The 230,686-nt window shown below is 45.4% G+C and carries 188 protein-coding genes, 1 tRNA gene and 3 pseudogenes (2 of these 192 running past the window's edge); 52 read left to right on the top strand and 140 right to left on the bottom strand.

Translation table 11 applies throughout. The features are described 5' to 3' along the window. The 7 genes from ACFP56_RS14070 to ACFP56_RS14040 all read right to left on the bottom strand — a co-directional run. Positions 1–132 carry the start of a hypothetical protein gene (locus tag ACFP56_RS14070; RefSeq protein ID WP_379235540.1) on the bottom strand. It extends 1,350 nt beyond the left edge of the window, so the window shows 132 of its 1,482 coding nt (coding positions 1–132); the start codon lies at positions 130–132; the stop codon falls past the left edge of the window. 10 nt (positions 133–142) lie between these two features. Continuing rightward, positions 143–1,000, bottom strand: a complete 858-nt coding sequence (locus ACFP56_RS14065) for a carbohydrate ABC transporter permease (RefSeq protein ID WP_379235538.1) — start codon at positions 998–1,000, stop codon at positions 143–145. Between the two features lies 1 nt (position 1,001). Next, positions 1,002–1,967, bottom strand: a complete 966-nt coding sequence (locus ACFP56_RS14060; RefSeq protein ID WP_379235536.1) for a carbohydrate ABC transporter permease — start codon at positions 1,965–1,967, stop codon at positions 1,002–1,004. Beyond that, positions 1,964–4,942 carry an extracellular solute-binding protein gene (locus tag ACFP56_RS14055; protein ID WP_379235533.1) on the bottom strand — a complete coding sequence of 993 codons (2,979 nt, stop codon included), beginning with the start codon at positions 4,940–4,942 and terminating at the stop codon, positions 1,964–1,966. Before ACFP56_RS14055 ends, ACFP56_RS14060 begins: the two co-directional genes overlap by 4 nt. An 88-nt stretch (positions 4,943–5,030) precedes the next feature. Continuing rightward, positions 5,031–6,419, bottom strand: a complete 1,389-nt coding sequence (locus tag ACFP56_RS14050) for an ABC transporter substrate-binding protein (RefSeq protein WP_379235531.1) — start codon at positions 6,417–6,419, stop codon at positions 5,031–5,033. A gap of 314 nt (positions 6,420–6,733) precedes the next feature. Further along, complete coding sequence (locus ACFP56_RS14045; RefSeq protein ID WP_379235529.1) at positions 6,734–8,908, bottom strand: family 43 glycosylhydrolase; 2,175 nt, start codon at positions 8,906–8,908, stop codon at positions 6,734–6,736. Next, positions 8,905–12,648 carry an alpha-L-arabinofuranosidase C-terminal domain-containing protein gene (locus ACFP56_RS14040; protein WP_379235527.1) on the bottom strand — a complete coding sequence of 1,248 codons (3,744 nt, stop codon included), beginning with the start codon at positions 12,646–12,648 and terminating at the stop codon, positions 8,905–8,907. The genes ACFP56_RS14045 and ACFP56_RS14040 overlap by 4 nt, the downstream gene beginning before the upstream one ends. Before the next feature lie 253 nt (positions 12,649–12,901). Here ACFP56_RS14040 and ACFP56_RS14035 point away from each other — a divergent pair, with 253 nt between their 5' ends. Further along, the gene (locus ACFP56_RS14035; RefSeq protein ID WP_379235525.1) at positions 12,902–13,894 is read left to right on the top strand and encodes a glycoside hydrolase family 43 protein; all 993 of its coding nucleotides are present in this window, start codon (positions 12,902–12,904) and stop codon (positions 13,892–13,894) included. 158 nt (positions 13,895–14,052) lie between these two features. Here the strand turns inward: ACFP56_RS14035 and ACFP56_RS14030 are convergent, their stop codons facing one another. From ACFP56_RS14030 to ACFP56_RS14000, 7 genes are all read right to left on the bottom strand, one after another. Further along, positions 14,053–15,018 (bottom strand): ArsR/SmtB family transcription factor, encoded by a 966-nt coding sequence (locus tag ACFP56_RS14030; protein ID WP_379235523.1) that lies wholly within the window; start codon positions 15,016–15,018, stop codon positions 14,053–14,055. Positions 15,019–15,107: 89 nt separating this feature from the next. After that, complete coding sequence (locus tag ACFP56_RS14025) at positions 15,108–15,521, bottom strand: DUF6157 family protein (protein ID WP_379235521.1); 414 nt, start codon at positions 15,519–15,521, stop codon at positions 15,108–15,110. 107 nt (positions 15,522–15,628) lie between these two features. Continuing rightward, positions 15,629–16,153, bottom strand: coding sequence for an SRPBCC family protein (locus tag ACFP56_RS14020; RefSeq protein WP_379235519.1), 525 nt, complete (start codon positions 16,151–16,153; stop codon positions 15,629–15,631). A gap of 72 nt (positions 16,154–16,225) precedes the next feature. After that, a complete protein-coding gene (locus ACFP56_RS14015; protein ID WP_379235517.1) occupies positions 16,226–18,319 on the bottom strand; it encodes a glycoside hydrolase family 36 protein in 2,094 nt (697 codons plus the stop codon). Positions 18,320–18,433: 114 nt separating this feature from the next. Further along, positions 18,434–19,741: an ABC transporter substrate-binding protein gene (locus ACFP56_RS14010; RefSeq protein WP_379235515.1), complete on the bottom strand. Its 1,308-nt coding sequence runs from the start codon at positions 19,739–19,741 to the stop codon at positions 18,434–18,436. Between the two features lie 124 nt (positions 19,742–19,865). Continuing rightward, positions 19,866–21,524, bottom strand: coding sequence for a response regulator transcription factor (locus tag ACFP56_RS14005; RefSeq protein WP_379235513.1), 1,659 nt, complete (start codon positions 21,522–21,524; stop codon positions 19,866–19,868). After that, complete coding sequence (locus tag ACFP56_RS14000) at positions 21,511–23,328, bottom strand: sensor histidine kinase (RefSeq protein ID WP_379235511.1); 1,818 nt, start codon at positions 23,326–23,328, stop codon at positions 21,511–21,513. Before ACFP56_RS14000 ends, ACFP56_RS14005 begins: the two co-directional genes overlap by 14 nt. 144 nt (positions 23,329–23,472) lie before the next feature. On the opposite strand from ACFP56_RS14000, the gene ACFP56_RS13995 reads away from it, so the two are divergent. The 3 genes from ACFP56_RS13995 to ACFP56_RS13985 all read left to right on the top strand — a co-directional run bounded on the left by ACFP56_RS13995 (position 23,473) and on the right by ACFP56_RS13985 (position 26,566). Continuing rightward, the gene (locus ACFP56_RS13995) at positions 23,473–24,363 is read left to right on the top strand and encodes a carbohydrate ABC transporter permease (RefSeq protein ID WP_379235509.1); all 891 of its coding nucleotides are present in this window, start codon (positions 23,473–23,475) and stop codon (positions 24,361–24,363) included. After that, positions 24,363–25,196: a carbohydrate ABC transporter permease gene (locus ACFP56_RS13990; protein WP_379235506.1), complete on the top strand. Its 834-nt coding sequence runs from the start codon at positions 24,363–24,365 to the stop codon at positions 25,194–25,196. Before ACFP56_RS13995 ends, ACFP56_RS13990 begins: the two co-directional genes overlap by 1 nt. A 224-nt stretch (positions 25,197–25,420) precedes the next feature. Then, the gene (locus ACFP56_RS13985) at positions 25,421–26,566 is read left to right on the top strand and encodes a cation diffusion facilitator family transporter (protein WP_379235504.1); all 1,146 of its coding nucleotides are present in this window, start codon (positions 25,421–25,423) and stop codon (positions 26,564–26,566) included. Between the two features lie 100 nt (positions 26,567–26,666). On the opposite strand, the gene pulA is transcribed toward ACFP56_RS13985, so the two are convergent. The 6 genes from pulA to ACFP56_RS13955 form a co-directional block, all read right to left on the bottom strand. After that, positions 26,667–34,355 carry a type I pullulanase gene (gene pulA, locus ACFP56_RS13980; RefSeq protein ID WP_379235502.1) on the bottom strand — a complete coding sequence of 2,563 codons (7,689 nt, stop codon included), beginning with the start codon at positions 34,353–34,355 and terminating at the stop codon, positions 26,667–26,669. Positions 34,356–34,678: 323 nt separating this feature from the next. Next, positions 34,679–35,542 (bottom strand): alpha/beta fold hydrolase, encoded by an 864-nt coding sequence (locus ACFP56_RS13975; protein WP_379235500.1) that lies wholly within the window; start codon positions 35,540–35,542, stop codon positions 34,679–34,681. Positions 35,543–35,612: 70 nt separating this feature from the next. After that, positions 35,613–37,049, bottom strand: coding sequence for an amidase (locus ACFP56_RS13970; protein WP_379235498.1), 1,437 nt, complete (start codon positions 37,047–37,049; stop codon positions 35,613–35,615). Between the two features lie 256 nt (positions 37,050–37,305). After that, entirely contained in the window at positions 37,306–38,226 is a 921-nt protein-coding gene (locus ACFP56_RS13965) for a transglutaminase family protein (protein WP_379235496.1), read from the bottom strand. After that, a complete protein-coding gene (locus tag ACFP56_RS13960; RefSeq protein ID WP_379235494.1) occupies positions 38,223–39,197 on the bottom strand; it encodes an alpha-E domain-containing protein in 975 nt (324 codons plus the stop codon). Before ACFP56_RS13960 ends, ACFP56_RS13965 begins: the two co-directional genes overlap by 4 nt. 58 nt (positions 39,198–39,255) lie before the next feature. Continuing rightward, positions 39,256–40,722 carry a circularly permuted type 2 ATP-grasp protein gene (locus ACFP56_RS13955; protein ID WP_379235492.1) on the bottom strand — a complete coding sequence of 489 codons (1,467 nt, stop codon included), beginning with the start codon at positions 40,720–40,722 and terminating at the stop codon, positions 39,256–39,258. A 323-nt stretch (positions 40,723–41,045) separates the two neighbouring features. Between ACFP56_RS13955 and ACFP56_RS13950 the strand changes: the two genes are divergently transcribed. After that, a complete protein-coding gene (locus tag ACFP56_RS13950; RefSeq protein WP_379235490.1) occupies positions 41,046–41,573 on the top strand; it encodes a superoxide dismutase family protein in 528 nt (175 codons plus the stop codon). 170 nt (positions 41,574–41,743) lie between these two features. Here ACFP56_RS13950 and ACFP56_RS13945 read toward each other — a convergent pair whose 3' ends face one another. Together ACFP56_RS13945 and ACFP56_RS13940 are read right to left on the bottom strand one after the other, a co-directional pair. Then, complete coding sequence (locus tag ACFP56_RS13945) at positions 41,744–42,958, bottom strand: MFS transporter (RefSeq protein WP_379235488.1); 1,215 nt, start codon at positions 42,956–42,958, stop codon at positions 41,744–41,746. Positions 42,959–43,119: 161 nt separating this feature from the next. Further along, a complete protein-coding gene (locus ACFP56_RS13940) occupies positions 43,120–44,031 on the bottom strand; it encodes a serine hydrolase domain-containing protein (protein ID WP_379235486.1) in 912 nt (303 codons plus the stop codon). Positions 44,032–44,143: 112 nt separating this feature from the next. Between ACFP56_RS13940 and ACFP56_RS13935 the strand changes: the two genes are divergently transcribed. The 9 genes from ACFP56_RS13935 to ACFP56_RS13895 all read left to right on the top strand — a co-directional run bounded on the left by ACFP56_RS13935 (position 44,144) and on the right by ACFP56_RS13895 (position 57,240). Next, positions 44,144–45,919, top strand: a complete 1,776-nt coding sequence (locus ACFP56_RS13935) for a sensor histidine kinase (RefSeq protein ID WP_379235484.1) — start codon at positions 44,144–44,146, stop codon at positions 45,917–45,919. Then, positions 45,916–47,478 (top strand): response regulator transcription factor, encoded by a 1,563-nt coding sequence (locus ACFP56_RS13930; RefSeq protein WP_379235482.1) that lies wholly within the window; start codon positions 45,916–45,918, stop codon positions 47,476–47,478. Before ACFP56_RS13935 ends, ACFP56_RS13930 begins: the two co-directional genes overlap by 4 nt. A 176-nt stretch (positions 47,479–47,654) precedes the next feature. Then, entirely contained in the window at positions 47,655–48,914 is a 1,260-nt protein-coding gene (locus ACFP56_RS13925; RefSeq protein ID WP_379235480.1) for a sugar ABC transporter substrate-binding protein, read from the top strand. A 95-nt stretch (positions 48,915–49,009) separates the two neighbouring features. Next, positions 49,010–49,885 carry a carbohydrate ABC transporter permease gene (locus tag ACFP56_RS13920; RefSeq protein WP_379235477.1) on the top strand — a complete coding sequence of 292 codons (876 nt, stop codon included), beginning with the start codon at positions 49,010–49,012 and terminating at the stop codon, positions 49,883–49,885. Further along, positions 49,885–50,718: a carbohydrate ABC transporter permease gene (locus ACFP56_RS13915; RefSeq protein WP_379235475.1), complete on the top strand. Its 834-nt coding sequence runs from the start codon at positions 49,885–49,887 to the stop codon at positions 50,716–50,718. Before ACFP56_RS13920 ends, ACFP56_RS13915 begins: the two co-directional genes overlap by 1 nt. Before the next feature lie 30 nt (positions 50,719–50,748). After that, positions 50,749–52,851 (top strand): amylo-alpha-1,6-glucosidase, encoded by a 2,103-nt coding sequence (locus ACFP56_RS13910; RefSeq protein WP_379235473.1) that lies wholly within the window; start codon positions 50,749–50,751, stop codon positions 52,849–52,851. A 20-nt stretch (positions 52,852–52,871) separates the two neighbouring features. Continuing rightward, positions 52,872–55,145, top strand: coding sequence for a glycoside hydrolase family 65 protein (locus tag ACFP56_RS13905; protein WP_379235471.1), 2,274 nt, complete (start codon positions 52,872–52,874; stop codon positions 55,143–55,145). 49 nt (positions 55,146–55,194) lie between these two features. Further along, positions 55,195–55,872 carry a beta-phosphoglucomutase gene (gene pgmB, locus ACFP56_RS13900; protein WP_379235469.1) on the top strand — a complete coding sequence of 226 codons (678 nt, stop codon included), beginning with the start codon at positions 55,195–55,197 and terminating at the stop codon, positions 55,870–55,872. 186 nt (positions 55,873–56,058) lie between these two features. Then, complete coding sequence (locus ACFP56_RS13895) at positions 56,059–57,240, top strand: VanZ family protein (protein WP_379235466.1); 1,182 nt, start codon at positions 56,059–56,061, stop codon at positions 57,238–57,240. A gap of 114 nt (positions 57,241–57,354) precedes the next feature. Here ACFP56_RS13895 and nagA read toward each other — a convergent pair whose 3' ends face one another. The 4 genes from nagA to ACFP56_RS13875 are packed head-to-tail and all read right to left on the bottom strand — an operon-like array spanning position 57,355 to position 61,080. After that, positions 57,355–58,527, bottom strand: a complete 1,173-nt coding sequence (gene nagA / locus ACFP56_RS13890; RefSeq protein WP_379235464.1) for an N-acetylglucosamine-6-phosphate deacetylase — start codon at positions 58,525–58,527, stop codon at positions 57,355–57,357. Then, the gene (gene nagB / locus ACFP56_RS13885; protein WP_379235462.1) at positions 58,524–59,252 is read right to left on the bottom strand and encodes a glucosamine-6-phosphate deaminase; all 729 of its coding nucleotides are present in this window, start codon (positions 59,250–59,252) and stop codon (positions 58,524–58,526) included. Before nagB ends, nagA begins: the two co-directional genes overlap by 4 nt. Next, on the bottom strand, positions 59,249–60,112 hold the full coding sequence (locus tag ACFP56_RS13880) for a MurR/RpiR family transcriptional regulator (RefSeq protein ID WP_379235460.1): 864 nt from the start codon (positions 60,110–60,112) through the stop codon (positions 59,249–59,251). Before ACFP56_RS13880 ends, nagB begins: the two co-directional genes overlap by 4 nt. A 29-nt stretch (positions 60,113–60,141) precedes the next feature. Next, a complete protein-coding gene (locus ACFP56_RS13875; protein ID WP_379235458.1) occupies positions 60,142–61,080 on the bottom strand; it encodes an ROK family protein in 939 nt (312 codons plus the stop codon). Positions 61,081–61,372: 292 nt separating this feature from the next. Here ACFP56_RS13875 and ACFP56_RS13870 point away from each other — a divergent pair, with 292 nt between their 5' ends. Next, the gene (locus tag ACFP56_RS13870) at positions 61,373–62,746 is read left to right on the top strand and encodes an MATE family efflux transporter (RefSeq protein ID WP_379235456.1); all 1,374 of its coding nucleotides are present in this window, start codon (positions 61,373–61,375) and stop codon (positions 62,744–62,746) included. Positions 62,747–62,802: 56 nt separating this feature from the next. Here ACFP56_RS13870 and ACFP56_RS13865 read toward each other — a convergent pair whose 3' ends face one another. From ACFP56_RS13865 to ACFP56_RS13780, 18 genes are all read right to left on the bottom strand, one after another. After that, positions 62,803–64,500 carry a hypothetical protein gene (locus ACFP56_RS13865; protein ID WP_379235454.1) on the bottom strand — a complete coding sequence of 566 codons (1,698 nt, stop codon included), beginning with the start codon at positions 64,498–64,500 and terminating at the stop codon, positions 62,803–62,805. Between the two features lie 259 nt (positions 64,501–64,759). Beyond that, positions 64,760–66,370: a beta-N-acetylhexosaminidase gene (gene nagZ, locus ACFP56_RS13860; protein ID WP_379235452.1), complete on the bottom strand. Its 1,611-nt coding sequence runs from the start codon at positions 66,368–66,370 to the stop codon at positions 64,760–64,762. After that, positions 66,363–67,928 carry a response regulator gene (locus tag ACFP56_RS13855; RefSeq protein WP_379235450.1) on the bottom strand — a complete coding sequence of 522 codons (1,566 nt, stop codon included), beginning with the start codon at positions 67,926–67,928 and terminating at the stop codon, positions 66,363–66,365. The genes nagZ and ACFP56_RS13855 overlap by 8 nt, the downstream gene beginning before the upstream one ends. Beyond that, positions 67,903–69,720, bottom strand: a complete 1,818-nt coding sequence (locus tag ACFP56_RS13850) for a cache domain-containing sensor histidine kinase (protein WP_379235448.1) — start codon at positions 69,718–69,720, stop codon at positions 67,903–67,905. The genes ACFP56_RS13855 and ACFP56_RS13850 overlap by 26 nt, the downstream gene beginning before the upstream one ends. Positions 69,721–69,741: 21 nt before the next feature. Further along, positions 69,742–70,569 carry a carbohydrate ABC transporter permease gene (locus ACFP56_RS13845; protein ID WP_379235446.1) on the bottom strand — a complete coding sequence of 276 codons (828 nt, stop codon included), beginning with the start codon at positions 70,567–70,569 and terminating at the stop codon, positions 69,742–69,744. 7 nt (positions 70,570–70,576) lie between these two features. Next, a complete protein-coding gene (locus tag ACFP56_RS13840) occupies positions 70,577–71,449 on the bottom strand; it encodes a carbohydrate ABC transporter permease (RefSeq protein WP_379235444.1) in 873 nt (290 codons plus the stop codon). Positions 71,450–71,527: 78 nt separating this feature from the next. Beyond that, a complete protein-coding gene (locus ACFP56_RS13835) occupies positions 71,528–72,913 on the bottom strand; it encodes an ABC transporter substrate-binding protein (RefSeq protein ID WP_379235442.1) in 1,386 nt (461 codons plus the stop codon). Positions 72,914–73,135: 222 nt separating this feature from the next. Beyond that, positions 73,136–74,041: a nicotianamine synthase family protein gene (locus ACFP56_RS13830; protein WP_379235439.1), complete on the bottom strand. Its 906-nt coding sequence runs from the start codon at positions 74,039–74,041 to the stop codon at positions 73,136–73,138. 193 nt (positions 74,042–74,234) lie between these two features. Further along, positions 74,235–76,634, bottom strand: coding sequence for an S-layer homology domain-containing protein (locus tag ACFP56_RS13825; protein ID WP_379235437.1), 2,400 nt, complete (start codon positions 76,632–76,634; stop codon positions 74,235–74,237). 173 nt (positions 76,635–76,807) lie between these two features. After that, entirely contained in the window at positions 76,808–82,612 is a 5,805-nt protein-coding gene (locus tag ACFP56_RS13820) for an S-layer homology domain-containing protein (RefSeq protein WP_379235435.1), read from the bottom strand. Between the two features lie 260 nt (positions 82,613–82,872). Beyond that, complete coding sequence (locus tag ACFP56_RS13815) at positions 82,873–83,190, bottom strand: hypothetical protein (RefSeq protein ID WP_379235433.1); 318 nt, start codon at positions 83,188–83,190, stop codon at positions 82,873–82,875. A gap of 25 nt (positions 83,191–83,215) precedes the next feature. Beyond that, positions 83,216–84,406 (bottom strand): MFS transporter, encoded by a 1,191-nt coding sequence (locus tag ACFP56_RS13810; protein WP_379235432.1) that lies wholly within the window; start codon positions 84,404–84,406, stop codon positions 83,216–83,218. Positions 84,407–84,453: 47 nt separating this feature from the next. Further along, positions 84,454–85,476 carry an ABC transporter ATP-binding protein gene (locus tag ACFP56_RS13805; protein WP_379235430.1) on the bottom strand — a complete coding sequence of 341 codons (1,023 nt, stop codon included), beginning with the start codon at positions 85,474–85,476 and terminating at the stop codon, positions 84,454–84,456. 29 nt (positions 85,477–85,505) lie between these two features. Beyond that, positions 85,506–86,471 (bottom strand): ABC transporter ATP-binding protein, encoded by a 966-nt coding sequence (locus ACFP56_RS13800; protein ID WP_379235907.1) that lies wholly within the window; start codon positions 86,469–86,471, stop codon positions 85,506–85,508. Positions 86,472–86,537: 66 nt separating this feature from the next. Then, entirely contained in the window at positions 86,538–87,284 is a 747-nt protein-coding gene (locus ACFP56_RS13795; protein ID WP_379235428.1) for a cysteine hydrolase family protein, read from the bottom strand. Between the two features lie 15 nt (positions 87,285–87,299). Next, on the bottom strand, positions 87,300–88,202 hold the full coding sequence (locus ACFP56_RS13790; RefSeq protein ID WP_379235426.1) for an ABC transporter permease: 903 nt from the start codon (positions 88,200–88,202) through the stop codon (positions 87,300–87,302). An 18-nt stretch (positions 88,203–88,220) separates the two neighbouring features. Continuing rightward, positions 88,221–89,165, bottom strand: a complete 945-nt coding sequence (locus ACFP56_RS13785; protein WP_379235424.1) for an ABC transporter permease — start codon at positions 89,163–89,165, stop codon at positions 88,221–88,223. A gap of 18 nt (positions 89,166–89,183) precedes the next feature. Next, positions 89,184–90,740, bottom strand: coding sequence for an ABC transporter substrate-binding protein (locus tag ACFP56_RS13780; protein WP_379235422.1), 1,557 nt, complete (start codon positions 90,738–90,740; stop codon positions 89,184–89,186). Positions 90,741–91,111: 371 nt separating this feature from the next. Between ACFP56_RS13780 and ACFP56_RS13775 the strand changes: the two genes are divergently transcribed. Then, the gene (locus ACFP56_RS13775) at positions 91,112–91,717 is read left to right on the top strand and encodes an ANTAR domain-containing response regulator (RefSeq protein ID WP_379235420.1); all 606 of its coding nucleotides are present in this window, start codon (positions 91,112–91,114) and stop codon (positions 91,715–91,717) included. Between the two features lie 132 nt (positions 91,718–91,849). Here ACFP56_RS13775 and ACFP56_RS13770 read toward each other — a convergent pair whose 3' ends face one another. After that, complete coding sequence (locus tag ACFP56_RS13770) at positions 91,850–92,158, bottom strand: hypothetical protein (RefSeq protein WP_379235418.1); 309 nt, start codon at positions 92,156–92,158, stop codon at positions 91,850–91,852. A 294-nt stretch (positions 92,159–92,452) separates the two neighbouring features. Between ACFP56_RS13770 and ACFP56_RS13765 the strand changes: the two genes are divergently transcribed. Beyond that, positions 92,453–93,316 carry an SDR family oxidoreductase gene (locus tag ACFP56_RS13765; protein ID WP_379235416.1) on the top strand — a complete coding sequence of 288 codons (864 nt, stop codon included), beginning with the start codon at positions 92,453–92,455 and terminating at the stop codon, positions 93,314–93,316. 111 nt (positions 93,317–93,427) lie between these two features. On the opposite strand, the gene ACFP56_RS13760 is transcribed toward ACFP56_RS13765, so the two are convergent. The 4 genes from ACFP56_RS13760 to ACFP56_RS13745 form a co-directional block, all read right to left on the bottom strand. Then, a complete protein-coding gene (locus ACFP56_RS13760) occupies positions 93,428–95,209 on the bottom strand; it encodes an acyl-CoA dehydrogenase family protein (RefSeq protein WP_379235414.1) in 1,782 nt (593 codons plus the stop codon). A 75-nt stretch (positions 95,210–95,284) separates the two neighbouring features. Continuing rightward, entirely contained in the window at positions 95,285–96,466 is a 1,182-nt protein-coding gene (locus tag ACFP56_RS13755; RefSeq protein WP_379235412.1) for an acetyl-CoA C-acyltransferase, read from the bottom strand. 20 nt (positions 96,467–96,486) lie between these two features. Next, on the bottom strand, positions 96,487–98,892 hold the full coding sequence (locus tag ACFP56_RS13750; protein WP_379235410.1) for a 3-hydroxyacyl-CoA dehydrogenase/enoyl-CoA hydratase family protein: 2,406 nt from the start codon (positions 98,890–98,892) through the stop codon (positions 96,487–96,489). Positions 98,893–98,923: 31 nt separating this feature from the next. Continuing rightward, positions 98,924–101,074, bottom strand: a complete 2,151-nt coding sequence (locus ACFP56_RS13745; protein WP_379235408.1) for a heterodisulfide reductase-related iron-sulfur binding cluster — start codon at positions 101,072–101,074, stop codon at positions 98,924–98,926. Between the two features lie 196 nt (positions 101,075–101,270). Between ACFP56_RS13745 and ACFP56_RS13740 the strand changes: the two genes are divergently transcribed. Genes ACFP56_RS13740 through ACFP56_RS13730 form a run of 3 tightly spaced genes read left to right on the top strand, consistent with a single transcriptional unit; the run spans position 101,271 to position 103,630 of the window. Further along, positions 101,271–101,852 (top strand): TetR/AcrR family transcriptional regulator, encoded by a 582-nt coding sequence (locus ACFP56_RS13740; protein WP_379235406.1) that lies wholly within the window; start codon positions 101,271–101,273, stop codon positions 101,850–101,852. A gap of 24 nt (positions 101,853–101,876) precedes the next feature. Further along, a complete protein-coding gene (locus ACFP56_RS13735; protein WP_379235404.1) occupies positions 101,877–102,653 on the top strand; it encodes an electron transfer flavoprotein subunit beta/FixA family protein in 777 nt (258 codons plus the stop codon). Next, positions 102,653–103,630 (top strand): electron transfer flavoprotein subunit alpha/FixB family protein, encoded by a 978-nt coding sequence (locus tag ACFP56_RS13730; RefSeq protein WP_379235402.1) that lies wholly within the window; start codon positions 102,653–102,655, stop codon positions 103,628–103,630. The genes ACFP56_RS13735 and ACFP56_RS13730 overlap by 1 nt, the downstream gene beginning before the upstream one ends. Before the next feature lie 262 nt (positions 103,631–103,892). Here ACFP56_RS13730 and ACFP56_RS13725 read toward each other — a convergent pair whose 3' ends face one another. The 16 genes and pseudogenes from ACFP56_RS13725 to ACFP56_RS13650 form a co-directional block, all read right to left on the bottom strand. Further along, positions 103,893–105,371, bottom strand: coding sequence for an aldehyde dehydrogenase family protein (locus ACFP56_RS13725; RefSeq protein ID WP_379235400.1), 1,479 nt, complete (start codon positions 105,369–105,371; stop codon positions 103,893–103,895). Positions 105,372–105,678: 307 nt separating this feature from the next. Beyond that, positions 105,679–106,653: a hypothetical protein gene (locus ACFP56_RS13720; protein WP_379235398.1), complete on the bottom strand. Its 975-nt coding sequence runs from the start codon at positions 106,651–106,653 to the stop codon at positions 105,679–105,681. Further along, positions 106,643–107,221 (bottom strand): sigma-70 family RNA polymerase sigma factor, encoded by a 579-nt coding sequence (locus ACFP56_RS13715; RefSeq protein ID WP_379235396.1) that lies wholly within the window; start codon positions 107,219–107,221, stop codon positions 106,643–106,645. Before ACFP56_RS13715 ends, ACFP56_RS13720 begins: the two co-directional genes overlap by 11 nt. Before the next feature lie 624 nt (positions 107,222–107,845). After that, positions 107,846–108,883, bottom strand: a complete 1,038-nt coding sequence (locus ACFP56_RS13710; RefSeq protein WP_379235394.1) for a Gfo/Idh/MocA family protein — start codon at positions 108,881–108,883, stop codon at positions 107,846–107,848. A 30-nt stretch (positions 108,884–108,913) separates the two neighbouring features. Continuing rightward, positions 108,914–109,750: a TIM barrel protein gene (locus ACFP56_RS13705; RefSeq protein ID WP_379235392.1), complete on the bottom strand. Its 837-nt coding sequence runs from the start codon at positions 109,748–109,750 to the stop codon at positions 108,914–108,916. A 13-nt stretch (positions 109,751–109,763) separates the two neighbouring features. Then, entirely contained in the window at positions 109,764–110,594 is an 831-nt protein-coding gene (locus tag ACFP56_RS13700; protein ID WP_379235390.1) for a carbohydrate ABC transporter permease, read from the bottom strand. Next, on the bottom strand, positions 110,591–111,475 hold the full coding sequence (locus ACFP56_RS13695; RefSeq protein WP_379235388.1) for a carbohydrate ABC transporter permease: 885 nt from the start codon (positions 111,473–111,475) through the stop codon (positions 110,591–110,593). Before ACFP56_RS13695 ends, ACFP56_RS13700 begins: the two co-directional genes overlap by 4 nt. Before the next feature lie 63 nt (positions 111,476–111,538). Continuing rightward, positions 111,539–112,951: an ABC transporter substrate-binding protein gene (locus ACFP56_RS13690; protein WP_379235386.1), complete on the bottom strand. Its 1,413-nt coding sequence runs from the start codon at positions 112,949–112,951 to the stop codon at positions 111,539–111,541. 24 nt (positions 112,952–112,975) lie between these two features. Beyond that, positions 112,976–114,013 (bottom strand): zinc-dependent alcohol dehydrogenase family protein, encoded by a 1,038-nt coding sequence (locus tag ACFP56_RS13685; protein ID WP_379235384.1) that lies wholly within the window; start codon positions 114,011–114,013, stop codon positions 112,976–112,978. Between the two features lie 15 nt (positions 114,014–114,028). Continuing rightward, positions 114,029–114,856 (bottom strand): TIM barrel protein, encoded by an 828-nt coding sequence (locus ACFP56_RS13680; RefSeq protein WP_379235382.1) that lies wholly within the window; start codon positions 114,854–114,856, stop codon positions 114,029–114,031. 137 nt (positions 114,857–114,993) lie between these two features. Next, complete coding sequence (locus ACFP56_RS13675) at positions 114,994–116,673, bottom strand: sensor histidine kinase (protein WP_379235380.1); 1,680 nt, start codon at positions 116,671–116,673, stop codon at positions 114,994–114,996. Then, positions 116,670–118,220, bottom strand: a complete 1,551-nt coding sequence (locus tag ACFP56_RS13670) for a response regulator (RefSeq protein WP_379235378.1) — start codon at positions 118,218–118,220, stop codon at positions 116,670–116,672. The genes ACFP56_RS13675 and ACFP56_RS13670 overlap by 4 nt, the downstream gene beginning before the upstream one ends. Before the next feature lie 282 nt (positions 118,221–118,502). After that, entirely contained in the window at positions 118,503–120,131 is a 1,629-nt protein-coding gene (gene groL / locus ACFP56_RS13665) for a chaperonin GroEL (protein ID WP_379235376.1), read from the bottom strand. Positions 120,132–120,203: 72 nt separating this feature from the next. After that, the gene (gene groES, locus ACFP56_RS13660) at positions 120,204–120,485 is read right to left on the bottom strand and encodes a co-chaperone GroES (RefSeq protein WP_379235374.1); all 282 of its coding nucleotides are present in this window, start codon (positions 120,483–120,485) and stop codon (positions 120,204–120,206) included. 122 nt (positions 120,486–120,607) lie between these two features. Then, a complete protein-coding gene (locus ACFP56_RS13655) occupies positions 120,608–120,793 on the bottom strand; it encodes a hypothetical protein (protein WP_379235372.1) in 186 nt (61 codons plus the stop codon). 4 nt (positions 120,794–120,797) lie between these two features. Then, positions 120,798–120,887 (bottom strand): annotated as a pseudogene (locus ACFP56_RS13650) (heme ABC transporter substrate-binding protein IsdE); the annotation flags it as partial. Between ACFP56_RS13650 and ACFP56_RS13645 the strand changes: the two are divergent. Next, positions 120,849–121,454 carry an ABC transporter substrate-binding protein gene (locus ACFP56_RS13645; RefSeq protein WP_379235905.1) on the top strand — a complete coding sequence of 202 codons (606 nt, stop codon included), beginning with the start codon at positions 120,849–120,851 and terminating at the stop codon, positions 121,452–121,454. The pseudogene ACFP56_RS13650 and the gene ACFP56_RS13645 overlap by 39 nt on opposite strands. A gap of 131 nt (positions 121,455–121,585) precedes the next feature. On the opposite strand, the pseudogene ACFP56_RS13640 reads toward ACFP56_RS13645, so the two are convergent. The 9 genes and pseudogenes from ACFP56_RS13640 to ACFP56_RS13600 all read right to left on the bottom strand — a co-directional run. Continuing rightward, a pseudogene (locus tag ACFP56_RS13640) lies at positions 121,586–121,825 on the bottom strand (glutathione-dependent formaldehyde dehydrogenase); the annotation flags it as partial. A 216-nt stretch (positions 121,826–122,041) separates the two neighbouring features. Then, the gene (locus ACFP56_RS13635; RefSeq protein WP_379235370.1) at positions 122,042–123,055 is read right to left on the bottom strand and encodes a hypothetical protein; all 1,014 of its coding nucleotides are present in this window, start codon (positions 123,053–123,055) and stop codon (positions 122,042–122,044) included. Next, on the bottom strand, positions 123,052–123,399 hold the full coding sequence (locus tag ACFP56_RS13630; RefSeq protein WP_379235368.1) for a PadR family transcriptional regulator: 348 nt from the start codon (positions 123,397–123,399) through the stop codon (positions 123,052–123,054). The genes ACFP56_RS13635 and ACFP56_RS13630 overlap by 4 nt, the downstream gene beginning before the upstream one ends. 223 nt (positions 123,400–123,622) lie before the next feature. Beyond that, the gene (tatC, locus tag ACFP56_RS13625; protein WP_379235365.1) at positions 123,623–124,438 is read right to left on the bottom strand and encodes a twin-arginine translocase subunit TatC; all 816 of its coding nucleotides are present in this window, start codon (positions 124,436–124,438) and stop codon (positions 123,623–123,625) included. A gap of 68 nt (positions 124,439–124,506) precedes the next feature. After that, positions 124,507–124,737 (bottom strand): twin-arginine translocase TatA/TatE family subunit, encoded by a 231-nt coding sequence (gene tatA / locus ACFP56_RS13620; RefSeq protein WP_379235363.1) that lies wholly within the window; start codon positions 124,735–124,737, stop codon positions 124,507–124,509. Between the two features lie 29 nt (positions 124,738–124,766). Continuing rightward, the gene (locus ACFP56_RS13615) at positions 124,767–125,843 is read right to left on the bottom strand and encodes a molybdopterin-binding protein (protein ID WP_379235361.1); all 1,077 of its coding nucleotides are present in this window, start codon (positions 125,841–125,843) and stop codon (positions 124,767–124,769) included. Between the two features lie 15 nt (positions 125,844–125,858). After that, the gene (locus tag ACFP56_RS13610) at positions 125,859–126,347 is read right to left on the bottom strand and encodes a MogA/MoaB family molybdenum cofactor biosynthesis protein (RefSeq protein ID WP_379235359.1); all 489 of its coding nucleotides are present in this window, start codon (positions 126,345–126,347) and stop codon (positions 125,859–125,861) included. Between the two features lie 28 nt (positions 126,348–126,375). Next, positions 126,376–126,849: a cyclic pyranopterin monophosphate synthase MoaC gene (gene moaC / locus ACFP56_RS13605; protein ID WP_379235357.1), complete on the bottom strand. Its 474-nt coding sequence runs from the start codon at positions 126,847–126,849 to the stop codon at positions 126,376–126,378. Between the two features lie 15 nt (positions 126,850–126,864). Beyond that, positions 126,865–127,452 carry a 5-formyltetrahydrofolate cyclo-ligase gene (locus ACFP56_RS13600; protein WP_379235355.1) on the bottom strand — a complete coding sequence of 196 codons (588 nt, stop codon included), beginning with the start codon at positions 127,450–127,452 and terminating at the stop codon, positions 126,865–126,867. 141 nt (positions 127,453–127,593) lie between these two features. On the opposite strand from ACFP56_RS13600, the gene ACFP56_RS13595 reads away from it, so the two are divergent. After that, positions 127,594–129,534 (top strand): ABC-F family ATP-binding cassette domain-containing protein, encoded by a 1,941-nt coding sequence (locus ACFP56_RS13595; protein ID WP_379235353.1) that lies wholly within the window; start codon positions 127,594–127,596, stop codon positions 129,532–129,534. A 177-nt stretch (positions 129,535–129,711) separates the two neighbouring features. Here the strand turns inward: ACFP56_RS13595 and ACFP56_RS13590 are convergent, their stop codons facing one another. The 11 genes from ACFP56_RS13590 to yyaC form a co-directional block, all read right to left on the bottom strand. Continuing rightward, positions 129,712–130,383 (bottom strand): response regulator, encoded by a 672-nt coding sequence (locus ACFP56_RS13590; protein WP_379235351.1) that lies wholly within the window; start codon positions 130,381–130,383, stop codon positions 129,712–129,714. Between the two features lie 727 nt (positions 130,384–131,110). After that, positions 131,111–132,133 (bottom strand): tRNA (adenosine(37)-N6)-threonylcarbamoyltransferase complex transferase subunit TsaD, encoded by a 1,023-nt coding sequence (gene tsaD / locus ACFP56_RS13585; RefSeq protein ID WP_379235349.1) that lies wholly within the window; start codon positions 132,131–132,133, stop codon positions 131,111–131,113. A 1-nt stretch (position 132,134) separates the two neighbouring features. Next, on the bottom strand, positions 132,135–132,620 hold the full coding sequence (gene rimI / locus ACFP56_RS13580) for a ribosomal protein S18-alanine N-acetyltransferase (RefSeq protein ID WP_379235347.1): 486 nt from the start codon (positions 132,618–132,620) through the stop codon (positions 132,135–132,137). Next, the gene (tsaB, locus tag ACFP56_RS13575) at positions 132,617–133,405 is read right to left on the bottom strand and encodes a tRNA (adenosine(37)-N6)-threonylcarbamoyltransferase complex dimerization subunit type 1 TsaB (protein ID WP_379235344.1); all 789 of its coding nucleotides are present in this window, start codon (positions 133,403–133,405) and stop codon (positions 132,617–132,619) included. Before tsaB ends, rimI begins: the two co-directional genes overlap by 4 nt. Then, entirely contained in the window at positions 133,402–133,884 is a 483-nt protein-coding gene (tsaE, locus tag ACFP56_RS13570) for a tRNA (adenosine(37)-N6)-threonylcarbamoyltransferase complex ATPase subunit type 1 TsaE (protein ID WP_379235342.1), read from the bottom strand. Before tsaE ends, tsaB begins: the two co-directional genes overlap by 4 nt. Before the next feature lie 15 nt (positions 133,885–133,899). Continuing rightward, positions 133,900–134,961: a thiamine-phosphate kinase gene (thiL, locus tag ACFP56_RS13565; protein WP_379235340.1), complete on the bottom strand. Its 1,062-nt coding sequence runs from the start codon at positions 134,959–134,961 to the stop codon at positions 133,900–133,902. Positions 134,962–135,131: 170 nt separating this feature from the next. Then, a complete protein-coding gene (locus ACFP56_RS13560) occupies positions 135,132–136,214 on the bottom strand; it encodes an HD-GYP domain-containing protein (RefSeq protein ID WP_379235338.1) in 1,083 nt (360 codons plus the stop codon). Between the two features lie 74 nt (positions 136,215–136,288). Further along, positions 136,289–137,983, bottom strand: coding sequence for a histidine kinase N-terminal 7TM domain-containing diguanylate cyclase (locus tag ACFP56_RS13555; RefSeq protein WP_379235336.1), 1,695 nt, complete (start codon positions 137,981–137,983; stop codon positions 136,289–136,291). Positions 137,984–138,075: 92 nt separating this feature from the next. Next, the gene (locus ACFP56_RS13550; RefSeq protein ID WP_379235903.1) at positions 138,076–139,248 is read right to left on the bottom strand and encodes a class I SAM-dependent methyltransferase; all 1,173 of its coding nucleotides are present in this window, start codon (positions 139,246–139,248) and stop codon (positions 138,076–138,078) included. A 39-nt stretch (positions 139,249–139,287) separates the two neighbouring features. Continuing rightward, positions 139,288–140,118, bottom strand: coding sequence for an alpha/beta fold hydrolase (locus ACFP56_RS13545; protein ID WP_379235333.1), 831 nt, complete (start codon positions 140,116–140,118; stop codon positions 139,288–139,290). Continuing rightward, the gene (gene yyaC, locus ACFP56_RS13540; protein WP_379235331.1) at positions 140,115–140,669 is read right to left on the bottom strand and encodes a spore protease YyaC; all 555 of its coding nucleotides are present in this window, start codon (positions 140,667–140,669) and stop codon (positions 140,115–140,117) included. Before yyaC ends, ACFP56_RS13545 begins: the two co-directional genes overlap by 4 nt. 154 nt (positions 140,670–140,823) lie before the next feature. Between yyaC and ACFP56_RS13535 the strand changes: the two genes are divergently transcribed. Continuing rightward, a complete protein-coding gene (locus ACFP56_RS13535) occupies positions 140,824–141,048 on the top strand; it encodes a DUF1128 domain-containing protein (RefSeq protein WP_379235329.1) in 225 nt (74 codons plus the stop codon). Positions 141,049–141,101: 53 nt separating this feature from the next. Here the strand turns inward: ACFP56_RS13535 and ACFP56_RS13530 are convergent, their stop codons facing one another. From ACFP56_RS13530 to ACFP56_RS13515, 4 genes are all read right to left on the bottom strand, one after another. Beyond that, entirely contained in the window at positions 141,102–141,533 is a 432-nt protein-coding gene (locus tag ACFP56_RS13530) for a hypothetical protein (RefSeq protein WP_379235327.1), read from the bottom strand. A gap of 152 nt (positions 141,534–141,685) precedes the next feature. After that, entirely contained in the window at positions 141,686–143,251 is a 1,566-nt protein-coding gene (locus ACFP56_RS13525) for a UDP-glucose--hexose-1-phosphate uridylyltransferase (RefSeq protein ID WP_379235325.1), read from the bottom strand. 28 nt (positions 143,252–143,279) lie between these two features. Then, positions 143,280–144,266, bottom strand: a complete 987-nt coding sequence (gene galE, locus ACFP56_RS13520; RefSeq protein ID WP_379235323.1) for a UDP-glucose 4-epimerase GalE — start codon at positions 144,264–144,266, stop codon at positions 143,280–143,282. 233 nt (positions 144,267–144,499) lie between these two features. Further along, on the bottom strand, positions 144,500–145,672 hold the full coding sequence (locus tag ACFP56_RS13515) for a galactokinase (RefSeq protein WP_379235321.1): 1,173 nt from the start codon (positions 145,670–145,672) through the stop codon (positions 144,500–144,502). Between the two features lie 158 nt (positions 145,673–145,830). Here ACFP56_RS13515 and ACFP56_RS13510 point away from each other — a divergent pair, with 158 nt between their 5' ends. Beyond that, complete coding sequence (locus ACFP56_RS13510; protein ID WP_379235319.1) at positions 145,831–146,742, top strand: AraC family ligand binding domain-containing protein; 912 nt, start codon at positions 145,831–145,833, stop codon at positions 146,740–146,742. Positions 146,743–146,780: 38 nt separating this feature from the next. Then, a complete protein-coding gene (locus tag ACFP56_RS13505; protein ID WP_379235317.1) occupies positions 146,781–148,004 on the top strand; it encodes an NAD(P)/FAD-dependent oxidoreductase in 1,224 nt (407 codons plus the stop codon). Positions 148,005–148,064: 60 nt separating this feature from the next. Here the strand turns inward: ACFP56_RS13505 and ACFP56_RS13500 are convergent, their stop codons facing one another. Beyond that, entirely contained in the window at positions 148,065–148,592 is a 528-nt protein-coding gene (locus tag ACFP56_RS13500; RefSeq protein WP_379235315.1) for a hypothetical protein, read from the bottom strand. Between the two features lie 192 nt (positions 148,593–148,784). Between ACFP56_RS13500 and ACFP56_RS13495 the strand changes: the two genes are divergently transcribed. Continuing rightward, positions 148,785–149,978, top strand: coding sequence for a magnesium transporter CorA family protein (locus tag ACFP56_RS13495; RefSeq protein ID WP_379235313.1), 1,194 nt, complete (start codon positions 148,785–148,787; stop codon positions 149,976–149,978). Positions 149,979–150,068: 90 nt separating this feature from the next. Here the strand turns inward: ACFP56_RS13495 and ACFP56_RS13490 are convergent, their stop codons facing one another. After that, the gene (locus ACFP56_RS13490) at positions 150,069–151,040 is read right to left on the bottom strand and encodes a Gfo/Idh/MocA family protein (RefSeq protein WP_379235311.1); all 972 of its coding nucleotides are present in this window, start codon (positions 151,038–151,040) and stop codon (positions 150,069–150,071) included. 178 nt (positions 151,041–151,218) lie between these two features. On the opposite strand from ACFP56_RS13490, the gene ACFP56_RS13485 reads away from it, so the two are divergent. Continuing rightward, the gene (locus tag ACFP56_RS13485; RefSeq protein WP_379235309.1) at positions 151,219–152,034 is read left to right on the top strand and encodes a lipase family protein; all 816 of its coding nucleotides are present in this window, start codon (positions 151,219–151,221) and stop codon (positions 152,032–152,034) included. Here ACFP56_RS13485 and trhA read toward each other — a convergent pair. From trhA to ACFP56_RS13440, 9 genes are all read right to left on the bottom strand, one after another. Continuing rightward, a complete protein-coding gene (trhA, locus tag ACFP56_RS13480) occupies positions 152,031–152,678 on the bottom strand; it encodes a PAQR family membrane homeostasis protein TrhA (RefSeq protein WP_379235307.1) in 648 nt (215 codons plus the stop codon). The two genes, ACFP56_RS13485 and trhA, sit on opposite strands and share 4 nt — an antisense overlap. 17 nt (positions 152,679–152,695) lie before the next feature. After that, positions 152,696–153,421 (bottom strand): hypothetical protein, encoded by a 726-nt coding sequence (locus ACFP56_RS13475; RefSeq protein ID WP_379235305.1) that lies wholly within the window; start codon positions 153,419–153,421, stop codon positions 152,696–152,698. Positions 153,422–153,575: 154 nt separating this feature from the next. After that, positions 153,576–153,761 (bottom strand): hypothetical protein, encoded by a 186-nt coding sequence (locus ACFP56_RS13470; protein WP_379235303.1) that lies wholly within the window; start codon positions 153,759–153,761, stop codon positions 153,576–153,578. 85 nt (positions 153,762–153,846) lie between these two features. Further along, positions 153,847–154,191 carry a LapA family protein gene (locus ACFP56_RS13465; RefSeq protein WP_379235301.1) on the bottom strand — a complete coding sequence of 115 codons (345 nt, stop codon included), beginning with the start codon at positions 154,189–154,191 and terminating at the stop codon, positions 153,847–153,849. Between the two features lie 97 nt (positions 154,192–154,288). Then, the gene (locus ACFP56_RS13460; RefSeq protein ID WP_379235299.1) at positions 154,289–154,792 is read right to left on the bottom strand and encodes a VanZ family protein; all 504 of its coding nucleotides are present in this window, start codon (positions 154,790–154,792) and stop codon (positions 154,289–154,291) included. After that, positions 154,792–155,661: a M15 family metallopeptidase gene (locus ACFP56_RS13455; protein ID WP_379235297.1), complete on the bottom strand. Its 870-nt coding sequence runs from the start codon at positions 155,659–155,661 to the stop codon at positions 154,792–154,794. Before ACFP56_RS13455 ends, ACFP56_RS13460 begins: the two co-directional genes overlap by 1 nt. Before the next feature lie 87 nt (positions 155,662–155,748). Beyond that, the gene (locus tag ACFP56_RS13450) at positions 155,749–156,870 is read right to left on the bottom strand and encodes a sensor histidine kinase (protein WP_379235295.1); all 1,122 of its coding nucleotides are present in this window, start codon (positions 156,868–156,870) and stop codon (positions 155,749–155,751) included. Next, the gene (locus ACFP56_RS13445) at positions 156,863–157,546 is read right to left on the bottom strand and encodes a response regulator transcription factor (RefSeq protein WP_379235293.1); all 684 of its coding nucleotides are present in this window, start codon (positions 157,544–157,546) and stop codon (positions 156,863–156,865) included. Before ACFP56_RS13445 ends, ACFP56_RS13450 begins: the two co-directional genes overlap by 8 nt. 73 nt (positions 157,547–157,619) lie before the next feature. Next, positions 157,620–158,180, bottom strand: a complete 561-nt coding sequence (locus ACFP56_RS13440; RefSeq protein ID WP_379235291.1) for a hypothetical protein — start codon at positions 158,178–158,180, stop codon at positions 157,620–157,622. A 293-nt stretch (positions 158,181–158,473) separates the two neighbouring features. Between ACFP56_RS13440 and ACFP56_RS13435 the strand changes: the two genes are divergently transcribed. After that, on the top strand, positions 158,474–159,439 hold the full coding sequence (locus ACFP56_RS13435; RefSeq protein ID WP_379235289.1) for an acetylxylan esterase: 966 nt from the start codon (positions 158,474–158,476) through the stop codon (positions 159,437–159,439). A gap of 74 nt (positions 159,440–159,513) precedes the next feature. On the opposite strand, the gene ACFP56_RS13430 is transcribed toward ACFP56_RS13435, so the two are convergent. Then, entirely contained in the window at positions 159,514–161,025 is a 1,512-nt protein-coding gene (locus ACFP56_RS13430; protein ID WP_379235287.1) for an ABC transporter substrate-binding protein, read from the bottom strand. Positions 161,026–161,145: 120 nt separating this feature from the next. Further along, positions 161,146–163,011: an LTA synthase family protein gene (locus ACFP56_RS13425; protein WP_379235284.1), complete on the bottom strand. Its 1,866-nt coding sequence runs from the start codon at positions 163,009–163,011 to the stop codon at positions 161,146–161,148. Between the two features lie 181 nt (positions 163,012–163,192). Here ACFP56_RS13425 and ACFP56_RS13420 point away from each other — a divergent pair, with 181 nt between their 5' ends. Next, on the top strand, positions 163,193–163,882 hold the full coding sequence (locus tag ACFP56_RS13420) for a DUF4190 domain-containing protein (RefSeq protein ID WP_379235282.1): 690 nt from the start codon (positions 163,193–163,195) through the stop codon (positions 163,880–163,882). A gap of 18 nt (positions 163,883–163,900) precedes the next feature. Beyond that, a complete protein-coding gene (locus ACFP56_RS13415; protein WP_379235280.1) occupies positions 163,901–164,677 on the top strand; it encodes an exodeoxyribonuclease III in 777 nt (258 codons plus the stop codon). 78 nt (positions 164,678–164,755) lie between these two features. Here the strand turns inward: ACFP56_RS13415 and ACFP56_RS13410 are convergent, their stop codons facing one another. From ACFP56_RS13410 to ACFP56_RS13400, 3 genes are read right to left on the bottom strand one after another with little or no spacing between them, the layout of a single operon-like run. After that, a complete protein-coding gene (locus ACFP56_RS13410; RefSeq protein WP_379235278.1) occupies positions 164,756–165,115 on the bottom strand; it encodes a hypothetical protein in 360 nt (119 codons plus the stop codon). 21 nt (positions 165,116–165,136) lie between these two features. Next, complete coding sequence (locus ACFP56_RS13405; protein ID WP_379235276.1) at positions 165,137–167,044, bottom strand: ABC transporter ATP-binding protein; 1,908 nt, start codon at positions 167,042–167,044, stop codon at positions 165,137–165,139. Beyond that, a complete protein-coding gene (locus ACFP56_RS13400) occupies positions 167,041–168,780 on the bottom strand; it encodes an ABC transporter ATP-binding protein (RefSeq protein WP_379235273.1) in 1,740 nt (579 codons plus the stop codon). Before ACFP56_RS13400 ends, ACFP56_RS13405 begins: the two co-directional genes overlap by 4 nt. A 213-nt stretch (positions 168,781–168,993) precedes the next feature. Between ACFP56_RS13400 and ACFP56_RS13395 the strand changes: the two genes are divergently transcribed. The 3 genes from ACFP56_RS13395 to ACFP56_RS13385 all read left to right on the top strand — a co-directional run bounded on the left by ACFP56_RS13395 (position 168,994) and on the right by ACFP56_RS13385 (position 171,754). Beyond that, positions 168,994–170,451 (top strand): ABC transporter substrate-binding protein/permease, encoded by a 1,458-nt coding sequence (locus tag ACFP56_RS13395; RefSeq protein ID WP_379235271.1) that lies wholly within the window; start codon positions 168,994–168,996, stop codon positions 170,449–170,451. Then, a complete protein-coding gene (locus ACFP56_RS13390) occupies positions 170,444–171,166 on the top strand; it encodes an amino acid ABC transporter ATP-binding protein (RefSeq protein ID WP_379235269.1) in 723 nt (240 codons plus the stop codon). Before ACFP56_RS13395 ends, ACFP56_RS13390 begins: the two co-directional genes overlap by 8 nt. A 96-nt stretch (positions 171,167–171,262) precedes the next feature. After that, positions 171,263–171,754 (top strand): GNAT family N-acetyltransferase, encoded by a 492-nt coding sequence (locus ACFP56_RS13385; RefSeq protein ID WP_379235267.1) that lies wholly within the window; start codon positions 171,263–171,265, stop codon positions 171,752–171,754. Positions 171,755–171,873: 119 nt separating this feature from the next. On the opposite strand, the gene ACFP56_RS13380 is transcribed toward ACFP56_RS13385, so the two are convergent. The 3 genes from ACFP56_RS13380 to ACFP56_RS13370 all read right to left on the bottom strand — a co-directional run bounded on the left by ACFP56_RS13380 (position 171,874) and on the right by ACFP56_RS13370 (position 175,332). Further along, the gene (locus ACFP56_RS13380) at positions 171,874–173,106 is read right to left on the bottom strand and encodes an MFS transporter (protein WP_379235265.1); all 1,233 of its coding nucleotides are present in this window, start codon (positions 173,104–173,106) and stop codon (positions 171,874–171,876) included. Positions 173,107–173,251: 145 nt separating this feature from the next. Continuing rightward, positions 173,252–174,097 carry a polysaccharide deacetylase family protein gene (locus ACFP56_RS13375; RefSeq protein ID WP_379235263.1) on the bottom strand — a complete coding sequence of 282 codons (846 nt, stop codon included), beginning with the start codon at positions 174,095–174,097 and terminating at the stop codon, positions 173,252–173,254. A 38-nt stretch (positions 174,098–174,135) separates the two neighbouring features. Next, positions 174,136–175,332 (bottom strand): acyltransferase, encoded by a 1,197-nt coding sequence (locus tag ACFP56_RS13370; protein WP_379235261.1) that lies wholly within the window; start codon positions 175,330–175,332, stop codon positions 174,136–174,138. Between the two features lie 286 nt (positions 175,333–175,618). Between ACFP56_RS13370 and mgrA the strand changes: the two genes are divergently transcribed. Beyond that, positions 175,619–176,629, top strand: coding sequence for an L-glyceraldehyde 3-phosphate reductase (mgrA, locus tag ACFP56_RS13365; protein WP_379235259.1), 1,011 nt, complete (start codon positions 175,619–175,621; stop codon positions 176,627–176,629). A gap of 11 nt (positions 176,630–176,640) precedes the next feature. Beyond that, positions 176,641–177,468, top strand: coding sequence for an AraC family transcriptional regulator (locus ACFP56_RS13360; RefSeq protein WP_379235257.1), 828 nt, complete (start codon positions 176,641–176,643; stop codon positions 177,466–177,468). Positions 177,469–177,602: 134 nt separating this feature from the next. On the opposite strand, the gene ACFP56_RS13355 is transcribed toward ACFP56_RS13360, so the two are convergent. Both ACFP56_RS13355 and ACFP56_RS13350 read right to left on the bottom strand, forming a co-directional pair. Further along, complete coding sequence (locus ACFP56_RS13355; protein ID WP_379235255.1) at positions 177,603–178,766, bottom strand: serine hydrolase domain-containing protein; 1,164 nt, start codon at positions 178,764–178,766, stop codon at positions 177,603–177,605. Between the two features lie 165 nt (positions 178,767–178,931). Further along, a complete protein-coding gene (locus tag ACFP56_RS13350; RefSeq protein WP_379235253.1) occupies positions 178,932–180,686 on the bottom strand; it encodes an eCIS core domain-containing protein in 1,755 nt (584 codons plus the stop codon). Between the two features lie 207 nt (positions 180,687–180,893). Between ACFP56_RS13350 and ACFP56_RS13345 the strand changes: the two genes are divergently transcribed. Both ACFP56_RS13345 and ACFP56_RS13340 read left to right on the top strand, forming a co-directional pair. After that, positions 180,894–181,658: a YheC/YheD family protein gene (locus tag ACFP56_RS13345; protein ID WP_379235251.1), complete on the top strand. Its 765-nt coding sequence runs from the start codon at positions 180,894–180,896 to the stop codon at positions 181,656–181,658. Positions 181,659–181,861: 203 nt separating this feature from the next. Next, positions 181,862–185,851, top strand: coding sequence for a beta strand repeat-containing protein (locus ACFP56_RS13340; protein ID WP_379235249.1), 3,990 nt, complete (start codon positions 181,862–181,864; stop codon positions 185,849–185,851). Between the two features lie 228 nt (positions 185,852–186,079). On the opposite strand, the gene ACFP56_RS13335 is transcribed toward ACFP56_RS13340, so the two are convergent. The 9 genes from ACFP56_RS13335 to ACFP56_RS13295 form a co-directional block, all read right to left on the bottom strand. Next, positions 186,080–186,454: a sensory rhodopsin transducer gene (locus ACFP56_RS13335; RefSeq protein ID WP_379235247.1), complete on the bottom strand. Its 375-nt coding sequence runs from the start codon at positions 186,452–186,454 to the stop codon at positions 186,080–186,082. Between the two features lie 402 nt (positions 186,455–186,856). Next, positions 186,857–187,471 (bottom strand): nucleotidyltransferase domain-containing protein, encoded by a 615-nt coding sequence (locus ACFP56_RS13330; RefSeq protein WP_379235245.1) that lies wholly within the window; start codon positions 187,469–187,471, stop codon positions 186,857–186,859. 816 nt (positions 187,472–188,287) lie between these two features. Beyond that, positions 188,288–189,142: a sulfurtransferase gene (locus ACFP56_RS13325; RefSeq protein WP_379235901.1), complete on the bottom strand. Its 855-nt coding sequence runs from the start codon at positions 189,140–189,142 to the stop codon at positions 188,288–188,290. A 224-nt stretch (positions 189,143–189,366) separates the two neighbouring features. Next, on the bottom strand, positions 189,367–190,155 hold the full coding sequence (gene map / locus ACFP56_RS13320) for a type I methionyl aminopeptidase (protein ID WP_379235243.1): 789 nt from the start codon (positions 190,153–190,155) through the stop codon (positions 189,367–189,369). Positions 190,156–190,279: 124 nt separating this feature from the next. Then, entirely contained in the window at positions 190,280–190,468 is a 189-nt protein-coding gene (locus ACFP56_RS13315) for a hypothetical protein (protein WP_379235241.1), read from the bottom strand. A 257-nt stretch (positions 190,469–190,725) separates the two neighbouring features. Next, on the bottom strand, positions 190,726–190,866 hold the full coding sequence (locus tag ACFP56_RS13310; protein WP_379235239.1) for a hypothetical protein: 141 nt from the start codon (positions 190,864–190,866) through the stop codon (positions 190,726–190,728). A gap of 32 nt (positions 190,867–190,898) precedes the next feature. Then, positions 190,899–191,294: a PaaI family thioesterase gene (locus tag ACFP56_RS13305; protein WP_379235237.1), complete on the bottom strand. Its 396-nt coding sequence runs from the start codon at positions 191,292–191,294 to the stop codon at positions 190,899–190,901. Continuing rightward, a complete protein-coding gene (locus ACFP56_RS13300) occupies positions 191,287–193,056 on the bottom strand; it encodes a long-chain-fatty-acid--CoA ligase (RefSeq protein WP_379235235.1) in 1,770 nt (589 codons plus the stop codon). The genes ACFP56_RS13305 and ACFP56_RS13300 overlap by 8 nt, the downstream gene beginning before the upstream one ends. 185 nt (positions 193,057–193,241) lie before the next feature. Continuing rightward, on the bottom strand, positions 193,242–194,450 hold the full coding sequence (locus tag ACFP56_RS13295) for an acetyl-CoA C-acyltransferase (RefSeq protein WP_379235233.1): 1,209 nt from the start codon (positions 194,448–194,450) through the stop codon (positions 193,242–193,244). Between the two features lie 326 nt (positions 194,451–194,776). On the opposite strand from ACFP56_RS13295, the gene ACFP56_RS13290 reads away from it, so the two are divergent. The 3 genes from ACFP56_RS13290 to ACFP56_RS13280 all read left to right on the top strand — a co-directional run bounded on the left by ACFP56_RS13290 (position 194,777) and on the right by ACFP56_RS13280 (position 196,769). Next, a complete protein-coding gene (locus ACFP56_RS13290; RefSeq protein ID WP_379235231.1) occupies positions 194,777–195,604 on the top strand; it encodes an electron transfer flavoprotein subunit beta/FixA family protein in 828 nt (275 codons plus the stop codon). Between the two features lies 1 nt (position 195,605). Then, entirely contained in the window at positions 195,606–196,616 is a 1,011-nt protein-coding gene (locus tag ACFP56_RS13285) for an electron transfer flavoprotein subunit alpha/FixB family protein (protein ID WP_379235229.1), read from the top strand. 76 nt (positions 196,617–196,692) lie between these two features. Continuing rightward, positions 196,693–196,769: transfer RNA gene (locus ACFP56_RS13280), tRNA-Asp, on the top strand. A 230-nt stretch (positions 196,770–196,999) separates the two neighbouring features. Here ACFP56_RS13280 and ACFP56_RS13275 read toward each other — a convergent pair. The 6 genes from ACFP56_RS13275 to ACFP56_RS13250 all read right to left on the bottom strand — a co-directional run bounded on the left by ACFP56_RS13275 (position 197,000) and on the right by ACFP56_RS13250 (position 204,443). Continuing rightward, on the bottom strand, positions 197,000–199,087 hold the full coding sequence (locus ACFP56_RS13275; RefSeq protein WP_379235227.1) for a methyl-accepting chemotaxis protein: 2,088 nt from the start codon (positions 199,085–199,087) through the stop codon (positions 197,000–197,002). A gap of 149 nt (positions 199,088–199,236) precedes the next feature. Continuing rightward, positions 199,237–200,268: a LacI family DNA-binding transcriptional regulator gene (locus ACFP56_RS13270; RefSeq protein ID WP_379235225.1), complete on the bottom strand. Its 1,032-nt coding sequence runs from the start codon at positions 200,266–200,268 to the stop codon at positions 199,237–199,239. A gap of 85 nt (positions 200,269–200,353) precedes the next feature. Then, a complete protein-coding gene (locus tag ACFP56_RS13265) occupies positions 200,354–201,190 on the bottom strand; it encodes a carbohydrate ABC transporter permease (protein ID WP_379235223.1) in 837 nt (278 codons plus the stop codon). Next, positions 201,190–202,032 carry a carbohydrate ABC transporter permease gene (locus tag ACFP56_RS13260; protein WP_379235221.1) on the bottom strand — a complete coding sequence of 281 codons (843 nt, stop codon included), beginning with the start codon at positions 202,030–202,032 and terminating at the stop codon, positions 201,190–201,192. The genes ACFP56_RS13265 and ACFP56_RS13260 overlap by 1 nt, the downstream gene beginning before the upstream one ends. 98 nt (positions 202,033–202,130) lie before the next feature. Beyond that, positions 202,131–203,492 carry an ABC transporter substrate-binding protein gene (locus tag ACFP56_RS13255; RefSeq protein WP_379235219.1) on the bottom strand — a complete coding sequence of 454 codons (1,362 nt, stop codon included), beginning with the start codon at positions 203,490–203,492 and terminating at the stop codon, positions 202,131–202,133. 294 nt (positions 203,493–203,786) lie between these two features. Then, positions 203,787–204,443 (bottom strand): histidine kinase, encoded by a 657-nt coding sequence (locus ACFP56_RS13250; RefSeq protein WP_379235217.1) that lies wholly within the window; start codon positions 204,441–204,443, stop codon positions 203,787–203,789. Between the two features lie 108 nt (positions 204,444–204,551). Between ACFP56_RS13250 and ACFP56_RS13245 the strand changes: the two genes are divergently transcribed. The 7 genes from ACFP56_RS13245 to mnhG are packed head-to-tail and all read left to right on the top strand — an operon-like array spanning position 204,552 to position 210,371. Then, positions 204,552–206,951, top strand: a complete 2,400-nt coding sequence (locus tag ACFP56_RS13245; protein WP_379235215.1) for a Na+/H+ antiporter subunit A — start codon at positions 204,552–204,554, stop codon at positions 206,949–206,951. 3 nt (positions 206,952–206,954) lie between these two features. After that, a complete protein-coding gene (locus ACFP56_RS13240) occupies positions 206,955–207,386 on the top strand; it encodes a Na(+)/H(+) antiporter subunit B (RefSeq protein WP_379235213.1) in 432 nt (143 codons plus the stop codon). Continuing rightward, positions 207,386–207,724 (top strand): Na(+)/H(+) antiporter subunit C, encoded by a 339-nt coding sequence (locus ACFP56_RS13235; protein ID WP_379235211.1) that lies wholly within the window; start codon positions 207,386–207,388, stop codon positions 207,722–207,724. Before ACFP56_RS13240 ends, ACFP56_RS13235 begins: the two co-directional genes overlap by 1 nt. Beyond that, positions 207,717–209,204 carry a Na+/H+ antiporter subunit D gene (locus tag ACFP56_RS13230; RefSeq protein ID WP_379235209.1) on the top strand — a complete coding sequence of 496 codons (1,488 nt, stop codon included), beginning with the start codon at positions 207,717–207,719 and terminating at the stop codon, positions 209,202–209,204. The genes ACFP56_RS13235 and ACFP56_RS13230 overlap by 8 nt, the downstream gene beginning before the upstream one ends. A gap of 30 nt (positions 209,205–209,234) precedes the next feature. Further along, positions 209,235–209,711 carry a Na+/H+ antiporter subunit E gene (locus ACFP56_RS13225; RefSeq protein WP_379235207.1) on the top strand — a complete coding sequence of 159 codons (477 nt, stop codon included), beginning with the start codon at positions 209,235–209,237 and terminating at the stop codon, positions 209,709–209,711. Then, positions 209,711–209,995 carry a Na(+)/H(+) antiporter subunit F1 gene (locus ACFP56_RS13220; protein ID WP_379235205.1) on the top strand — a complete coding sequence of 95 codons (285 nt, stop codon included), beginning with the start codon at positions 209,711–209,713 and terminating at the stop codon, positions 209,993–209,995. Before ACFP56_RS13225 ends, ACFP56_RS13220 begins: the two co-directional genes overlap by 1 nt. Beyond that, positions 209,973–210,371 (top strand): monovalent cation/H(+) antiporter subunit G, encoded by a 399-nt coding sequence (gene mnhG, locus ACFP56_RS13215; RefSeq protein WP_379235203.1) that lies wholly within the window; start codon positions 209,973–209,975, stop codon positions 210,369–210,371. The genes ACFP56_RS13220 and mnhG overlap by 23 nt, the downstream gene beginning before the upstream one ends. Before the next feature lie 136 nt (positions 210,372–210,507). On the opposite strand, the gene ACFP56_RS13210 is transcribed toward mnhG, so the two are convergent. The 3 genes from ACFP56_RS13210 to ACFP56_RS13200 are packed head-to-tail and all read right to left on the bottom strand — an operon-like array spanning position 210,508 to position 212,059. Continuing rightward, positions 210,508–211,017: a DUF402 domain-containing protein gene (locus ACFP56_RS13210; RefSeq protein ID WP_379235200.1), complete on the bottom strand. Its 510-nt coding sequence runs from the start codon at positions 211,015–211,017 to the stop codon at positions 210,508–210,510. 22 nt (positions 211,018–211,039) lie between these two features. After that, positions 211,040–211,696 carry a bacillithiol biosynthesis deacetylase BshB2 gene (gene bshB2 / locus ACFP56_RS13205; RefSeq protein ID WP_379235198.1) on the bottom strand — a complete coding sequence of 219 codons (657 nt, stop codon included), beginning with the start codon at positions 211,694–211,696 and terminating at the stop codon, positions 211,040–211,042. Between the two features lie 12 nt (positions 211,697–211,708). Continuing rightward, positions 211,709–212,059, bottom strand: coding sequence for a YojF family protein (locus ACFP56_RS13200; RefSeq protein ID WP_379235196.1), 351 nt, complete (start codon positions 212,057–212,059; stop codon positions 211,709–211,711). Between the two features lie 195 nt (positions 212,060–212,254). Here ACFP56_RS13200 and ACFP56_RS13195 point away from each other — a divergent pair, with 195 nt between their 5' ends. After that, entirely contained in the window at positions 212,255–213,625 is a 1,371-nt protein-coding gene (locus ACFP56_RS13195; RefSeq protein ID WP_379235194.1) for an aldehyde dehydrogenase, read from the top strand. 321 nt (positions 213,626–213,946) lie between these two features. On the opposite strand, the gene ACFP56_RS13190 is transcribed toward ACFP56_RS13195, so the two are convergent. The 5 genes from ACFP56_RS13190 to ACFP56_RS13170 form a co-directional block, all read right to left on the bottom strand. Further along, a complete protein-coding gene (locus ACFP56_RS13190; RefSeq protein ID WP_379235192.1) occupies positions 213,947–214,159 on the bottom strand; it encodes a hypothetical protein in 213 nt (70 codons plus the stop codon). 9 nt (positions 214,160–214,168) lie between these two features. After that, the gene (locus tag ACFP56_RS13185; RefSeq protein WP_379235190.1) at positions 214,169–214,948 is read right to left on the bottom strand and encodes a hypothetical protein; all 780 of its coding nucleotides are present in this window, start codon (positions 214,946–214,948) and stop codon (positions 214,169–214,171) included. Continuing rightward, entirely contained in the window at positions 214,945–215,487 is a 543-nt protein-coding gene (locus ACFP56_RS13180; protein WP_379235188.1) for an RNA polymerase sigma factor, read from the bottom strand. The genes ACFP56_RS13185 and ACFP56_RS13180 overlap by 4 nt, the downstream gene beginning before the upstream one ends. Positions 215,488–215,662: 175 nt before the next feature. Next, entirely contained in the window at positions 215,663–216,460 is a 798-nt protein-coding gene (locus ACFP56_RS13175; protein WP_379235186.1) for a hypothetical protein, read from the bottom strand. Between the two features lie 236 nt (positions 216,461–216,696). Beyond that, positions 216,697–218,913 carry a methyl-accepting chemotaxis protein gene (locus ACFP56_RS13170; protein ID WP_379235184.1) on the bottom strand — a complete coding sequence of 739 codons (2,217 nt, stop codon included), beginning with the start codon at positions 218,911–218,913 and terminating at the stop codon, positions 216,697–216,699. 323 nt (positions 218,914–219,236) lie between these two features. Between ACFP56_RS13170 and ACFP56_RS13165 the strand changes: the two genes are divergently transcribed. Then, positions 219,237–220,637, top strand: coding sequence for an MATE family efflux transporter (locus ACFP56_RS13165; protein ID WP_379235181.1), 1,401 nt, complete (start codon positions 219,237–219,239; stop codon positions 220,635–220,637). An 88-nt stretch (positions 220,638–220,725) separates the two neighbouring features. Here the strand turns inward: ACFP56_RS13165 and ACFP56_RS13160 are convergent, their stop codons facing one another. Next, a complete protein-coding gene (locus ACFP56_RS13160; protein WP_379235179.1) occupies positions 220,726–222,201 on the bottom strand; it encodes a gluconokinase in 1,476 nt (491 codons plus the stop codon). Positions 222,202–222,337: 136 nt separating this feature from the next. Then, positions 222,338–222,868, bottom strand: coding sequence for a 7-cyano-7-deazaguanine synthase (locus tag ACFP56_RS13155; RefSeq protein WP_379235177.1), 531 nt, complete (start codon positions 222,866–222,868; stop codon positions 222,338–222,340). 295 nt (positions 222,869–223,163) lie between these two features. On the opposite strand from ACFP56_RS13155, the gene ACFP56_RS13150 reads away from it, so the two are divergent. After that, a complete protein-coding gene (locus ACFP56_RS13150; RefSeq protein ID WP_379235899.1) occupies positions 223,164–224,372 on the top strand; it encodes an MFS transporter in 1,209 nt (402 codons plus the stop codon). A gap of 296 nt (positions 224,373–224,668) precedes the next feature. On the opposite strand, the gene ACFP56_RS13145 is transcribed toward ACFP56_RS13150, so the two are convergent. Together ACFP56_RS13145 and ACFP56_RS13140 are read right to left on the bottom strand one after the other, a co-directional pair. Continuing rightward, entirely contained in the window at positions 224,669–225,037 is a 369-nt protein-coding gene (locus ACFP56_RS13145; RefSeq protein ID WP_379235175.1) for a hypothetical protein, read from the bottom strand. 103 nt (positions 225,038–225,140) lie between these two features. Next, positions 225,141–225,323 (bottom strand): hypothetical protein, encoded by a 183-nt coding sequence (locus ACFP56_RS13140; RefSeq protein ID WP_379235173.1) that lies wholly within the window; start codon positions 225,321–225,323, stop codon positions 225,141–225,143. Positions 225,324–226,182: 859 nt separating this feature from the next. Here ACFP56_RS13140 and ACFP56_RS13135 point away from each other — a divergent pair. Beyond that, positions 226,183–226,428, top strand: a complete 246-nt coding sequence (locus tag ACFP56_RS13135; RefSeq protein ID WP_379235171.1) for a MerR family DNA-binding protein — start codon at positions 226,183–226,185, stop codon at positions 226,426–226,428. Between the two features lie 237 nt (positions 226,429–226,665). On the opposite strand, the gene ACFP56_RS13130 is transcribed toward ACFP56_RS13135, so the two are convergent. Beyond that, positions 226,666–227,757 carry a serine hydrolase domain-containing protein gene (locus ACFP56_RS13130; protein ID WP_379235168.1) on the bottom strand — a complete coding sequence of 364 codons (1,092 nt, stop codon included), beginning with the start codon at positions 227,755–227,757 and terminating at the stop codon, positions 226,666–226,668. Positions 227,758–227,793: 36 nt separating this feature from the next. Further along, complete coding sequence (locus tag ACFP56_RS13125; protein WP_379235166.1) at positions 227,794–228,372, bottom strand: TetR/AcrR family transcriptional regulator; 579 nt, start codon at positions 228,370–228,372, stop codon at positions 227,794–227,796. Between the two features lie 155 nt (positions 228,373–228,527). Between ACFP56_RS13125 and ACFP56_RS13120 the strand changes: the two genes are divergently transcribed. Next, positions 228,528–229,604 carry a serine hydrolase domain-containing protein gene (locus ACFP56_RS13120; RefSeq protein WP_379235164.1) on the top strand — a complete coding sequence of 359 codons (1,077 nt, stop codon included), beginning with the start codon at positions 228,528–228,530 and terminating at the stop codon, positions 229,602–229,604. Positions 229,605–229,712: 108 nt separating this feature from the next. On the opposite strand, the pseudogene ACFP56_RS13115 reads toward ACFP56_RS13120, so the two are convergent. Continuing rightward, a pseudogene (locus ACFP56_RS13115) lies at positions 229,713–230,686 on the bottom strand (Na/Pi cotransporter family protein) (it continues 636 nt past the right edge of the window).

Below are 230,686 nucleotides of genomic sequence, written 5' to 3'. Positions count from 1 at the left end.
CGAGCGAATATCATTTCCTTGCGAGTTGATTGTATAGCTCTCATAGGGCGTTGCCGCATAAGCGGTGGAAGCCAGCAAGGACATCATAAACGTCATCAGCACGACGATTCGTACTTTTTTCAAAGTTTTCATAGCTGCCCTCCTATTCCTTCAAGCCTGAATGAGCCATCGTCTGAAGCACCATGCGCTGCGTACCGATAAACACAAGCAGGGTTGGAATAATCATGAGAAAACTCGCAGCCGCGAACGTTCCGACACGCGCGATAACACCAACTCCCCCTTGAATCGTCTGTATCGCGAGCGGCAATGACTTCATATTTTCACTCGTCGTATACACCATCGCTGGATATGGATCGTTCCACGCAGTAATAAAGCTGAACAACGCGAAAGTGGCAATAGCCGGCTTCAGCATCGGCATCACGATTGACCAGAAAATTTTCCACTCGCTTGCTCCATCAATACGTGATGCTTCGAGCAGGGCATCCGGAATTTGGCGCAGGAATTGAACCATTAGGAACATCCCGACTGGAGCAGCCAAATAAGGCAAAATCAAAGCAAAGTACGTATTCATCAAGCCGGATTTACTCATAATCAAGTACTGAGGAATTTGCAATACTAGCGGCGAGAACATCAACGATGCTACGATCAAGTCAAAAAAGAACTTTTTGAACACCATGTTGTGCTTCGCAAGCGGATAAGCTGCCAGTGCGGAAATAATGACACCGCCCCCTACAATTCCCGCTGTAACGATAATGCTATTGAATATAAAGCGGATGAATGGAACACTCGATGTCCCTGTTACAAGCAAAAGGTCACGAAAGTTGATCAGCGTTGGGTTCATAACGAAAAATCTGGGTGGGAACAGAAACAGCTCGCTGATTGGCTTGAGCGCTGTTGATGCAAGATACACAAGAGGCATCAGCATCAGCAATCCAAATACCGTAAGAAAGGTATACAGGACAATGCCGCCCCAGTCTATTCTTCTTATAAATGAGTGCAATCTAATCCCTCCCCAGCAGATTAAAGATTAGGCGGTTCAAGCCCATCATCAGCAAGAACAGCACAACCGCAATCGCTGATGCATAGCCCATCTCGAATCGAATGAATGCGTAGTCGAACAAATGAGTCAAAATCGTATGGCCGGCATACAATGGACTCGGCAAGCCGACAAGCTGCACGCTTATATCAAACACTTGAAGCGAGGCTACGACCTGCATAACTGCACCGAACAGCAGCTGCGGCTTAACCGACGGAACGGTAATGTACCATAGACGCTGCCAGCGACTGCGAATGCCGTCAATATCTCCAGCTTCATACAAGTCCTTCGGAACGTTTTGCAAGCCTGCAAGGAACGCAAGGAAACCAACCCCCATGCTCATCCATAACGAAACGATGACGATAACCGGTACAATTGAACGGATATCCTGAAGGAACAGAAACGGCTCATCAAGCAATCCGAGCTGGATCAGCCAGTGATTGAGCAGACCCTTTCGATCCCCAGCGAACAGATACAGCCATACAACCGACATCGCTGTACCGCTGGCAATCGACGGTGTATAAAAACAGAGCGTATAGAAGAATCGATATTTCATCGGAATCTGACTAATCAGCCAGGCAAGCAGGAACGCCATAATATAGCCAATCGGTCCTGTTATAATCGCAAATTTTAGTGTGATGCCAACTGCCTGCATGAAAATATCGTCTTCAATAAATAACAGCTTATAATTGGAAAATCCGATAAAACGCGGAGACTCCAAAATGTTGTAGTAGGTAAAGCTTAGTGACATCGAAATAATAATTGGCACGACGATAAATAAGGTAAAAAGCAGCAGGAAGGGCGCTACAAAAAGCAGCGACACCTTACTACGCTTTACATCCGCCCAAAACAACTGCATTTTTTGCTTAAAGCGGGACTCAGAACGGACCACCGCGATGTCTGCCTGCGTCTCTGATTTTTCAGCTATCATTCTGTCGTCCCTCCTCGTTCATCTACGTCAAGACCAAATTCCTCACGTTTTTTGGACAGCTCCTTGTTGATCTCCTTGACCCCATCCTCAACGGATTCACGAACAATTCGTCCATTCAATACAATCTCATTCCACATGTTTGCAATATAACGTGTCGTATAGTAACCGCCTAGTACAACCTCGCGCTCACGGAACCATTCCCATTGCTCAAGAATGGCATCAATGTCTTCAGCTTGCCAAGGAAGACGCTGCAGTGCCTCTACATTCGCCGTGTTCCAGCGTGCTTCAACGCCAAGCAATGCTTCCAGCTCAGAGCCAAAACGCTCTTGCGCATCAGCGCTGGTCCACCATTTCAAGAACTCCCATGATTCTTCTGGATGCTCTGTATCCTTGAAGATCATGCCTGTTTGCGCCAGACCGCCCGTAGAACGATTCACTCTGCCGTCCTCTTGTCTAATGCCTGGCATTGGCTTCATGCCCCACCATCCTGTAAGCTCAGGCGCTGCTGTTGACAGCAAAATATACGTGGAGTAATCCGCTACGCCAATTGGCATTTCACCAGAACGGAAGCGGTTATAGAAATCTGCCTGCTTCTCAATCTTGTAATTCGTAAACAATCCTGTCCACATCCGCATCGCTTCAATAGCCTCAGGCGAATCTAGCGCGGATCGGCTTCCATTTTCGGTATAAAATTCACCGCCATGCTGGAACAGGAACGGAGCAAATTCATTAATAGCCATCTTCGTATCATTAATCGCATGCGGATAGAAGAAATCCATACCATTCTGCTGAAGGATCGGAATGATTTCCATGACATCCTCCCACGTTTCAGGCATATCTTCCTCGCCATAGCCAAGCTCCGCCATAATATCCTTGCGATAGAACAGCATGTAGAAGTTCTGATTTTCCGGAAGCGCAAAGTTTCCGCCATCGTATCTGTACGGAATTAGTGCACCCGGACGGAAACGTTCAGCTACCTCTTCATAGTCCTCGAAGCTGCTCAGATCAATCAGCGCATTACGTACTGCAAAGTCAATCGGCACCTCGCCGTCCACACCAAGCGCCACGTCTGGAGCAAGTCCAGAGGTGTTGGCAAGCATCAGCACTTGCGACTGGTTGGCAGGGATAACGTTTACATTCACTTTAATACCTGTTTCCGGTGTGAAATCCTCATCGATCATTTGCTTAATGATATCTACCCAATCACGTCCGCGGGCGATCCATACATCAAGCACTTCTTCATCAGCGTCGTATACCGTACCTACACCGCCATAATTTTTTCTAAATGTAAGCAGCAGATCGTTGATGCTCGTTCCAATACGTACAAAGATTGGCGCTGCCGGTCTTGGCCATTCCTGATCTGGCGACTTGACAATAATATAGTCCATAAGCAAGCTTTGCTTACTTAATCCGTTGACCCATAAGCCAAGCGATGATTGCAGCTCTCTAAACTGATTCAAGCGTGCTGGAATCGAGCGCGTATCCTTCGACATATCGACGATAACGCCGCGCGCCTCATATAGCGTACTAATTTCAGAGCTTCCTTCATCAACGCCGAACAGTGTCAGCATTGTAACTGCATCTTGAATCTTCCAGGCCATGCTCTCAAGGCGCTCTACAATATTCGGTATGTTGCGATCCAGCTTCCAATCTGCATTCGGGTCTGGATTCGTACCGGTTACACGGATCACCTCACGAGTCAGCTCGGACATTTTTTGCGAGGTATCGGTTACAAGCTCCAGCACCTCACCGAGGTCGCCGACCTGCACTTCCATGCGTATCGTATTTTTCCCTTCATTTAAATAGAAGAGATAATCGTCCTCGTGCGACTGACTGAAATTGCTTACTTGCCACTCCTGCTTGTATGGGAATGGAACAGAATTCATTTCAACAAAGGGCAACTCGCCGTTAATATACACTTTGCGCTGCACCGGGAATCCGTTCAGGAACCATTGCCCAAAACGAACGCCTATATTGTATAAACCGCTTTCAGGAACCTCAATTTCCCATTCAGCCCATTGACCGCCCTCGCGCCAGCTTAATCCACCAAAGCTATTAAGCACGATTGCTTCGCTATTGAAAGGAACGGTATCTGGCTCGCGATCTTCTATTCTTTTTAATGTAGGGTCTGATCTAAGTGTCGCCAGCTCTGCCTGGAACGTTAGATAATGCCCTGAAGTGACCTTATAATTGTTCTGCTTATACTGCGCAGAAACTTCTTCATAGGTCGGAATCACCTGTGGAGCATATACATGAAGCTGTCCAATTGCTCCTGGTTCACGAATGGCATCGATACGAATCGTATGCGTGCCTTTGCTAAAATAAAAGCGGAAGCCCTGTGCTACCTTGGCCTCTGAATCAATAAAATCACGATATTGCCATCCGAAAACCTCTTGCCGCTTCGGATTATATTCATTGCCCTGATTGTCATACCATGGCTCACCATATTCCTGCCACATCCGTTGAAACTCTACTTGCTTTGCTTGATAGAAAGGATATTCCCCATTAATTTGAATGCTTCGAACTAATCCGGAACGCTTGCCTTCAAGCGCGTAATAGTCCATCCCAATCCTATAAAAACCGTCCTGCGGGATGTCTACTTCATATTCAACCCAGCTTTTTTCATCGCGCAAAGCAATAACATCGCCGAATTGACCATCAAGATTATGCTCTACCGTTGTTCCCGTTTCACTTATCGCACTGTAATTCAAGGAAGGGATCGTAATATGTACGTCCTTCACATCCTCAGCACCTTCATGAACAAAACCGTAATAATACTTATAATAAGACTCTTCTAATAGCGCGCTTGTATTCTCTCCATCTAATAATGACGATTCATCTAAATCATCATGGCGCGGCACTTCGGCCATTACGTTATGATCGAAGCTGCGATTGTTATACCACCATACCAGCAACGACGCCAGCACGATCAATATCAATATGGTTCCTGTGTATCTCTTCAAAAATCTGACCAAGCGGCTCCCCCCAATCGAATTTATTGGCTCATCTAACGGATAAATAATCCGAATCAAGTCGGGGCGACTTGATTCGGATTCATCATAATTACTTGCCCAGGTCAGCCTTAAGCTTCGCTAGATCCTCTGCCAGCATAGACTCGACATCTTCCTTCGCCAACTGAAGTGTTGTACGAGAGTCAACGTTGTTATCAAGCGCATCAAGAATACGAGGCACCCAAATTCCCCAAGCTGCTCCATCCAGCGGATTCAAGCGTTTTGTAGGAATTTCTGCTGCGATTTGCTCATAGAACTTGTAGTCCTCTTGACCACCAAGGAACTGATTCTGATTGCTTGCATACCAATCCTGTTGAGCGATATCCGTGTAACCTGGCTGAATGGAATATTTCGTCCAAATCTCCCATGCATTTTGTGAACGCATTGCCCATTGCAGGTATACCCATGCTGCTTCTTTATTAGGAGATTGAGAAGGAACAACGAAGCTTGAACCACCAATCGGGAAGTTAATATCGAACGGCAAGTTCGTTACACGCCATTTGCCAGCTTGCTCAGGGAAATTCGTCTCAAGATCGCGTGCTCCCCAAGAACCTAGTGCTATACCAATCAATTGACCAGATTGTACAAGCGGCTTGCCCTCATCTGTACCGTATGCTAGATGCGGAGCCCAGTTCATTTGATTACCGCGTTTTGTGTAGTCAAGAATTTGAACGAGTTTATCGTTTTCACGTACCCAGTTCAGGTTGTCATCGAAGTAACCGATCTCGTCACCAGCCCAGTGAATCGGACCGTCACGCCATTCCATAACTTGCTTTCCTTGAGCTGCAGCAGCTTGTGCTAGTTGCAAGAAGTTTTCTCCGTCCTTGATGAACTCACCAAGCTCTGCTGGGTCATCCGGGAATCCAAGCTCTTCCATAATATCTGCACGGTAGTACCATACACCTGGAGTAGAATCCCAAGGCATACCTAGCAGCTCACTACCGTCTGGGCTCATCCAACGCTCCCAGTTGTATGCAGGTACAAGATCCTTATATTTTCCTGCGTTGTAAGGCTCTTCAAGCAGGTTCTCCAGCACTCCGCCTGTTACGTAGCGCGTGAAGTTGCCAACCTCAACCTGTGCGATATCAGGTGCGCCAGTACCACTTGCCAATGCAGTTTGCAGGTTGTCATGCAGCTCCTCAAAAGGAACAAAGATTGGAGTTACTGTAATGTTCGGGTATTCCGCCATAAATGCAGCAGCTACTTCCTCGAAAACATTTTCGTTAAATACCCACATTGTTACTTCACCAGAAACATCCTTACCAAAATCCTCTTCGACAACTTCTCCACCAGCATCATTTTGTTCTACATCTGCAGGTGTATTCGTTCCTTCGTTGCCGCCGCTATTGCTCGTGCCTGAATTTCCACCAGAACAAGCTGAGAGTACAAGAAGCACTGCTAGTAATACGAAGATCATTTTACTGAATTTTGCAAGTTTCATGTCTTTACCTCCTAATTTGTGTTTGTTGGAGAAGCTCTGATGTATGACCCCTGTTGTATTTTTGTTAACATAAACATTAACGAATTGATCTTTTATCGCCTTCCAACAAGGCTTTTTCTCTTACGTCACCCAGCTTTTTCTAATGTTCATATGCAATCGCTTACACATGCATTAAAAAAAGAAAGTTGTAAGTTTTCTGCCTCTTAAGAAAGCGTAACCATCTATGAAGCGGATAATCGTTTATGTCTATGTTAATAGATTACTTATTTATTAATGATTCGTCAATACATAAACGATAATCTTTATACATTTTTTTATTCTTTTTGCGTAAGATACCACACCTGAGCGTCACGACCATCCACCGCTTCAAATGAGAGGTTCTCATACAGATTCGGATCAGCAGCAATTGCAGTAGGTGCTAGTCCTGAGCTGGCACTTACGATGCGGTAGCTGCCTTCAGCTGCATATTGAAGCAGCCAGCGCTGCTCACTTACTTTGCTTAGCTCCTCTTGCACCGCACGTTCGCCTCGCACCGTCATATAAAGCCCGCTAATTGCATTTTTCAAGTAATAGCTTCCGTCCACTTCACGTTCAAGCTGCCACTTCTGTGCAGGTGTATCTGTAATGTTATACTGTCTATAGCCTTCACCCGCCTCCTTCGAGCCATTGTTAGGCTGTAGCGCAATGCCGGTCTGACGATTAACAAAACGCAGCTCCACATGTTCAGGCGGTGCGGCAAGCACGCGCAAATAAGCAAGCTCAACTTCTCCGCTCTTTTCAAGCTGAAGCTTCGTTTCACCAGATAGCTTGAGCTGAACGGAGCTGTATGCCCATTCAGAGCTTGACTCCAACTGCAATGGAATGCTTTCCTCATTCACGACAATCGCCACACTGGCATCAGCTGCTGCAGCGCGATAAGCAGCAGCAACGGTGTAATAACCTTCTGGCATATTGAGCGCATGACTGACAAGCTGAAGGCTCGATTCTTCCGCAAGAGCTTCAAGCTGCGTCGTTCTGGTTAGTGCAAGACCAGGCTTAACGATAGCCTCGCCTGCAGCCAGATCTATATAGCTTAGCTCCACATAGTCAAGCTCAAGCAGCTTGTCTCCGTAACGAAGCTCCAGCTCATTCACTCCACCCTTAAGCTCAACCATTAGCGACGACTGGACGTGAGCAGCGTTCGATTCCACTTCAAATTCTACCTTTCTTCCGTTAATAGAGATCGGCTGCTTGGCTGCATTCCCGCCGTTGCTGTAAGATAGCGTTAGCGCATAGAGTCCTGTCTCTGGTGCACGTACTTCCGCCAGCTTCACCTTCTCAGAACGTTTGCCAAGCCTGATGCCCTTGCCACCAGAAAAATATTCGTCTTCGACGAGAGCTTCATTGCTCAAGCTTGATGCGTACCGCTCAAGCTCGAAGCGAGCCTCGCCGCTTGGTGTTGGCAGCGTAAAGCCTCTAGATACTGGCGAGCCAAGCTGCAGCTCTCCTGCTTCATCGAAGCTGTAGGGCTGCAGCCGAACATTTCGTGCTTTATCACAGCCATACCCTGTGCCTTGTCCATCTACAGCGTGATATACATGAATACGTTCGCTGCTATCCCGTGAAATGAGAAACGAACCATGACCAGGTCCATAAGCATTGGCATGCGGATTTGATACGAATATAGGCTCCTCAGATTTTTCCCATGATGCAGGGTTCATCAGATCACTGTCCGCACTTGCCGTCAGCAGACCCATATTATAATTGGCATCACAGAAGCTCGCTGAATAAGTCAGATAGATGCGATCATTATACGTAATCACCTCTGGCGCTTCGATCACATGAACAACTGCACGCTGCTCCCATTCATACTCAGGCTCGGTTAGCATGATGCGGCTTGTCGACAACGTCCACGGATTTTCCATTTGTGCCATATAAAGCGTGTTGCCCTTCGCCCCCGCACCCGACCACATCATATACCAGATGTCATCATGCTCGAACAACGATGCATCAATCTGGAACACTTCATAGCCCGTTCGGATTTGCCCTTTAAGCTCCCATTCTCCTTCGAGCGGGTTTGCTGAAGCATTCTCTAGCACATACATGCGATGATCGAACTCACGATCTGCGCGAGCTGCCGAGAAGTATATATACCATTTTCCATCAATATGATAGATTTCAGGCGCCCATATATTTTTGCTCATTATCCCTGATTCGTTCTTTTCCCATACTGTGACCGGCTCAGCATAAGCCAAGCCCGTCATAGTCTGGGATCGCCTTAATTCAAGACGATCATATTCGGGAACAGACGCCATCATATAGTAATAGCCATCTGTATGCTCATAGATCCAAGGGTCTGCCCGTTCCAAAACGATCGGATTCGTATAATACAGCGCATTGGGATCGCTGCTCTCATAGACATAGCGCTCAGTTGGTTTCACGCTAGTACAGCTCGTTATCAGTAGAATAGCGATAAGCATCGCCATTAAAGCAGTTTCCCTTCGTTTCATGCCTCAAGCTCCCACACAATGACCTGAACAGAGTGTGGAGGCAGCTCAAGCAACGCTTTTCCATTTACAGCCTGTTGCTTGCTTTGACGAGGTACGACCAGCTCCGCATTTTTCTTATTGACATTAGGTGTATGAAGCAACGCTTCGTCGCCCGTCAGCACCGTGCATTCAAACTGCTCTCTCACTTGAAGCTGTGCAGTATCAATTGCTACGGATTTGCGAATAGCATCCGCATTTACAAGCTTCATATACAGGCGCTTATCATCTCTCGTTATCGAATAGAACAGTTCCTCATGATACGCTTCAAGCTTATACGTGAAATCAAAGCGCAGCTCTTCATCATACAGTGCACGATGCTGGCAGCGCAGCTCGTCGCCGTATTCACCACCATAATTCACCTTGTAGCAATAGGTTGAATTCTCCTCCAAGCGTTCGTCATAAGCAGCACGCATATTGCCTGCCATCGTGCTCGCTGCAAAGTCGCCAAGCGTATAGGCCTCAACTCCTTGCTTGAACACTTTAATTCCTGTCGCTTTTCCGTTCTCTCCCGCTACGTATTCGATGACATCCTGCTTGGAGCTGTTGGCATGCTGCAGCCCGACACCGATGTACAGCCCATCATCGCCTGTTACATGATGTGCAACGACCTCGACCTGCACCTGACTCCATCTCGCATCCAGATACAACCCTTTGCGTTTGCCACCGCTTGACTGAAGAGTAACGCCAACGCCTTTCTGCCACATTGAACGATCACTGCCTTCCAGCCATTTCCACTGTTCATTCAGCTCTTCCGTGAAGTCCTGCTCGAACAACAGTTCACCGTTCTGAGTTCGCACAACAACAGACTTCAACACAACATGACCATTTGCCGTTGACAGGCTAATACCGCCTTCCGGCTTCAAGCGAATCTTTTCACCATTTCGATAAGTATAGTAATCACTCGCTACAGTTTGCGTGCCGAGATGGTTGGCGAACATCGCCTGAACATAATAGTTGGGCGTGAACCAAATATCGGTATCATCGAACCAGATGCAATCAGGCGTCCAGCGGTACGAGCCGTCCGTCAACACCTTATTGAACAATGGCGCATAAGCAGCGAGTCGTACAACATCGGCATTGTTTTCGAAGCCCGTCATAACCGCAGCTTCTGCAATGGCACCTGCCAGCGTGTTCTTGTCATTCGAGGCATATTCACCGACGAATACCTTTGAAGTCAGCTTTTCATCAAGCTTGCCCTGTTCATCGTAAGCACGGAAGTAATAATTGTAGCGATCAGCATTGCGAAGCAGGTAATCGTTAGAGCGATAATAATGCTCATCCACAATTGTATCCATATAGTTCGACTGCTCGCTGTACCATTGCACCGTCTCTTCGATTCGATTGCACCCGTCTGTAAACGCGATCGTTTCTGATCCCTTGTATTGTCCACGTAAAAACTTCCATCCTTGCTCATAGGCAATGTCATCCGCTTGTGCGCCAACCGTTGAGATAATTGTCAGCTCACGACCAGGATAATGCTCTTCCATATAACGTTCGATTGCAACCTTGAATACTTCAAAATTAGCAAAAAACTCTGTTCCCCAATTCTCATTGCCTACTCCGAGATAGCGAAGATCAAATGGCGCTGGATGTCCCATCGATGCGCGCAGTTTCGCCCATTCATTGCCAGCAATATCCTCACTAATTGCAAAATCTATTAAATCCGTAAAATTTTTAATATAGTAATCTCTTAGCGCACCGCCAGCAGGATTTGCATAATCGCTTCGAGCCTGGCACAGTACGCCGCATGCCATAACCGGAAGAGGCGTTGCATTGAGATCCTCAGCTAATTGGAAATATTCCATATAGCCTAGACCTAGTGTCATCATATAGCCCCATACATTAAAATTTTCCTTGCGCACTTCCACATCTCCAACCGATTGCTTCCAATCGTAAACATTTTCCCATACATGCGAGCCTTCCGAGATGCAGCCGCCAGGAAATCGTAAAAACGTTGGCTTCATGTTTTGCAGCGCTACGACCATATCACGACGCAAGCGATAGTTTCGATTACCGATATAATTGCGATGGGCACTAGGCGAGCCTTCCTCCTCTGTTGCTCCCCATACCTTGTTCGGGAACAAGGACACCATATCGATCGAGGCTTCCCCGGCAAATGTAATCGCCAGCTGCCCAAGAACTGTTTGCTTTGCTGCAAGCACAAGCGGGCTGCTTATTCCGTATTTGCGCCACTTGCCATCCGCTTCAAGCTCCAGCTTCAAAGACTCGCTAATTGCTTCCCCTTGCGGGTTCTGCAATTGAATGTGCAGAGCTGAAGAAGAAGTCGCCTTTGCCCAAATGGTAAAGGAATACGTCTCGCCTTCGATAAATGACATCGCACAATGATGGTTGCTGTCATTAAAGCCCTTATTAATTAATGTTGTACCAGCAGGAGCAGCAATATAGGTATTGTTAACCTCAGCGTCCTCCAGACCAAAATATTCATTCAGTCCACCTGTATCTTGTACCGTTATTGCATCTGTATCTCCATACCAGCCCTCAAGCGGATTGCGCTTGCGTCCTGTTGAATGCCCATGCTCTCCGCATACATGCGAAAAGCTGTCAAAGGTGAACGCCTCGAAGCTCCGGTTGCGAACTAGCTCTGCATAAATGCCGCCATCCGCTGCGTTATTAATATCCTCATAGAATAGTCCATACATAACTGGACTGACTGCAGCTGATTTCCCTTGCGGATTAAGCACGATTTCATAAGGAACGACTGATTTCGGAAGCACAGTCAGTTCATAGGAGATTGAGAAGCGCGCTTCTCCTCTGCTTAAGGCAGCAGTAAGCGTAATCGCATGCGGCTCAGTAATCACCTCGTTCACAACGCCTTGATGAGACAAAACCTCTGGGTGTGAGGACGACCAATTCAACGCGACAAGGCCATTGAGCAATGAATCGGAAAGCTCGAGCGATTCAGTAATAATTGCAGCTGGCAGTTTGATATCAGTTTGGCTAGCAATGGCAACAATCTGCTCGTCACATAATGTCTCACACATTAGCTCAACCACTTGCTGATCCGTCAAAGCAACCGCGTATATACGGAAATCAGAAATGGCTCCATTGAAATCACGATCAGCCGCGAACTGCGAGCGCCCTATGTAATTCGAGTGATAGCCGTTCCCCTCCAAGGTAGCCCACCACTGGCGATAAGCCAGATACGTGCCGCTTGAGGTTTGGCTGATCGATCCATCTACAATCAACTGTCCATTCAAATACAACCTAGGACCAGCCTTGCTTTCAGTCGCCCCTTTCGTACCGCTTACAACTAAAGCAACATGAAACCATTCTCCTACGGGAAGCTGCTTATTGTAATCAACAGCAAGATCAGAGCCGTTAAAGCATACCCCGCGCAAATTGCGTGTTAAAAACAGATAGGGTCCTTGCGGCCCTTCACCAAAGTCAAAAATTCGTTCCCAGACGCTCTGACCTGGCTCCAGGTAAATCCAGCTTGCTACCGTTAAGCCCGTATCGTCGTTTACTTTCGACAGCACGTTTGATGGAAGCTGCAAGTAGCTGCTGCCGTGCTCCCCTCCGCCAAATCGGATCGCAGTTCGTTCCTTCAGCAATACTGCTTTCGGCAGTTCCCCGCTGCCGAAAGCGGTTGCATGATGATTCGCACCCGACTGATCCCCTCCTGCCTGATCACTTGTCGTTGCAAGCTGTACCAATAAATGAGTCTGATTGTTAACTGTCATTGCAATCACCGCCATTAATTATTGTTAATAAATACATTAAACAATTAATCTTTATGCGAATCAGTTTAACCTACAGCTAACGGTTTTTCAATAGTCAAGCTAGCAATTGTCTATCTTTCAGCAATTATTGCTGATTTTTATATGATTTTAAATTAACCACTAGACAAAGTAGTTAGTTTATGTGATATTAATATTATTGTGAATACTTAATGTTTATATTAACTTTTGTTTTGAGGAGGTTTGATTATATCCAATGACAACAACTGAGTATGTAAACCCCATTGTTCCTCAACGAGCAGATCCTTGGATTTATAAACATACGGATGGCTACTATTACTTTACAGGATCTGTACCCGCTTACGATTGCATCGAGGTTAGACGAGCAAAAACGATAAACGGCCTGACAGATGCCGAGCCTGTTGTATGCTGGAGAAAATACGACTCTGGTCCAATGAGTGCAAATATTTGGGCTCCTGAAATTCACTATATTGATGGCAAATGGTACATTTACTTCGCTGCTGCTCGTACCGCCGAGACGAATGAAGGTCTATTCGATCATCGTATGTTCGTGCTCGAATGCGAAGCTAGCAATCCGCTCGACGGACCGTGGATTGAAAAAGGCCAGATGAAGACAAAATGGGAGTCCTTCTCGCTTGACGCTACATCCTTTGAGCACCGCGGTGTTCGGTATTATGTATGGGCGCAAAAAGACCCTGCCATTCGCGGCAATTCCAATCTCTACATTGCACCTATGCTTAACCCATGGACCATAGCAGTAGAGCAGCAAGTATGCATCTCCACTCCTGAATTTGAGTGGGAAAAGATCGGGTTCCTCGTAAATGAAGGAGCCGCTATCATTAAGCGTAACGGTAAAATCTTCATGACCTATTCGGCAAGCGCAACCGACTATAATTACTGCATGGGCTTGCTATGGGCAGATGAGAATAGCGACCTGCTTGATCCAGCATCGTGGCATAAATCCCCTGCTCCAGTATTTTCAACACATCAAGAGCTTTCCATTTTCGGACCAGGACATAACAGCTTCACCGTTGCGGAGGATGGCGTAACTGATTTGCTCGTATACCACGCCCGCAACTATAAAGAAATTGTCGGTGACCCGCTTTATGATCCGAATCGTCACGCATGCGTGCAGCCGATAAGCTGGACTCCTTCTGGCTTCCCTGACTTTGGAAAACCGCTGACTAGAGCAGCAGTTGGAGCGGCTGCTGAAGACGTAAAAGTATAAAAGACCGGTATTGGCCTAACAACGACCTGGATCACAGGAGTTGTTAGGCTTTTTTACTAGATTATGTAATATAAAAAAGCACGCGCATACGACTGATCGGAGACAATCTTGCTCCCTGTCATTCAGTCATTTGCTCGTGCTTAGTTGTCCTTGTGCAATTATTTCGATTTTGATTGATTTTGCAGATCTTGCATTTCTGTCTCACTCAGCTTGCGGTCATAGTACAGTTTAAATACGATATCCTGATTGTAGTTGCCGAAGCCGCTGCCGAATAGCGTAACGCCCCCGACGTTTTCAGCATCCTCATGTACGGATATTCTAAACTTCCACTGGGTGATCTCAAGATCAAGATCAGATAGCTTGACCTCAGAAATTTTCGTTCCGTCTATAAAGGTGCCTTCTTGGTTAATTTTAAGCACCTTTAGCAGGCCGTATTGGTTGATCTCATCCCACCACCAATCAGGTGTATAGCGTCCGCGCTGCTTGTCGCCACCGAAATCCCCTGGGCTCGTCCACATCCCCAGATCCACACCGTTCAGATTGAACGTAATGTCTGAAGGCCAGTTTTCATTAGCAAAAGGCGCCTCTGACGAAATTTCCATCGAGATCTCAAGCTCCACCGGAATTTCATTTTTGTTCAAGTAGTTAGCCAAGCGATATTCCACATAGCCTTGTCCAAACCATAAAATTTTTGCATTGACCCTCTCTGGCTCAAGAAACGCGCGTGGCTCGTCAAACATACCCAGCACCTTGACCGTTGTCGCAAGTCCACAGGTCGGCGTCACTTCAAAATCAGTATAGTGACCAACCGACACTTCTGTTACATGACAGTCACGGTATACGCTTTCAACTTTAGGTGGGAAAATAATTTCTATCGAGTCTGTCACAAGCGTGCATACCTTTTTTGCACCGCCCTTGCCGGGCTGCATGGACGACTTGATAATCCCTGCACGCTCAAGCTTTTTAACGTGCATCGTCATAATCGCACTGCTCAAATTCATTGCATCGGCAAGCTCTTTAATATTCATAGATTTTACAGCCAATAGGCGAATCATTTCGATTCGAACATTACTGGCTAGCGCCTCATAGACGGGTAAAGAATGTTGAGAGATATCTATTTTCATCGAATACCATCCTATTAATAATATACTCATTAACTATAATAACATAGTTAAGTATAACATATAAGTCAATACATTACCTGCTCGGACCATTAAGCGCGACTGGAACGCATTGCTCTCACATGCTTCAAGCTGCTATCGTTTTTAAGCGTTTGATACTCAGTAGAATCAATAGCGTACAATGCAATCTTTCCTTCTGCGTTATGATGAATTCCCCAACCATACCGCTTGCATAAGGACGAGGTACGAAGACATGGCTGGCCTTTGGAAAAAAACCTTTCCCTTTCCTCTGCTCTTAGCTCATCTGGTATGCTATTGCGAGTGGCGTACACCTCGAACAGCACATCCTCCTGCGTGTACGAATAAGGATGACCCGCAAGCATTTCGTATTGCATGAGCGGAACGGTTTTAGCTCCAGCCTTTGCTTTAGGAATTTGTGCCGAGGTAGCCGGACAATCCTCTGCAACCTCCACAAACATATTATAATGATTATGATCGATACGCATAATACGCGAACCTCCTTGCCTTGTATAGTTATACCTTTTTCGTTATACAAAAAACGCCTATCTTAGAACATGATCGTAAGTAGGCGTTCAGTGCTAGCATATGCTATTCATTCAGCTTTCTTTTTTAAATACTGATCAAGCTTCATCCATGTTTCCGTTATGCCCGTTATAAGTCCCATCTTCAGAACAGCATCCAGCTCTTCCTTCGAGGGATAACGCGCTTCGCTTTTCACACGAGTGAACTTGGCCTGATCCTCAAACTCAAGGATAACGAGAGATTCCGGCATTTCAGGATCAATGTCACCCTTTTCGTTGGAGAAGCAATCCCGGTATACAATGCGATTAGGCGTATCCAGCTCGTCATACAGCGCTTTGCCCCACGATTGCTGACCAACATATTCCTTACTTTGATCCGTACAAGTCATACAAAAATGCCAGAACCCGCCTGCCTTCGCATCAACCTCACAGTAGGTCAGCTCCCAGCCATTCGGGCCCCACCACTGCTTAAGCTGCTCGGCATCAATGAATGCTTGAAACACCTGCTCACGAGAAGCAGGAAATACCTGCTCCAAAAACAAGGATTGATCCTTTACCTTCGAACTAATTTTACCTAGCTTTGCTCTTGAAAACATAGCTCTATCTCTCCTCACTGACAAGAATTGCTATTCCCATCATAACGAATAGAGCGATAGAAAGGCAAATGTTTAATTGATTTCAATCAGACGAGCGACGCGACCCTGAGGCATTTTGATGGTAAGCTGCTGCAGCTCAGCGTTCCAGCTTAACTCGCTGCTGTTCTGCTTCGGATACGCGATTTCGAAGCGAGAATGATGCACATCCCTTCCCGTCAGCGGCAGCACGACCTGCTCACTGTCACCGCGCACACGCCATACAGCTATAAAGCTGCGATCCTTATGCTTTAACCCGACACTCACCCACTCAGATTGATCATCAGGCAGACCAAGCGGCCAGAAAGGTGTTGACTCCTTAATGTCCATACGAATCGTTTTATAATAATCAAGCGCTTCTTTAACAAGCGCAAGCCTTGGCTTGCTTAGCTCCGCCAAGTGTCCGCTTTGATGAACACGAAGCAGCAGTGCATTAATCATATTGAACACGACTTCTTCATCATCGCCTTCGCGCAGCGGATAAGACCACACAGCTGCCTGCTCTGGTGCAAGCACCGCTGGCGCTCCCGCTGCAATCGTCGCATAGTTGACATAGTCCTCTTGATCGCTTGTAGACTGAATGCTATAGCGACTGAGCATCGCGTAGTCCATGCGCATCCCGCCCGAGGAGCAATTCTCAATAACAAGCTCAGGATACTTGGCGAAAATGCTGTCCAGCCAGCTCAAATATGCCCGATTATGCTCCAGCAACCCAGCGCCTACGCTATCGGCATTCGTTTCCGTACCAATGCCTGCATTGATGTTGTAGTCCATTTTAATATAGCCGACGCCGTATTCCTCAACTAACCGCGCAATGACTTCATTAGCATGTGCAATGACCTTCGGACTGCGGAAGTCAAGCTGATAACGGCTGCGATCCTTCACTCGCTTGCCATGTCTCATGAAGAACCAGCTGTCATCGGCTTCAGCAAGCTTTGGACTATGAATGCCCATGACTTCAATTTCCAGCCATAAGCCAGGTATCATGCCTTTGGATCGAATGTAATCAAGCACAAATTTGATACCTTGAGGGAAGCGTTCGCTCGAAGGCAGCCATTGCCCAACGCCATCCCACCATTCACCAGGCGCATACCAGCCAGCATCTATACAGAAATACTCACAGCCAACCTCAGCAGCTGCATCAATAAGCGGCAGCAGCTTGTCCGTTGTAGGCGAGCCCCACAGACAGTTCATATAATCATTGAATATAATGCGCAGCAGCTCATTGTCCTCATTTTTACGACGAATTGCCCGGCGATAGTGCGTAAGCTCAGCGACGCTTTCCTCGAATCCACCGGACGCTACACCAAAGGACACGGGAACAGATGTAAAGCTTTCACCCGGCTCAAGCTCCTCCCACCAATGATTGTCATGCTCATTCGGACCGCCTGCAAGCAGCATAAGCTGATCCGCCTGATCAGTCAGCTCCCAGTGCCAGGAGCCATTATGCTCGATCTGCCAGTATAGCGCCTCATTGTTTTCCGTATCCTCTAATACAGCCATAGGTACGACCTCTGCACAAGACCATGAGCCCGTGTTGCTGTATGCAAGACGCTTGGAGCCTCGATCAGCAAGATGGTTCAAGCCAAGCTCCGGCAGTCTGTAGCTTTTCCATTGCAGCTCGCTTTGCCAGCCGCTGTGCGCAATGTACAGCTTCATCTTGTCGCTTCGATCAAGCTTGCCTTCCTTGCCAAATCCCGTAAAGGCAAACGATGATACATATTCAATCGCTACTGGAGCAGCTCCTGTATTGTTTACCGTTGTCCAGCTGCGAACCGTCTTCAATCCAGCTGTAAATTGATAATGCTGCTTAACTGTAATCGCTGTTTCTGCATCAACAAGTGTAAACTCCAGCTTTCTGCCCTGCTCATTTCTGACATCCTCATGCGCCTGATACGTTAAGCGCAAGCCTGGGAATGAAGCTCTGTGCGAGCGCCCATGATACTCCGCACGGTCCTCTCCCGATAGCTGAAGCTCCAGCATACGATAGCTTGATGCTGCTTTCGCTGAAATTGCATTTGCTTGAAGAGGAGAGGCGCCTATATGCAGAAGCGTCACATCTCCAGTCTCGGAAATTTTAAATACCATATGCAAGCCTTGCTCTTCAATAACAATCATTTGTGTATTCATCACTGTCATCCCTTCATCGCTAGCTTCATGTGCATGTATAAAGAAAACCGAACTATTACGAAATTCTGTAAAAGCATTTCGTATGATAGTTCGGTTTCTCATTAGTTGTGCGTCTTATTCAGCGGCTGCACCGAATTGAATCCATGCTTTCTGGATTTCATCGATTGCCTGATCCTTTGTTTTGCTATTGCCGATATAAGCCTGCATTAGCTCACCGAATTTTTGATGGAATGTATCAAGCGAGTAGTTGATAGACAACTCGCCGGATTTACCGGCCTTCAATAGCTCATCCATTTGCTTAGGCATATCCAAATCTGGAAGTGGTGCATCCTGAATTGGAGGAATAACCTTCGCTACTTCAGAGAACCAGTTTTTTCCGTAGTCAGATGTGTACAGCCAGTTGAAAAACTCAATAGTCTCATTCACAACAGCAGAGTCTTTGTTGATGCGAAGCGCTTGGTCTGCGCCTGTTGCGATCAAGGTTTGATCTGCATTATCACTTACTGGATAACCAGCAATTTGCAGGTTAATATCTGGCGTGATTTTTTTGATCGCTTCTTCGTCCCATGCGCCTTTACCCGTCATAAATGCTGCTGCACCAGTTGCAAAGTCACTTACTTGAGCATTGCTGTCGCGTTCAAGCGGCTTGTTCGTGCCATGCGCTATTGTTTTGTCAATAAAGTCAAAGAAGTTGTTGTACAGTACAGGGTGATCCTGGAATGTTGTTTCACCAGCAATAAATTGATTCACCATATCTTGTGGAGTAATGCCTGCATCTTCAGCAGCTGCATTCACGAAATGCTGGAAAATATGCTTCCACACCCACCACTCTTTATATGCATTGGCAAACGGTGTAATACCTGCTGCTTCCAGCTTCGCAATGGCATCATCCAGCTCAGCAGTTGTTTGCGGCATCTCCGAAATGCCTGCTTGCTCAAGCAGATCCATGTTGGCAACAAGGCTCATCAGATTTCCCTTTACAGGCAAACCAAGCACTCGGCCATCTGTAGAAGTCATGCTTGTACGAACAGATTCTGTCATCGCTGCTGCTAGCGGCTCATTCGTGAGATCTGCGCTATATTCAGCAAATGTATCAATATCGCCGCCAGCTGTTGTTTGGAAAACATCTGGTGTTTGACCAGAAGAAATTTTTGATTTTAGTACCGTATTATAGTCGGCTTGCATAATTTCAAGATTAATCGTTACATTTGGCTTAACCTTTTTATACTCTTCGATGTAAGCATGGAATGCTTCCGTATATTCAGGAGAAGCGGTAAACATGTTGATCGTTACCTTAGGCTCTCCTGCAGCTCCATTACCGGAATTTCCAGATGTGCTTCCACTATTGTCGCTTCCACATGCCGATAACAAGCCTACTGCAAGCACTAAGCTTACGGCTAGTGAGGAAATTTTCTTAAACATTTTGAATGCCCCCAATCATGAATGTTGTTTTCCGTTACACCCTTATTCTAAATAAAATACTTATCCCTAAAAATGTATATAAGTGAAGAAAAAAGGGTAAAAAAGTGTTCGATCTATTCAGATGTCACTTTTTTGTAGACTCTAGCGATTGGCGGTATTCTGACGGCGTCATGCTGAACATGTTGCGAAATGCCTTACTGAAATAATTTTTATCCTTATAACCGAGCATCTCTGAAATTTCCTGCACCTTTAGCTGCTCATCGGCAAGCAGCTCCTTTGCCTTCTCCATTCTTACATATTGGACATACTCATGAATGCCCTTGCCATATTGCTGCTTGAACAGCTTCATAAGATATTCACGGCTCAAATAATACTTTTCTGCAAACATCGTAACTTTAATCTCTTCATAATAGTAAAGATCAATATATTTTTTTATATCTTGTATTTTGAAGCTGGTGTTCTGCTGGTTTTCCTGATCAATCCGCTCCTTATACGCTTGCGCAATGCTTAGCAGCAAGCGCTCCATCTGCTCCATATTCGCATAATCGCTATTCAGCCCAAGCGCGTGCAGCGGGTCGTTCACTCCAATGGGTAGACTGGAGGATGGTACGCCAAACTCCATCGCCAAATCATTAAATATAAGAATAAGCTCATCGAGCAGCTTCTGAGATTCACCAAGCGAAAACTGATCTGCTGTATTCAGCTTCTGATAGATTTCCTGACAAAACGTTTGCAGCAATACGGTATTTCCGGTTTCGAGAGCCTGCTTCAACTGGTTTACACGACTGAGCACGGACTTATTGTCCTTTACCCGCTCTTGATGAGCTTCCTCGAACTTGATAACACTGCTGCGGCTGTGATCGCGCTTCAGATCAAAGCTCATCAACGCCTTCCTGGATTGATCGAAGCTTGCAGTAAGCTCGCGAATCGTTGCAACGGGCATTCCAATGCCGATGACGACATCAAGCTGAAACAATTCCTTAAGCGTTACGCTTAGTTTTTTCATCTGATGGTACAGCGTGTAAAGCATATCCTCGCGGTAGCTGCCCTCCATGGAGATGACCGTAATGATTTCCCGCTCCTGCTTCGGATTCGCAAGACTGAAGCTCTGAAAATAGGTTGAGGTTAGATCATGTATAATATTCGTTACTGCGAAATGCAGCAAGTCGATATCTTGCTTAAAGCGCTTTTTCGACAGCTCGTTTAGATTCAGCATAAATATTGAAGCGGCTGCACGCAATTGATTAGGACGATCCTCGCCAACCAGCTTGACCAAATCCTCACTGTAATAGCTGCGATAGCTGCGGTCAATAAGCGACAGATATAGCTTTTCCTTCAGCTTTGGAAGCGACATATTGAGGGTAATTGTTTGATGAATGCTTTCTTCCTCTTCCTTGCGCTTGGCGGCAATCATATCGACAGCTGTTTTCAGCACCTGATTCAGTTCCTGACGATTAATCGGCTTCAGCAAGTAATCTACGACGCGCGAGCGAATTGCTTGCTTTGTGTACTCAAAATCGTCATAGCCGCTTATGACGACAGTAAGCAGCTTCGGATAACGAAGCTCGATTTCCTGGAGCAGCTGCTTGCCGTTCATTTCAGGCATTTTCATATCGATCAGTGCAATATCAATCGGTTGCTGGGCAAGCAGCTCCAGCGCTTCCTTTCCGTTGCGCGCCTCATAAATATGCTGTACATGAAGCTCGTCCCATTGACCTAAAATTTTTATCGCCTCGCGAAGAGGCTCTTCATCATCAATAATGATCACATTAATCGAACTCATGATTGCCTCCTCTTGGTAGTATGATGGTCATCTCCGTACTTCGCTCATCACTTTTCATGTTCAGCTTCGCATCATTGCCGTACACCAGCTTCAGTCTGGCATTTAAATTAACTAGCCCAATACTCTCCTGCTTGTACAATGATTCCTCCCAATCCTGAGCCAACCAATACTCAATTTCCTTCAGCTTTTCCATTTCAATTGCTGGTCCGTCATTCATGATTGAAAATGCGACATGCTGCTCATACGCTGTGGCAGTAATTTCAATCGTTACAGGCTTGGACACATTTTCCACACCATGCTTGACTGCATTTTCAACTAGCGTCTGGATTGACAGCTTCGGCACTTTTACGATCTGCAGCTCGGGTGGTACATTTAGCTTAACGATTAAACGCTCGCCAAAACGAGCCTTTTGTATTGCTAGATAATGCCCAACATGCTTCAGTTCCTCTTCAGCAGTCACAATATCTTTGCCGCTTATGCAATATCGCAGTGACAGCGCTAATGCATCCACCATGTCGACAATATCAAATTGTCTTTGCTTGAGCGCTTTCGTTGATATCGCCTGCAGCGCATTGTACAGAAAATGAGGGTTAATCTCGGCTTCCAGCGCTTTCAATACTGCATTTTTCTCAGCAAGCTTTAGCTTATACCGCTCATTAATCAGCTCATTAGTACGGCTTACCATAGAATTAAAGCGATGAGAAATATACGCGAGCTCATCCGAACCGACAACCTCCAGTGTAGCATCGAAATCACCAGCGCCAAAGCGCTTCATTTGTGCGGAGAGACGAATAAGCGGCTTTGTAATACGATTCGCTAAAATTATGACCAGCATAATAGCAAGCACGAGCGATGCCAAGCCTATAAGCAAGCTGAACAGCAATGTCTGCTTGGCGCTTGCATTTATTTGCGAATATGGAATCTGCTTAATCAGCTTCCAGCCTTCCTTCTCTCCAACATCGAATATCACAAGGTATTGCCGGTCACCGACCGTATAGGAATATTGATTGCTGTCCATATGATCAAGCTCATCTATCACATGATTGTCAATAAGCTGCCTGTGAACGTCTGGATCACTGGCTACAAATACCTCATTTGTGGGGCTAAGCCAAAACAGCTGCTCCTCACCCGAAATCGGAATATCCTCCAATATATCGGAATAGATCGTGCGGTTGTAATAGAAGGAGATAACAGCCTGTGGCGCTCTGGTAGAAATTGATCTTAATACGCGATGATACGCGAAAAACCCTTCCTCCGACTTTTTACTGTAGCTATCCTCATAGGTGTTAAACGCAAGCGATTGGTAGGAACGGTTATACTGGCTCTGCAGCGCTTCCTTGTACCAAGGCTGCTCTAATATGCTGTTATCCTCATGGGTTGAGATCGTAATATCATTGCGCTGTCGCTTCACTTCATAATATTTCCCTGTTCTTACGAGGTACAAATAAATGCCTTCCAGATCTTCCTCGTTATAAAATATGCCTCGCAAATAATTCTCGATCAGCATTCTGGACGAATAGCTTTCCTCTTCATCGATAAAGGCATAGCTTAGCTCATCAAAATTGCTTTGCGGCAAGGAGCGTTTTTCCATTTCCTTCACATAGTCTTCCATATTCTGATTAACCAGCATGAGGTTGTTCGTTGTGCTGGAGATGCTATTTCCTATCGCTTCCCTGTAAAGCATCTGGTAGGAGATAAACGTCAAGCACCCTACTACCACAATAATAATTGCTGAAAATAACAGAATCAGCTTGTTTACTAATCGACCGGCAATCAATTCTCGCAATCGTTTGATGCTTTTCATCTGTGTCTACCTCCGACCTCTGCCTGTCATATCGTTCACTTTTTTACCCTTAACGGTTAATGAAAATCCATTTAGCGCCCTTTAGCGTTTCCCTATAATAGTAATATAACTTCAGACAATGTACTACAGGAAAGAAGGTGCTTTATGTTCAAGTTTTTTGGAAGAAAAGGAAACGACAAGCTTGAATTCGGATTGTTTACAATACCGGTTATACTTTGTATTGCTGTTGCTTTCTATATTCCGTTTTTTATGACGATACGATACTCCTTAATGGAATGGAACGGCATATCAAGCTCTCCTAAATTTGTAGGACTAGAAAATTATAAGCAGATTTTCATGGGCGATGCAAACTTCGCGAATGCGTCGTGGTTCACGCTCAAATACACCGTGCTGTATATCATTTTAGTAAATGTTATCGCCATTGGATTAGCGTTATTGCTGAATATGAAGCTAAAAACGACAACATGGCTTCGTGCAGCATTCTTTATTCCGTATATTTTAAGTCTTGTAATTGTCGGCTTTATCTGGAAATTTATTTTCATGCAGGGCTTTGAGTCACTTGGGAAAAGTACAGGATGGGGCATTTTTGAACTGAGCTGGCTCGGTGATCCGAATCTCGCATTTATCTCCATCTTATTTGTTTCGATATGGCAATCTGTAGGTTTCTACCTTGTTATTTATATTGCAGGTCTACAATCTGTACCGGATGACCTTAAGGAAGCTGCTGTAGTTGACGGCGCTGGACCTATACGACGCTTCTTCAACATCACGCTGCCGCTGCTGGCACCTTCGATTACGATTTCTGTATTTATGGCATTGACCAACTCGATTAAAGTATTCGATGTTATATTATCGCTAACTGCTGGCGGCCCTGGCGGAACAACCTATAGTGTGGCGTATGACATCTATCGTGATACGTTCCAGAACAATTTGTTCGGCTATGGTACCGCTAAAGCATTGGTCCTGTTCGTTGTGGTACTAATTATTACGGTTATTCAATTGGCATTGTTTAAGCGCAGGGAGGTTGAGGCATAATGAAAGCTCGCAAAAAACTAAGCAGAATGATACTAGAAATCGTTATGGTTCTCGCTTCATTACTGTTCTTATACCCGTTGTTCCTTGCGATTAACAACTCTTTCAAATCGTTCGGCGAGGTAATGCGTGATGTTATCGCACTTCCTCAGTCAATTACGTTCGAGAATTACAGCTATGTATGGAAATTTATCGATTATCCTAAGTTGTTTACGAACAACCTTGTCATTACAGTTCTTGGTCTAGCAGGTATTGTACTGGTATCATCAATTGCGGCTTATAAGCTGGCTCGAACCAAATCACGCATGAGCATTCTCATCTACATGCTATGTATTATGCCAATGTTGATACCGTTTCAATCGATTATGCTAAGCGTTGTTCAGCTGGCGAATGATCTGAATCTGTCTGAAAGCACAGTTGGACTGGGCCTGCTGTATTGGGGCTTCGGCGCACCACTTGCGGTATTCATTTACCACGGCTTTGTGAAGGGCATTCCAAAAGAAATTGACGAAAGTGCGACAATTGACGGTGCATCTGGCTTCCGACTGTACTTCTCGGTTATTTTCCCATTGCTAAAGTCTGTAACAACGACTATTATCATTATTGACGTAATGTGGATCTGGAACGACTTCCTGCTGCCATTGCTTTTGGTAAATGGTTCTCCGAGTACAAAAACATTAACTCTGGCGGCATATACCTTTGTCGGCCAATATACATCGGATTGGCAGTATGCAATGACTGCTATGGTGATGGCCGTATTACCGTCCATTATTGTGTTCATGTTCCTGCAAAAGTATATTGTAAAAGGTGTTGTTGCTGGCGCAGTAAAAGGCTGACTCTTCTCCCCCTTAAAGATAGATTTCATCCGTTAACAGCAACAGCATTGAAGCCCATAGGCATAGAGCCTGTGGGCTTTTTTCATTTTTAAATGGGCTGCGGGTACGGGTTGACATTATTTTCATCCTGTGATTAACTATATATGAGCATATATTCATATATTAATTAACCGTATATAACGAGGTTAGAAACGCCAACAATGAGGATACAGGGAGGAATTAATATGTCAGCTCCATTCAACAAGCATGAACAAAATAAGCAGCAAGCAGCAAGCAGCGACACCAAGCTGACTGCTGATCAACAGCATAGCTGCAACCACGACGATCAGCAGCACGATAATTCTCATACGCATTACCGTCACGATCATAATCATAGCGATAATGATCAGCAATCTAACGCTCATGCACACAGCCATCAAGGTCACAGTCACAGCCATAGCCATCAGCATGCTCACGGGCATGACCATCATCATGGCGGGCTGCTTCATCATCATGGACCAGCAGATGGCAATCGCACCGGACTCATTATCGCGCTATCGATTACAGTAAGCATTATGGTGCTGGAGTTTATTGGCGGGCTTATTACGAATAGTCTTGCGTTGCTGTCCGATAGCGGTCATATGCTAAGTGACAGCAGTTCACTCGTTTTTAGCTTGATTGCCTTCGGTTTAGCGGCAAAGGCTGCAACGCCAAAGCGTACGTTTGGCAATCATCGCTTCGAAATATTGGCTGCATTGCTCAATGCGGTAACACTATTCGTTGTAGCAGCCATCATTATTATAGAAGCGATTGAACGCTTTGCGGCTCCGCCAACTGTCGCGAGTGCTACGATGCTTTGGATTGCCAGCATTGGTCTTGCTGCAAATTTGCTATCTGCATACTTTTTAATGAAAAAAGGAGATGTAGAGCATAATCTCAATATGCGTTCGGCCTATCTGCACGTTGTAGGCGATGCGCTTGGCTCGATTGGCGCGATTGTGGCAGGCATTATTATGCTGAACTTTGAATGGTATTACGCTGATCCGATCATAAGTGTTGTTGTCGCGCTATTGATATTGCGCAGCGCATGGGGCGTCCTGAAGCAAAGCCTTCATATTTTAATGGAAGGCACACCGATGACCATTGACCAGCAAAGTGTGTATTCGAGTCTTGCGCAGCTGCCGCAAGTTGTCGATGTGCACGACCTGCACATCTGGACGATTACTTCCAATTTTGATTCACTGAGCTGTCATCTCGTTGTTGAGGAAGGAACTGATGAACAGCAGGTGCTTCGTCAAGCTATTCAATTAGTAAAAGAGCAATACGGCATTGCCCATTCCACGATACAGATTGAGACAAAAGCACTCGACCATGAGCCATGCACCATCTAGACTCGTAAAAGCAACCCTCATAAAATAGTCATACACAATACTAGAAAAGGTATCGCTCGGCAATAGGGCCAAGCGATACCTTTTTGTAGGCTGGATTTGATTATTTAATCAAGCCAAGCAACGCTTTCACGGCTTCTGCCCGCGTCAGCATCCCTTTTGGATCAAACAGCTGGTTGCCCTTGCCATGCAGCAAGCCAGCATGAACGGCTTTGTTGATTGCATCAAGCGCCCAGCCTGCGATATGCTCACTATCTGCAAAGCTGTGGCTGTCTGCTGCCAATGTTGCTCCATGCTTATATTCGATTGCACGAACGAGCAGTACGGCCATTTCCTCACGGGTTAAGCCTGATTGAGGCGCGAAGGAATGCTCATTAACACCGTTAACGAGCCCCGCCTTATAAGCGGCTGCTATGGATGGAGCATACCATTTCCCTGCGGCTACGTCAGCAAATGGTGCTGCTTCAGCAGCAGTCAACCCTAATGCACGAACGATTAAAGCAGTAAATTCCGCTCTTGTAATGGAGCCATTCGGATCGAAGGTTTGAATCGATTTGCCCTGCACAAGCTGCTTCGCCGCTGCCTGCTTAATGATGCTTGCTGCCCAGTGTGAGGATTCCACGTCGGCAAATTGCTTTTCAACATGAATCAAGCTGTACATTCCTGCTTTATCTATATTAGCAGCATAGAACCCGTCAACAAGTGCTGCTGTTACATAATGAAGCGATCCATCCTCAAGCACGCGATACACATTTGTGAGCAAGGATTTTTCGGAATCCGCTGCAAGGTGAAGCGTAATTCCCGTTAACTCTTCCAGACCGATCGGTGCAGCGGCTGCAGTCTGCTTGCCTGCTCCCGCTAGCTCAACAAGCGGAGATTGAAGGGTCGTCAGCATAAGCTGAGATGCTGCATGAGATCGAATCCGCTCCTTCACATTATTCTCAGCTTCTGACAGCTTTAATTCTACCTCAGTGAATTGCTTCGCCCATGCTCCAAGCTGTTCCACGGATATAGTGATCTGCCAGTTGCTTCCTAGCACTCGTACAGGGTGCTTGAGTTTGCCCGGCTCCAAAGTAATGGATTGGTTAGCAACGTCCGTTAGCGTCACCTCATAATATCCGCCTTGCAAATGCTCCCCGCCAATTTTAATGCCTTCTGTCGCTGGCGGCTCTGTTGGATTCGGTACAGGTGTTGGCGTTGTTGGTGGATTCGGCGTTGGTTTATCCTCACCGGCTGGATGCGCAATAATAAGCGTACCTCCGTCAGAACGAGCAGGAAGCTCCATGTCGATTTTCCCTGCTCCATTTACCGTCACCTTCTTACCGCTGTACAGCTCCGTTAACGTTGTACCTGCGGGCGCATCTACTTCTAGGCTGATTTTTTTTGCTTCATCGCTCGTATTAATCGCAACATAAACCCGGTCTTCCTGATACGCACGTTCAAATACGATATATTGATCACTGTCGCCGCCTGCAAGCTTGGTCCGTGATCCTTTTGCGAACACCTTCGAATAGGCCGCGCGTGCCGCAAGCAGCTTTTTATAATGCGTCAGCATGCCGCTGCGGGCTTCAAGCTCATCCCAAGGCATGTCATAGCGATTTTCACCAAGGTTGCCTGCATCGAAGTTAGCATTGCGTCCGGACATGGCAAGCTCCTCACCGTAATAGATGACAGGCTGCCCTTTTGCGGTAAGCTGCAGTGCAGCCGCAATTTTTTGCTTGCTTTCATCGCTTCCTGCATACGCCACAAGGAAGCCGTCCTCGTCATGACTGCTGAGAAATTGCCCGAATGTTTCCGCACTGTTCAGCTTTTCATTCCTTGCTTGCAGCGTTTGCTCGACCGCATCGATATTGCCGTTGATAAAGTCTCGCGCAATATATTTGAAATTGAAATCGAGCAGGGAGTCCATCATTCCTGAACCAAGATATCCTTGCTGGTCATCTACATAAGCGCCAAATACTTCGCCAATCAGCTTGAACTGTGGACTTGCCTTCGTTAATTCATTTTTGAACTGCATCCAGGTTGTAGAATCAACATGCTTCACAGTGTCAACGCGGAAATAATCAATCGTATCGCCGCGATCGGTACGAGCGCGCTCCAGCCAATCTACCTGCCACTTGATCACCTGCTCACGTACTGCAGCATCCTCCGTACGCAGATCCGGCAGCCCTGCCAATTCGCCAAGCACATCGCCTACACCAGCAGGATTGCGTATCAAACCCGCAAATACATCCTGCTCCTGCTCAGTTGGATAATTCGGTATATTCTGTCGGCCATCCTCAGCATTCATTCCATAGCCAACATGATTAAGCACTACATCGACCATTATTTTAATTCCGCGATCATGAGCCTTGTCGATCAGTTCCTTAAACGTATCAAGATCTCCAAGATGCTCATCCAGCTTAGTGAAATCCTTCGCCCAATACCCGTGATAGCCGTACTGATACTGCCACGGCTGGCCGTGCCCTACGTTCCAGTCGATATTGTCTACGATCGGGGTAATCCATATCGTATTAATGCCCAGCTCCTCTAAATAATCAAGACGATCAATAATCCCTTGAAAGTCACCACCATGATACGTTTGCTCATGCGTGACATCGTAGTTCTCCCCATTAGGATTGTTGTTGCTTGGGTCTCCATCCTGAAAGCGGTCTGTCAGCATAAAGTAGATACGAGCCTCATCCCAATCGAAATCATGCTTATTTTCTACATGACGCGCCTGCAGCGTTACCTCTGCCGATATGCGATGCACCACATTGTTCGTATCTACAATTGAAATCGGAATCGTTTTTAAGCCTGCCGTAACATTGTCAGTAGCCGAAATCGTAACTTCCATCAGCTCCTTGTCAATATCAACAACCGAACGACCGCCAAGCTCGGATAAATCAGCGTAGATGCGACTGATCAGCTCTATTGGCGTATCGGTTTGCACTGTCAAAATGCTGTGAGCATCATAGCTGAAGCTGGCTGGCGATACCGATACGGAAGCTTCAAGCTCAATGACCTTGTAGACGATTTTCGATATGCCGTCTACCGTATTTTTCGGATCATTCATTTCGCTTGCTACTCCATCCTTCGTCACAACGAACGTGTACGGATATTCGCCCTCTTCAAGATTTTCCAGTGTGTAGACATAGTACTCTCCCGCTGCGTCATACACCATAGGATAGCTTTCGCCATTAATATTGACACTTACGCTCGTTACGCGATGATGCTCATTATTGCGATACAGCTCACTATCGCGATAATAGAAGGTCACACTATTGCCTTCTATAACAGGTCCTGTAATGGAGGCTGTCTGGGTAAAGCTTGCTTGACCGCTTGTTAGTTTAACGACTACGTAGTCTTCATCCAATCGCACATTCACAAAACGATCCGCATCTGTATCCTTTTCCAGCCAATTGCCACGACGGACGATGAAGCCAATCTGCGTGACATTAGGAGCTACCTCAACACGGGCAATTGCCTTGCCGTCAACGACTGTAAATGGTATTGCATCATTTTGTACGCCTGTATTCCACACCCACAAATCCCAATCGGTATAATTTTGATCTGGCCTGCTATATTCAAACTGCACGTAACGCTTCACATACGGCTTAACCTCTATCGATATGCTTGAAGAAATGTCTCCGATTGACGCCGTAATGAACGCATGACCCGGCGATATGCCCGCTACCATCCCCGTACCGTCAACTAGCGCAACTGAAGGGTCACTTGATGTCCATTTCAGCACTTGCCCGCTCATCCATTGACCGAACTGATCCTTAACGTTGGCAGTCAACTTCGTCGAAAAGTCTGCATAAACGAAACTGTCGCCAGTAATGGCAAGTTCTGATGGCACAAGCTGGGCAACATGAAGTTGGGTAGTCGCAGACAGCTGGCCAGACTCTGCAGTAATCAGGGTTGTGCCGCTAGCAAGCGCCTTAATTCTACCAGCAGCAGATATTGTCGCTACGGATTCGTCTGATGAACGCCATGTGACAGGCTCCCCCGCCATAACCCTTCCCCGTTGATCCTTCACGATTGCTGTTGCAATAAGCTCCTTGCCAGGCTCAATCGCCTGCTTTGTCAGCTGCACCTCTATCGAACTCGGCTCAGCCTGATAGCTGGATGCTTCATCATACAGTACCATCATCGATATTGGCTCAACCGTTACACTGCCTTGCACCGTGCCTAATGAAGAGATGCCTGCCGATGCTTCGTCAACTACAATATGCCAGTCACCAGAAGCCGGCAGTGTGATGCTTCGTGCTTCATTCGTGCCGTTGTAGATCACGACAATGTTTTTCCACTCATCGTAATTGGCATGCTCGCCAAGCTTGAAGGCGATTACTCCATTGCTGCGTTCCAGCACCGTGAAGTGCGCATCGATATCTTCTTTGGTCGTCATTCGGAACGCTGGATGCGCCTTGCGCAGCTCGATTAAACCTTTGTAATACGCATTGACTTGGGAAAAGCTTGCTTTATTGCTCCAATTGATTCGATTGACCGAATCCGGGCTCCGATAGCTGTTATGATCCCCGTATTTGCTGCGCAGCATCTCATCGCCTGCGTGAATGAATGGAATGCCTTGTGCTGTAAGCACGATGCCGTTAGCCAGTAAGGAACGCTTAACCGTTTCATTATCTAATACATGATCAGGATCAACAAAACGATACGGGTCTGCAGCTGCAACCGCCTGATCCACGTTACCACCGCCAATCAGCTCGCCATCTTGGATGTGAAGCATGTTAAGCTCGTCGAACAAATTTTGTGTGCGGACAATTTTATCCCATAAATTCAGATTGTCATGTGCTGTCACATAGTTGATCGTTTCAGTTGGAGCATTCGTAAAGTCGGTCGTCGCTCCGATTAAACCGTTCAATATTCCGTCTATGCTATTGTCTATACTTCCTGTGGCAAACCCTTTCCCCGCACCATCACTATCCCCTTTAATGGCGGATCGGAAGTTGTCATTAAATACTGCAAAATTCAGGTCTCTCTGCGATCCCTTCAATGTCTGATCCGTGCCTGGCAGCGGTGTAGATCCCCCCATCCATGGCTCACCGTAGATAAGAATAGTTGGATCGACTTCTTGATGAAGCTCCTGCGTCAGCTCCTTCATCGTAGTCGTATCGATGATGCCCATTAGATCGAAGCGAAAGCCATCCACATGGTATTGCTCTGCCCAATAATTGACGGAATCTTTAATATACTTGCGAACCATCGGTCGTTCCGTTGCAATTTCGTTGCCCACGCCAGATCCATTGGAATACGTGCCATTGCTGTTCGTTCGATAGTAGTAGCCTGGAACAATTTTATTGAATGGCCCATCTTCAACGGAATACGTATGATTGTAGACAACATCCATTACGACCCGAATCCCTTTGCTGTGAAGCGCTTGCACCATTTGCTTGAATTCTGTAATTCTGGCAGCTGGATTGGTCGCATCTGAAGAATAGGATCCCTCTGGTACATTATAGTTTTGCGGATCATAACCCCAATTGAATTTCGGATTGGAAGAGGCTGGATCGTCCACCGTCAGCTCATTGATCGTTTGAAAATCATAAACAGGGAGCAGATGCAAATGAGTAATCCCCAGCTCCGCTAGATGATCAATTGCTAATGCATGACCAAACTCATCGACAAGTCCATCTTCAGTAAATGCTGCAAACTTTCCTTTGTTGGCAGCACTCACGCCAGAGTCGTCAGCAATGGAAAAGTCACGAATATGAAGCTCATAAATGATAGCATCTGTCGGATTCAAAAACGGAGGCTTCTGATCATTTTCCCAGCCTACAGGGTGCGTCTCCTGCAAATCAATAATTGCCGTTCGCTGTCCATTTGCCGCAACCGCTCTCGCATAAGGATCAACGACATAATGACTGGCTCCATCGGCAAATTGAACATGATACATATAATAGCTGCCCGCCAGGTCACCTTGAATATGGCCGGACCATACCCCGTTGCTGCTTCGGGTAAGCGGTGTTTCTTGACCCCCCGAGTGATCCTCAACCTTGCCTTGGTTGTTGTATTGACCTGCATCCTCGTAAATCACTACAGCAACTTCAGAAGCAGTTGGCGCCCATAATTTGAATGTGCTGCCTGATTCGTGATACGTTAAGCCAAGATCATTACCGCTATAATAAAATTGACGATCATCCAGTACATTGCGGAACACGAGCTTTGCACTGCTCATAGCCGAATGTCCCACGCGATAAGCCTTCGTAACATCAATCGCACCTTCATCTACTGTTAGTCGGTACGACCTGCTGCCTAACTTTTGTGCCGTTACGTCGATTGACGTGTTGCTTTCCTGCTCGATAATATTGAATGCATTCAGCTGCTCAGGCGTTAGCTCTTCTGTTGTCGTGACATGAATCGTCGTATAAGAATCCATAAATGCACTCTGCACTTTGGCAGACAGTTCTACGTCATCGGCACTGTAATATACCGATGGGTCGCCTTGCAGCAGCCATACCTCTACACTGCGCTGTCCTTCCGGCATCGATATCACACGCGTTTCCTCCTGTGTATCCCAATTGCCAGGACGAGTAATGACGTTAATGCTGCTTGCGTGGCTTGTAATGGTTGCTGTTGCAAAACCATCTGCATCATTACCTGTGAAGACGACTTCTCTTCCGTCATTCCATTCGTCCCAGGTCCAGATGTCCCACTGATTTTGTTGACCATCGAATCTATAATAGTGTATATGATAGCTGTTCAATGTGTTCGGGTCCTTCTCAGTTGTAAAGGTAATAACCTTGTTCTCAGCCAAATTCGCAATAGAACCAGCCGGTAATATTGCCGTATAGGTTGTATCGTAGCTTAATGGCTCTAGCAATTCGAGTACGACCGCATCTGCCTCCAGACTGGCATTGATCGGAATCGGCTGTTCATTGGCAGAGACGGTTGGAATGATGTCAGTATCTCCCCAAGCTACTTCACCTAAGAAGCTGAATGCAATACGATTAAGGGATACACTCACATTCTGAGCTTGATTGACAGGCGACGTTCCTGTTAGAACAAGCTCTGGTACTTCAAAAGTAATCGTATACGGAGCGGAATACTCGGACAGTGTATTCGGAGCAGCAGCTTCGTTCCATGAGTCTGCAATTACATTGCCAGCACTCTCTGGAATAACGTCAAATGCGCCATGCTCATTCGCTGTGTTGCCGCTGAGAACAGCAATCGCTTTAATGGTATCCCCCTCATTCAAGTTCAGCAGAGATAAGGGAATGCGTCCCTCGAAGCCTGTGCTGATTCGATTAGCAAACTGCGCACCATAGCTTTCTCCCCAGCTTGAAGCAATAGGCTGTGACAAATCCGTTGTCGCATATACCGCTGCGCCATTCAGCTCATCTGCATGTTTAATGCGGCTGACAACGTGAAAATTAGGTTTTTCAGCTGCGGAGCTAAAGTTAAATCCTGCACCCCACGGCGCGTTAGCATCAGCACCTGCATCAGCTCCGCCATTTATGGAAAGCGCCAGGTTCAGATACAACCCGTTTTCTCCCCAATTAGCGAGCGTTACACCATCCACCCAATAATATAAATACGTACAGTCATTGGACAGCTTTAAATTATCAATATGAAACTCGTTCCAGCCCTTTGTTGCCGATGTACCAACTGTAGGCACATTGCTCCAATAATCATCCTTAACCCCATCTACTGTAATATAGCTGCATGTCTGTAATTCAGGAGCATTAGCCGCAGTGGCCTGCTCACCAGAGATAAGAGATACAGGAAACAAAGAAAACAATAAGGCAAATACTAAAAGCAAGGAAATCCTTTTTCTCAGTTTTTCGATCATGTCTTGTCCCTCCGTTCGTCATTTTAAATAAAAACATTTGTGCAAACGGTTGCATAATGTTTTGACAAAAACTGCACATAAAGTGCAGTTTTAACGTCAATTTCATCATTTTCTTGGGAGACTTAACTATTGCAAATGAGGTTCGTGCAATCGTTTTCATTAGCTATAATAGTAGACCCTTCCATAAATGTCAATCGGAATTTGAACTGAAAACAAGAAAACAAGCATCCCCGCACAGCTGTGCAGAAATGCTTGTTCACCGTCATTTGCTAAGCTTTTTGATGCACCGCATACGATCAATCATGATGATCGACCACTAAATCTTAGTTATTCAGTAAAAAAGCAAGCGTTCGCTCATTAACAAGATCTGCCCGCTCAATTGTAAATGTATGATTGGCGCCTTGAACAAGGATGCATTGTATATTTGGCACATACTGCTTTGCATATTCGATCGCCTGCTGAGCGGGATAGATAACCTCAAGCTCACCAATCATAAGCAGCACTGGCACCTTTAGCGTCACCAGCTCCTCTGGTTCAATTCTCAAAGGATACAAGCGCAGCCTCGGTAGTGCATGATGGTAGCCAGCCAATATAAATTCGCGATAGCCCGGGGCGAACGGCAGCCCTTCCGCAGATAGTGAACGAAAGGCACGATCGACCCATTTCTCAGTTTGAAATAATAATCCTGGAAAAGAGTAATAGAAAAAACGCCAATGCAAACGATGAAAGGCAGCGGCGGGAGCAAAAAGAGCCAGCTTTTCAACCCTATCCTGATAAGCAAGTGAAAACCGCAAGGAAATATAGCCTCCAATCGAATGACCTGCCAGCAAGAAACGTTTCAAGCCTAGCTGGTCAACGGTTTCCTTCAGCCAATCAACGGCCTCCTCTTTTTGCAGTATGACTTCACTAGCCATACTTTTACCGATATCCCCTATAATATCGATAGCGTATACAGCATAATGCTCCGTCCACGCTTTTACATTTGGATACCACATGACCGAGCTCATCGTCATTCCGTGCAGCAGCACAAGAGGCGGCTTCGTGCGATCTCCAAATTGCAGCACATAGGTTTTGCCATAAGTCGTATGCAAATACTGCTCTTCATAGTCACATTGAAACAGCTTCAGGCTCTCATCATAGCAGTTATTATATTGCTCCCGATAGCCGCTCTCCAGAAATACATCCATGAGATTACCCCTTTATTGGTTTACCGGTGCAAATAAATCGACATCACGTTTCATTAGCGTCCCCATTTCCTCAGATTTGATGCGTTTGATCGTACATGTTGCATCGCTTGTAACGATAAATTTCTTCTTCGATCCATTCTCCCAGCTGAAACAACGCTTCCTCGTGACCATTAGCGGCTATAAGCTGTACCCCAATCGGCATTCCGGCTGAATCCTGTCCAATTGGAAGCGTCAAGGCAGGAAGCCCCCATACATTGGCATATGCAATATAAGGCATGTATTGCTTAAATGTTTTGCGAATCGAGAAAATTTCCCCATACTGTTTTCCGTGCTTTTGTGCTGGTTCATGATACACTGGCAAAATAAGCAGTCGTGCTGAGAAATACTCACTTAGCTCACGGTCACCCAGCTCAAGCTCTGCACGAATTTCCGATAAACGCTCTTCTGATGGCTTGAACATACCTGCTCCTAGCAACGCCCAAGACAAATAGGAGTGTATCTCTGATCGTCCTGTGAGCTTTTCTTTTATATATTCACTAAGCGGTTTTTTAGAACCATTGCTGCTTAGCAATCGCTGAATGTGCTTGGCGCCATCGATACTCATCAGCTCCTGCCAATACAGCGCAGACTCTTGAAAACGGGGAGGCAGCTCGCGACTTATTTTGAAGTCCGCTCCAATTCGATCTCGCAACGCATGAAGAAGTGCCTCTGTATCCGCTCCTAGCGGGATATCCGGCTGCTTTTCCGGGATCACTACTTCGTAGGCATCCAGATCAACAAAAGTACGCTTCCCGTTTGTCAAAATTTCATGAATTAGTCGAGCATCACGCACTGATTTGCCCATTGCGCCAATTCCTAGCATGCGGTGCTGCTCAGGTATGGAAACTTGCGGATAATTGCCCGTATCATCAACTTGAGCGTTACCAGATTTAAATCCTACAATCCCGTTATAATGACTTGGAAAACGAATCGAACCGCCAATATCAGCACCTAATCCTACAGCAGCGCCTCCTACCGCCATTAACGCTCCTTCTCCGCCGCTGGAGCCACCCGCTGAACGCGTTAGATCCCAAGGATTATTGGTACGGCCATGCAGCTTATTATTCGTCTCCTGACAGAAGCAAAGTGCTGGAGTATTGGTTTTGGCTACAATAATAGCCCCCTCCTGTCTGAGCAGCTTGACAACGGCAGCGTCCTCCTGTTCAATCAGCTCTGCTCTGTAAGCCAGCCCTGAGGTCGTCGGCATGCCTGCTACATGAAAGCAATCCTTTACACTAATAGGCACGCCATGCAGTCTGCCCTTCGTTTCTCCGTTTTGCTGCATCATATCAGCATGAATGGCCTCTTGTCTTGCTGCTTCATAGCGATCGACTGTTACACAATTAATCCGTCCATTCGCTCTTTTCAAATGCTCTATGTATGTCATGGTAGCCTGCAACGAAGTCATTTCTCCACTTTTAATAAGAGCCGCGACTTCCGTTGCATCCAAGTCCAATAGTTTTTCCAAGTTAAGCATCCTCCTCATACATGTTCTATTACTATACTACGTGTCCTTTCTATACCACATTCATGATTCCTGCCCTGTTTTCCTGCCAAGCTGCCCGAATCAGCAGCACCATATAAAAAAATAGCGCATAGGCCGCAGCCTATACGCTATTTTGAACATGTATGAGCAAGATTGCAAACTAGCACTAGCTATTAGCAATAAAACTGCTATGCGTTATCCTTGAGCAACGCTTACGCTTTCCCGGCAACGTTACCCCTTATGCCTCATTGCTCAGCTTCTGCACATCTACGGTCACAACTAATTCCTGCTCGCTCGTTCCGCGATATATCCCCTTTACAGGCACAATATCCGTATAATCTCGACCATGCCCCAGCTTCACATATCGATCATCGAACGACGTAGCATTGGTCGGATCGAAGGAGCACCAGCCAAGCTCCGGTACATAAGCCTCGACCCATGCATGAGAAGCCTGTTCAAAATCAGCTACTCCTCCTTGCAGATCGCCAACGAAATGATAACCGCTCACGTATCGCGCAGGTATTCCCTTCGCACGACAAACCGCAATCATCAAATGAGCAAAGTCCTGACAAACGCCTCGCTGCTTGGAAATTAGCTCATAAGCTTTCGTATTAACCGTTGTCGCCTCCGGATCGTAGGTGAAATGCGTACGAATATAATTGCACAAAGCATCCACCCATTCGTAAACCGATGATACAGGGATTGCAGTGCCGCTATTCGCGGTTTCCACTACACTAAGACTAGGAATGGCATCCTTCAGCTTATCAATCTCATCGGTCATTTCCGTATATGTCGTGGGCAGCAAAAACTCAATAAACCGATCAATCAACTCATCCGACGCAAGCATTTCCCATGCCTTGCTAGGCTTCTGACTAAGCAGCTTTTTCTTATCATCCATCGTAAAGGGCTCTGTTGTCACCACAATCATGGAGGTTTTTATCGTCAGCATCTGGTGGGGCTGATTCACTGAAAATGCATGCACGCGATTGCCAAAGCTGTCTTCATAAGCAAACAGCGACGCATTCGGCTCAATCGAAATACTATAGTTATAGCACGACTGCCGCTCATTCGTTACAGGACTGAGCCTGATTTCATTGACACTGTCTATCACTTCCTGGGCGTAGCGATACGTCGTAATATGGCTGATTTTCAACTTCATGCACTAACCACCCCGTCAAGAAAAAAGGTTTTGCCGAATTCCTCTCCAATCCATGAGCATGAATCAAGCAGGCGCTTCGTTAATTCATCCTTCGTTTCACATGTCAGCTCGGACACCTCGATGCAATCAAGCTCGGCAGTCAGCTTGCTTATTTGTCTAACGATTCGCTCATGAGCCAGCTTCAACTGCTTTTCAGAGAGATCAAACGATCGGATTCGCTCAACCAATTGGTGAAAAGCAAAGTGAACGGAGCGCGGGAAGATCGGATTCAATACGACAAACTCCAAAATTCGTTCTACCGATAGGGTATCGGCATATAGCCTGCGATAGGTTTGATATCCGCTTAGCGATTTTAATACCCCTTGCAAGTACGGATACGATTGGATGGAAGTCAGCTTGAGCGCAGGCTGCACCGTATGCAAAATGCGCAGCGTATTTTCCGCTCGCTCCAAATATCTTCCGCACTCCATGAAGCTCCATTCGTTATGCCTTGGCATGACCGAATGCGCGCTTCCATAAAACATATTGCACCAGGTTTTAATTTGCGAGAAAAATTTATGCGGTGAATCCATTAGCATCGCTTCGCCATTTTGATCCTTAAGCCATAAATAAAAGCTGTTAAGTACTTCCCATAGCTCTGTCGGTGCCAGCTCTCTCAATGTACGCAAATTGTTGCGTGCATGACTGACACAGGAAACGAGAGAATTCGGATTTTCACGGTCGAGTGTCACGTATAGAAGGACTGTATGTTCACTGTAGTCACCATATTCGTGCTCAAAGGATGCTTTGCTGCCGAGCGCATCAACAATGCGCTTCCACTTGTCACTATGCTGCTTGGCGTCGAAAGCATCGCTGTGATTAAATTCATCCTGCTGCAAATGGTAGTAAACATCGATTAGTCTTGCATGATTTTCAGCTCGCTCCATATATCTGCCAATCCAAAATAAAGCCTCTGCGGTACGATTCAGCATCTACATCCCTCCAACACTTCGTAATATTGCTGTACCTTCGTATAAATATTTTTGTGTATTATTCTTGCTGCTTTAACACCCATGTATCCTTAACTCCGCCCCCTTGAGATGAATTGACAACCAACGAGCCTTCTACCAGAGCGACTCGAGTCAGTCCACCAGGTATGACGTGCATCTCGCTGCCCTTCAACACAAATCCGCGCAAATCAATATGTCGTGGCGTCATTATACCGTTATGCATAATCGGCGCTGTCGAAAGCTTCATCGTTTTTTGCGCAATATAGCGAGAAGGATTTTCTCTAATCGCATTTGAAAAAGCAACCAGCTCCTGATCGGAGGCTGAAGGACCAATCAGCATGCCGTAGCCTCCAGATAAAGACGTCTCCTTGACTACTAGCTCCCGTAAATGCTCTAGCACGTACTCTCTATCTTCTTTTCGATGAAGCAAATACGTAGGAACATTGTTCAAAATCGGCTCCTCATGCAAATAATAACGAATCATATCTGGTACATACGCATAAATCGCTTTGTCATCTGCAACTCCCGTTCCGGGTGCATTGGCGATTGCTACATTTCCAGCACGGTAAGCGTTCATTAACCCTGGAACGCCAAGTAACGAATTAGGATTAAAGGCGAGCGGGTCCAAAAAATCATCGTCGACTCTTCGATAAATGACGTCTACTTGCTGCAGGCCATTCAGGCTGCGCATATAAATTTTATGGTCCTTGTAAAGCAAATCTCGGCCTTCTACAAGATAAATGCCCATTTGCTGCGCTAAAAAAGTATGCTCGAAATAAGCTGAATTATATGCACCAGGACTTAGAAGTGCGATAACAGGATCTTTTTTTCCGTTCGGCGCAATGCTTCGCAGGGAGCTTAAAAATGCATTCAAGCTACGTTCGATATCAACTACCGCATTGCTTAGATATAGATCATGAAACAGCTCTCTCATCAATGTTCTCCCCTTGAACAAATAAGAAAAGCCTGAAGGGGAGCGCAAATTGTCCTCTAACACATAAAAGTCCCCATGCTCATCGCGAATAAGATCTATGCCTGATGCCGTGACATATACCCCGCCCGGAACGTCCAAGGACACCATCTCTGGACGATAATACGTATTGGATACAATGAGCCTGCGAGGAATCAAGCCATCCTTGACAATATTCTGATTGTGATAAATATCATGAAGAAATGCGTTTAAAGCCTGCACCCTTTGACGTAAGCCGAGATCGACCTGTTCCCATTCGTTTGCGGCAATAGCTCTTGGAATGTAATCAAAAGGAATCGTCCGTTCAAGAGGCTCTGATTGATCAGATTGATAAAGTGTAAAGGTAATACCCTCCTCAATCATGCGCTGCTGCAAAGCCTGCTGTCGTGCTGCCTGATTTCCCGGACTCATTTTGGCAAATTGGGAATAAATCGATTGGTAATGAGGACGAATGCCGCCAATCTTATCAAACATCTCATCATAAAATGACTCGGAATCATATTGAAATGATTCCATCCGTTTTTTGGCCGTTGACATGTCGACTACCTCCTGAAAATTGAACCTGACCCTGTTGATAAAAGTCACATTTCCTAACATGATCATTTCTGTTTTTCTAAATTTTACTATTAAATGTTAGTTATAGTCAATGTTTTCTGAGTATATCTCGAACATTTTCTTCGATAGCTTGTTTAATGTTCGGTTTTTCAAATATACCACCTCCCTCCGAAGCACTGTTCGTGTCATATTATATAACACAAGCAACTTTGTAACTTGAACCATTACCATAAGAATATTTCATAGGCAACACGCGCAAGCTACGCATATCTCTATTAGCCAATTTACCAATTTAGGAGGACACGATGAAAAAGCTTATTTTAAGTAGCTGTATCGCACTGTTTTTGCTGGCACCTGTCAGCCAAGCAGCAGAAAGACCACTATCCATTCCAATCATCGATGCTAATGGCAGCACGATTGGACAAGCAACCTTTATTCAAGAAGGAAAAAACGTCAATATCCACGTTCAGGCGAAGCAGCTGCCACCAGGCGAGCACGCTATCCATATTCATGAAAAAGGGCTTTGTGAACCGCCGGAATTCACATCTGCTGGCGAGCACTTCAATCCAAAGCATAAGCAGCATGGCTTCAACAACCCTAAGGGCTTCCACAGCGGAGATCTTCCAAATATCGTCGTTTCTGAAGACGGCACCGTCGATGTTACGCTGCTTACGAATGAAGTTACCTTGAAAAAAGGCAAGAAAAACACGCTTCGCAGCAAGCAGGGAACTTCGCTTGTTATTCACGCTGCTCCAGACGACTATGTTACCAATCCTGCCGGCAATGCTGGCGCTCGCATCGCCTGCGGAGTCATTAGCTCACCTGCGAAGTAACCGTTAAGAGCGGTGCAGTTATTTAGAATTGCCAAATCATTGCGAATACAAACCTGTTTAAAGTAACTCGAAATGTTTTGTCGACAAAGGCAGCCTGCTTTGGCCAGTATGAACTTGACCGCTGAGGCTGCCTTTTTCTTATTATCCCCTTGCTATTATTTCAGATTATTTCAGGTATTAGTTGATTTTGCATATTTGCTTGAAGGAACGGTGGAGGAAGAAGGCTCTCGAACAAATAGAGAGCACATCAGACTAATGAGGAATAAGCATGCAAACGAATGATAAACAGAAAATCCAAGCCAGTTGCTATGAATAAGTTGAAGTGCTGCAATTGGTCCAAGCGATGCGCCGACAAATAAAATAAAAGTATACAGAGATGTTGCGAGCGCCCGCCTCTCCCTTCCCAGCTCACCGATTAATGCGATTAGCGATGGAACAATCAACGCAATGCCTGATACAAATACAATGCTAACAAGCGCATAGAGCAGCGGCTGCTTCATGATTCCTAACAGCAGCAAACCACCGACAGCTAATGTCAAACCGATACGCAAAATAATTGGTTTGCCATAGCGGTTACATAGCCTCCCCGCAAACGGGCACAGCAGCATTCCTGCAATACCTGCCGCTCGGATAGCCAGAATAGCTGATTCGTCTAATAAAAATGGAGCTTTGCTTAAATAAAACTCTAAGGCGCTGTACGCACCCACAAAGCAAAGCAGCACGGTAAACGTTATGAAGTAACAAAGCAGCAAGCTTTTACTCGCAAAGCTCGTATTACTTGTGCCATAGACGTTGTTGGGCATGCTCGCAAGCCCAGCTTTTGGAGCTTCAGGTAGAAATAAAATAAAGCTAATGACTAGCAGCATATACGCTATACCGAACACTAAAAACAAGGATTGCCAGCCTAACCAGTAGGTAAGAGCGCTGGATGCGACCTGACCAACGATGCCAGACATTAGTAACCCTGTGCTAATATAGCCGATAACAGATACTCTCCTTCCTTCCGGAAACATTTCTCCTGCATAGGTTAATGCGACCGGTGAAAACGTTGAGGCTGTGGCCCCTTGCAAGCAGCGAAGCAACAGAAGCTCGGTAAAAGATTGTGCCTTTACGGTCAACAATGTAGCTGCTGCCAGACCAAGCAACCCGGCAACCATTACTTTTTTCCGACCTAGTCGAGAGGACAGTGGTCCATATACTAAACAGCCACAGGCAAAAAAGAGTGAAAAAGCTGTCCCTGATAAAGCTGCTGTCGTCGTACTTACTTCAAACTCACTGCTAATAACTGTCACAATCGGAACTGTAAAGTATAGAGCCGACAATACCAGCAGTGCGCCGCTGCATAGATTGACTATCATCATCGTGTACGAGCGTTGCTGCTTCACATTCACCACTCCTTTCTATGCTGCCTGCTGACTTACGTTCATGTTAATGGCATCAATTGAAAGCTGATATAGCATTATATGTTAGCCGATGATAAGTTAGTATGTGCCAAAAAAAACAGAGCTGCAGGCTCGGTTCAACGGCCTACAGCTCTACTATTGTCTTATTGCAAATCAGGCAGAATCATTTCTCTGAATATATCAAGTCCGGATCTTGCCTTATGCTTCTGATCTCGCGTGCTTACGATGACGGCCCGAACGCTTGGCACGATTATAATAAACTGACCACCGTAACCGCGTGCATAATAATAGGATACTCCATTCCCCTCGTCACACCACCAATGCCAGCCGTAGCGACCTGACTCAGGTGCTTCTACCTGAATATATGGTGTTGTTGCCTGCTTGCAAATCTCTGATCGAATAAGCTGTTTTTCATTCCAATATCCTTGTTGTAAAAATAACTGGCCGAACTTAAGCATATCCATTGCCGTTAGCTCCATGCCATACCCTCCGGTATGTATGCCTTGGGGATCCGTCTTCCAGCGGTATTGCGATATGCCGAGCGGGCCAAACAGCTTTTCTTCTGCAATTTTATCAAGTTCTCTGCCGCTGGCTCGTACCACTAGTGCAGATAGCAGCTGAGATATGCCAGAATTATAGCTCCACTTCGTGCCTGGATCAGCAGCAAGCGGCTGAGCTAGCACATAGTCAAGCCAATGACGAGAACGCGTCATCCGCGGAAAGTTCTTGTTACCGCCAAATTCGTCCCATTGAAAGCCTGCCGTCAAGGTTAGCACATGTTCTACCGTTATGTTAAGCTTACGCTTGTCTTGACTGTCCTCAAGCTCAGGAAACCACTCCACAATGTTACGGTCAATGGACGGCAGCCAGCCTTCACTTAAACCGATGCAATATAAAGCAGAAACGATGCTTTTCGTGCAGGAGTTAATCGGCATAAGCGCCTCTGACGCATTAGCCTGAAGCTCATGATGAAGCACAACTTCGCCGTTCTGTTGCATAATGAAGCTGGATAACTTATTGCTGTTAAGCACATCCACTAATTTATATGTATCCACATCAGTCATCCTCACTGTTATTTGCATTCACTTTATCATGAACGTTTTATAGATGCAAAATTCATAGGCGCTGTGCTACAATGCTCCTAAAGTCATTATACAGGGGGTCAAAATGAAGCTTATTAAGGGAAGCATAATATCAAAAATCATCATTAGCTTAATCGTTGCGACCACGATCCCATTTATCGTATCGAACTATTTGTCCTACCAGATTACTGGAACTGCGATCAAAACCCAGCTAGTTGAACTGAATCAAAACTCAATGTCAATTACACTTTCAACCTTGCATTCCTATTTCCATGACCTGTCATTGCTGGGTCTTTCTTATTTCTCGGATGTGACGCTTGTACGTTTATTGTCCTCGACTGAGCCTCAAACCCCAGCAGAAAGCGTGTATATCGCACAAAGGCTTGAGCAAATTTATGGAAACCATGGTGAAATCGGCTCCGTTTCCTATAAAAGCGCTCTGACCAATAAGCAATTCAATATACGACAAAACTATAACTCTAAAGTTACGATTCCTGATTTTAACGGACAGGAGCTTTCGTATGCTCATGACGAATTGCAGCAGCCATTTCAAGTAACTTATTATAATAAGGAAAGGCGCTTGCGCGTCAATAAACCATTTATCGATATCGAGACCCGTGAAATTATTGGGTTGACGACCTTTGATGTGAAGCCGGCGCAAATTCGCAGCATGATCGCATCGTTGACAACTAGCGAGCATGGACCGATCTATTTATTTATCGGAGAAGATATGGAGCTGCTCTATACTACTGAAGAAACCAGCGAGAGTTATCCCGAGCTCCCATGGCAAAGCGAGCTTAATCAACGTCTTCAAGATTCAAGCAGCTTGAACAAAGGCGAGCTGCAAGCAACCGAAGGCAGTTATGTCTATTATCAAACTAACACCAATGGAACAACTCTCACACTCGTAAAGCTGATTCCCGAATCGCTTATTAATGCAGCGAGAACAAATGCGCTCAATAAAACCTTATTGATACAAATCGTTTCGTTAATCTTTGTTTCGGTATTGGCAGCCTTTATTTCCTATTACATGCTGCGAAGAGTAAAGCTCATGCTTCAGCATATTAAACGGCTGCAAATGGGTAATTTTCAATTGAAACGCAAGCCTAAACCTGCTACGCCAGATGAACTCGATCTGCTGGAACTCAGATTTCAAGAAATGGCCAGCGAGCTGGATGAGCTGTGGAACAAGCAGTACAGGCATCAGCTAGAGCTGTCTCAGGCTCGCCTTAAAATGCTGCAGGCGCAAATCAACCCTCACTTTTTCTACAATACGCTGCAATCAATCGGAACACTCGCCATTAAAGCGAATGCTCGTGAGGTAAGTGACCGTCTTGCTGAGTTTGGCGCTCTGTTTCGTTATACGATGGACATCGAAAGCGAGGCAGTGAACCTGTCCGATGAAATGGCGCATTTGGAGCATTATATTGTATTGCAGAAGGGCCGCTACAAGAATAAGCTTCAGGTTGATCTGAGATGCCCTGAAGAGGCGCTAACAATTCGAGTTCCGAAGATGATCCTGCAGCCCCTTGTAGAAAACAGTATTATACACGGTCTTGAAAGAGGTAATGGCACAATTCATATTACCGTAAACATTGTCGTAACCGATAAATTGCTGATTGAAGTGATAGATAATGGGAAAGGCTTTACCGATGACCAAATTAATCAGGTGAAAAAATCTGTAATCGAACAGCAGACGGTTGTTACGGAGAAAAAAGGAATCGGTTTGGCAAACGTGTTGAAACGTCTTGCGCTTTACTGCGGTAACGGCTTCGAATGGAGCATCACAAGTGCACCTTATGAACAAACAACGGTTGCGCTCATGCTTCCCATTGATCCAACCAGAGGAGAAAACGTATGAAACTGTTAATTGTCGATGATGAAGAGCATGTCCGTGAAGGCATAGAGCTTGCTATTGATTGGAGCAGCTACCAGATTGATCGCATTCTGATGGCTGAGCATGGATTGGAGGCGCTGGAGCTCGTGCGCGAGCATCATCCTGAAATCATTATCTGCGATATGAGCATGCATATTATGGACGGTCCGAAATTTTTGGAAAAACTGAGAGAAGAAGGCTGGACCTCTAAGGTTATTGTATTGAGTGGCTACCAGGAATTCAGTTACACCCGTGCTACATTGCTTGCCAATGGTGTTGATTACTTGCTTAAGCCCTTCAAAATTAACGATCTGGAAAAGGCAGTACAAAAAGCTCTTGCACAAGTTAAGACGGAGCAAGATGCGCGACTTAAGGAACTAAGCACCGCATTTAAACTAAATGAGGTGAATCAGCTTTACAACGAGCAGCGTTTTTCGAATCTTATTGAGGAGGAGAAGCTATCGCTTAAGGCCCTCTCCTCCTTTCTGTCGGAGCTTGGCCTCGATCCTAAAGCTTTGTACGCTGCCACCTTCCTGCCGCGCAACAGAGAGCATGTTATTAAGCAGTATTATGCTCGTGATGAGCAGTTATTTAATTTTGCAGCAAAAAATATCATTCAGGAGCTTGTCTCTCCTATTGGCCCCAGCTATGTTATTCATTATGAAGCCTTTATCATCTTATTAATGAATTCACGTATGCTGCCCGAAGACATTGAACAAGCAGTATTAAGCATACAAAAAGCTTGGCAGCGAATATTGCGCCTCTCCTCATTCGTCGGCTTCCAAAGGCAGCAAATTGATGCAAGCGGGTTAATTCAGGCCTTGTCCGAGGAAAGATCGATGATTTTAAGCTGCAATATTTTGAATGAATCGATATCCCGGAAACCAGCAAGCCATTCAAACGCTGTTCAGTTTTTTATCGATAAAGAATTTGTAATTCTTGAAGCGCTTCGTACAAAAAATAAAGACTACTTGTCTGAGCTTATTGCTGAGTTTACGGAGGATTTATCTAGCAAGCAGGTTGTGTCGCTGCGGGAAATGCAGCATTATACGGTTGAGATTAATTTGCTGCTAATGAGAATGTATACGCAGCTGAAGGATGAACGACTGCATGAGACGATGCCATTATGGCTAAGTCAGCTCGATGAATGGTCAATGAAATTAAGTCAAATTTTTTACGATATTATTGACAAAATTGATTACAACAAGGTCGTTCTCCAAACCTCGAATCCAATATTGGCTGTGCGCAACTTTATTAATGATCATATGAAGGAAGATATTACTTTAGCAAGCTTGGCTGACCGCTTCCATATTTCTCCTCAATACTTGGCTAAAAGGTTTAAAGAAGAGTACCAGACAACGGTTATGAATTATTTGACACAGCTTCGCATGGAAAAGGCTTGCTCGCTGCTAACGCACACTGATTTAAGCATCCAGCAAATTGCTGCTGAAAGTGGCTTTGAGGAATTGAATTATTTCAGCAAGGTGTTCCGAAAGCATGTTGGGCTTTCTCCATCCAGCTATCGAAAAAAAAATAAAGCGTAAGTTTCTCACATCCAGCATAAGTGCAGGAAATTCTCCTCACTTTTTGCATGGATGTGTTTTTTTGTAAACACAGATTCAAAAATTACTCATTTTGGCGAATATAACACCTGTAAGCGGCAAACTATAATTAAATATAATAAAAGTGTACTAAAAAGAACTGAACTGGGGGTATCACCATGAAGAAAAGAACAATTGCTGCTTTATTATTGTCCGCAATGCTAGTTGTACTATCAGCTTGTGGCAACAATACAAACGGCGGTACATCAACTGGCACGAACGATGGCGGCAATCAAGGCGGCGCAACTCAAGCAAAAATTACGTTGTTCCAAAGCAAGGTTGAAATTGCCGAATCGCTTGAAAATCTTGTTTCCAAGTACAAGGAAGAAACAGGAAATGAAGTTGAAGTATGGGGATCTGCAGGCGATTCCTACATTACACAGCTGCAAACGAAGCTTGCTGCTAATGAAGGTCCTACAATCTTCTCCGTTCAACCGGGTGCTGAAGCTGCGAAATTCGCTTCTTACTACTACGATATGAGCAATGAGGAATATGCTTCCTACATTTCTCCAAACATGGCGCTTGAAAGTGACGGCAAAATCGTCGGCGTTCCAACTGGCGTTGAAGGCTTCGGTCTTGTTTACAACAAAGAGCTGTATGATCCTTCTACTGCTACCGACACTAACTCCTTTATTGCTGCTCTTGAGAAATTCAAGAACGAAGGCGTTAACGGTCTAAGCTTGTCTCAAGAAGCGTACTTCTTGATTGGTCACATCATTAACACACCTTTCGCCCTTCAAGAAGATCCTGTTGCATTCATTGAGCAGCTGAACAAAGGCGAAGTGAAGCTTACTGATAATGCAGAATTCCAAGAGTTCGCTCAAGTGATGGATGCAATTCGCAATACGTCCATAAACCCAATGGAAGTTACGTATGATACACAAATGGGTGACCTTGCAACTGGAAAAACAGCTATCGTACACCAAGGTAACTGGAGCTACGGTATGCTTGCAGACTACGATGAAATCGAAATCGGCATGGCTCCACTTCCGATTGTAGGAAACGATAAACTTGCTGTAGATATTCCAGCAGGCTGGGTTATCAATAACACTGCTTCTGAAGAGCAAATTGCTGCAGCTAACGCATTTTTGAACTGGATGTATACAAGTGAGACTGGAAAAAACACGATTGTAAACGACTTCGGTTTCATCCCTGCCGTTAATACAATCGACCCGACTGGCCTAGATCCACTTTCTCAAGAAGTGTTTGAGGCTACACAATCAGGTAATACAATTCCTTGGGCATTGAACTACTTCCCTCAAGGTATTATTATTAACGATCTTGCACCGTTAACTTCTGAGTTTTTCCTTGACTCTTCAATGACACCTGAGCAATTCCTACAAAAAATTGAAGATGTATGGGCAAAAGCTGCTCGATAAGCTCGAACATTCAATATCGAAAGCCTAACTCTTTCTAAGGATGTTAGGCTTTCTCTATATCTTCTGTGAAGAATTCATAAGAAAGGGTGGTACCCATGTCGAATAAAAACAGCAAGCTATGGTATTGTCTCTTCACAATGCCATTATTTTTAATCTTTCTTGTCGTCGTCGTTATCCCTTTTCTAATTGGGATTTACTATTCCTTTATTAATTGGAACGGTATACCGAGCACTCCTAAAGTGTTTGTCGGATTCGACAACTATGCGATTTTGTTCCAAGATGAACGCTTTATGTCCTCAGCCTGGAATACAATCAAATTTACGATATTTGCGTTAATTAGCGTCAATCTGTTTGGTTTAATCTTCGCACTTATTGTAACAGCGGGCTTCAAAACAAGTAATATTGCTCGTACGCTGTTGTTTATGCCTAACCTGATAGGTGGTTTGATCCTAGGTTATATTTGGCGCTTTATTTTTACAGACGGATTTAAACAAATTGGTTCCATTACTGGAATAGACTCCATCTTCTTTAATTGGCTCATTAATCCAACTTATGCCTTAATTGCACTTGTCATTGTGTTTACGTGGCAGATGGCTGGATATACGATGGTTATTTATATTGCCGGCATACAAGGCATTTCCGATGAAGTGATGGAGGCAGCTAAAGTAGATGGAGCAAATCTGTGGCATCGCATGACGAAAATTGTGTTTCCATTGCTCATGCCGTCCTTTACGATCTGCTTGTTCTTAACGCTGTCTGGCGCATTCAAAATATATGACGTTAACCTGTCCCTAACGAACGGTGGACCGATGCATACGACTGAGCTATTCGCCATGAATATCTTTAATGAAATCTTTGGCTACGGCAACTATGGTCTAGGTCAGGCTAAAGCGATTATGTTCTTTGTGATCGTCGCACTCGTTACAATTACACAAGTTGTCATTACGAAACGAAGAGAGGTGCAAATGTAATGAGAGCTAAAAACTCCGTAGTCTCTGTGCTCATCGTTATACTTTCGTTCGTCTTTTTGTCTCCAATTTATATTATGTTGGTGAACTCATTCAAGACGCGTTCAGAGCTTTATGAAAACGTGCTTGCTCTTCCAGCGAGCTTTAGCTTTGAATATTATGTAGCTGCGATGAACAAGATGAACTTCCTTACTGTTTTTGGGAATTCCTTGTATGTAACAATCGCAACCGTTATTTTCGTAATTGTTCTTTCTTCCATGACAGCATGGATGCTCGTTCGTCGAGACAATGTTATGAGTAAAATTATTTTCTACTCTTTTGTAGCAACAATGCTTATCCCTTTCCAAACCTTAATGATGCCGTTAATGCAAGTTATGGACTGGATTCGTACGTATACACATCTGCCGATGCTGAATACGCATGAGGGTCTTATTTTTATGAACATTGGCTTCCATGCCGGAATTGCTGTCTTCCTATATCACGGCTTTATTAAATCAATCCCTATCGCACTTGAGGAAGCAGCAATTCTTGATGGGTGCAGCACATTTGGTGTGTTTTGGAGAATTGTATTCCCATTGCTGAAAAGCATTACGGTAACAGTGGCAATCCTTGATGTCATTGCTTCCTGGAATGACTACTTGCTTCCTTCGCTTGTGCTGTCTGATAAAGGCTTGCGTACGATTCAGCTATCTACCTTCTATTTCTTTGGAGAGTTCACGATCGTATGGAACCAGGCAATGGCGGGACTAACCTTAACGATTATTCCAGTCGTCATATTCTACGCTTTCGCACAAAAATACATCATCAAAGGTATCGCAGCTGGAGCGGTCAAGTAATCGACCCTTCCCTATGTAAAGGAGATTAGTATGAGCAATAAAGTCATTATGGAGCAACCATTGTTTTATGTCACAGACACTTATGGCAATGTTGATCCACAGCATGATGAAGGTCTTGGACTATACTTGCAGGATACACGTTTTTTAAGCAGCTACAAGCTGCTCATCAATGACGAGCAGCCTGAGCTGCTAGGTGACGGTTCATCAGCCAGCTATATGCTGCAAACGCTGCTAAAGCATGAAACAAAAGACACAGGCGCAATTGAAATTAAACGCAATAGCTTTTTATATGAGGGTGTGCTGCATGAGCAGCTCACCCTCACCAACTATTTTCTGTCGAAGCAAAACGTTAAGCTAACGCTGCAGTTTGACGCTGACTTTCAAGATATGTTTCTCGTTCGGCGCTATCGCACTGGTGAGGTTGGTGCAAGACTTGATACACTCTACAAGCCTAGCCACATGGTGCTTCAATATATGGGCAAGGACGATGTACTTCGCCAGTCCTACATACATTGGGACGGTAACCCGACGATCGATCAGGAGAAGCAGCAGCTTGAATATACGCTCTCTCTAGATGCTGGTGAATCCCGTATCATCCAGCTTGCCATTAGACCAAGCCTCGGCAACCCTGCCAGCGAGCATGAACATGAGCTGCTTGATTATAAGCAGGCACTAGAGCAGCTTACTGGCAGCTACGACAACTGGCTGACCGCTAATACGAAAATGACAAGCTCGAATGCATTGTTCAATGAGCTATATGATCGAAGCCTTCAGGATCTGCGCATGCTGCAGACGGATATTGGCTATGGACGCACGACAGTAGCCGGCTTGCCCTGGTTTGCAACGGTATTTGGCAGAGACAGCATAATCACATCGTTATTTATGCTGCCGCTCCACCCTGCTCATGCGCTTGGCACGCTGCGAACGTTAGCTGCCCATCAAGGAAAGGAATACAATCCTTGGCGTGATGAGGAGCCAGGCAAGATTATGCATGAAATACGCTTTGGCGAGCTGGTGCGCACGAAGCAATCACCGTTTTCGCCTTATTATGGTGGTGTCGATTCTACTCCACTGTTTCTCGTTCTGCTTGTTGAATATGTAAAATGGAGCGGTGATACCTCGATTATTGCCGAGCTTCAGCCTACTATTGATGCAGCGCTCGAATGGATAGATCGTCGCAGTCAAAGCAATGAAGCTGGCTTCTTGACCTATAAGCAGGAAGCAGAACAAGGCTTCCCTAATCAAGGCTGGAAGGATTCGGCCAATAGTATCGTTCATGAGCATGGCGAGCTGGCTAAAGCCCCTATTGCACTCATTGAAGTGCAGGGTTATATCAGCTATGCCAAGCAAGGCTTGTCTGAAATCTACGGCTCGCTGAATGATCACGCTCGCGGCAAGCAGCTTGAAGAACAGGCGACAGCACTGATGAAGCAAGTGAAGCGTTACTTCTGGCTCGAAAATGAGCAATTTTTCAGCATTGCACTAGATGGTGATCTAAAACCAGTTCAGTCTATAACATCCAATCCAGGACATTTGCTTATTGCAGCTATGCTCGAAGATGAGCTCTCAAGTACGATCGCCAAGCGTTTAATGGCTGATGATATGTTCAGCGGATACGGCATTCGTACAATGAGCAATCAATCGACTGGCTATTATCCGATGAGCTACCATAACGGCAGTGTTTGGCCCCATGACAATGGAATGATTTTGCTTGGCATGCTTCGCAGCGGAAATGCAGCTGAAGCAAGACAGCTTGTGTCAGGTCTGCTGAAAATTGCTGCAGAGGTGCCTGAGCAGCGCTTCCCCGAGCTCGTATGCGGCTACAGCAAGCAGGAATATAATCGTCTTGTTCCTTATCCTACTACTTGCTCGCCACAAGCTTGGTCTAGTGCAACAGCCTTCATTATGCTGCAAGCGATGCTCGGATTACGCGTGAATGGCCTGAAGAAGCAGATTCTCCTTTCACCGAATCTTCCGCCGGAAATCGACGAAGTCAATGTGGTCGGACTAAGCATCGGAGCTGGCATGCTTGATCTCTATCTATACCTCGACCAGGAAACACAGCAATCACATGCAACCATTCTAAACAATACAACTGGCTTTGATATACACATTCAGATTCTTTCATCATAAGCAGAATAGGAGCAATACGTATGACATGGTCAATTATTAATCAATCGCTTGAAGAAGCTGATTTGCTGAATCAGGAAAGCATCTATGCGCTTGGAAACGGCTATCTAGGCGTACGGGGCAACTTTGAAGAAGGCTATGCTGGCCGTAAAAGCATTCGCGGAACTTATCTTAACGCTTTTCATGATGTGATCAACATTCCTTACGGAGAGAAGCTATATGGCTTCCCTTCTACTCAGCAGAAGCTGGTTAATGTAATCGATGCGCAAGGAATCGATATCTATGTAGGTGCAGCACAGGAGCATTTTAATCTGTTTTCCGGCGAAGTTGTTTCTTATACACGAGAAATGAAGCTGAATGACGGCTATACAGAGCGTGTGATTCATTGGAAATCGCCATCTGGACAGGAGCTGAAGCTTCGCTTCCGCAGGCTTGTATCGTTTAAGACTCGCGAGCTGTTCGCAATCGATATTGCGATCGAGCCAATCTCTGTAAACGGTGAGATTACGATCGTATCAACGGTACAAGGCGACGTAGAAAATTATACGGCAGTTAATGATCCACGCGTTGCCTCAGGTCATGCTAAGCTGCTCACAACACAAGCACAAGGCTCGGAAAATGGTGTAGATTACGTTCAAAATGAAACGTTAACCTCCAAGCTATCCGTGAGCTGTGCTGCTGCCTACAGTCATAGCGGAGCTGCTAGCTCAGAGCATGTAACGGAAGGCAACAAGATCAACTATAAAGCAAGCTTCTCTAGCAATAGTCCGCTATCCTTTACAAAATGGAATGTTTACACGGACACGCTTCGTCACGGTGAGCAGTCGCTTCAGCAGGCGATTCACATAGCTGCTGATCTAGCTTCCAGCTCCTCTTTCGAGGCTCAGCTGAAGGAGCAAAAGCAGTATTTGGATGATTTCTGGTATCGCTCGGATATTGTCATCTCCAACGATGAAGCCTTGCAAGAGGGCATTCGCTTTAATATTTATCAGCTGCTGCAATCAGCAGGTCGTGATGAGTACAGTAATATCGCGGCTAAAGGATTGTCTGGTGAAGGCTATGAAGGACATTACTTCTGGGACACGGAGATTTATATGGCCCCTGTCTTCTTGCTCACACAGCCTGACATCGCTAAGCAGCTATTGATCTATCGCCATCACATTTTGCCGTTCGCAAGACAACGTGCGAAGGAAATGGGTCATGCAAAAGGCGCGCTTTATCCTTGGCGTACGATTTCTGGAACAGAATGCTCGTCCTTCTTCCCTTCTGGTACTGCGCAATATCATATTAGTGCAGACATTGCCTACAGCTATATTCAATACTTTATGGCTACCGAAGACGTTGACTTTTTGGCAGACTACGGATGCGAGGTTCTCGCTGAAACAGCAAGGCTATGGATCGAGGTCGGTCATGAGCATGAAGGCTCCTTCTATATTGATGAAGTAACTGGACCGGATGAATATACATGCTGCGTCAATAATAACTATTATACAAATGCTATGGCTAAGCATAATCTTGCTTGGGCTGCAAAAGCGATGCAGCTGCTGCAACAGGCCAGCCCTGAACGCTATGCCGCGCTTATACAACAGCTTGAGCTTACAGCGGACGAGATTACAGTATGGGCTAATGCTGCTGAACGCATGTATTTGCCTTATGATGAAGCGCTTGGCATTAATCCTCAGGACGATTCCTTCCTGCGCAAAAAGGTATGGGATTTTGAAAATACGCCTGAAGAAAACTACCCGCTTCTGCTGCATTACCATCCGCTAACGATTTATCGTTATCAGGTATGTAAGCAGGCTGATACAGTGCTTGCTCATTTCTTGCTGGAAGATCAGCAGTCTCTGGAAACGATCAAGCAATCCTTTGACTATTATGAGAAGATCACGACACATGACTCGTCGCTGTCTACGTGCATATTTAGCATTATGGCTTCAAAAATCGGCTATGATGAAAAAGCGTATCATTACTTCCAGGAAACAGCACGCTTAGATCTGGATAATACGCATGGCAATACGAAGGATGGTCTACACCTTGCCAATATGGGCGGAACGTGGATGGCTATTGTGTTTGGCTTTGCGGGTGTACGCATCAAGCCTGATACGCTGTCACTTGCGCCTAAGCTGCCAAGCGATTGGGACCACTATCAATTCAAGCTGCAATACAAGCAGCGCACGATTGAAGTAACCGTTGCTGCTTCAGGCATTACCTTGACACTACTTGCAGGCGAGGCGCTTACCGTTGAGCTATTCAACCAGCCTGTTGTGCTGCAGCCTAATCAATCGTTCAGCAGCTAGTGCTGATTTTAACATATCAAATATGTAAGAAAGTGAGTCGATCTCATTCATGAAACTGGAAGCTGTTATTTTCGATCTGGACGGCGTTATTACCGATACGGCGGAGCATCATTATCTTGCATGGAAAGCAATTGGAGATGAGCTTAATCTGCCTTTCACCCGCGAATTCAATGAAAATCTAAAGGGCGTTTCTCGTCTTGAATCACTGCGATTGCTGCTAAGCCTGTCGCCAGTAGAGTTAAAGTATACGGACGAGGAGCTTCACGCTCTTGCAGAACGTAAAAATGAGTTGTATAAAGAGCTGATCGCTTCCATCAAGCCTTCTGATGTACTGCCAGGCATTTTGCCGCTGCTTGAAGACTTGAAGGCAAGAGGCATTAAAACAGCGATCGCCTCTGCAAGCAAAAATGCGTTCGCAGTAATCGGCAACCTGCAGATGGAGCAGTACTTCGATATTATCGTCGATGCTGCAAAGATCAAAAACTCTAAGCCTGACCCGGAGGTTTTCCTATCCGCAGCGCAGCAGCTTGGCGTAAAACCACAGTCTTGCGTCGGTGTAGAGGATGCCGTTGCTGGTGTAGATGCTATTCTAGCTGCAAATATGACAGCGATAGCGATTGGCAATAAGGATCACTTCCCTCATGCGCATCATACGTATTCCTCTACTGAAGAGCTTAATGCGCAAGAGCTGATTGAGATTCACCAGCGTACAGCAGCGAGCGTCTAGCTAGCAGCAACAGCATATCACGTACCATTTTAACGAGCTGTCTTATTGTGTTTTTGCACAATAGGGCAGCTTGTTTGTCATTGGAATAAGCAGACGAATCCCTTACATTTTTGGAAGCTTTTGCGCTTTTGCAGCGTTGTTGTACTATAATGTGAAAGAATTCTTTTATTAGAAAGGAACGCTGATGTGCTCGATTATGTTCAACCGATAGGTGTTGCCCTGCTTATCTTCTTAGTTATTGCAGTGTTGAGCTTCATCCCTTGGCTTGTCTATATCTATCGCAAGCTCGGATACTTTCCTATTTCATCAACGCTTATCGTTTTTTCCTTTATCTTTTATTTTTTGGCAGCCTTTTTGCTGACAATGCTGCCGCTTCCAGATACGCGTAACAATTGTATTGCGCCAGGCGCGGGCAGATCAGCGTATTCGCTCGTTCCATTTCAATTTGTAAAGGACCTGATTCGTGAAACGAATGTCGTATGGAGCAGCCCGTCGACCTATATTAACTTGCTAAAAGACCGGGCTTTTTTTCAAGCGTTTTTCAATCTGCTGTTGTTAATGCCGCTTGGGGTATATCTGAGATATTTCTTCCAAACGCGCAAAGCATGGGGCAAGGCGCTGCTGCTTACGTTTATTGTTACACTCATCTATGAAGTCACTCAATTAACTGGCATATACGGCATTTATGATTGTGCGTACCGATTGTTTGATGTCGATGATCTAATGCTTAATACAGTTGGAGGGATCCTTGGCTTTTTCTTTGCGCCTATTCTGTTGGCGTTATTCCCTACGCGTACCAGCATTCAGGAAAAAGCGATGCAGTTATTGGAAAAAGACGAGGTTCGCAATATGCCCGTTTTGCTAGCCGCACTAACTGATGTGCTGTTGATTCAGGGCGCTTCCTATCTTGCTGCATCTCTGCTGAAGCTTATTGATATATGGAGCATGCTTATTATTCATACCATCATGCTGATATTGTTCCTTTTGGTCATTCCAGTGCTGTGGCATGGTCAGACGATAGGCAGCAAATTTATGCGATACCGCTATACGCATCCGCGGCTCGAAAGGAAGCTGACAAAACGAATGCTAGCCTTCTTCCTTGTCTATGCAATTCATTTTGCAGCTCAAATTCTAGCAAGCGCCCAGGCAGATATTGATGCATCGAACGATTTACTTGCGATCGTATTCAATCTGCTCGGCTGGTTCATCTCCTTTATGATCGTTGTCATTCTCGCGATCCATGTGCTGATTGTGCTATTCAGCAAGGAGAAACGAAGCTTTTTCTTCGACGCATACGCAGAGCTGCACACAACGCGTAAAAAGCCTGATCATGGGAAGGCAGAGGATGAACACAGCTTCACGCCGTAGCGGATCGAGCGCGCATCACAAAATCAGGGGATATGTACATGGCGTACATATCCCCTGATTCATTTATATAAGTTCAGTTATTTATAGTAGTATTGCAGGAATGTTGGATTAGGCTTACTTTTCTACCCGAACTGAGCCGCCGATCATAACCGCTTGAATAGCAAGCTCCTGATCAAGCAGCAGCAAATCAGCGCGCTTGCCGACTGCAATGCTGCCATAATGCTGCTCCAGTCCAATAACTTTTGCAGGATTGAGGCTGGCCATGCGGCTCGCTTCAACGATTGAAGCACCAAGTGTTTCAATCATATAGTGAAAGCCTCGTATCATTGTCAGCGTACTGCCTGCCAAGCTTCCTCCATCCTTCAACCGTGCAATATTATCCTTAACGACAACTGGCAGCTCACCTAGCATATACTCTCCGTCAGGCATACCTGCCGCAGACATGGCATCCGTCACAAGTACAATGCCCTCTGTACCTTTTGCCAGCAGCAATACTTTGATCGCTATAGGATTGACATGCTCGCCATCTGCAATAATTTCGGCCGTGATCTCAGGCATCGTTAATACTGCGCCTACTGTTCCGGGCTGACGGTGATGCAATCCAGTCATCGCATTAAACGTATGAACAGCATGAGACAAGCCGTGCTGTACTGCAGCTTGTACATCCTCATATCGCGCATCGGTATGACCACAAGCAGCGACAATGCCATGCTGCTTCAATGCAGCAATATAAGGCGCTGCTCCTTCGATCTCAGGCGCAAGTGTTTGCAGCTTAATAATGCCTGGATAGCTTTTTGTCCATGCATCCAGCCACGACAGCTGCGGCTGAATCATGTAGCTTTCATTCTGAGCGCCCTTCCATTTCGGATTGACGAAGGGACCTTCAAGATGCACCCCAACCAGCTGCGCATACGGCATCGGCTTGCGTTGATAATCTTGAACAGCATCCAGCACCGCATTCAAATGCTCAAACGCACCAGTCACCGTTGTTGCCAGCATCGCGGTCGTTCCGTTCTCCATATGAAACTTCGTAATCGTATCGAGCTGTTCCTGCTCGGCCGTCATGAAGTCCTCGCCTGCTCCGCCATGAACATGAATATCGATAAACCCCGGAACGAGGTATCCGCCCGCGCCGTCCAGCACGTTCACATCTGCAGGAAGCTCAGGCAGCTGTTGATCAGCTGCTCCAATTGCGGCAATTCGATCATTCTGCAAGACTACCCAGCCGTTCTCAACAAGCTGCTGCTCGAGAACAACCTGTACGTTGCGATATACCGTATACGTCATGGCAATAAGCTCCCTGCTGCCTGATCAACCAGAACCGTTAGCTGCGGATGGGTTTGCAGCAGCGATGCAGGAACATCTGTTGTAATTGGTCCAGTCAATGCCCGTTTTACAATTTCCGCTTTATCCTTACCTTTTACCACAAGCAGAAGCGTTTTGGCCTTCAGAATCGTACCGACGCCCATTGTGATCGCTTGACTTGGAACTTGCTCGCCTTCACTAAAGAAACGAGCATTCGCTTGTTTCGTTTCTTCAGCCAGCTCAACAACATGGGTACCGCTCGACAGCTCCTCTTCGGGTTCATTAAACCCGATATGTCCGTTATGACCTAGACCGAGCAACTGAATATCGATTCGACCTGCTGCCTGAATCAATTGATCATATCGGCTGCATTCTTCAACTAGGTCACTTGCCAGACCAGATGGAATATTGGTGCGTGATGCATCGACATCAACATGGTTGAATAGATTTTCGCGCATATAATAGCTATAGCTTTGATGATGATCTGGAGCCAGCCCAACATACTCATCGAGGTTGAACGTTGTCACCTTCTTAAAGCTGACAAGCCCCTCGTTGTAATCATGGACAAGCTGCTTGTAAATCCCGACTGGCGTACCTCCTGTCGCCAAGCCAAGTACAGCGGAAGGATTCGTCTGCACAATACCAGTAATAATACGAGCAGCCGCTTCATTCAGCTTTGCTTCAGAGTCAAATGTAATAATGTTCATCTTGATTCTCCTCCCTTTTGCTTCATAAACCGTTTTACAACTTGATAGGAACGCTCCAGCTTCGGAACATAGCTATCAAAATACTCACTTACCAAGCCAACAAATAATATATCTACCAAATGCAGCTGTGCCATCCGTGAAGCCATATCACCGCGACGCATGCCTGCTTCAGATGAAGAAATGAACAGGCTAATTTGAGCAATGCCAGCGAGTGTGTTGACTCCTTGCTTCGTCACGGAGATCGTGGTCGCTCCATGCTCAGCAGCACTGCTCAAGGCGCTAATCGTTTCCGGCGTCTCGCCAGAATATGAAAATCCGATTGCTACATCACCTGACGACAACGAAGCAGCTGATGTTTGCTGCATATGCGGATCAGAAAACACAGCAGCAGGTTTGCCGATACGAATCAGCTTCTGATAAAAGTCTTCTGCGACTACACCAGAGGTTGCTGTACCGTACAAGTCAATCCGCTTCGCATGATGCAAAGCGTCAATGGCTTCTCTCAGCTTGCCGTAATCAAGCAGCTTTGCCGTATCCGATACCGAGCGCATGTGATTCGCTGTAATCGCAGACACAATGTGGTCAAGCGACTGACCTGCAACAATGTCCTGATACGTGTTGCCTGCCGGCTCCTCCGCAAGCTCCATTGCAAGTCTCATCTTAAACTCACTGAAATTGTCTACCTGAAACAAGCGGCAAAATCTTGATATCGTTGCCGTACTGCTCCCTGACAGCTTGGCAAGCTCTGTAATCGTCATCTGAACCGCTTCTCGCGGCTGCTGCAAAATATAGCTGGCAAGCTTCGTTTCCTGCGGAGACAAGCCTGGCACACTATCCTTAATTGCCTGCAACAGACTCATAGCCAATCCCTCCTAACGCAAAGCAAAGATTACATGAAAAACTGTCCTGCTGCGCCTAGTACTCCAATTTCTTTTCCAAGTGCTGTTCTGCGGAACAATACCTCTTTATACATACCTGGCAAGCAGCGCTCTGCAACAACGTGCTGAACTTGCTCGTACAATCGATTTTCTGTACTCATCACACCTCCGCCGAAAATCAGCTGTGATGGATTAAACAAATGAATGAGCGACACGAGGCCGTTGCCCAAGTAAAAAGCAGCTTCATCAATAATGTCACAAGCCGATTGGTCGCCAGCATGTGCTGCATCAAGAACGGCCTTGCTGCTCCAAGCATCTCCATTATTAAGAGGTGCTAGACGTTCATTGGCGATTCGAGCGATAGCTGTTCCAGAGCAATATGTTTCGAGGCAGCCTACATTACCGCAGGAGCACGGCTTACCTTTCAGATCCATCGTAATATGACCAAACTCGCCTGCACTGTCCGAAGCTCCCTTTACAAGCTGGTCTCCGCTAATAATGCCAGCGCCTATACCTGTGCTCACCGTTATATAAATCAGGTCGCTTACCTGTTTTTCAGCTCCCCAGACATACTCCGCGACTGCCGCCAAATTCGCATCATTGCCAAGCATAACAGGCACGTTAAAGCGTTGTTCAAGCACTGTGCCAACATCTACATTTGTCCAGCCAAGATTGGATGCGTATAAAATAAGCTTGCGCTTTGAATCAATAACGCCGGCAGTAGCAATTCCAATCCCTTTTAGCGTAGATGGCTGCTGCATCTGTGCAATCAACTGAGCAACCGCCTCCTGCAAGCGTTGAAGCACATCTTCCACGCCTGTCTGCGGATTTGTCGGAAATTCAATCTTATCAGCAATTCGACCTTCTGCATCAATACATGCAACAAGTGTTTTCGTCCCGCCAATATCGATGCCAATCGCATATTGTTTTGTAAATGTTGAAGATACCACAGGCTGAAACCTCCTTAAGGTCTGAAAATTATTTTCATATTAAATATATCAATTAAGGTAATTATTTTCAAGCCTTACCTGCCTATCAAGGTCGATCTTTACACGTTTTTAACAAAATAAGGTTGAAATCGTGAGGGAAGCTATGATTAAAGGAGCTTGCAAGCTATTATCTCTCTCAAACCCCGCTAATCATTTGCATATGACAGATATAATCGAATGTCGCTCCAGCATACGCATGCTATAATGGATCAATTCTAAAAATAATAGATGACAGAATCGAGATGACAACCGTATGATTACAAAGATAAGCTCCCTGTTACAGCATCACTTTTCAGGGAATACGTTAAAATCCAAGCAAATCTTTTCTCTAATCATTCCGATTTTTATTGATTCCGCCTTCATCGTACTTATCAGCATTCTCAACACTGCGATGATCAGTTCCTCAGGTATAGCTGCAGTGAGCGCAGTCAGCGTAGTAGATTCGCTTAATATGTTTGTTGTCAGCATATTTATTGCGATTGCAACAGGGGGTACAGTCATCGTCGCGCAATATATTGGGAGCAGGAACAGAGAACAGGCCTCCCAGGCTGCGGCGCAGGCCATTTCATCGGTCACGGTCATTTCAATTGCACTCTGTATGCTTATCATCTTGTTCCATTCGCAGCTGCTTCATGGATTGTTCGGCAGTGCGGATGCCGACGTGCTTGAAAATGCGAAGCTGTTCTTAATCGGCAGCAGCATATCCTTTCCGTTCTTCGCAATCTATCAAGGGATCGTTGGTGTGCTGCGGGGCGTATCAGAGACAAAAGCATGCCTGATGCTGTCGGTTATATTGAATCTTACTTACTTTCTACTGAATCTATTGTTCCTAACGGTCATGGACCTTGGCGTGCTAGGGCTAGCTATCTCTTATATTGCAGCACGCATTGTTGGCGCTGCTGTAGCAATCTTTTACTTATTCAAAATGAGCCACGTTCTGCAAATCAATTGGCGCAATCTATTCAAGCCACAGCTGTCCTTACTGAAAAAAATTATGTTTATCGGACTGCCTTTTGCAGCAGAACAGCTATTTTTTAACGGAGGCAAGCTGTTAACCCAAACCTTTATCGTCCAGCTTGGCACACTTGCCATAACGGTCAATGCAATCAGCAGCTCATTATCAATGCTGTTCCAGATCGGTGGCAGCACGTTGAGTGTAGCGATTGTGACCGTTGTCGGGCAATGTATCGGGAGACGTGAAATCGAGGATGCTCGTAAATTTATCCGATCGTTCCTATGGCTTTCCAGCATATTTTTTATCATCATAACCGTAATACTACTAGCGATTTTCCCTGCTTTGGTCGGCCTGTACTCGCCACCTGATGAGATTGTGCCTGATATTTTACAGCTTATTCTTATTTTATCTATTGCCCAGCCAATCGTTTGGTCGTTCAGCTTTATTCTTCCTTCAGCACTTCGGGCAGCAGGTGATTCAAAATTCACCTCGATTGCTTCGCTGCTTACGATGTGGTTGTTCCGAGTCATTCTTGGCTATATACTGGGCATTACGCTGCAGTTGGGTGTACTCGGCGTATGGATCGCGATGATCGGGGAATGGGCAATTCGAGGCATTATTTTCTATATGCGCTATAGAGGAGACAAATGGTATCGTCATAAGCTCGTCTAAAAAAAAGCTGATGCTGCAAGGGGATTTGAAGCGCCCCCTTCAGCATCAGCTTTTTTTTATTCAATTGGAACGGTATAAAATGTTTTATCCTTATCATTATTAACAAACCATACCACGTCATTGTTGGCTACAACCGGCTGCATGTCCGCTAGCTTGAAATAGTCAAGCTGCTTGGTCTGACCGATTTTTTTACCGTTTGCATCAATATATACATACTTTAATGCACTGCTGCGACTTGACCCCTCACGGTCAAACTCCTGCCATAACAGCATGAATTTCTGATCATGAATTCGGACAAGGCGTGGAATAGAGGCTGTTTTATCTGTATTGATATAAGTGGCAATATGCTCATAATGAATCTTACCATTTGCAACATCATTTTTTGGTACAGCCGCTATTTTAATATCTCGATGCGCGTTAGATGCTCCTGAAATCGTAAAGCTGGTGTAATTATACGCTTTTGAGTGGTCAATTGTATTATAAGCGACAAGATAAGAAGAGGATGACTTTTCGAATCCCCCAATCGATACTCCCGTCATATTCGCTCCAATTTGACCAGGAATGTTTACAACATCACGCTCAACGTAGCTGTTGCCGTCTCCCTTGCTAATAACAAGCGATCTCGGATATGCATCACCATGATCCAGCAGTACGTGGCTGTCTCCATCAAACAGCACATACTGATCAAAGGAATGACTGACATGATTTTTTTGAAAACGCCCTAGATCATTCACAACCTGCATCTTTTCAGTATCAAATAGTACGGTAAGCTGAGATTGATGATTCAGTCCATCTTCTGTCATATAGCGTAAACGAGCGGTATGCAGCACGAGCAAATTACCCTGCTCTGCTAATCTGACCGAGCCTGCATCAAAAGGCTTGACCGTGTAAGCATCACGGACTGCCACACTACCAATTCGATTAAATTTCTTGTCGTATTTCACAAGTCGAATTACTTCCGCCTTATTGTCCTCAGTTTCGTTATTTTGTCCATATACGACATAATTGTACGTTTTGCCGCTGTAAAACGCCCCAAAACGCGGCAGCTCCAATGGCAGAACCGTAGAACCAATCAGCTTGTAGTCGCCGCTATAATGATGGATATATAGCTTGTCCTGCGCATCAACCGTCGTTACGGTTCCATCATCATTTGTATAAGTGTAGTGATGGACAGGGTCTGCCCAGCGTGTATAGCTGCTCGTCAAAGCATTGCTTCTTAACACTTGATTGCTCAATGTAGGATAGCTTTCTTCTACCCATTTTGAAGTCAAATAGATGACATCCTCTGCTTGATCGTACTGAATATTAAAGTCAGAAATACTAGCCAAATCTCTTAATTGAAAATATGTATAATTGTTTATCGTGTAGGCCTTCATATTATAAGGCTTGCCATCTACGATAATCGAAGCGGTAGTAGGCAAAGCATTCGTTACTGGCAGATAGTAAGCATTATTGTCAGAAGACTCCGTGTACGCTTCACCGCTTACAATCTCAATTGCATTCGCCTTACTGTTCCATTTTACATTAAATGCGCTTGGCGTATGTGCAAATGCCGCTGCTACATCTCGAAGCTTAAAGTAATTGGAGTACTGGATATTGTACCCTTGAAGCCAAACATGGCTGCGATCCAATTTTATCGTGCTTTTTGTACTAGTCGCTATTAGCTTGCTTCCATCGGCCGATGCTAGAGTAGCATAGCCAGGTAAAACCATTACTAGTAACGCTAGAAAGAGAACCAATATTCTTTTGATCATGTGTCTGCCTCCATCTCTCTTTTATTCTGCTTACTAAGTATAGCAAACTATGAAAAGAATTGAATATGCTAAAGCTAACCATTCACAATATGAAACTACTAATCTACTAATATACTAATCTACTAATCTACTACCGAAAACAAATGTAACACGTAACGAATAGACTTAATCTGCACATACGCGAAGAAGCGAACCATCACGGGGACGATTCGCTTCTTTGTTCAGCTATTATGTTTAATCATAAACAATAACCTACTGATTATAGTGTCAGTTGTACCGGGAGCTTTCCGCGAAACGGAATACTGCCAATCAACGCAAGCCCAAGTGCTCTTAGCATCATAGGACGATTTTCATAGGCGCATACGTACGTGTCATGACTGCGCAGCAAGGAAATGTCGTATGGGTTGCGCAAGGAAACAAACACCGTTATGATTTGCATCTGATCAGTGAGCTTCGACAGGAGCCGAACGAGCTCAGCCTGCCCGGCGGAGGCAGAAGCATTATACATACCGAAAACAACTTGCGAATATCTACCCTGCTGCAGCAGGGAACGAGCAGCATCCTGCTCATCATTAGTAGGCTCCGTTCCAATAACAAGCTCAGCGACATGTAGCCCGAGCTGCCTAAGCTGCTTGCCAAGCGTAAGCTGCTGCTCAATTACCTCATCCACTTGCGTCGAGCTGCGCACTTCAGGCCAAATGACTAAGGTTTGCACAGCTGGTGCTAACGGCAAATGCTGCGATTCATCTTGAACAAGCGTTACAGCCTGCTCCATCATGTGCTGACAATGTGCAACCGATTGAAGATCACCAATCAGTAAAAATCCATGTTGGGCTTGCGCCTGCTGCATATTAAGCTGCTGCCTGTTCTTCATCTTCAGAATACGGGCAACGGATTCATTTAGCCTCTCTTCGCTAATTTCCCCTTGCAGCACAGCCTGCTCCAGTGCATGATAAGCCTCCAATTGGCGGTCGAGACGATGGCTTACCAAAATTAAGTCAGCGCCTGCCTGGAATGCTTCAACTGCTCCCGCTCCAACACCGATCCCCATAGATATCGCGTTCATCTCCAAGCAATCCGTTACAATGACGCCCTCGAATCCGAGCTCATTGCGGAGAAGCTCAGTCAACACAGCGTGCGATATCGTTGCAGGCTTACCGTCAGGCTCCAGCGCAGGAAACTGCACATGCGCAGTCATGATAAGCTCTACTCCAGCTGCGATTGCGGCCTTGAAGGGTACAAGCTCGATGCGATGCAGTCGCTCTAGATCATGCAGTACAGCTGGAAGCTCCTCATGCGAATCTGCCGTCGTATCACCGTGGCCAGGAAAGTGCTTGGCACATGCCGCAACGCCCATCTCCTGATAGCCGCTCAGCATGGCTATGCCAAGCTCTGCAACTTTTTCAGGATGCTCGCCGAAGGAACGAATGCCGATTACCGGATTAAGCGGATTGTTGTTTACATCCAGCACAGGGGCAAAGTTGATCGTGATGCCTAGCTGTGCCAGCTCCATACCTGATATTCTTCCTGCATCATAGGCATATTGCGAGTTGCCAGCTGCTCCAAGCGTCATCTGTCCCGGCATGACGGTCACATCTCGATCAATCCGCGCAACCATTCCACCTTCCTGATCAATCGCAATCGACAAATGGATCGGATTGTACTGCGAGGATTGCTCCTGCAGCTCGCGCGACAATGCGGCAATCTGCTTGTTATCTGAAACATTACGCCGAAAATATATGACGTTGCCAAGATGATAGTCTCGGAATAATTGTTTCACATGTGATGGAACACTTAGTCCATCGAAGCCAAACATAACGACCTGGCCAAGCTTCTGTCTCAATGTCATTTGACTTAGCTCGCTATGCATGCTTTATCCCCTCATTTCCTAGCGCATATCGCTCGCGATATTCAGAAGGCAGCATTCCTTCGCGCTTTTGAAACACTTTATTAAAATATCTTCGCTCTGTATAGCCTACAGCTCTGGCAATATCAGATATGCTTTTTTTCGTCATTCTCAGCAGCGACTTGGCACGTTCAATGCGAGTTTGCGTAACAAAATCAATAAAGGTCATTCCGTAATGCTGCTTAAAAATTGTACTAAAATAGCTCACGCTAATATTCAAATAAAGTGCAACCTCCTCTGCCGCTATATCCTTCGACAAGTGCGATTCAATATAATCCTTCGCGACATGAATGGATACTTGCGGTCGCTTATTGACATGCTCAGAAAAAGCTGCCTCTACCATACAGGAGATAAGAACGATCAGCTCCTGCAGCTTACACGTGCCTTTTAACTGCTGCCAGATCTCTTCCTCCATCGTTAGGCTGATGGCGTCAAACCGCCGCAGCTCACGAAGCATATATACGATGACTGCATTTATCAGCTTTTCTACCTGCTGCAGCGATTGTGAGGAATGCTCGCGAAGCAGCTGATTAAGCTGATGAAGACTTTTTCTTGCAGCTGCTAGATCCAAATGCTTGATTGCCGCGATGCAATCGTCCGTGCATTGCCACACCTTCTGGTCATTGCTGCAATACTGCACATTATCCTCCTCACCCACAATGAGATAGCGCTGCTTGGCGAACGAAAGCTCTCTGCACAGCCTTGTCCAGACGTCATGAAGCTCTCCCAGATCTACTACACGCTCATAAGCCGCAATCGTCAGCCCTGTCTGTCCACTGTACGGCTCACTGAGCTTCTCCATCATTTGCTTAAGCTGCTCATTATCGACGTAGCCCAGACTGCCTATTAGCAGCACAGCCCAAAAACGATCTCCTACATGCATCATACAGGTGCGACCATCGAGATGCTGCCCCAACTCCTTCAACACAGGCGCAAATGCGTTCAGCAAATTTGCTGTTAGCGGTAACTGAGTACTTTCAAGTGCGAACAGTACTGCCTTCGTCTGCAGCTCAAACCCCTCGTGATGAACATGCTGCTTTCCTTCACGATGAAAGCCATGAATATAATCAAGCAGCACCTTTTCAAAAGCGATATCCTGCATTCGATGCAGCACTTCATTGCTTCTTCTGCTTTCTGCAAGCTTGCCTCGAATGTGCTGAGTCGCCTTAATGAACAGCTGCTCCAGCGCATCATAGTCGATCGGCTTCAATACATAATCCATTACGCGAAACCGAAGCACAGAGCGTGCATATTCGAACTCCTGATAGCCAGTAAGCATAATGACCTCTGCCTCTTCATCTACATCTCTTAACTCTTGCAGAAATGCGATTCCGTCCATAATAGGCATCCGAATATCACAAAAAATGAGATGAGGCTGATGAGCATGCACCATTTCCATTGCTTGAACACCGTTCTTCGCCATTCCAACAAGCTCGACCTGCTCTGCCTCCCATGGCAGCACCTGCTGCAAATTGCGCAATATATTGATCTCATCATCAACCAACAACGCCTTCAATCTCATGTTCGCCCCCACCCTTTCTTTTCGGTATCGTTACCTGAATGATGGTTCCATAGCCTGGTCGGCTGCATATCATTAATCCATATGGTGATCCATAGCGCAAACGCACTCGATCGGCTACATTTCGCACGCCAATGCTTCTGCGTTCTCCGTATTCCGGGGTATTGTCGTATCTGGCCAAAGGAGCCGTTCTATAAGTGAACTGCTCTACTTGAGACGGGGTCATGCCTATTCCGTTGTCCTCGACTCTAAAGTAAATGCGCTCCTCATCGCCTGTAATACTAATTCGAATCCTGCCTAGATACGATATGCCCTCGAATCCATGCTGAATGCAATTTTCAACAAGCGGCTGCAGCGAAAGCTTTAACGTCAGCTCATGACGCAGCCCCTCATCCAACGTAATTTCATAATCAAAAAGCTCCTCGAACCGAAAGGCTTGAATATCCAGGTAGCTTCGCACATGAGCGAGCTCCTGTTCAATTGTAATTTCCTCCTGCTGCTGAATGCTGATGCGCAGCAAATTGCCCAGTCTGGTCACCATCTGGCTCACCTTTTTGCCTTGATTCTGCATCGCGAGTACATTAATCGATTCTAACGTATTAAATAAAAAATGCGGCTTGATCTGAGCTTGAAGCGCCTGCATCTCTGCCAGCCGCTTCCGTTCATGCTGTTCCTTTAGCTCGGCTATCAGCTGCTCTAACCGATAAATTAGTCGATTGGTTCCTCGCGTGAGCAGACCAACTTCATCGTTGCCCCGAACCTCGACTCTTGCCTTCAAGTTGCCTAGTTCGACCTCGCGCATAACCTTGACGGAATCAATAATTGCCTTCGTAATGCGACGGGCAATATATACGATAAAGACACAGGCTAGCAGCATGCATAGACCGATTAAGGATGATACTGCTACTGCAATCCACATGATCTCTCCTGCAATGACACTCCATGGCGTTACGGCAATTAGCCGCCAACCTTCATAATGATCGAAAGAGATAACCGAAACAATTGAATCTACATCCTGAAAGCTTCCTCTCTTGCTGTAATTGCGATCATCCTCCTTAAGCCGAGGCATAAGCTCCGAAAGCATACGCTGCTCCAGCTGTCCATTGCTGTCATACATCACAAGTCCTTCTGCATTAACAATCATATATTTCGTATGCTCTTGCTTATAGCGGAAATAGCGAAAAATCGCTTCCAAATCAGAGTTGCGAATTTGAACGAGCAGGATCCCTTTGTTTTCTAGTGTATCGATATCTTTAACAACTCTAGCAAGCGTAAAAACCTGATCACTGCCTGTAAGCTCGGTATGCTCGTATGGACCAATCCATACGGGCAGCCCGTCTCGATTAATCACTTCTTGATAGATCGGTAATTTTGTAAACTCATCGAAGGTAAGTGGGGTAAAGCTCGCTTTGGAAAAAAGCTTATGCACATTTTGCTGCTCAAGCGTGTACATAAAGGCGTAGCTAACAGAGGGGTGATTGACGAGCAGTTCTCTAAAGTTGCGCTGAATAGCATTAAGCTCCAAGTAATTGACCTGGTCTAGTTCTGCACTCTGCAAATTGTTCAATGCCTCTTGAATCGCTCGACTTGCGATCGTGCTGTCCGTCACGTTGTTCATATCTTTAAATACTTGATCTACACTGAGCAGCAAAGCGCGCAGTGTAAGCTCAGTCGATTCGGCGTAGCCCGATGCAGTGCGATTAGAGATATATTCGTAGGAAATCGTCCCCAGCACGAGCAGGGGAGCGATAATTAACCCTACAAAAGCCATGATCAATTTTTTTTGCAGCGACATGCAGATTCACGTCCCCTTCAATTAACCCTTCACGCTTCCAGCTGTCACACCTTCAATAATTTTCTCCTGCAGCACAGCATACAGAATCAAAACGGGCGTCACACTGTATACAATCCCCGTACTAATAAGCGCATAATTGGTCTGGAACGCATCACGGAATCCAACCATGCCTGTAGGCAATGTTTTCAGCTCATCCTTGCTAATGAAGAAATTAGCTAACAGGTATTCATTCCATGAACCAAGAAAATTAACGATAAATACGGTTACGAGTGCTGGTAAGGTTAAGGGCAGTATGATGGTATAGAACAATCGGAATGCACCCAGGCCATCAACGATAGCCGCTTCTTCCAGCTCACTAGGTATGGATCTCATAAACGCTGCTATAAGCAATACGCTGATCGGCAAAGCTCCTGCGGTGTAAGGCAAAAACAATGCCCAATGCGTATTCAAGATACCCATATTCATAACGAGAATGTACTGTGCAATAAACAGCACATTGCCTGGAATCAGCATTCCGATTAGCACAAATTGATAAATGATTTTGTTGGCTCTTATAAATTTCATTCGTGTAAGCGCGTAGGCAGTAGCTGCTGAGAGCAACACCCCTGCCAGCGCCGAAGTCGTTGCCAAATATATACTATTAAAAAAGTATACATTAATTTTTGCCTTCACCCAAGCATCAATATAGTTCTGAAAATAAAAGCTGGTAGGCAGGCCAAAGGGACGCTCCGCAATTTCAATATTGCTTGCCTTCAAGGAAGAGAACAAGACAAACACAAATGGAAACAGGACCACCACGACGTAGACTAATAATATAATATGCGGCGATATTCTTTTTAACGTAAGCATGGCTGGCTCACTCCTTTATTTTTCCAAATGTGCCTTGATACAATGCTGTTAGCACTAAAGCAAATGCAAAAATGATTAAGGAAATCGACGTCCCTAGTCCGTAGTTCGGATTGACGCCCATTGCTTCATTAACTAGATAGGACGCCATAACTTCCGTTGCCCCAACCGGTCCGCCTTTCGTCATAACGAGTACAATATCTACGACTCGCATCGCTCCTGAAATCGACAGCATCACAACCACAGAAATAATGGGCTTAATCAACGGAATCGTCAAGTACCACGCGCGCTGAAAGCCGGATGCGCCATCAATCTCCGCTGCTTCATTCATTTCCTTTGGCAGTGCTAAAATTGCAGCAAGCACCAGCACAATATAGAAGCCCATCCACTGCCACGCATTGACAACAAGCACAGATGGCAGTGCCCATTTGGAGTCTGCTAGCCAAAACACAGGATCAATTCCAAAAACGGAAAGCACTTTATTCACGGGACCAATATTCGGATGCAATACAAAGCCCCACAATATCCCGATTACTGACGTTGAAAGAATGGACGGAACAAATACCGTTGTTTTATACAAGCGCTGCAGCCTGCGCACATTCGCAATCAAGATCGCGAAGAAGATAATAAGTGGAACCTGTACAAATATAGCGAACAAGATAAACAGCATATTGTTGCCGATCGCACGAATAAAATCAGAATCGCGAAATACAGCTGCGAAATTGTCAAACCCGATAAATTTGTAATTGGACAAACCATTCCAATCCGTAAAGGCATAAAAGGAGGAAGTAACCATCGGATAAATAAAAAATAAGGTGTACAGCACCAAGGTCGGCACAATCATAAGCAGGTAGACCCAAGGATTACGCAAGGTTTGCTTCATCTGACTTCCCTCATTTCCGCTTAAACATTAGGGGGAGGCTGCCAGCATCGGCTGCTCTCCCCCTTTTCAATCGCACAATTATTCCTGGTTTGCTTTATCTTGAACGGCCTGCAGAATATCGCCTACCGATTGCGGCGTTTCTCTGCCAGCGATCAGCTTCAGAATCACATCCTCAGACTCCTTGTAGACAGCGGACTGTACCGTGGAATCAAAGTGCGAGAATGCACCGCCAGATTCGCCCATAATCGTAATAACCTTCTTGACGATTTTGTCCTCTACCTGACTCGTCGCATCGTCCGACAGCTTAATAGAAGGCAGTACGCCATCCTCAAGAAGCCCTCTTAGCTGCATCTCGTCACTGTACATATTTTTTATAAAAGCTTTGACTGCAACAAGTTCCTGCTCATTCAGATCAGAAGAGAAGCCATATCCGTTGCTGTAGTTACCATTGACATAGGTTTGGTCGCCGATGCCACCCTCTACAGCTGGCATCGTGAAAAATCCAACCTTATTCGTCAAAGCACCTGCCTGCGTTTCGTCGCTAAACACGGACGATCTCCAGCTTCCATCAAACATCATGCCTGCCTTACCTGTAATAAACTCATTTAGCATATCTGCATATTCAAAGCCTAGCTCGCCTTTTGTGAAATAGCCTTTTTGTACCCATTCATCATATTTTTCGAAAGCTGCAACTACTTCAGGGGAATTCCACTTGGCATCACCGGAGGAGAAGCCTGCGATCGAATCAGGACCGGCATAGCGTCCAATCATTGTATTGACCAGCATTAACGGTACCCATGCTCCTTTCGAGCCCATTGCAAATGCTGTATATCCGTTGTCAGCAAGAGTTCGAGCTGCAGTTTCAAGCTCTGCCCAAGTTGTTGGCTCGGAAAGATTAAGCGAAGCGAACAACTCCTCATTGTAATAGAAGCCTTCAATATTACCGCCAATTGGCAAGCCGTATATTTTTCCATCCATTGTGAATTGATTCAGGTTCAAAAACTTATCGCTCATGCCAAGCTCATCCAAAATCGGAGCCAGATCAAGCAGGCGACCTGCTGCACCATACTTCAATGCATCACCCTCGCCACCAAACAAGTCGAATATCTTAGGAGGGTTGCCTGCAGCCATTTCGGCCGGAAGCTTCGTGAATCGATTGACACTATCCTCTACGCCTTCCAGTTCAAAGGTCAAGCCTGGGATTTCCGCTTCCGTCATCGCAACGACATCATCTAATATCGCTTTGCGGTATTTTTGCGCTTCGCCAATTTGAATATGTCGAAGTGAAACGGTAAACGGTTCTGCTGGTTCTGTCGGTTCCTCTTTGTTGTTTTCAGCAGTATTCGTCGGCGATGGTGTCGGCGTGCTGTTCGATCCTTGACCGCCGTTGTTTCCACTACATGCAGCGAGCAGCGTGCTCGATACAAGAACTAACATAATCACTGTCATGAATGCTCTTTTCATTACATAACCCCCTCTAAATAAATGGTATCGCGATCTTATGTTTGATTATAGCAACGAACAAAACATTACATAAGAACCATATTTTTTAGATTTAAGGGGTAATTTTATTTGATTTGTTACGTAAGCTAACACAAATTCATTTGACAGCGCTTTATAGATAACGTGGATATTACACTTGTTTATTTGCACCTAAGAAACCAATTTTCCCTAGCAAAATCCTGCTTAGTCAAGCCATTTGCTACGAGAAAAGGCTACCCGCTTCAGAAACAACGTTGAATTAATGACTAGCTGTTCATTAGGCAGCGTACGTGCAGCAACCCTCCATCCCTGTTTGATTAACTGCGATTCATCAATCGATTCGTACATGATCTGCTTGATCCCCTCGGCTGTACGAATCGCTACTAGCGGATCGGAAGCCGTGCGTTTGATCTGCTCAAGCACCTCCCCCTTGTTTCGCACAAGACTCGCAACAAATATTAGACTGCAGGAGCTATAGATATAATCTGCTCCATTCTCTTTCAAGATTGTGATGTGAGTGCTCAAGCCCATACTTTTGACTAAAGCGCATGACGCCTCATAAGCTGCGTCATCGATCTCGAGACAAATGACCTCTGCATTACCTTGTAGATGTAGAATTATAGCACTTAACGGCAGTGATCCACTGCCGACAAATACGATTGGAGTCTTTACAGCTCGTCCATCTTGTATATCAAGCTGATGCAGAATGGACAACTCTTTCCCTACTAACTCCATATATATGTTCCAGCTAGGCAGTTTTTTAACTTCATCTATGACAGACAGCTGTATCTGGCAGATACGGCGAGATGCTTCCAACTCTGCCAAACATTCGGCCTCTGACAGTTTATGCTGCAAGCTTCGTTGATTCATTCTAATATAGTTGTTGCTTAATATAGTCTGAATCTCTTCTTGAGAATAACGTGCTCGCAGTTGATCAGATAAGCGCCTAACTGTGTCCGCAACCAGCTGATTAGTAGGCGACAGATCTGACTGCTTCTGCAAAATCTCATTTGCTTCACGGATAAGGGCGATAAAATCTTCAATGAAATGCTTTCTTCTCTGATCATCTGTTTGTGTATAAATAACAGAATCAATAGAATCTACCTTCATGTACGCCATGCCTCCTCATTGGACATCTATTACCTGTTATATTCGAATCGTCACAGAGATAGACGTACATACATAAAAAGAGAGGGTTGTTCAGAAAGTCTGTGAAAACTGACAATCCGAACAACCCTCTTTTGTTTGTATCATCGTTTCGGAGCTATCCTCATACGCTGTAATTCAGCTGCTATACCTGCACTTACATGCGCAAAGGTGCTTCCTGCAGCTCAGAGCGAGCTTGCAGGTAACGGAAAAATGCTGTCGCAGCTTCTGCTCGCCGCACCTCTTTAGCTGGCTGGAATTTTCCGTCCTTCGTTGTGCTCATAATGTTCAAGCCTACGACAATTGCCGCCTGACCTTTATTGTTGATAGAAGCAGAATCGTTAAAGCTGTCTGCAAAAATATGATCGTAGCGAGCTAGCGAGTTATAGCCAAGCGCGCGAACGATCAGCTCCGCCATTTCCTCACGTGTAACTGTTCCCTCAGGGTTAAAGGAGCCATCTCCAAGGTCGATTAGATTTTGCTCCAGCGCCTGTTCCACGTAAGCAAAATATTCAGAGCTTGCACTTACATCATTAAAGGAAGACTGGAGAGCGCTGTCCGCCGTTGCTACAGCATAACCATAGTTGGAACCACCGTTTCTAGCGATGACAAGCATCTTGATCAGCTCACCACGCTTAATCGTTTCATTCGGTCTTACTTTTCCATCTACGACATCAAGCGCCTTGTACGCAACCATCAGCTCGAGCTGACGCTGCGCCCAGTGACCTTCAATATCCAGCACCTCGGGACGTTCAAGTGTCGTCACTTCTCCGGTTTCCATGCTTCTCCATTCACCTGTTACGGCATCAAGAAACACATGTTGATCAAGCGGCTTTGCTCTTAATCGATAGACCAGATTAACGGTTGACTTTACCTTAATATCTTCATTGCTGTCTATTTCTCCTGAAGCAAGCAAAACATTGTATTTTTCAATCGGAATTGGTTCCCCAATCCATGTATATTCACTTGAGACACGATAGGTGAGCTCTGCCTTGTAATAATCCATCCAGCGATCAAGAGCTGTTTCGATGGAAATTGCTTTTGGTGCTTGTGCTGGATAATCGAACGGTTGTATATTCGCTTCAAAACCAGTAATGTTGCCTGTTCTCGAATTGATCGAAACGTTAATATGGTCATACTCGATCAAGGCATTATGCAGCTTGTGAGCAAAGCGAATTTGATAGTTTGCGGTACGAGAGGCGTTGATGATCTCCTGTTGCTTCGGATCAGGCTTAATCAGATACAGCTCATGCGTTAACCACGGCAGCTGCTTCTTTACCGCTTCAATTGCTGTACTTGTTGCTTGGTCCACAGAGATCGTTTCCGACTTTTCTGAACCCTCTTCATTGTAATAATAAATATTAAAGCCCTGAACGGCCCCTGTTTGCGCATTGACGGTCGCCCATATCGAGCCTGCATCCTGTCCATCCTTTTTGATCGTCCAGCTGAAGTCCCACATAGCCCGTGCCTGCTCGGAATCAGTATCGTTGTATTCATGGTAGCTGGAATGGCCCAGCTCGATATTTTCAGGCAGCTTGAAGGCTGATTTGACATTTTCGATAGCCTGATTCTCATTTATCGCTTTGTTTACCGGCTTGAGTCCAAGCGGATTAGTCGTAAGGGGCTTATCCGCTACCTCTCCCAAGTAGCTGTAATGATTACGTGTATCGTCTATCTTGTTTCCAGTTGACGCATCAATCACATAGGACTGAAGCTCATAGGTAAGGATAGGCGTATTTTTGCCTTGACGATCTGTAAGCAGCTTGTATTTTAGCTCTGGTGTACCCGCGGCTCTCAGTTTTTCTATTGCATCCTCAGCGGATAAGTAGCTGTCTGGCTTCGGGAACTGAATCGTATCATCCCAAACAAATTCATACTCGACAACATGACCTTCACTGTTTACGACTACTGTAATGTAGTTTTCTAGGAAAGGCAGGTCATTCACATAGCGATCGAATTTAAATTGATGTCTAACCTCACCAGTTAATGCCGGAAGCAGCTGCTCGCCAAAGCTCTCGTTGAGCTTTACTTGTGAAGCATAGCTTACAGCTAATTCATCCACAACATTTGATGCGATGCGCTGCGCTTCCTCCCGCTCTACTTTTAATGGATAGCTTGGCTTAACATCACTTGGGTTATAGTAGCTGTAGCTAGTAAGCTGACCGCTCTCTGCATTGACAGTGGCATAAATGCTCCCCATATGCCTGCCATTAACTCGCTTGTTGAAGGTCAATCCCCAGCTATTACGCGTTCCATTCATTAAGCGGCTTGTCGATAAATTGGCGCTTTGCAATTGATAATCTTCTGGGATGTTAACAGCCTTTCTTGCAATTTGCTCTGCTTTTTCTTTGGAAATTGCAGCATTCGATGATGAGGCACTGGATTGAGGTTCTGCTGCTCCTGATGAGCCTGCTTTGACCGATGAGGAAGATGTTGCGTCCATAGAGCTTGTCACTCCTTCGCTTGCATTTGATGCAAATGCTGCTGCAGGAAACATTCCAGCAAGCATCGCTGCAGTCGTAACAATCGCTGCTATCTTTCCTACTCTTTTATTCACCATTTCAACCCCCAGTTTAATTTGCTAAATTATTCAACTATTAGACTAATTCACCAGAAAAAATGTTGCGTCATTATACCATATGCGAAAAAAATAACCCTTATCCTGATCCGCAACGTTCCGGGGATAAAGGCTATTTTTAAATCCATTTACACTTATGCTTATCGATTAAGCTACTCTATGACAGCCTGATACAGAAGCAGTAAAATTTTAGCGCTTTCTGCTCTTGTGCCATTGCTGCTTGGATCAAAGCTCACCGCTGTTTTGCCTGAGATGAATCCAGCCTCATAAGCCGCTGCCACACTATGCTGTGCCCATTGACTTACTTGATCCATATCTTCAAACGGTGTTTGTACAGCCGTTGCGCTCGTACCTGATGTTTGCTCATAAGCACGCATGAGCATAACTGCCATTTCCTCACGTGTGATCGACGCATTTGGATCAAAGCGGTCTGTTGTTTTGCCATTCACTAAACCTGCTTGAACGGCTGCTGCAACAGCCTCATAATACCAGCTGCTTGCTGCTACATCAGCAAACGTCGCCGTGCTTGATGCTTCCAGCCTCAATGTGCGAACAAGCATCGCAGTAAATTCTGCACGCGTTACTTCCTGATTGGGCTTAAACGCTGTGTCGCTTACGCCGTTCACGATCTGTTTTGCCGTAAGCTCCTCAATAAAAGCTTTTGCCCAGTGTGAGCCGGAGACATCCTCATAATCCTTTTCAAGGCTCGCGACTACATAGATTTCCCCGCTTATTATCGTTGCAATCAGCTTTCCGCTATCTACAACGCCGCCAGCATATGTCAGACTTCCGTCTGGCAGCACTTCATATAGACCTGTAGTATGCGCTTCAGCGTCCTGCGGAAGTGTAACTTGCAGCTCTGCCTCAAGCTGCACGTTGCCGCCAGTCACCTCAAATACTTCACTATGCAGACGAGCTTGCTCGGATGCTTGCGCATAATAACGCTCAACATCAGCCTTCCATTGATCAGAAGCAGGAGATGTCAATTGCAGCTTAATAGTAGCTAAATCATTGACAAGCTCATTCGAAAGCGATTGTAACGCACGCTCATCCAGTGTAAAAACAACAGAGGAGGTTTCCACAACAAGCTTCTTCACTTGCTTCAGCACCTCAGAAGACAGCTGAATTGCGTGAATAGCTTTATCTGTTTTAACTGTAACCTGATCGCTGCTAGCCTGCTCAATGAAAAGTGTGCCTTGCTCTACCTTGTATTCATCATCAGCAGGCTCAGGCTGAGGGACATTCGGTATTGGTGCTGGTGCAGAGCCGCCTGATGAGCTTTGAATGGTGATCGTCATCGTTTTTGTCAGCTCTGGTTGACCAGATACTGCCGCTTCAATTGTAATAACGCCCGCCTTTAATGCGGTCAGCTCACCTGCAGCTGTTAACGTTGCAAGTGGCTCTGTATGCTCGGAAATGATGCTCCATGCGACAAATGCTGTTGTTTCAACTGGTTCAAGCACAGCTTGCAGTTGAACCGTCTCATTTACTTTTATCGCAATAGGATTCTTGGTTAGATCAAGTGAGCTCGCTGGTACTTTTGTTAATTCAAAGGAATCCACCTCAGCACCTGCTGTTGTCTTCACTATAACCGCAATTTCTTCCTCTGTAATGCGCAGCGTCGTATAGATATGCGTATTGTCTGCAAATACAACCTCACGCCAGCTGCTTGTTTTCAAATTATCCAAGCCATAGAACTTCGGACCCGAAGAACCACCGATTACATACGTTGTTGCATGCTTCTGTTCATCGACCGGCTCTCCTGCCGCCAATTGCTTGGAACGAAGGTATATATGATCATGACCAGTAAGGACAAGATCTACTCCGTACTTGTCGAATAAAGGAACCCATTGCTGCTGTACCTCCGTATTTGCATAAGTGCTGCCGTAAGGACCCTGATGGAAGACCGCGACCTTCCACTTTTTATCCGTTTGCTGCAGATCCTGCTCCAGCCATGCTGATTGCTCTCTAATACCCGCACTGCCACTTTCAGTGTTAAGTACAACAATGTGAACATCGCCGTAATCGAAGGAATAGTTCACACCGCTTGAAAGCTCCAGGCCGCTTTTCGGCAAGTTGAAAAACGATAAATAGTCGCCTAGTCCATTGTTGCCTATAACCTCGTGGTTACCGATGATTGGAACAAGAGTCGAATTCATTAGCTCTGATTGTGCTGCATTGAACCACCAGTTCCATTGATTTAAGTTATTACCGTGGTCTACCATATCTCCTGCATGAATCAACAGATCATAGTTGATTTCCTCTGCCATCGCAGCATCAGCCGTTTCTCCCCACAGCGCAAAGTTCGCTTCTGATTCTGCCTGTGAGTCTCCAAAAAATGCGATATTCACTTCTGCTTGACCTTCAGCTGCAGTTGTAAAGCTTCCCATGTTGCTAACTTGACTTGCTCCGTCACCGACACGGTAGTTATAGGTTGTGCCAGGCTCCAACTCCTTCAATGCCACACGGTGAACACGGTAGGTCCCGTCTTTGTCTGTTGTATACATTACATTCGTACCAACTACACGTTGTACATTGGATGCATGAAATCCTACAAATTCCGATGCAATTGCCAGCTCGACAATTGTATCTGTTACGGATGGATTCGTATGCCACGTCATATTGCGTGTTGTCATGGCGTCGTCACCCATCGTTACATTCATGTTGTACGGTGCTTCTGTTCCTGTGTACTCCGCTACAACGAAGCTCATTAAAGCACTGTATTGCTTATCCTTGTTAGCCTGAATACTGTATGTGCCTGCCTCAGCTGTCAAGATCTCTGTTACTATCTCTCCGTCTGCATTCGTCACACCTGAAAGAGCTTCTCCGTTATAGACGATTTGCGCTCCTTCAACTGGCAAGCCTGTTTCACGCTCGGTAACTAGCAGAGTAGCAGGTTCACCCTTGAATGTTTCATAATGGTTCCAGGTTAGCTTATAGTCTGGATTAATCTTTACGTCATAGCTAGCTCCATAGTAATCATTAATCGCACCTTCCGTTGTGGCGACAGCCGCTTCAATAATTTCAATTGCACCATTAATGCTTGGATTGCTCATCAGCGTAGTCAACGTATATGGACCCATAATGGAGCTGTTCACATTATATTGAAGGCGTCCAATCGAGGCATTTCCTGCAAAACCTGAAAGGTCACTAAAGGTTACAGATACTACGCCACTGCTCGCATCATTACTCAGAGCAACTTGGTCCGCAGAGATGCCTTCACTTGGAATGAACTCGAAATTTTCAAGCACGGCAGTTCCATTCGCCAGCACAGGATACGTAAAGGAGAATGTGCCGCTTGCTGCTTTCTCAGCATGCTCAAGTCCTAGCTCAATTCCATGCACGGCACCCAGCCTCTGCTGCTCCTCGAAGTGATACGTAAAGTACGGGCTACCGAAGTTCACATTAAATGCCCATTCTTTAATAACCTGATTGCCGCTCATATCGCGTACAGCAACTTTTACCGTATGACGCCCCTCGCTTAATGGATTCGTTGGTGTATAGGAAATTTCGCCTCTAGGCGGATAAAATCCATAATTGCTTAGCTGCTCTCCATCCAAATAAAGACGAATCGTATCCGGATTGATTAACGTGCTTGCTGGATGAAGCTCCGGTTCATAGCCATCATCGTGTGCTACAATTTTGAACTCTGGCGTTCCCGTTGTTACAATTGCATTTTCCTCGGGATAATTGCTTGCGATTATCGGAGCATCTACATCCTCATTCAATGGGCCATATATCGCTCGAATATCATCAATATAAAGCGTTCCAGTTGTTTTGTTTGCATTAGAGGTTTCCATATACCGTACAGGCATATCGATTGACAAAGGAGTTGCTCGCCCTGCCGGTACAGCAGCCTCTACATATCGCCAGCCTTCCCAATCAACGCCTGGATTGGACTCCGTGAAATTAATCGGAACCGCTGCATTGGCTCCGTCACGCAGCTGAGCTCTCAACCAATGGCCTTCTGCATCGCCATATACCCACATTCCGATTTTTTCAGGATAGCCTGGGATTTCCAAGCGATCAGCGACTGACTTCACATTTAGATAAGCACCTGACGTTCCTTGTGTTCCTATAAAATCATAGGTTAGCTTAAGTGAAGAATTGCCGCTGCGAACAAAGTCCTGATTCGTTTCCAGTTCAATGCTCATTGAATTGTATGCAGCACCAGATGAAGGCAGGTAACGATCCAAATTGGTCTCAAAATCCTCAAGTATAACTGGAGGCAGACCAACATTCACTTTATAGGAAGTGCTGACATCTCCAAAGCTTACTCTAATCTCTCCCGTTGCTCCGGATTTATCAGTAGCCTTAAACATTCCGTTGCTGTCTATCGTTCCAATCTCGCCAATGACTTCCCACGTAAAGGCAGATGGATCAGCTTGAATGACTTGACCGTCTCTTAACGCTGTAACTGTGACCTGTACAGCTGCTTCACTTGTATAGGTTCGTTCTGCATCAGGCAGCTTTAATTCTGTTAATGTATCTACGATTTCAATAGTCGCTTGTCCTGCTGCTGAACCATTAACCGCATTAATCTCAACAAAGCCAGCTGCTTCACCAGCTGAAAATACGCCCTGTTCATTGATCGAGCCATAGGTCTCATCAACTGACCATAAGGTCGACTCGCTTAAAGCTGCCGGATGATCGTTCGCATCAAGACCTGCCGCGGTTAGCTGAATCGATGATCCTACCAACAGACGTGCTGAGCCTGGCGTAATGGCTACCTTTTCTGCAATACCCGTTTCGACGCCTGTATTGACAAGAAGCAGCCCGTTGCCAATGCTTCTCTCAATACCGTCTGAGCCAGAATTCATCATAACTGTCTCCTCGGAGCCAGGCAGCCTGGCGATAAGTGTGGACGATCCGCCTCCATCGAGATTTAGCGCATGTACGACGCCCATCTCAACAAGCAGCTGTGCCACTTGGCCAGTTTCCAAGCCGTCACTAAAACCAGGTTGACGTCCATCCACCTCGAAAAATACGATGCTGCCATCTGCTTTCGTTCCAAGTGCTGTCCTTGGATGGATGCCTGCTGGTGAGACATTCGTATATGCCACGCCATCTTTTACTAATGGTCCGTTGCCACCAACAGCTACAACGACGTCCGCCCAATCAGGATGAAGCTCAACATTTGCAGTTACGCGATCTCCTGCTGTCAATCCGGCAAGAATAGAAGCTTTGTCGCCAGATGCAGATAATACAACCTTGCCAGGAGATAGAACTGCGTTGCCTACATCGGTCTGTACCTCTTCTACTACGAGCTCAAGATTTTGACCATGCTTCAGCTCTCCGCTTTCAATCGTTAACACAACCTCAACACCATTGCGTGCGGCACCAGTAGAGGCTCCATAGTTGGATGTGAATAACACAAGCTGGTTCGGATCACGGAAACGATTAATGCTGGTAAGCGCAATCTGCTCATCATGAATCGTTATCGTTTCTTGCAGCTGTGGATTTCCATAAATAGACGTGCCATCAGCCTTCAGACCGAAAGCATATGTGCTGCGATCATTCGTTAAGATGATGCCATCATCAATAAAGATGCCGTTAGGCACACCTGTTGCATGACCGGATATCTCATAAAAATCTGCATTTATTCCTGCAATGACTCGATGATTCTCAGCATCTACGTATTCTGCCATTTTCGTTAGTGTGGACATGCCACTCACATAGCCGGATTTTGTGCCTGCTACCAGTTTCAAATTCGGATTGCTTGGATCGAATGCTACAGTATGTACCTTTTGTGTCGATTGATCCACATTCAAATCGTACCACGTATACGTGGCACCTTGACCTAAGCTGCTTGACTTCGTGTCCACTACTTTGCCGTAGCTCCATGTCGGAAGCTCCAGCATGGCTGCTCCCAGTTGAGTGACCGTGATCGGCAACATCAACGATAGAATCAACAACACTTTAAGCAACATCGATACGTGTTTCATCTTTTTGTTCAATGCCTCTCTCTCCTTTTGTTTGACAGGATAAGTCCAATCTACGTGTCATCTATTAACGCTATGTTAACTGTACATGTAGAAAGTATTGATATATACGAAAGCCTTTGTTTAGATATTCGTCCTATTTCTTACAAGTAAAATATTTATTGATAAAATAACTTTTGATATTCTCGATTATTTATACCATGATGTAGACAGCAACAAGTCCGCACACGTTCCTAACAATAGAACGCATGCGGACTTGTTATCGTACTAGATAATTAGAGCTTATCCAAAATATAATCGATTACATTATCATCCGTAATTGAACGATCCTCGCAAAGCATTTTACATTTTTTTCTCGTTAAAAATTGATATGCCAGCTTCTTATCCGAAATGATATATTTCATCGAATGATTATCAGATTCCGGCAAATACGTTTTCATTTGATAAGCCTTATATTCCGAGGCTGTAATAATCCGATTGGCATCACGAATAACAAGCTCAGACTTGACAAATCCAATCATAATCAGCAGCGAACTATCCTCGTTATATCCTTTCTCTGGAACAGAGCCATTCATATAATAGCATTTGACCACTCTCCATTCCTCCTTTTCACTTCAATTACGACGTCGCTTTGGAGTGCTTTTCAGCAGTTGTTACTTTTTTAGCTGTCTCAGATTGGTTTTCAGTCACAAAATGCGTTAGCACAACTGCTAATAACAACAAGATAGCCGTGCCGATAAAAATACCCTTCGTATTATAAAAAGCACCAATCATCCCGCCGATCATTGGCCCAATCATACTGCCAATTTGATTCGCCGTATTGTTAAGCCCGAACGCCCTGCCGCGAAATGAGCTTGGCGTGTTTTTTACTACCAATCCATTAATCGCAGGAATGACCGCACAAAAGAATGCTCCATATACAAAACGAACAATCGAAAATCCCCAGATATCATTAAAAAATACTTGAGCAAAATTCCCGATCGAGCCACCTAATAGCCCAATGACAAGAACCGTTCGAAAGCCAACGCGATCGGCCAGCCTACCCCAAGAGGTACTAAAAAGCACCCCTGTAATGCCGACTAGCGAAAACACAACCCCTGATATAAGCGCCGTACTATTCTCAGCACCACCCAACTCTGCAACATATAAACTGAGCACTGGCTCAATCGTCATAATCGAAAGCGATACAACACAGGATAATATCATCACGGACAGAAACGATTTATTGTGAATAGCAAATTTAAATGAGTCCAGAACCGAGCTCCTTGACCGAGAAAGTCCAAGCTTCTCTTCCCTCACCATAAAAATAACAGATAAGGTAGATAGCAGAATCATAATACCAGCAACTGCAAAGGCGGCTCGATTACCTGAAACCTGCGAAATCGCCCCTCCCAGCAACGGTCCCATAATACGACCTGAAGCGGTCGCTGTCGCAATAGAGGTTAACGCATAGCCGACATTTGCTTCTGGCGTATTCGTCCCAATCAACGCAGTAACAGCAGGAATATAGCCAGCGAGAAACCCATGCAGCAGACGCAGACCCAACAGCTGGTACGGGTTTGTCACAAAGGCCATAAGTGAAAACACAATAACAAGCACCAAGCCAGCACGTATAATCATCTTTTTCCGACCATACTTGTCTGCAAGTGACCCCAAATAAGGAGATGAAATAGCTGACGCCAAAAAAGTACAGCTAAACAGCAGCCCCGACCACAATTCTCGATGCTCATCCACCCCCAGATCGATCAGGAACAACGGCAAAAAAGGAATGACCATCGTTAGACTGGCAGAAGCTACAAATGTGCCCACCCATAGCACCCACAAATTCCTATGCCAGTCTTCGACCTGCCTAAATTTTAATAAAGGTGACATGCAACAAAGTGCTGCGAACGAATTTCACGCAGCTCCGGTCTTTCCTGCTTGCACTGTTCCATCGCTTTTGGACATCTGGTATGAAAAGCACAACCTGAAGGCGGATTAGCAGGATTAGGAACATCACCAGAAAGAATAATACGATTGCGCTTTACCTTTCTGCTTGCCTCTGGAGCCGCGGACAACAACGATTCCGAGTAAGGGTGCAAGGGTGTATGATACAGGCTAGATCTTGGAGCTACTTCAACCATCCGCCCCAAATACATCACTCCAACCTGATGACTGACATGCTTCACAACTGACAGGTTATGAGAGATAAACAAATAGGATAGGCCAAATTCCTCGCGCAGCTCATCAAGCAAATTGATAATCTGTGCTTGAATCGATACATCCAGTGCAGAAACAGCCTCATCCAGCACCATTAGCTTAGGATTCAAGCTAAGTGCTCTTGCAATCGCAATTCGCTGCCGCTGCCCGCCTGAAAACTCATGTGGGTACTTGAAGGCAGCATCACGCGGAAGGCCTACAACCTCAAGCAAATGATCGACACGGTCCTTCAAATCAGCCTGTGAAATTTTTGTATTGACCGCTAGTGGTTCACCGATAATACTTCCAATATTCATTCTCGGATTCAAGGAAGAGAAAGGGTCCTGGAACACCATTTGAAAATTTTGTCTCATTTGACGTAATCGTTCGCCTTTTATATTAGATATATTTTTCCCATCGAAGATAATAGCGCCCTCCGTCGGTTCATACAGTCGCATGATTACTCTGCCTGTTGTAGATTTTCCGCAGCCCGACTCTCCTACAAGACCAAATGTTTCACCTTTTTTAATCGAAAATGACACATCGTCAACTGCTTTGACCTCGCCAACTCTCTTCTTCAGCACGCCACCTGTAATCGGAAAGTACATCTTCACATTTCGCACTTCGAGCAAGTAGTCCTCCGAATGCGCATGATCCGTTTCAGCATGACCATCTATTAGACGTAAAATTTGCTCTGTCATCGTAAACCCACCTTTCACCTCTAGAAGAATCAGACCAAATCACACCGCACAAAATGTCCTGGCTTCAGTTCCCTCAGTTCCGGCATTTTCGACCGGCAATTTGCATGTACAAGTGAACAGCGGTCCGCGAAACGACAGCCTTGAGGGAAATTGGCTGCACTCGGCACTGTACCGGGAATAGCTGTAAGTTTGTCTTTCTCTTCTACCATCGAAGGAATAGAGGCCATTAGCGCCTGCGTATACGGATGAAGCGGCGAATCAAACACCTCATCCGCAGAGCCCGATTCTACAATCTGACCTGCATACATGACGACCATATTATCAGCCATCTCTGCTACTACACCTAAATCATGCGTAATCAATATAATCGATGTGCCCGTTTTATGCCGAAGCTCATGCATCAGTTCCAGCACCTGTGCCTGAATGGTTACATCCAATGCAGTCGTCGGCTCATCGGCAATTAGTAGCTTAGGCTCACAAACCATCATCATCGCAATCATTACCCTTTGCCGCATTCCTCCTGAAAGCTGATGCGGGTAAGAATTAACGATCACTTCAGGCTGCGGGATACCAACACTTCGCAGCTGATAGATCGCCTTTAAGGATGCTTCCTTCTTCGTGCACTTTTGATGTCGATACAGCACTTCCCGAATCTGTTCTCCGATCGTAAACAACGGATTCAAGGCCGTCATTGGCTCTTGAAAAATCATGGCGATTTTATTGCCTCGCATGGAGGAGAGCTGAGTTTCTGTCATCTTGACCAAATCCTCGCCTTCAAACAAAATTTCTCCCTCCACGATTTTTCCATAAGGCTCTGGGACAAGTCCCATTAACGACAGTGACGTCATGCTTTTGCCACTGCCTGACTCTCCAACAATGCACAGCACCTTGCCTGATCCAACTTCAAAATCGACGCCATCAACAGCCTTTACTTGACTGGTTGGGGTTTCAAAATACGTTTTCAAATTTTTCACTTTCAGTAAAGGTTCCATGATGATCCACCGCCTTCATTGGAATTTGCTGTTATAGCATAGGTCGCTGCCTTTAGCAGCAGCTTTCGTCTAAATATTCAACAGCGCTGCTTCCTTCAAGCTGACAGAAGTAGAAGTGAACGCCTTGGATCGCATATTGTACAGCGAGCCCTCCAGTACATATGGCGGAGACGTTGTCGCCGTACAATCCTGTAGCAATACGTTGTCATAGCCTAAAAAGGCGGCATCATGTATCGTATCCATCACACATTGATCCGTATTGACACCTGCATGGAACAACGTTTGTATGCCATTGGCCCGCAGCACTGCATCCAGAGTCGTTCCAGGAAAGCCGCTGATTCGATATTTATCCACCCACGGGTCCGTTTCTTCATATACCTCCATCAGCTCATCGATTAAAGCAGCTGACCACGATCCCTTGACAAGCGTTAAACCTAGATCATCCGGTAATGGCTGACCAATTCCCGGTCTTCCGCTGCGCTGCCATGCATATAGCAGGCTTGGCGGCACATTGTCGATCCCCGGCCGATGTCCCCAATTTACCCAAACCACCATGATCCCTAGTGCCCTGCAGCTTGCAACAGCCGACACAATAGCTGGCACTAGCTTTAGCGCTCCTTCTGGTCTGCCTAGCAGTGGAGAACAAAAATAGTTCTGCATATCTACAACCACAAATGCGGAGCGTTTCGGATCAAAGCTAAGCGTCTGTTTTTCTTCTCCCTCAAGCTCGATTGTCGCCGTTTGCTCTGCACCTCGGGATACATCAAAATGACCGTCCTCGACTATCCAATAGTTTGCTCGGTTTCCGAATCTCATAATTTTCCTCCAATATCAACTTGATTTCACTTTCGAATGCGGATCAAACTCATCGCGAATCCCTTCACCCAACAACGTAAAAGCTAATACCAGTAAAAAGATCGCTAGACCTGGCGCAAAGGATATCCACGGCGCCACCGTCAGAAAATTTGTGCCGCTTTGCAGCATTTCTCCCCAGCTCGGCTGTGGAGGAGGAGTCCCAAGACCAAGATAGGACAGGCTGGCAACCGTCATAATCGCCTGCCCCATATTCAGGTTGCATGCAACGGTAAGTGAAGTCGACGTGTTCGGCAAGATGTGGCGAAACAATATACGCCACGTCGAAACACCATGACTTTTAGCAGCCTGAACAAACTCACGATCCCGAATACTAAGCACCTGTCCCCTCGTAATCCGAATAAATTGCGGCGCCATAATGACTGCAACCGCGATCGATGCATTAAGAAAAGAGGGCCCCATAATAAAGGCAATGGCCATCGTAAGCACAAGACCCGGAAAAGCCAGCCATGTATCCACGACACGCATTAAAATTTCATCAAACTTCCCTCCGTAATAACCTGACAACAGGCCAAGCGGAACACCAATAGCGAATGCCATTGCTACAATAACAATTCCTGAAGCGAGCGATTCTCTCGCTCCCCAAACTACTCTGCTGAATACATCTCTCCCCAAATTATCCGTTCCGAACAAATGTGCCGCATTAGGCGAAACGAGCGCCGATGTATAATCCGTTTCATAGGGGGAGTACGGAACAAAGAATGGCATAATAACAGCAGTGATCAAAAATAACGTCACCAGAATCAAACCAGATAGAATCAGTTGATTTTTATAAATCTTCCTCCAAACCACTGCCGATCTGCTTCTGTTGTTCTTCGGCCTAATTTCCACCTCTGTGCTTGCTACGTTGGCTGATGTCACAGCGTCCATCCTCCCTTCCTATGAATATCTAATTCTTGGATCCAAAAAGGCATACACAATATCGACTAGCAAGTTGGTCAGTAGAATTGTAATCCCCATAAAAAGCACCGTTCCACTTACTACCGGGTAATCTCGCTGAACAATGGCATTCAGTACAAGCTGCCCCATTCCCGGTAAAGAAAAGATAGACTCTACAATTACAGCGCCACTTAGCAGACCGCCCATCTGCAAACCAACAATCGTGACAACTGGCAGAATTGCATTGCGCAGCGCATGACTCATAAGCACCGTCTTCTGCTTAAGTCCTTTCGCTTTTGCCACTTGAATGTAAACCTGACTTAAAACCTCAAGCATTTCCCCACGCAGCATTCGCGATTCCATCGCAGCCAGCGGCAAGGACAAACAGAATACCGGCATGATCAAATAGTACAGATTGCTTCCAACTCCCTCCGACAAAGGTACCCAGCCCAGAGCAGGAAACCATTGCACCGTCACCGAAAACACAAAAACCATAATCAGCGCAAGCCAAAACGTTGGAATCGCCGCTCCCGCAAGGGCCATGAATCGACCAAGATGATCGATCCATGAGTTTTGATACTTTGCAGACAAGATACCTATTGGAACAGATATAAATAACGAAACGATAATTGCAAGAAGCGATAGCTCTACCGTAACAGGCAGTCTGGTCACAATTAGATCAATAACAGCCTGACTTCCATATAAGGAGTTGCCAAAATCACCCTGCACGATGTCTCCCAAATATCGAAAATACTGAACATATAGCGGCTGATCTAATCCAAGCTTGGCTTCAAGCAGCAGCACCGCTTCCTCACTCGCTTCCTCGCCAAGTATGGAATGAGCGGGATTGCCCGGCACGATATGAATAAGCATGAAGGTAAATGTCACTAACAGGAATGAAACAGGGATAAACCACAGCAGCCTTCGTCCTATATAGCTCGACATCACAGCCTCCTCCTTCCGTTATTTGCTGATTGTCGTATTATGGAATCTCAATAGCTGATCAGGATAAACCTCAAAGCCTTCAACCTTATCGACCCACACATCAATAACTGGCTGATATCCGGTAAATACACTTGGAACATCCTCAAGAAGAATTTCCGATACTTCTTTATAAATCGAGGTACGCTCCTCTTCACTTTGCTTCTCGCGAGCAAGCTGCATTAATTCGTCAACTGTTGGATTGCTGTATTTTCCGTAGTTAAATGGAGCATCGGTTACAATAAAGGCATAGCTGTTTTGGTCCGGATCGATCATGCCGCTCCAGCCACCACCAACTGCATCCCAATCACCGCTGCTTCGTTTCTGAGTCAAAGCAGTCGAATCGAGCGGCTCGATCTCCATCGTTATCCCAACCTTAGCAAGCTGACTTTGATACAGCTGACTAATTTGCAGACTTTGCGGGTCATTCGCGCTTAGATACTTAAAGACAAAGCCATCAGGGTTACCTGCTTTAACCAATTCCTCCTTAGCCAGATCTAAATCAAAAGGAGAGGTGACGCCAGGATCATTAGCAAACCCGGCCGGCGAAAAGAAGCTGTAGCCAGGCACAAAAGTGTTAAAGTATATTAGTGCATTCAGCTCATCGCGATTGATCGCATAATTAACTGCTCGGCGATTGTACTCGTTATTAAACGGAGCGCGCTCCAGATTCATCGTAATGCGTTGGAAGCCGAAGGAGGTCTTTTGCTCCATAATCAAATTCTTTTGCTTCTCAACATTCGGAATATCCTGAAAAGGAATTGAATCTACCAAATCCACCTGTCCAGAAATAAGTGCATTCAGCTTCTGTGAAGGGTTGGTAATCGGAATAAATTCAATGGCATCAAGCTTAGGCTGATCCTCTACCCAGTAATCCGGATTTCTTTCAACAACAAGCTTTTCATTTTTGTTCCACGAGATGAATTTGAATGGCCCGGTTCCTACTGGATTCATCTCATATTGATCACCTAGCTCATTTTTCGCAGTCATAGATGAAATCAAGCCAGTACGTCCTGTTATCGTCGCAATAAATGGCGTGAACGGTGTTTTCAACTGAACAATCAGCGTATAGGGGTCAGGACTAATCAACTCTTCAACTAACACCAGATCTGTACTTCTTGGTGACGCATTCGCTGGATCCATGATCCACTCCCAGTTATCAATAACAGCCTGAGCATTAAAATCTGTTCCATCATGGAACTTCACTCCTTCGCGAAGCGTAAACGTGTACGTTTTTCCGTCACCGCTTATCTCCCATTCCGTTGCAAGTCCAGGAATAAATTGTCCGTCTGGTGTAAGCTTTACCAGCGGATCATAAATATTGTTATACAGCTCTTCATCGATCAGCCTTGTTGAGCGGGCGGGATCCAATGTTCCAAAATCAGAAATAACGCCAACCTTCAACAACCCCCCTGCAACAGCCTCCGAACCATCCGCATTAGAGGAATCATTGGTCTCATTTGTCTTTGTAGATGAATTCCCACATGCTGCGGTAAACAACATTACAATAGCTAACAGGATCACGAATTTCTTTGTCATAGCGCTCACTACTCCTCTTAGTAATAGTTTCTCCATTCTCCACATGCCGCCAAAGAGCAAATCTGCTGAACCCCCTCCTATCGAATAACACAACTAGCACGTATGCCAAAAAGGGGCCGCACCTTTTGCTCGAATATTCGAACAGAAAATGCGGCCCCTTTGCCACCTCCACGTTTGGCTTCATCGGCAAACTGGAGATTGTATTAGTTTGTGTGATGAATCATAACATAAAGAATTAAATGTGTAAATAATTATCTGAATTATTGTAATTTTCAATGAAATAGTGTTATATAATATAACATAAAGGTCATCGATTTAAATTATTATCAGTGTTTAATGTAATAAAATATAACGCAAGGTGGTGCCTGATTATGAAGACTCTTCTCGTCCTATACACAGAACCTTTTTCACCAACCATTCAAGAATTAGTAAAGCACCTGGAAACGACAGAAGCAAGCGTTCATCCTGCCCCTTTTAATCCTCAATGGTTAGAAACAGGCGTATTAGAGTCCGAACATCTTGCTTCTAAGGAATTTGAGGGGATCGTTCTATGCTGTCCTGAGCATCAGCTTCAGTACATGATGGAGGGGCTGTCATCAAGTTTTGCTTTCCCAATTTGGTGGTGGTCTAAGGAAGCACGGTTTGACTTGAATTTATGCTACAAGCCAACAGGGATTTTGACAAGTAGTATGAGTCCCGCTGAGTTGAAATGGTCACTAGCGCTTGGCGCAGCAAATTTTCGTAAAATACTCCGCTCCAAGGAGCAAATTAAAAAGCTTGAGGATAAGCTTGAAGGGCGCAAGCTTATTGATCGTGCTAAAGGGATTTTAGCTGAAACATTAGGGATGAAAGAGGAGGAAGCATTTCGTTATCTAAGAAGCTTATCTATGAAGGAAAGAAAATCCATGGCTGCCATTTGTACGGTTATTATTAACACCTATGGGCCATTGCTCGATTCATCCAGGCATATTGAGTGAAGCAGCACCGATCCAGATTCATTAAGAAAAGCCCCTGCTAGTGCTCTGCCCCTAAAAATAGGGTGCACAGCTCCATCGCATTAGGGCTTTTCTACATCTTTCAGTCCTGTTTGACCTTAATTGAATATTCAGCTATCCTTCGACAAATTGAGCTTCAAGCGCTTGTGCCAGCTCAGTCATTTTCTCATAAATGATCTCATGTGAAACAGCAACATAGAGATCACCGTCATAGTAGCGAAATGGCACTTCTGCTCCGCCAACCTGCCACATGAAAAAATCGCCTTTTATCGTCATGACCGTTTCGGCATTTCGTACTTTATATTCTTCCTGGTAAACAAAATCAGGCTGCTGCTCGAATAGAGCCTTGCACTCTTCGAGAGTAAGCTGAAGCTCAGGCTGCTCCCCGGCCGGATTGCGCGTAATTCGATATCTAGTGTTCATCGTTACCTCCGTTGTACATCGTGTCCTGCTGCAGCTTGTTCGTCTAATGCGCAGGGCTACTTCTCCTATTATCCAGCTATTTCTCCCATTATTCAAGCCCTCGGAACCTTATCCTATTCACTAAGCAATTCCCCATTCTACCCCTGCGTTCGTGCCCTATCATAACCTCTCTTCTAAAGCCGACTAGTAATCCTCTGCCTTTTTCATCTCGATTAATTTTTCTCGTGAATTTCAGACTACTTAGCCTACTATACTAGTAACAAACAAAAAATTTTCCATATGGGAGGCGAGCTGATGCATCCATTCTCAGCTGATTTGCTGCAGAATAAAGTTGTGCTTATTACAGGCGGTGCAACTGGCTTGGGCCGCGCAATGGGAGAGTTCTTCCTATCGCTAGGCGCTAAGCTTGCTATTGCCAGCAGGCGTGAAGATGTGCTAAGGCAGGCCGCTCAGGAGATGAGCACCGAATCAAGACAGGTGTTCTACAAAGGCTGTGATGTACGTGATCCAGCCCAGATCCAGAGCATGGTTGATGCTGTGATGACGCACTTTGGACGGATTGATGTTGTCGTCAACAATGCTGCGGGAAATTTCATCAGTCCTACAGAGCGACTATCTCCTCGTGCTATAGATGCCGTGCTCGATATCGTGCTGCACGGCACGTTTTATACGACACTCGAAATCGGGAAGCGCTGGATTGAGCAAGGTCAAGGCGGGGTTATGCTGAACATCGTTACCAATTATGCCTCATCCGGGGCAGGCTCTGCCTTTGTCGTTCCATCAGCTGCAGCTAAGGCTGGCGTGCTGGCATTAACTCGCTCTCTTGCTGTCGAATGGGCGCGATACGGCATTCGTCAGGTCGCAATCGCGCCAGGCCCTTTTCCAACGGAAGGAGCCTCGTCCCGCCTATCTCCGATACCCGAGCTGGAAGAGAGAATGGTAAAGCGTGTCCCGCTTGGACGTGTCGGAAACCCAAGTGAGCTAGCCCACTTGGCTGCGTATGTCATCTCGGATTATGCCTCCTACATCAATGGCGAGGTCATTACGATCGATGGCGGCGAATGGCTACAGGGTGCAGGAGAGTTCAATGAGCTGCTGGATGTAACCGACGAGCAGTGGGATACGCTCGCTCAGCTTACTCGAAAAGGCAAGTCATAACCTAGTCGAGCCGCTTAACGCACATGTTCCATCCTCATGGTAGAAGCATACATTCGCAATAAAAAACAGCTCCTTATCTCATGAACGCTTCAGAGATAAGGAGCTGCTTGTTTAGATCACATATTTTTCTGCCGCAATAACGCTGGCTGCAATTTTGCGCTTTAATCCAATACGATCGACAGCTGTTTTGCGCGTCAGCTTTTTCAGTATCGAAAGCTGCGTGCGTAGCACATCCCCTGCCGCCATATGTGCTAGCACCTCTTTTGCCCACTGATCAATCTTCTCAAATTCATCATGCACAAATATGACTGTCGCTTGAATCGCAAGCTCATTTTTCGCCTCGCCAAGCTTTGCGATCCGTTTTTTCGTACGCAGCAGCGCGCTTTCCATCGCGAATACAGAAATCATCATATCAGCCAAATGACTTAGCACTTCCTGCTCCTCCTCGAGCTTAAGCTGATAGTTCTGTACAGCCTGTGCTCCACACATCAGAAAGATTTTTTTCGCCATCGCAATGAGGTGAGTTTCCTGCTCAAGAACGTGATCGAACTGCACAGGCGGGATCGGGTTCATCAGCTCCTCCTGCAGCGCCTGCGCACGCTCCAGCAGCGGCAGCTCCCCCTTCAAGCCTCGCTTGATCAGCGTGCCTGGGATAAGCAAACGATTGATTTCATTCGTCCCTTCGAAAATGCGATTGATCCTCGCATCGCGGTAGTTGCGCTCAACGCGATATTCTTGAATAAAGCCGTAGCCGCCGTGAATTTGCACCCCTTCGTCGACAACCTCATCCAGCACCTCTGAGCCAAACACTTTATTGATGGAGCATTCCAGCTGATATTCTGCAATTGCTTTGGCAGATAAGTAGCCTACCTTCTCGCTATCATAATCGACCTCCGCAAGCCCGACGTCGAATAGCCCTGCCGTGCGATAAACCATGCTCTCCAGCGCGTAGGTTTTAATCGTCATGTCAGCCAGCTTCTGACCAATTAGCGGGAAGGACGATATCGCCCGCCCAAACTGTGTACGTTCGTTGGCATACTTTGCCGCCAGCTCAATTGTATCCTTGGCACCGCCCAAGCAGCCTGCCGCCAGCTTGAAGCGACCGATATTCAATATGTTGAAGGCAATGAGATGACCCTTGCCAACCTCCCATAGCAAATGATCAACAGGAACCTTCACATCCTCCAAAATAAGCGGGCAGGTGGAGGAGCCTTTAATCCCCATTTTTTTCTCCTCTGGACCGATGCTGACTCCCTCCATCGTACGCTCCACGATAAAGGTGCTCATCTCTTTTCCGTCCACCTTCGCATAGACGATAAACAGATCCGCAAAGCCGGCATTCGTAATAAATTGCTTCGTGCCATTCAGCACATAATGGGTGCCATCCTCAGAAAGAATCGCTGTTGTTTTCGCTCCCAAGGCATCTGAGCCAGAGGATGGCTCCGTCAAGCAATAGGCTGCTATCTTCTCACCCGTTGCCAGGGCTGGAAGGTATTTTTGCTTTTGCTCCTCGGTCCCGAAGTATACGATCGGCAGCGTGCCGATCCCGACATGCGCACCGACAGATAACGCAAATGCCGAAGCCTTCGTGAATCGCTCGCTAATCAGCGTCGAGCTGAGCTTATCAAGCCCTAGCCCGCCATATGCTTCTGGCACCTCAGCACCAAGCAGTCCAAGCTCGCCAGCCTGACGAATCAGATCGACAGTCAGCTCGTAATTTAGCTTCTCGATCTCCTCATCACGCGGCAGCACTGCTCCCTGCAAAAATTGCTCCGTCGTCTCGGCGATCATGCGATGCTCCTCTGTAAAGTCCTCGGGTGTGACGACTTGATTGAAGTCGGTTTCGTCAAGAATAAAACTGCCGCCTGCAATTTTCTTCGAACCTGTACTCATGCTCATCTCTCCTTGTTCATAGATTCCAAGCTTCCTAGTTGAGTGCTCATCATGATCATGGTGCAAATAGCGAACTTATGCATGCACCTCAAATACACCTGCTGCTCCCATTCCTCCACCGATACACATCGACACGACACCATAGCCGCCTCCCTGACGCTTCAATTCACTGATTAAGCTGGTCGTCAGCTTCGTGCCCGTACAGCCAAGCGGATGACCTAGGGCAATCGCGCCGCCATTGACGTTGACCTTCTCCTCATCAAGCTCCAGCTCGCGAATAATGTGCACGCACTGTGAGGCAAAGGCTTCATTAATCTCGAATAATTGCACCTGATCCTGTGTAATCTCAGCCATTTGCAGCGCCTTAGGGATCGCTTTAACTGGTCCTACTCCCATAATTTCAGGCTCTACGCCAGACAAGGCAAACGATCTGAAGGTGGCAAGCGGCTTTAAGCCAAGCGCATCTGCTTTTTCGCGGCTCATCACGACAACCGCTGCGGCTCCATCACTCATTTGCGAGGCATTGCCCGCCGTTACGCTGCCTCCCAGCTTGAACGAGGGCTTCAGCTTCGCTAAGCCTTCTACTGTTGTATCAGGTCGAACTCCTTCATCCGTGTCGAAAACAAAGCGCTTCTTGCGCACTCTTTCCTTCTCATTCAGCTCAATAAGCTCCGCCTCGAATGGTACGATCTCCTCCTTAAACTTTCCTTCTGATATCGCTCTAGCCGCTCGTTCATGAGAACGTGCAGCGAATCGGTCCTGATCCTCACGACTTATGCCGAAGCGAGCAGCTACCTCTTCTGCCGTATGCCCCATGCCGATGTACACCTCGGGCATTTGCTCAACGATTTTAGGATTCGGGGACACCTTGAAGCCCGTCATTGGCACATGACTCATGCTCTCCACTCCGCCAGCAATGATGACGTCTGCATGACCAAGAATAATCCGTTCTGCTGCAAATGCGATCGACTGCAGCCCAGAGGAGCAAAAGCGATTGATCGTAAGCGCAGGAACCGTCACTGGAAATCCTGCGTACAAGCTCATAATGCGGGCAAAATTAAGCCCTTGCTCTCCCTCTGGCATCGCACAGCCTATGATGATATCTTCAACATCCTCCTTCTGCAGACCTAGCGCGCGCTCAATTACCGCCTCGAGTACAACCTTCCCCAAATCATCGGCTCTCGTCTGAACAAGACTGCCCTTTTTGGCTTTGCCAACAGCTGTTCTCGCCATTGATACGATTACTGCCTCTCTCATTTAGTATCACTCCCCTCGTTCTAATTGCGCAGCGCTTTGCCCTTGGTCAGCATGTGCTGCATTCTCGCTTGCGTCTTCGGCTCGCCACATAGACTCAAGAAGGCCTCCCGCTCCAGATCAAGCAAGTATTGCTCAGACACCAGCGTACCTGCGGGCACATCTCCCCCTGCCAGCACATGAGCGAGCTTGTTGGCGATTAACAGATCATGCTCGCTTATATAGCCGCCTTGATGCATCCCGATGGCGCCAAGCTGCATTACAGCTTTGCCTTCAGATCCGACGACTTTTATTTTCGATTCCACTGCTGGTTCATAACCAGCCTTCACCATGCCGAGTACCGATTGCTTCGCTTCGTGCAGCAGATGATCCTGATTCAGGATCACCTTATCGTGAGCCTGCAGGTAACCGAGCCGCTTCGCGTCATGTCCGCTCGTTGAAACGGTAGCTGTGCCGATCATGCGGAATATCTCATTTAACACAGGCTGCAGCTCAACATCGGGGTACTTGGAATACTGCTGGCTGGTGCGCAGGGCAAATTCCTTACAGCCGCCACCTGCTGGAATCAAGCCGACTCCTACCTCGACCAAGCCATAATACGTTTCGGCAGCGGCGATCACCTGATCGGCTGGCATGCATGCCTCAACTCCGCCGCCAAGCGTCATCCGATGCGGTGCAGCAACGACTGGTTTTTCGAGTCGCTTCAGCTTCAGCATCGTCTGCTGAAACAGCTGAATGATGTCATTCACCTCATCCCATTCCTCATCCTGCGCCTCCATTAGCAAAAGCATAAGGTTGGCGCCTACACAAAAGTTGCGTCCTTGATTGGCAATGACCAAGCCCTCATAATTGCTGCGAACCTCCTCAACGCTCTGATGGATCATCGTCAAAATATCTGCTCCGATGGCATTGTTGGGGGAGTGGAATTCCAGACAAGCAACCCCATCTCCCAAATCAATTAGACTTGCGCCCGCATTGCTGCGAATAACCCTATTTCTCTCCTTCAGCTGTCTTAATGAGATAACCTCTGGCCCGTAATCAACCTCCTCATAGCCGTTCATGCTGCTGGAGCGAACATAAATGTTGCCCGCTTCTAATTTATAGAATGAGCTATTGCCTGCCGCTATCCACTCCTTCACCCAGCCTGGAACAGCAAGCCCCTCCTGCTCCATCCTGGCAACGGAGCGCTCGAGACCAATCGCATCCCACGTCTCGAAAGGACCAAGCTCCCAGCTAAAGCCCCACTTCATCGCATCATCGATCTCCTGAATCGAATCGGCAATCTCGCCAAGCTTATCTGCAGCGTAAAGGAGCACATGCTTTAGCACATTCCATGCAAAGTCGGAATACCGGTCGCCTGCTCCGAGCAGCGCCTTCGTCTTGGCACGTGCACCTTTTGCCAGCTTTGCTGCCTCAAGCGATGCCGATGCTGCTTTTTTCTGAGGAATATAGTCAAAAGTGGCTAGATCGAGCTGAAGGATCTCACTGCCTTTTTCGGTCTTTCGCTTTTGATAGAAGCCTTGCCCCGTTTTTTCACCAAGCCAGCCTTTTTCCACCATCGTTTGCAGCAGTGCTGGCGTCTCGAATACGCTGCGCTCCTGCTCGCTTGCAGCCTGCTCATACACATTAGCAGCAACATGTACGAAGGTGTCCAAGCCTACAAGATCAAGCGTGCGGAAGGTCGCTGATTTCGGTCTGCCCATAGCGGGCCCCGTAATTGCATCAACCTCAGAAACCGTTAAGCCCGAGGCAGTCATTTCCCTTAACGTCACGAGCAGACCGTACGTGCCGATGCGATTCGCAATAAAATTCGGCGTATCCTTCGCAAGCACGACTCCTTTGCCAAGCACCTTCTCACCGATTTCCTTCATCTGTGCAACGATGGCAGGGTCTGTCTTCTCTCCCGGAATTATTTCAAGCAGTTTCATATAGCGAGGAGGGTTGAAGAAGTGCGTGCCGAGAAAATGCGTGCGGAACGCCTCGCTGCAGCCCGCTGACATCTCATTGATCGAGATGCCTGACGTATTGGAGCTGACAATAATGCCCGGCTTCCAGACCTGCTCGATTTTCGCAAGCAGCTGCTGCTTGACGGCAAGATTTTCAACGACCACTTCAATAACCCAATCGGCTTCTCCAATCAACGAGAGATGATCCTCAATATTGCCCGGTGTTATTCTCGCGGCAAAGGCAGGATCATATAAAGGCGCAGGCTTCGTTTTCCCCAGCTTCCCAATCGCAGCAGCAGCAAGACGATTGCGGACTGCCGTATCCTCGAGCGTAAGCCCCTTCCGTTCCTCATCAGCGGTCAGCTGCTGTGGAACGACATCAAGCAGTAAGCAGGATATCCCCGCATTAGCAAGCTGTGCAGCAATTCCAGACCCCATAATTCCTGAACCAATGACAACGGCCTTACGAATCGTTTTTGTCATGCTATTTCCCCTCCGATCTCTTATTTCACGGCTACTCTATCGCTGTCTTGCTTCCAAAAACAGACTGCTCCAGCAGCTCTGCAATATCTCTTGCCTTAACGTCCTGCTCGACCTCCTTAAGCTTCGTTCCATCCTCAATCATCGTCAGGCAATACGGACATGCACTGCTAATCACCGTAGGCTTTGCTTCCAGCAGCTGCTCTGTGCGAGCCACATTAATACGCTTGCCAGCTGTTTCCTCCATCCACATCATGCCACCTCCTGCCCCGCAGCACATCCCATTTTCCCTCGTGCGCTCAGGCTCAACAAGCTCAATGCCTGGAATCGCTCGCAGCACATTGCGCGGCTGATCATATACCTCGTTGTAGCGACCAAGATAACAGGAATCATGATACGTAATTCGTTCCTTCACCTCATATTGCGGAAACAGCCTTCGTTCCTGGAGCAGCTGCTCAAGCAATTGCGAGTGGTGAACTACCTCAATGCCGCTCATGCCAAAGTCAGGGTACTCATTTTTCAGCGTATTGAACGTATGCGGGCAAGCCGTTACAATTTTACGCACGCCGTATTTCTCGAACGTTGCAATGTTCTCCATGCATAGCTGCTGGAACAGCATTTCATTGCCCATTCTGCGCGGGGTATCGCCGGAGTTTTTCTCCTCATTCCCTAAGATCGCGAAGCTTACGCCAGCAGCATCTAGCAATCTCGCAAATGATCTCGATATTTTGCGGCTGCGAAGATCGTAGGAGCCCATGGAGCCGACAAAGAACAGATAGTCGAACTGATGATTTTCCTTCACCGTAGGTACGGTAAAGCCTTCGATATCTCCCGTCCATTTGTCACGATCATTACGGCTTATACCCCATGGATTGCCTTGACGTTCGATGTTCTGCATCGCGCGTTGACCCTCATGCGGCATACTGCCCTGCATCAGTACAAGATGACGTCGCAGGTCGATAATTTTATCAACATGCTCATTGCCGACCGGGCACTGATCCTCACAGTTTCGGCATGTTGTGCATGCCCATATCTCCTCTTCGCTCATCACATCTCCGATCAGCTCCAGCTCGGTTACGGGCTTATCAGACTTTTGCCACGTCTCCTTTTGCCAAGCAATCGTCTTATGAATGCTTGTCGTTGCCTCTTCTGTCCATTGCCAATCAGACTCGCGCTCCTCGGCGAGCGCATGAATACCGCTTGTTTGGAATAAGTACGCTGGCACATAAGGAGATTTGCTTGTAATCGCTGCGCCTTTATCGGTTAGATGATCGCGCAGCTTCGTAATGAGATGCATCGGAGACAATGCCTTCCCTGTGCCTGAGGCAGGGCATACATTCGTGCAGCGCCCGCATTCGACGCAAGCATAAAAATCAAACATTTGCTTTTTCGTAAATTGCTCAATCGCGCCAACGCCAAAGCTTTCTGCTTCTTCATCTTCGAGGTCAAGCTTAGTCAGCTTGCCAACAGGTTCTTTTTTGCGAAAGTAGATATTAATTGGTGCGCTAATGAGGTGAAAGTGCTTGGATTGTGGGACGTATACCAGGAAAGCGAGCAATATGAGCAAATGCGCCCACCAGCTAACGTAGAACAACACAGCTGCTGCCGTTTCAGAGAGGAAAGAACATACGAATGCGATCATAGATGAGATCGGTGCAAGCCAAGAGAATTCATGGCTCAGCCATACACGTTCAAAGCTTAACGTAAGGATGACTGACAGCATCAATGCATAAATAAAGAAGATAACAATGCTCGGCTTCCAGCCTCTTTTCAATCTGGGAAGCTTCTCGATGTAACGCCGGTAGGTGGCATACCCCATCGCCAGCAAAATCAGAACAACGGTTATTTCCTGCAGCAGGCCAAACCATTCATAGGCGGGCAAGGGCAAATGACCTCCCTTGCTGAAGCCCTTCCAGATCAGATCAACAGCGCCAAACTGCAAAATAATGAACCCATAGAAAATAACGATATGCATCACACCGCTTTTCCTATCCTTCATCAATTTCGTCTGACCGAAAACCTCACTGACAAATTCCTGCCATCGCCCCTTACTTAATGCCTTGAAATCAGAAGGCGCGCCAAGTGAAACATACAGATAGCGGTGATAGACAGCCTTGTAAAACAAATATAAGCCGTAGCCGACTGCCGTCAGAAAACAAACTAAATTCACAATCTGCCACATCATTCTTCATCAGCCCTTCCTATAAATTATTGCATCGCATGCAGATAGCCTGAATACTAGTTAGTAAGCGATTTCAATGCGCTTGTATATAAAAGGTTATGGCTAACAATTGACAATATGAGTGGTTTACCCTAAGATTATGAAAAAAACTGAATGAGTATTCATTCACTATCTGAAATTGTGCAGCCGAGGTGACATGATGACCAGTAGAAAATTAGAGAAATATGATTCGATCTTGAATGCAGCGCTCAAGGTAATTGCGGAAAACGGCTTTCATGGCGCTCAGGTTTCAAAAATCGCAAAGGAGGCTGGTGTAGCAGACGGAACGATTTATTTGTATTTCAAAAACAAGGAAGATATCCTCATTTCACTGTTTCAACAGCGTCTTGGCGCACTCGTTGATCAATTCCACGCAAGCATTCAAGATACACACAGCGCAGCAGATGCCCTTCGAACCGTATGCCATATTCATTACAGCGAGCTTGAGCGCAACATTCATCTCGCATACGTCACACAAATTGAGCTTAGACAAAGCAATATTGAGCTTCGCAAAGCAATTGGCGCATCCGTTAAACCATATATTAAGCTAATCGAACATATTCTAGAGAGAGGCGTGCAGTCGGGCGAGTTTCGCAGCAATCTGGATGTGAAGCTAACCCGCTCTCTTATATTCGGAGCGATGGATGAGGTGGTTACCTCCTGGCTTATTTCCGGACAAAAATACTCATTATCCGCGCAGGTTGACGGTACGCTGGACTTCTTCTTAAAAGGCTTGAACTAATATGCGTTGAAAGGGGCTGTAAGTATGAACATCGTTGTACTGCTTAAGCAAACCTTTGACACCGAAGAGAAGATCGTAATCGTTGACGGTTCTATTGACGATAGCGGCGCGAAATATGTGATCAATCCATACGATGAATATGCCGTAGAGGAGGCGCTGCTGCAGCGCGATCAGCACGGCGGCACCGTCGTCGTAATAGGCGTCGGGCCTGAGCGAACGAGCGAAGCGCTGCGCACCGCGCTTGCGATGGGAGCTGACGAGGCGGTGCTCATAGCAGATGAGCGTACCCAACAGGACGAAGCGAGCATTTCGCATATTTTGGCTGCCTATCTCCGCTCCCAGCCAGTCGATCTCATACTTGGCGGCAATTTCTCAGTCGATACAGGCGGAGGCCAAGTCGCTATCCGTCTTGCGAAGCTGCTTGATCTGCCCCATGTCGGCTCCATTACGAAGCTGGAATGCAGAGGCAACGATGCAGTCGTGCAACGAGATGCTGAGGGCGACACCGAAACCATTCACATCACACTTCCTGCACTATTCACTGCTCAACAAGGACTAAATGAACCTCGCTACCCTTCCCTTCCTGGCATTATGAAAGCGAAGAAAAAGCCATTCAAGCAGATAACGCTAGATGATCTGCAGCTAAGCAATGACGAGCTTCGTTCACTCTCCGCTCGTACTGAAACGATCTCTCTTTCCCTACCAGCTCAGCGCTCAGCAGGTAAAGTATTGGCTGGTGATTTACCTGCGCAAGTGAAAGAGCTTTCCTCAATTATTCAAACTGCAAGGGGGAATGGTTGATGAGTTATCTGGTCATAGCTGAAACGCGAGAAGGAATGCTTCGCCAAGTATCGCTGGAGTCCGTTCAAGCAGCTACCCTTATTGCTGGATCATCTGAGTCTATCTCCATCTGTGCAGCCGTCATTGGCTCCGATATTCAAGCAGCTGCGCAAGAGCTGTCTGCATTCGTTACGGGCAGCGTCTATGCCATCGAGCAAGAAGAGCTTGAGGCTTATAACGCCGAAGCCTATGCTCATGCGTTGCAAGGGCTGATTGCAGAAATTCAACCAGAATTTATTGTGCTTGGACATACAGCAATTGGTCGCGATCTTGCACCGCTGCTGGCGGCCAGCCTCGATGCAGGACAGCTGTCAGACGTCATTAGCATCCAGCGACAAGATGATGAGGTTCTGTTCACTCGTCCACTTTATGCAGGAAAGGCATTCGAGCAAAAACGCTTTGTCGGCAGCGGCCCGCATGTCGTTACGATTCGCCCGAATAATATTGCCGCAGCAAGTGAGGCTGATGTGTCTGGCAGTGTGATCGCCTATAATCCTCCTGCTGCACAGCTGCGTACGATTGTTCAGGAGGTCGTGCGCAAGGCTTCAGGCAAAGTGGATCTAGCGGAAGCGAAGGTCGTTGTATCAGGCGGGCGCGGCGTAAAAAGCGCGGAAGGCTTTAAGCCGCTGGAGGAGCTGGCAGAGGTGCTGAGCGGTGCTGTAGGGGCATCCCGGGGAGCTTGCGACGCCGGCTATTGCGATTACGCGCTGCAAATCGGTCAAACCGGCAAGGTCGTTACGCCCGAGCTGTATATTGCGTGCGGCATAAGCGGCGCTATTCAGCATTTGGCGGGAATGAGTCAGTCACGTATCATTATAGCAATCAACAAGGACCCTGAAGCACCGATCTTTAAGGTTGCCGATTATGGTATTGTTGGAGATCTGTTCGAGGTTGTCCCACTTCTTACTCAGGAGCTGAAGGCAGCGAGAAAAAGCTAATTAGCTCGGTTAGCATCGATCAGCTTGCTGAGCTGAGTCTTAAATTCTTGCGGTTCATCCACACGTATCACAACGTTAGATATGGATGCAATTAACAAACGCTGAATCTCTTGTTGAGCTTGATTTCAAATTGTGGCGTGTCGACTCTTAAATAAGCCAAGAGGCATCGGGATATTATGATCACCGATGCCTCTTGGCTTATTTTTGCTAGTGGGAGAGCTTGCGACATGCTTTCAATGCCTACTTATGGCCTTCTATACGATTATTCAGGGATATAAGGCAGCTCCAGCGTTTTAGGAATATTGATGACATGGGTCTCAACGTAAGACTTCAAGCCTTCTTCCCCGTACTCTCTTCCGACGCCGGACTGCTTCACACCTCCAAATGGGAAACGAACATCGAGACCTTGAACAGCTGCGGTATTAATCATCGTCGTACCTGCTTCGATCCGACGGGCAACCTTGATCGCATGCTCCTCTTCTCCCCACACAGAGCTCGTTAGCCCGAATATACTTTCATTATGCAGCTGGATCACCTGCTCTTCATCATCGAACGGCAAAATTGGCACTGTTGGGCCAAATTGCTCCTCCACAACAATCGGATCATGAGGATCAGCACCAAGCACTAATGTCGGCTGCAGGAAATAACCATTATCCATTAACTCAGGACTAATTATAGTACCAAGCGGAATCACTTTAGCTCCCTTGCTTTTTGCATCCTCGACAAGACTTTTTACATACTTGACCTGATTTTTATTGTTAACCGGACCTACGGTCACATCCGGGTGGAATGGATCGCCTACTCGTATCCACTTGTTGGCAGCCTCGATATACTTTTCTACAAATGCGTCGTAGATTGAACGATGCACATACACACGTTTCGCAATCATGCAAATTTGCCCGGCTGTCAAGAAGTTCGAGATAACCATCCTTCTCAACGCTCGCTCATCATTAACATCAAAATCTTCAAGCACGATTGCTGCATCATTTCCGCCCAGCTCCAGCGTCATCTTTTTAATCGTCTCCGAAGCAGCCTTCATAATGCTTTTCGCGGTCTGCGTGCCTCCAGTAAAGGCAATTTTCGCGATCTTAGGATGAGACGTCAGCTCGATTCCTACCTCTGCTTCACCGTGGACAAGATTAAGCACGCCTGGCGGAAATTCATTCGCAATGTTTTCAATGACATGACTGACAGCAAGCGGAGCGAAAGGACTTGGCTTCACCACCATCGTATTTCCAGTTAATAGCGCAGGCGCAATCTTGATGGTCGACAGTGAGATCGGATAGTTCCAAGGTGTAATCGCAGAAACAACTCCGATTGGGTCATACGTAATAATTGTTCTGCCGTTGTCATGCTCCTTCACTTGAGGGGTTACGACGTTTTTCACATGATTGCAGGCAAATTCCATCCACATGATCGAAATCGCGATTTCGCCTTGTGAATCATATAGCGCCTTTCCATGCTCTCTCGATAAGAGCTCAGCTATTTCTGGTGTTGCGTCCTTCAGCTTTTGAATCGCTCGCTGCATGCGGGCAATGCGATCATCGACGTCGCTCCAAGCCCAGCTTTTAAATGCATCATATGCTGCATCAATCGCACGAACCGTATCTTCCTTCGTATTTAGCGGCGCATAGCCGACAATTTCATCTGGGTGAGTTGGATTTTCACGAGGCGCATTTTTATCCGTTTTTACTTTTTTCCCGTTGATGATGGCATGCACGGTTATTGGTTCATTTCCCATTACTATTCCTCCATAGAGTTGCTGGTTTTTTTTAGTATGTGTTGGACTAGGGGGAATATACCGCTCAAAAGGATAAAACTCTAGGGATGGAAGTGCTTGTGTGGGCAAGAGAAAACCTTCATAAACACGTGCTTTTTATAATCCATAACAAAAATCATGTGCTATTAGCTATTAAGCACACCTATCTCGCTACAAAAATGACCGCTTCTCACTAAGCTTTTGAGAAACGGTCATACCTAACTTAATTAATGAATTTCTATCTGGCTCAGCCTTCGTTTGCCTTATTGAGCCAATCTCGGAGCTTTTTCTAAGGCAGACTTCTTACAGCCTCAATTAGTGTTTCCTTCGTCATATCCAAAGAATCAGATTCAAGTGAGTAGATCGTAGTCTTGCCGTCCTTGTCTGCCATCCACATTACACTTTGCAATACGCCATTGTCAGCTAATAAAGACTGTTTATTTTTGGTGTAGTGCACCTTTTTGCCGTTAACATTATATTCCTCGTATTCCGTATCAGGTGAAGTATATGCATCAATTTTTACAACGGAATCATCGTATACCTGCCAAGAATAATTAATCGCCGATCCACTTACATTACGATAGACCGAAGTATACATCGATATACCAGATGGCATAGCTGTATATTCTGCTTTTCTCCAAATGGTTTCATTCTCATTCTTAGATTTCTTCTCGGCTTCCATTTCTTCGACGATTTTCTCTTGATCGTAATCAATATACGGATAGAATGGATTGTTTAGCGTACCCGCTTCGAATTGGTATGCCCCAGCAAGCATTGACTGTGGTAATTGTTCTGTAATTCCGCGTTCCTCCAAGATCGATTCCCATTGAGCGTTATCGTAGATGTAATGGGGACTAGCTACTCCAAATACAGGCATGTCTTTAATAATTCCTGGTAAGTAAACAAGAGCTGCTTCTCCAGGTTCCAGCTGCGCTTTTACCTCTCTAAGAGAAGCTCTTGTATTTTCAAGTTTATCCAAATCTAAATGAAAAGCATCACCGGAAAAAAATTGATACGAAAGTGAGCTCGTAGAATCTGAAAACAAAAATTTACTCCCATATGCAAAGCCACATAAAACCGCTACGATCAACGCAATAACTGCTATTTTAGGCAAACCTGCTTTTTTCTTCATATGATCATTTCTCCCTTTTCCCGACACCGCCTGCTCATAGTCAGCCAGTATCTGAGCATCCAGCGAAGGAGGGCATTGCAAGGAAGATTCATTATGCTTGAATGCTTTGCTTAATTGCTGCTCAATAGACATAATCCTTCTTCTCCTTTCCGCCGTGAATTTCTTCAAACTGACGTCGTAATTGCTTCAGGGCGTGGTGATGTCTTGATTTAACTGTGCCTAGCGGAATATCTAACAAAGTCGAGATTTCTTCTAGCGAACAATCCTGATAGTATCTGAGAACGATGACTTCCCTTGCTTTAAGTGGAAGCTTTCTCAAAATCGGTAAAAGCTCTATCTGATCCCCTACTGCTGACAGCTTGGCTTCGGCCTTTCTATCAAATGAATGATCGGCTAATAGCTTTACCTTCTCGACAATCCGATAGAGCCTCCAGTTTCTTCGTTTCCAATTCCTCACTTGCCTAACAATCAAACCATTAAACCATGCAAAAAAAGGCTGCTCCGGCCGGTACTTGTCCGCACTTCTCAGCAATTCAATGTAAACCTCACTCATAATGTCTCCTACATCTTCCTTGCTGGAAGAGAGATAGTAGATCAATCTATAGGCATGATCTCTTGTCTCTTCATATACCGTCCGAAAAGCCTCCTCATCCCCTTTGCTCATCCGGATAAGCAAAGAGCTCCAATCCATGTTTTTCATAAGGCCGGCCTCCATTCAGGTGTTACATAAACTATTGGCTCGATTGCGTTAAAAGGTTCAATCTTGAGTAAACTTTTTTATGAGGATGAACGTTTAACGTCGCACCTTGGGTATCAAATCGTATGTGACTTAGAATTATCTCTATTTCATAGAAAAAGCGGAGCCATGATTGCTCCGCCTTTACAACTTATATAGCAATCTACTTGAGTTATCTCTTCTTTTTCATGCTAGATATTTCGATATTACTAAGGTCGATTCCTGCCGAATAGATATCGATGCATGTGTAGTGTTCAGTCGTCGCATAAAAACGGAGCCCTATGGGTGCTATTTTTTAATCCTTTATACTTTAATGAATCTCATTTATAGCATGTACAGTAACTTGACGGTTTTACCCACATCATAAATGTAATAGACGGCATTGTCGAATGATAAATCAATCATTTTGTAGAATTGGTATAAGTGTCTAAAGGAACACGCGTTATCCGCATTCGGCAAAAATCATCATTTCTTAAATAGCAAAAAAGCCGGGCGGAAATCGGCATGAACGCCTGATTCCCACTCGGCTTTATAGCAAGCTCGTTATTGCCGCCGCAATAACGTTATGATTTCCATATGCTGAAACGGCTAATGGCTGACCTTGCGAATTTGACCGGACTTAGCCGCTTCTACGCCTGCCAGGATCACTTCAAGCGCGCGAAGACCTTCCAGTCCATTAATTTCATGCCCTTCGCCCGAGAGAATGCCTTCTACAAAATGATCGATGACGCCAGAATTGGTTTGACCGCCCTCGCTATTTGTTTGTATTTTACCGATTTCAATATGCTCCTTCACCCCGTCTGCATATTCAACGACGATGCCGTATACCGGGTCTGCTCCAATCTTCATCGTGCCTCTCTCGCAATAAAGAATCGTACTGTTCACTTCATTCGGATAATAGGTCCAGCTGGCCGTTAATGTGCCGATTGAGCCGCCGCTCGTCTTCAATAGGAAAATCGCGTTATCGTCGATCGGAATTTCCTTATGCAGCGTTCCCACCAACGCGGATACCTCAGCGATCGGATCGTCGATCAGCCAAGCGATTAAGTCCGCTTTGTGCACGCCCAAATCGCCCATCGCACCTACGAATGCTTGATCCTTATTAAAAAACCAGCTTTTCGCGCCGTCTACGCTCCAATTCTCAGGTCCGCTATGGCCGAATGTCGTCGCGAAGGTCAGCACTTTGCCTAATTTGCCAAGCTTCAGCATTTCCTTGGCCTTCTGATGGACAGGCATCAGCCTCTGGTTATGGCCAACCATAAGATAAACGCCGTTCTCTTCGGCTGCCTTCACCATTTCCCTTGCTTCCTCAATCGTTGTCGCCATTGGCTTCTCGCATAGCACATGCTTTCCCGCTTTCATCGCTTGAATGGATACGGCAGCGTGAAATTGATTGGGCGTACAAACCGATACCGCGTCAATCTCATCGAACGCCAGCAGCTGCTCCGTACTCGTTATCGCGTATTGGGCACCGAACTGCTCCTTCACTTGATTAGCGCGCTCCTCGCTAAAGTCGCATACGGCGACGATCTCCACGTCATGTCTGGCCAAATATTCCGGGAGATGCCGACGCTGCGCGATCGCGCCGCAGCCGATTACTCCCACTCTAAGCTTATTAGTTGTCATCCTGCATTCACCTTTCCTGCCCGATCCGGTTTATATCGAGCTCACAATTTTTTTCATGTGCTCGATGGATTGTCTCGTGTATTCATCATATACGGAGCCAGCCTCACTGCGGTCGCTCCTTGCCACCAAATAAGGATTAGCGACCGGAGGCAAAAATTCCATCGTAAGCGGTCCCTTATAGTCCAGTTCGATCAACGTGCGGACAACCTTCTCAAAATCGGTCATCCCGAAGCCGGCAGCCTCCCTCGTATTGTCCGCAATATGGACATGCGCAAGGTACGGGGCGATATGGCGGATTGCAGCGCTGTGATCCCTTTCCTCGATATTCATATGGAACAGGTCAGCCATAATTTTCACGCTTGGCAAATCGACTTGCTCCACGAGTTTTTTGGCATCGTTCAGCTTATTGACCAGATAGGTTTCGAACCGGTTCAAAGCCTCAATTGCCAAATTAATATGATGGCTTTGCGCATATGCTCCCGCTTCCCTCAAGCTCTGAACCACATTGCTCCATTCCTGCTCAATTGTCGTATCCGGCTTGCTCTTGCCGACCGGAGAAGGTACAACGATCAGTGTAGCGGCCCCTACATTCACCGCTAAATCTACGCAGTCCTTGACATATTGCACCGCATTCTGTCTGATTGCTTCATCCGAGCTGGAAAGGTCACGTTCCGGCGTATAAATGCCACATATTGACGTGCATTCCAGCTCATATTGCTCAAGCAGCCAGTTGACAGTCTCCGAGTCGATTTGCTTCGGCTCGCCCGCCAGCTCAACGCCGTCGTATCCGTATTTCTTTAATCGCTGCAGGCTTACTTCCATCGGCTCATTGCCAAAAATCCATTGCGTCGCGCTGTATTTAAACATCCTCATCCTCCTCTTAGCCTTTAACAGCGCCCATCGTCAAACCGCTGACCATTTTACGCTGCAGAATTAACGTGATAATCGCGATCGGTACGATAATTAAGGTGCCGGCCGCAGCAATTTGCCCCCAGAGCACGCTTACCGGAGTCGCATATTCATTTAAGCCTACCGGAGCTGTCCGTACGCTTGGACCCGATAAAATATTGGCGAACAAAAACTCATTCCATGCAAAAATAAAAGATAACAAGCCCGCCGAAATCAAGCCTGGTCCGATGATCGGGAAAATGACTCTGAAAAATGCTGTGAACCTGTTACAGCCGTCCACTAACGCAGACTCCTCGATTTCTCCAGGCACGTCTTTAAAAAATCCGTACAGTAGCCAGGTCGTAAGCGGTATATTCATAAACGTATACATCAATATCAATCCTGTATACGAATCAAGCAGACCGATTTTCGAAAACAAAAGATAAATCGGCAGGATCGTAACGATAGGCGGTATAATCCGCAGCGTTAAAATCCAGGTGAGCACATCCTTTGCTCCCTTGAGCTTATATCTTGCAAACGGATACGCGATGCCGCTTCCAAAAATAACCGCAAATACGGTAGAAATCCCTGCAACGATTAAACTGTTCCATAGATATTGCAGAAAGTCCCGTTCCACCAAGACCGCTTTATAGTTGTCTAAAGTTGCCGGAAACGTCCATTTCGGAATCGTCGTAAACGCATCCGTCTGATTTTTCAGCGAAGTGAGGAACATCCACAAAATCGGGAAAAGAAACAGAAGCATCGCGATAATCACGACAATATATTGCCAGGTCAGCGAAGACTTCCTTTTGGAGCCGCTCATGATCTTCCCCCCATATCGAATAAATCTATCTTTCTGAGCACGAACATAAGAATACTTACGACAAGAATGAGCATGACGACGCTAATCGCAGCGCCATAGCCGAATTCCAAAAATTTAAAGCCTTTATCGTACACGATCCAGCTCAGCGTGGACGTCACATTGATCGGTCCGCCCTTCGTCATCATGTAGATCGTATCGTAAATCCGAAAAGCGTCGATCGTCCGAAGCAGCAAGGCGATAATGATAATTTTGGAAAGCTGCGGTATCGTAACGTATCGGAAGGATTGCCATGCCGAGGCTCCGTCAATGCTCGCCGCTTCATACGGCTCATCCGGTATTCCCTTCAAGCCCGCTAATAAAATAATCATCATGAACGGCGTCCATTGCCACACGTCGGTTAAAATAAGCGCCGGCAGTGCCAGCTGCGGATCCGACAGCCAGGCTGTTCTCGAGAAGCCCAGCAATTCCACGAAGTAATTGAAGACGCCATACTGCTCGTTCATCATAAAACGGAACATCAATCCAACAACTGTTGGCGCCATTGCGATCGGAATCAAAATAATCGATTGAAAAATGCGCTGGCCCCATTTTAACTGATTCAGAATCACGGCCAGAGCGAGACCGATCACAAATTCCAGGCCCACCGTGCTAATAACGAATATCCCCGTAACCTTGACTGCATTCCAAAAATTATGATCCTTAGCAAGCTGCGCATAATTATCCAAGCCTACAAAAGGCTTAACCGCTTGAATTGGACTATATTCCTGAAAGCTGATCGTGAGCAAGAAAATAAAAGGATAAATCGCAAACAGCAGTAAAAGGAGCATGCCTGGCGCCATGACAAGATAAGGGCCGCTTCGCTGTAGTTTCAGGTTTCTCATGTCCAACTCTCCCTATGAAAAATGAAGGGGGAAGAAGCTCCCCCTTTCTATCTCTAAACAATCTTATTTCAGCATTTCATTGACAGCAGTATCCGCCATCTTCAGAGCTTCTTCAACCGTATAGCGGCCTAGCTGAGCTGCACTCAAATATTCTGATACCGTGCTTTCCCACTTCTCTTCCTGCGGGAAGAATGGACGTGCTTTTGTCGTTTTCATCGCTTCCTGGAGCGCTTCATAACGGCGGAATTTATTGATATCCGTGCCTTCGATCTTCAGCTCCGACAATGCAGGGTCCGAATAGGATTCCGTGCGAACCGGGTCGCCTCCGCCTAATTCAGCCTGACGGACATCGTTTTCCTTGCTTTCCAGCCATGCCATAAATTTAAAGGCTTCATCCTGCTTCTTCGACGACTTCGGAATGACAATGGACCAGCCAGCCAAGTGAGGGATGGACTCCTTCATAACCGGCGTCTGCACAAAGTCCCACTCGCCTACCGTTTGCGAAGTCTCAGGCTGATCCACCTCAAATGCGGACCAAGACCAGTGAATCGCCATCGCAAGCTTCCCTTGTGCTGCATCGGATGCCACCTCAGCAAAGGTGTAGTCATTGATGCCTGCAGGAGAGAATTTCATCAAATCGATCCAGGTTTGCGTTGCTTCAATAGCTTCAGGCGTCGACAGCGATGAAGTCATGTTATCCCAGTCGATAACATCCGCGCCGTTGGAGTAAAGGAACGTTAGCCAAGTATGCACATTGCCAAAGCCCTTGGAGCCTTGCGCTGCCCAACCGGAGAGAGTCTGGCCATCATACTCCTTGCCATGAAAAAACTCGGCAGCATCGTTGAATTGCGCCATCGTTTGCGGCGGAATCAGATCATAGCCATAGGCTGCTTTAAATTCCGCTTTGATTTGCTCATCGTTGAACAAATCAGCACGATACCATAGCAGATGCGGATGAATCGTTTGCGGTAAGCCATAAAGCGTGCCGCCTTCGCCGAAGGAGCCATTCTGACCATTCCACTGCGTTAAAGCGAGCGCTCTTGGTAAATAGGCAGAAGTATCTACGTTATATTTTTTTACGAGATCATCCAGCGGAACAAGGCTGTTCGAGGACGCAAATTCAGGAATCCAGTTGTAGTCGACGTTAAACAAATCATAGTCCGCTTGGCCCGCGATCGATAAAGCCAGCTTCTGATAAATGACATCGCGGCCGACAAGCTCGATATTTACCTTCACGCCGGTTTCCTTCTCATACTCTTTCGCTAATTCTTGTGTGGCCTGCCCCCAGGTTGCGCCAAGGAATACGCCATTCAAGGTAACCTGTTCGCCGGCTGGCTTTTCGTCCGCGGCCGGCGTATTGCTCTCGCCCGTATTTCCTCCATTGCCATTGCTACTTGAATTGGAGCTGCAGGCGCTAATTAGAAATACGAGACAGAGCAAGAGCAATAACGATGCTTTTGTCAGTTTTTTGTTCATTGAGATATTCCTCCTATTTGTTGTTTATCGCGTGGTTGTATCCACCATAATCTTGATCGTATCTTTATTGTTCATTGCTTCTTTGATCCCATCTACGACCTGGCTGAGCGGAACCGTCTTCGAAATAATCGCATTCGGTTGAAAGCGCTTGCTAGAAATTAAGTTAATCGCCTTTACCCAAGTGTCATACGTGCCTGCGTAAGAGCCCACGATCGTAAGCTCCTTACTGTAGATTTCGAACGGCTTAATCTCCATCACCGCATGCGCTGGCGCCGCGCCGTATGTGACGAGCGTGCCGCCCCGGCGAACCATTTGGAACGCCTGCTGATAGGTAGGAACCGCGCCGACTGCTTCAATGACAAAGTCCGCGCCCCGCTGCTCGGTTAAATCGTAAACCGCTTGCACGGGATCGGTCTCTGAAGCGTCAACGACATGATCGATGCCCAGCTCACGCGCTTTGCCGATCCGGGCCTGATTCATTTCGCTAATGATGACCTTGCTGGCGCCGTTCATTTTCGCCAGCTGTGCGTGAACTAATCCCATCGGACCGGCGCCGATGATCGCTACCGTGCTGCCAATCGTAATATTCGCGCGGTCCTGACCGCGTATGACGCAAGCCAAAGGCTCGATGTAAGCCGCTTCCTCCCATGACATATCGCTCGGAAGCTTGTATACGTTCGCTTCGGGAACCTTGATATATTCCGCGAAGGCGCCGTCAATATGAACGCCGATTTGCTCGATTTCCTTGCAGAACAGCTTCTGTCCCATTCGGCAGAAGAAGCATTTGCCGCAGCTGATGTTAATGTCGGCCGTTACCCGGTCGCCTGCGCTTACCGTTCTGACGGCTGCGCCTGTCCGCACGACCTCTCCTGAAAACTCATGCCCTTGAATAAGCGGCAGCGGAACGGGAAAATGTCCTCTGTAAATATGCGGGTCCGTGCCGCAAATCCCGCAGCGCTTCACGGCAATGAGTATTTCATCGTCTGCAATAACCGGAACGTCTACCTCTTCAATCCTTGTATCTTCCGCTCCGTACGTGATGGCGGCAAGCATCTTATCCATAGCCCGAGAGCCTCCTTATGATTGGTTAAATAATTTTTTCAAAAATGCGATTGATTCCTTCGTGTACAAGTCGTAAAATTCCTCGAATTTCGCTCCGCTGAATGGATCGGCGAGCGGCGGAAGAATTTCCAGCGATACGTAGCCTGCATAGTTCATTTCCTTCAACGCTTTAGCAATCGGTTCGAAGTTGATATGACCTCTTCCCGGCGCTGCGCGGTTGCTGTCGGCAAAGTGAACGTAATACAATTTATCTCCTACTGAGCGGAAGGCCTCGGCGATATCGGTCTCTTCGATATTCATGTGATACGTATCGCCCATACAGCCTACATTTTGCAGATTGACGGCCTTTACAAGTGCGAGCGATTGCTCCAGGCGATTGATCAGATAGGTTTCATAACGGTTCCATGCCTCGACGCATAGACGGATGCCATGCTCTTCGGCATACAATCCAGCTTCTCTAATCCCTTCCGCAGCCCAGCCCAGCTCTGTCTCTCTATCGGTCTCAGCGTGAATTTTCATATTTGCGGTAGGAGTTACGGAAATACCCTTAGCCCCTAAGGTAACTGCAAAATCAACGCACTTCTTCAAATAGCTTACCGCATTTTTCCGAATGTCCGGATTGCTGGATACCAGATCTCTCTCCGGCGTGTAGATCGCGCAAATCGACGATGCTTCCAGCTTATATTTGTCCAGTAACCGGCGGATATGATTCGCATCCATCATTTCCGGCTCGCCTACAAACTCCGCGGCATCATAGCCAAAGCCTGCAATTCTTTTAATGCCCTGTTCAATGTCTTCATCGACATAAACCAACGTGTTGTATGCAAATTTTATGTTTGTCACTGCGATCCCCTCTTTCTTATTGTACTGCTTTCATGATACCGGGACTGCTGCATGGATTGAACATGGCGAATTTAGTGTTTCCCCCTGTTTTTTTAGTGTTGCAAAAAAAAAACCCCTATTCGGGGGTGAAGCGCCGCCTATTTGATCGGATGACGGATAATGAGGCGAAAGCCCGCGCTCCGGCTGGCATCGATCTGAATGCCGTACTCCTGGCCGAAATGAAGCTGTAGCCGCTTATGGACATTTCGTAATCCGATTCCGCCCTCCGAGCTGCTAGGCTGTCGTTTGTTAAGGTTTAAGGTGTACGATTCCGGTAGCCCCGGACCATTATCCTCAATAACAAACACCAAATCCCCGTCCTGCTGCTTCGCGGTCATTCGAATTTTGCCTGTGCCTTCCGGCAGCCGGTTGATTCCATGCTTAACGGCGTTCTCCATAATTGGCTGCAAAATAAGCTTGATCATTTTCAGTTTCGTAATGGTAGGGTCGATTTGGAAAAAGACCTGAAAGGACCGGTTGCTCCGCAGAAGCTCGATATCCAAATACGTCCTTGCATGGTCGATCTCGCGCTCTGCAGTGGTCCATTCTTCTCCGCTGTTCAAACTGAATCGGAGCAAATTGGCAAGCTTCGTCACCATCGCCGCGATGTGCTGCTCGCCTGCGGACTCTGCTTTCCACTTAATCGAATCCAGCGTATTATAGAAAAAATGCGGGTTTATTTGGTGATTTAACGTTTGAAGCTCAAGCTGGCGTTTTTCCGCTTCCATCCCCTTGGTCGTCTCGAGCAGATCCAACATTCCGGTAATCATTTGATTGTAGCCTCTGACAAGCTGTCCGATCTCATCCTTTTGGGCCGGATTATAGTCAAAATGAGTCAGTATGCCAGTCCTTACTTTGACCATATGCAAGACCAGCTGCTTAATCGGCATCGTAAATTTGCGGACGATTATTACGAGTAACAGGGTAATCGCGAATAAGCTGCCCAGTACAATCCAAAACGTAAAATTTCTAATTTGATCCAGATGGCCTGTCAGCTCCCGCTGCGGAATCGTTGCGTATAATGTCCAGCCCTCCTCCTGCAAAACCGTCCCTGCGCTTACCCAGCCCTTGCCTGGCGTAAAGGCTTTCCCGTATTGCTTTGGCGAAGGATGCGAGACAATTAAATTCATGTCATCGACCATCGTAAGCGTATAATTTCGAAAGGAAGAGGGAAAAGCCAGCTCTTCGCGCAGCAAGCTGTCAGGAATCTGAATCACAATGACGCCCAGCGCTTCGTAATAGTAGGAGGAACGAACGGCCCTTACATAAAGAAAATTCGATTTATTCGCGGTATCGTCCCAATCATGAAACCAAACGCCCTTGCCCTGCTGCTCAGCGGCACGCTCGAAGTGGCGGAACTCCAGCTTGTTGAAGTTAATCAGCTTCGCATAATTGGGATAGGAGGTGATATCCATCGGCAGCACATACGTTTCATAAGAACCCTTTAGCTGCGTGACGACGCCCGTGAGACGTTTAATAAAATCCACCTCATCCTTATAGGAGGCAGGAGGCTCTTTTCTGAGCAGCTTTTGCAATTCCAGCGAAGAGATCATTTTCTCAGACTCTCTTTCCACATTTAGAAAGAAATTATTGATTTGCTTGGCGTTCAACTGCAAATTATCCTCGAGAAACTGTGAGGAAACCGATTCAAGCTGATCCTTGGACATGTTGTAGGACAGATATCCAAGCAGCGCAACGGGAATGAAAACCGATAGGGACATTAACACGAACATTTTTTTAAACAGCGTATTTGAGTTTGAAAATAATCGTTGTCTCATTTTCCGTACCTGAATTCTTTAGGCGTTTGTCCGACCCGTTTTTTGAAGACGCTGCCGAAATGCTGCAGATCGTGATAACCGACCGATTCGGCGATTTCATAAATCTTCAGGCTCGTTTCTCTAAGCAGCTTCTTCGCCTGCTCCATTCTCTTGCCGGTCAAATAGTCCAAGTACGTTTGTCCCGTTTCTTTTTTGAACAATTGACTTAACCAGACCGGATGCAGATTCAATTCGTCCGCAATAATTTGCAAGGATAAATCCTCCATATATTGCTTGGAAATAATTTGAATGGCGCGTTCAATAACGGCGTTCACGTTAGATGATGCAATTTCCGCGCTTAGCTTCATCAAGTATCCGTTTATTATTTTCTCGTATTCTTCAAGCGTCCGGCATTCATCCAGGCTTTCCCATACGCTCATCGGAATCTCTTCAAAGTCCTTGGATACAGCTTCGCGTATACAGATGATAATGTCCGTCAAATAGTTGAGTATTTCCCTTACAATATTCTGCCGGTTGGCATTCGTCTCCGAAGAGATCGTTTGCCGGACAAACCGGTGAACTCTAAGCTTAATTAATTCCTCCTCCTTCTCGATGATGATCGAGGCCATTTCCGCCGGTGAAGAAGGATCTCCCGTATCATTCATTCTTGATTCATAGAAGACGTTGGACTCCGCGGACAGAGAGTGGATTCGAAATGCCGTCAGCGCTTCTTCATAGGCGGCGTGGATGTTTTCGAATTTATGCATTCTGGAGCTGGCTCCCAGGGAAATATCTGTTTTGTGGAGCTGCTTCACTTGGTTAATAATGCTTGTCGTAAGCTCCCCGACCATCTCAATTCCCGTTAACAGAATCCAGCGGTTTTTCGGGTCCTTGAACAGGATAGACGGCGTTTGATCCTTGATAAGCTCCTGAACAATATTCCCGATCGCAAAGGTTTGGAGCGCAAATCCGCTTCCATTCGGCTTCCCGTCCGGGTATCCCTTCGTATCCATTACAAACAAGGAATACGATTGGTTGGCCAGCCATTCCAGCTCCCACAGCTGCAGCCGTTGGTACACATGCTCCTCAAGCGGCGTCGGCTTTAAACAAAAATCGACCAGATAATTGTCGCGCATCAGCCGATTGCCGATTTCTGCATAGGCCTGCTGCTGCTTCATCTGCTCAATCAGCGCTTTCTGCTGGTCGATCAGAATAATCGTTTTTTGAACTTTTTCGATGAAATCGGCCGTACTGTACGGCTTCAGCAAATAATCCATCGCTCCGATCTGCAGACTTCTTCTCGCATAATCAAAGTCGTTGTATCCGCTTACAACAATAACCTTCGGCGAATAATACTCCTTCATACATTGCTCTACTAAATCAAGTCCCGTCATGCCAGGCAGCATAATATCGGTTACGATCAGATCAGGCCGCTGCTCCTCAATAATTTCCAAAGCCCTCTCTGCCGTATTGGAAATATATATTGTAATGTCCATAGCTATAGACTCAACCGCATTTTTCATACCGTTCAACGAATCCGGTTCATCTTCAATCAGAATCAGCTTCAACGCAACTCCTCCTTCAGCACGAAATCCGTACAGCAACAAAGTACCATGAAACCGGTTTTAATACAAGGGTGCCGTAGAGGCTTCAAGAACAAGAAAGAGGCTTCGCAAAAGTTTGGTGAACTCATGCGAAACCTCTAATTTTTGCACTCCTATGTGACCAAAATGTGACCACGGGGTGCTATGTGCTTGATTACCGTATGGAGCGTATTCTGCTCCATCAGCGATGAAATCTACCGCTTAAGCGCGGTCGCTCACCATCGAATTACTTCGATAATGATTTCATTACATCATGCCGCCCATGCCGCCCATGTCAGGCATGCCAGCGCCAGCAGCACCTTTTGGTTCTGGCTTGTCAGCAACTACAGCTTCAGTAGTCAAGAACATAGCTGCAACAGATGCAGCGTTTTGAAGAGCAGAACGTGTTACTTTCGCAGGGTCAACGATACCCGCTTCGAACATGTTTACCCATTCGCCGGTAGCAGCGTTGTAGCCGATGCCTACTTTTTCGTTTTTCAAGCGCTCTACGATGACAGAGCCTTCTTGACCAGCGTTTGCAGCGATTGTACGAACTGGCTCTTCAAGCGCACGAAGCACGATGTTAACGCCAGTTTTTTCGTCGCCAACTGCATTTACAGCTGCAACAGCGTGATATACGTTCACTAGTGCAGTACCACCACCAGATACGATACCTTCTTCAACCGCAGCGCGAGTAGAGTTCAATGCATCTTCAATGCGAAGCTTGCGCTCTTTAAGCTCAGTTTCTGTAGCAGCACCAACTTTGATTACAGCTACGCCGCCAGAAAGCTTAGCAAGACGCTCTTGAAGCTTCTCTTTATCGAATTCGGAAGTTGTTTCTTCCAATTGTGTTCTGATTTGGTTAACACGTGCTTGGATATCATCAGAGTTTCCAGCACCGTCAACGATAATGGTGTTTTCTTTCGTAATGCGAACTTGACGAGCAGAACCTAGAGCATCTACATCAGTAGATTTCAAGTCTAGACCAAGCTCTTCTGTGATCACTTGACCGCCAGTTAGAGCTGCAATATCTTGAAGCATCGCTTTGCGGCGATCACCGAAGCCAGGAGCTTTAACCGCTACGCAAGTGAATGTTCCACGAAGCTTGTTCACAACTAGAGTCGCTTGTGCTTCGCCTTCAACATCCTCAGCAATGATTAGAAGCTGTTTACCGGATTGAACAACCTTCTCAAGCACTGGAAGGATTTCTTGGATGTTCGTAATTTTCTTGTCCGTGATCAAGATATATGGATTGTCAAGGACAGCTTCCATTTTATCTGTATCTGTTACCATGTATGGAGAGATATAACCGCGGTCGAATTGCATACCTTCAACCACTTCAAGCTCGGTTACGAAGCCTTTAGATTCTTCAACCGTAATAACGCCGTCGTTACCTACTTTTTCCATAGCTTCAGCAATTAGTTGACCTACTTCTTCGTCAGCAGAAGAAATAGCACCAACTTGAGCGATATCCTGAGAAGATTCAACCTTTTTAGAGATATTGCTTAGCTCGGTAATAGCAGCTTTAACTGCTTTGTCGATCCCTTTGCGGATAACCATTGGGTTTGCACCAGCAGTTACGTTTTTCAAGCCTTCGCGAATCATCGCTTGAGCTAGAACAGTAGCTGTTGTTGTACCGTCACCAGCGATGTCGTTCGTTTTTGTCGCAACTTCTTTAACAAGCTGAGCACCCATATTTTCGAATGCATCCTCAAGCTCGATTTCTTTTGCGATAGAAACGCCGTCATTCGTGATTAGCGGGCTTCCGAACTTTTTCTCTAGAACGACGTTGCGTCCTTTTGGTCCAAGTGTAACTTTAACAGCATCAGCAAGTGTGTCTACACCGCGCAGCATAGAGCGGCGAGCGTCTTCACTAAATTTAATCTCTTTAGCCATTATAAAATTCCCTCCAATTTAAGTATATTCTTACGTCATGTACACGTACATGTATATGTGAGAACGGCGATCCTATTCAAAGATCGCGTGGATGTCGCTTTCCTTCATGATCAAATACTCTTTACCATCGTATTTGATTTCTGTACCAGCATACTTAGAGAACAGAACGCGGTCGCCTGGCTTCACTTCCAAAGCAACTCGAGCGCCGTCTTTGAATACTCCGCTACCTACAGCTACAACTTTTCCCTCTTGTGGTTTTTCTTTTGCTGTTTCTGGCAGCACGATACCACTAGCTGTTGTCACTTCTTGTGCGATTGGTTCGACCAATACACGTTCACCTAAAGGTTTAATCATTGATAAAAGCCTCCTTATATGAATGGTTCTCTGATTGTTAGCACTCGATAGTGCTTAGTGCTAACAATTCATATTTTACCCATTTTACATATCGATTTCAAGTATTTGACCAAAAAAAATGCCTATGCTTTTGCAGCAATAGGCACAATATACATTCCAGTTTCTTCATCTTTTCGAATTACAGCTTTGACGTCGTAAACCTCGCTCATCAGTTCACTCGTCATGACGATTTCTGGCGCACCCTCAGCTATAATATAACCATCTTTTACTACTTTAATCTCATCGCTATAGCGAATCTCTTGATTCACATTCCGGCATGCCGTGTGCAGCACGTAAAATAATATCAGGGTTGCCTTGATGCAAATACTCTGTATTCGATGCCACAAATTCGACAGTCGAATCCGTTACGGTCTGGAGAGCATTGGCGCGAAGGTTGTGCTGACTAGTGGGAACTCAGTAGAGGATATTAAGCGGCAAATCTCCATATTTGGAGAGCTGCTGCAGCAGCAACAAAAAGCTGAAGTGCTTACTGGCGAAATTGATGCCAAAATTGCTGAGTTGGCTGATCTGAGCAAGCAAGATATGCCTGCGCTAATTGTATATGGTGCGCCAGGCACCTTTATGGCAGCACTGCCCAATTCACTCGCAGGCGATCTGTTGACGCTTGCAGGCGGCAACAATATTGCAGCCAGCTATCCACAGCTGGCGAGCTATCCGCAATATGCATCTCTTGATATGGAACGTATTGTGGAATCAAATCCCGAAGCTATTTTTATAATGACGCACGCCGATCCTAATGATGTTCGCGATAGCTTCATCGGTGAGATGGAATCAAGTAAAGCATGGAACAACATCGCGGCGGTTAAAAATGGTCGCATTGAAGTGCTTCCAGCAGAACTGTTTGGCTCAAATCCTGGTACACGATTGACGGAATCGCTTGACTATATGTATAACGCACTGCACCAGTAATTGAAAATAGGACCGTCTGTAGCGTGCTTCCTGATTGCATGCCCGCTGTGGACTATGAACTGCACATTTGAACAAAAAACAAAGGAACACAGGCAGCAATCTACACTTCTGAACCGAAGTATGAGAATAGCTGCCTGAGTCGCAATATGGATTGCTCCCATGGTGCCCCCCTGCAGCTTCAGCGCGGTTTCGACCTTTTCAAGAACCGTTTTCTTGCCATCCATGCCAACACAATCAATGACAACATCTGCTCCACCCTTTGTAATTTCTTTATTATAGCTGTCGATATTCTCTTCTAATTCGAAATGTTACGTCTCCACCTTGTTCGTTCTTTTCACATGCTCCAGGCGATAATCGATATAGTCATTTGCTTTTGAATCTTAGATCTTCAACCTCTTTTACTTGAATATCCTTGACGCCTTGATACGTAATTGCCTTCATGCAATCTCCATTCGATAGCCTAACCATCAACATAATGTTCTCAAGCGTAGTATGCGCGTATCTCCAGCATTTTATGGGAAACAAAAATAGACCGAAGTAAGCACAGTGCTTTCTTGGTCTATTGGATTCATATTTAGTTAAAATGATTAATGATTGCGTCTTGTTGATTTTATTATTGCATCTGCACTATCCCAAATTGTAATCAGGATACTAGCAACAGTCACTACCATTACAATCGAAGTCCATATGCCCTGGAGCTCTGCGTGAGTTATTGAAAAAATCTGTGCTGCGTCCATCATATTCAGAGTATCAAACAGTACTTCATCATGAAGCATAAATACCAGCAGTAAACAATTAAGCACATTTAATATCGTATGTGCAACCGCCAGCCGCAAGCTCCAGTTCTGAGCAATAAACTTCCATACGAATAGTGCCAGCTGCAGCAGCGCCATCAACAATATCATCGGCATATATGCATGCAGGCGAGCTATTTCAATAATTGGGTAGGACGTATAGCCCGTTCCATCATTCAACATATGAATTGCAATCAGATCTGGACGGAAATAAAGAATAAGCGTGAATCCGATCGTTAACACAATCGATATAATGCTTGAGCTGCGCGGGATTTTTTTATTTGATTCAGGAGGAACAGGCGGCAAATCTTGAATGCTCCACGATTCCTTTTTTTCCGGTAGACTTAAAAAATCTGACCCAAACCAGCCGCGTTCAATAGCAAAAAATATGAGCGTAACCCAGAACGCTGCCTGAAGCAGACCATGAAAAACCGAGATCACGATATCCAGTGCTAATGCCGCATAGTCAGTCAGTACGTATCCATCATTCGGACTGTCCACGATCCATCCTAACCATGTAATTGCGAACATCATGGTAGCAGTAATGCCTATTACCAGCTTCAATACCGATACGTATTGTTCATATAGCACAGGACCAATCAAATAACGCTGCTTCGACTGATAGTCTTCGGCAATTTTCCATGGATTCCCCAGCTGCTTTAATACACGATACACATCTTCTTCCGTAAAATCCTCTGGCAGCATATCCTCAATATTAGCCCGCAATTCGCTGCCTACATCGTCTTTCATGGATTCGGGTAGCTGTTTGGTTACAGCATAAATATAGCGATCAATGACATCCATCACGCATCATCCTCCATCAAAATCACTTCTAATTGCTTGGAAAGCGTTAGCCACTCTGTTTTTAGCTCCTGATATACCTGCTTGCCTTGATCGCTCAGTATATAAAATTTGCGTGGACGCCTCTCTGAGGTGTCCCATTCACTTTTCAGCAAATTTTGCTTTTCCAAGCGTCGAAGTAACGGATACAATGTTCCTGCCTCGATCGGAGTATTCTTTTGCTCCAGTCTCTGTACAAGCGAGTAACCGTATTCTGGTTGATGCAGCTGGCTTAATACAAGCAATACAAGCGTACCTCTCTTAAGCTCAACAGCAAGTGATTGAATAAGCTCCTCGTTAGTAGATACCATGAGATCATCTCCTTAATTTGACAATACTGTATGACATACACTATTGTCAATAATACAATAATATAGTTTTCTACATCGTTAGTTCACCACTGACCTCGAATTTCAATGAAACTATTTAGAATTTTTTCCCAAACAAAAACGACCCTCAGTATGCCATTCCTTATGAAGCAATGCTGCTCATAAGGAAATCGTCATACCAGGGTCATTATCGTAATCATCCATCTCACTGTTTCCCATCAAACTCTTCATTCCACTTGGCGTCAGATTCCAGCTGCTTTTTATACACCTTGCCGGACATCCAGACGCTAATCTCGTACAGGACAATAAGTGGAATAATGACGATGATGTCAGAAATAAAGTCTGGTGGTGTAATGAGAACTCCTACCACAGACATAGTAAAATAAGCTAGCTTGCGCATCTTTTTCAAACGAATTGGGTTCAAAATTCGTATTGCCGTCAAAAACATGATGAGCAGCGGCAATTCAAAGAGCAATGTAATCGGAATAATAATGCTGAACAAAAAATCAAAGTATTGCACGACGCCAAATGTTTCCTCAAGCCCCAAATTTCTTGAGACCATACGTGTAAAGCCAAAGGCTAGTGGAAACACGACAAAATAAGCAAAAGATAAACCGAGCAATGCCATCCCAAGTGCAAAGGGCACATACTTTACGCTTGAACGCTGCTCATGGGGATGCAGAGCTGGTTTGACGAATAGCCACAGCTGAAACACGATAAATGGAATCGTGACGACCATGGCGAGTACCAATGCAATTTGCATATAAATGCCGATTCCGTCCCAAAACGAAAAAGTATGCAAAACTAGCATGCCGTTAGCCGGTGGCTGGTTAAGTAAAAACTGATAGGTCGGTTTGGCAATCACCATGCCTCCAACTAAAGTCAGCAAAAGCACAATTAAAATGTAGATTACTCGTCTGCGAAGCTCAGTCAAATGCTCAACGAGGGACATCAGCCCTTCCTTTGAGGCAAGCTTGCCAGTAACGGAGCCGAGACGCTTCGCTTGACTTTCCAAGCTCATATGCAGGACACTCCTCTTTTCTCAACTAAACATCTGTCATATTCTCAACAAGAAAAAAGCGGGCCAGCTTAGTCTGGTAACCGCTTGTTTTTAGAATCCGCTGAATCCATAACCTCGATTGGAGCAGCCTCTTCCTTTTTCTTATCGTTTGAATCCATCATCTCATTGGCTCCAGCCTTAAACTCCTTCAGAGTGCGACCAACAGCTCGTCCAAGTTCAGGCAGCTTGTTGGGACCAAACAGCAGCAATGCGATAAGTACCAATAATATAATGCCACCTACACCAATTCCGCTAAACATACCATCTTCCTCCTCGTTTCTCTAGTCATCTAGCAGCCAAGTAAACCGCCATAACCTAATGCTACAATATCCTCTTTGTCGATTCGCTCTCCTAGCAGCAATCTAGGCAGCAGCACATCAAACGACGTATAAGGATCATGCATTACACAGCCGGGCAGCCCTACAATCGGTACACCTTCTATATATCCTACTAAAAGCATTGAGCCTGGCAGCATCGGCGTGCCGTAGCTGACAATCTCTGCCCCAGAGGCAGCGATTGCGCCTGGTGTACGATCATCAGGATCAACAGACATGCCTCCCGTAACCGCGATCATATCATAGCCGCATGCAACAAGCTCACGAATCTCTCGAACGATAATATCTCGATCATCTGGGGCAAATCGCTGTTCTGCAACGATAGAGCCTAACGCTTCCAACTTTGCCTTCACGGCAGGACCAAATTTATCCTTAATTCTGCCATTATACACTTCACTGCCCGTAGTAAGCAAGCCTATCTGACGTTGAGGAAGCGCAACAACAGAAATAGGAGCTGCCCCATGAGCAGCTCGATATTGCTTTGCAATTTGTTCCACGAGCTCCACCTTCTGCTTGTTCACAACGAGTGGAATTGCACGTGTGGCAGCAAGCTGACCGTTAACCATTACAGCTTGGTTGTTGCGAATCGTAGCAAGAGCAATCTCGCCAATGCGATTCACTTCATCCACAATCTCCTTAGCAATTTTGGCAATCCCGACTACAGAAGATTTCACACTTACCTTGCCTTCGTGCGGTTCGCTTAGTACCAGCTGATCGTCCATCAAGGCTTGTGCCATTCGACGAGCTGCTTCATCCTCATGCAGATCATGCTCACCCAGCTCCATCACATATATATGCTCTTTTCCGATATCAAGCAGCTTTGGAATATCTTCCTCTGTAATGAGGTGCCCCTTTTTGAATAAACGCCCCTTAAATTGCCCTGGAATGATTTGAGTCAAGTCATGAGCAAGCCTCAAGCCTATCGCGCTATAGACAGAGACTTCCTGCAGCGAGGTGGATTGCGCTTTGGAGTTATACTCAGCAGCTTCATTCTCATTTCTTATTTGTTGCTTTAGCTGTTGCTCATTCATCGTTGTCAAACTCCTTTAATGCTCTAATTCTATTCCTGACAATATGGTTAAGGCATGAGGCAGTTGATCGATAATTGCTAGTAGGCTTTCCGATACTCCTTTTGGGCTTCCAGGCAAATTAATAATTAGCGTATTGCCGCGAATGCCGCATACTCCTCGAGATAGCATCGCGCGTCTCGTTTTACTTAAAGCGCCAATTCGCATCGCTTCTGCAATCCCAGGTACCTGTCGGTCAATTACCTTTAGTGTCGCTTCAGGGGTCACATCTCGAGCAGACAAACCAGTCCCGCCAGTTGTAATGACTAAATTCGCTTCATAATACTCCGTCATTTCTATTAAAGCAGCCATAATCTCATCCTGCTCATCAGGCACAACACGATAATCTACGATCAGTCCGCCCAGTTCATCCTCAACCAGTTCACGAACAACTTGCGCACTGATGTCTTCACGTTCCCCGCGTGCTCCTTTATCACTAGCAGTTAGTATCGCTACTTTCCATTGCATCCCCATATCCTCCGTTCACGCTATCTATTTATTGTTCACGACGATAATCTCCATGTACCCCACCTGTTTTCTCCATTAAGGCAGTAGGGCCAATCACCATATCCTTTTGCAATGCCTTGCACATATCATATATTGTTAAAGCGGCAGCCGAAACAGCAGTTAACGCTTCCATCTCGACACCGGTTTTGCCTGTTGTTTTAACAGTAGCTTCAATATAAAGCTCGTCCACTCCATTGTCAGAGAATGATATATCTACTCCGGTCAAGCTAAGCGGATGACACATGGGAATAAGATCAGATGTACGCTTGGCAGCCATAATTCCAGCTACCTGCGCAACGGCAAGCACATCGCCTTTGCGAATTGTCCCAGCTTTAATTTGCAGCAGCGTTTCCTGATGCATTTTTACCATTGATGCAGCGGTTGCTTGACGCTTCGTGACGTCTTTCTCCGATATGTCGACCATTTTAGCTCTGCCTTGTTCATTAAAATGTGTAAATTCCACAAGCTCTACATCCTTTCATTCTATAGAAAACGTCCCAATTCCTTTATTTGAAACGACAAAATTCAAAACAATATCATATGAGTCAACAGGAATGTCGTCAACAAACTGCTGCTCATGAGCCATACCGATCCAAACAGTCTGATCTTTCAACCGTTCATATAAGCGATCATAGTAGCCTCCGCCATATCCAAGCCGCTGTCCTTTATTGTTAAAAGCGAGCCCTGGCACAAGGACAGCCTCAGGAATATCATCACTAGGCTGCAGTTGCTGGTCATCCGGCTCCATAATTCCATAAGCTCCACTACGAAGCTGATCTTTATTGTATAATGGATAAAGAATCATTGCACGTGTCGCTACGTCGCAACGCGGGACAAGCACCTTAACCTGATGCTGCCAGCACCAATGAATAAGCGGCCAAGTATCAACTTCACTGCGAAATGGAACATAGACAAGTACAGAACGAATGCGATTCATATGTATCAGCTCTGCTGCATGCTTGCACGCCTCTTCAGACTGTTGCAGGCGCAGCTGCTCTAACAGACTGTTGCGTATCGCTGAAAGCTGCTGTCTGAGCTGCTTTTTTTGTAACGCAATATCATTCACTTGACTTCCACCCTCGTTCATAGGAATTGATATTAGTGTACCATTGTTTCACAAGTTTCGCCAATCCGTTACGTGCTTATGATACACTATATAGTAGTAGATATAGAATACGTACCACTACATTTTGATGGAGGTTCATGAATGCTTCTTCAAGTATCCAATCTGACTAAAAGCTATGGAGTCGATCCGATTCTTTCAAATATTAACCTGCAAATTTTAGAGCGTGACAAAATAGGCTTGGTAGGTGTGAACGGTGCGGGAAAATCGACACTGCTAAAAATTATTGCCGGCGAAATCAGCTATGATAGCGGCGATATACATAAAGCAAAGGAAGCAAAACTCGGTTATTTGGCGCAAAACAGCGGATTGCAATCAGACCGCACCATCATCGATGAAATGCTGCTGGTGTTTTCCGATCTGCTTGCAGTTGAACAGGAATTGCGCGAGCTTGAGATGAAAATTGCCGATCCTAAGCTTCACGATGATGAAAAACGCTATCAGGAGGTGCTAGATCGCTACGCCAACCGCTCGGACTGGTATAAAAACAACGGAGGCTTCGAAATCAACACTAAAATTAATAGCGTGCTGCACGGGATGGGTTTCGGCGAGTTCGATCATCACACTCCCATCTCTTCATTAAGCGGTGGACAAAAGACACGTCTTGCGCTTGCCAAGATATTGCTGCAGTCGCCAGACCTGCTTATGCTTGATGAGCCTACAAACCATCTGGATATTGACACGCTAACGTGGCTTGAAGGCTATCTGCGTTCTTATCCCGGCGCTATTCTTGTCGTATCGCATGACCGCTATTTTTTAGATGCGATGACAACAACTATTGTTGAAATTGAACGACACCAAGCTAAAAAATATACCGGGAACTACAGCCGCTATTTGGAATTAAAAGCTGCTGAATATGAAATAGCAATGAAGCATTTCGAAAAGCAGCAGGATGAAATTGCGCGAATGGAGCAATTTATTCAAAAAAACCTAGTACGTGCCTCTACGACAAAGCGTGCACAAAGCCGTCGAAAAGCGCTTGAAAAAATGGATCGAATCGATCGACCTATGGGAGATCTGAAGCGTGCAAGCTTCTCCTTCGAGGTTGAGCGAATGAGCGGCAAGGAAGTACTAAAGGTGAATCATCTGTCTATTCAATTTCCGAACAGCACTGCTCCATTATTCACTGACGTCCAGCTACAGCTGCAACGAGGTGAAATGGTCGCACTTGTAGGGCCTAACGGAATTGGCAAATCGACGATGCTAAAAGCAATTGTAGGGCAGCTTCAACCAACAACAGGCAACATTGAATTTGGCTCGCATGTTAAGCTCGGCTACTACGATCAGGAGCATAATGTGCTTAACCCAAGCAATACCGTACTGGAAGAGGTTTGGAGCACCTACCCGCATATGGAGGAAGTTAGAATTCGGACAGTACTCGGCAACTTTCTGTTCAGCGGAGAAGATGTATTGAAACGTATTTCCTCATTGAGCGGTGGTGAAAAAGCTCGCGTTTCCTTGTCCAAGCTCATGCTTGCGAAAGCAAATCTGCTTATTTTGGACGAGCCGACGAACCATCTGGATTTGTTCAGCAAGGAAGTGCTTGAATCTGCTTTAATGGACTATGAAGGAACGGTACTATTCATTTCCCATGACCGATACTTCCTTAACAAAATGGCAGAGCGTATTGTCGAACTAACTCCACAAGGCGCTAACTATTTCCTGGGAAATTATGACGATATGCTGGAGAAAAAGCTCGAATTGGAAGAAGCTCGTCAGGAAGCAGCCCTAGCTGCAGCAAACACTAAGAAAAATCAGCAACAGGAAGCGACAATCGATACTGCTCAATCGTATGAAGTCGAAAAACAACAAAAACGTGCCGAACGCAATAAACAGCGCAAGCTTGAAGCATTGGAAGCAGACATCGCTTCGCTTGAGCAGCGTGTTGCAGAATGGGAAGAGAAGCTAACTGACCCTGAAATTTTCAACGATTATGTTCGTATTCAAGAAATTCAAGCTGAAATAACCTCATTAAAACAACAGCTCGATTCCTGCTATGCGCAATGGGAAGAGCTTATGGGCTAGCTTGCAGCCCTAAACGATCCGACCCTCAATCATATAAACGCACAACCGTTAGCGGCTTGCAGCATCTATATGATTGAGGGTCGACTTTTTTCAAACCATCCTGACTATTTCCTGTGTGCATACTGAGTTGAATCCACATATCCCCAAACGCTTGGCTTATTCATTAGTAACCATTCATCAAACACTTTGCTTCTGCTCCATGTCATCATGTACAAGCTGATGCATGATCGCGAATCTCATAAGCTGCATGCGCGACCTTACATTAACCTTGTTGTACAACTTTGTAATATGATATTCCACAGCTCGCTGGCTGCGATTATGCAGTTGAGCCAGCTCTTTGTTGGAATATCCGTTCACAATTCCTTGAAGCAGCTGAATATCCTCTTCGTCAAATTTCAACTCATGATGAAGCTCAGAATCACGCACCGATGAAAGAAATCCCGGCAGTCTAAGCTTATTAATTAATGTAGACGGAAGAAAAGAATAACCTCGCATTAAATAAGTAATCGCTGTTTCAAGCTCCTCAACACTGCACTCTTTATTAAGAATCGCATTCACTCCTGCCTCCATCATTGCATTATAGTGATGGTCAAGCTCATATCCAGAGTACATCATGATTTTCAGATCAGGCTGCATAACTTTCAGCTTCCTAGCAAGGGAGATTCCATCCATTACTGGCATCATATAATCACACAAAACAATATCGTAGCGCTGCCCTTGAAAGCTTTCAATGGCTTGTTTGCCACTCATGACATATGCCACATGACAATTAAAGCTTCGCTCTAAAATGGCTTTGGTGCCGTAGCCAACGGTTGGATGGTCATCTACAACCAAAATACTTTTAATCAACGTATATCACTCCTTTCACGAGTTAATATAGCTGCACTAAGAGCAGGTTAAGTGTAATTGTTGTTTTAAGAAGTAGGGGCAAATTGCTTATGTCAGTGTGAGGCACTAGCATCTGGTGCTAATGAAGGAAACGTTGCACGCAAACAAGAGGAAAAAGGTTGCTTTCCTTACAAAACTGCTACAAGATATTCATCATACATCTTAACGAACATCATGGATTAGAAAAATAATAAAGAAAAGATGGAAAATCGAGGACTCAGAGGAACTTACAGGAATAGTGCTATTATACTATTAACATTTCATTACATAAATAGTTTATATCCTCAAAAGTTTTTACGGAATTTTTATCTTACGAAATCATTTTAACAATAGTCAAGTTATCAACAGCATTATCAACATCCGTGTATAAATTGTTAGTCAATTCAGTCTTTATTTGTGCAATCGTGACGCCTTGAATGCAGCTTTATTTTAGAAGCTTTGCTTTTATGTAAGTTATTCACATACTTTATCCACACTATCCACAATAATCACAGGATAACCTTGAAAATTTTATCCCCTGATGTTTTCATAATCTTAATCGAAAAAAGCTAGAGCTATAAGGCTTTTTCTATGTTATCAACAGCTGGTTGTTATTATGTGTATAACTCTATTCACACTACCAAAAGAACAAAAAACTGCTTGATTCTCTCACCATGAGGTGACGAGATCAAGCAGTTAATCAGATTAACTATACAACAGACCATTCCTCTAATGAGAGCCCTGGGTCAGCCTTCATATCGAGTCCAGAAAATTGTGCAAGCCGATACTTGATGGATGCAGCTGCACCAATCATCGCAGCATTGTCGGTACACAGCTTGGGAGAAGGAACAATAAGCTCTAGCTGAGCTCGATCACATGCGGTCGCAAGCTCAGCTCTTAGTCCGCGATTAGCTGCGACACCTCCACACAGGATCAGCTGCTTTACATGATATTGCTTAGCTGCACGCAGCGCCTTTGTAACCAACACATCAATAACGGATTGCTGAAAGCCTTTGGCTAGAGCAGCCTCATTTAGTTCTATACCTTTCATGCGGTGCTGATTAATGGCAGCAAGCACCGCTGATTTCAAGCCGCTAAAGCTAAAATCATAGCTGTCTTGCTCAAGCCAGGCTCGCGGCAGTACAAGCTCTTCCTCCGCCTCATGCGCCAGTCGATCAATGTGAGGACCACCAGGATAAGGCAGCTTCAATGCCCTCGCTACCTTGTCATATGCTTCTCCAACCGCATCATCCCTTGTCCGTCCAACAATGTGAAACACGCCTTCCTGCGGCAGCAGAACCAGCTCCGTGTGACCTCCAGAAACGACCAAAGCCAGTGATGGGAATGCCATTTCATGCTCCAATCTGCTTGCATAAATATGTCCTGCAATATGATGCGTTGCGATCAAAGGGATATTCAGAGCAAGCGCAAGACTTTTTGCAGCAACATTGCCCACAAGCAGCGCGCCAACAAGCCCCGGCCCCTCCGTAACAGCTATTGCAGATAAATCCTTCGCTTCATAGCCTGACTCCTTAATAGCTGTCTCGATAATTCGAGTTATCGTTTCAACGTGCTTGCGTGAAGCAATCTCTGGCACAACACCACCAAAACGCTCATGCACATCAATCTGGCTGGACACAATGTTCGAGCATGTTTCCTTGCCGCCGCGTATCACTGCTGCACTTGTCTCATCACAGCTAGTCTCTATCGCCAATATTAATTCTTCATTCATGTTATGCTCCTCCGTTCTCCGCTTGAGGCAGCTCCGCCCACATAATTAATGCATCCTCGTTATTATCAGAATAATAGCCAGGACGTATGCCAGCATTCTCGAAGCCATAGCTCCGATAAAGCCGCTGGGCTATCACATTGCTTTTTCGAACCTCAAGCGTCATGCGGACTGCACCTAAAAACACTGCCGTTCTTTGCAGCTCATACATTAAAAGCTTGCCAAGCCCTTGGCTGCGATATTGGGCAACAATCGCGATATTCGTAATATGTGCTTCATCGACAATGATCCACATGCCCCCGTACCCAATCACTTGACCTCGATATTCCATCGCCATATATTGCGCAAATAAATTATTCGTCAGCTCATTCGTAAAGGCTTCTTTTGTCCAAGGGGTCGTAAAGGAATCCTGCTCGATCATTAAAATCTGCGGAAGATCATCAAGCGTCATCTTCCGAAAAATAATCTCTTCTGCTGCGACTGCCATCATCGCTTCCCCTCTTCCTGCTCCTTAGCGTTTTGCTTCACTTCTGCCTCGGTCAGTTGTGCATAGTTTGGTACCAGCTCATGAGGGTCAGCAGCAATAACGCGCTCATTTAGCCATTGACCGCGGCCCAGCATTGCAAAAGCCTGTCCATTCATCTGATGCTGCTTTGCGAGCACCTTAAGCCCTACAGCCTCTGCAGAAGACTGAAAAGCGGAGATGCTTGCTTCATGCTGTCCAACATCTCCAAAAAATGCAACAATTTCAATCCCAGCATCCTTCAGCTCCTGCAGCTTCAGCTCCCAATACTGGCACCAAGTATTCATCATCACAATATGATCCTGATCCAGTCTGCTGCAGGTATCCGTCTGCATATGAACGGCAAACGCCGCTGTGTATACCTGCCCTCTTCTAGCATCCATTAGCGGAATTACAATAGCATTTGGTAGCGTACCCTCTTCCGCCAACACGCCGCTAAAAGCCAAGCCAGCAAGACTTGAAACACCAATTAATTGCTTCTCTGCCGTCCACGCCAGCGTCTTGGCAGCAGTCACCGCTATCCGCACACCAGTATAAGAACCTGGTCCTATGCCGGTCACGATGCCTTCCAGCTCCTGTAGCTTAACCCCACTAGCTGCAAGCATCGCTTCGATATTTGTCATAATATGAATGGAATGATTGCGTTCGGCCTCTGTCTGCACCGATGCAAGCAATTGATCATTGCGCATCAGCGCGCCCGCCATCGTGGCTGTAGAGGTATCAATCGCCATTACTGTTGATTGCTTATTCATCTTGATAGACTCCATTCCTGTAATGATTGCAGCAAGTGCTCATATTTTTCTCCATAAGCCTGCAGCTGCACCTGTCGCTGCTGCTCATCAATGGTCTGTATCTCAATCGCCAAATACTGCTCCGGAAGCAGCTCCTCGATTAACGAGGCCCATTCAACTACTGTGACGCCTTGACCGTAGAAATACTCATCCAGACCAAGCTCGTCCGCTTCCTCTATTGATAATCGGTAGACATCCATATGATAAAAGGGCAGCGTTTGCCCTTCATATTCCTTTATAATCGTAAAGGTTGGGCTGCTCACGATCTCCTTAACGCCTAATGAAGCAGCAAGCGCTTTGCTAAATGTTGTTTTCCCTGCTCCTAAATCGCCATCCAGCGCCATAACCATACCTGCCCATGCCTGTTTGCCCAGCCATGCAGCAAGCTGCTCGGTTTCGGACAGAGAAGCTGCTTGCAGCACCAATTTCTTGTTGTGCATCCGTTTCACCACTATCTATGTAAAATGATTGTAGCCTTTTCGTTCAATTCGTTTCCGCTGTGTTTTCGGCGATTGCCCGTGTTGCGACTGCCATGATGACCCTTCAAGCCACACTTCACCTGTTCCTGCTTCGACGTAGCCGATTTCATAGAGCTGCATCCCAAGCTGCTGAAAGCTTCGCTTAAGCTCCTTATAATGCTGCGAGGCGATCGTTCCGATCAGAATATAGTCTTCTCCGCCATATAGCATCCAGTCCAAAGCGGAGCAATGACTGAGCGCCGCATACCGCGACAAGCTGTCACTAATCGGAAGCTTCGTTTCCTCAATAATAACGTCCACCTTTGAAGCTAGCGCGATTTCTCCTGCCTCGCTTGCAAGCCCATCGCTAACATCATTCAACGAATGACATACGCCTGATTCTCGCAGCAGCCTCGCTTGCGCTAAATGAGGCTTGGGTAGCTGATGAGCCCGCTTCAGTTGAGCGCTTAGCTCAGGAGATATTTCCTGCTCCAGTTCCGGATGCATCAGCAAATGCAGACCTGCCGCTGATTTGCCAGCCACACCTGTTATGACAAGCATATCGCGGAATTTGGCACCACTGCGTAATATGGCCGTTCCTGCCTCAACCTGCCCAACAACAGTAATCGTGACAACAAGATTATGTGGCGACGAAGTCGTATCTCCACCGACAATCGCTACTCCAAATGTATTGGCACACTCGTAGATACCATCATATAGCTGCTTGGCTTGCTGTGCTGACACATGTCCAGGAACGCTTATTGCAATTAAGGCATGCAAAGGGACACCGCCCATCGCTGCAATGTCAGACAGGTTGCTCGCTAAAGCTTTGTATCCAATCTGTGCATACGTCATCGTTGTACTCGTAAAATGAATATCCTCTACCATCGTATCGACCGTATATAGCAGTTCAAAGTCTTTGCTACTGCCATCTTCAGAAACAGCGCCAGCTACAATTGCCGCATCGTCACCGATTGCGACTTTTACTGCATTTCGTTTTAGTAACTTTTCATCCTGTTGATTGCTTGTCCAGTAGCTAATGCGTGAAAATTCATCCATGCTTGATGACTCCTTCACTAGTTCATTAGAGCTTCCACTTTATTGTACCTTAATGCCTGGATCTTTCAAAGTAGTTGTCCTGCAAAAAGGACGTGCCAGAAAGTCGGTGATGACCGACTTCTGTTCACGTCCTTAGCGATAGTAGAATCTCTGCACTCGTACTGTGTATGCTACAGTTCTTTTACAATGGTAATATGAAGCTCGTCCTTAAGATCAAATTGATAAGGCGTTTTCGGAATAGATCCATCCGCTTCTTTCACAACGCGGACAATGGGTCGATGCAAGGCAAGCTCGCTATTGCCGACAACGACAACCGTTTGCCCTGTGTTTAATAGCAGCATTGTCGCGACAGGATAGATCGAAATATGACTGCAAAACAACTTAATTAATTCGTGATCAAAATACGTCCCTCCAGCGGCGAACAAAAATTCAATCGCCTCACTTGTGCGATAACGCTTGCGGTAAGGTCGTGGCGAGATCAAAGCATCATACATATCAGCAAGCCCTACAATCTGAGCATAGAGATGAATATCATTGCCCTTAAGCCCTCTGGGATATCCCGAACCATCAAACCGTTCGTGATGCTGCAGCGCACAATGTGCGGAAACAAATGATATGTCATGATATTTGCGTAAAATATCAAAACCTTCACGCGGATGAGTTTCAAGCAGCTTACGGTCTTCCACTGACAGTTTGTCGGGCTGCTTCAAAATTCGCTCAGGCATTTTGGTCATGCCGATGTCAAACAGCATGGCGCCAACGCCCAGCTCTTCCAATTGCATGCGATTAAGTCCTTTGGCCAGGCCAATAATTCCTGACAGCACTGCGACATTAACGGTATGCTGAAACAGATAGGAGTCAACAGAATGAATGCTTGATAAGTTCACGAGAATATTAGAACGGTTAGATAAATCAGCCATAATGCTGCCAAAAATATCGCGAAAGTTTTTTCCGATATTTGGCGCAATCACTTTTCCCTTGCTCAAATCATTGCTCTTAAATGCATTCATCGTTTGAAAAATCTCGTTTACTGCCGCATTACGAGTCGCATCCGAGATTGACTCCTCTGGCTCAATCCCTTCTGTTAAAGGGTCCTCAATAAAAATATAATCGATCCCCATATTATTCAGTCGATGAATATATCGATCCGTAAGCGCCATGCCTGCACCTAGCAACACATTGCCGTTTTCCTGAAAAATCGTTTTCGCAATAATATCGCCGGGACTTACGAGATCAATATGCATTTTTTTCATTAATGTGTACCTGCTTTCCTTGTGCGGCCCAGTACCAGCTAAAGGCCGCTGGACGCTTTTGAACCAACGACCTTTTAGCTAATAGCAGAGCTACGATTAACAATTAGATTTCTACCCTTGTACTTCGCTTCATACAATGCAGTATCAGCCAAGTTCATAACCTCTTGTAAAAACACCTTGGGATCATTGACTTTAAATTGAGTATAATCATCGATTGTTACAATCCCTACACTGATTGTGACGGAAATATGATCGCTGACCTCTTCAATCCAAATTCGATGATTTTCAATTTCATTTTTAATTTCCTCGGCCTTCTGATGCGCTTCAATTGCAGAAAGCGTTGGTACATAGATAATAAATTCCTCGCCGCCGTAGCGCGCTAGTCGGTCTTGACTGTCGAGTAAGCTGTTCACTTTGCGTGCGGTATGTACGAGAACCGTGTCCCCATTCAAATGCCCATATGCATCATTGATAAGTTTGAAATAATCCAAATCAAAAATGATAATAGTGAACGGGAGACTTTCTTCTATATTTTTAGCCAGCTCAACCTCTAAAAATTGCATAAGGTATCTACGATTATAACATTCTGTTAGAGGATCTGTAATTGCAATCTTTTCCAGCTTCTTATTAGCCTCATACAATTCTTCCTGAGTTTTAATCAATTCCCTATTGCGTTGCTGCAACAGCAAATTTTGCCGCTTTAAGCTATCTGCAAGTCGATTGACCTCTGTTAAATCCTGAAGTGTATACATGTATCCCATGAGCTTCGTATATTTATCCAATATTGGGAAGGATTGAACAAGCAAATACCTTTGCTGGGGTTTAGTTGTAAGCCATTGAAACTCCAGCTTCATTAGCGGATCCTGTTCGCGAAGCTCAAGCTTGCGATTAATGCTATCCCAATCGTTATCAGGCAGCTGCTCCTTCACTTTTTCAAGCTCAAAGCGATCACCAATCGAGAATGAAAAGATCTCATCGACAAATCGGTTCATCTCCACGATATGCCCATCACGATCCAGCACCATAATACCTACGGACAGCGTGTTCATCACATCACGATGAGCAATACTGATCATATCCAATACATTGATTCGATTCACATTGATAGACATATAAAGGGCCGAAAGCAGCATGCCGACTGATAAAATTGGGAAGTACGTGTTCAATAATTGCAAAAAGATAATGTTAACAATTAAGTCAGCACAACCGAATAATAAAATAATACCGATCCCAATAAGAGCAAACCGACACACATAACGAGCCATGCTGTCTTGCTTGGACTGGAAGAAATGACGCATCAGCAGCAATATTGATGCGGTAACATACAACATCAGTATTGCAATGACAGCACCAAAATAATCTCCGTAAACAAAGGTTTTCCCTGAAAGAGGATCACTGTTTAAGGTTAGGAAAAGACCGTTTGGATTCCAGAGAATAAATAAATTGGCGGCTAAATTTGGGAGAAGCACAATTTTGAAGGATGTGCGTTTGAGAAAGGAATTTCGATTGATAATATAAAGTGAAAATATTAAAGAACCGATACCTAATGTGGAAAGAGCTACATAGGAAAGCTTGATAAACAAAAACCGATATTCACTCAGTGCTGTTGTGCCTGCTGCAAACTGAAGCAGTGCCCAGAACATGAATGCAAGATGCAGCAACAAATATACACGGTTTAATATGGATATCGTTTTCGTAAAGATTAAAAAGATTAACGTGCATAGCAGGACCAAGAATATACTGAAATCAACGATCATTGATAATCCCATGTTACCCACCCATTCATGTATCTATCACACTTAAATATATCAAATTCACTTGAAAACTACAATTGTAATAATGATAGAACATGTTCCCTTATTCAGTTCTTTAACAACTTATCTCCAAGCATCTTCTCAAGGGAATGCTCTACACCGAGCAACGATTTGAACGCATCGTACTGCTCCCATTTTTTAGCGTTAAACGTTAACTCCTTCGGTCTTACTGCACGAATCATCAAATTTTTAGGCGTATGCTCGGGATCAATAAACTCCAGCATTTGTACCTTGTAGCCAATCGTTTCGAGCAGTTGTCCTCGCATGCCATCTGTTGCAAGCGCCGAGAATCGTTCCTTTAGCAAGCCTTGACTAAGCAACGGTGACAGCAATTCGCTTTTCACTTGCGGGAACAGTTCATGCTGACAGCAAGGCACTGACATAATAACAGAGGCTCCCCAGTGTACAGCTTTACTAATTGCTGCATCCGTTGCCGTATCACATGCATGGAGTGTAACGACCATATCCACTTGAGACAGCTCATTAAATTCAGCTATATCCCCCACTAAAAATTTTAGCTGCTTATACTCAAGCTTCTGCGCAAGCTCATTGCACAAAAGAATAACATCCTTTTTTAGATCCAATCCAATAATCTCTATGTCGCGTTGTTTTTCTACCATAAGATAGTGGTATAGAGCGAAGGTCAAATAGGATTTTCCACAGCCAAAATCAATAATTTTCAATGTACGATTCACTGGCAAATGATCTACGACATCCTCGACCATTTCAAGAAAACGATTGATTTGCCTGAACTTATCTTGTTTTTTAGCATGAACTCGCCCTTCCGCTGTCATAATGCCCAGCTCAACAAGAAATGCAATTGGCTTGCCCTCCTCAAGTACTCTACGCTTTTGGCGATTATGCGAGCTGACAACAGGTGCAGCTTCGCCTTCTACAGCCTGGCGTTTAACTGTTAGCTGCCCTTTTTTACTTGTTAAAATTTGCAGCTGCCAGTTTTTTTGCTTGATTTGAGTTTGCTTGTACTGTCCTGTCATTAGTTCAATTAGCTTTTCTACAGTCTTTGAAGCATCGACATTTTCATGCAGTACTTTATTAGCATAATATGATTCAAATTGATAGTATAGCCCTTGCTTTAGCTGTACCGGTCGAACTATTATTTTTTTTGCAGTTTGCTCATTTTTATCCTTGGGCGAGCTTAAAATAGCTTGATAGAAGGTTGTCTCTTCGATCCATTCAGAAAGCTCCTGCTTTAGTCTCATATCTTGGTTGGTTGGTGTTGTCAACTTCGAGCCTCTCCTTTAATGAACCGTTCCTATAAATTTCATCAGCACATCTGCAAGCTGCTGCGGTGTTTCCAGCATTCCCATATGTCCTGCATCCTCAATCACTTCACAGCGTGTAGCTGCTTGTCTTCCTGCAAATGTCTGATCCGTATTCACTACTGCATCCTTAGCCCCCGATACTAACAATACTGGAAGCCTCGATTGTTCAATTGTAACTGTACGATCCGGACGCTCCTTCATTCCTCTAGCATAGCCGATAACAGCATTGGCTGATGTTTCATTACCAATTTCAACTGCTGCCTCGATCAACGCTTTACGCTCTGGATGATCAGCAGCAACCAGCTTAGGAACTAGATTGCTGACGAATGCAGCTACTCCTTTCTCCTTAACCGTATTGATCGCCGCATCTCGATTGTCTCGGGCCTGCTCGGAGTCAGGCAGCGCTGTTGAATGCAGCAAACCAAATGCTTGCAAGAACGCCGGCTTGCGCTGTGCAACAGCAAGCGTAAGATAGCCGCCCATTGAATGACCAAACAACTGTGCCTGCATAATTCCTAGCCCTTCCAGCCATTCTTCAATCATAGCAGCATGTGTATCGAGGCTGTATATCTCGTCCTCACTTAGCTCTGATTGTCCATGTCCAATTAGATCGAGCGCAATTACACGACAAGACCCTTCAAGCAGTGGTGCAAGCTCCTTGAAATATGCTGAGCTGCCGCAATATCCGTGCAGCAGCACAACAATGGGCTGCTGATTCTGTCCAGCAGCCGCATGCTTAGAATCGTAATAAGCCAATGCTAGACCATTTTTCAATGTATAGCGTGCATTGCTAATGGATTGCGTCATATTTCCTCCTCTTTTAAGCCCCATATTCGTGCAATTTGTGCCGCAAGCACATGAACCAGCTCCAATACGATATATAAGGAAGTATTTTGAATTTTCCAGTAGGCTTTCGGTCCAGATTCATTTACAACAGCGGCAATACTGTGATCACCTACTGCGGGCAATCTTCTTCCTGTTGCGGCCCCTGGAAGCAATGGACCATGAGTCAAAAGATATTGCCCAACCTGCTTCTCCCTTCCAAGACATGCATCGATTGCAACGATAACCTTGGACTGCTGCTGCAGCGCCTTGACTTCTGCCTCAACGCGATAGGCATCGCATGGAAAAGCCAATGTGCCAATCACATGCGGAAAACCCAGCCTTTGAAGACTGCTGCCCATTAATGGTCCAAATGAATCACCCGTTGATTGATCAGTTCCTATACAAATAAAGACAATGTCCTCTTGATTCGGACATTGTTCGTAAATGACTCGTAAAAATTGACACAGCTCCCTAACGTTCTGCTCGCTTGTCACTGAATTGCGAGCCATGCGAAGCTTGGCAGATTCCATCATATTTTTTCGATATCCCTTCTAATTCATACATACATCGAATATAACAGATCTATTGTATCTAATTTTACATATCAGTTCAATTTGTAGTTCATGTACATGGTTTCGTGGTACAATGACCAATATAGGAACATAAGGAACAATAAGGAGCGATTGGATGTCAAACTTGGAGCAAGCAACCGTAGACAACATGGTATACATGATCGAAGCAATTAAATCAAAGCTGAAAATGGCTTCTGCTGCCGCAATGCAAGCATCAAGCTTTAATTTGGAAAACTATGAGGATATTAAAGATATTTATGAGGTTGTAGCCTCTAAAGACAATTTCAGTATTAGTGAAGTAGAGGCATTGGTATCAGAGCTTGGCAAACTAAGAAATTAATACAAAGACTGTGGCTGCAAGTTATACTTGAGCTACAGTCTTATACTTTATCCTTATTCCGTTGCGTTATCGCTTTCATTTACAATAATCGATAGTCTTACATGTACGTTCTTCTCTTCGCCCTTCAGGAAATACGCAATTCTTTCTAGTTTCTCAGCGAGCTCTGCACCAGTAATGGATGTGTTAAGCTGAAAATTAAAATGATCGCCAAGAGCTGCTGAAGTGTCATTGTATGTTCTCCACACTCCGTCCGCACCTAGGCGCTGTGACTCAGGCTGTGGATAGAACTTATCCGACTTATTTACTACTCTTTCATAAATCCTTAACTTTTTAAGTAGCATATAGTACTGCGCTGAATGTTTAAAGTTCCACGCTTCACGTATGTCCTTCAATGTATAAGTCATTTTCCAACGTTTTAGTCTCTCAACCTGTTCATCGGAATCCAGCTTTAAGAACTCATCTAGGGGCATCATTTTTTCAATCAACTTAATCCCTCCAACTCTTCGCATGTTTACGTAGAACGAGTATGACATAATTAAATAAAAAATACCACATTTCGGATTTTATTACAACAAAAAATTCCCATTTGATAGAAACAAATGGGAATTTTTTGGGTATTTATTTATCATTTTTTTTATTATACGTGAAATTGTAATGCTTCAATAAAGCGTCTAAAGGCATATTGTCCTATATCATTACGTTTATATACGCCTGCATCATGCAGTACCTCTAGAAACTTCGCGCCTGTTTGTGCCTGGACAAGTGATAGAGCCTCAGCTTCAGTCATGCCTGTACCAAACTGAGCAGCAAGCTCAGCAATCCAGTCAGCATGCTTATTAAGTGCGTGGTCTGTCGCCTTTGTTGCCTCAAGCTCAGTACCACTGCTTAGTATCGTTGCGATTGCAGCCAGCTCTTCCTTCAAGCGTCCTGGCAATACAGCAAGCCCCATAACTTCAATAAGCCCGATATTTTCCTTTTTAATATGATGCAAATGCTGATGTGGATGGAAAATACCATCTGGATGCTCCTCGCTTGTACGGTTATTGCGAAGAACAAGGTCAAGCTCGAATTCACCAGAAGACAGCTTGCGTGCAATCGGCGTAATGGTATTATGCGGGATTCGCTGGCCATCTTGCTCGGTATAAGCAAATATATCTGCCTCGGGATCACTGTAGCCTCTCCACGCATCAAGAATAACTGCAGCTAGCGCATGAATGTCTTCCTTGGAAATGCTTTGCAGACGAATAACACTCATCGGCCACTTCACAATACCCAGCTTAATATTCGGATAAGCCTCCGAACGGAAATTAGCTTCGATCGGAGCCGTTTCCATCGGGAATACATGCTTACCTGCCTGGAAATGATCGTGCGATAGAATAGAGCCGCCAACGATTGGCAAATCTGCATTAGAGCCGATAAAGTAGTGCGGATATTGCTCTACGAAATCAAGCAGCCTAGCCATAGACTGAGGCGTTACTGCCATCGGTTCATGTAAGCCCTTGAAAACAATGCTGTGCTCATTATAGTAAACATACGGTGAATACTGCAAATGCCATTCCTCGCCTTGCAGCATTAATGGAATCGTACGATGATTTTGGCGAGCAGGATGGTTGACACGCCCCGCATAGTTCACATTTTCCGCGCAAAGCAAGCATTTTGGATATTTTGCTGGAGGCAGCGTCTTCAGCAATGCGATTTCCTTAGGGTCTTTTTCAGGCTTCGAAAGGTTGACCGTAATTTGCAAATCTCCATATGGCGTCTGATGCAGCCAGTTTGGATTTTTTGCAATTCGATCCATGCGAATATAGTTGCTGTCGATGCTAAGCTTATAAAACATGTCTGTAGCGGCTTCAATCCCCTTTTCCTCGGCAAGCTTATTGAATGTTGCAATCAGCTCCGAGGGACGAGCGACAAACACGCCCATAATTTTCGCATCGAGCAAATCACGATAGGTTAATGTGTTCTCAGCCATTAATCCGATGCTGTAGCCATAATCGAGCAGTTGCTCCAGCGGCTCGATTGGTGCTGAGAGCTGCTCCGCATGGATCTCTCTATCATATGGTTCATCGAACTTAAACAAATCAAGCAGCGCATTCGTAGCGTAGTGCTTATCAGCAGCGTCAATTAATCCTTGCTGCTGTGCAAACTGAACGAGTCGAGCGATCTGCAATTGCGCTTGCTCTGCTGACGCTTGTGCTGTCATGGTATATTCCCCTTCCTCTTTCACGTCATTACTTGCTGTAGCCATTAGGATGGTTTAGATGCCAGCTCCAAGCACTTGCAATAATGTCCTTCAAATTGCTGCGGGCCGGATTCCAGCCAAGCTCTTGACGTGCGCGACTGGAAGAGGCGATCAACACTGCCGGGTCACCCGCACGACGTTTCTCCATCACAACTGGAATTTCTCGGCCTGTAACTTCACGTGCAATATCGATAACTTGTTTAACCGAGAAACCATTGCTGCTTCCCAGATTGTAGATTGCGCTATCCTTGCCCGCACGAAGTGCGTCAAGCGCAAGCGTATGTGCATCAGCCAAATCACTGACGTGAATATAGTCGCGGATGCAAGTGCCGTCCTCTGTATCGTAATCGTCGCCAAATACGGAAATATGTGGTCGCTTGCCAAGCGCAGCTTCAAGCACAATTGGAATCAAATGCGTCTCAGGATCATGCGCCTCGCCAATTTTCCCACTAGCATGCGCACCAGCAGCGTTAAAGTAACGCAGAGAAATATATTTTACGCCGTGAGCCACATCAAACCATTTCATCATTTTCTCCATGGCAAGCTTTGTCTCGCCATAAGCATTCGTAGGCTGCGTACGATCATATTCATCAATCGGAACACTTTCAGGCTCGCCGTAGGTTGCTGCAGTTGAAGAAAACACGATTTTTTTCACGCCGTACTGATTCATTTTTTCTAGCAGACAAAGCGTGCCATACACATTATTGTGATAGTACTTGCCTGGGTCCTTCATGCTTTCTCCAACTAATGAATTAGCTGCGAAGTGTATAACCGCATCAATATCATTTTCGCTGAACAGCTTGTCAAGCGTCTCTCCATCACGCAGATCACCGACATAAAGCTTGCCGCCAAGCAGAGCATCTTTATGCCCCTGCTGCAAATTATCAAGTACAACAATCTCATCGCCGCGTTCATGCAACGCAGCCACCGTGTGAGAACCAATATAACCCGCTCCGCCAGTCACTAAAACCGCCATCTTATTCTCCTCCAAACTTTTCGTAAACATCTATGAATTTACTTCCTCGTAGAAAAGTTACTTCGGAAGCCTTCGCTTAAACTTTTCGTAAACATCTATGAATTTGCTTCCTTGTAGAAAAGTTACTTCGGAAGCCTTCGCTTAAACTTTTCGTAAACATCTATGAATTTACTTCCTGGTAGAAAAGTTACTTCGGAAGCCTTCGCTTAAACTTTTCGTAAACCACGACAGAACTAAGCCAACTGCTCTACACCGTTGCCGATTGAGCATACATAGAAATCAGCATTTAGACCTGTTTTCTCATTGTATTCCTTGCCAACCTGCTCCTTGAATTGCTCGACCGAATCCTCATGTACAAGAGATACCGTACAGCCGCCAAAGCCTGCCCCAGTCATGCGCGCACCTAGCACGCCTGGCACTTTGCGTGCTGCGTCTACCATCGCATCAAGCTCATCCCCTGTCACCTCATACAGATCACGGAGAGAATCATGCGAGCCATTCATTAATTGCCCGAATGCTTGCAGATCATTTGCCTTCAAAGCATCCATTGACTTCAATACACGATCGATTTCCTCGACAACATGCTGCGCACGCTTTGATACAACCTCGTCCTTAATCAAATGCTTGGATGCATTGAATTGCTCTAGAGAAAGCTGACCTAGCAGTGTTAGCTCAGGATGAGCAGCTTTCAAGTCCTGCACAGCCTGCTCGCATTGCGCACGGCGCTCATTGTATGCTGAGTCAACCAAGCCACGACGCTTATTGGTATTGCCGATCACCAGCTTGTAGCTGCCTGAGTTAAACGGAACTAAGTCGTACTCCAGCGTATCGCACATAAGCAAAATCGCATGATCCTTTTTACCGTTGGCAACTGCAAATTGATCCATAATACCGCATTTGACACCATTAAACTCATTCTCTGATTTTTGTGACATAAGTGCAATCTTCACCGTATCAACCGGTTGATTTTCAAGTGTAAGCAAAGCAAAAGCCGTTACAACTTCAATAGAAGCTGAAGAAGACAAGCCTGAACCGTTAGGAATTTCTCCATGATACAGCAGGTCGTAACCTGAGCTGAATGTAATGCCTTGCTGATGCATTTCATTTACAATCCCTTTCGGATAATTCATCCAATCATCAGCTTCATCATAGACAATCTTTTCAACACTAAGTACATTAGTTTTCGGAAAATTCGTTGTTGCAAGTCCCAGACCTTTATCATCACGTTTGCGTATAAGCAGCGTTGTTCCAAATGTTAGAGCAGCAGGAAACACATAGCCACCGTTGTAGTCGGTATGCTCTCCAATCAAATTAACACGTCCAGGTGCATGAAACACATGAATGGTACGCTCGGACTCACCAAAGCGCTCTACAAATTTCTTGTTTAATTCCTGAATATTTGCCATGATTCGTTCCATCCTTTATCAAATGATATTTTGATCTTGGTTCTAGTATAGTCTTTATTTTACACAAGCTAAATGGTGGCAAGTGAAATCAATATGGAGTAATGTGACTTTCGCTTCATATGCGTATACGTTACAATGAGCATAAGGAGGGATCAGATATGTTTAAACCTTCATTTCATCAACCTGATGACAGCAGGTCTAATGATCAGGCTTCACATAAGCATGAAAGCTACCGTGTCTCTTCCAACCCCAGCATGGAAGTGAATCACTCACTGCATGTCTTATTCGCAGGCGAAAGTCAGACTCAGCCGAATCATCGACTTGGTCCCAAGGTGTATAGCTTTTACTTAATGCATATCGTACTGGATGGTTATGGAAGCTACGTCACCGAACAGCAGCGCTACGAGCTTAAAGCTGGAGATACCTTTCTCATTCGACCAAACCAGCTGATTTCTTACGAGTCAGACTCACAGCATCCCTGGCGTTATCGCTGGGTCGCATTTACTGGCGAGCAGGCAGAACAGCTCGCAGCAATAGCTGGCTTTATACCTTCCTACGAAGTAGTATCTTTAGATGACTACCATAAAACAGCGGAATACTATCAGCAAATATTAGAAGCTTTTCGAGAAGGTCATGCCACCTCCACCATTCAAGCTTCAGGCCTATTGCAGCTCATTATGTCAGATTACGGAAAAAAGCAGCACCTTGAAGCACAGCTGCTTCCAAGCTCACACCGAGCTGAGCAGCAGCTTCACAAACAAATGGTTCATTACCTTACATCTCAATACACCCATCCCGTTAGCATTGAGCATATGGCGGAAGCGTTTGGCTACAACCGGGCCTACCTGTCTCGACTGTTCAAGCAGAAGGTTGGAATGCCGCCGAGCACCTTTTTATTGAATTTGCGCTTGGACCATGCACGCCATATGCTGCGCGAACGTCCAGAGCTAACGATTGAACAAGTTGCAGCCTCAGTAGGCATCCAGGATGCGCTTTATTTTTCCAAGCAGTTTCGCAAGGCGTACCAGCAATCTCCGACAGCCTACCGCAAACGAGTATTAAAGGAATAGCGTTTATGGGCATACTGTGCCTAGAGGTGAAACGATCTATGAAAGAGCTTCATACGGAAGCTGCCTACTGGTGCACATTTGACACAGGTATAACACAATGGCCTCAGCTAACGTCATCCTGCTCTACCAAAGCGCTTGTTGTTGGAGGCGGTATGTCGGGGCTGCTGACCGCTTATATGCTGCATGAACGCAATATTGATTTTATATTAGTAGAAGCAAAAGAAATTTCCGAAGGAAGCTCGCTAGCGAGCACAGGCCTGCTGCAATACTGCAGCGATATGATGCTCCATGAGCTGCGAAAGCATATCGGCAAGCAAAAAGCTGACTTGTTTTATGTAAGCTGCTTCAATGCTGTCAATCAGATCGGAAATATAGCTAAGCGGATAGAAGCAGAAACAGGCGACGTTCAGCTTCATACGCGAAGCAGCCTGCAGCTTTGTTCAGAGCCAATCGATGCGCTAAAGCTGGAAAAAGAATATGAGGCATTATCGAGTCTTCAGCTGCCTTGTGAACTGTGGGATCAGCAGCGGATCGCCCGCCACTTCCCATTTTCCAAACGCTCGGCTCTGATTACACACCAGGATGCGGAAATTAATCCTCATCTGTTTGTTATTCGTCTGGCCCAATTTTTAAGTAAGTATAATCAAGCAATATTCGAACGCTCCAAGATGACAGGCTTTGACAAGCTTGCTGATGGGAGCTATCAAGTAACGATCAATAACGAGCATCGCATCCATGCAGAATACATCATTCATGCAGTTGGTTATCACTATGAGCAGCTTCAACAGCCCCAGCTTAACTTTTTTATTAATCGTTCGTATGTACTTGTGACTGATCCGATTGATGATCTGAGCTTTTGGCATGAGCGAATGCTAATCTGGGAAACCGCACGTCCATATTTATATATGAGAACTACGAAGGATTCACGTATCGTTATTGGCGGGCTCGATGAGAGATCCTCCATACTAAATGAGAAGGACGCCTTACAAAAAAGTAAACAGCTGCTTTTGGAGCTGAATAAGCTTTTTCCAGCTACAGAAACAGGTATAGCCTATTATTGGAACGCTTACTTCCATGAGCCTAAGGATGGTTTACCGTACGTCGGTTCTGATCAGGATGATCCCAAGCGTATATATCTATTAGGATACGGAGGAAACGGGATGGTATACAGTATGCTTGGAGCTAATCTAATTGCCCAAATAATAAGCGGAGCGATGGAACAGCCTGAGCTTGCGTCTATTTTATCTGTAACCCGAACATAAAAAATTTGCCCTCACCCTTACTCCATTATTAGCAGGAATAAAGATGAGGGCTGCTCTTGTTTATTCACGGTTGTTCAACACTTCAACTGCACCTGTAAAAGCAGCATGCTGAGAAGAATCTGATAACCCCATTGATAAATTTTCAAAAATCCCCTCATCATACTGGTCTTCAGTAATACATACAACACATTGACCTGCTTGAAGCGCAATCATGCAGCGCTGAGCAAGCTCCTCGCTAAGCCCATATTCCAATAATGAAGGAACAGCATGCTCTTGCTCAAAGTCCTCTTGAACGATGCCTGGAATGCCTCCAATCGGAACCTGCACTGGTGTGGTCTGCGGAGTAAAAAAAGGAACGATAAAGCCCTGATCAGCAGACGCGTTCCAATCATTCTCCTCGTGATTGGCGCTCGTGATTTCACTTAACAAGTCGATATGAATCGCTGTCTCCGCATTAAGCAAGCGACTATGCTCAACGTTGGATACAAGTACACGTAGCTGACTGGCTGGAACTCCAGAGCCTTCTAATCTGCGCAAGCCCTCAGCGGCGGCATGCTCACTTTCAAATAATAATACCTTCGTGATCATAGCTACCCTCCAATTTACAATCTTATGCTCAGTGTTGTTATGCCCAATTAGCTTAGTTACCAATCATGCTGTCGAATTTTTATAGATAAGTTCTAATAATGTATTATTTAAGCGATATGGTTGTGCCTGCATTTCGGTTGCGATATGATGGTATGTAGATGTTTTACGTGATTAAAGGAGGTTGCAGAGCTGTTGATCCATCGAAATCTTCGTTATATGGCGGGCTGGGAATGGCATGTTCTGCAGCTTAAGCATTTATCCGTGGCCTCTCAACGACGCCAGCATGCCCGTTCCAAATCGATCACGACTTCCCTGAGCACGTCAGATGGACGTTATAGCAATGAAAAGCGAGAGCTTATACAAAGCTATCCAGAAGCTGCAATCTGGATTAATGACAGCTATGAACGCTTTGCCAATCAAATTTTGATCCAGAAGATTGAAGGGTTCGGCCCTGTTGTCCAAGGGACGATCATGGTACAGCTGTCTGATGATGAAAAGGATCTTGTCCCTTTTCATTTCTGGCTGTCATCTACGAAGCTGATTACGATGCAGCGTGATGCACGCATCCCGCTTCGATTGCAGCATATAGACTCGCTCGAGCAGTATGAGCGCTGCCACAACGCACCAGAAGCATTTTTTCTCATGCTAGGCACGCTGCTAGAAAGCCTGCATGTCGGGCTTGATCAATTCGAGAAACGTCTTGGACAATTAGAGCAGGATATGAAGGAACGTAATCGCAAGGATCTGATCGATATGATTATTGATAGGCGATATGAGCTGCTACACTACAGTCACTTATACTTACCGATTCGTGAACTGGAGGGCTTGGCCAAGGAGGCATTTCTTGAACAATTAATTGCCAGCGAAGGCTATCAGCGTATCCAGTATCGTTTGCAACGCATTGATAATCTGCTGAAGCATTATGCGATTGAAATTGACACATTAATTTCTGTAGACGATGCATTATCCAACTTTAGGGGCAACGAAATCATTCGTACACTAACGATTTTTACAGCAGTTTGTTTGCCTGCAACGATAATCGGTGCGATTTGGGGAACAAACTTTATCAATTTGCCCTTTAAAAACGAGCCGCAAGGATTCTTCTACATGCTCGCAGTAATTGTGATGATTACCGGGTTCATCTATTTCATGCTATGGAGGAAAGGCTGGACCGGTGATATATTGCTAACAAGAAAGAAGCGGCAATCAATAAAAGAAACGAAATTGAATGATATTATATTCGATAAGCAGCAGCTTGAAACGGAGCAAGAGGAACTGCCTTCACGAAAGCATAGGAATAAGACAAAAAAGCAGCGTAAGGAAAAGCCGAAGTCAGTTTTACAGTTGAGTGATGACCCGCTTCCTTCGCGAAGCAAGCGAAAATAAAGAAATTAAATAAGTAATTATGACAAAGCAAGGCCCTTCATTCATCATGAAGGGCCTTTGCTTTGCACAGCTATGTAGTGTTCATGGCTGCTAAGCCAGTTTAATTACATTCCCGCTCGCCGCTGAAGCATTAGCTGCCATCGTGACACGATGTGTTTGGCATGCATCCTCATAGCTGGAACGAATCTGAGAAGCATCACCAGTTCCAACAGCATGCAGAAAAGCCTTCATCTGCTTCTCATAAGGATTGCTGCGGTTTTTATATTCAATAATCTTATCGGCTGTATGATCCTTCACACCGCCATGTGTAATCTCAAGTTTTCCTTCATTCGTATAAATATGTAAGCCACACTGCTCACCTGCCGGAATAATACAAGTATTGCTAATCGTAGCAACGCTTCCGTTAGTCAGCTTCAACGTTACAGTACCTGCATCTGCGACATTCGCATTTGCATCCTGCGTGCTTAAAATGCCCTCATGATAAGCTGCATATACTTCTGTCACTTCACCAACCGTATAGCGAAGCAAATCGACAATATGTGTCGTTTGTTCCACAAATTGACCGCCGGAGCGCTCCTGTCTGCGCCACCAGGTTCCGCCTGGCGCGCCCCCCATCCAGTAGCCTAATGAAAGTGCAAGCTGTCGATTAGCGAGCAGCTCCTTTGCCCTTTCTGTTCCATCCATATAGCGGAAATGATAGCCGACCGACGTAATAAGTCCTTTTTCTTGGATTCTGGACAGCAGCTGATGGGGCAATTGCTCTTCGCTTGATAATGGCTTTTCGATGAAAAATGGAATGCCTCGTTCAATACATAGCTCCTCGAACATGCCATGCGCAAATGGCGGGGTGCATATGTACACAGCATCCAGCATATGCGCATCGAGCATCGCAGTTGCATCGCCGTATCCTTTCGCATGTGGCAGCTTGGCTGCAAAGGAATCCGCCTTTTGCTTTGAGCTTCCCGTAATCGCGACAATGTCCACATCATCCTGCTGCGTGAGTAGTCTTGCATGCATATCCGAAAACCAACCGGTACCGATTAAGCCAATATTCAACGTCATGCTATCCCCTCCTAAATGCTTCAACACACCTGCATCAAGCTGCAAGTTCTTTCATTATAACGAAAAAATGGAAGCGCTGTCCATTCTTATCGCTGTAATTCTTTCTATTCCGCAGTTACCCATTTCATAGTCTCTACATATACTGTCATACTTACCACAGATGATCGGAGGGTTCAACATGTCTCAAAAGCGTATTGTTTATGAGCCTAACTATGAAAGTGCATTATTTCTTGCTGCACTATGCAATCAAACGTATGTTCAGTTTGCCAATAAAGAGACCGGAGCCTTTATTAAGCCTGATCACTATGATTTAATTGGGTCCATCATGACAACAGAGTTCGGCATAGACAATGACCGCTACGGATTCGTACTGTCTTCCGAGCAGCACTCTATCATTGCGTTTCGTGGCAGCAGCACGTCTATAGACTGGGTGCATGATTTCATTGCGCAGCAAACTGAATATCTTCCGAAAAAAAATGCCGGCTATACCCATAAAGGGTTTACCGACATTTATTACATGCTTCGCCAGCAGGTTATGGAGCTGTTGAGCGAGGTAGATCCATCTCATACGTTGTATATTACCGGTCACAGCCTGGGAGGTGCGCTAGCGACACTTGCTGCTCTCGATATCGCGACGAATACGCCATTTCATGGTCCTATTGTCTATACGTTTGGAGCGCCGCGTGTTGGCGATCCAGCCTTTGTCAGAGCGTATAACTATACGGTGCCCGTACACTGGCGTTTTCAGAATAAGTACGATATTGTGCCGCATTTGCCTACTCTCGTCTATCATTCACCACAAACAGATGAAACGTACTTCTATCTCCACGTGAAAGGCGAGGTTCAGCGTAATTTTCGGCAGGGCTCCATTTCCACGAATCACATTATGAGCAGCTATTTTCATGATTTAGCCGAAGATATGCCAGATATCGCACAAGCGATTTGTTCAAGTCCTCTTGGCTTTTGTCCAGTTGCGTTGGAGCTTGAGCTTTAAGCAACAGGCAGGACGTACAGAATAATGGAGAAGAAATGGATTACTGAGCCTGCAAGCACAAACAAATGCCATACCGCATGATGATAAGGGAAGCTTCTCCACATATAAAAGATTGTTCCGACTGTATACAACACGCCACCGATCACAAGCAGCTTTAAGCCTTGCGGGTCAAAATTCGTTGTTAACGGCTTCCACGCAAATACGATGCACCAGCCCATTAAAATGTACAGGATCGTGGATGTAAACAAAAAGCGGTTGGCAAACATCGACTTAAAGATGATACCAAAAACTGTTAACCCCCATACAATCCCAAATAGCACCCAGCCTAAAGCACCTTGTATAATATGAAACAAAATTGGCGTATAGGTTCCTGCTATAAAAATGTAAATACATGAATGGTCAATCGATTCAAACACACGCTTTGCCTTCCCTTCAGGAAAGCTATGAACAAGTGTTGAAGCTGTATAAAGCAGCACCATTGAGCTGCCATATATCGTAAAGCTAACGACATGAAGCGCAGTCCCTTTAATCGCAGCAAATACAATGAGCAGCACAAGTGCCGCTATACTTAGCAAAACGCCTATCCCATGTGTAATGGCATTAGCGATTTCTTCACCCTTCGAATAGGTGTGTGTATTAGCCACTACGTCACTCCTTACTATTAACGAACTACGTTAAGTGTAGCGGATTCAAGCCATTCATTCAAGCAGCTGTCAATTCGGAGTAACGTTTTGTCCAGGTTGCATGTACTTAGCTCATCTGTAAATGGAGACATATGTCTAAAATAATCAGCATGTCCTCCAATCGTATTTACGCCAATAATGCGACCAGGCGCATACTTTTTAGAATCCCATTGCGGAATCGGCAATTGATCCTGTCGAACGGTCCATCCTCCCCAGCTGCCGAGCTTAGTTATCGGATCTTTGAATTTCCCATTTTCATCAATCGAATGGATATAGCTAACTTTTTCCCGTAATGGCGGTATAATGCGTGTTTTCGGTGAGCCAATTTGGATAACCTTTATATCGATCGGCAATTTTTCCTCGTAAATTTTACGTGCGATCTGATAAGCCGCTACGCCACCCCCGCTATGTCCAATCATTAACAGCTTTTGTACGCTAGCGTGAGGCTCAATTCTGTTCCATACCTTTCGACCACCAATTCCCGCATTGTACGCATATGAGGATAAATCAGCCCTCACCTCCATTAATTGCAACAATAAATTCCTTTCCATCTCTCCGTATGGAAATAGCAGCTCAATGTCTGGTGTAACGCCTTTCTCTTGAAGCTTTTGCTGCAAGCGCTGCTGCAATGCATGAAATGCGCTCGGACTTGTCTTTACACCAGCTAGCAAAAATACTTTTAACGATGATTGACTAGCTTGCATCTGTCTTCCTCCGAATGAATTGGTATTTAGCATATTTACATTATGCTGGGAACAATATAAATTCATGCAGCGAAATAATTTCCTTCATTTGCAATCCATACAAAAAAACGCCCTTAAAAAAGAGCGTTTTGTGGTTGCAAGCGTGGCGTGATTACTATACGCCCATTTTCTTGCGTTGATTATTAACTTTTTTTGTGTTTTGACTGACGAGCTTTTTCGTTCCAGTAGACTGCTGCTGTTTTCCAGATAGCCCTTGCTGCTGCTGCTTGCGTGCAGCGAGCAATTGCTTCGCACGTTCAGCCTGACTTAGTGGCTTTTCTTGATTTGATTCTTGCGACATTCTATACACCTACCTTTTAGGCAACTATACTCTTATTGTACTACATTGTTTTCATAAAAATAAAGCGTACTTAAAGGTTAACTTTTTACTTATTACTCCCTTGTTCATTCTCATTCAAAGAAGGCTCATCCAACTTCCATTCTTCCTGCCCCTCCTGCTCTGGCGTTGCTTGCAGGCTGTGATTCACAACGTCATGCAGCTGCTTTTCCAGCTGCTTAAGCTTTCGTTGAAGCATGAATACCCGTATCATACCAAGGGACCCTACCGCAAGTCCTCCAAACAACGTGGAGATCATTATGACCAGTATAAGCGGTGTGCTTGTTGAACCAAATAAATAATTAACCTGTACAGCGTCAACATTTATAACTGCAAATACGGCTATAATTAACGCAAACAATAATCCGAGAATGAGCATCCATTGGCTTTTCATCTTGATCCCTCCTGCTACTAGATTCTCATACTACAAGCAGTTAGTAAAGCCTTCCAGTATTAAATATAGTGTAAGCATCATCAAGAGGAATCATACGTTATATACTCTCTTCTGCAGTCACTGCTTTAGCTGGCCCCCTAAGCCTGAAAACGATGAGGGCAAGGAGCCCTCCGACTGCTCCGCCTGAAGTATTGAGAAGTAGATCATCAATATCAAATGATCCCATAAGCAGAAACAGCTGCAGGCTTTCTAGAGACAAGCTGATTATAAACGAGACGAAAACCGCATTGGTAAACGGGTGCTTTGCATACAAGATCGCGGCTATAAGGCCAGTCGGTATAAATATTGCAATATTGCCATACAGATTTAACCACTGAATAGGGGCGAGATTTCTCGAAAAGCTTTCCTTAATCGTTGCAAACGGCGTAAAGTTAGCTGTAAGCCATCTTCCTTCCAGCATCGACGGGCGCTCCATAACCAGCTGTATCTGCTGCACGATGCTATTCAGTTGCGGGATCGATATTTTAAATAAAATGATCACTAACAGCATGTACACATTTAACGCGAATACAGCATAAAGCAAAACTCTTCTCAGCCCCATTATGATTCCTCCGTCCATGAGGTAACAATGATTCCCCCTCTGTTATCGCCAGAGATGTCATATTGACTGTGTTGATCCAGACTTATTGATATAAGAGGCTGATAGCTGTAATACGACACTTTATAGCTTATGCCCATTAGCTTAACGGAAAGCTCCTGCCGCTCTGCCAAATACTCTATATATTCCTCTAATACAAGATCACGGTCCTTCATTATCATGCTATGCGGTAACCCTACGTATCGAAAATGCCACGGCTCGTAGGCAATTTTCGTAATATGACGCTTATGCTCAGGATAACGCAAAATAAATCCGTACTGAGGGCCATATTCCTGCAGCCATTTGCCTTCGGGAGCTGTTTCCATTTTGGACGTTAACGAGCTAATATCAAGAGCTAGCCCGCTGTTATGCTCACTGAAACCAGCAGGCAGTGCATAATCGCTTCCTGTCTGCTCGTAGAGCTGCTTTTGCTGCTCTAGACTGCGAAAGCCACTGGTCAGCAAGAAATTCTGCAGATGATCATCTTGAGCGGCTTTCACCATCATATCGTATGCATCCAATACGTGCTGGGAAAGAGTTAGCTCTTCCCCCTCCAGGGCATATCCAGCCTTTAGCGCATATTCTCGGTCAATCATGACCAGATCATCCGCAATTCCAGCGTCATGCAGCTGATAATCCCCATTAATGAGCAGCAGCTTTCCCTTATATACCTGCTCAGGATCGATTTCAATCGTAACAATAGATTCTTCGTCGGCATACCTCTCCTCGGAATGATAACGATCTAACTCCCTTTGAGGCTGATCCTTTTGCAGCTGCTGCCCTACTATTACAATAAAGACTAACATCGTCAACATAAAAAACCACTTTTTCACTGCAAACTCTCCTTTGAACAATATACCGTTATCGTAAAGGAAGGTTTTAAATAAAAAAGTGGGATAAATCTTAAATTTTTCTTAAAGTTACCTGATGACTGGAAATTTGATTGTAAAGCGCGTTGCCGTGACATCACTATGCACTACAATTGTACCACCGTGCTGCTCAATAATATTTTTCGCTATATACAAGCCGAGGCCCGTACTGCCTTCCTTGTGCATGCGAGATTGGTCACCGCGGTAGAACAAGTCGAAGATATGCCCCATCTCTTCCTCTTCAATCATGCTGCCATAATTGGTTACGACCACTTCAACTGCGTCTGCGGTGCGTTCTGCTTGTACATCTACATACAAGCCATCACTTCCATAACGAGCTGCATTGCTAAGTAAATTTTCAAATACACGAGCAAGCAGCTCTCCGTCTCCATTGATCATAAGCTTTTCATCCAGCTGCATTCTTCCCTCTACACCATACGCTTCAAATACAGGAAGCATTTCCTCCATGAGCTGAGCAAGCAATTCTGCAGCGTCTATTTCCTTTAGTTGTACAGTAAGATGACCATAGTTCATGCGTGTAATTTCAAACAGCTGCTCGATCAAGCTTTCCAGCCGCTTGGACTTGGCATAGGCGATCGATGTAAAATGCTTGCTGCGTTCAGCATCTAGCGTTTCATGCTGCAAAATATAGCCCAAATATCCAATAATAGAGGTCAGTGGCGTCCTAAGATCATGAGCCAAATTCATAACAAGCTGATCCTTGCTTTGCTCAGCAACATCTCCCCTGCGTGTAGCCTCCTGCAGCTTTTCCGCTGCACGGTTAATATCATCTGCAATTTGCTGAAGCTCATCATTAGTTGAAAGCTCTACCCGCTTCGTAAAGTCTCCGCTTGCCAAGTGGTGAATGCCTTGGGATATGTTATCAAAATATTTCACATAGGGCTTCGTAATCATATAAAAGATGACAATTGAAAGCGGAATAAACAAGAGCAAAAACACATTAAGATCGCCGATTTTCGATATCCAATGTCGCCATCCTGCAAGTGGATCTCCTAAGTAAACATTGCTTCGGTAATAATATCTCAGCGCTAAATAAATCAGATAGGTAATCGCACCAGATATAAGCATGCTGATGACAAATGCGCCAAGCATTTTTGTTCGAAAGCTTCCTGTTACATGCAGCGCTCCTACATCGCCAGTCCGATTAGCCATTAAAGCTGTACCCCACTCCCCATACTGTTTTTATCCATTTATTTTTATCGTCTCCAAGCTTTTTGCGAAGCGTACGAATATGTACCATAACGGTATTGGCTGACTCCATATACGTCTCTCCCCAAACCTGAACAAAAATATTTTCTGTGCTGAATACTTTTCTTGGATGCTGAGCAAGCAGCAGCAAGATGTCAAACTCCTTAGGCGTAAGCTCTACTTCTCGGTCATAAAGCTGTACACTTCTCGTATCCATATCAATCCGCAAGCCATTACGATCCAGCACAGCCCCTTCAGCAGGCTCTGAACGTGCTAACAGACGATAGCGTCGCAGTTGTGCGTTAACACGCGCTACAAGCTCCATTGGATTGAACGGCTTTGTCATGTAATCATCTGCTCCAATGACCAGTCCCGTAATTTTATCCATATCAGTCGTTTTGGCACTCAAAAATATAATCGGCATTGAATGATGCTCTCTTAATTTTTTCGTCACCTCTAACCCATCCAGCTCGGGCATCATAATATCCATAATAATGAGATCAACATGATGATTACTCGCATATTGCAAAGCAGTCAAACCATCGTGCTTTACAATTACCGAATAGCCTTCCTGTTCCAAATGCATTGCGACCAACTGAGCAATATGCTCATCATCTTCAGCTACTAATATTTTTACCATCTGTTCCGCCCCTAGCTTTCATGTATTGACTATATGATTATATAAAAAAAGCATCCCTTTGTGAAAAGGATGCTTAAGCGGTACGAAACTGCTTTCTGCGCCGTGTTCGATACAGTGTTCCAATATAGGCATGAATGCTGCCCTGATAAACCAACTCCAGCCTTGCCTCCATAAAATCAGCAGGCTTTGTCAGCGTCGGCTGCTTATTAATAATGTTGACATTTGCATTTTGCAAAACACTGTTAACAAATTGAGAGCAGAAATAATGATTGTTCCGCTGCCATGGTACGCCGAACCAAACAGCAAATATACCAAGGAAGTTATAGCGATATTTTTCTTCATCCTGCATAAAGCCGGAAATTTGCTCACGTATGCTCAAAAAGGCCTGCTCATCAATCTTAAGTTTATAGATTCTACAAGGTGAGTTCTGAAAAAGCGGTCCCCGCACATCCTCCTGCACAAAGCCTCCAATCCATGGATTGGCTTGATCCTTCCGTCCAAAGCTGTATACCTCTCTAAGCTCTGAGTCAAAGGCTATGGAGACATGACAAAACTGTTCACCAGTACATAACTGTATAGAACGAGCAAGCAGCGTGCCTGTATTTGTTAGCAAAATATATATTTCCTTCTCCATATCAATTGGAACCCCCCGAATACTTCTAATTATCTTAACATTACCTTAAGATATGTTCGGATGTAACCGCCCAAGGTATTAACTCCATACTAGACGAAAGTCGGAAAGAATCATCCAGCTTTTTACAGTATGTAATGATTTTACTCCATTTTTAAGAGACAGTAAATAGACCAAATATATGCATTTCATAACTAATTTAATAGATTCCAAGATCTTATTGTACAGCTGCTATAATTGTGGCACAATGCAATTAGCAGGACGAAAATGATCAGAATAGAAAGGAAGTAACACTCATGCCACAACCGTATGATTTACCGTTGGAACAGCTGCGTCAATATAAGCCTGACTCTACAGCTGCAGCTGATTTTGATTCATTCTGGGAAGAAACACTAGCAGAGCTTGCCAATGTGCCAATTTCCTTTGAAAAACATGAAATCGCTTACCCCGTCAAGGGATTAAAGGTTTATCGAATACTCTATAAGGGCTTCAATAACGCCCAGATTGAAGGCGTTCTTGCTATGCCTGATCAGACCGAGCCTTTGCCTGGCATTGTTGAGTTTCACGGCTACAACTGGGTCAATGACGGTGATGTCCATCATGTCGTTAACCTCGCTTTAAAGGGTTATGCCGTGCTTCGAATGTTCTGCCGAGGACAATTTGGCGGTTCCATTAATAATGTAATTGCGAGCAATGGTCATAATTCAGGATGGATGACACAGGGTATTCAAAATAAATATGAATACTACTATCGCGGCGTATATATGGACGCGGTTCGCGCAATTGAAGTGCTGGCTGCACAACCTGAGGTAGATGTCAAGCATATCGCGGTTACAGGCGGCAGTCAAGGAGGAGCGATTACGCTTGCGGCGGCAGCACTATCAGATATTCCTGTATTAGCTGTTGCTGATTATCCATATCTAAGCAATTTTGAGCGCGCTATTGATGTAACACCTAACGGCCCATATTATGAGTTGAATGAGTATTTTAAGCGTAATTCTAATTCGCCTCAGCTTGAGGTGAATGCCAAACATACCCTATCCTACTTTGACATCATGAATCTTGCACCGCGCATCACATGCTTTACCTGGCTGACCGTAGGATTAGTAGATGATATTACACCACCATCTACTATATTCGCTGCCTACAATCATATGACATGCAGCAAAGATATTGAGGTATATCGTTACTATGGTCATGAGCAGGCGCCTGCGTCTATCTTCACCCGCTTGCAGCTGTTCAGAGACTATCTGCAAAACTAACACATAATAAACGAGCTAGCCCCGTATGAATTGTCTTCATGACGAGCTAGCTCGTTGTCTATAGCTTCTAGGAGCTATTCTTCAACAATCTCTTCTGCTTCTGTTGTTTCTCCTGCTTCATCACGCGCTAGGTCATCCATTGGAAGAATCTCCATGCCACCGCCGCCGCCGTTATTGTATTGCTCTTCCCAATATTTATCCATTTCCTCTTGCGTCATCATGCCCTGAGCCAGTAGTTCATTTCCTTTAATTTGCAGTGTTGATAGCGCTTCTGCTACGGATGTTTCGCCGCTTGCAACCTTTGCCAACTGCTGTTGCATATTATTGTAGAATTCAAACTGGAAGATCTGAGGAACGTTCGTTGCATTGTTATTGTTATAATATGAAGACGGACGGACTTTATAAAACGCCTCGTAGTTGCGATCCCCATCTTTCTTCATGTACGCAGTTCGAAGTGGCATGCTTCCGTATGTCAGCTTAGATCTAACACGTGCAAATTCATCGCCTGTAATATACGATATAAAATTCCAAGCCTGATCGATATTCGTTGAAGCATTGTTGATTGCAAAAATATTATCATAGTTTACATAGCTCGACTCTTCCGGATTAGAAGAGCTAACTGGAGCTGTAACGATATCCCAATTTTGAATCAAATCCTCAGGATTTTGTGCATATGTGGATAGATTCTCTAATTCGTTGATCAAGTAATTGCTTTCAAGTTGCATTGCTAATTTTCCAGCAAAAAACGCATTTTGCTGATAATAATCTGTGTATTCCATAGTTTGATTTTCCCACATAATGCTATCATAAAATAGGGTATTCGAATTCATAACAGACACCGCAGTCTCCACAAGCGAGTTCCATGCTGGCGTGTCAATTGTCATCTGCAGCGTTTCTGCATTGAACATTTGAAGGTTTTCGCCTTGTGCCAAGGTTTGAACAATATCAGCCAGTTCTTTGCTCCAGGCCATTTTCAATCCGTAAATGCGGTCAGGATACTCACCGTCTGTCGGGAACATTTGCGCAAGGCTAATAAGCTCTGCCCAAGTCATTTGGTCAGTTGGATAAGGAACGCCATATTCATCAAAAAGGTCTTTATTATAGTAGATAACCTGACTATACGTACTAGTAGGAATACCATACAGCTTGCCGTTGCCGATCGTTTTCATCGAATCAAGAATGCCTGGTACCAGGCCAGCAGCATTATATGATTCTTGATTTACAAAGTTTTCAATGTCATACAGCTTGCCTTCATCACCTAAAGAAGAAAGCTGTGCAGGACTTACCATAACAATGTCAGGATTTTCTTCCTCTATGAATTGCAAATAAGCCTCATTATAGTCGATTTCCTGTTCACTCGCTTTTTCATAAATACCGTTTGTATTCACGACTTCAATCTCTACATTAGGATACACTGCACTGAACAGCATGCCGTACTCCGAATAGAAAGAATTTTCATCATAATACATAACCTTTAGCGTTGCAGGCTCCGCTTCCTGTTTGCTGTTGCTTTGTCCGAAGCTGCAGCCCGCAAGCAGCGCTACCGACATACAGACTGCTACACTCGTCTTCATCCACTTTTTCATTGTGAGTATCCACCCCTCATTTTTCTTCACTCTGCCTCTTAAAACGAAGCTGCTCGGAAAAAGGTTGCAGGATTTCCAACAATTTCTGAAATTTTTCTCATATTTTTTAGGACAAGGTACTTAATCTGTAGTTCGCTCCGGATAATGCGAGGTATACAGGTCTGAAAGTGACATGATTTCCATGATATAATGATAATCTTTCTCCATATCCGCGGTCAGCTTAACCGATTGAAGCGTCTCAAGCGAAATCGCTTGACCGTCCTTGAAGCTTTGCCCGGGCACAAAAAGCACTTCGTCGTTAAAGAAGCTGCCTGTTGGCAAATAGTAGCGAACACCCACAATATTAGTTATTGTATTCAGCAGGTCTGATCCAAACATTACCAGCTCTGTGCCTTGCTCCGTTATACCAAGCAAGTTGAGTACAGTTGGCATCATATCGATCTGTCCGCCGACTTGTTCGATTCGCTCCCCTTCAATGCCTGGCGCTTTAATGAACAATGGGATGTTCATTCTTGATACCGTATCGTGATAGGAAATTCCTAGCTGCTCACTTACCCAACTAGCTGCATTATCCTTAGGCTGCAATCCAAAATGATCCCCGTAGATCATTACAACGCTTTTCTCCAGCAAGCCGCTTGTTTCAAGCTGCTCCATAAACGATTTCAGTTGTTGATCGACATAGCGCATCGCCTGCAGGTAATGGCCTAGCTGTGTATCGACCAGCTCCTGTGGCAGCTCCAGCTGCTGATACTGCTCGGGTATTTTGAACGGATGATGACTGGATACAGTGACCATCTGTACATAGAAAGGCTGATTGCGCTGGTCTAGCTCCGTCATTTTTTGCACAGCAACTTTAAACAGCTGCTCATCTGAAGCCCCCCAGCTGTTGAATTCATCGTTTTCGAAGCTTGGCTTATCGTAATAACGAGTAAAACCGAGCGCGGGATACATTTCATTCCGGTTCCAGAACGTTACGTCATTGACATGAAACGTATAGGATTCATAGCCATGCTGCTCGAGCAGTCTAGGCAAGCTGTATGCCTTTTTTCCTGTGAGCTGCTTGCTTGTAGACTGAGCAGCATTTGGATAGGCTCCTGTATTCATTAGATATTCTGCATCCGATGTATTCCCTTCTGCTATTTGCTGATAGATGTACGGAAAATATAGACTTTGTTGAGCTAGTTCATTCAAATAAGGAGTGATGGTCTGTCCATTGACCTCAAGACCAATCACGAAGTTTTGCATGGCTTCTACCTGCACGACTATCACATTGCTATCCTTGGCAACGCCACGGTACAGTTGCTGTTCAGGATGATTTTGCTCTTCAAGCCATGCTCTCACCTGCTGCTGAAGGTCATTCAACTCATCCTGTGTTAAATCAGCACTATTCACTGTCTCTGTCTTGCCGACAACGAATTGATACGTAAGGACGCCAAGTCGTTTAGCAAGTGCATGGCTGTTTTCGATAGAACGACTGCCGAGCAAACTCATGACAACTACAAGCAGACAAATTGTCGCGGTTATCAGCGCAGCTCTTCTAGGACGCCAAAAGCTCTCCTTGGAAAATGTCCACTGAATCGAGCGCTGTCGCTTTTGACGCGATACGAGCAAAAGAATAGCTATAATCGGGAAATCAATATAAAACAATGCCATATAAGGCTCAAGCGAAGACCGAATGCTTTCTCCTATTTGTCCAACCTGATTAAGATTCGATAATGTGAGGTATGAAGGCACATTTCCGTAATAACTATAATAAATGGCTACTGAGAACCATATCGTAGATATAGTAATCGCTATAATCGTCTGAAAAACAACGCGCCATCTGCCTATCCAAATACAAGCTGGCAATGCCATAAGCAGGCCTACTGCTGCTGTATCGGATGCAATTCCATTCCAGGATAGGTCATCGAGTACCATGACACGAAATAATATGAGCTTCAAGCCTAACGTTATCATCCAAACGATTCCAAGATTTAAAGATTTCATTGCTTCACTCCCTAGCTTTAACTGCTTCCTTTACAATCTCAATAAATTGCATTATTCACTTAGTTGAAGATGTTGTCAACTTATTCGTAGCATTTCAAGATATTGGATATTCAATTGTTGAATAATCTAATCTTTGTTATGATAGGAAGCATAACTACGTATCTCTCAAGGAGGATTATGAATGAGCGAGCATTCCAATAATGAGGGGCCTTTTGACAATAATGCTAATCCGTCACAACCGAAGCCGTCGGCCACTGATTCAACGAAATCAACAGCTGAACAGGATCAACATAGGCGTTATGATCAAGAACCACAGCGTCAAGAGGAACAGCCTCATCAGCCATACACGCAAGCTGGATATCAACAGGCGCCATATGGGCAGCAAGATGCCTATTCTTATCAGCAATCTCCAAATCAACAAGGAAGCTATCAGCAAGGACAACAGACACAGTTTCAGCAGTCTTACGGTCAACAGCAGCAGCAAAATCCTTACCAGCAGGAGCCTTACACTCAGGGACAGTACCAGCAGGGACAATACAATCAATATCAGTATCCGCCTCAACCTAACGGCAACCCATATCAGCAGCCTGTCTATATAGCAAAAAAAACAAATACTAAATCTATTGTTGCCCTTATTTTAGGCATAGCATCCATCATGCTTCCATACATCGGATTTTTTATTGGCATAGCGGGAATCATCGTTAGCTCTCTTTCTCTCAAAGAACTGAAGCAGCGTCCTGAGGATGGAAAAGGTCTTGCAATTAGCGGTCTTGTTACAAGTATTATCGGTACACTGATCTATGGTATTATTTTATTTATTTTCGTATTAGCCATTGCCTTTTTTGCTGAGTCGAACAACTACTATTATTAAACTTAAAGGAACTACTACATGAACAACGAACTAACATTTGTATCCTGGAACGTGAATGGCCTGCGTGCATGCGTTACGAAGGGCTTTCTCGACCATTTTCATAGCTATGACGCTGATTTTTTCTGTCTTCAGGAAATCAAGTTGCAAGAAGGGCAAATTGAGTTAGATCTTGGCCCTGAATACAAGTTGTTTTGGAATTATGCTCAGAAAAAGGGCTACTCCGGAACCGCTATTTTTACGAAGCATGAACCGATTTCTGTACACTACGGAATCGAGGATAACGAAGAACCTGAAGGTCGTATCATTACGCTGGAATACGAGTCCTTCTTCTTAATTACGGTGTATACGCCGAATTCAAAGCGTGACTTGTCTCGTTTGGACTACCGGCTTGAATGGGAGCAGCGCTTTGCCAGCTATGTAACAGAGCTTAAGTCGAAAAAAGCAGTCATTATTTGCGGTGATCTCAATGTTGCTCACCTTGATATTGACGTTAAAAATGCGAAGTCTAACATCGGCAATTCCGGCTTTACAGCTGAAGAACGAGCATGTATGTCCGCTCTTCAGAAGCAAGGCTTTGTAGACAGCTTCCGTCACTTGTACCCCGAACTCGAGGATCGCTTTACGTGGTGGTCTTTCATGGCCAAGGTTCGTGAACGGAATATCGGTTGGCGGATCGACTATTTCCTAGTCTCCGAGCAGCTGCAAAACCATATCATAGAGGCAACGATTGAAGATCACGTCATGGGCAGTGATCATTGCCCGGTAACCTTAAAGCTGGCGATAGATGTTTCATAATTGAGTCTTTTACGATCAAAACAGCCTTTGTCATATGAACGTATGCGTTCATAGACAAAGGCTGTTTTTTTGTATTATTTACTCCGGCTTTTGGTTAAGTGGAATTCGATATTCCGAATGTGTTTCAATGATGTGCTCGCCTTGGTCAAACACCCAGCTAAAATGAAAAGAATTCCCTTCATAGCCAGTACGCATACGAATGTCCGGCACAATGACGGTATCCATGTTGGATTCAATAATTTGCTCCATTTCCTTCAACCGCTTCAACGTTTCATGAGCCAGCGGCAATGCTTCTTCCTCCGGCATGGACTGTAAAAAATAAATTTCGGCGATATCCTCATCCGTCAGTCCATCCTCCAGCACGATTCCGCTGCCGCGAAACACTTCTCTTACGATGCTGACCCAGTCTGCGACCAGATCTATTTCAATGTCATACATGTCTGCCTCTCCAATCTCATGTTAATACTGTTCCATCTCGACTTCGCCAGAACCGCCGCCTGCAAATTGGCTCTGATACAGATCCGCATAGAATCCGCCAGCTGCCAGCAGTTCTTCATGTGTTCCTTGTTCAATAACTGTCCCCTGGTTCATAACCAAAATCCGATCCGCATCCTTTATTGTCGATAAGCGATGCGCAATAACGAAGCTCGTTCTGCCTTGCATCAGGTTATGCATGGCCTGCTGAATATAGAGCTCTGTTCTTGTGTCAACGCTGCTTGTTGCTTCGTCCAATATAAGCATCGGAGGATCAGCAAGGATCGCGCGAGCAATCGTTAATAGCTGCTTTTGACCAGAAGATATGTTGGAAGCTTCCTCATTCAGTACCGTATCATAGCCCTCTGGCAGCGTTCGAATGAAATGATCTGCATGTGCAGCCTTCGCTGCTATAATAATCTCTTCCTCTGTCGCACCTGCTCTTCCATAGGCAATGTTATCGCGAATTGTGCCATTGAACAACCATGTATCCTGCAGCACCATTCCAAACAATGACCGAACATAGGAGCGGTTGAATGAATCAATTGGCTGGCCATCAATCGTAATACTGCCGCCTTGAATATTGTAAAAACGCATAAGCAGATTAACAAGCGTCGTTTTACCTGCACCTGTAGGACCAACAATTGCGATCATTTGCCCGCTTCTGACATCCAGGTTCAGATCGTTCATCAGCAGTTTGTCATTGGAATAACCGAACTGCACATGCTGAAATTTTACGTGCCCTTGCGGATGATCCAGCTTCTTCTCAGCCGATGCGCTCTCTTCCTCTATCTCCTCATCCAGAAGCTCGAATACGCGTTCTGCAGAAGCAATCGTAGATTGAATGATGTTCGCGATATTAGCCGTTTGCATAATTGGCTGTGTAAACTGTCTCGCATATTGAATGAATGCCTGTATATCCCCTACTGTTATAACTTTTTGCGTAATTTGAATGCCGCCGACTACGCAAATTAAAACGTAGCCAATATTTCCAATAAAACTCATCAGCGGCATCATTATACCTGATATGAATTGTGCCTTCCAGTTGGACTCGTACAGCTTGTTATTCATATTGCGGAATCGTTCAATTGATTTTTCCTCACGTCCGAATGCCTTAACAATAAGATGACCAGTATACATTTCTTCGACGTGTCCATTCAGCTGTCCCAGTTGATCCTGCTGATTTTTGAAGTGACGCTGTGATTGCTTGGCAATTAACCCAATAACGATAAAACTTAGCGGCAGCGTCAAAATTAGAATCAGCGTTAACAATGGACTGATTGTAAGCATCATAATGATAATACCAACAAGCGTCACGATTGACGTAATCATTTGCGTTAAGCTTTGCTGAAGCGTATTGGCGACATTGTCAACGTCGTTAACGACACGACTCAACAGATCGCCATTGGATCGCGAATCATAAAATTTCAGCGGAAGCCTTCCCAGCTTTCCATTAACATCCTCACGTATCTCATAAACAACCTTCTGCGCGACCTTCGCCATTAAAAACTGTTGCAAAAATGCAAAAAGCGAGCTTATCACATAAAGCAGGGCCAGGATCGCCAATATAAAGGCGATTTGCTTAAAGTCGATCGCTGCGCCCGGGACATTGTTAGCCTTCGCCATCCAGCCATCAAGCAGCACATCGGTCGCCTCTCCCAACACTCTCGGGCTGACAATTGAGAAAAGCGTGCTAAGTATAGCCGTTAAAAAAACAATGAATAAGCGGACACGGTAAGGCTTCAAGTAATCTAGCAGACGCTTAAGTGTTCCCTTGAAGTTCTTCGCCTTGGCACCCGGCAGCATCATGCCTGGCGGGCCACCATGTCCTGGTCCTGGAGGACGTCCTCCTGGAGGCGCGCCATGACTGCGCTCATGCTGTTTCTCACTCATGCGCTTTCCTCCTCTGACAGCTGCGATTGAACGATTTCACGATAAACATCGCATGTTTGCAGCAGCTCTTGATGAGTGCCTTTTCCTACGATAACGCCCTCATCAAGGACAATAATTTGCTCGGCATACATGACCGTGCTTACACGCTGAGCGACAATAATCATCGCAGCGTCATGCACATGCTCCTTTAATGCAGCTCGCAGCGCCGCATCTGTCTTATAATCAAGCGCCGAGAAGCTGTCATCGAACAAGTAGAGCGATGGCTTGCGTACAAGCGCCCGTGCAATGGACAGTCGCTGCTTCTGCCCGCCAGAAATATTCGTTCCTCCTTGGGACAGCATCGTATCAAAACCATCCTCCATGCGCTCTATAAATGGTAGTGCCTGTGCAATCGCTGCCGCTTCTCGCACCTCTGCATCCGTTGCATCTTCCTTGCCATAGCGGATATTTTCCGCAACGCTGCCACTAAAAATTGTTGTTTTTTGTGGCACGAGCGCCATGCTATTGCGAAGCTCGTCCAGCTTCCAATCCTTCACATTGATCTGATTAAACAGTACTTCTCCTTCATTGCAATCGAAAAAACGCTCAATTAAGTTAATGATCGTCGTTTTTCCTGAGCCGGTGCCTCCTATAATCGCCGTTACCTCGCCCGGCTTGCACTCAAAGCTTAAGCGCTCTACTGCCGGCTTCTCAGCGCCAGGGTACATAAAGCTCACATTTCTAAATTCTACCGTTCCATTGAAACCAGAAGCTGCTGCTGTACCTTGCTTCGGTGAATCAGACTCTGTGATCGACGCTTCCATATCAAGCACCTCATTAATACGAACAGCAGAAACTTGAGCGCGCGGAATCATCACAAACATCATCGACATCATGACAAGCGAAAACATAATTTGCATCGCATATTGAATAAATGCCATCAGGTCACCAATCATCATTTCATTCATATCGATACGCTTGCTTCCGAACCAAACGATAGCAATAATGCATATATTCATAATCAGCATCATAACCGGCATCATAAACGCCATAATCTGATTGACTTTAACGGCAGTGTCCATCAAATCTTTATTCGCACCGGTAAAACGCTCTGCTTCATATGACGTACGATTAAAAGCACGAATAACACGAATGCCCGTTAGCCCTTCACGCAATACGAGATTCATACGATCCAGCTTTTTCTGCATAATCTTGAAGTATGGCATCCCAAAACGAACAATAATGAAAATAGCTAAAGCCAATATCGGCAGCACAACGAGCAATACCATCGAAAGCTGTACGTCCTTGTACAAGGCCATAATAATACCGCCTATACACATTAACGGTGCCATAACCATCATACGCAAAATCATCAGCACAACCTGTTGAACCTGATTAATATCATTTGTTGTACGTGTGATCATCGAAGCTGTACCAAGCTTGTCAAATTCTTGGATCGAGAAGCGTTCCACCTTACTAAAAGTATCCAATCTCACTTCCTTGCCAAATAATGCTGATACCTTGGAGGCATACAAGCTAGCCAGTACGGACACGACTGTTCCAAGCACAGACACGACAAGCATAAAGCCCCCCACTTTCCATATGTAGCCCGTATCGCCTTGTATTATTCCGTTGTTCACGATGTCTGACATTAATGTTGGAAGGTACAGGTCGGCAAGCGATTGCATTAAAATGAGAATTATAATACCAGCAATCGTGAACCGATACGGCTTCAAGTAACGCATCAAGCGAAGCATCGATCAATCCTTCTTTCTATTATGGCGCATATGTCCATTACATAATGGTAGACTAACAATATCAACAACTATCGTATGATCTTATAGCCAAATTATATCAACTTTAGCTTCTGCCATTCAACTTTTCAAAAAGTCGTGCGATTCTTGTCATTTACATTACAGGTGATAAAATCTATAATTGATTAGTTAAAAAACGTGAAAAGAGAGGACATCATGAACAAACGGAAGTTATACAATGGCTTAATGCTAGCTTTAGTGCTTCTTTTTGCCCTTATTGGGCCTGTGATGAACGTGCACGCACAAGAAGCGGAAGCACCAAAAAAGAAGCTTATTATGGGGACATCCCCAGATTTCCCGCCATTTGAAAGCGTGGATGCAAAAAACACTGGCGACATCGTTGGTTTTGATATCGATACCGCTAACCTTATACTGGATGAGTTGGGCTATGAGCTGCAAATTCAAAGCATGGACTTTAACGGATTGATTGCAGCACTTCAGGCAGGTCGAGTGGACTTTGTCATGTCAGGCATGTCCGCTACAGAGGAGCGTAAGACGAGCGTAGACTTCTCTGAGCCCTATTATTACGCACGAAACTCCATCGTTTCCAAAGCAGAACACAGCTATGAAACATTAGAGGCGCTGGAAGGACTAGTCGTAGGCGCACAGCTTGGTTCTATTCAGGAAAAGGTCGCTTATGAGGTTCCTAACCCTGCTGATGTGCGCAAGCTTAATAAGGTTCCAGATCTTGTTCAGGAGATTAACTCGGGCCGTATCGCAGCTGCCATCGTAGAAGATGCTGTTGCTGTAGACATGACGAATGCCAATCCAGGTCTCGTAATGAACTTTCTCCCGTCTGAGGAGCTGGACAACGGATATGCGATCGCCTTTCCAAAAGGTTCACCGTATGTAGAGGAATTCAATACTGTAATTGCCAAGTTTCATGAAGACGGCACTTTTGAAGAGCTGAAACAAAAGTGGTTCCCTGAGCCAAAAAACAACGCAGGCAGCGACAAGCTGATTGATTTTAGTGTACTTGAAGGCTATGTTCCGTACATTATGAAAGGCGTAGGCGTCACCTTGCTGTTCACGCTCGTATCAGCGCTGCTTGGTCTTATTCTTGGAAGTATCTTATCGTTATTCAAAATTTCGGGCATCAAGCCTTTAATGTGGTTCGCTACAGGCTATACGTCCATATTCCGCGGAACGCCATTGCTTGTGCAGCTTACGTTAATTTATTATGCTACGCCTCAGTTGACTGGCTATGACATCCCTGCGCTGCTTGCAGCAGGATTAGCGTTCGGCCTTAACTCTGCTGCTTATTTGTCCGAAACGATCCGTGCAGGCATTATGGCGGTCGACAAAGGGCAGCAGGAAGCTGCGATCGCGCTCGGCATTCCCTATCGCAAGATGATGATCTCGATTATATTCCCGCAGGCGCTTCGCAACATTTTGCCAGCACTCGTGAATGAATGCGTAGCGCTTATTAAAGAATCATCACTCGTTTCGGTCATCGGTGTTGCTGATTTAATGCGTCGTGCAGATATTGTGCGTGCGGATACGTTCCGCTCATTTGAAGCATTGCTGCTTGTTGCCGCGATCTACTACGTGCTCGTACTTATACTAACATCTTTGGCTCGCATGCTGGAAAGGAGATTACGCCGCGGTGATTAATGTACAGAATCTCACAAAAACGTATGGAAAGCATCAAGTGCTTAACGGTATTTCTACAAAAGTTAATAAAGGTGAGGTCGTTGCCATTATAGGACCTTCGGGTTCAGGCAAGTCCACCTTTCTTCGTTGTCTGAATCTGTTGGAGACACCAACTGGAGGAACAATTACAATTGGGGGTCAGGAGCTTACCTCACCCAAAGCAGATGTTGCTCGTATTCGCCAGCACATCGGCATGGTTTTTCAGCACTTTCACCTCTTCCCTCATATGACGGTCATTGAAAACATTACGTTTGCACCGACACAAGTAAAGGGAATCTCGCTTGAGCAAGCAAAGAAAAAAGCGATGGAGCTGCTTAACAAGGTTGGGCTTGCTGATAAAGCAAACAGCTATCCATCCAAGCTGTCAGGCGGTCAAAAGCAACGCGTTGCGATTGCACGCTCGCTTGCGATGGAGCCGGAAATTATGCTGTTTGACGAACCGACCTCTGCACTTGACCCTGAAATGGTTAAAGAGGTGCTTAACGTCATTAAGGATCTGGCTGACTCTGGCATGACGATGCTCATCGTCACACATGAAATGAAATTCGCGCGTGAAGCTGCTGATACAATCTACTTTTTAGATCATGGCAAGCTTATTGAATCAGCACCGCCAGAACAATTTTTCACGAACCCGAAAAGTGAGCGTGCGATTCGCTTTTTGGAGCAGGTATTATAACAGCTTAACGATGTTAAAGGCGATGTCCATTACGACGTCGCCTTTCTACTGCCATGCTAGAGCAGCCTACCCTTACAAGCAAGGAGAATATGTCCTATGCCATCACAATCGTTAACGTTAACAGCTATGAGCGTCTCTGACGCCGAAATAATTTGCAGCTGGGTGTATGAGCCTCCTTATGATTGCTACAACTGGCCCTCGTGGAAGGTCATGTGCGAGCAGGAGATCGAATTTGCGGACGACGCGATACGCCGCCAGCAATACTGCAGCTTAGTGCTGGCACAAAAGCTCGTCGGATATATTCAGCTGTTCCCGCTTGCATCCACGATGCGTCTCGCTATTTTTCTTGCTCCCGAGCATTGCGGCCGTGGGCTTGGCAGACATGCAACCGCCTTGGCTATAGCTGAGGCTGGCAAGCGGATGCCAGGTGCTGAAATTGATCTGGAGGTAGAATGCTGGAATCAACGGGCGATCAACAGCTATGCCAAGTCAGGTTTCACTATTACAGATCAGTATTCCTACAGCTATAAAGGCGTGATGAGAGAAGTGTTTTGCATGGTCTATAAGCCCGAATGGGAGCTTGCTTGAATTTGCAGTAACTACAACTAAAAGCGCCTGTTGTCCATTTCTATAAACAACAGGCGCTTTTCTTTTAACGAAATGAATGATCGTTGATGTCTAACAAATGTATCGGTACCTAAGTCGTTCTATGCCACTTCAGATGCCTTCACAGACGGCTCCCCTGCTTCCAGCAGCTTTCGATTGCGGCCGAACACAAAAGTCATTGCCAGCATGATAGCGCCTGTCACCACTAATAGCAGCTCAATCGATATGACATCTGCCAATGGACCGAAAATCAGCATCCCGATTGGCATCATCGAGGTTGAAATCATGCCGACTAACCCGAACACTCTTCCCAAATAATCGGGGTCGACCTTCTCCTGAAAAATAACATTCATCGGCGAATTCATGAATGGAAGCGCAATACCAAACAAGCCCATGAACACCAGGTAAACAACAAAATTAGGTACGACACCTAAAGCAATTGTACAGGCTGCCATCCATGCAATAGCCGCGGAAATCGTGACAATCCGATTTCTGAAGCCGCCCCAGGTTGCAATAACTGCCCCGCCCAGCATCATGCCAACAGAGAACACAATCTCAAGTGCCGTCAACCGCCAGACATCATCTCCAAATGAGCGAGCCGTTTGCAGCGGTGTTAAAAATGAGGCTGGTGCGAGCAGAATGAAGAATAAAACAAAAAATATAAGCAGTGTTTTAAGAAACGCATGCTTATTCACGTAGGAGAGTCCTTGCTTCATATCTTCAAAGTAGCTAAGTTGTGCCTTATCCTTGCTGCGCTCATGCGGTTTGACGCGTACGAATGCCATGAGCGTGAATATCCCTAATGCTGCTGTAATGACGTCAATAAAAAAGATATAGCTTAACGAGGTAATGGATAGCAATCCCGCACTAATAATCGGGCAGATAAACATCATCAACGCTTGAATCGTGCCGTTAATACCGTTGACGCGCATTAAATGCTCTTCTGGAACAAATTGTGGAAGGATTGAACCGACTGCCGGAATATGGATTCCTGATCCGATTGCACGTACTGCTGCCATTAAGAACAACAGCCATATTTCCTCATAGCCCATTAGAAAGATGATTGCCAAAATAAGAGTAGCTATGGCAATCATCGCATCTGCTGCCATAATCAGTTTTTTGCGATCAAATCGATCAGCCCAAACACCTGCAAACGGTGAAATAAAAAAGCTGGGCAAGAAGCCGCAAATAATATAAATTGTCATTGCAATTCCAGATTGCAGCGTTAAGGTAATATGCCACATCATGGCATACTGGACAATCATAGAGCCAATCATTGAAAGACTTTGCCCGGTTAAGAAAAACGCTGTCGTTCGCTTCCACGAAGAATTCACGTGTATCCAATCCTCTCACACTAATATATGTACGCTATATATTCTATCGGTATTTTCACTAAATATAATCAGGACACGCTCTTATTTTACTAAAATTAACAAAAAAATGCACCTGACCCTGAGGTTAGGTGCATGATGAATTTAACTAATCATGATAAGTGCGCAATAATTCGACAAACTTATTAGCGGTCATCTTAGGTGTACCTGCGTTTAGACGATATACCTCGTCAGAGCCTGCCTTATTAATGCCAGGTCTTATTGTAATAAATAAATTTACATCCATATCCTTCAGCACTTGTTTGACGGTCTGATTAAACGCGCCAAATGGAAACGACATAACGCCGTAATCATTGTCCAGCTCTTCCTTCAAGCGCTGTTCCATTTTCGATAAATCATTGGTGATACGAGCCACATATTCTTTTTCCGTCTCTACTCTGCCCTTATCCTTCAAATAAATGCGGTTAGTTAACAGCGGACCTGTCTTTTTACCATTCTTATCGAGTGGACCGTAATCATGCAGGTTGTAGGTATGGTTATAAAAACTATGGCCCTTTTCCTTCAGTTCCCTCATAGCATCCCATGTAAGGTGCGGAGTTTTCACATTATGAAGATCCGAGCTCTGGCCAATAATAAAATGAGTACCAACCATATTATACTTGTCCATAATGCCTACCGCGTACTTACGATAGGAGTCATAGCCATCATCAAAGGTAATAAGGACTGCGTTTTCCGGCACTTTTCCGCCGTGCAGCATGAACTTGTAAAATTGATCCATCGAGATCACATTATAACCGCGCTCATGGAGCAGCTTCATATGCGTTCCGAAACGAGCAGGCGATATTGTTACACCGCCTTCATTCTTATCAATATGATGATACATAAGCACGATGACTTTATCACGATAGTAGGTCTTGGTGTCGGCTGATGCCTCATTAACGAGCATCGTACAGAGCAAACATGCAAGTGATAACAATAAGATACGAATCTTCAATCCTATACCCCTCTCTTGATCATTATAGCTTGTAATGTTTAAGCATCAATCCCACGTGTTGGCTGTTGTTGAATCGGTGCTTTTTTACGCTTGCCGCCTGGAATATTGCCGAATAAGATCCAGTGCTGAGGAATAAAGCGAGCCACAACGCTAACAACAATCCATGAAACTACCAATGCTGAAAGGAAACCACCTGCATACCAAGCATGGTGTGCCAGAACATTTCCTGTTTCTGGTGGAAACTTGCGATAGATCAGCAGCACAAACGGATGGAATAAATAAATGCCAAAGCTCAATTCGCCAAGTCGTGCAAGCAGTCTTTTTATTATTCCAGATCCCTTGCGATATATGATAAAGCTAATCATCAGCAATACAAGGGCAGTTGTTAGTGCATGAAGGTTCCAGACCGCGTCAATAAAGGTCGTGTTGTAGCTATCCAGCTTCAAACGCATTTGATGCCAAATATAAACATGCGTCAAGCCTGCAGCAAGCCAGGCTGCCCCAAGCAGCAACCATCCTGCTAGTCTGCTTTTGGTAAAGTTGTCCTTGCAAACAATTAGCCAGTTTTTGCATTTCTCCCAATGTATACCGAGATAAGCACCTAGGAAATAATAAGAGAAATAGCTAAGCGACCAGCTACCGCGAGCCTTTACAGGTGTTTCCAGTACAAATTTGTTAATGAGGAAAAAGCTCCACTGTGCCAAAATACCGAATACAATAAGCCATGGCGTTAATCTCGGATATTTCTTCAACAACCATAAAAAGATTGGAAACATCAAGTAAAATTGAACACTAATATATACAAAATATAAATGGGTATATGCATTACCATGCATCAGTCTGGAAAAGAGATCACTTAACATATCGCCTATTGGCGGCATTGTTCCACTCATATATATTCTTAAAAAATAGTAAAACAATGAAAATACGATATAAGGAACAATGATATAAAGCATTCTTCGTTGATAGAAGTTTTTCACAAGCTTTCCGGTAAACGGACGATTATAGTAATTGTAAAAAAGCACAAAGCTGCTTAAAAAAATAAATGTAGTCGTACCAAACTTCAAAAATATATTGGCAAAATTGTAAAGAAAGAACCAGTTCGAATCAATCATCCCTGTGCTAACTGCTACTGAAGTAGAGTGAACAGTTAATACGCCGATAATGGCTATCGCTCTGACTATTGACAGTTCTGGAATATTCTCTCTCTTTGCAATTACAGCTCCTTGAGCCATGCAAAACGCCTTCTTTCTATTAAAGTAACTGCTGCTAGAAGCACTCTCCAATTATCAAATATATTCATAGCTTTGTCAATTTACTTCAAAATATTGCTATTACAAAATCCCCCAATTTATCTTCATGCAATATATCCCTATTGTGTACATCTGATTTTCCATCAAGGCAGCCCATTGAAATCAAACATTATGACATATCGATATGACGATTCTCTATATGCAAATTAACTGGAAATGTCCATAATGATAACTATCAATCAACCAATCTACTTTAGGAGAGGATAACATGACATATATCGCTTCTGCTGATCGCTATCAGCATATGCAATACAATCGTTGTGGACATAGTGGTCTGATGCTTCCAGCGATTTCTTTAGGCCTGTGGCATAATTTTGGCGGACAGGACGTTTTCGAAAACGGACGCGCCATGGTTCGTCAAGCTTTTGACTTGGGTATTACTCATTTTGACATTGCCAACAACTACGGCCCTCCTCCTGGATCAGCTGAGGAAAACTTCCGTAAAATTTTGCAGCTGGATATGGCACCTTATCGGGATGAGCTAATTATTTCAACGAAGGCCGGGTATGAAATGTGGCCTGGACCGTATGGCAATTTTGGCTCTCGTAAATATCTGGTCTCAAGTCTTGATCAAAGCTTAACAAGACTTGGGCTGGATTATGTTGATATCTACTACCATCATCGTCCAGATCCGAATACACCGATCGAGGAAACAATGGCGGCGCTAGATCATGTTGTTCGTCAAGGTAAAGCGCTGTATGTTGGTTTATCTAATTATAGTGCTGAGCAAACTGCCGCTGCATCCAAAGTGCTAAAGGAGCTCGGGACACCATGTCTAATCCATCAGCCAAGCTACTCCATCATCGATCGTTGGATCGAGCATGGCTTGCAGGATGTGCTTGCTGAAGAAGGAATTGGCACAATCGGCTTCCTTCCGCTTGCTCAAGGCATCCTGACCAATAAATACTTAAATGGCGTGCCTTCCGATTCACGTGCTGCCGGTCATTCTGTGTTCTTGAGTGAAAACAGCATTACAGACAAGCATGTTGAGGTTGCCAAAGCATTAAACAAGCTCGCTGCAGAACGTGGACAAAGCTTAGCGCAAATGGCTCTAGCTTGGGTGCTTCGCAATGGCAAGGTGACTTCCGCTCTAATCGGCGCCAGCCGTGTAAGTCAAATCGAGGAAAATGTTGCAGCGCTTGCGAATCTTAGCTTCACCGATGAAGAATTGGCAACGATTGACCAAATTGTTGAAACACATCTCGGCAAGAAGAATTAAGGAGTACAACGGTGGATAAATTTATGGAGTTTCTGCCGCAGCATCTGCATCAGCTCGATCTCTACCTCATTCAATATGGGAGAGAAGCATGCGAGCCAGGTCATTCCTTCGGTCCCGCAATGCGCGAGTATTTTAAGTTCCATTATATTTTGGATGGAAAAGGCATTTTTGAAGTGAACGGGCAACGATACGAGCTGAAAAAGGGGCAAGGCTTTCTCGTTACGCCTGAAACGGTCTGCTACTACGAGGCTGATCTTCAAGATCCCTGGACATATTGCTGGATCGGTTTTAATGGAATTAAAGCTGCAGGTCTGTTGCGACAAGCACAGCTATCAGATGAATCACCAATATATACTTGGGAAAAAAGCGGATTTTTCGAGCAAAGCATACAGCAAATGATGCAATCCAAGACGATGACTGCTGGTCGCGAGTTTAAGCTGACAGGACTGCTTTACCTGTGGCTTGCCGCGATGATCGATTGCCGCGGCTCTGAGCTTAAGCAAAAAGCGAAGGAAAACAGCAAGGAGCATTACATCGCGCAAGTGGTTCATTTCATTGAGGTGAACTATGCGAACAAAATTTCGGTGCAGTCAATCGCACAATTTGTCGGCTTGCAGCGCAGCTATTTAAGCGCATTGTTTAAGGAAGTAATGGGAATCAGTCTGCAGGACTATCTCATCTCCTATCGCATGCGCAAGGCTTGTGAGCTGCTGGGCAGCACAACGCTTATGGTAGGCGATATCGCCAGATCCGTGGGCTATGAAGATCCCCTGTTATTTTCAAAAATGTTCAAAAAATCTATGCAGCTTTCACCTACGCAATATCGTGAACAAAAATAGCTGCAAGCCGTATTAACTTGCATTCTGCGGCTACAACTGTCCTGCATAAAGAAGCATCCAGCCACTCGCCCGCTTGCGAGTGACCTGGATGCTTCTTTTAGTACATGTTCGTTCGACTGACAGTATAGTATGGTTTAGTCGATGCAGCCATATACGGTGTTGCGAACGCGAAGATGATGCTCACGCTCCAAATTAGGCAGCCGTTGATGCATGTATACGATAGTGAGCTGCTCCTCGGGATCAATCAAAGCGTACGTGCCACTCATGCCTGTCCAGCCAAATTCGCCTAATGAGCTATTGCCGTTGGAAGCACCAAGATTTAGCAAGGTACGCACTCCAAGCCCATAGCCATAGCCTTCCGAATACGGTCCTGTAAACTGAGCAAGCTGTTGTTCGTTTAGCTGATTGGCGCGCATAAGATCAATTGTTTTGCGACCAATGATGCGCTCGCCATTATGCTTGCCGCCACTAGCGAGCATTTGAGCAAATATCGTATAATCGCGAGGCGTTGAGAATAGTCCGATTCCGCCGCCGCGATACGTAACCTCTGGCTGGAACATTTCGTCGCCAAACGCAGGAAGCATTGGCTGGATACCACCTTGACCATCTTCAACGTACAAGGTCGCCATTCGTGATTGCTGGTCGCCTTTAAAGGTAAAGCCTGTATTATTCATGCCTAGCGGCTCAAACAGCTCCTTATGCAAAAATTGCTCGATGCTCATGCCGCTAATCACTTCAATCAGCCTCGCTAAAATATCATGACCGTAGCCGTAAGCCCAATTGCTGCCCGGTTCAAACAGCAGCGGTACGTCAGCTATCTTTTTAACCAGCTGCTCCAAGGTGTAGTTGCCTGCTGCCCTAAGCTCTTCATTGATTTGTTTCAATGCTTTTTCCGTTGGCGAGATGCCAAAGTCGTAAGGAATGCCTGATGTCATTGCAAATAAATGTTTAATCAAAATTGGAGACTGTGCCGGTTTGATCGAAACACTTCCATTACGTTCCGTATGAACAACTTTCATATCGCGGAACTCAGGCAAGTACTCATCAAGCCGATCATTAAGTAAAAAGTATCCACGTTCGAAAAGAAGCAAAGCGGCGGTGCATACAATGACCTTCGTCGTTGAAAACAGGCGGTGAATATTGTTTTCGTCCATCACTCGCTTGCTTTCCCGATCGGCATAGCCATAATATCCTTCGAAAATAATTTTGCCGCGTTGTGCCACCACACAGCCGCAGCCGGCAAGTTGTTTCTCAACAAACCCAACCAGCAGCTCATCCAAATGTTTAAATGCACTCATGAGCGCTTACCTCCAACGTATTTTTGATCTTCTTCTTGTTTGAATATATACCTATTTAGCAATAGTATAAAATACGTTCCGCGTGCAAGCCTACGGTATAAATTATAGATAAAATCCTGTCATCATCCGATTTATTAATCCCTCGGAGCTTTATGCTGCAATTGCTTAGTTATTTAAAAGCCGAACAGCACTTGTTATCCAAGAGCTTAGAGCATTAACATCCAGCGTGGCTGGAAACTGTAGCAACACATCATCGATCTCTTCAATAGCCTCATTCTCCAATTGCTCCGTCTCTTCGAGCATCACAAGCTCGTCATATTTCATTAATGCATTATGCAGAGCAAAGCCCATTTGAATAATAAGATGGTCCTCATTATTTGGCACGAACTGTTCTGAAAACTGTTTAACGAGCGGATGGTCGGCATATGAGTTTAGATCAGAATACAGCGAATGCTTCGTCCGCCATGCGAGATGCTTTCTTTCTCGGGTACTATTAGTACGCGCTTCTTGCTCAATTCTGCGGCGAATTAGGCCAGTATTAACTCTTGCCTTTTTGAAACCGAACTCTGAATAAGTACCGCCAAGCTCTTGAATTCCGCCTTTAATCGCTTGATTTTTGTTTCTAATGCTGTTCAATTCAGTGCCCATTATATCTGTAAAAAAGTCTGTTGTCAGCTGCTCGCGTTTTCTCATGCCGCCTCGCAAGGTGCTTGGCATATGGTCATCCCCGTATCTGCGAAGCTTTTTGCTCCAGCTATCCTTTACACGAGTTCTCTCTCTCGAAAATATGCTCCTCTCTTTCTCTAAGTAGCTGCCATACTCACTAAAGTAAGGATTCTCCGAGCCGCTCATGACTTCAAGCGGATCAAGTGAATCATACAGCACCTCGTATACAAACAGCTTCGTTTCCCAGCCACTGCTGTCTTTATCATAAATATGGGTTTCTGATCCATCGCTCGTAATATCAATCCAGGCGATTTCTTGAAAATTATTTAGTACGACAATGTCAGGCCGAGTATGTCCGTGCGTAACCTGAAAATTAACCTCATAAGGCCCGAATGAATAGTGGGTTAGCGCTTCGCAGGCTAACGTCTCCACTGCATAGCCGAAATTTGCCCAAAAGTAAGAAGGCAAGTTGTTTTGATCCTCGCAATAGTCTTTAGCCGTTCCATACCATTGCTGTAAATATCCTGAATCCTGCCTGCTTTCGAGGTCGCTCCATTGCAGGGATTGCTGTCTAGCCTGTTCAACAATTGTTACAATTGTATCTACGATTGTTGTAATGGCATTATTATGAATTGCACGTTCTTCTTCATCATTGTTTTTGGAATAGTTCTTTGTTTTTCTTGCCATTTGTGTGACGGATTGGGAAGGGTGTAATGCGAAACCAGGTTGTGGGGAGAGGTACTGGTTTTCTAGCTCTTGATTGCTGGCTGCCAAGCTACCCATTGCAGTAGCTTCATGCTCTAGATGAGGCTGATCATTAACCATGACGTCGCCAAGCTGCGAGGTTGGCTGTACTCGTCCTTGTCGCTGTTGAACAATATGCCAGGCTTCATGCGGGAGGTGCTGTTCCTGGTTAGGTGCGAGATGAATTTGGTTTCCTTGCGCATACGCATAGGCGCCAAGCTGATCGGGCTTATTGGAGCCATAAAACACTTGAACATCATCAAGTGAAATTCCAAAGTTCTTTTCGATTCGCTGTACTAAAGGTACTGGCAATGAGGTGGCTCGCTCATACTGAGTTTCCTCTTCGTTATCCTTGGTTTGCCCCTCCTGCATTAGCTGGGCGGTGGCCTGATTGCCTATCGTTTGCTGCAAAAATTGATCTGGCATTTGCCGAAGCTGAACCGTAGGACGTACTCGCTTCTGCGTGCGATTCAACGTCTGCGATGGTGCAGCGTGCTCATATTTATGCATAATTTATCACCTATTTTTCTATGGATTCTCATTTATGATAGCTCTGACTGAATTGATCGTCAATCATTTCCAGCGTACTGCCTCCTATTTTAGGATATGGGCAGATCTCCGTACACTAATATCCTGTACATTTCATAGTATATTGTACATCCAAAGCTTCCAGGTCGTCGTTATTACAATCGCGTATGCGAGGAAAAATTGAAAGAGGTGAGACCAATCCTTTACAAGAGCAAGTCCTATAAAAGCAAGTGGCTTAAAACACAATGGCTGATGGAAGATGACGTTGTGAAGTCATACTTGCCTAAAACACTGCTTTTTACAAGGAGTAATCTATCAACAATGCTATCCCGCTTCAACACTATATATTTTAAGCCAACTAGTGGATCCGGTGGGGCAAGTATTGTGAAAATAACGAAACATGACAAGTCTTATAACGCTCAGCTGCGCAAATCCAAAAAAACGTTCCCCTCACAAGAGAAGCTGTATTATTGGATGAAGTCGTTTGCTGGTAAGCGTTCTTTTATTTTGCAGAAAGGCATTGCTCTAGCAAAAACGAAAGGCAAGCCTTTCGATATTAGAGTTATGGTGCAAAAAACAAAAGAACAAAAATGGAACACAACTGCAATTTTCTGTAAAGTTGGACGCGCGGGAAAGGTTGCAACGAACTATAATCAGGGTGGACATTTGCAGTTTTTATCACCAACTCTTTCGGGAGCTGGCTACAGCCAACCCCAGCAATCTGCACTAAAGGCTGAATTAGATAAGCTGGGCTTGCAAGTTGCCCGAGTTTTTTCTCGTCATAGTAAAGGGTTTAAAGAGTTGGGTCTTGATGTCGCCATTGATCAGAATGATCGCCTATGGATCTTGGAGGTTAATACTCGTCCACAATTTTATCCGCTTAAGGATATGGCCGATAAAGCACTGTATATGAAGATTCTATCCTATGCCAAGCAGTACGGACGCAAAAGATAGTTAAAGGAATTGTTAGCGATAGGAGTTTTCTACGTAGCGGTAAATTGGCCTCATAATAGCCCCTTATAGAAGCCTGCATGAAGCTAGTATAGCATTCATGCAGGCTTTTATCATGAGCAAACTAAAAATTAATTAGCATTTAAGTGATACTAGTACAAACCTATTACATATTAGCCCCATAAAATATCCAGGAGGTGACTCGATTGACAAATTCAGATAAAAATCCCGATCACATACAATATAAAGTTGTCAGTATACATGGAATTAATCCAATTCACGGAAGACGGGGCGCCACTGGACCAACAGGGGCGACTGGACCCATGGGCGTTACTGGACCTACCGGTGCTGTTGGTCCCACAGGACCAACAGGCATATCTAATGATACACCTTTGTTTTCTGTAAGAGATAATAACAATAATGTATTGAACGTAACGTTAGGTGAACCCCTTATTTTCACTTCCGATACACTGGACATCACACTTCGTGAAGGTTCTGTCATCGTCGATATTGAACTGAACGATGATCTAGCAGGTCCAACAGGGGCTACTGGTGCGACCGGGGCTTCTGGTGTCACGGGCGCGACAGGACCTACTGGCGCAACAGGAGCTACGGGTAACACTGGTGCTACGGGGGCTACTGGCGTCACTGGGGTTACTGGCGATACCGGTGCGACTGGGGCTACGGGTGACACTGGCGCTACCGGCGCTACGGGAGACACAGGTGCTACTGGTCCCACGGGTTCAACAGGACCGACGGGCGTCACCGGGCCGACCGGCACCACGGGGGCTACGGGCAGTACGGGCGACACGGGCGCGACTGGCGCTACCGGGGCTACGGGTGACACTGGCGCTACCGGCGCTACAGGTGTTACCGGACCTACTGGCGCAACAGGGGCTACGGGCGACACCGGGCCTACTGGTGTCACTGGGGCGACCGGTGCTACTGGAGCGACGGGCGTCACTGGCGCGACTGGCGATACCGGTGCGACTGGGGCTACGGGTGACACTGGCGCTACCGGCGCTACGGGAGACACAGGTGCTACTGGTCCCACGGGTGATACCGGAACGACTGGCGCTACCGGAACGACTGGCGCTACGGGCGCGACTGGCGCGACTGGGGCTACCGGCGCGACCGGCACTACTGGGGCTACCGGCGCGACCGGTGATACCGGAACGACTGGTGACACGGGTGCTACGGGCGATACCGGACCTACTGGTGCTACTGGGGCGACTGGTGGCACGGGCGCGACTGGGGCTACTGGTGCAACAGGACCGTCGGGCGACACTGGGCTTACTGGCGACACCGGACCTACTGGGGCTACTGGCGCAACTGGCGCGACTGGCGCGACTGGCGATACCGGTGCGACTGGGGCTACGGGTGCTACGGGCGATACCGGCGCGACTGGGGCTACCGGGGCTACGGGCGACATCGGGCCTACCGGCGCTACTGGTGTCACTGGGGCTACTGGGGCTACTGGCGCGACCGGACCAACCGGCGCAACAGGGCCGACGGGCGTCACCGGACCTGCTGGCGCAACAGGGGCTATCGGCGCTACTGGCGCGACGGGTTCAACAGGACCGTCGGGCGTCACTGGTGCGACTGGACCGACCGGCGCAACAGGGATGACGGGCGATACCGGGCCTACTGGCGCAACAGGAGCTACTGGCGATACCGGACCTACTGGCGATACCGGACCTACTGGCGCAACAGGAGCTACGGGGGCTACTGGCGTCACTGGTCCGACTGGCGATACCGGCGACACAGGTGCTACCGGCGCTACTGGCGCTACGGGTTCAACAGGACCGACGGGCGTCACCGGGCCGACCGGTGCGACGGGCGCGGCTGGCACGACTGGCGCTACCGGCGCGACTGGACCGACCGGCGCAACAGGGCTGACGGGCGATACCGGACCTACTGGTGACACGGGGGCTACTGGCGCTACGGGCGATACTGGCGTCACTGGTCCGACCGGGGCTTCTGGTGTCACGGGCCCGACCGGACCGACGGGCGCAACTGGAGCTACGGGCGATACTGGCGCGACTGGACCGACCGGCGCTACTGGAGCTACGGGCGATACCGGTCCTACTGGCGCAACAGGAGCTACGGGGGCTACTGGATCTACGGGTTCAACAGGACCGACGGGCAGTACGGGCGACACGGGCGCTACTGGCGCTACCGGGGCTACAGGTGTTACCGGACCTACTGGCGCTACCGGGGCTACAGGTGTTACCGGACCTACTGGCGCAACTGGGGCTACGGGCGACACTGGCACTACTGGAGCGACGGGCGTCACTGGGGCTACGGGCAACACCGGACCTACCGGGGCTACTGGAACGACGGGCGTCACCGGTCCTACTGGTGCAACTGGAGCTACGGGCGCGACGGGTTACACTGGCGCGACGGGTGTCACTGGTGACACCGGGTCAACTGGCGTCACTGGTGCAACTGGGGCTACAGGCGCTACGGGCGACACGGGCGCGACCGGACCGACCGGCGCTACGGGTGACACTGGTCCAACGGGCGACACTGGACCGTCGGGCGCTACGGGGGCTACCGGACCTACTGGTGACACGGGCGCTACAGGCGCGACCGGGGCTACGGGCGATACCGGACCTACTGGCGACATGGGTGCTACCGGCGCTACTGGCACGACCGGCGACACCGGGCCTACTGGTGCTACTGGAGCTACCGGCGATACCGGCGCTACCGGCGACACGGGGCCGATGGGCGCTACGGGGGCTACTGGCGTGACCGGCGCTATCGGCGCGACCGGGGCTACGGGTCCGACTGGCACTACAGGCGCGACTGGTGACACCGGTGCGACTGGCGCGGCTGGCACGACTGGCGATACCGGACCTACTGGACCGACCGGCGCAACAGGGCTGACGGGCGATACCGGACCTACTGGCGCTACTGGAGCTACGGGCGATACCGGACCTACTGGCGCTACTGGTATCACTGGTGCTACTGGTGCGACAGGCGATATTGGACCGAGTGGAGCTACCGGACCGTCGGGCGACACGGGCCCGACTGGTGTCACTGGTGCCACTGGCGCTACTGGCGACACCGGGGCGACTGGCGCGACAGGTGGCACGGGGGCTACCGGCACTACGGGCGCTACTGGTCCGACTGGCGCTACTGGTCCGACTGGCGCTACGGGTAACACTGGCGCTACCGGCGACACAGGTGCTACGGGCATCACTGGTGCTACTGGTCCGACTGGTGCAACAGGACCGTCGGGCGACATGGGTGCGACCGGAGCTACGGGCACTACCGGCGCGACTGGCCACACCGGGCCTACTGGCGTCACTGGTCCGACTGGTGTGACTGGCGACATGGGTGCGACCGGAGCTACTGGCGCAACCGGACCTACAGGCGTCACTGGGGTTACTGGCGTGACTGGACCTACGGGGGCGACCGGTGCTACCGGCGCTTCAGGACTGACTGGCGCCACTGGACCTACTGGCGCAACCGGACCTACTGGCGCCACTGGTGCTATCGGGGCGACCGGCACTACCGGCGCGACTGGACCTACCGGCGTGACTGGACCTACCGGCGTGACTGGACCTACCGGCGCCACTGGAGTTACTGGCGCCACTGGGCCTACTGGCGCAACCGGACCTACAGGCATCACTGGTGTTACTGGCGTGACTGGACCTACGGGTGCGACTGGTTCACCTAGTATAATCCCTTTTGCATCAGGAGGCCCCGTAACTTTAACTTCTCTCGCATCGGGAGCTGCTGGACCGCCAGTAGTACTTGGATTTGGCAATTCCGGTGTACTCACAGCTAACCTAGGAACATCGATAGACTTAACTGGCGGACCTGCTGCCATTATTAACTTCGCCTTCTCAATGCCAAGAGCAGGAACTATTTCAAGTTTAACAGCCTATTTTAGTACAACGACCTCAGTCAACCTCACCGGAATAAACGCTACAATCAGTGCACGTCTATACCAATCAACTACTCCAAACAATACATTTGTAGCTGTACCAAACTCTACTGTTAACCTTCTACCGACCTTAAATGGAGTTATTAATGTTGGTACAATTAGTACTGGAACGGTAACAGCTATTAATAATGTTGTTGCACAAGGTACTCGTGTACTGCTTGTTTTCTTTATGACAACTACTGGGGCAACGAACACACAAAGTGTTAGTGGTTATGCAAGTGCTGGCATATCAATAAGCTAATTCAATATTTATTTAAATTGAGCAAAATCACTAGTTATTAGCTTGGCTACCTCGTCTTGTTTTGTAAGGCTGAGGTAGCTTCTTTATAAATGAAAAGATACTAACTGAGATAAACAAAAAAGCACCCACTAAGGTGGGTGCACATTAATTTTCAACCTTTATCATATCTACTTGGACCTTCATACGAAGAGAATATCTCTCTTACTGCAAACAACTTAAACGATTGAGTTACATCGTTATCGGGTATGCCATTGTTGACATTAGCGCATTTTCTGATTGGGTTGAATCCAGTCTGCTGTATTGAACGACCACTGGAATATTGCTTTCGACTTGAATGGCATAAGGTACGCCAACTGGTAAGTATTCTTCATCACGATGCAAGGAAGAAGTTCGAATATGCTTGGTTCTTCTCCCTGGTACCGTATATTGAATATTGCTAATCGGTTCTCGATCTTCAAAATAAATCGTAATGCTAAGCTTTGCTTCCTCTGATGAACAGTTCAGCACACATATCGATTCGTGACTTACTAAATCACCTGAGCTTACTTCAGGTATATACCCATCAGGAATGATCCATTGCTTCTCGCCAAGCGCTTTGCTCATCGAGACACACCTCCACATGTTTAATTTCATACTCTCAAAACGAAATATCACACTGGTGTTCGACATAGCTGTCTCAATACGATTATACTCGATATCCTTTATATTGAAAGCGCATTAATGCAATGTTCAAGATACGATGAACCAGTTAGGCTGGTTTTTTACATATAGAAATTTTTACCAAAAATGCGATAAAAACGGTATCCTTATGATGAATGAAGCTCAGGAACGTCTACCAATTTCTTTCCTTAAATAATTTATGTCTAAATAGTATGAGGTAACTTACTGTATAAACATGAGTGGAAGCGTTAAAATCATTTACATCTTATTCGTTATAACATTGTACAGAGACGCGCATATTAAACCGAGCCCACGTCAAAGTTACTTAAACAACCGAATCCTTTATCATTTATTATTCTCGATATAATCCACCCAAACATGTCCCTCTGGAAATTGTATCTGCATCGAAGCTTTGAGCCACTCTCTTTCTTGTGGCGTTAGTAAGGGAAAAACAGTCAAAAAGTCATTTTGATCCTTTTCTCGGATCTCAGAACTTCCACCTTTGTAAAGAAGTTGTATTTCTGGTCTTAAATACGGAATACCCTCTTTAGTTTTTGCTATTATATCTGTCATTGGTCTGTTGATAGACTTTTCCCTACCGTAAATCCACGAATCATGGTTTGAATCAATTAACATAATTTGAAAGGCCCATGGGGAGTTGCTATTTTTACTGACCCATATGTCATTTGTAGACGAGAGAAACTCTCCTTTTTCCCACAGAGCGAGTTTGCCATTCTCGGCCTTGTACAGTGTCCAATCTTTCGATAGATATTGGAACGCGGTTAATTGCTCCTCGCGTAATATTATGACGTCCACATCACCATGTTTCCTTGACTGCTTGCCAACATATAAATCTAATGCCCAACCTCCTGCAATACACCAAATAACAGGAATCTCTGAAAAAACCGCGCATACTTCAGGCACAGTTATAGGCACCCAATTGTTTATATCTTTTCTCATAATCATCCTTCCCTTTTCGCAGAATTGCACTCAAATAAATATATCAACAAATGAATGAGTTTCCTACGTTTTCCCTAGCTGACATTCGATATTTCTTGTCTGATTGGATGGGAGGACTTTATAATTTCCGTAAATATTTCGTTCGTTGCCGCCTCAGCTTTGGCGTTTCCTAATCCAAACCGATATGCAAAACCATAATAATCACGATTCAACGTATAAATCCTTCGAGCTTTTCGTGATGATCTTCTTGAGTTTGTGTGCCTGAGAGTAGAGGATATTCTAACGCTCATTTATCAGAAAAAACTGGGGCTTATGACAGAACTGTTGCGCCTGCAACTGGCTAAGGTAATGGTAGCGTTCCATAGTAAGACAACCGGAGAAGAAAATCAACCGCCTGGGGACAAGGACGACGGGTAGCCTCCGCAAACGGAAGGTACTTCCGTTGGTCCGCAAGATCAAGGGAAATATGTTGAAGAACTTACGCTTCTTCTTTTGGAACGTAAGGTTTCCGACAACCGCTCCCTTCGGGGCTAGTTCAAGCTTACGCTCAAGAGTGCTGGAACGTATTACTGCGTAAGCTCTTGAAGCGCTCCGTTTTTGACCCTTCCGGGTCGTGGATGGATAATGCTTTTCCCCTTTTGCTGATCGACAACAAACCAAATCTTCGGTTTGCTTGAATATTGGTGCTCCGAACGACTCCCGTTGACAATGCCTTGGGCTGTGGTTGACAGAAAAACCTAAAGAGAGCCGCAACAGGTCACCAACCAGCAACCTGTCACAGCCCTCAAACCCGCGTCCTGCGCGGCCTCGCAGTTCTTACTTTTCTCCCGTCTCCACAGGATTGTCGGGACTTGCGCTCCATTCACTCCAAGAACCAGCATAAAGCTGCACATGCTGATACCCCGCTTCACGCAGTGCAAATACATTAGGCGTCGCGGTTACACCTGAACCGCAGTACACGACGACATTAGCATCACGAGGAATTCCCTTAAACCGCTCTGCTTGCTCTTCAGGCGTTTTCCACGAGCCATCTGCTCGCTTGCCCTCCTGCCAAAAATGGTTGATCGCGGTAGGAATATGTCCAGCTGCACGATCAATTGGCTCATGCTCGCCACGATAACGCGCTCCATCACGAGAATCAATCAGGACAACTCCAGGCTTGCCTACTCTTTCCTTAACCTGTTCCAGTGAGAGCACCATATCATCGTTACGTATAACAGGCATCGGCTCTGCATCTAGCCGTTTTGGTATAGCTGCATCTACTGGAAGCCCCGCTTCCACCCAGCCCTTATAGCCATGCTCAAGCACAGCAACTTCGCCCTTGAATCCGATCCACTCCAATAGCCAGCGTAGGCGTGATGCCATCGCTCCACCTTGATCGTCGTATGCCACAACACTCACGCCATCCCGAATCCCAATAGAAGCTGCAAATGCTGCAAACGTCTCGGGTTCAGGAAGAGGATGTCTTCCACCAACTCCATCAAGCCTCTTCGCACTCGATAAATCATGACTCAAGCTTGCATAATGCGCCCCTGCAATATGCCCTTGTCGATAAGCCAGCTCTCCCGCATCTACATCTGACAAATCATAACGCGTATCGACGATGACGATACTATCAGTCGCTTGCTGCTCAATACGCTGCAATAGCCAATCATTGCTAACAAAATACACCAATGACCTCACTCCTTTTTATATTATATTTAGTTTAATTCATATCCCGTTGCGGGACTAGCATATATTCGTGGTTCTATTCTATGTCATGGTTATACAGGACATGATTGCAATTCCACAATCTTCCCAATCTAAACCCCTATGTAACTGCAAGAAAAGAAGCATCCTGCCCCTCCCCTTCTTGCAGCAGAGCGTCACAGTTGTTTCTCATGGCAATCTTATATTTAGGGCTTCGCTTTGGAGGAACGTTTCGATGGTGCAGCCAGACTAGTCAGCAGCAGCGGTCCTTGCTTCGTGATTGCGATCGTGTGCTCAAACTGTGCCGTTAAAGCATGATCGATCGTTCGCGCGGTCCATCCATCATGCGCAATATACAGCTCCGTTGCACCTGCTGTAACAATCGGTTCAATCGTAATCACCATCCCTTCCTGCAGCTTGATGCCAGTTGTCTGCGATCTTGTATGCAGCACCTGCGGCTCTTCATGAAGCTCCTTGCCGATTCCATGACCTGCAAAGGAAGGTACGACTTTAAATCCATCGGCTTCAACACGACGTTCGATGGCGTATCCGATATCCGACAACTCACTTCCGACATGAGCAGCTTGAATACCTGCGCGAAGAGCTGCTTTTGCCGAGCGGACAAGCTTTCTTGTTTCTGGCTTCACGTCTCCGATCATGTATGTCCATGCTCCATCAGCTTTCCATCCACCGACATCTGCCACGATATCAACCGTAACAATATCTCCATTTTTTAACTCATAGCTGCCTGGAAAGCCGTGACAGGCAACTTCATTAACGGAAACACAGCTTGCAAAAGGATAACCCTTAAATCCTTTCTGTGCCGCAACTGCACCTCGCTTTGCAAGATAAGCTGCAACAAATCGTTCAATATCCATCGTTTTCATTCCTGCGGCGAGCTTTTTCTGCAGCTCTCGATGGCAGGCAGCAATAATTTGACCTGCTCGCTTTATTTTTTTTATTTCATCCGTGCTCTTATAACCGACTGTTTTCATAAGCATCGCCTCCTACATTCCTACTATCAATGTATTCGGCGTTAAATTGTCCACATGCACATAACCGTCAGACAAAGAAAAAGAGCCTATGATGGTTAGCTCATAGGCTCGTAACATACGTGATCTACACCGCAGAGGAGTTAATCCTGCTTAGCTCATCCTCTACCAGAGAGGTTAGTTCATCTTCATAGCCGCCAGTAATACGATACTTGCGCACATAATCCTTAACGAACTTTCTCGGATCCTTAGGTTGGAAAATTCTCGTCAATTCCTTCAAACTTTCCTTGACTTCATTTTGGCTATGTTTGGCCATGAAATCTCCTCCCTTACACATTGGATGGTCATCACATTCGATAACAAAAAGAGTATGCTTTCCGCATTCTCTATGCTGCAATGATGATACTCTACGAAGGCAGATCAATATTTATAAATTTTCTTACTAGTATAACATTTCAGACAACAATATCAAACAACTCAAACATTAGAATATTTTATTTTTATCCTTCACAGCAATCCGCCGAATTCGAACGCTTACTTATCATGAAGGCGAAATAAGTAAATTATGACCTGCTAGTGTTCAGAGTCCGAATCATGTGACTGCGATTGATTAGGCTCTTGTTTTCGATACATACGCAAATATACAACTACTCCAACTACTGCAACGATAATCCCGAAACCTAACAAAACCGCCGCAGCTACGCTATGCCACACTACGAAACCCTCCCTAAACAATGTTAGACCATCTATGACAACAGACGATATGAACCGCTTGCATAAGCAAGCAACTGATCATTTTCGTCGTAGATAGAGGCTGTCATTGTTATAGTACGTTTCGTACGATGCAAAAGTTCCGCTTTACAATAAATTGTACCACTTGAAACATTATGCAAAAAGTGTGTGTTCATCGTTGCAGTGACCGTTCGTACCGTAGGATCAAGCATAACGATTAGCCCCATTGCATTATCAAGCATCGACATGAATACTCCACCGTGAACAATGCCCATCATATTTAAATGATGAGGTTGGATCGCGAGGGATACGACAATTGCGTCCTGTTCGACCGCCTCAAGCTCAAAGCCAACATACCCCCAAAAGGTGGACTGCGCCTGCTTGGCGAGTTCCTCATACGGCTTACTCATTGTTCTGCTCCTCTTCCTCAATCAGCTGGCGCTTCAGTACTTTGCCGACCATCGTTTTGGGAAGCGCATCACGAAATACATAAATATGAGGAACCTTGTAAGCAGCTAGTCTTTCTCTGCACCACTGATTAAGCTGCTGCTCCGAAACCACCACCTGATCCTTCAGTACAATATACGCCTTTACTGTCTCACCACGATATTCATCCTTGACGCCAACAACAGCTGCTTCTGCAATCCCAGGATGCTCAAACAGCACCTCTTCAATTTCTCGAGGATAGATATTGAAGCCTCCTGCTATTATCATGTCCTTAATCCGTTCCTTTATGACAAAATAACCATCCTCATCCATCAAAGCCAAGTCTCCCGTTCGCAACCAATCCTCGTGAAAAACGGCTTCAGTTGCTGCTGGATTGTTCCAATATCCCTTCATTACTTGAGGTCCGCGTATTACAAGCTCTCCGATTTCTCCAGGAGGTAAAAACTGCCCCGTTTCAGTAGAAAGTATCGCGGCCTCGGTATCAGGGAATGGAACGCCAATTGTTCCCATTTTACGGTTTCCCCATATCGGATTAGCATGCGTAACAGGAGAGGCCTCTGTTAACCCATATCCCTCTATAAGCTTTCCATTCGTTATCTTCTCAAACGTTTCTTGAACCTCTAGCGGCAATGCTGCTGAGCCGCTAATACAAATTTCAATGGAAGATAGATCAATTGGCTTTGCCTGCTTGGAGGCCGCTTGGATTAGTGCGATATACATGGTTGGAGCCCCTGGAAATATCGTTGGCTTCAGCTTATCGATCGTGCGAAGTACTTCTTGCACCTCAAATTTGGGCAGCAATACGAGACATCCGCCTGTACAGACGGATAAATTCATTAATACGGTTAATCCAAACACATGGAACAACGGCAATGCAGATAGATACAGCTCTTCTCCCAAACGAATTCGCTCGCACCACTCCAGACTTTGCAGCGTATTGCACACCAGATTGCGGTGAGTAAGCATAACGCCTTTGGGAGTTCCTGTAGTGCCGCCTGTATACTGTAATGCTGCTAATTCTTCATGTCCAGCTAAGGTCGGACGCTCGAAGGATAGTGCCTGACGACTTTGCAAGGCTTTCCATGACACATACCCATCGTGTCCGTAAGGAATTTTCGTCTTAAAGCCGTCCATGCGCTGCTTGATCGGATAGAGCATATTTTTGGGAAAAGGAAGCCCATCCTTAATCGAGGTAATAACGACCGTTCTGAGCTTTGGAACTGGTCCCTCATCGGGGTTCTCCCCTCTCACTCTAGCTATTCTTGGCTGCAGCATATCAAGCGTGATTAGCGCTACCGCACCACTGTCATTAAGCTGATGCTTCAGCTCACGCTCCATGTAAAGCGGATTAGTCTGAACTACGATACCGCCCGCCAGCAGCACGCCATAATAAGAGATGACCGCCTGTGGACAATTAGGAAGCATGATTGCCACTCGATCTCCCTTTTTCACACCTAATCTGCCAAGTCCTCTTGCCAGCAGATCTGCTGCGGTGTATAGCTCCTCGTAGGTCATTGTTTTGCCCATAAACAGTAATGCTGATTTTTTCGGATACTTGGTTACAGCATCGATTAAAAACTGTGCGACGTTAATTTCGGGATATTCTAGTGTATGCCTGACCTTCTCTGGATAATGTCTTAACCAACGCTTTTCTGACAAATCTACAAAATGTTCATTTTCCTGTGGAACTTGCACATCCGATGGTTGCTGATTAGGTGATTCCATACCCAATCTCTCCTTCACACGGTTTAGTGCTCACGTCCGATAACCTTTGCAGCGATTTGTCGATTTCTAATCATCACATATGTGAGTCATGCATCATTAACCTATTAACCTTTCGCAACAGCAGCCTTATTACATAATTTCTATTGTCTTTTTGAACCAGCAAAGAAAATGCAATTGAGTCCCAGTTAGCCAGGATATACCTCAATTAATCCAGCGGCTCCCATCCCACCTCCTACACACATTGATACCACTCCCAAGCCTCCTCCGCGGCGAGCCAGCTCATGTATTAACGTCACAGATAGCTTAGAGCCCGTGCAACCAAGCGGATGGCCTAAAGCGATTGCCCCGCCGTTGACATTGATTCGCTCGATTGGAAGCTTCAGCTCGCGAATGACCGGTATGCATTGTGCTGCAAAGGCTTCATTCAGCTCAAACAAATCAATTTGATCTGTCGTTAAGCCTGCTTTCTTCATTAACAACGGTATCGCTTTTATCGGGCCAATTCCCATCACTTCGGGTGCAACTCCTGCAACGGCGTAATGACGAAATGCAGCTAATGGTTTCAGTCCTAGTGCGTTAGCTTTTGCTCTGCTCATTAGTAACAGCGCAGCTGCTCCATCGCTCATTTGCGACGAGTTGCCTGCGGTAACTGTGCCTTTTGCTGCAAAAGCAGGCTTAAGCTGACTTAACGCTTGAAGCGAGGTTGTGGCGCGAACACCTTCATCCTGTGCGAATTCGAAGCTGCGTTCGATATAATGACCGTGTCGATTGACGATAGGGCGCTTTACGATAAGAGGAACGATCTCCTCTTCTAATACGCCAGAAGCGATGGCCCAGGCAGCCTTTTGATGACTTACGACTGCAAATTGATCCTGCTCTTCTCGCGTCACGTCGTATCGTCTGGCTACGATCTCCGCCGCATGCCCCATCGCCATATATACCTCAGGCATCGCATCGACAAGCTCCGGATGCGGCGATGGTCTCCAGCCCATCATCGGCACATGACTCATGCTCTCCACTCCACCTGCTAGTATGACGCTAGCTTCCCCCAAACGAATACGCTCTGCTGCATACGCGATGGATTGTAGCCCTGAAGCGCAACGGCGATTGATCGTAACCGCGGGAATTGCTGGCGGCAATCCAGCATGTAGCGCAATGACGCGCGCCATGTTCAACCCCTGTTCGCCTTCCGGCATAGCACAGCCGATAATTATATCCTCTATCTCCTCAGCAGGCAGGCTCGGCGCTCGTGCCAGTATGCCTTCGATTACGGCTTTCCCCATATCCTCTGCCCTCACATTTGCCAGACTTCCTATGCCAGCCTTTCCTGCAGCTGTTCGAACTGCAGCTACGATAACCGCATCCTGCGCCCGCTGTGCGAAGACTGCATTCATTACTCCTCCTCCTTTCTTCTGTACTGGACACCTGTGCAGCTATAGCTAAAGCTGTCTGCTGAACATCCATCTACTTGCAATGGCTATAGCAGTACAGCTTGATTATCGAAAGCGTTTCCACAATTTAATAGTTCTCATGCTGGCTGCTTGCTAATTTAGCGTAATGTATATATCGTTTCTGTTGATTAACGTTGACCCTGTTTCCATTTATATGTATATGGAGCAACGATCATGCGTCTGGAATATGCGGTCTAATTCGAATCAAGCTGTCATATGGTAGCACTAGTTAATGCTCGCAACTGTTGTAAGAAAGGAGCCGCTGCATCATGAAGGTCGTTGTATTACTAAAGCAAACATTTGATACAGATGAAAAGGTTGAGATCGTAAATGGCAAAATCAACGAGTATGGCGCAAAGTATGTTATTAATCCCTATGATGAGTATGCATTGGAAGAAGCACTTCGGATAAAGGAGCAGGTTGGTGCAGAGGTTATTGCTTTAACGGTTGGCCCTGAACGTTGCAGCGTCGCGCTTCGCACCGCTCTAGCTCTAGGCGCCGATCAGGCGATTATGATATGCGAATTGGAGGAATCGGATCATAGCCTGCGTACTGCTACGCTCATGGCAGAAGTAATTAGGCCTATGCAGCCCGATCTTATTTTAGCAGGGCTGTTCGCAGTAGACTCAGGCAGCGGCAGCGTTGCGCTACAGTTGGCTCAGCTTCTTGAACTCCCTCACGCAGCAGCAGCGATTCAACTTAAGATCGTAGAAGCAAACGAGCTGGGAGTCGAAATGATGCCTTGGCACGGAAAGGTGGCAAGGGTGACTCGTGATGCTGAAGGAGATGTTGAAACCGTGCTGATTCCCCTGCCTGCTGTCATAACTGCGCAGCAAGGGTTGAATGAGCCCAGATATCCTTCCTTGCCCGGCATTATGAAATCAAAAAAGAAAGCTATTATTGAGCGTTACCCATCAGAGGTGTTAACAGACGAGCAGCGTAAGCAGCTTAACTCCAGCCTTACGCTTCGTGTTTCGATCTCTCCTCCACCAGCTCGACCGACGGGCATTCAATTTACCGGTAGCTCTGAACGACAGGTCAAGCAATTAATCCAATCGCTTCTTGAATCGAATATGATTAGAAAAGGAGAGCGCTAGCATGAGCCACACGATACTTGTCATTGCAGAGCACAATCAATCAGCATTGCGCAGAGTTACGCTGGAAGCACTGCAGGCGGCTATAGACGTCGTTTCAGGCAGTTCTGGCACGGTTCATTGCTTTATTGCCGGCAAGCAGGAGAAAGAGCTTCAAGCTAGTGCTGAGCACCTGCTGAGACACGGTGCTCAGCACTGCTATCTCGCAGTGGATGAGTACCATGATTCGCTGCAAGCACTCACCTCTCTGCCTCCTCTGTTGGTTGTTATTGAAGACTTGAAGCCTGATTTCATAATAGCTGGACATACGGTATATGGTAGAGAGCTGGCTCCTCGCTTAGCAGCCAGGCTAGCTTCTGGGTATATCGCAGATGTCACCGCAATTCGTGTAGAAAATGAGCAGGTTTTATTTACACGTCCGATTTACGCAGGAAAAGCTTTTGAAACTCGGTTGTTTCAAGGCAGTTCTCCGCATATTGTCACATTGCGTCCGAACAACTTCTTGCCTGCTGACGAGAAAAATGGAGAGCTTTTTACAGATCTAAGCGAGGCAATCTCCCTTGCCAACCAACCAGCTGCACCACTTTCAGTCATCGTGGAGAGCGTAGCGAAACGAATTAGTAAAGGAATAGATCTGACAGAAGCTGATATTATTGTAGCTGGCGGTAGAGGGGTTCAAGGAAGTGAAGGATTCAAGCTGCTGCAGGAGCTTGCCGATGAGCTAGGCGGTGCAGTAGGCGCCTCGCGTGGTGCATGCGATGCAGGGTATTGCGACTACAGCATGCAAATTGGTCAAACCGGCAAGGTCGTCACTCCAAAGCTCTACATAGCCTGTGGTATAAGCGGTGCGATTCAGCATGTAGCTGGTATGAGTCAATCGCACACTATTGTCGCAATCAACAAGGATCCTGAGGCTCCTATTTTCTCGATTGCGGATTACGGAATTGTTGGTGACCTGTTCGAAATTGTACCGTTGTTAACAGCAGAGCTTAAAAAACTTCAAGCTAATTGCTAGTTTTATAGAAATTATGCTTGCCAGATTTATATGAATCGTGGTATGATACTTCTTGTCTCTCGAAGACAAGATATTAGGAGCTGTGGTGTAGAGGCCTAACATGCCTGCCTGTCACGCAGGAGACCGCGAGTTCGAATCTCGTCAGCTCCGCCATATCCAAACGCAACGAGCCCTTCATAGGGCTCTTTTTTTTATATTTTCATAGCCTTTAATTATCTTTCACCATATTTATCTTTTACTACATTTATTTTTCATCGCATTTACCTTTCACCGCATAAAAAAGCGCCTGGATGACCCTTTAGACAATTTGCAGATTGCAATTGTTGACTTGGGTATGCACAAGGCGCTTTTTATGTATTACGCGAGACTATCGCATAAGTTGATTAAATTTTAAAGCGAGCAATTCGTTCCATAAGCTCTTGAACCATGACGGACAGCGACTCGGAGGAAGTGGCAACCTCCTGCATCGAAGCAAGCTGCTCTTCTGATGCTGCTGCTACTTCTGCCGCATCATTCATCGTGCTGCTCGCATTGCCGGCGAATTGTTCAACCGTCTCAGAAACCCCAAGGGAGCCTGCATGCAATTGTTCTGCTGCTGCCGATACCTCAGAGATTTGCTCATTTACACGTTGAACCTCAGCATTGATGACGGAGAAGATTTGTCCTACCTCATGAACAGATGTAATGCCGATAGACATTTGCTTCGTACCGTTTTCCATCGCTTGTGAAGCTGTTATTGTGCCTCTGTACACTTCTTCGATCAAAGCAGCGATATTTTCATTCGCTTTCTTCGTTTGGTCAGCTAGATTACGGATTTCAGAAGCTACTACTGCAAAGCCTCTGCCATGCTCTCCTACACGAGATGCCTCGATTGCTGCATTCAGTGCAAGCAGATTGGTCTGCTGACTAATTGTAGCGATCAATTCAGTAATTTGCTTAATTTCATTTGATTTGGCTGCAAGTGCAGTGATTGCATCATTGGAATGTTCCACTGCATGTTGAAGCTCTCCCATTTGTTCAACTGTTTCCTGCATTTTGTTTCGTCCGACAAGCGTATTCTCTTCCGCGATCTGCGATGAAGTTGCTGCAATGCTGGATGATTCGGCAATACGCGCAACACCTGCAGCCATTTCCTTCATTTCAGCGGACGTTGTCAATGCATGTCCATGCTGCGTCTCGGCACCTGTCGCCACTCGATCAATAGCATGAGCAATATTCTCCGAGGCCTTAGCAGTTTGCTGTGAGCTTGCAGACATCTGCTGAGACGTTGCACTCACATTCAAGCTCAGATCTGTTACATGGCGGAACATATCTCGCAGGTGGTCCCCCATTTGATTGAAATGCGTCGCCATTTCACCAAATTCATCCTTAGTGCGGATGTCCAGCTTTTGTGTTAGATCGCCAGAAGCCATATGGCCCAAGCTTTGATTCAGTTTTCTTAGCGGGAACAATACCCAGCGACGAATTAACACGATAATAACCCCGATGAACAAAATTGCTGTAGCAGCTGTAACTGCAATCGAGATCAATCTTGTTCGATTATACTCTGCCGTAATGTAATCAATGGACGTAGCAATTTGGATATACCATGTATCGTCCGTATCAGCAAATGGCAATGGGATTACATGATACATGCGATCTCCGAGTGTTTCCTCGATCATTTCGCCAGCTGCTAGTTTTTCCAAGTTTGTTGTATTGGCTAAAAACTGCTCATCCAGTGCACCTAGCAATTCTGCATCTCGACCATTGGATACATATTTTCCGCCCTGTGACAGCAGTGCGACACTAATATCATCACTAGATGCAGCCGCCGCCATCTCTTGCATCATATTGAGGGACATCATATATCCAATTACTCCAATAAATGATCCATCTCTATCAAAAATCGGAGCATTGATAGAGCTATAAAGCAAAGGATTGGTTTCTGTTCCATAATTAATCGGGTCAAGCCGCGTAAGATTGCCTCGTTCCTTTGTCAGCACATAAAACTGCGCGCTGCTGCCTTCCTCTAGGTTAGCCAAAGTCGATCGTACTGTATTTTTGCCTGACTCAATAATACTGATCGCAAAACGGCCTGGATTTTTGTCGTTGGAGTACATTTGCAAAAATCGATATTCATTGTCCTTACCGTCAAAGCCGTCAGGCTCAAACGCCACATTGACATAAAATATTTGCTCGTCATCTAGCATATGCTTTTCGACAATAGCAATAATATCGTCCCGTGTTGCCTTGCCTGAAATATGTAGCTGACTGATTGTATTAGCTAAAGTTTGCAAAGAGCCTACCTGATTGTTAATCAATGCTTGGAAGTTGGACGTATACTTATTACCGATTTCTCTTGCTTGTAGACTTGCCTTTTCATGACTGACTGAACCCAGCTGCATTAAATTGATTCCCATTAGAACTATGCTAGCGATAATAAATATCGAAGCGAGTGAAATAATGAGCTTTTGGGATAACTTGAGTTTCACCTAGATGCGCTCCTTTTACTTTTTGTTCTAAAACATTCGCCTAAATTATATCGACAGTTTGTTTCAAAATTGTTAGAAAAACAAAAAAGATACAATTTTATAAATAAAATTGTATCTTTTCAGGAGAAATTGTCGATTGAATTCGCTCTTTATTTCATCGTCCCTGTTGATGCTCGTTCGATCAACTCGGCAGGAAATTTCTTTTGGACATGCGTAGTTTTTTTATGAATGAGATCAAATAAAATTCTAATTGCCTCTTCCGCGATCTCCGATATTGGCTGCTTAATGGTTGTAATAGATGGATGATAATAATACGCCATATCGAGTCCGTCGAAGCCTGCAACTGAGCAATGATCTGGTATCATTCTTCCAGCTTCCAACAACGCTTTGCTTGCTCCAATTGCCATTGAATCTGATATAGCAAATATAGCAGTAAATTCTACACCCTCATCGATCATTTCCTTTGTCACGGCATAGCCGTTTTCCATGGAATAGCTCTCCAGATGCTCTTTCATCGGTCGAATCAGCTGCTCATCCAAAGCAATGCCATGATCCTCAAGCGCTTGCTTGTACCCTAAATACCGCAACTGACCAATGCTTCGATCACGCATCGATGCAGATATGATGGCAATTCGTTTATGACCAAGCTTGCATAAATAATCGACCATCTTATAGCTTTCGGCGTAGTCATCAATAGAGACGTAGGAATAATTATAATTATCAAACTCGGAAGAGAGCCCCACCGTACATAGAACATAAGGCACCATTAATTGCTCAAGTTTTTCCTTTGAGTGAGATAAATAGCCGCCGAGAAAGATAATGCCCTTCAGCTTTTTTTCCTTCACAAGCTCGTTTGCCACATCGATCTCATCCTGATGCTCATCGACACGATGCAAAATAAAGGAGTACTTCTTTTTTTGAATTCCTTTTTCGAATAAATCGATCATTTTAATAAAAAATGGATTGTTCATCCCTTTAATCAATACGGCAATCGTTTTCGAGTCTGTCCGTTTCAAATTGCGCGCGCTGTTGTTAGGAACATAGTTGTTCTCCTTTACAACCTTCATAATCATCGCTTTCGTTTCTTCACTAATGTCAGGATGATTATTAATGGCACGTGATACGGTAGTGACACCTACGCCACAAATTTTGGCAATATCAATAATAGTAAGAGAAGCCATTTTCATTCTTCCTTCTACGCTTTTTTCAATGTAATGCTGTGATTACATTGATTGTCATTACTACTTATTCGCCAAATATTGAGCTTTATCCTTTTACCGCACCTGCTACAACACCTTCGATAATGTATTTCTGACAGAATAGATAGAAGATAACGATCGGTATAATTGCAAGCACGAGCATGGCCATCATTGCTCCCATATCAATTGAACCGTAACCGCCCTTCAAATACTGCACGGCAATCGGAATCGTTTGATATTCTGTTCCAATAACGAGATAAGGCAATAGATAGTCATTCCAAACCCACATGACATTAAGAATGGCGACCGTTATTGCGATTGGCTTCAAGATTGGCAGTATGACTCTGAAAAACATCTCGATAGGACCGCCGCCATCAATCATAACCGCTTCCTCAATTTCAAGCGGAATGGATTTGACAAAGCCGCTAAACAAAAACACAGATAGACCTGAACCAAAGCCGAGATAAATGATTAAAATCCCGATCGGATTATCGAGTCCAAGCACGTTTGCTGTCTGTGTCATTGTAAACATAACCATTTGGAAAGGTACAACCATTGAAAAGACAAACATATAGAACAGCCCACTGGACCAAGCCGTCTTAACTCGAGTCAAATACCAGCCGGTCATCGAAGTGAAAAATACGATGGCTGCCACTGAAAATACAGTAATAAACAAGGACATGCCAAAAGCCGAGAAAAACCCAATTTTCTGAATGCCGCTTGTGTAATTTTCTAATCCAACAAACGTGTCGCTGTTCGGAAATGTGAACGGCGCATCACTGATAAAAAACTTCCCTTTAAAAGAGTTCATCAAGACAATCAATATTGGAGAAAGAAAGGCAGCTGCCAGTACTAAAAGGATTAGAAATAGAATTGGTCTACTTTTTTGAGTATCATCCACCATTAGTTTTCAATCTCCCTTCTTCTAGTAATAGCAAGCTGTACGACAACAATTAAAGCAACCATAACAAAGAACATAACCGCTTTCGCTTGACCTACCCCTTCAAACCCTGCCTTGCTATAGAACGTATTGAAAATATCAAGTGCAAGCATCGCTGTCTGTCTGGACGGCGCACCAGCTGTAAGCGCAAGGTTTTGGTCAAACAGTTTAAATGAATTTGAAATGGATAAGAACAAACAGATTGTAATGGACGGCATCACAAGCGGCAAAATAATTTTGCGAAGGATTGTTCCATTGGTCGCGCCATCAATTTTAGCAGCCTCAAGCTGTTCTTTCGGCACATTCTGAATACCAGCAATATAAATAATCATCATATAACCAATTAGTTGCCAGTTCATTAGAATAACTAGTCCCCAAAACCCGTAGTTTGCGTTGGAGGTTAATGTTACATCGAACTGATAAAGCACACCATTAATGATTAACTGCCAAATATAACCTAGCACGATACCGCCGATAAGATTCGGCATGAAGAAAACCGTACGGAATACATTTTTTCCAAGCACCTTTTTCGTTAATAAAAGCGCCAAAAGAAATGCAAATACATTGATAAGCACAACTGACACAATTGTAAATTTCGCAGTAAACCACAACGCGTTCAAGAAATCACGATCTTGAAACGCTTTTAAATAATTGCCTAGGCCAATCCATCTTGCATCTGTTACGGTTGTAAATTCAGTAAACGATAAATATACACCTAGAACAAATGGCACGACGAAAGCTACTGCAAATGCAATTAATGTCGGCAATGCAAAGAGGGCAAAATACTTTTTTATCATCTTCTGCATAGCTTTCTTTGTCTCCTATTCTGCTTTAGCATTGTAACGGCATATGTCACTACACGACTTGCCGTGTAGTGACATATGCTCAATTACGCGCCTTCTGACTATTTAGCTCTTTCTTTTTTCCAGGACTCAACAACGACCGCCGAAACTTCTTCCCAAGTTTTTGTACCTTGAGCATATTCAAGCAATGCGTCACCAAAATCATTTTTGAAATCTTCACTCGGGAATGCTGCAAATGTCCACGCTACTGCAATCGTATCTTTGTTCATCCAGTTCAGCACCTCAGCTGCAAGTGGATCTGCTGGCTTTTCATCCTCTGTAAAGGTGTTGAACGGAGCGATGAAGCCTAAATCATTGTTAACGTAAGCCTTTCCTTTTTCGCTGCTGAACAGCCACTCAAGGAATGCAATAGATGCTTGCTGCTTAGCTTCAGAAGCTTTGCTGTTAATGGCAAGATAGTTTTCTGTACCAATTGCCAATCCTTGAGTTTCCTCACCAGGAACGCCTGTATAGATTGGAAGGAAACGAATATCTTCTTGCTTCACTACGTTGCCGCCTACTTCATTAATTTGGCTCCATGCCCAGTTTCCGTTCTGAACCATTGCCGCTTGTCCAAGGGCAAACTCAGCCATAGAGTCTGCTACCGATTTGGAACCAAGTAGCGTTGGCTTAACTGTTGAGTTGTTGATGTATAAATCGAAAATGTTTTTGAAGTTGTTGCCATACGTAAACTGAATCTCATCTGCTTCCAGACCAGCTAGTACCGTGCTGTCATATCCTTGAATATCATTGAATTCGTAGAAAAGTGGAAGGTTCGCAAGATGTGTTTGCCATCTCCATTGCTCGCCAGCACCAAGAGAAGTTGAAGCAAATACTCCTTTAATGCCAAGCGCTTCGGCATTTGCTTGCATATCCTCAACAACCAATTTAAGCGTATCGAAGTTGTTGACTTCTTCCATCGAGCTTACGCCAGTTGCCTTGTTAGGTAATGCAAAATATTTCTCCATAATGGCATTGTTGTATATAATGCCGTATCCCTCTACTACGTAAGGAATACCGTAAACGCCTTCACCATCTGTAACTGCAAGACTTGGGTCTGACAAGTAGCTGTAAAGCTTTGTATCCTTTAAATCAAGTGTATAGTCTTTCCAAGCGTTGTAACCAATCGGACCATTGATTTGGAAAATAGTTGGCGGGTCAGACTTCGCAATTTCTGATTTCAAACGCGTTTCATACGTACCAGCAGCAGCTGTTACAACCTTGACCTTCACACCAGTTTCTGCTTCATAATCTTTAGCGATTTGCTCATATACTGACGCAATCTCGGGTTTAAAGTTCAGAAAGTAGATCGACTCCCCGCCTCCTGAAGCACCACTTCCGCCATTGTTGTTGTTGCCGCAAGCTGCAAGAAATACTAATGACGTCAAAAGCAGCAGGCTTAATACTCTGTTTAGCTTCTTCATTCTAAAATCCCCCTCTAAAATGAAACACCGTTTTAATTTTGAAAACGTTAACGGAAAGGTTTTCGGAAACGATACCGAAAACGATTTCAATTGAAATACTATCACACGTTTAGTAGGATGACAATGTCTTTTTTTTGAAATTCAACAAAGCTTAATGCTATTAAGTGCTTTTCATTGCCCACTGCACTTAGAGAATAGAATTTCCATGACATCTGCTTCCTATTCAAAAAAATGAAACGAAAAAAAGCCGCAAACGTATAAGGATACGATGCGACTTTTTACTGGATTATTCAGTTATACATTTACACGTTTATTGATATCTTTTACATAGTCGTCTTTTATTCTAACTTCGATCATTTCGTCGTCCTTTAAGAACTTAAACAGACCATTGTTGAAGTCGGTCCCCACTTCTTTATAAAAGATGCCCTCATAAATGGCATGCTGCGTATGATTGAAGCATAATTTATAGATTTCATCCTCTTTTGTCAGATAAGCACGAATTCCTTTTTCATAAAATTGATCTGACGGTTTAGCCAGCTCACGTGAAACAGAAATAATGTGAAGATCAACAAACGGAATTTCATTTAGCAATACGTTAACGAAGGAGCCCTTTGTAATTTCTTCCCAACGATTTTGCGCTGTCTGCCCAAGAATAACCTGAGTGATTTTTTTCTCATTTGCTACTTCTGCAATGACCTTTGCAACTGGACGTCTTTCATTATATTTGATCATAAACTCTGCACCCTGCTCATGAGAAAGCTTTTTCCATGCAGCAATATAATGAATTTTTTCGATGTCCCATTCATCCTCGGGCTGAGAATCAACCGTAAGCACATATAGTGGACATTCTAACATGGACGCTAGCTTACCGCCTCTTCGTATAAGTCGTTCGCCGTTTGGCCCATAATACACACAGACCAGAATGCATTCATTCACACCTGTAGTCGTCATGATTAATTGTTCACCTCAACTTAATATTAGCTTTAGCCTACATAACTGGGGTGCTCTTGTCAATGAAGTGTTGTATAATAATTAGAAATTAATGAAGGAGGAAGTTATTTGTCGACATTACATCTAGCGATTTTACTGCCCTTTGTGTTTGTAGTGATAATTCCATTATTATACAAATACACTCGTGCCATACATACTGGATGGATAGCATTGCTTGTACCCGTTACACTTTTTGTATACTTCATACAATTCTTCTCCATTAACAAGCCCATTGAACCGATTACTGTATCTGTTCCTTGGATTCCATCAATCGGCATAAACTTTTCACTTTATTTAGATAGTCTTTCTCTGCTATTTGCTCTGCTTATTACAGGGATCGGTTCATTAGTCGTGTTATACTCGATCTTCTATCTATCCAAGGATCGCGAGCGACTTAATCTGTTCTATGCGTATCTTATGCTGTTTATGGGTGCAATGCTTGGATCGGTACTAGCTGACAATTTACTTGTTCTGTACAGCTTCTGGGAGCTGACCAGCGTATCATCGTTCCTGCTTATTGCCTATTGGTATCAGCGTAAAAGATCACGTTATGGCGCTCAAAAGTCCATGTACATTACGATGACCGGCGGTTTTTCTATGCTGCTGGGTTTCATCATCCTCTATGTTGCCTCCGGCACATTGAGCATTCGTGAAATTATTGCGATGGGAGATGTTGTATCCTCGCATCCGCTATTCATCCCAGCAATGTTTTTTATCCTGCTAGGAGCTTTTACGAAATCAGCTCAGTTTCCGTTCCATATTTGGCTGCCTGATGCGATGGAAGCGCCGACACCAATTAGTGCTTATTTGCATTCAGCGACAATGGTAAAGGCAGGCGTTTATCTAGTTGCCCGTCTAACGCCAATTTTCGGTGCACAGCTTGAATGGTCATGGACAATTATTATTGTCGGTATTGTGACGCTCTTCATGGGCTCATTTAATGCCCTTAAGCAATACGACTTAAAAGCGCTGCTCGCCTTCTCTACGATCAGCCAGCTCGGATTGATAATGAGCTTGCTCGGAATCGGGTCCTTGGCGTTAAATCCAAATTATGCGCCATACAGCGAATACTTTATTGGAGCGCTAGTCGCTGGTATTCTTCACCTGATTAATCACTCTGTATTTAAGGGAAGCTTGTTTATGATGGTTGGTATTCTTGACCACGAAACAGGTACGCGTGACATTCGTAAGCTTGGCGGCATTATGCATTTGATGCCGATTTCATTTACATTAACGATGATTGGCGCATTCTCTATGGCTGGATTGCCACCTTTTGGAGGCTTTATCAGTAAAGAGATGTTCTTTACAGGCGTACTCGACCTTGCATCGCATTCAAACGGTTGGGCGGTCATTATTCCGATCGTTGCGTGGATAGCTAGTATTTTCACCTTTATCTACTGTATGATACTTATTTTCAAATCGTTCACGGGCACGTATCATGCCGATCTTTTGGAACGGACACCGCATGAGCCGCCGTTTGGCATGCTGGCATCACCAGCCATATTGGCCATACTCGCAATTGCACTGTTCTTCTTCCCAGGCTTGGTCGATACTTCGATTCTTGAACCAACTGTTAAAGGCATGGCGCCTAGTGCACAGTTGTTCATTGATGAACCAAACTGGCATGTTCATATATCTGCATGGCATGGTCCAACCCTTGAATTGTTTATGACGATCGCTCTTATTCTGATCGGTGTATTCTTATACTTGAAAATCGAAAAATGGAAAGGGCCTCTCTTCGAGTTATTGCCAAAACGTTTGAATCTATTCACCTTGTACGACAAAGCGCTCGTAGGAATGGAAAAAGCTTCAACCAAAATTACAAAAACGTATATGACTGGCTCGACTACTCATTACTTGGCTTATATTTTCACTTTTTTCATTCTAGTTGTGTTGATTACATTGTTTGGAACAGGCTCATTTATTTTTGATACGTCTCAAGATTCACCGCTTGAATGGTATGAGCTGATGCTAGGTATTGCAACTGTCATAGCTGCTGTATTCGTTCTGTTCTCTACTTCGCGTCTATTGTCGATTATAAGTGTCGGGGTTATCGGATTTACAGTTTCGCTATTCTTTGTCATATTCCGTGCACCAGATCTGGCTTTAACACAGCTTGTCGTTGAGACGATCTCTACCGCCCTATTCCTGCTGTGCTTCTACTTCTTGCCGAAGATGAAAGCAAGCGTTGAATCAATTAAGTTCAAGCTAACGAACGCGATTATCTCGATCTGTGTAGGGGTAACCTTAACGTTAATGGGCTTGACAGCATACGGCTATCGAGTGTTCGATCCAATTGCCGAATACTTTAGCAATTCCTATAAGCTGGCTGGAGCTAACAATATCGTAAACTCGATTCTGGTTGATTTCCGCGCTTTCGATACCATGCTGGAAATTGTCGTCCTCTTCTCAGCTGGCGTTGGAATCTATACGTTTATTAAGCTACGCTATGCAGGAAGGAATGAATAGACTATGAATTTGAAGTTCACTGATGTTTACTTGCAAACCGCAACGAAAATTTTAGTTTTTATTATCATGACCTTCTCTATATACGTGTTATTTGCAGGACATCATAATCCGGGCGGGGGCTTTATCGGAGGCTTGATTACTGCCTCTGCTCTTGTTCTGCTATACGTCGCGTTTGATTTGCAAACGGTACGCGAGGTCATCCCTGTCGATTTCAAGAAGCTGGCTGCTGCTGGCGTGCTTATTGCGGTGCTTACAGGTGTTGGTTCGCTCGTGTTAGGCGTGCCTTTTCTATCGCAAACCTTTAATTACTTTGACCTGCCGTTTCTAGGTAAGACGGAGCTCGCTACTGCATTGATTTTCGACCTGGGGGTCTATATGTGTGTAGTCGGCACAACGCTAACGATTATTACGAGCATAAGTGAGGATGACATCTAATGGAAACGTTTATGATCATTATTTCTGGCATCCTATATACGATTGCCACCTATCTCATTCTAAACAAAAACTTTCTGCGCATCGTTTTAGGCGTAACGTTATTCAGTCACGCTACTCATATTATGCTTATTTCTATTAATGGACTAAAGCGCGGCGCAGCGCCATTGCTTGGCGAAAATGCCGAAGCCTATACTGATCCGATACCTCAGGCATTGATCCTGACCTCGATCGTAATCAGCTTTGCCCTTACAGCACTCCTGCTTGTGCTTGGCTATCGTACGTATATTGAGCTAGGAACTGACAACATGAAAAAATTGAGAGGAGAGTCGCATGAGTAATTTACTAATTTATCCCATCATCATTCCATTGCTTGCAGCTATGGTACTCGTTTTTTTTCGCGATCGTATCAAGCTCCAGCAATGGATTAGCGCACTTAGCCTTCTCGCAACCATTGGCATCTCAATCTATATCATTCACTATGTGTCTACCGAGCAGATTCTTGTTCTGGAATTAGGCGGGTGGGCTGCTCCTTACGGTATCGTCCTCGTGGGAGATATGCTTGCCGTTATTCTCACTGCCGTTGCCAGCTTCGTTACATTGATGTGCTTGCTGTACGGTTTTCAATCCATTGAAACGGGACATAAAAAGCACTTTATCTATCCGATGATTCTCATATTGCTGTCCGGAGTGAATGGCAGCTTTTTAACTGGCGATATATTCAATCTATTTGTATGCTTTGAGGTTATGCTTATCGCATCTTATGTACTTATTGCTCTTGGCGGCAAAAAGATCCAGCTTCGCGAATCGATTAAATATGTATTAATTAACGTCATTGCCTCTACCTTGTTCGTTATCGCGACTGCTTATTTGTACGCCGCAACTGGCACGCTTAACTTGGCACATTTGTCTGAGCGTATTGCCGAAACCGGACAAGACGGCCTGTTAACTGCGATCAGCTTTATTTACTTGACTGTATTCGGCTTAAAATCAGGCCTTCTGCTGTTTTTCTGGCTGCCTGGCTCTTACAGTGCCCCTCCTCCGCCAATTGCTGCTTTATTCGCAGCCCTGCTGACCAAGGTTGGCGTATATACTGTATTGCGTACCTTTACGCTGCTTTTTTACCACAAACCAGAAATTACACACACCATTATTCTGTGGATGGCAGCCATTACAATGATTCTCGGTGCACTTGGGGCTGTATCACATTGGGAAATTAAAAAAATACTGTCCTACAACGTTATTATCTCTGTTGGCTTCATTCTGTTCGGTGTGGCAGTTGGAACAGAGCAGGCGTTAAGCGGTTCATTCTTCTATCTTATCCATGACATGCTGTCCAAAGCGTTAATCTTTATTACCGGTGGTGCGATTATCAATATATTCGGTACAGATAAGCTGAAGGAATTTAGCGGCTTAATATTATTCCGACCGTTGCTTGGCTGGCTGTTCTTTATCGGTGTTCTTGCACTTGCAGGCGTACCGCCGCTTAGTGGATTCGTTGGCAAGGTTATGATCCTTCAAGGAGCGCTGTCTGCAGGCGAGCTGGCTGTTTCGATTATCGGCTTAGTGACGAGCTTAATGGTTCTCTACTCTGTGCTTAAAATTTTCATTCACAGCTTCTGGGGAGAAACCTTAATGAGTGAAGGCCAGGAATATTCCACAGGCAAGCACGCCTTGCTTCCAGGGACCATTCTAGTTGTCTGCATAGCGGCAATGGGTCTTGGCGCTGAGTGGGTTAATACATACGTTGCTCAAGCAACCGAGGTCATGGTCAATCCGAACCTATATATCGAGGCTGTTTTCAAGCAAATTAGCCCTTGATTCAACCTAAGCAAAAGGGATGTGTAATCTATGACAACGCAGATTTTGATTAACCTATTAATCGCGATCACTTGGATGCTGCTAAATGAGGAATGGGATGTTGTAAGCTTTGGCGCAGGCTATTTTATCGGCTTTGCGATTATTGCCTCTATGAGACGATTTTTCCCGGTTCCATTCTACGGAAGAAAGATGATAGCTGTTATCAAGCTATTTCTGCTTTTCGTAGTGGAGCTATTCAAATCAAGTGTCGTTGTATTGAAAGAAGTGATCCGACCAACATTAAAAATAAAACCGGGTATTTTTCGTTCTGAAACGATTCTCGATTCAGATTTCGAAATTACACTTCTTGTGACACTGCTAACACTTACGCCTGGCTCTGTCGTCATGGAAATTGATCCAAAAGCGAAAGTAATGTTTATCCACGCGATGGATGTAGATGACTTTCACAACAATATTCAGCGAACAAAGAGCAGATTTGAAAAAGCAATAATTGAGGTGATGAGATAATGCTTGATAAAGTTATGCTGTTCGCCATGTTCTTACTAACGGTCTCACTTCTGCTTACATTGTATCGAATTATAAAAGGTCCAACCGTGCATGATCGCATCCTGGCGCTGGATTCTATAGGCTATATCGTAATTGGTATTGTAGCAGTTCTATCCATACAGCTTGATTCTCATGCATATTTGGAGACGATATTGCTGATCGGAATCCTTGCTTTCCTAAGCACAATCGCCTTGAGCCGTTATATGGAAAGGGGTGTTGTCATTGGACGGAAGCGCAATGATTGAGTGGATTGTTATCATTCTTGTATTGATTGGAACCTCTATGAGTTTACTAAGCTCTTTTGGCATGCTGCGCCTTCCCGATGTATACAATCGTGCCCACGCCACAACCAAAAGCGCGACGCTAGGTATTCTATCGATTTTGCTAGGAGCCTTCATTTATTTCTTATTCACACATGGCGTATCCAGCATTCGATTGCTGCTCGGTATTGTCTTCGTGTTCTTTACAGCTCCAGTTGCAGGTCATCTAATTATTCGCTCCGCTCATCGCTATGGCTCGCCGCTTTCGCCAATTAGCGTTCAGGATGATCTTCAGAAGCTGCTAGATGAGCAGGCTATTGAGGATGATGAGAAGGTTCGACCGATTGAAGCAGAAAGCTAAGTGCCTCGCAACATATTTCGCTGTTATATAGAGCAGCAAAAAAGTGACTCCGTTGTGGAGTCACTTTTTTCTAATTTTACGGAAGTATAATGACAATTGATGATAATCCTTTTTATGAAAAGGAGTAATAGGTCAACTATAAAAACCGCTGAAGCAATGGATAGTCGATCTCGCCATTGAAAGGAAATTGATCCATTGCAATCTGCTGCTGAAGCTGTTCAAGAGCAAGCTCGGCGCGTGCGATCAAATCAGCTGGGTAATTAAGCTCCTTCTGATGTGCGATGAATTCATCCCGGTCAACAACCTTCCAATCTTCATCAGGTTCCTTAAGGACATCAAGATCGAGATCCAGAAATGACAGCGTGTCATCTTTTAGCTCGACGGGCATTGCGATATTGCAATAGTACATCAATCGTTCAGCGGTATGAAAAGTAACCGCGCAGGTGTACCACTCGTTGAAAAAGAAAATTTCAATTGACGGGTACGGCATCTTGAATGCTTCCCCCTTCGTATGGTGGGTCAAAGCCCTACCTGCGCGGCATAGCACCATTACATAATGCTCATTTTGATCAATAACTTCTGCGGGCCACTCATAATGGAGACGCCCTCCGTACTTATATGCTTGAATCGTAATCGGTCTATTCATCCTCTGCTCCTTGTCCATTGAATCACTTGAACGGATAGCTCCAAAAACGCTCCTTGCCGAAACGTTCTTTCACCTCATCAGAATGGATATCCTGATTGCCAAACATTTCACTTATCTGGAATTGAGTTGAATGGGCAGCGATTGAGTTCCTTTTCTGAATAAGATAATCGATTATGTCGATCACGACATCTGGCTCGCCGTTGTCCTGCACCATGTTGTGAGAAAAGCCGACGCACCAGGTTGCCGGGCGCTCTTCCTGCGGCACCTCTTGTAAAATTCTGATGACCGATGCTCCAGTCGCATCATGGTCTGGATGCACACTGTATCCAGGGAAGAATGTGATTACAAGCGTCGGCTTTATCTCCTCGTAAATGCTTCGAATTGCGGCATCCACTACTTCATTAGGCTCAAATTCAACCGTTTTGTCCATAAAACCAAGCATTCTTAAATCTTGAATGCCAATCGCTGCGCACGAAGCAATAAGCTCCTGCTTGCGGATTTCTGGAAGCGACACTCGACTTGCAATTGGAGGATTGCCAAGCGCACGCCCCATTTCACCAAGCGTCAGACATGCATAAGTTACCTCTGCGCCTTCCGCAATAAATTTTGCAAGTGTACCAGACATTCCAAACGCTTCATCATCAGGATGCGGAAGCACAACAAGAATTCTTTCAGACATTGGGCACCCCTCCTAAAATGGCTGCTTGCTCAGCTGGAACGCTACAACAAGCTTGCCTTCTGAATTTATACCGGAGAGAATGATTCGACCTGCCTCATCCTCAACCATATGTGTTAAGCCTTCTGCATATACCCAACCATGCTCCAGTTTCAATCCAACGCGGTAGGGCCCTTGTCCCTCAATCGAGCCGTGCGAATATTGAATGACGGCATTGCGTATAAAATTAGCGGCAGGATGCTTGCTGCTATCAAAATGCGAAGCATAGGCTCCCATCGTTAACTCCAAGTGAATATATAAAGGTGTATGACAGTGAGCATGAAGCTGTTCTTGCACGACTGACTTATCTATTGGAATCAAACTCATTTTCATCCTCTCCCTTTCTCTGTTTACAGATGAACACTTCCTTTTCTATTATACGCTTTTACAAGCCGTTTACCTAGCTATCATTTTTGCGATTCACGATGTGGTGGGCTATAGTAAGAATATGTTATATCTGAATCCTACAACGCGGTTGCTTCACGCTTGAAAGCAGCCAGCGAACCAAAAGGAGAACCCGGAATGAATGCCTATCAAGCTCTACTTCAAGCACAAAAAAGCTATTTTCTTACTGGACAAACGAAGTCGATACAGCATCGAATCGATTCGTTGCAAAAGCTTCGCCAAGCTATCCGTCAGGCCGAATCCAAAATTAGTGACGCACTTCATGCCGATTTGAATAAATCCGCCCTAGACGCCTATAGCACCGAAATTGGCATCGTGTTAGAGGAAATTGCTTTTATGCTGAGACATATTCGCCGCTGGTCAAAGCCGCGCCGTGTAAAAGCACCAATGACGCATATTGGCTCCTCCAGTAAAGTTTATCCGCAGCCATACGGCAGCGCATTAATTATTGCCCCGTGGAACTATCCATTCCAACTCGCGATCGCCCCCTTAATCGGCGCTATTGCGGCAGGAAACTGTGCAGTCATTAAGCCTTCTGAGCTAGCCCCTCATACCTCACAGGTGTTAAGAGAACTGATAGAGCGATTGTTTTCTTCTGAATACATTGCGGTGGTCGAGGGTGGAATAGAAACGAACCAGGCGCTGCTCGCTGAACGATTCGATTATATCTTCTTCACTGGCAGTGTGCATGTAGGGAAGATCGTAATGAAAGCTGCTGCAAAGCATCTTACACCTGTGACACTTGAGCTGGGCGGCAAAAGCCCTTGCATTGTCCATAAGGATGCCAATCTTAAGCTTGCTGCCAAACGCATCGCCTGGGGCAAGTTTTTGAACGCTGGGCAGACTTGTATTGCGCCCGATTATGTCTATGTACACAAGCAGGTTGAGCAAGCCTTCATATCCCATCTGAAGGAGGCCGTCCATGCGTTATACGATGAGGAACCGCTGCAAAATGAGAGCTATACGCGCATCATTAGCAAGCGGCATTTTGATCGGCTAACTGCTTTCATGGAAGCAGGACACATTAAGCTGGGAGGCGGAAGCGACGAGCAGTCTCTGCGCATCGAGCCTACTGTGCTCTCAGATATCACATGGCAGGACCCAATTATGGGGGAGGAAATATTCGGCCCATTGCTTCCGCTACTAACCTATGAAGATCTCTCAGAGTTGACGAAAGGAATCGAACAGCACCCGAACCCGCTTGCCTTTTACTTGTTTACTGAGGATCGGAAGCTGCAGGAGCAGATGATTACGGATATGTCATTCGGAGGCGGCTGCATTAATGATACAATCTTTCATATGCCGCAGCCTTACTTGCCTTTTGGCGGAATCGGACCAAGCGGCATTGGCGCTTATCATGGCAAGGGAAGCTTTGATACGTTCACACATTACAAAAGTGTGCTGAGGCAGACAACTCGTTTTGATTTGCCGTTTCGCTATCCGAATATGAAGCATGCGATGAAGATCGTTAAGCTCTTCATGAAGTAAAATGAGCAGCAGCCGCATCATATGTTGATGCGGCTGCTGCTTTAATGCTTTGAAGCTTGCTTACTCCTCGATGTCATCTCCTGTTGCTCATCGCCGCGCGGATAGCTCGGCTCCAAGCGGCTTTTGTCCGACCTTTTCTTCCTGTCTCTTTCTATCGTTGAAAAGGTCGGACAAGGCCGCACGCTTCGCTTTTTCGCTCGACTTTCCGCTCCGCTGGACGGGCTTCCTGTTCTTGCTTCGATGCTCTCTTTTTGTCTTTGCTTCGAAGCTACTATTACGTCTTTGCTTCGATGTTTCTAACCCTGCTTACTCCTCGATGCCTTACTCCTGCTGCTCATCGCCGCGCGGATAGCTCGGCTCCAAGCAGCTTTTGTCCGACCTTTTCTTGTCTCTTTCTATCGTTGAAAAGGTCGGACAAGGCCGCACGCTTCGCTTTTTCACTCGACTTTCCGCTCGTCCTTCCCTATACCGCTGGCAGCCTCGCCAATACTTGCTGCGGAAGAAAACATGACCAAGCAGCAGTTGCTTGGTCATGCACTCGTACTATTGCGTAGCCTCAACTTCCTCTTCTACGATGGTGAATTGCTTCAGCATGTGGTGGAACCTTGCACCATGCCCTTCGGAAGCTTCAAGGAAATACTTTTGTGTGATGATGAAGCTGCCGCCGCGTTCGTTGGACAGGATGTAGATTCTCTCTACTGGGCTATCCCATTCATTTCCATCTATCGCAGATAGCATCGTAGCTGTAAGTGGATCCGTTACCGATTCTGGCTCCTTCACGGTTGCATATTGCTCCGTTAGCTGCTGCTGCAAGCGCGCAGCCGCATCCTCTGGCTTCTCATTCTCCGCCTGCTCTATGCTCATTGACACTTCAGGGTAGATGTCGCCAAGCGGTTCTTTTGTCACGATGACATCACGATTTGCTTCCTCTACCAGCTTGTAACGCTCCTCATCGATGTAGATGACGTAGCCTGATTTCGTATCCTGCAGCACAATTTCTTTTTCCTCAGGCATTCCTTCAATATCTTCCTGCACCTGCTTCTTCGGCTCAAAGTATTGTTTGATCTGTTCGACAAAGGCTTGCCCTGTATTCGTAGTTGTAAATACACCAATGATACTCGCTGCCGCAGCAACACTTATAATCCAGCCAATACGTTTACCTAATCCACCCTTGCGCTTAGTATGAGTTGTTTTTCTACTTGGTTGTGTCATAAATAATTCCTCCTCGATGTTTTTCCAGATGTCTTCTTTATGCTTTAGCATGGAGTCGGTATGCTTCTCTAGGGAATGCTTCATACTTTCCTCAAATTGATCCTCTTTCATCCTTCTCCACCTCCAAACGATGTCTGTAATCTCTGTCTCAGCTTTTGCTTCGCCTTAAATATTCTTGATTTGATCGTATTCAAATTTTCTCCTAGCGTATCTGCAATCTCCTGATCCTTCAAATCGTGAATGTATTTCAGGATGATCGGAATACGGTTATGCTCCTCCAGACGCTGAAGTTCTTCATACAGCTCTGCATATTCCTCAAATCGATGCTGATCCAAGCTCCCCTTCTCGAAGGCTTGCAATGCCTCGTCGCCAATCGCGATTAATTTGCCATGCTTTGCTGCGATACGCTTGCATTCATTTAGTAACACCGTATAAAACCAAGGCTTAAAGGGCTGTTTATCACGGAAGCTCTCGGCATTCCGGTACAATCGGATAAATGCTTCCTGCACGGCGTCCAGCGCCAGTGACGATTGATTGCGGAGCACAATTGCTGCTACTCGAACTGCATAGTCATAATAGCGATCATACAATTGGCGAAACGCGCTCTGATCTCCCTGCTTGATCGCGATCATCAGTTCATTGTCGTTCAATACGTTCTACTCCTTCCTTAACGTTAAGTTATATACATTACCCGCAAGTTCTACAAAAAGTTTTCGTCTTCGAATGGAAATTTATGATTTTTATAAAAAATACCCCCACTGCTAGATGATGTCTAACAATTGGGGGCACTTCCTCGCATTAATCGGCCTAAGAGATATTTTGCTATTATTTTACGCCAACGTTAATCGTCCCTACGCTAGTCACAGCCTTCACAAGTGGGCCGTCCGAGCCGCGATTTCCTTTGATTGTCGTTTTGTTATTCACGTCATACTCCACTTGATCCAATGCCAGCTTTACACTGCCTACTTCAGAGGACAGATCAAATTTAGCTGCCTGCGGAACTTCTTTATAACCGATGTTAATATTCCCCGCATCAACACGTGCTCCTATTGCAAATTCGCTATGTGCTCGTTCAATGTTAATTTCGCCGGCATTAACCAGAATATCGAGGTTGCCTGCTACATCCTTCGCATGAACGTTCCCTGCATTTTGCTCCAAATGAGCCTGCCCCAGTGCCACTTCTTCGATGACAATCTCTCCGAAGGCATTAACGACATTCAGATCCAGCTGTGCTTCATCTGGCAGCATAATGATCAATTTTCGTTCTCCGCTATTGTTTTTCATCGAGACGTCCTTCTCATTAACGGTAACCTGCAGCACATCCCCCTGTATGGAAGCATCGAATGTAATTTCGCTGGAAATCGTATTGTCCGTTAGCAGCTCAACCGTCGCTTCATTGCTCGAGCCTTGTTGAATCATAATATTCATTGCATCGGTCTGAACATCTACCTTTTCAAACTGACCTTTTTCAAAGCTTTTGATGCCATGCGATTCAACCTCGCCTTTTCCCGAGCCTTCACCGATAGTCAAATCTGTCGTAAAATTAATGGCCGATGAACATCCTGAAAGAAAAATCATTGTTGTCATCATCAGCACACCTGTTTGAAATAGAAATTTATTCATTCTCCTGCTCCTTTTTTTACCATTTGCTCTAGTTTAACCGATTTTATGGATTAACAAAACCGTCTGTTGGCTAGCTGCAATACTAGACTTAAGACTTGGATGCCCGACGCTTCAGTTGCTGCGACAATAGCTAATACAGACAAAAACACCGTTTACTGTGGAATATGTCTCGTCCCAGTAAACGGTGCTTCTATACTAACTTAGTATAGGATAACCTAGATTTGCAGATTCACGAATTAGCGTCGCTTCGTCTCATTTAATGTAAATTGACCCATCAGCTGCTGTAAAAATGCCGCGATCGACTCTACATAATGAGACGTATTCTGTACATGCAAGATATCTTGCTTCAGCTGCGATACTTGCTCCTCAGCCTCAGCGGAAAGCTTGCGGTTGCCCATGCTGACTGCGGTAATTTTCTCCATCAGCGCCACAACCTCGTCCACAATTTTCGCCTTTTGATCGTCGCCTTCATTCGCTTGACGAAGCAGCTGCGAAGCCGCAGTCACGAGCGCTTCACCTTCCGCTACCACTCGGTCGCCTTCCGACATTGAATGCTGCGCTTGAGCAGCTCCTGTATAGATTTGCGAGATGATCGATTGAATTTGTGCCACGGACTGTCTTGTGCTCTCGGATAGCTTGCGGATTTCTGTTGCAACGACGGCAAAGCCCTTGCCATGCTCACCTACACGTGCTGCTTCAATCGAAGCATTTAGCGCAAGCAGATGCGTTTGAGAGGAGATGCCTTCAATAATTTGCAGCACTTCCTCAATGCTTCTTGTTGTATCGACAAAGGAATGAATCGTCTGATTCGTATTCGAAACCTGTAATGCTATATGCGACATTTTGCCGCCTATTTTTTCAACCTCTTCTCGTGCTACAGCGATTTGCTGCGCAGCATCCAGCTCCAGCTGCTGCAGCGTTTCACGCATATCTCCCACTACATCCTTCGCTGCATCCAGATCCTGCAGCTGCTTGCGTATACCGCTTAGCATCTTTTCTACACGATTGCTTACACGCTGCGTCGTTCTCGCAGTCGTACCCGTTGATTGATGAAGCTCCGTTTGATTCAGGCGCACATCATCAGCCGCGAATTTGACCTGAATCATAATGCCTTCCTGTGAATCAATAAAGTTATTCAGCCATTTTGCCTGATCTCCGATTTCATCCTTGCCAAATGCACCCGTGTTCAATCGTTGTGTCAAATCCCCTTTTCCCTCTGCGTTCCGCCTAATAAATCGATTGATTTCCCACAGACGCTCGGTAACAGGGGTAGACACCTTCGCTTTCATCAGCCAGGTTGAAATAATAATAAGCGGGATATTGATCACTGCTGTTGCGCCTGCAATGACAAACGGATTGCTAGAGCCAAGCCAGCTCGTCACTCCTGCTGTTATCGCAGACAACAGCCCCATTAGCATTAACACTGGAACAAGCAGGCGGGTAATACGCCAGCCAATCCCTCTCCCGCGATAAACCTCTTCTAAGTCTCCTTCACACATCATCCCCCATAGATCAGGACAATGCGGCAGCTGAAACGTTATGCCTTTTCCGATAACCGGAATATGACGATAGTCGGAATAGCCCGGAAAAGCAACAAACAGATTATGCCCCTTGCGAATCGTATTGGCTACACCGGGATGCAATTCTCCAGTAGCCGGGTCTGTAAACATAATTTCCAGCTCAGTATGCTTTTCAACACGTACCGTGCCCCAGTCTGTAGGAATCCCATCCTTCAAATTGTCGCCATGGGCAAAGGTTTGATCTTCAAAACGACTGCGCGACAAAGCTGTACCTGGCAGAATATGTGTATTTAACGTGGGGTTTGCCATAAAGATATAGTTGTCGCCTGAGTCGGGGTAAATATGTCCTGATTCCCGTTGAATAAGATCTCCAACGACATCATTGGGCACTCTGCCGCAAAGAAAGCCAGCTCGTTTGCCGTCTACGATGATGGGAGCCATAAACAACAGCGTCATTTCATCATGAAAAGAAGATGTACTTGGACCAATGTCTAATGTAAGTGGATCGGCATAAGGTCCGAACAAGCACTTGCGTCCTGTCTCTGTATGCGACGCATAAGCTAGACCCTTAGCGAGAATACTCGTATCGCCATACTGTTTTCCAGTATGTGTGGAATAAGTTGTCGCGACTACCTTGTTATCCTCATCAAGTACGAACAACTCTGAAAAATCAGCTGCACGCACTCGCACAGCATCAAACATTTGCTGCCATCGCTGACGAGCATCACCAGTCTTTTGCTCAAGCTCTGGCTGCATCTGTGCCATTATGCGATCTAAATAGCTCCAATACAGCTCAGCCCACTCCTGGAGAAGTTCTTTTCTCGTTTGTGCAATCCCTTCAAAAATGTCTTGCACATCGTCATGCGTGTGCCGATTTAAGCGCCACGAAACCCATAGCGGAAGTCCTTTTTTCCAGCCTATCCAATCAAACATAAGTATCCCCACCTGTTTCTAATGACCTATTTTTCGTGTTATGTTTAATCACATTGTAGATGAGAGAAATTATACATTATCTCCATATTTTTGTCGATAACCGCTGAATTTTAGCATTAATATTCATTCACATAAGATAAACTTTTATGAATATAACACAAATTGTCATTTCTTTTTCCATATCGACATAGGTATTTTATCCCTGAAAAGCAAATCTTTTATTACTAAAATTTTTTTGTTATTCTACGAAAAACTAATGAAATTCATATATAAATGTGCTACGATACGTCTTGGCTATTTGACGTAGAAAGAAAGGGAAGCACATGTCAACGAACAATACATCAATCGAGAAAGCAAAAACTGGCAAAGGTGCTGCTGAATTTAATTTATTCAAGCTTACTTGGCCGATCTTCCTAGAAGTATTTTTATTTATGTTAATGGGTATCGTCGATACCTTGATGCTCAGTGAAATCTCAGACAATGCCGTTTCAGGCGTCGGGGCTTCCAATCAGTTTCTTCATATCGCAATCTTAATTCTTGAAGTCATCGGTAATGGTGCATCTATTGTCGTTGCTCAATACTTAGGCTCGCGCAAGCTGCTTGAAGCATCACGAATTTCCGCTTTGGCTGTCTCTCTGAACTTGATAGTCGGGTTAATTATTAGTATCTTATTCGTCCTTATGGGAGAGCATCTGTTAATTAAGCTGAACCTTCAGGGTGAAGTGCTGGAGCATGCTAAGAGCTATCTAGTCATTGTCGGTGGAGCAATCTTCCTCCAAGCGATCATTAACTCACTTGCTGCGATCATTCGCGTGCACGGCTATACGAAACAAGCGATGCTCGTTTCACTCGGTATGAATATCATTCATATCATTTTGAACTATATTTTGATTTTTGGTCATCTTGGTATGCCGGCGTTAGGGACACAAGGAGCCGCGATCTCCTCAGTTCTGAGCCGAGTCATTGCTGTCGTCGTATTTTTCATATTGCTGTACAGAGTTATGGAAGTACGCATTCGCATGAAGGACTATTTCAATTTATCAAAAGCCTTTATCTTTAAGATTTTGAAAATTGGTGTCCCTTCTGCTCTTGAGCAAGTCATGTATCAAACCTGTCAAATTGTGTTTTTATTTTACGCAACTTATTTGGGAGAAGCGTCAATGGCTGCAAGAACATATGCGAACAATATTTCGATGTTTATCTACATGTTCGCCTTTGCTGTCGGCATCGGAACCTCGATTATTGTGGGCCGTCTGGTTGGCGCAGGCAAGCCGGATCAAGCCTATACTCGCGTATGGCAAAGTGTACGATCGGCTACCATCGTTTCACTCGTCATGATCGGAGTCGTAATGCTATTCCGTGAGCCGCTCATGACGATCTTTACAGATGATGTCGATATTATCAAAATCGGTGCGAGCGTTCTATTGCTAAGCATTATTTTGGAATCAGGACGGACGATCAACATCATTATCGTCAACTCGCTTCGTGCATCAGGCGATGCGTCATTCCCATTGTTTGTCGGTATTTTCACAATGGTGCTTATGAGCTTGCCGCTTGGATACTTCTTAGTATTCAAGCTAGAGATGGGTCTTGCAGGCATCTGGCTGGCGATAGCGGCTGATGAGTGGGCACGTGCCTTCATTATGTCCTACCGCTGGAAAAGCCGCGGCTGGGAGAAGCATGCGCTTGTACGGCCTTCGCAGTCGACCGACCTTGGTCATTAAAACAAAATATAAAGTAAAAAAGGAACCCGGCTCGTTGAGTCAGGTTCCTTTTTTATCGTTATCTTATTCTATTTAATATCATGAAAGGTTAATGGTATAAAGGGTGGATCGCTTGACCTAAGCGCTCGTAGCTCGCAAACAATGCTGCATACTGCTTTACCTGTTCAGGCTGAGGACTGGTGGCAGTTCCCTTTGGAATATTATTTTTAATCTCCTGAAAAGATTGAACTTCGCCTAGCGCTACGAGTCCTGTCCACGCCGCTCCCCAGGCTGCTCCGTGATGGTTCTCAGACACGTAGATATCAGCATTGAACACATCAGCCATCATTTGCAGCCACAGCGGAGAACGCGACAACCCGCCATTGACGTAGATTTTACGAATGGATTGTTCAGGCGTTGTGAGCGCTCGATGAATTTGGTACAAATTGAACGTAATGCCCTCCAATACCGCGCGTATAAAATGAGCTTTTTTATGGGTTACCGTTACGCCGTAGAAGCTGCCCTTCGCATGCTGATTCCAAATTGGCGCACGTTCTCCATTGATGTAGGGCAGAAACAACAGTCCTTCTGCTCCTGGCGCTACCTGTTCTGCATCTCGCAAAAACTCTCCAAAGTCGCGCTCATCCTCAAGCAGCTCCTTCAGCCACTGTACAACGATCCCTCCGTTATTAGTCGGGCCGCCAATAATATATTGATCCTTCGTGAATGCATAGCAAAATGTTTCCTGCTTATCGCTTAGCTTGACAACATCGGAAAACTGTCTGATCGCTCCGCTTGTGCCGACCGACACGGCAACCTCACCTGGCAAAATGGCGCCATTGCCAAGATTCGCAAGCTGACCATCAGCAGCACCTATGACTAGCGGTAGAGCTGGCGATATGCCCATTGCTGCAGCAATGTCCGGCTTCACTGGTGGAAGCACAGTCGTCGGCGGCACGATACGAGATAGCTGATTCGCTTCAATTCCAACCAAGTCGAGCACTTGCGGATCCCAGTTCAATTCAGTAGGGTTAAACAGGCCCGTCGCGGAAGCCATCGAATAGTCGATGACACGCTCATTCGTCCAGTGATATATGAGATATTCCTTAATTGACATCCAATAAGCCGCCTGTATGTACGGCTCATAATCGTTCTCCTTCATCCATAGCAGCTTCATAAAAGGTGTCATTGGATGCTGCGGCGTTCCTGTTCGGGCATAGACCACCTGCTTCATCGTGGAGGTCATCGCATCTGCTTGTTCTGCTGCTCTACCATCTGCCCAAATCATAGCAGGCGATATAACAATGCCCTGCTCGTTAACAGCTAGCAAGGAATGCATAGCCGCCGAAAATGAAAGTGCGATCAGCTCATCCTTACCAATATTAGCTTCTTCTATCGCAGCACGAACCGCTTTAACGGCAAGCTGTTCAATTTCAACAGCATCCTGCTCAGCCCATCCTTGCTTCGGGTAATAAGATATGATTCGTTCCTCTACACAAGCGATCAAGCTGCCTTTACGGTTAAAGATACATGCCTTTACACTTGTGGTTCCCAGATCCAATCCAATAATAAATTGTTTAGCCATCATCATAATTCCTTTTCATCTCTCATATTGTATAATCCTAATCCAGTACGTATCGGTTACAACTCCAGGGCTTCTATCAATCTTAGTCTCTTATACTACCAGCTTTTTCACCCTATATATTATTCAATCATAATTGCTACAAACAGGCAAATGAAGGCTTATTCCAGGTTGGCAATTCAAACTGCTTTGACAGCTCGCGAATATCCTGCTTCTGCAGCTCGGCCTCAAGCAAAGGCCCGCGAATTCCTCGGGCTTTGGCAGCCTGCATGCCAGGTCGATGCTGATTGCTGTCATCTGCGACAACACCATATACAATGTTGCTGAAGCCCCGCTGCTCGAGCTGCGATATTAGCTGCTCAAACAAGCTGCTCTTACAGAAGTAGCATTGAATTTTCATAGGCGCAGCATCATCTGTCTGCTGCTGCGCAGGTGCCTCGATCACTTCATGACGAACTCCTATTAAAGCAGCCAAGCGCTTCGCTTCTTCCAATTCGCTCGTGGGATAGGCTTCAGCATCTGCCGTCACCGCCAATACATGCTGCGCTCCTAATGTATCCACTGCCGCCTTTAGCAGGAATGTGCTGTCTACTCCTCCTGAAAAAGCTACAACAACTGATTTCATTTCTCGCAAAATTTGTTGTAGCGCCTCGTATTTGCGCTTTAACATGCCTTATCCCATCCCTTCAATATGATTAAGCCAATTAAAGCTCTCTTTTGATATATTCAACTAGTCGCCGATCTATCCATTAAAAGTGGCTTCTGTTGAATCAAATTAATACCGAAATTGAGCATGATGATCCTTTGCATGAGTAAGCTCTGCAATCTAGTTTCGCAGTTTAGATATAGCTATAACAATGTTCATATTGCGGAAATTCAAGGTTCTCGTCATAATAGGAAATAATTTCGTTCATAATGAAGTTAGGACTACATACTAGAGGGAGTAGAATATATTGTTTAAATTTATGAAAGATGCCAAGCAGCGCAAGCTGCTGATTAATGCAGGAATTAGTTGGCTGTTCGATGCAATGGATATCGGGATGCTGTCCTTTATTATTGCCGCTCTGGCTGTTTCTTGGAATTTGGGAGCCGATCAGGTAGGCTTGCTGACTGCTATAAATTCAATTGGAATGGCTGTTGGGGCTGCACTTGCCGGTGCGATGGCTGATCGCTACGGACGCAAAGCGATATTGCTCGGTACTTTAGTGCTGTTTTCACTGGCAACAGGAATATCTGCTATCGCAACAAGCTTTTTCGTATTGTGCGTGCTTCGTTTTTTTGCAGGTGTTGGTCTAGGCGGAGAATTGCCGGTTGCGTCTACACTCGTTTCCGAATCAGTCCCTGTGAAGGAGCGCGGAAGAGTGATCGTCATCCTGGAAAGCTTCTGGGCTGCTGGCTGGCTTGTTGCAGCCGTTATTTCTTATTTTGTAATCCCTGAGTATGGATGGCGAATTGCCTTTGTCATTGGCGCCCTTCCTGTCTTTTACGCGATATACCTGCGACGAAACATCGAGGACTCTCCTCGCTATATCAATCAGAAAAAGGAAAAAAAGCTGGGCTTCATGCAGCGCATTTCCTTTATATGGTCCAAGCCATACCGTCGCTCTACATTCGTATTGTGGATTCTCTGGTTTACCGTCGTCTTCTCGTATTATGGCATGTTTTTGTGGCTGCCCTCTGTCATGGTGTTAAAGGGCTTTACGCTGGTGAAAAGCTTTCAGTATGTCATGCTAATGACGCTGGCACAGCTGCCAGGTTATTTTACAGCAGCCTACTTTATCGAGAAATTCGGTCGAAAATTCGTACTCGTGCTTTATTTGTTTTTCACCGCAGTCTGTGCACTATGGTTCGGATTAGCTGAGACGGAGGTCACTCTTCTCCTGTCAGGTGCGCTGCTGTCGTTTTTCAATCTTGGTGCTTGGGGCGGCATGTATGCTTATACGCCAGAGCTTTACCCTACGGAAGCAAGAGCAACAGGCGTTGGCTTTGCAGCTGCATTTGGCCGTATTGGCGGCGTTCTAGGACCTTTTCTGGTAGGAATGCTTGTTGCAGCCAATGTGTCCTTGCCTACTATTTTCACTATCTTCTTCGTGTCGATCTTGATCGGAGTAGCTGCCGTATTGTTTTGGGGCAAGGAAACGAGAGGCATTGATCCAGATGCCGTAACCTCGTAGTACAACATAGGGGGTGTCCAGAGAGTCAGCAAAACTAAAACTGACGATCTGAACACCCCCTACCATTGCATCGGAGTCCAGTTAACATTTCTCCCAATGCTTCCCAAACTGTTGATTTGAAATCACCATAACTGGTCTCTCCTAGCTCGTTTCTTCAAGCTGATTCGCTGTCATGAGATCAGTTAATCCGTAATGCTCTTTCTCGAATAACGTGATCTTCTGCTCCTAGCTGCTCATTTTTCTGCTTCACGATTGCTTGATGCTTGTCCCGTTCCTGCTCTTCTTCTTTCTTGGTCTTAGCCAGCTGCGCCGCTTCCTCTAAATAGAATTCCTCCACCAAGCAGTAATGGAACAATAAATAGCCGATTCGCTAATACCACTATTGTTGAGGTAAGTCCTGTATAAAACCCAAATGGCAGCGTAAGGCCAAACAAGCCCGCAAAGGTCGCCACAAGCGATGTCGCTGTAGTGTAGAATGCAAAGCCGCTGACCTCAACGATAATAGCAAATACGATGCTCGTCCCGCTCGTTGCGATCGCTTTACGCACCATTTCATCGGTTAAATCATTGATCCCAAGCTTTTCTACAAATGCAGGAAAATGCTTATCCTGCTTGACAAGCTGATCATATTCATCCTGAATGATGATCTGGCATTGATCCTCCATCTCTTTCCACTCCTGCCGTTATACGATACAACTAATATACGACATGTACATCGCCAATTAGCTCATTTATCGTCAAAAAGCCGTTATTGCGGAATAAGAAGAATCATATGTTGCTTATAGGAATGAGATGTTCCGCACTATCCTGTTCACTCGTTGTGCCGGTATCGCTGCTTGAACTAATTCCGACAATCAAAGCTGCAATAGCTAAGACATCGCCTAAAACAAGAATAACAGCTGAGATTAGGGCTGCTTTTTCTGAATCTGACATCGATTCCCAATCTTTCATCACGATCTCTCCTTTGTGTTATCTGCATGCAATTCACTATCTGCGCAAGCTCCTTGAGCTGCTAGATTTTTTGGGTTTCCCAGTTGCTTGACTCGATCTCGGTTTGCTGTAGTTTCTCGCAGTGCGTTTTTTCCTCACTGTGTTTTTTACCTCTACTATGCTCTTCTCCTTCAGATTCCTTGAGCTGCTTGAGCTCCTCGATCTTCCTGAGTTTTGTGATTTTCTTGAACTGCCCGTATTATTGGAGCTTTCAGAATCCCCTGAGGCTGCAAGCAAGGCTACTACAGCCGTGACATCACCCAGGAGTGTTACAACAGCAGCAACCAACCCTAACTTTTCTGCCGCAGACATTGAGTTCCAGCTTTTCATAGCTTTTCTCCTAATAAGAAGTTGTTTCATTATATGTTCTGTTAGCTATTTGGGCTGTGCCATCGCCCATCTGCCCAACATAAATTTAGGCGGGCATTAAGCTGGTTAGTCGAGTTCATGTACAACAGAAAGTAAACTCACCACGATTGGCGAACTAGAACACAGGGTCTGCGAGAAAATGAAAAGTTTGAATTGATTCATCAGGCTTGCGCCCCACCATGACGAGGTAACGTTCTTTGCATAGCAAGCATAATTCCTGAACGTATGTAACCATTCAAAAAGGCGTGCCAGAAAGTCGAAGATAAGGACTTCTGTTCACGCCTTTTTTTATTGATCTCTTTTTTTATTAAGTCCCTTTGTCTGTGCCTTACATGTGACCGCTAAGAAATTCATGCTCATAAATATACGTAATTTTCTCAAGAACGCTCAGCCCATGCTCTTTGAATGTTAGATCGGTTACTTGACCTTTCATCAAAAACTTTCCTGTTTCATGATTGGTTTGCTGCCGCTCGCAGAAAGAAAAGATAACGGACATCGCATTTACAGGGAGACAGATATTGACACGATCCAGCTCATCTCCTGTTTGAAGAAAACTGGAATGGCACTGGAGGATATGCGGCCATTTCTAATGGTGTCAGCAGAAGCAGACCCTTCAGATCATCCTGATCTTGTGGAGCTTTTAAGAAACCATCGCGAAACAATCGTCAGCCAAATTACATCGCTTCAACGGTTGTGAATTTTATTGATAAGAAGCAAGAAGCTGCAGGAAGGCAGATACAGTCAAGACTGTTCAGATAAGAGCAGGAGCCCACTAACAAAGAAATTAACTGTATCCTTTAATTCAAAGCCTGTCTCAACGGAGGAATTACATTATTTTCCTGTAACGACTAAGGCAGCTATAATCTACGATAAATAAGCTTGAATATAAAAAAGCAGCATCAGCCGAGCTGACACTGCCCCTTACGCCATATAGCTATACTATAATTTTAGACAGATTGCGAATAACGTTGAAGAATAAATAATTCATGCTTTTGGAACGGTATGTCGTTTGATTAAAGCTTCCTATCAAGTAGACATCCAACTTCGGCAAATACAACGCGAAGGCCCCACTCGCTCCCAGATGCCCCCAAGCGACATACTTTTGGGTGAATGGAATAAATTGAAGTCTCATCAGTCCATGTCCATACTTCATCCCTACCCACATTTTTGTCCAGCTCTGCATACGATCCAAGCTTTCTTGTTTAATAAGTTGATGCTGCACAAGTGACTTCATAAAAATCAGCATATCTTCCAAGGTCGAAACCGTCTGTCCCCCTGCAAAAAAGCTGCTAAAGCTGCGATATTCATTAACATTAATTTTGATATCGTCCATAAACAGGTTCGCAATAGGATATTCGTTTTTGACAGAAGGCTCGGAGTAATGGGATAAGTATGAATGATTCATATGAAGCGGCTCGAATATGCATTCACGAAGCATCTCTGCATAACGCTTACCCGTAATAGATTCAATCATCAGTCCTAACAAATTGTACCCGGTATCTGTATAATGAATCCCCTTGCCCGGCGGAAAGTGTGGTGTTAAATGCTCTTTGGACCACTGCACGGTTTCTTCAGGTGTCCATAAGCGTGATGGTTGATCGATCACCTCTTGCATAAAGGCTCGCTGCCGCCTCGGCTTATCCTCAAAGAAATCAGGCAGTCCTGAGGTATGACTTAACAAATGCTTAATTTGAATATGAGACGTGTATTCCTTCCCCTTATAAATGTGCAAATTTTTCAGCAGAGCGGTGGGCAAGTACTGCTCGATAGGGTCCTCCAGATTAGCTCTGCCTTGTTCGATGAGTTTAGCGATGATCACTGACGTGAACATTTTCCCTACACTTGCCGTATGAAAGGGCTGACTCGGGTTAGCAGCTACATGATCGGTTGTTCCCGCTGCGATAGGAAAGTGAATATTCAAGCGGTCAGAGTGCACTAGCATATACACATTGTGCAGCTTAGGATCGGCGTTAACCCTGCTTACAAGCTTCTGCTCGATTTCTCGTGCAAGCACTTCCATGTTCATCGTTCTCCTCCCCTCCTTATACCCTATTATTGCACGTTACTCATCCTCTGCTTGCTTGCGCAATCTAGCAGCTAAAACCACATCTTCAGCTGCGCTATTGAGCATTTCCCTCATCGCGTTTAGATCAAGAGCTGGAAGCTGTCCGTTGACTACCATCAAGGTCAATCCAGTTTGAAAGGCTCTCATCTTGAGTAAAATCAGTTTAAGCTCCTCATCGTCAAATCCCTCTAGCTCCGGGTCAAGCTTCATATGCGCAACGAGCTGAGCGCCCATGTCCTGATCGTAATCCTCTAAATAGTCGCTCGGCTTCATCACCAAATCTCTGATCAATACAGGATACTCCATCGCAAACTGTAAACTGGCAGCCCCTATATCAGCAAATGGGCTTCCAGTCTGCTGCTCGTGAAGCATTTGATTCCCCATTTGGCTCACCTTCTTCATGACCGCTCGCTTGAGCTCCTCTACATCAGTGAAATTGACGTAGATCGGTGCGATCGAGCTTCCTAATTGCTCCGCAACCTTTCTTATCGTGATGCTGTCCATTCCTTCTGTTTTCGCAATATTAAATGCGGCATCGACAATTTGTTCAGCTGAAAACTTTTTTTTTGGCGGCATACTCTCTCTCCTATCACATCTGTGCTATATCAACTGTACGATTCATTTTTCGATCTTTTTTTAATTAAATATCGAATGTTATATATCGTTTGTTATATAATATATTATACATTGATTTCCAAGTTGTAAAGCCTTATTAAACAAGGAGTGGAAAAATGAATAAAACTAAAGCCATCTCTAAAGTAGAAGCCTTGCTAGTGAAACAATTAAAAAAAGATCCCCGACTGAAAAATATTTACTTACTCGTTCATTCAGAAAAATATGGTCTGGATATCAATATTGCGGCAGGATCAACTAACAATACACCCGCTTCTCCACAACAACCGAATTACATGGCCAGTGTAGGCAAGCTGTTCACTTCGACAATTGTGTGCATGCTTGCAGAAGAAGGAAAGCTGTCTTGGGATGACAAGATTTCGCGGTATTTGGACGATGACGTAATGAACGGATTGCATGTGTATAATGGAATTGATTACTCCAACGACATAACCATCAGGCAGCTGCTACAGCACACATCAGGCTTGAACGATTATTTTTGGCCTTTATTGGAGCATGCGTTGAATGATCCAGAATACCGTATAACTCCCCAGCAGGCTATTTCTTGGGCGAAGCAGCATTTGCAGCCGGAATTTCCACCTGGAGGTGGTTTTAAGTATACGGATACCAACTATCTTCTATTAGGCTTAATCGTAGAAAACATAACAGAGAAGCCTTTCCATGATGTGCTTCGAACGTATCTTTATGAGCCCTTGAATATGAACCATTCATTTATGCTTCATTACTCACGGCCCAAGTTTCAGTCTGAGCAGCCCGTGGCGGATTTTTATATAAAAGGTACTCGTATGATCGATCACGTTGGATACGCTGGTCTGGACTATAGTGGAGGCGGTGTCGTCGCACCAACCGCTGAATTGTTAACCTTCATGAAAGCACTGGTAAACCATCAGCTTGTGAAAAAGGAAACACTTGATAGGATGAAAAATGATCCAGCCAAATACGGGCCAGGGATCGACTACGGTTTAGGCACCATGCAATTTAAAAGCATTCCACTACTTATGCCCAAGAAGTGGAAGGTTTGGGGAGTAGCTGGCGCAACGGGGGCATACATGTTCTATCATCCTGAATATGAGACCTACATTATTGGTAATTTCAACGACTTTGCTTATGAAAGAAAAGGTGTAATGTTTATGTTTCGAGTCATTAACATTCTCTCAAAACTAAAGAACGACTGAGCGATTGCCAGAGCGATAATCTATCCCATCAGGAGCTTTACAAATAACAAAGGCATATTAACTTTGAAATTTACACAAAGTTAATATGCCTTTTCATTAATTTTGTCACTATTTCCATAGAACGAACTGTGCAATATTTTTGCTATGGTCGCCGATTCGCTCCAAATTCGTTAATAGATCCAAATAAATGGTGCCTGTTCCACCTGAACATAGATTCTGATTGAGACGTTGGATGTGGTTTTTGCGGTATTCTGTCTCTAGCTCATCCAGCTTGGATTCAAGGCTCAGTACCTCTTCAGCAGCCGCTGCATCATGATGCTCAAGTGCAATTAGCGCTTTCGTAACCGCTTGATCCGCTACCTCCATCATAATTTTAAGCTCTGCTTCTGCATCTGCCGAAAGGTCTAGCTTATGCGTCATACGGAATTCCGCAAGCTCAACAATATTTTCAGCATGATCACCGATTCGCTCAAGATCACTGATCGTTTGGAACCAGCCAGTTGCATTTTCTGATTCACCTGGAGATAAGCCCTTTTGATGAATTTTCATAATGTAATCGGTAATCTTTCGGTTCAGCTCATTGACAAGCTCTTCCTTCTGAATAGCTTTCTCTGCGGATTTCGAATCCTGGTTGAAGAAAAATCCGGTTGCATCCTGGAGCGCTTGCTGCGCGTATTGTCCCATGCGTAAAATCTCATGCTGTGCCTGACCAAGCGCCATCGCTGGTGTAGCTAACAGACGATCATCGAGATAAATCGCCTTAAATTGCAGCTCATCTACTTTGCCTCTAATCGCTTTCGTCACAATCCAGGACAGTGCAGGAATGAGTGGCAGGAAGATCAGTGTATTAGCCGTATTGAACAGACCATGTGCATAGGCAATCTGCATCCGAATATTCACACCTTCTCCAAGCCAGAGCACGAGGTTATGGACTGGATGTAGAAGAATGACAAATATGATTGATCCGACAACATTGAAGATAACATGGACAAGCGCTGTACGTTTTGCTGCTACTGATGCTCCGATAGAAGCAAGTACTGCGGTAATCGTTGTACCGATGTTGTCGCCAAACAAAATTGGCA

Source organism: Paenibacillus septentrionalis (assembly GCF_042659865.1).
In the GTDB taxonomy this organism is placed as follows: domain Bacteria; phylum Bacillota; class Bacilli; order Paenibacillales; family Paenibacillaceae; genus Pristimantibacillus; species Pristimantibacillus septentrionalis.
Note: the sequence above shows the minus strand (reverse complement) of the source record. Positions and strands in the feature narration are given on the sequence as shown.

Excerpts from the sequence above, each read along its gene's own strand:
- ACFP56_RS14060 (WP_379235536.1), bottom strand. The coding sequence starts at position 1,967 with ATGATAGCTGAAAAATCAGAGACGCAGGCAGACATCGCGGTGGTCCGT.
- ACFP56_RS14050 (WP_379235531.1), bottom strand. The coding sequence starts at position 6,419 with ATGAAACTTGCAAAATTCAGTAAAATGATCTTCGTATTACTAGCAGTG.
- ACFP56_RS14045 (WP_379235529.1), bottom strand. The coding sequence starts at position 8,908 with ATGAAACGAAGGGAAACTGCTTTAATGGCGATGCTTATCGCTATTCTA.
- ACFP56_RS14040 (WP_379235527.1), bottom strand. The coding sequence starts at position 12,648 with ATGACAGTTAACAATCAGACTCATTTATTGGTACAGCTTGCAACGACA.
- ACFP56_RS14035 (WP_379235525.1), top strand. The coding sequence starts at position 12,902 with ATGACAACAACTGAGTATGTAAACCCCATTGTTCCTCAACGAGCAGAT.
- ACFP56_RS14030 (WP_379235523.1), bottom strand. The coding sequence starts at position 15,018 with ATGAAAATAGATATCTCTCAACATTCTTTACCCGTCTATGAGGCGCTA.
- ACFP56_RS14025 (WP_379235521.1), bottom strand. The coding sequence starts at position 15,521 with ATGCGTATCGATCATAATCATTATAATATGTTTGTGGAGGTTGCAGAG.
- ACFP56_RS14020 (WP_379235519.1), bottom strand. The coding sequence starts at position 16,153 with ATGTTTTCAAGAGCAAAGCTAGGTAAAATTAGTTCGAAGGTAAAGGAT.
- ACFP56_RS14015 (WP_379235517.1), bottom strand. The coding sequence starts at position 18,319 with ATGAATACACAAATGATTGTTATTGAAGAGCAAGGCTTGCATATGGTA.
- ACFP56_RS14010 (WP_379235515.1), bottom strand. The coding sequence starts at position 19,741 with ATGTTTAAGAAAATTTCCTCACTAGCCGTAAGCTTAGTGCTTGCAGTA.
- ACFP56_RS14005 (WP_379235513.1), bottom strand. The coding sequence starts at position 21,524 with ATGAGTTCGATTAATGTGATCATTATTGATGATGAAGAGCCTCTTCGC.
- ACFP56_RS14000 (WP_379235511.1), bottom strand. The coding sequence starts at position 23,328 with ATGAAAAGCATCAAACGATTGCGAGAATTGATTGCCGGTCGATTAGTA.
- ACFP56_RS13995 (WP_379235509.1), top strand. The coding sequence starts at position 23,473 with ATGTTCAAGTTTTTTGGAAGAAAAGGAAACGACAAGCTTGAATTCGGA.
- ACFP56_RS13990 (WP_379235506.1), top strand. The coding sequence starts at position 24,363 with ATGAAAGCTCGCAAAAAACTAAGCAGAATGATACTAGAAATCGTTATG.
- ACFP56_RS13985 (WP_379235504.1), top strand. The coding sequence starts at position 25,421 with ATGTCAGCTCCATTCAACAAGCATGAACAAAATAAGCAGCAAGCAGCA.
- pulA (WP_379235502.1), bottom strand. The coding sequence starts at position 34,355 with ATGATCGAAAAACTGAGAAAAAGGATTTCCTTGCTTTTAGTATTTGCC.
- ACFP56_RS13975 (WP_379235500.1), bottom strand. The coding sequence starts at position 35,542 with ATGGATGTATTTCTGGAGAGCGGCTATCGGGAGCAATATAATAACTGC.
- ACFP56_RS13965 (WP_379235496.1), bottom strand. The coding sequence starts at position 38,226 with ATGAAGTTGAAAATCAGCCATATTACGACGTATCGCTACGCCCAGGAA.
- ACFP56_RS13960 (WP_379235494.1), bottom strand. The coding sequence starts at position 39,197 with ATGCTGAATCGTACCGCAGAGGCTTTATTTTGGATTGGCAGATATATG.
- ACFP56_RS13955 (WP_379235492.1), bottom strand. The coding sequence starts at position 40,722 with ATGTCAACGGCCAAAAAACGGATGGAATCATTTCAATATGATTCCGAG.
- ACFP56_RS13950 (WP_379235490.1), top strand. The coding sequence starts at position 41,046 with ATGAAAAAGCTTATTTTAAGTAGCTGTATCGCACTGTTTTTGCTGGCA.
- ACFP56_RS13935 (WP_379235484.1), top strand. The coding sequence starts at position 44,144 with ATGAAGCTTATTAAGGGAAGCATAATATCAAAAATCATCATTAGCTTA.
- ACFP56_RS13930 (WP_379235482.1), top strand. The coding sequence starts at position 45,916 with ATGAAACTGTTAATTGTCGATGATGAAGAGCATGTCCGTGAAGGCATA.
- ACFP56_RS13925 (WP_379235480.1), top strand. The coding sequence starts at position 47,655 with ATGAAGAAAAGAACAATTGCTGCTTTATTATTGTCCGCAATGCTAGTT.
- ACFP56_RS13920 (WP_379235477.1), top strand. The coding sequence starts at position 49,010 with ATGTCGAATAAAAACAGCAAGCTATGGTATTGTCTCTTCACAATGCCA.
- ACFP56_RS13915 (WP_379235475.1), top strand. The coding sequence starts at position 49,885 with ATGAGAGCTAAAAACTCCGTAGTCTCTGTGCTCATCGTTATACTTTCG.
- ACFP56_RS13910 (WP_379235473.1), top strand. The coding sequence starts at position 50,749 with ATGAGCAATAAAGTCATTATGGAGCAACCATTGTTTTATGTCACAGAC.
- ACFP56_RS13905 (WP_379235471.1), top strand. The coding sequence starts at position 52,872 with ATGACATGGTCAATTATTAATCAATCGCTTGAAGAAGCTGATTTGCTG.
- pgmB (WP_379235469.1), top strand. The coding sequence starts at position 55,195 with ATGAAACTGGAAGCTGTTATTTTCGATCTGGACGGCGTTATTACCGAT.
- nagA (WP_379235464.1), bottom strand. The coding sequence starts at position 58,527 with ATGACGTATACGGTATATCGCAACGTACAGGTTGTTCTCGAGCAGCAG.
- nagB (WP_379235462.1), bottom strand. The coding sequence starts at position 59,252 with ATGAACATTATTACATTTGACTCTGAAGCAAAGCTGAATGAAGCGGCT.
- ACFP56_RS13880 (WP_379235460.1), bottom strand. The coding sequence starts at position 60,112 with ATGAGTCTGTTGCAGGCAATTAAGGATAGTGTGCCAGGCTTGTCTCCG.
- ACFP56_RS13870 (WP_379235456.1), top strand. The coding sequence starts at position 61,373 with ATGATTACAAAGATAAGCTCCCTGTTACAGCATCACTTTTCAGGGAAT.
- ACFP56_RS13865 (WP_379235454.1), bottom strand. The coding sequence starts at position 64,500 with ATGATCAAAAGAATATTGGTTCTCTTTCTAGCGTTACTAGTAATGGTT.
- nagZ (WP_379235452.1), bottom strand. The coding sequence starts at position 66,370 with ATGCATAGCGAGCTAAGTCAAATGACATTGAGACAGAAGCTTGGCCAG.
- ACFP56_RS13855 (WP_379235450.1), bottom strand. The coding sequence starts at position 67,928 with ATGAGATTGAAGGCGTTGTTGGTTGATGATGAGATCAATATATTGCGC.
- ACFP56_RS13850 (WP_379235448.1), bottom strand. The coding sequence starts at position 69,720 with ATGTCGCTGCAAAAAAAATTGATCATGGCTTTTGTAGGGTTAATTATC.
- ACFP56_RS13845 (WP_379235446.1), bottom strand. The coding sequence starts at position 70,569 with ATGCTTACGTTAAAAAGAATATCGCCGCATATTATATTATTAGTCTAC.
- ACFP56_RS13840 (WP_379235444.1), bottom strand. The coding sequence starts at position 71,449 with ATGAAGCAAACCTTGCGTAATCCTTGGGTCTACCTGCTTATGATTGTG.
- ACFP56_RS13835 (WP_379235442.1), bottom strand. The coding sequence starts at position 72,913 with ATGAAAAGAGCATTCATGACAGTGATTATGTTAGTTCTTGTATCGAGC.
- ACFP56_RS13830 (WP_379235439.1), bottom strand. The coding sequence starts at position 74,041 with ATGAAGGTAGATTCTATTGATTCTGTTATTTATACACAAACAGATGAT.
- ACFP56_RS13805 (WP_379235430.1), bottom strand. The coding sequence starts at position 85,476 with ATGACAGAGCAAATTTTACGTCTAATAGATGGTCATGCTGAAACGGAT.
- ACFP56_RS13795 (WP_379235428.1), bottom strand. The coding sequence starts at position 87,284 with ATGAGATTCGGAAACCGAGCAAACTATTGGATAGTCGAGGACGGTCAT.
- ACFP56_RS13785 (WP_379235424.1), bottom strand. The coding sequence starts at position 89,165 with ATGTCGAGCTATATAGGACGAAGGCTGCTGTGGTTTATCCCTGTTTCA.
- ACFP56_RS13780 (WP_379235422.1), bottom strand. The coding sequence starts at position 90,740 with ATGACAAAGAAATTCGTGATCCTGTTAGCTATTGTAATGTTGTTTACC.
- ACFP56_RS13775 (WP_379235420.1), top strand. The coding sequence starts at position 91,112 with ATGAAGACTCTTCTCGTCCTATACACAGAACCTTTTTCACCAACCATT.
- ACFP56_RS13770 (WP_379235418.1), bottom strand. The coding sequence starts at position 92,158 with ATGAACACTAGATATCGAATTACGCGCAATCCGGCCGGGGAGCAGCCT.
- ACFP56_RS13765 (WP_379235416.1), top strand. The coding sequence starts at position 92,453 with ATGCATCCATTCTCAGCTGATTTGCTGCAGAATAAAGTTGTGCTTATT.
- ACFP56_RS13760 (WP_379235414.1), bottom strand. The coding sequence starts at position 95,209 with ATGAGTACAGGTTCGAAGAAAATTGCAGGCGGCAGTTTTATTCTTGAC.
- ACFP56_RS13755 (WP_379235412.1), bottom strand. The coding sequence starts at position 96,466 with ATGAGAGAGGCAGTAATCGTATCAATGGCGAGAACAGCTGTTGGCAAA.
- ACFP56_RS13750 (WP_379235410.1), bottom strand. The coding sequence starts at position 98,892 with ATGACAAAAACGATTCGTAAGGCCGTTGTCATTGGTTCAGGAATTATG.
- ACFP56_RS13745 (WP_379235408.1), bottom strand. The coding sequence starts at position 101,074 with ATGATGTGGCAGATTGTGAATTTAGTTTGTTTTCTGACGGCAGTCGGC.
- ACFP56_RS13740 (WP_379235406.1), top strand. The coding sequence starts at position 101,271 with ATGACCAGTAGAAAATTAGAGAAATATGATTCGATCTTGAATGCAGCG.
- ACFP56_RS13735 (WP_379235404.1), top strand. The coding sequence starts at position 101,877 with ATGAACATCGTTGTACTGCTTAAGCAAACCTTTGACACCGAAGAGAAG.
- ACFP56_RS13730 (WP_379235402.1), top strand. The coding sequence starts at position 102,653 with ATGAGTTATCTGGTCATAGCTGAAACGCGAGAAGGAATGCTTCGCCAA.
- ACFP56_RS13725 (WP_379235400.1), bottom strand. The coding sequence starts at position 105,371 with ATGGGAAATGAACCAATAACCGTGCATGCCATCATCAACGGGAAAAAA.
- ACFP56_RS13720 (WP_379235398.1), bottom strand. The coding sequence starts at position 106,653 with ATGTCTATTGAGCAGCAATTAAGCAAAGCATTCAAGCATAATGAATCT.
- ACFP56_RS13715 (WP_379235396.1), bottom strand. The coding sequence starts at position 107,221 with ATGAAAAACATGGATTGGAGCTCTTTGCTTATCCGGATGAGCAAAGGG.
- ACFP56_RS13710 (WP_379235394.1), bottom strand. The coding sequence starts at position 108,883 with ATGACAACTAATAAGCTTAGAGTGGGAGTAATCGGCTGCGGCGCGATC.
- ACFP56_RS13705 (WP_379235392.1), bottom strand. The coding sequence starts at position 109,750 with ATGTTTAAATACAGCGCGACGCAATGGATTTTTGGCAATGAGCCGATG.
- ACFP56_RS13700 (WP_379235390.1), bottom strand. The coding sequence starts at position 110,594 with ATGAGCGGCTCCAAAAGGAAGTCTTCGCTGACCTGGCAATATATTGTC.
- ACFP56_RS13695 (WP_379235388.1), bottom strand. The coding sequence starts at position 111,475 with ATGAGAAACCTGAAACTACAGCGAAGCGGCCCTTATCTTGTCATGGCG.
- ACFP56_RS13690 (WP_379235386.1), bottom strand. The coding sequence starts at position 112,951 with ATGAACAAAAAACTGACAAAAGCATCGTTATTGCTCTTGCTCTGTCTC.
- ACFP56_RS13685 (WP_379235384.1), bottom strand. The coding sequence starts at position 114,013 with ATGGATAAGATGCTTGCCGCCATCACGTACGGAGCGGAAGATACAAGG.
- ACFP56_RS13675 (WP_379235380.1), bottom strand. The coding sequence starts at position 116,673 with ATGAGACAACGATTATTTTCAAACTCAAATACGCTGTTTAAAAAAATG.
- groL (WP_379235376.1), bottom strand. The coding sequence starts at position 120,131 with ATGGCTAAAGAGATTAAATTTAGTGAAGACGCTCGCCGCTCTATGCTG.
- groES (WP_379235374.1), bottom strand. The coding sequence starts at position 120,485 with ATGATTAAACCTTTAGGTGAACGTGTATTGGTCGAACCAATCGCACAA.
- ACFP56_RS13630 (WP_379235368.1), bottom strand. The coding sequence starts at position 123,399 with ATGGTATCTACTAACGAGGAGCTTATTCAATCACTTGCTGTTGAGCTT.
- tatC (WP_379235365.1), bottom strand. The coding sequence starts at position 124,438 with ATGAGCTTGGAAAGTCAAGCGAAGCGTCTCGGCTCCGTTACTGGCAAG.
- tatA (WP_379235363.1), bottom strand. The coding sequence starts at position 124,737 with ATGTTTAGCGGAATTGGTGTAGGTGGCATTATATTATTGGTACTTATC.
- ACFP56_RS13615 (WP_379235361.1), bottom strand. The coding sequence starts at position 125,843 with ATGAATGAGCAACAGCTAAAGCAACAAATAAGAAATGAGAATGAAGCT.
- ACFP56_RS13610 (WP_379235359.1), bottom strand. The coding sequence starts at position 126,347 with ATGCAATGGAAAGTAGCGATACTAACTGCTAGTGATAAAGGAGCACGC.
- ACFP56_RS13595 (WP_379235353.1), top strand. The coding sequence starts at position 127,594 with ATGCTTCTTCAAGTATCCAATCTGACTAAAAGCTATGGAGTCGATCCG.
- tsaD (WP_379235349.1), bottom strand. The coding sequence starts at position 132,133 with ATGAATGAAGAATTAATATTGGCGATAGAGACTAGCTGTGATGAGACA.
- rimI (WP_379235347.1), bottom strand. The coding sequence starts at position 132,620 with ATGATGGCAGTCGCAGCAGAAGAGATTATTTTTCGGAAGATGACGCTT.
- tsaB (WP_379235344.1), bottom strand. The coding sequence starts at position 133,405 with ATGAATAAGCAATCAACAGTAATGGCGATTGATACCTCTACAGCCACG.
- tsaE (WP_379235342.1), bottom strand. The coding sequence starts at position 133,884 with ATGCACAACAAGAAATTGGTGCTGCAAGCAGCTTCTCTGTCCGAAACC.
- thiL (WP_379235340.1), bottom strand. The coding sequence starts at position 134,961 with ATGGATGAATTTTCACGCATTAGCTACTGGACAAGCAATCAACAGGAT.
- ACFP56_RS13560 (WP_379235338.1), bottom strand. The coding sequence starts at position 136,214 with ATGAAAAAAATGCATATTGATCTCGTAAGTCCCGGCGATATTATTGCG.
- ACFP56_RS13555 (WP_379235336.1), bottom strand. The coding sequence starts at position 137,983 with ATGGGATTATCAATGATCGTTGATTTCAGTATATTCTTGGTCCTGCTA.
- ACFP56_RS13550 (WP_379235903.1), bottom strand. The coding sequence starts at position 139,248 with ATGAGACTAAAGCAGGAGCTTTCTGAATGGATCGAAGAGACAACCTTC.
- ACFP56_RS13545 (WP_379235333.1), bottom strand. The coding sequence starts at position 140,118 with ATGACGCAATCCATTAGCAATGCACGCTATACATTGAAAAATGGTCTA.
- yyaC (WP_379235331.1), bottom strand. The coding sequence starts at position 140,669 with ATGATGGAATCTGCCAAGCTTCGCATGGCTCGCAATTCAGTGACAAGC.
- ACFP56_RS13535 (WP_379235329.1), top strand. The coding sequence starts at position 140,824 with ATGTCAAACTTGGAGCAAGCAACCGTAGACAACATGGTATACATGATC.
- ACFP56_RS13525 (WP_379235325.1), bottom strand. The coding sequence starts at position 143,251 with ATGACAGCACAAGCGTCAGCAGAGCAAGCGCAATTGCAGATCGCTCGA.
- galE (WP_379235323.1), bottom strand. The coding sequence starts at position 144,266 with ATGGCGGTTTTAGTGACTGGCGGAGCGGGTTATATTGGTTCTCACACG.
- ACFP56_RS13515 (WP_379235321.1), bottom strand. The coding sequence starts at position 145,672 with ATGGCAAATATTCAGGAATTAAACAAGAAATTTGTAGAGCGCTTTGGT.
- ACFP56_RS13510 (WP_379235319.1), top strand. The coding sequence starts at position 145,831 with ATGTTTAAACCTTCATTTCATCAACCTGATGACAGCAGGTCTAATGAT.
- ACFP56_RS13505 (WP_379235317.1), top strand. The coding sequence starts at position 146,781 with ATGAAAGAGCTTCATACGGAAGCTGCCTACTGGTGCACATTTGACACA.
- ACFP56_RS13500 (WP_379235315.1), bottom strand. The coding sequence starts at position 148,592 with ATGATCACGAAGGTATTATTATTTGAAAGTGAGCATGCCGCCGCTGAG.
- ACFP56_RS13490 (WP_379235311.1), bottom strand. The coding sequence starts at position 151,040 with ATGACGTTGAATATTGGCTTAATCGGTACCGGTTGGTTTTCGGATATG.
- ACFP56_RS13485 (WP_379235309.1), top strand. The coding sequence starts at position 151,219 with ATGTCTCAAAAGCGTATTGTTTATGAGCCTAACTATGAAAGTGCATTA.
- ACFP56_RS13475 (WP_379235305.1), bottom strand. The coding sequence starts at position 153,421 with ATGCAAGCTAGTCAATCATCGTTAAAAGTATTTTTGCTAGCTGGTGTA.
- ACFP56_RS13470 (WP_379235303.1), bottom strand. The coding sequence starts at position 153,761 with ATGTCGCAAGAATCAAATCAAGAAAAGCCACTAAGTCAGGCTGAACGT.
- ACFP56_RS13465 (WP_379235301.1), bottom strand. The coding sequence starts at position 154,191 with ATGAAAAGCCAATGGATGCTCATTCTCGGATTATTGTTTGCGTTAATT.
- ACFP56_RS13460 (WP_379235299.1), bottom strand. The coding sequence starts at position 154,792 with ATGGGGCTGAGAAGAGTTTTGCTTTATGCTGTATTCGCGTTAAATGTG.
- ACFP56_RS13450 (WP_379235295.1), bottom strand. The coding sequence starts at position 156,870 with ATGGCTAATCGGACTGGCGATGTAGGAGCGCTGCATGTAACAGGAAGC.
- ACFP56_RS13445 (WP_379235293.1), bottom strand. The coding sequence starts at position 157,546 with ATGGTAAAAATATTAGTAGCTGAAGATGATGAGCATATTGCTCAGTTG.
- ACFP56_RS13440 (WP_379235291.1), bottom strand. The coding sequence starts at position 158,180 with ATGGAGAAGGAAATATATATTTTGCTAACAAATACAGGCACGCTGCTT.
- ACFP56_RS13435 (WP_379235289.1), top strand. The coding sequence starts at position 158,474 with ATGCCACAACCGTATGATTTACCGTTGGAACAGCTGCGTCAATATAAG.
- ACFP56_RS13430 (WP_379235287.1), bottom strand. The coding sequence starts at position 161,025 with ATGAAAAAGTGGATGAAGACGAGTGTAGCAGTCTGTATGTCGGTAGCG.
- ACFP56_RS13425 (WP_379235284.1), bottom strand. The coding sequence starts at position 163,011 with ATGAAATCTTTAAATCTTGGAATCGTTTGGATGATAACGTTAGGCTTG.
- ACFP56_RS13420 (WP_379235282.1), top strand. The coding sequence starts at position 163,193 with ATGAGCGAGCATTCCAATAATGAGGGGCCTTTTGACAATAATGCTAAT.
- ACFP56_RS13415 (WP_379235280.1), top strand. The coding sequence starts at position 163,901 with ATGAACAACGAACTAACATTTGTATCCTGGAACGTGAATGGCCTGCGT.
- ACFP56_RS13410 (WP_379235278.1), bottom strand. The coding sequence starts at position 165,115 with ATGTATGACATTGAAATAGATCTGGTCGCAGACTGGGTCAGCATCGTA.
- ACFP56_RS13405 (WP_379235276.1), bottom strand. The coding sequence starts at position 167,044 with ATGAGTGAGAAACAGCATGAGCGCAGTCATGGCGCGCCTCCAGGAGGA.
- ACFP56_RS13400 (WP_379235273.1), bottom strand. The coding sequence starts at position 168,780 with ATGCTTCGCTTGATGCGTTACTTGAAGCCGTATCGGTTCACGATTGCT.
- ACFP56_RS13395 (WP_379235271.1), top strand. The coding sequence starts at position 168,994 with ATGAACAAACGGAAGTTATACAATGGCTTAATGCTAGCTTTAGTGCTT.
- ACFP56_RS13385 (WP_379235267.1), top strand. The coding sequence starts at position 171,263 with ATGCCATCACAATCGTTAACGTTAACAGCTATGAGCGTCTCTGACGCC.
- ACFP56_RS13370 (WP_379235261.1), bottom strand. The coding sequence starts at position 175,332 with ATGGCTCAAGGAGCTGTAATTGCAAAGAGAGAGAATATTCCAGAACTG.
- mgrA (WP_379235259.1), top strand. The coding sequence starts at position 175,619 with ATGACATATATCGCTTCTGCTGATCGCTATCAGCATATGCAATACAAT.
- ACFP56_RS13355 (WP_379235255.1), bottom strand. The coding sequence starts at position 178,766 with ATGAGTGCATTTAAACATTTGGATGAGCTGCTGGTTGGGTTTGTTGAG.
- ACFP56_RS13350 (WP_379235253.1), bottom strand. The coding sequence starts at position 180,686 with ATGCATAAATATGAGCACGCTGCACCATCGCAGACGTTGAATCGCACG.
- ACFP56_RS13335 (WP_379235247.1), bottom strand. The coding sequence starts at position 186,454 with ATGAGCAAAGCGCTTGGCGAGAAGCAATGGATCATTCCTGATGGGTAT.
- ACFP56_RS13330 (WP_379235245.1), bottom strand. The coding sequence starts at position 187,471 with ATGAGAAAAGATATAAACAATTGGGTGCCTATAACTGTGCCTGAAGTA.
- map (WP_379235243.1), bottom strand. The coding sequence starts at position 190,155 with ATGAAAACAGTCGGTTATAAGAGCACGGATGAAATAAAAAAAATAAAG.
- ACFP56_RS13315 (WP_379235241.1), bottom strand. The coding sequence starts at position 190,468 with ATGGCCAAACATAGCCAAAATGAAGTCAAGGAAAGTTTGAAGGAATTG.
- ACFP56_RS13305 (WP_379235237.1), bottom strand. The coding sequence starts at position 191,294 with ATGAGTAAGCCGTATGAGGAACTCGCCAAGCAGGCGCAGTCCACCTTT.
- ACFP56_RS13300 (WP_379235235.1), bottom strand. The coding sequence starts at position 193,056 with ATGGAATCACCTAATCAGCAACCATCGGATGTGCAAGTTCCACAGGAA.
- ACFP56_RS13295 (WP_379235233.1), bottom strand. The coding sequence starts at position 194,450 with ATGAATGCAGTCTTCGCACAGCGGGCGCAGGATGCGGTTATCGTAGCT.
- ACFP56_RS13290 (WP_379235231.1), top strand. The coding sequence starts at position 194,777 with ATGAAGGTCGTTGTATTACTAAAGCAAACATTTGATACAGATGAAAAG.
- ACFP56_RS13285 (WP_379235229.1), top strand. The coding sequence starts at position 195,606 with ATGAGCCACACGATACTTGTCATTGCAGAGCACAATCAATCAGCATTG.
- ACFP56_RS13270 (WP_379235225.1), bottom strand. The coding sequence starts at position 200,268 with ATGGCTTCTCTTACTATTATTGATATTGCCAAAATTTGTGGCGTAGGT.
- ACFP56_RS13265 (WP_379235223.1), bottom strand. The coding sequence starts at position 201,190 with ATGGTGGATGATACTCAAAAAAGTAGACCAATTCTATTTCTAATCCTT.
- ACFP56_RS13260 (WP_379235221.1), bottom strand. The coding sequence starts at position 202,032 with ATGCAGAAGATGATAAAAAAGTATTTTGCCCTCTTTGCATTGCCGACA.
- ACFP56_RS13255 (WP_379235219.1), bottom strand. The coding sequence starts at position 203,492 with ATGAAGAAGCTAAACAGAGTATTAAGCCTGCTGCTTTTGACGTCATTA.
- ACFP56_RS13250 (WP_379235217.1), bottom strand. The coding sequence starts at position 204,443 with ATGACGACTACAGGTGTGAATGAATGCATTCTGGTCTGTGTGTATTAT.
- ACFP56_RS13240 (WP_379235213.1), top strand. The coding sequence starts at position 206,955 with ATGAATTTGAAGTTCACTGATGTTTACTTGCAAACCGCAACGAAAATT.
- ACFP56_RS13235 (WP_379235211.1), top strand. The coding sequence starts at position 207,386 with ATGGAAACGTTTATGATCATTATTTCTGGCATCCTATATACGATTGCC.
- ACFP56_RS13230 (WP_379235209.1), top strand. The coding sequence starts at position 207,717 with ATGAGTAATTTACTAATTTATCCCATCATCATTCCATTGCTTGCAGCT.
- ACFP56_RS13225 (WP_379235207.1), top strand. The coding sequence starts at position 209,235 with ATGACAACGCAGATTTTGATTAACCTATTAATCGCGATCACTTGGATG.
- ACFP56_RS13220 (WP_379235205.1), top strand. The coding sequence starts at position 209,711 with ATGCTTGATAAAGTTATGCTGTTCGCCATGTTCTTACTAACGGTCTCA.
- ACFP56_RS13210 (WP_379235200.1), bottom strand. The coding sequence starts at position 211,017 with ATGAATAGACCGATTACGATTCAAGCATATAAGTACGGAGGGCGTCTC.
- bshB2 (WP_379235198.1), bottom strand. The coding sequence starts at position 211,696 with ATGTCTGAAAGAATTCTTGTTGTGCTTCCGCATCCTGATGATGAAGCG.
- ACFP56_RS13200 (WP_379235196.1), bottom strand. The coding sequence starts at position 212,059 with ATGAGTTTGATTCCAATAGATAAGTCAGTCGTGCAAGAACAGCTTCAT.
- ACFP56_RS13195 (WP_379235194.1), top strand. The coding sequence starts at position 212,255 with ATGAATGCCTATCAAGCTCTACTTCAAGCACAAAAAAGCTATTTTCTT.
- ACFP56_RS13190 (WP_379235192.1), bottom strand. The coding sequence starts at position 214,159 with ATGACCAAGCAACTGCTGCTTGGTCATGTTTTCTTCCGCAGCAAGTAT.
- ACFP56_RS13185 (WP_379235190.1), bottom strand. The coding sequence starts at position 214,948 with ATGAAAGAGGATCAATTTGAGGAAAGTATGAAGCATTCCCTAGAGAAG.
- ACFP56_RS13175 (WP_379235186.1), bottom strand. The coding sequence starts at position 216,460 with ATGAATAAATTTCTATTTCAAACAGGTGTGCTGATGATGACAACAATG.
- ACFP56_RS13170 (WP_379235184.1), bottom strand. The coding sequence starts at position 218,913 with ATGTTTGATTGGATAGGCTGGAAAAAAGGACTTCCGCTATGGGTTTCG.
- ACFP56_RS13165 (WP_379235181.1), top strand. The coding sequence starts at position 219,237 with ATGTCAACGAACAATACATCAATCGAGAAAGCAAAAACTGGCAAAGGT.
- ACFP56_RS13160 (WP_379235179.1), bottom strand. The coding sequence starts at position 222,201 with ATGGCTAAACAATTTATTATTGGATTGGATCTGGGAACCACAAGTGTA.
- ACFP56_RS13155 (WP_379235177.1), bottom strand. The coding sequence starts at position 222,868 with ATGTTAAAGCGCAAATACGAGGCGCTACAACAAATTTTGCGAGAAATG.
- ACFP56_RS13150 (WP_379235899.1), top strand. The coding sequence starts at position 223,164 with ATGAAAGATGCCAAGCAGCGCAAGCTGCTGATTAATGCAGGAATTAGT.
- ACFP56_RS13145 (WP_379235175.1), bottom strand. The coding sequence starts at position 225,037 with ATGGAGGATCAATGCCAGATCATCATTCAGGATGAATATGATCAGCTT.
- ACFP56_RS13140 (WP_379235173.1), bottom strand. The coding sequence starts at position 225,323 with ATGAAAGATTGGGAATCGATGTCAGATTCAGAAAAAGCAGCCCTAATC.
- ACFP56_RS13135 (WP_379235171.1), top strand. The coding sequence starts at position 226,183 with ATGATTGGTTTGCTGCCGCTCGCAGAAAGAAAAGATAACGGACATCGC.
- ACFP56_RS13130 (WP_379235168.1), bottom strand. The coding sequence starts at position 227,757 with ATGAACATGGAAGTGCTTGCACGAGAAATCGAGCAGAAGCTTGTAAGC.
- ACFP56_RS13125 (WP_379235166.1), bottom strand. The coding sequence starts at position 228,372 with ATGCCGCCAAAAAAAAAGTTTTCAGCTGAACAAATTGTCGATGCCGCA.
- ACFP56_RS13120 (WP_379235164.1), top strand. The coding sequence starts at position 228,528 with ATGAATAAAACTAAAGCCATCTCTAAAGTAGAAGCCTTGCTAGTGAAA.